The sequence below is a fragment of the Microbulbifer mixtoriginis (SeqCode) genome, from assembly GCF_052466695.1.
In genome coordinates, this window is sequence record NZ_CP174285.1 from 1,442,230 (window position 1) to 1,672,915 (window position 230,686).

191 protein-coding genes, 2 pseudogenes and 1 riboswitch (1 of these 194 cut by a window edge) are annotated in these 230,686 nt (G+C 45.8%); of the genes and pseudogenes, 71 read left to right on the forward strand and 122 right to left on the reverse strand.

The genetic code is table 11. The features are described from left to right. Positions 1-33: 33 nt before the first annotated feature. Positions 34-1,716: a DUF885 domain-containing protein gene (locus ACJJI0_RS06265; protein ID WP_444885153.1), complete on the reverse strand. Its 1,683-nt coding sequence runs from the start codon at positions 1,714-1,716 to the stop codon at positions 34-36. Positions 1,717-2,727: 1,011 nt separating this feature from the next. Here ACJJI0_RS06265 and ACJJI0_RS06270 point away from each other — a divergent pair. Continuing rightward, the gene (locus ACJJI0_RS06270) at positions 2,728-3,360 is read left to right on the forward strand and encodes a YrbL family protein (protein WP_444885154.1); all 633 of its coding nucleotides are present in this window, start codon (positions 2,728-2,730) and stop codon (positions 3,358-3,360) included. Positions 3,361-3,527: 167 nt separating this feature from the next. Here ACJJI0_RS06270 and ACJJI0_RS06275 read toward each other — a convergent pair whose 3' ends face one another. The 14 genes from ACJJI0_RS06275 to ACJJI0_RS06340 form a co-directional block, all read right to left on the reverse strand. Then, positions 3,528-3,980 carry a hypothetical protein gene (locus ACJJI0_RS06275; RefSeq protein ID WP_444885155.1) on the reverse strand — a complete coding sequence of 151 codons (453 nt, stop codon included), beginning with the start codon at positions 3,978-3,980 and terminating at the stop codon, positions 3,528-3,530. Between the two features lie 93 nt (positions 3,981-4,073). After that, positions 4,074-4,520: a GNAT family N-acetyltransferase gene (locus ACJJI0_RS06280; RefSeq protein ID WP_444885156.1), complete on the reverse strand. Its 447-nt coding sequence runs from the start codon at positions 4,518-4,520 to the stop codon at positions 4,074-4,076. A 50-nt stretch (positions 4,521-4,570) separates the two neighbouring features. Next, positions 4,571-5,032, reverse strand: coding sequence for an N-acetyltransferase (locus ACJJI0_RS06285; RefSeq protein ID WP_444885157.1), 462 nt, complete (start codon positions 5,030-5,032; stop codon positions 4,571-4,573). A 168-nt stretch (positions 5,033-5,200) separates the two neighbouring features. Beyond that, positions 5,201-5,668, reverse strand: a complete 468-nt coding sequence (ybaK, locus tag ACJJI0_RS06290; RefSeq protein ID WP_444885158.1) for a Cys-tRNA(Pro) deacylase — start codon at positions 5,666-5,668, stop codon at positions 5,201-5,203. Positions 5,669-6,077: 409 nt separating this feature from the next. Further along, the gene (locus ACJJI0_RS06295; protein WP_444885159.1) at positions 6,078-6,731 is read right to left on the reverse strand and encodes a hypothetical protein; all 654 of its coding nucleotides are present in this window, start codon (positions 6,729-6,731) and stop codon (positions 6,078-6,080) included. A gap of 304 nt (positions 6,732-7,035) precedes the next feature. Further along, positions 7,036-7,452, reverse strand: a complete 417-nt coding sequence (locus ACJJI0_RS06300; protein WP_444885160.1) for a hypothetical protein — start codon at positions 7,450-7,452, stop codon at positions 7,036-7,038. A 91-nt stretch (positions 7,453-7,543) separates the two neighbouring features. Then, complete coding sequence (locus ACJJI0_RS06305) at positions 7,544-7,966, reverse strand: hypothetical protein (RefSeq protein ID WP_444885161.1); 423 nt, start codon at positions 7,964-7,966, stop codon at positions 7,544-7,546. A 302-nt stretch (positions 7,967-8,268) separates the two neighbouring features. Beyond that, a complete protein-coding gene (locus ACJJI0_RS06310; protein WP_444885162.1) occupies positions 8,269-8,703 on the reverse strand; it encodes a hypothetical protein in 435 nt (144 codons plus the stop codon). Between the two features lie 339 nt (positions 8,704-9,042). Continuing rightward, entirely contained in the window at positions 9,043-9,564 is a 522-nt protein-coding gene (locus tag ACJJI0_RS06315) for a DUF3592 domain-containing protein (protein WP_444885163.1), read from the reverse strand. A 146-nt stretch (positions 9,565-9,710) separates the two neighbouring features. Next, positions 9,711-9,947, reverse strand: coding sequence for a hypothetical protein (locus ACJJI0_RS06320; RefSeq protein ID WP_444885164.1), 237 nt, complete (start codon positions 9,945-9,947; stop codon positions 9,711-9,713). A gap of 59 nt (positions 9,948-10,006) precedes the next feature. Next, positions 10,007-10,216, reverse strand: coding sequence for a hypothetical protein (locus ACJJI0_RS06325; RefSeq protein WP_444885165.1), 210 nt, complete (start codon positions 10,214-10,216; stop codon positions 10,007-10,009). Positions 10,217-10,727: 511 nt separating this feature from the next. Next, positions 10,728-11,192 (reverse strand): DUF2489 domain-containing protein, encoded by a 465-nt coding sequence (locus ACJJI0_RS06330; protein ID WP_252085672.1) that lies wholly within the window; start codon positions 11,190-11,192, stop codon positions 10,728-10,730. Next, positions 11,192-12,121 carry an AEC family transporter gene (locus ACJJI0_RS06335; protein ID WP_444885166.1) on the reverse strand — a complete coding sequence of 310 codons (930 nt, stop codon included), beginning with the start codon at positions 12,119-12,121 and terminating at the stop codon, positions 11,192-11,194. The genes ACJJI0_RS06330 and ACJJI0_RS06335 overlap by 1 nt, the downstream gene beginning before the upstream one ends. A 6-nt stretch (positions 12,122-12,127) precedes the next feature. Continuing rightward, positions 12,128-13,543, reverse strand: a complete 1,416-nt coding sequence (locus tag ACJJI0_RS06340; RefSeq protein WP_444885167.1) for a DNA recombination protein RmuC — start codon at positions 13,541-13,543, stop codon at positions 12,128-12,130. Between the two features lie 31 nt (positions 13,544-13,574). Here ACJJI0_RS06340 and murI point away from each other — a divergent pair, with 31 nt between their 5' ends. The 3 genes from murI (at position 13,575) to ACJJI0_RS06355 (ending at position 20,868) form a co-directional block, all read left to right on the forward strand. Then, positions 13,575-14,615: a glutamate racemase gene (gene murI, locus ACJJI0_RS06345; RefSeq protein WP_444885168.1), complete on the forward strand. Its 1,041-nt coding sequence runs from the start codon at positions 13,575-13,577 to the stop codon at positions 14,613-14,615. A gap of 98 nt (positions 14,616-14,713) precedes the next feature. After that, a complete protein-coding gene (locus tag ACJJI0_RS06350; RefSeq protein WP_444885169.1) occupies positions 14,714-17,413 on the forward strand; it encodes a PD-(D/E)XK nuclease family protein in 2,700 nt (899 codons plus the stop codon). Next, entirely contained in the window at positions 17,410-20,868 is a 3,459-nt protein-coding gene (locus tag ACJJI0_RS06355) for a UvrD-helicase domain-containing protein (protein WP_444885170.1), read from the forward strand. The genes ACJJI0_RS06350 and ACJJI0_RS06355 overlap by 4 nt, the downstream gene beginning before the upstream one ends. A gap of 177 nt (positions 20,869-21,045) precedes the next feature. Here the strand turns inward: ACJJI0_RS06355 and ACJJI0_RS06360 are convergent, their stop codons facing one another. Continuing rightward, positions 21,046-21,432, reverse strand: coding sequence for a hypothetical protein (locus tag ACJJI0_RS06360; protein WP_444885171.1), 387 nt, complete (start codon positions 21,430-21,432; stop codon positions 21,046-21,048). 1,442 nt (positions 21,433-22,874) lie between these two features. Between ACJJI0_RS06360 and csrA the strand changes: the two genes are divergently transcribed. Continuing rightward, the gene (gene csrA, locus ACJJI0_RS06365) at positions 22,875-23,045 is read left to right on the forward strand and encodes a carbon storage regulator CsrA (protein ID WP_444885172.1); all 171 of its coding nucleotides are present in this window, start codon (positions 22,875-22,877) and stop codon (positions 23,043-23,045) included. 198 nt (positions 23,046-23,243) lie between these two features. On the opposite strand, the gene ACJJI0_RS06370 is transcribed toward csrA, so the two are convergent. The 13 genes and pseudogenes from ACJJI0_RS06370 to ACJJI0_RS06430 form a co-directional block, all read right to left on the reverse strand. Continuing rightward, positions 23,244-23,543 (reverse strand): HNH endonuclease, encoded by a 300-nt coding sequence (locus ACJJI0_RS06370; RefSeq protein ID WP_444885914.1) that lies wholly within the window; start codon positions 23,541-23,543, stop codon positions 23,244-23,246. A gap of 505 nt (positions 23,544-24,048) precedes the next feature. After that, entirely contained in the window at positions 24,049-24,213 is a 165-nt protein-coding gene (locus tag ACJJI0_RS06375) for a hypothetical protein (protein WP_444885173.1), read from the reverse strand. A 104-nt stretch (positions 24,214-24,317) separates the two neighbouring features. Further along, on the reverse strand, positions 24,318-24,671 hold the full coding sequence (locus tag ACJJI0_RS06380; RefSeq protein ID WP_444885174.1) for a hypothetical protein: 354 nt from the start codon (positions 24,669-24,671) through the stop codon (positions 24,318-24,320). Between the two features lie 806 nt (positions 24,672-25,477). After that, the gene (locus ACJJI0_RS06385) at positions 25,478-25,888 is read right to left on the reverse strand and encodes a hypothetical protein (RefSeq protein WP_444885175.1); all 411 of its coding nucleotides are present in this window, start codon (positions 25,886-25,888) and stop codon (positions 25,478-25,480) included. Between the two features lie 694 nt (positions 25,889-26,582). Further along, positions 26,583-26,906 carry a hypothetical protein gene (locus ACJJI0_RS06390; protein WP_444885176.1) on the reverse strand — a complete coding sequence of 108 codons (324 nt, stop codon included), beginning with the start codon at positions 26,904-26,906 and terminating at the stop codon, positions 26,583-26,585. Between the two features lie 565 nt (positions 26,907-27,471). Beyond that, positions 27,472-27,987 (reverse strand): YcxB family protein, encoded by a 516-nt coding sequence (locus ACJJI0_RS06395; protein WP_444885177.1) that lies wholly within the window; start codon positions 27,985-27,987, stop codon positions 27,472-27,474. A 464-nt stretch (positions 27,988-28,451) separates the two neighbouring features. After that, positions 28,452-28,661 (reverse strand): hypothetical protein, encoded by a 210-nt coding sequence (locus ACJJI0_RS06400; RefSeq protein WP_282953297.1) that lies wholly within the window; start codon positions 28,659-28,661, stop codon positions 28,452-28,454. After that, positions 28,661-29,176: a hypothetical protein gene (locus tag ACJJI0_RS06405; RefSeq protein WP_444885178.1), complete on the reverse strand. Its 516-nt coding sequence runs from the start codon at positions 29,174-29,176 to the stop codon at positions 28,661-28,663. Before ACJJI0_RS06405 ends, ACJJI0_RS06400 begins: the two co-directional genes overlap by 1 nt. A 726-nt stretch (positions 29,177-29,902) precedes the next feature. After that, on the reverse strand, positions 29,903-30,352 hold the full coding sequence (locus tag ACJJI0_RS06410) for an acyl-CoA thioesterase (RefSeq protein ID WP_444885179.1): 450 nt from the start codon (positions 30,350-30,352) through the stop codon (positions 29,903-29,905). Next, positions 30,349-31,515 carry an iron-containing alcohol dehydrogenase gene (locus ACJJI0_RS06415; protein WP_444885180.1) on the reverse strand — a complete coding sequence of 389 codons (1,167 nt, stop codon included), beginning with the start codon at positions 31,513-31,515 and terminating at the stop codon, positions 30,349-30,351. Before ACJJI0_RS06415 ends, ACJJI0_RS06410 begins: the two co-directional genes overlap by 4 nt. Positions 31,516-33,077: 1,562 nt before the next feature. Further along, the gene (locus ACJJI0_RS06420) at positions 33,078-34,373 is read right to left on the reverse strand and encodes a serine hydrolase domain-containing protein (RefSeq protein ID WP_444885181.1); all 1,296 of its coding nucleotides are present in this window, start codon (positions 34,371-34,373) and stop codon (positions 33,078-33,080) included. 1,332 nt (positions 34,374-35,705) lie between these two features. After that, positions 35,706-36,305, reverse strand: a complete 600-nt coding sequence (locus tag ACJJI0_RS06425; RefSeq protein ID WP_444885182.1) for a dihydrofolate reductase family protein — start codon at positions 36,303-36,305, stop codon at positions 35,706-35,708. Between the two features lie 188 nt (positions 36,306-36,493). Continuing rightward, a pseudogene (locus ACJJI0_RS06430) lies at positions 36,494-36,903 on the reverse strand (GFA family protein). A gap of 537 nt (positions 36,904-37,440) precedes the next feature. Between ACJJI0_RS06430 and ACJJI0_RS06435 the strand changes: the two are divergent. Next, positions 37,441-38,322, forward strand: a complete 882-nt coding sequence (locus ACJJI0_RS06435) for an SDR family oxidoreductase (RefSeq protein WP_444885183.1) — start codon at positions 37,441-37,443, stop codon at positions 38,320-38,322. Here ACJJI0_RS06435 and ACJJI0_RS06440 read toward each other — a convergent pair. Next, positions 38,317-39,222 carry a LysR family transcriptional regulator gene (locus tag ACJJI0_RS06440; protein ID WP_444885184.1) on the reverse strand — a complete coding sequence of 302 codons (906 nt, stop codon included), beginning with the start codon at positions 39,220-39,222 and terminating at the stop codon, positions 38,317-38,319. The genes ACJJI0_RS06435 and ACJJI0_RS06440 overlap by 6 nt on opposite strands. Before the next feature lie 113 nt (positions 39,223-39,335). Between ACJJI0_RS06440 and ACJJI0_RS06445 the strand changes: the two genes are divergently transcribed. Next, positions 39,336-39,758, forward strand: a complete 423-nt coding sequence (locus ACJJI0_RS06445) for a PACE efflux transporter (RefSeq protein WP_444885185.1) — start codon at positions 39,336-39,338, stop codon at positions 39,756-39,758. A gap of 704 nt (positions 39,759-40,462) precedes the next feature. Here ACJJI0_RS06445 and ACJJI0_RS06450 read toward each other — a convergent pair. The 5 genes from ACJJI0_RS06450 to ACJJI0_RS06470 form a co-directional block, all read right to left on the reverse strand. Beyond that, the gene (locus tag ACJJI0_RS06450; protein ID WP_444885186.1) at positions 40,463-40,711 is read right to left on the reverse strand and encodes a hypothetical protein; all 249 of its coding nucleotides are present in this window, start codon (positions 40,709-40,711) and stop codon (positions 40,463-40,465) included. Between the two features lie 133 nt (positions 40,712-40,844). Then, positions 40,845-41,276, reverse strand: coding sequence for a DUF1877 family protein (locus tag ACJJI0_RS06455; protein ID WP_444885187.1), 432 nt, complete (start codon positions 41,274-41,276; stop codon positions 40,845-40,847). 524 nt (positions 41,277-41,800) lie between these two features. Further along, positions 41,801-42,253: a hypothetical protein gene (locus ACJJI0_RS06460; protein WP_444885188.1), complete on the reverse strand. Its 453-nt coding sequence runs from the start codon at positions 42,251-42,253 to the stop codon at positions 41,801-41,803. Next, a complete protein-coding gene (locus tag ACJJI0_RS06465; RefSeq protein ID WP_444885189.1) occupies positions 42,240-42,914 on the reverse strand; it encodes a response regulator in 675 nt (224 codons plus the stop codon). Before ACJJI0_RS06465 ends, ACJJI0_RS06460 begins: the two co-directional genes overlap by 14 nt. After that, the gene (locus ACJJI0_RS06470) at positions 42,914-44,185 is read right to left on the reverse strand and encodes a sensor histidine kinase (RefSeq protein ID WP_444885190.1); all 1,272 of its coding nucleotides are present in this window, start codon (positions 44,183-44,185) and stop codon (positions 42,914-42,916) included. The genes ACJJI0_RS06465 and ACJJI0_RS06470 overlap by 1 nt, the downstream gene beginning before the upstream one ends. A 190-nt stretch (positions 44,186-44,375) precedes the next feature. Here ACJJI0_RS06470 and ACJJI0_RS06475 point away from each other — a divergent pair, with 190 nt between their 5' ends. Both ACJJI0_RS06475 and ACJJI0_RS06480 read left to right on the forward strand, forming a co-directional pair. Continuing rightward, positions 44,376-45,203, forward strand: coding sequence for a DUF2306 domain-containing protein (locus ACJJI0_RS06475; RefSeq protein WP_444885191.1), 828 nt, complete (start codon positions 44,376-44,378; stop codon positions 45,201-45,203). 270 nt (positions 45,204-45,473) lie between these two features. Then, positions 45,474-45,722, forward strand: coding sequence for a DUF934 domain-containing protein (locus ACJJI0_RS06480; RefSeq protein WP_444885192.1), 249 nt, complete (start codon positions 45,474-45,476; stop codon positions 45,720-45,722). A gap of 31 nt (positions 45,723-45,753) precedes the next feature. On the opposite strand, the gene ACJJI0_RS06485 is transcribed toward ACJJI0_RS06480, so the two are convergent. Further along, positions 45,754-46,368, reverse strand: a complete 615-nt coding sequence (locus ACJJI0_RS06485) for a TetR/AcrR family transcriptional regulator (RefSeq protein ID WP_444885193.1) — start codon at positions 46,366-46,368, stop codon at positions 45,754-45,756. A 113-nt stretch (positions 46,369-46,481) separates the two neighbouring features. Here ACJJI0_RS06485 and ACJJI0_RS06490 point away from each other — a divergent pair, with 113 nt between their 5' ends. Both ACJJI0_RS06490 and ACJJI0_RS06495 read left to right on the forward strand, forming a co-directional pair. Continuing rightward, positions 46,482-47,216: an SDR family oxidoreductase gene (locus tag ACJJI0_RS06490; RefSeq protein ID WP_444885194.1), complete on the forward strand. Its 735-nt coding sequence runs from the start codon at positions 46,482-46,484 to the stop codon at positions 47,214-47,216. A gap of 932 nt (positions 47,217-48,148) precedes the next feature. Continuing rightward, a complete protein-coding gene (locus tag ACJJI0_RS06495; protein ID WP_444885195.1) occupies positions 48,149-48,643 on the forward strand; it encodes a DoxX family protein in 495 nt (164 codons plus the stop codon). Positions 48,644-49,171: 528 nt separating this feature from the next. Here the strand turns inward: ACJJI0_RS06495 and ACJJI0_RS06500 are convergent. Both ACJJI0_RS06500 and ACJJI0_RS06505 read right to left on the reverse strand, forming a co-directional pair. After that, positions 49,172-49,405, reverse strand: coding sequence for a hypothetical protein (locus ACJJI0_RS06500; RefSeq protein ID WP_444885196.1), 234 nt, complete (start codon positions 49,403-49,405; stop codon positions 49,172-49,174). Next, positions 49,399-49,581 carry a VOC family protein gene (locus ACJJI0_RS06505; protein WP_444885197.1) on the reverse strand — a complete coding sequence of 61 codons (183 nt, stop codon included), beginning with the start codon at positions 49,579-49,581 and terminating at the stop codon, positions 49,399-49,401. Before ACJJI0_RS06505 ends, ACJJI0_RS06500 begins: the two co-directional genes overlap by 7 nt. An 854-nt stretch (positions 49,582-50,435) precedes the next feature. Between ACJJI0_RS06505 and ACJJI0_RS06510 the strand changes: the two genes are divergently transcribed. Then, entirely contained in the window at positions 50,436-51,488 is a 1,053-nt protein-coding gene (locus ACJJI0_RS06510) for a DMT family transporter (protein ID WP_252085628.1), read from the forward strand. A 161-nt stretch (positions 51,489-51,649) separates the two neighbouring features. Here the strand turns inward: ACJJI0_RS06510 and ACJJI0_RS06515 are convergent, their stop codons facing one another. The 11 genes from ACJJI0_RS06515 to ACJJI0_RS06565 form a co-directional block, all read right to left on the reverse strand. After that, positions 51,650-52,093: a hypothetical protein gene (locus ACJJI0_RS06515; protein WP_444885198.1), complete on the reverse strand. Its 444-nt coding sequence runs from the start codon at positions 52,091-52,093 to the stop codon at positions 51,650-51,652. A 590-nt stretch (positions 52,094-52,683) separates the two neighbouring features. Next, positions 52,684-53,028, reverse strand: a complete 345-nt coding sequence (locus tag ACJJI0_RS06520; RefSeq protein ID WP_444885199.1) for a VOC family protein — start codon at positions 53,026-53,028, stop codon at positions 52,684-52,686. A gap of 413 nt (positions 53,029-53,441) precedes the next feature. Beyond that, positions 53,442-54,800, reverse strand: coding sequence for a serine hydrolase domain-containing protein (locus ACJJI0_RS06525; RefSeq protein ID WP_444885200.1), 1,359 nt, complete (start codon positions 54,798-54,800; stop codon positions 53,442-53,444). A 716-nt stretch (positions 54,801-55,516) separates the two neighbouring features. Further along, on the reverse strand, positions 55,517-56,677 hold the full coding sequence (locus ACJJI0_RS06530) for an acyltransferase family protein (RefSeq protein ID WP_444885201.1): 1,161 nt from the start codon (positions 56,675-56,677) through the stop codon (positions 55,517-55,519). A 248-nt stretch (positions 56,678-56,925) separates the two neighbouring features. Next, a complete protein-coding gene (locus ACJJI0_RS06535; protein WP_444885202.1) occupies positions 56,926-57,135 on the reverse strand; it encodes a VOC family protein in 210 nt (69 codons plus the stop codon). Between the two features lie 252 nt (positions 57,136-57,387). Next, positions 57,388-57,714, reverse strand: coding sequence for a hypothetical protein (locus tag ACJJI0_RS06540; protein WP_444885203.1), 327 nt, complete (start codon positions 57,712-57,714; stop codon positions 57,388-57,390). Positions 57,715-58,202: 488 nt separating this feature from the next. Beyond that, a complete protein-coding gene (locus tag ACJJI0_RS06545) occupies positions 58,203-58,697 on the reverse strand; it encodes an HD domain-containing protein (RefSeq protein WP_444885204.1) in 495 nt (164 codons plus the stop codon). A gap of 531 nt (positions 58,698-59,228) precedes the next feature. Then, positions 59,229-60,176, reverse strand: coding sequence for a ketopantoate reductase family protein (locus ACJJI0_RS06550; RefSeq protein ID WP_444885205.1), 948 nt, complete (start codon positions 60,174-60,176; stop codon positions 59,229-59,231). 512 nt (positions 60,177-60,688) lie between these two features. Continuing rightward, positions 60,689-61,273, reverse strand: coding sequence for a hypothetical protein (locus ACJJI0_RS06555; RefSeq protein WP_444885206.1), 585 nt, complete (start codon positions 61,271-61,273; stop codon positions 60,689-60,691). Positions 61,274-61,289: 16 nt separating this feature from the next. Beyond that, positions 61,290-62,426 (reverse strand): dipeptidase, encoded by a 1,137-nt coding sequence (locus tag ACJJI0_RS06560; RefSeq protein ID WP_444885207.1) that lies wholly within the window; start codon positions 62,424-62,426, stop codon positions 61,290-61,292. An 18-nt stretch (positions 62,427-62,444) separates the two neighbouring features. Continuing rightward, positions 62,445-64,112 carry an amidohydrolase family protein gene (locus ACJJI0_RS06565; protein WP_444885208.1) on the reverse strand — a complete coding sequence of 556 codons (1,668 nt, stop codon included), beginning with the start codon at positions 64,110-64,112 and terminating at the stop codon, positions 62,445-62,447. 184 nt (positions 64,113-64,296) lie between these two features. On the opposite strand from ACJJI0_RS06565, the gene ACJJI0_RS06570 reads away from it, so the two are divergent. From ACJJI0_RS06570 to pcp, 9 genes are all read left to right on the forward strand, one after another. After that, positions 64,297-65,202, forward strand: a complete 906-nt coding sequence (locus ACJJI0_RS06570) for a LysR family transcriptional regulator (RefSeq protein ID WP_444885209.1) — start codon at positions 64,297-64,299, stop codon at positions 65,200-65,202. Continuing rightward, complete coding sequence (locus ACJJI0_RS06575) at positions 65,174-66,460, forward strand: NRAMP family divalent metal transporter (protein WP_444885210.1); 1,287 nt, start codon at positions 65,174-65,176, stop codon at positions 66,458-66,460. Before ACJJI0_RS06570 ends, ACJJI0_RS06575 begins: the two co-directional genes overlap by 29 nt. Before the next feature lie 694 nt (positions 66,461-67,154). Further along, on the forward strand, positions 67,155-68,228 hold the full coding sequence (locus ACJJI0_RS06580; RefSeq protein WP_444885211.1) for a 3-deoxy-7-phosphoheptulonate synthase: 1,074 nt from the start codon (positions 67,155-67,157) through the stop codon (positions 68,226-68,228). A 271-nt stretch (positions 68,229-68,499) separates the two neighbouring features. Further along, complete coding sequence (locus ACJJI0_RS06585; RefSeq protein WP_444885212.1) at positions 68,500-68,955, forward strand: hypothetical protein; 456 nt, start codon at positions 68,500-68,502, stop codon at positions 68,953-68,955. Positions 68,956-69,137: 182 nt separating this feature from the next. Further along, on the forward strand, positions 69,138-69,746 hold the full coding sequence (locus ACJJI0_RS06590; protein ID WP_444885213.1) for an OsmC-related (seleno)protein: 609 nt from the start codon (positions 69,138-69,140) through the stop codon (positions 69,744-69,746). 259 nt (positions 69,747-70,005) lie between these two features. After that, positions 70,006-70,407 (forward strand): hypothetical protein, encoded by a 402-nt coding sequence (locus ACJJI0_RS06595; protein WP_444885214.1) that lies wholly within the window; start codon positions 70,006-70,008, stop codon positions 70,405-70,407. A 709-nt stretch (positions 70,408-71,116) separates the two neighbouring features. Beyond that, positions 71,117-71,578 (forward strand): hypothetical protein, encoded by a 462-nt coding sequence (locus tag ACJJI0_RS06600; protein WP_444885215.1) that lies wholly within the window; start codon positions 71,117-71,119, stop codon positions 71,576-71,578. 257 nt (positions 71,579-71,835) lie between these two features. Then, a complete protein-coding gene (locus tag ACJJI0_RS06605) occupies positions 71,836-72,255 on the forward strand; it encodes an ester cyclase (RefSeq protein WP_444885216.1) in 420 nt (139 codons plus the stop codon). Between the two features lie 94 nt (positions 72,256-72,349). Next, entirely contained in the window at positions 72,350-73,018 is a 669-nt protein-coding gene (pcp, locus tag ACJJI0_RS06610; RefSeq protein WP_252085608.1) for a pyroglutamyl-peptidase I, read from the forward strand. Positions 73,019-73,172: 154 nt separating this feature from the next. On the opposite strand, the gene ACJJI0_RS06615 is transcribed toward pcp, so the two are convergent. Then, entirely contained in the window at positions 73,173-73,634 is a 462-nt protein-coding gene (locus tag ACJJI0_RS06615) for a cupin domain-containing protein (RefSeq protein ID WP_444885217.1), read from the reverse strand. A 319-nt stretch (positions 73,635-73,953) separates the two neighbouring features. On the opposite strand from ACJJI0_RS06615, the gene ACJJI0_RS06620 reads away from it, so the two are divergent. The 3 genes from ACJJI0_RS06620 (at position 73,954) to ACJJI0_RS06630 (ending at position 79,365) form a co-directional block, all read left to right on the forward strand. Next, positions 73,954-75,507 carry an MFS transporter gene (locus tag ACJJI0_RS06620; protein ID WP_444885218.1) on the forward strand — a complete coding sequence of 518 codons (1,554 nt, stop codon included), beginning with the start codon at positions 73,954-73,956 and terminating at the stop codon, positions 75,505-75,507. Between the two features lie 105 nt (positions 75,508-75,612). Next, positions 75,613-78,189: an ATP-dependent helicase HrpB gene (gene hrpB, locus ACJJI0_RS06625; protein ID WP_444885219.1), complete on the forward strand. Its 2,577-nt coding sequence runs from the start codon at positions 75,613-75,615 to the stop codon at positions 78,187-78,189. A 177-nt stretch (positions 78,190-78,366) separates the two neighbouring features. Beyond that, positions 78,367-79,365 (forward strand): endo alpha-1,4 polygalactosaminidase, encoded by a 999-nt coding sequence (locus ACJJI0_RS06630; RefSeq protein ID WP_444885220.1) that lies wholly within the window; start codon positions 78,367-78,369, stop codon positions 79,363-79,365. Positions 79,366-79,433: 68 nt separating this feature from the next. Here ACJJI0_RS06630 and ACJJI0_RS06635 read toward each other — a convergent pair whose 3' ends face one another. The 8 genes from ACJJI0_RS06635 to curA all read right to left on the reverse strand — a co-directional run bounded on the left by ACJJI0_RS06635 (position 79,434) and on the right by curA (position 86,499). After that, positions 79,434-79,868, reverse strand: a complete 435-nt coding sequence (locus ACJJI0_RS06635) for a nuclear transport factor 2 family protein (RefSeq protein ID WP_444885221.1) — start codon at positions 79,866-79,868, stop codon at positions 79,434-79,436. Further along, positions 79,852-80,727, reverse strand: coding sequence for a patatin-like phospholipase family protein (locus ACJJI0_RS06640; protein ID WP_444885222.1), 876 nt, complete (start codon positions 80,725-80,727; stop codon positions 79,852-79,854). Before ACJJI0_RS06640 ends, ACJJI0_RS06635 begins: the two co-directional genes overlap by 17 nt. Before the next feature lie 234 nt (positions 80,728-80,961). Further along, positions 80,962-81,840 (reverse strand): patatin-like phospholipase family protein, encoded by an 879-nt coding sequence (locus ACJJI0_RS06645; protein WP_444885223.1) that lies wholly within the window; start codon positions 81,838-81,840, stop codon positions 80,962-80,964. 127 nt (positions 81,841-81,967) lie between these two features. Then, on the reverse strand, positions 81,968-82,846 hold the full coding sequence (locus tag ACJJI0_RS06650; protein WP_444885224.1) for a patatin-like phospholipase family protein: 879 nt from the start codon (positions 82,844-82,846) through the stop codon (positions 81,968-81,970). 35 nt (positions 82,847-82,881) lie between these two features. Continuing rightward, complete coding sequence (locus ACJJI0_RS06655) at positions 82,882-83,742, reverse strand: patatin-like phospholipase family protein (protein ID WP_444885225.1); 861 nt, start codon at positions 83,740-83,742, stop codon at positions 82,882-82,884. Positions 83,743-84,046: 304 nt separating this feature from the next. Beyond that, positions 84,047-84,637, reverse strand: a complete 591-nt coding sequence (gene nfuA, locus ACJJI0_RS06660) for a Fe-S biogenesis protein NfuA (RefSeq protein WP_252085598.1) — start codon at positions 84,635-84,637, stop codon at positions 84,047-84,049. Positions 84,638-84,754: 117 nt separating this feature from the next. Continuing rightward, positions 84,755-85,435 carry a type 1 glutamine amidotransferase domain-containing protein gene (locus ACJJI0_RS06665; protein ID WP_444885226.1) on the reverse strand — a complete coding sequence of 227 codons (681 nt, stop codon included), beginning with the start codon at positions 85,433-85,435 and terminating at the stop codon, positions 84,755-84,757. Between the two features lie 41 nt (positions 85,436-85,476). Beyond that, positions 85,477-86,499 (reverse strand): NADPH-dependent curcumin/dihydrocurcumin reductase, encoded by a 1,023-nt coding sequence (curA, locus tag ACJJI0_RS06670; protein WP_444885915.1) that lies wholly within the window; start codon positions 86,497-86,499, stop codon positions 85,477-85,479. A 257-nt stretch (positions 86,500-86,756) separates the two neighbouring features. On the opposite strand from curA, the gene metH reads away from it, so the two are divergent. Next, positions 86,757-90,452, forward strand: a complete 3,696-nt coding sequence (gene metH, locus ACJJI0_RS06675; protein WP_444885227.1) for a methionine synthase — start codon at positions 86,757-86,759, stop codon at positions 90,450-90,452. A 10-nt stretch (positions 90,453-90,462) separates the two neighbouring features. Beyond that, positions 90,463-90,684 (forward strand): DUF2970 domain-containing protein, encoded by a 222-nt coding sequence (locus tag ACJJI0_RS06680; RefSeq protein WP_252085595.1) that lies wholly within the window; start codon positions 90,463-90,465, stop codon positions 90,682-90,684. Between the two features lie 768 nt (positions 90,685-91,452). On the opposite strand, the gene ACJJI0_RS06685 is transcribed toward ACJJI0_RS06680, so the two are convergent. From ACJJI0_RS06685 to ACJJI0_RS06710, 6 genes are all read right to left on the reverse strand, one after another. Further along, positions 91,453-91,953 (reverse strand): hypothetical protein, encoded by a 501-nt coding sequence (locus ACJJI0_RS06685; RefSeq protein ID WP_444885228.1) that lies wholly within the window; start codon positions 91,951-91,953, stop codon positions 91,453-91,455. Between the two features lie 224 nt (positions 91,954-92,177). Further along, a complete protein-coding gene (locus ACJJI0_RS06690) occupies positions 92,178-92,387 on the reverse strand; it encodes a hypothetical protein (RefSeq protein ID WP_444885229.1) in 210 nt (69 codons plus the stop codon). Positions 92,388-92,936: 549 nt separating this feature from the next. Then, a complete protein-coding gene (locus ACJJI0_RS06695) occupies positions 92,937-93,296 on the reverse strand; it encodes a TonB family protein (protein ID WP_444885230.1) in 360 nt (119 codons plus the stop codon). Positions 93,297-93,475: 179 nt separating this feature from the next. Then, a complete protein-coding gene (locus ACJJI0_RS06700; RefSeq protein ID WP_444885231.1) occupies positions 93,476-93,601 on the reverse strand; it encodes a hypothetical protein in 126 nt (41 codons plus the stop codon). Between the two features lie 223 nt (positions 93,602-93,824). After that, a complete protein-coding gene (locus ACJJI0_RS06705) occupies positions 93,825-94,280 on the reverse strand; it encodes a hypothetical protein (protein ID WP_444885232.1) in 456 nt (151 codons plus the stop codon). Continuing rightward, a complete protein-coding gene (locus ACJJI0_RS06710; protein ID WP_444885233.1) occupies positions 94,264-102,420 on the reverse strand; it encodes an RHS repeat-associated core domain-containing protein in 8,157 nt (2,718 codons plus the stop codon). The genes ACJJI0_RS06705 and ACJJI0_RS06710 overlap by 17 nt, the downstream gene beginning before the upstream one ends. Before the next feature lie 2,407 nt (positions 102,421-104,827). On the opposite strand from ACJJI0_RS06710, the gene ACJJI0_RS06715 reads away from it, so the two are divergent. Further along, entirely contained in the window at positions 104,828-106,489 is a 1,662-nt protein-coding gene (locus ACJJI0_RS06715) for a nitrite/sulfite reductase (protein WP_444885234.1), read from the forward strand. Beyond that, entirely contained in the window at positions 106,473-107,021 is a 549-nt protein-coding gene (locus ACJJI0_RS06720; protein WP_444885235.1) for a DUF934 domain-containing protein, read from the forward strand. Before ACJJI0_RS06715 ends, ACJJI0_RS06720 begins: the two co-directional genes overlap by 17 nt. 190 nt (positions 107,022-107,211) lie before the next feature. On the opposite strand, the gene ACJJI0_RS06725 is transcribed toward ACJJI0_RS06720, so the two are convergent. Together ACJJI0_RS06725 and ACJJI0_RS06730 are read right to left on the reverse strand one after the other, a co-directional pair. After that, the gene (locus ACJJI0_RS06725; protein WP_444885236.1) at positions 107,212-107,718 is read right to left on the reverse strand and encodes an IQM protein middle domain-containing protein; all 507 of its coding nucleotides are present in this window, start codon (positions 107,716-107,718) and stop codon (positions 107,212-107,214) included. 647 nt (positions 107,719-108,365) lie between these two features. Further along, the gene (locus tag ACJJI0_RS06730) at positions 108,366-109,166 is read right to left on the reverse strand and encodes a nucleotidyltransferase domain-containing protein (protein WP_444885237.1); all 801 of its coding nucleotides are present in this window, start codon (positions 109,164-109,166) and stop codon (positions 108,366-108,368) included. 618 nt (positions 109,167-109,784) lie between these two features. Continuing rightward, positions 109,785-109,901, forward strand: a riboswitch (TPP riboswitch). A 57-nt stretch (positions 109,902-109,958) separates the two neighbouring features. Between ACJJI0_RS06730 and ACJJI0_RS06735 the strand changes: the two genes are divergently transcribed. The 7 genes from ACJJI0_RS06735 (at position 109,959) to ACJJI0_RS06765 (ending at position 116,466) form a co-directional block, all read left to right on the forward strand. Then, complete coding sequence (locus ACJJI0_RS06735) at positions 109,959-112,139, forward strand: TonB-dependent receptor (RefSeq protein WP_444885238.1); 2,181 nt, start codon at positions 109,959-109,961, stop codon at positions 112,137-112,139. A gap of 141 nt (positions 112,140-112,280) precedes the next feature. After that, positions 112,281-112,556, forward strand: coding sequence for a hypothetical protein (locus ACJJI0_RS06740; RefSeq protein WP_444885239.1), 276 nt, complete (start codon positions 112,281-112,283; stop codon positions 112,554-112,556). After that, complete coding sequence (gene pnuC, locus ACJJI0_RS06745; protein WP_444885240.1) at positions 112,549-113,220, forward strand: nicotinamide riboside transporter PnuC; 672 nt, start codon at positions 112,549-112,551, stop codon at positions 113,218-113,220. The genes ACJJI0_RS06740 and pnuC overlap by 8 nt, the downstream gene beginning before the upstream one ends. 99 nt (positions 113,221-113,319) lie before the next feature. Further along, the gene (locus ACJJI0_RS06750) at positions 113,320-114,114 is read left to right on the forward strand and encodes a phosphotransferase (RefSeq protein WP_444885241.1); all 795 of its coding nucleotides are present in this window, start codon (positions 113,320-113,322) and stop codon (positions 114,112-114,114) included. A 233-nt stretch (positions 114,115-114,347) separates the two neighbouring features. Further along, positions 114,348-114,809: a nuclear transport factor 2 family protein gene (locus tag ACJJI0_RS06755; RefSeq protein ID WP_444885242.1), complete on the forward strand. Its 462-nt coding sequence runs from the start codon at positions 114,348-114,350 to the stop codon at positions 114,807-114,809. Between the two features lie 157 nt (positions 114,810-114,966). Continuing rightward, on the forward strand, positions 114,967-115,410 hold the full coding sequence (locus ACJJI0_RS06760) for a YtoQ family protein (RefSeq protein WP_444885243.1): 444 nt from the start codon (positions 114,967-114,969) through the stop codon (positions 115,408-115,410). A 393-nt stretch (positions 115,411-115,803) separates the two neighbouring features. Beyond that, complete coding sequence (locus tag ACJJI0_RS06765; RefSeq protein ID WP_444885244.1) at positions 115,804-116,466, forward strand: class I SAM-dependent methyltransferase; 663 nt, start codon at positions 115,804-115,806, stop codon at positions 116,464-116,466. A 101-nt stretch (positions 116,467-116,567) separates the two neighbouring features. Here the strand turns inward: ACJJI0_RS06765 and ACJJI0_RS06770 are convergent, their stop codons facing one another. Next, entirely contained in the window at positions 116,568-117,860 is a 1,293-nt protein-coding gene (locus ACJJI0_RS06770) for a phosphoinositide-specific phospholipase C-related protein (protein WP_444885245.1), read from the reverse strand. Positions 117,861-118,797: 937 nt separating this feature from the next. Between ACJJI0_RS06770 and ACJJI0_RS06775 the strand changes: the two genes are divergently transcribed. Then, positions 118,798-119,928 (forward strand): hypothetical protein, encoded by a 1,131-nt coding sequence (locus ACJJI0_RS06775; protein ID WP_444885246.1) that lies wholly within the window; start codon positions 118,798-118,800, stop codon positions 119,926-119,928. Positions 119,929-119,930: 2 nt separating this feature from the next. After that, on the forward strand, positions 119,931-120,758 hold the full coding sequence (locus tag ACJJI0_RS06780) for a hypothetical protein (protein ID WP_444885247.1): 828 nt from the start codon (positions 119,931-119,933) through the stop codon (positions 120,756-120,758). 238 nt (positions 120,759-120,996) lie between these two features. On the opposite strand, the gene ACJJI0_RS06785 is transcribed toward ACJJI0_RS06780, so the two are convergent. Beyond that, on the reverse strand, positions 120,997-122,004 hold the full coding sequence (locus tag ACJJI0_RS06785) for a zinc-dependent alcohol dehydrogenase family protein (protein ID WP_444885248.1): 1,008 nt from the start codon (positions 122,002-122,004) through the stop codon (positions 120,997-120,999). 675 nt (positions 122,005-122,679) lie between these two features. Between ACJJI0_RS06785 and ACJJI0_RS06790 the strand changes: the two genes are divergently transcribed. Next, positions 122,680-123,054, forward strand: coding sequence for a SirB2 family protein (locus tag ACJJI0_RS06790; protein WP_444885249.1), 375 nt, complete (start codon positions 122,680-122,682; stop codon positions 123,052-123,054). A 60-nt stretch (positions 123,055-123,114) separates the two neighbouring features. On the opposite strand, the gene ACJJI0_RS06795 is transcribed toward ACJJI0_RS06790, so the two are convergent. Both ACJJI0_RS06795 and ACJJI0_RS06800 read right to left on the reverse strand, forming a co-directional pair. Next, positions 123,115-124,587: an alanine/glycine:cation symporter family protein gene (locus ACJJI0_RS06795; RefSeq protein WP_444885250.1), complete on the reverse strand. Its 1,473-nt coding sequence runs from the start codon at positions 124,585-124,587 to the stop codon at positions 123,115-123,117. A gap of 317 nt (positions 124,588-124,904) precedes the next feature. Continuing rightward, positions 124,905-125,759, reverse strand: a complete 855-nt coding sequence (locus tag ACJJI0_RS06800; protein ID WP_444885251.1) for a beta-keto acid cleavage family enzyme — start codon at positions 125,757-125,759, stop codon at positions 124,905-124,907. 291 nt (positions 125,760-126,050) lie between these two features. Here ACJJI0_RS06800 and ACJJI0_RS06805 point away from each other — a divergent pair, with 291 nt between their 5' ends. Next, positions 126,051-127,997, forward strand: a complete 1,947-nt coding sequence (locus ACJJI0_RS06805; protein WP_444885252.1) for a S9 family peptidase — start codon at positions 126,051-126,053, stop codon at positions 127,995-127,997. A gap of 38 nt (positions 127,998-128,035) precedes the next feature. Then, a complete protein-coding gene (gene greB / locus ACJJI0_RS06810; protein WP_252085569.1) occupies positions 128,036-128,536 on the forward strand; it encodes a transcription elongation factor GreB in 501 nt (166 codons plus the stop codon). 123 nt (positions 128,537-128,659) lie between these two features. Here greB and ACJJI0_RS06815 read toward each other — a convergent pair whose 3' ends face one another. Next, positions 128,660-129,883, reverse strand: coding sequence for an enterotoxin (HBL) (locus ACJJI0_RS06815; RefSeq protein ID WP_444885253.1), 1,224 nt, complete (start codon positions 129,881-129,883; stop codon positions 128,660-128,662). Positions 129,884-130,431: 548 nt separating this feature from the next. On the opposite strand from ACJJI0_RS06815, the gene ACJJI0_RS06820 reads away from it, so the two are divergent. The 3 genes from ACJJI0_RS06820 to ACJJI0_RS06830 are packed head-to-tail and all read left to right on the forward strand — an operon-like array spanning position 130,432 to position 133,786. Continuing rightward, positions 130,432-132,006, forward strand: a complete 1,575-nt coding sequence (locus ACJJI0_RS06820; protein ID WP_444885254.1) for a hypothetical protein — start codon at positions 130,432-130,434, stop codon at positions 132,004-132,006. A gap of 31 nt (positions 132,007-132,037) precedes the next feature. Next, complete coding sequence (locus ACJJI0_RS06825) at positions 132,038-132,379, forward strand: hypothetical protein (protein ID WP_444885255.1); 342 nt, start codon at positions 132,038-132,040, stop codon at positions 132,377-132,379. A gap of 18 nt (positions 132,380-132,397) precedes the next feature. After that, on the forward strand, positions 132,398-133,786 hold the full coding sequence (locus ACJJI0_RS06830) for a hypothetical protein (protein ID WP_444885256.1): 1,389 nt from the start codon (positions 132,398-132,400) through the stop codon (positions 133,784-133,786). 27 nt (positions 133,787-133,813) lie between these two features. On the opposite strand, the gene ACJJI0_RS06835 is transcribed toward ACJJI0_RS06830, so the two are convergent. Further along, positions 133,814-134,206, reverse strand: coding sequence for a hypothetical protein (locus ACJJI0_RS06835; RefSeq protein ID WP_444885257.1), 393 nt, complete (start codon positions 134,204-134,206; stop codon positions 133,814-133,816). 535 nt (positions 134,207-134,741) lie between these two features. Between ACJJI0_RS06835 and ACJJI0_RS06840 the strand changes: the two genes are divergently transcribed. The 3 genes from ACJJI0_RS06840 to ACJJI0_RS06850 all read left to right on the forward strand — a co-directional run bounded on the left by ACJJI0_RS06840 (position 134,742) and on the right by ACJJI0_RS06850 (position 137,879). Next, entirely contained in the window at positions 134,742-136,466 is a 1,725-nt protein-coding gene (locus ACJJI0_RS06840; protein ID WP_252085563.1) for a hypothetical protein, read from the forward strand. Positions 136,467-136,693: 227 nt separating this feature from the next. Next, positions 136,694-137,131, forward strand: coding sequence for a MarR family winged helix-turn-helix transcriptional regulator (locus ACJJI0_RS06845; protein WP_444885258.1), 438 nt, complete (start codon positions 136,694-136,696; stop codon positions 137,129-137,131). A gap of 13 nt (positions 137,132-137,144) precedes the next feature. Next, positions 137,145-137,879, forward strand: a complete 735-nt coding sequence (locus ACJJI0_RS06850; RefSeq protein WP_444885259.1) for a siderophore-interacting protein — start codon at positions 137,145-137,147, stop codon at positions 137,877-137,879. 200 nt (positions 137,880-138,079) lie between these two features. On the opposite strand, the gene ACJJI0_RS06855 is transcribed toward ACJJI0_RS06850, so the two are convergent. Next, the gene (locus tag ACJJI0_RS06855) at positions 138,080-138,625 is read right to left on the reverse strand and encodes a hypothetical protein (RefSeq protein ID WP_444885260.1); all 546 of its coding nucleotides are present in this window, start codon (positions 138,623-138,625) and stop codon (positions 138,080-138,082) included. An 805-nt stretch (positions 138,626-139,430) separates the two neighbouring features. On the opposite strand from ACJJI0_RS06855, the gene ACJJI0_RS06860 reads away from it, so the two are divergent. From ACJJI0_RS06860 to ACJJI0_RS06870, 3 genes are all read left to right on the forward strand, one after another. Then, complete coding sequence (locus ACJJI0_RS06860; RefSeq protein WP_444885261.1) at positions 139,431-140,051, forward strand: NHL repeat-containing protein; 621 nt, start codon at positions 139,431-139,433, stop codon at positions 140,049-140,051. 873 nt (positions 140,052-140,924) lie between these two features. After that, positions 140,925-141,140 carry a hypothetical protein gene (locus tag ACJJI0_RS06865; protein WP_444885262.1) on the forward strand — a complete coding sequence of 72 codons (216 nt, stop codon included), beginning with the start codon at positions 140,925-140,927 and terminating at the stop codon, positions 141,138-141,140. A 165-nt stretch (positions 141,141-141,305) separates the two neighbouring features. Beyond that, positions 141,306-142,610, forward strand: coding sequence for a patatin-like phospholipase family protein (locus tag ACJJI0_RS06870; protein ID WP_444885263.1), 1,305 nt, complete (start codon positions 141,306-141,308; stop codon positions 142,608-142,610). A 50-nt stretch (positions 142,611-142,660) separates the two neighbouring features. On the opposite strand, the gene ACJJI0_RS06875 is transcribed toward ACJJI0_RS06870, so the two are convergent. From ACJJI0_RS06875 to ACJJI0_RS06905, 7 genes are all read right to left on the reverse strand, one after another. Further along, a complete protein-coding gene (locus tag ACJJI0_RS06875) occupies positions 142,661-144,340 on the reverse strand; it encodes an NAD-dependent malic enzyme (protein ID WP_252085557.1) in 1,680 nt (559 codons plus the stop codon). A 684-nt stretch (positions 144,341-145,024) separates the two neighbouring features. Next, the gene (locus tag ACJJI0_RS06880; protein ID WP_444885264.1) at positions 145,025-145,474 is read right to left on the reverse strand and encodes a GyrI-like domain-containing protein; all 450 of its coding nucleotides are present in this window, start codon (positions 145,472-145,474) and stop codon (positions 145,025-145,027) included. A 175-nt stretch (positions 145,475-145,649) separates the two neighbouring features. Beyond that, positions 145,650-146,033, reverse strand: a complete 384-nt coding sequence (locus ACJJI0_RS06885; protein WP_444885265.1) for a SpoIIAA family protein — start codon at positions 146,031-146,033, stop codon at positions 145,650-145,652. 123 nt (positions 146,034-146,156) lie between these two features. Further along, on the reverse strand, positions 146,157-146,402 hold the full coding sequence (locus tag ACJJI0_RS06890; protein ID WP_444885266.1) for a tautomerase family protein: 246 nt from the start codon (positions 146,400-146,402) through the stop codon (positions 146,157-146,159). Between the two features lie 329 nt (positions 146,403-146,731). Then, entirely contained in the window at positions 146,732-147,892 is a 1,161-nt protein-coding gene (locus ACJJI0_RS06895; protein ID WP_444885267.1) for a serine hydrolase domain-containing protein, read from the reverse strand. Between the two features lie 471 nt (positions 147,893-148,363). After that, positions 148,364-150,034: an arylsulfatase gene (locus tag ACJJI0_RS06900; RefSeq protein ID WP_444885268.1), complete on the reverse strand. Its 1,671-nt coding sequence runs from the start codon at positions 150,032-150,034 to the stop codon at positions 148,364-148,366. Positions 150,035-150,250: 216 nt separating this feature from the next. Beyond that, the gene (locus ACJJI0_RS06905) at positions 150,251-151,300 is read right to left on the reverse strand and encodes an HAD family hydrolase (RefSeq protein WP_444885269.1); all 1,050 of its coding nucleotides are present in this window, start codon (positions 151,298-151,300) and stop codon (positions 150,251-150,253) included. Positions 151,301-151,507: 207 nt separating this feature from the next. Here ACJJI0_RS06905 and ACJJI0_RS06910 point away from each other — a divergent pair, with 207 nt between their 5' ends. Next, complete coding sequence (locus ACJJI0_RS06910) at positions 151,508-153,718, forward strand: tetratricopeptide repeat protein (protein ID WP_444885270.1); 2,211 nt, start codon at positions 151,508-151,510, stop codon at positions 153,716-153,718. Positions 153,719-153,768: 50 nt separating this feature from the next. Here the strand turns inward: ACJJI0_RS06910 and ACJJI0_RS06915 are convergent, their stop codons facing one another. The 17 genes from ACJJI0_RS06915 to ACJJI0_RS06995 all read right to left on the reverse strand — a co-directional run bounded on the left by ACJJI0_RS06915 (position 153,769) and on the right by ACJJI0_RS06995 (position 171,645). After that, positions 153,769-155,118, reverse strand: a complete 1,350-nt coding sequence (locus tag ACJJI0_RS06915; RefSeq protein WP_444885271.1) for a hypothetical protein — start codon at positions 155,116-155,118, stop codon at positions 153,769-153,771. An 18-nt stretch (positions 155,119-155,136) separates the two neighbouring features. After that, entirely contained in the window at positions 155,137-155,880 is a 744-nt protein-coding gene (locus ACJJI0_RS06920; RefSeq protein ID WP_444885272.1) for an outer membrane lipoprotein-sorting protein, read from the reverse strand. A 37-nt stretch (positions 155,881-155,917) separates the two neighbouring features. After that, on the reverse strand, positions 155,918-157,147 hold the full coding sequence (locus ACJJI0_RS06925) for an ABC transporter permease (protein ID WP_444885273.1): 1,230 nt from the start codon (positions 157,145-157,147) through the stop codon (positions 155,918-155,920). Between the two features lie 2 nt (positions 157,148-157,149). Beyond that, positions 157,150-157,854, reverse strand: a complete 705-nt coding sequence (locus ACJJI0_RS06930) for a hypothetical protein (protein WP_444885274.1) — start codon at positions 157,852-157,854, stop codon at positions 157,150-157,152. After that, on the reverse strand, positions 157,851-158,585 hold the full coding sequence (locus ACJJI0_RS06935) for an ABC transporter ATP-binding protein (RefSeq protein WP_444885275.1): 735 nt from the start codon (positions 158,583-158,585) through the stop codon (positions 157,851-157,853). The genes ACJJI0_RS06930 and ACJJI0_RS06935 overlap by 4 nt, the downstream gene beginning before the upstream one ends. Further along, a complete protein-coding gene (locus ACJJI0_RS06940) occupies positions 158,585-159,319 on the reverse strand; it encodes a tetratricopeptide repeat protein (protein WP_444885276.1) in 735 nt (244 codons plus the stop codon). The genes ACJJI0_RS06935 and ACJJI0_RS06940 overlap by 1 nt, the downstream gene beginning before the upstream one ends. Before the next feature lie 21 nt (positions 159,320-159,340). After that, a complete protein-coding gene (locus ACJJI0_RS06945) occupies positions 159,341-159,595 on the reverse strand; it encodes an acyl carrier protein (RefSeq protein ID WP_252085543.1) in 255 nt (84 codons plus the stop codon). Between the two features lie 2 nt (positions 159,596-159,597). Then, positions 159,598-160,734, reverse strand: a complete 1,137-nt coding sequence (locus ACJJI0_RS06950) for a hypothetical protein (protein WP_444885277.1) — start codon at positions 160,732-160,734, stop codon at positions 159,598-159,600. After that, positions 160,731-161,645 carry an alpha/beta hydrolase gene (locus ACJJI0_RS06955; protein WP_252085541.1) on the reverse strand — a complete coding sequence of 305 codons (915 nt, stop codon included), beginning with the start codon at positions 161,643-161,645 and terminating at the stop codon, positions 160,731-160,733. The genes ACJJI0_RS06950 and ACJJI0_RS06955 overlap by 4 nt, the downstream gene beginning before the upstream one ends. Further along, entirely contained in the window at positions 161,642-163,609 is a 1,968-nt protein-coding gene (locus ACJJI0_RS06960; RefSeq protein ID WP_444885278.1) for an NAD(P)/FAD-dependent oxidoreductase, read from the reverse strand. The genes ACJJI0_RS06955 and ACJJI0_RS06960 overlap by 4 nt, the downstream gene beginning before the upstream one ends. Continuing rightward, positions 163,609-165,462 carry an acyl-CoA dehydrogenase family protein gene (locus tag ACJJI0_RS06965; protein WP_444885279.1) on the reverse strand — a complete coding sequence of 618 codons (1,854 nt, stop codon included), beginning with the start codon at positions 165,460-165,462 and terminating at the stop codon, positions 163,609-163,611. Before ACJJI0_RS06965 ends, ACJJI0_RS06960 begins: the two co-directional genes overlap by 1 nt. Further along, positions 165,455-166,474 carry a hypothetical protein gene (locus ACJJI0_RS06970; protein WP_252085538.1) on the reverse strand — a complete coding sequence of 340 codons (1,020 nt, stop codon included), beginning with the start codon at positions 166,472-166,474 and terminating at the stop codon, positions 165,455-165,457. Before ACJJI0_RS06970 ends, ACJJI0_RS06965 begins: the two co-directional genes overlap by 8 nt. Before the next feature lies 1 nt (position 166,475). Then, a complete protein-coding gene (locus ACJJI0_RS06975; protein WP_252085537.1) occupies positions 166,476-167,003 on the reverse strand; it encodes a hypothetical protein in 528 nt (175 codons plus the stop codon). Then, positions 167,000-167,836, reverse strand: coding sequence for a hypothetical protein (locus ACJJI0_RS06980; protein ID WP_444885280.1), 837 nt, complete (start codon positions 167,834-167,836; stop codon positions 167,000-167,002). Before ACJJI0_RS06980 ends, ACJJI0_RS06975 begins: the two co-directional genes overlap by 4 nt. Then, complete coding sequence (locus tag ACJJI0_RS06985) at positions 167,833-168,873, reverse strand: hypothetical protein (RefSeq protein WP_252085535.1); 1,041 nt, start codon at positions 168,871-168,873, stop codon at positions 167,833-167,835. The genes ACJJI0_RS06980 and ACJJI0_RS06985 overlap by 4 nt, the downstream gene beginning before the upstream one ends. A gap of 3 nt (positions 168,874-168,876) precedes the next feature. Continuing rightward, the gene (locus ACJJI0_RS06990) at positions 168,877-170,025 is read right to left on the reverse strand and encodes a type III PLP-dependent enzyme domain-containing protein (protein WP_444885281.1); all 1,149 of its coding nucleotides are present in this window, start codon (positions 170,023-170,025) and stop codon (positions 168,877-168,879) included. Positions 170,026-170,175: 150 nt separating this feature from the next. Continuing rightward, positions 170,176-171,645 carry a class I adenylate-forming enzyme family protein gene (locus tag ACJJI0_RS06995; protein ID WP_444885282.1) on the reverse strand — a complete coding sequence of 490 codons (1,470 nt, stop codon included), beginning with the start codon at positions 171,643-171,645 and terminating at the stop codon, positions 170,176-170,178. Positions 171,646-172,622: 977 nt separating this feature from the next. On the opposite strand from ACJJI0_RS06995, the gene ACJJI0_RS07000 reads away from it, so the two are divergent. Then, positions 172,623-174,194 carry a DUF1254 domain-containing protein gene (locus ACJJI0_RS07000; RefSeq protein ID WP_444885283.1) on the forward strand — a complete coding sequence of 524 codons (1,572 nt, stop codon included), beginning with the start codon at positions 172,623-172,625 and terminating at the stop codon, positions 174,192-174,194. Here ACJJI0_RS07000 and ACJJI0_RS07005 read toward each other — a convergent pair. Then, positions 174,188-175,204: an AraC family transcriptional regulator gene (locus tag ACJJI0_RS07005; protein ID WP_444885284.1), complete on the reverse strand. Its 1,017-nt coding sequence runs from the start codon at positions 175,202-175,204 to the stop codon at positions 174,188-174,190. The genes ACJJI0_RS07000 and ACJJI0_RS07005 overlap by 7 nt on opposite strands. A gap of 110 nt (positions 175,205-175,314) precedes the next feature. Here ACJJI0_RS07005 and ACJJI0_RS07010 point away from each other — a divergent pair, with 110 nt between their 5' ends. Then, positions 175,315-176,844: a flavin-containing monooxygenase gene (locus ACJJI0_RS07010; protein ID WP_444885285.1), complete on the forward strand. Its 1,530-nt coding sequence runs from the start codon at positions 175,315-175,317 to the stop codon at positions 176,842-176,844. Positions 176,845-177,166: 322 nt separating this feature from the next. Here ACJJI0_RS07010 and ACJJI0_RS07015 read toward each other — a convergent pair whose 3' ends face one another. The 3 genes from ACJJI0_RS07015 to ACJJI0_RS07025 all read right to left on the reverse strand — a co-directional run bounded on the left by ACJJI0_RS07015 (position 177,167) and on the right by ACJJI0_RS07025 (position 181,428). After that, complete coding sequence (locus tag ACJJI0_RS07015) at positions 177,167-179,179, reverse strand: alkyl/aryl-sulfatase (protein ID WP_444885286.1); 2,013 nt, start codon at positions 179,177-179,179, stop codon at positions 177,167-177,169. Between the two features lie 281 nt (positions 179,180-179,460). After that, positions 179,461-180,615 (reverse strand): acyl-CoA dehydrogenase family protein, encoded by a 1,155-nt coding sequence (locus tag ACJJI0_RS07020; RefSeq protein WP_444885287.1) that lies wholly within the window; start codon positions 180,613-180,615, stop codon positions 179,461-179,463. A gap of 303 nt (positions 180,616-180,918) precedes the next feature. Beyond that, the gene (locus tag ACJJI0_RS07025) at positions 180,919-181,428 is read right to left on the reverse strand and encodes an Lrp/AsnC ligand binding domain-containing protein (RefSeq protein ID WP_252085528.1); all 510 of its coding nucleotides are present in this window, start codon (positions 181,426-181,428) and stop codon (positions 180,919-180,921) included. 141 nt (positions 181,429-181,569) lie between these two features. Here ACJJI0_RS07025 and putA point away from each other — a divergent pair, with 141 nt between their 5' ends. The 7 genes and pseudogenes from putA to ACJJI0_RS07060 all read left to right on the forward strand — a co-directional run bounded on the left by putA (position 181,570) and on the right by ACJJI0_RS07060 (position 190,084). Next, positions 181,570-184,716 carry a bifunctional proline dehydrogenase/L-glutamate gamma-semialdehyde dehydrogenase PutA gene (gene putA, locus ACJJI0_RS07030; protein WP_444885288.1) on the forward strand — a complete coding sequence of 1,049 codons (3,147 nt, stop codon included), beginning with the start codon at positions 181,570-181,572 and terminating at the stop codon, positions 184,714-184,716. Between the two features lie 457 nt (positions 184,717-185,173). After that, positions 185,174-187,432, forward strand: coding sequence for an nSTAND3 domain-containing NTPase (locus tag ACJJI0_RS07035; RefSeq protein ID WP_444885289.1), 2,259 nt, complete (start codon positions 185,174-185,176; stop codon positions 187,430-187,432). A gap of 152 nt (positions 187,433-187,584) precedes the next feature. Further along, entirely contained in the window at positions 187,585-187,788 is a 204-nt protein-coding gene (locus ACJJI0_RS07040; RefSeq protein ID WP_444885290.1) for a transposase, read from the forward strand. 143 nt (positions 187,789-187,931) lie between these two features. Continuing rightward, positions 187,932-188,528: pseudogene (locus ACJJI0_RS07045) on the forward strand (IS3 family transposase); the annotation flags it as partial. Positions 188,529-188,531: 3 nt separating this feature from the next. Then, entirely contained in the window at positions 188,532-188,909 is a 378-nt protein-coding gene (locus tag ACJJI0_RS07050; protein WP_444885291.1) for a hypothetical protein, read from the forward strand. Positions 188,910-189,023: 114 nt separating this feature from the next. Continuing rightward, positions 189,024-189,581: a riboflavin biosynthesis intermediates N-glycosidase gene (gene ybiA / locus ACJJI0_RS07055; protein WP_444885292.1), complete on the forward strand. Its 558-nt coding sequence runs from the start codon at positions 189,024-189,026 to the stop codon at positions 189,579-189,581. Between the two features lie 131 nt (positions 189,582-189,712). Continuing rightward, positions 189,713-190,084 (forward strand): VOC family protein, encoded by a 372-nt coding sequence (locus tag ACJJI0_RS07060; RefSeq protein WP_444885293.1) that lies wholly within the window; start codon positions 189,713-189,715, stop codon positions 190,082-190,084. 1,183 nt (positions 190,085-191,267) lie between these two features. Here ACJJI0_RS07060 and ACJJI0_RS07065 read toward each other — a convergent pair. Continuing rightward, positions 191,268-192,311: an AraC family transcriptional regulator gene (locus ACJJI0_RS07065; protein ID WP_444885294.1), complete on the reverse strand. Its 1,044-nt coding sequence runs from the start codon at positions 192,309-192,311 to the stop codon at positions 191,268-191,270. 175 nt (positions 192,312-192,486) lie between these two features. Here ACJJI0_RS07065 and ACJJI0_RS07070 point away from each other — a divergent pair, with 175 nt between their 5' ends. From ACJJI0_RS07070 to ACJJI0_RS07090, 5 genes are all read left to right on the forward strand, one after another. Then, entirely contained in the window at positions 192,487-194,403 is a 1,917-nt protein-coding gene (locus ACJJI0_RS07070; RefSeq protein WP_444885295.1) for a DUF3604 domain-containing protein, read from the forward strand. Positions 194,404-194,507: 104 nt separating this feature from the next. Further along, positions 194,508-195,422, forward strand: coding sequence for a peptidylprolyl isomerase (locus tag ACJJI0_RS07075; protein WP_444885296.1), 915 nt, complete (start codon positions 194,508-194,510; stop codon positions 195,420-195,422). After that, positions 195,412-196,473 carry a HupE/UreJ family protein gene (locus ACJJI0_RS07080; protein ID WP_444885297.1) on the forward strand — a complete coding sequence of 354 codons (1,062 nt, stop codon included), beginning with the start codon at positions 195,412-195,414 and terminating at the stop codon, positions 196,471-196,473. The genes ACJJI0_RS07075 and ACJJI0_RS07080 overlap by 11 nt, the downstream gene beginning before the upstream one ends. 635 nt (positions 196,474-197,108) lie before the next feature. Beyond that, positions 197,109-197,966 carry a hypothetical protein gene (locus ACJJI0_RS07085; RefSeq protein ID WP_444885298.1) on the forward strand — a complete coding sequence of 286 codons (858 nt, stop codon included), beginning with the start codon at positions 197,109-197,111 and terminating at the stop codon, positions 197,964-197,966. A 197-nt stretch (positions 197,967-198,163) separates the two neighbouring features. Beyond that, the gene (locus tag ACJJI0_RS07090) at positions 198,164-198,643 is read left to right on the forward strand and encodes an AAA family ATPase (RefSeq protein WP_444885916.1); all 480 of its coding nucleotides are present in this window, start codon (positions 198,164-198,166) and stop codon (positions 198,641-198,643) included. Positions 198,644-198,665: 22 nt separating this feature from the next. On the opposite strand, the gene ACJJI0_RS07095 is transcribed toward ACJJI0_RS07090, so the two are convergent. Together ACJJI0_RS07095 and ACJJI0_RS07100 are read right to left on the reverse strand one after the other, a co-directional pair. Further along, positions 198,666-199,298, reverse strand: a complete 633-nt coding sequence (locus ACJJI0_RS07095) for an MIP/aquaporin family protein (RefSeq protein ID WP_444885299.1) — start codon at positions 199,296-199,298, stop codon at positions 198,666-198,668. 278 nt (positions 199,299-199,576) lie between these two features. Continuing rightward, positions 199,577-200,980, reverse strand: a complete 1,404-nt coding sequence (locus ACJJI0_RS07100) for an MFS transporter (RefSeq protein WP_444885300.1) — start codon at positions 200,978-200,980, stop codon at positions 199,577-199,579. 148 nt (positions 200,981-201,128) lie between these two features. Between ACJJI0_RS07100 and ACJJI0_RS07105 the strand changes: the two genes are divergently transcribed. Continuing rightward, on the forward strand, positions 201,129-201,908 hold the full coding sequence (locus tag ACJJI0_RS07105) for an amidohydrolase family protein (RefSeq protein ID WP_444885301.1): 780 nt from the start codon (positions 201,129-201,131) through the stop codon (positions 201,906-201,908). A gap of 54 nt (positions 201,909-201,962) precedes the next feature. Here the strand turns inward: ACJJI0_RS07105 and ACJJI0_RS07110 are convergent, their stop codons facing one another. Then, a complete protein-coding gene (locus tag ACJJI0_RS07110; RefSeq protein ID WP_444885302.1) occupies positions 201,963-202,928 on the reverse strand; it encodes a UDP-glucuronic acid decarboxylase family protein in 966 nt (321 codons plus the stop codon). A gap of 374 nt (positions 202,929-203,302) precedes the next feature. Between ACJJI0_RS07110 and ACJJI0_RS07115 the strand changes: the two genes are divergently transcribed. Beyond that, positions 203,303-204,022 (forward strand): glycerophosphodiester phosphodiesterase, encoded by a 720-nt coding sequence (locus ACJJI0_RS07115; RefSeq protein WP_444885303.1) that lies wholly within the window; start codon positions 203,303-203,305, stop codon positions 204,020-204,022. Between the two features lie 96 nt (positions 204,023-204,118). On the opposite strand, the gene ACJJI0_RS07120 is transcribed toward ACJJI0_RS07115, so the two are convergent. From ACJJI0_RS07120 to ACJJI0_RS07145, 6 genes are all read right to left on the reverse strand, one after another. Beyond that, entirely contained in the window at positions 204,119-205,300 is a 1,182-nt protein-coding gene (locus ACJJI0_RS07120) for an FAD-dependent oxidoreductase (RefSeq protein ID WP_444885304.1), read from the reverse strand. A 9-nt stretch (positions 205,301-205,309) separates the two neighbouring features. Beyond that, on the reverse strand, positions 205,310-206,284 hold the full coding sequence (locus ACJJI0_RS07125) for an NAD(P)-dependent oxidoreductase (protein ID WP_444885305.1): 975 nt from the start codon (positions 206,282-206,284) through the stop codon (positions 205,310-205,312). A gap of 15 nt (positions 206,285-206,299) precedes the next feature. Then, complete coding sequence (locus ACJJI0_RS07130) at positions 206,300-207,322, reverse strand: class I SAM-dependent methyltransferase (RefSeq protein ID WP_444885306.1); 1,023 nt, start codon at positions 207,320-207,322, stop codon at positions 206,300-206,302. Between the two features lie 381 nt (positions 207,323-207,703). After that, positions 207,704-209,095, reverse strand: coding sequence for an MFS transporter (locus ACJJI0_RS07135; RefSeq protein WP_444885307.1), 1,392 nt, complete (start codon positions 209,093-209,095; stop codon positions 207,704-207,706). 167 nt (positions 209,096-209,262) lie between these two features. Next, positions 209,263-210,324, reverse strand: coding sequence for a LacI family DNA-binding transcriptional regulator (locus ACJJI0_RS07140; RefSeq protein WP_252085508.1), 1,062 nt, complete (start codon positions 210,322-210,324; stop codon positions 209,263-209,265). A 76-nt stretch (positions 210,325-210,400) separates the two neighbouring features. Next, positions 210,401-211,654, reverse strand: a complete 1,254-nt coding sequence (locus ACJJI0_RS07145; protein WP_444885308.1) for an MFS transporter — start codon at positions 211,652-211,654, stop codon at positions 210,401-210,403. Positions 211,655-212,082: 428 nt separating this feature from the next. On the opposite strand from ACJJI0_RS07145, the gene ACJJI0_RS07150 reads away from it, so the two are divergent. Both ACJJI0_RS07150 and pgmB read left to right on the forward strand, forming a co-directional pair. Next, positions 212,083-214,434, forward strand: a complete 2,352-nt coding sequence (locus tag ACJJI0_RS07150; RefSeq protein WP_444885309.1) for a glycoside hydrolase family 65 protein — start codon at positions 212,083-212,085, stop codon at positions 214,432-214,434. Beyond that, entirely contained in the window at positions 214,431-215,102 is a 672-nt protein-coding gene (gene pgmB / locus ACJJI0_RS07155; protein WP_444885310.1) for a beta-phosphoglucomutase, read from the forward strand. Before ACJJI0_RS07150 ends, pgmB begins: the two co-directional genes overlap by 4 nt. A 337-nt stretch (positions 215,103-215,439) precedes the next feature. Here the strand turns inward: pgmB and ACJJI0_RS07160 are convergent, their stop codons facing one another. The 6 genes from ACJJI0_RS07160 to ACJJI0_RS07185 all read right to left on the reverse strand — a co-directional run bounded on the left by ACJJI0_RS07160 (position 215,440) and on the right by ACJJI0_RS07185 (position 223,178). After that, on the reverse strand, positions 215,440-215,892 hold the full coding sequence (locus ACJJI0_RS07160) for a cupin domain-containing protein (RefSeq protein ID WP_444885311.1): 453 nt from the start codon (positions 215,890-215,892) through the stop codon (positions 215,440-215,442). A 68-nt stretch (positions 215,893-215,960) separates the two neighbouring features. Beyond that, positions 215,961-216,959, reverse strand: coding sequence for a hypothetical protein (locus ACJJI0_RS07165; protein WP_444885312.1), 999 nt, complete (start codon positions 216,957-216,959; stop codon positions 215,961-215,963). A gap of 143 nt (positions 216,960-217,102) precedes the next feature. Further along, positions 217,103-217,510 carry a PaaI family thioesterase gene (locus tag ACJJI0_RS07170; RefSeq protein WP_444885313.1) on the reverse strand — a complete coding sequence of 136 codons (408 nt, stop codon included), beginning with the start codon at positions 217,508-217,510 and terminating at the stop codon, positions 217,103-217,105. A gap of 246 nt (positions 217,511-217,756) precedes the next feature. Continuing rightward, complete coding sequence (ppnN, locus tag ACJJI0_RS07175; protein WP_444885314.1) at positions 217,757-219,130, reverse strand: nucleotide 5'-monophosphate nucleosidase PpnN; 1,374 nt, start codon at positions 219,128-219,130, stop codon at positions 217,757-217,759. 455 nt (positions 219,131-219,585) lie between these two features. Then, positions 219,586-220,458: an alpha/beta hydrolase gene (locus ACJJI0_RS07180; protein ID WP_444885315.1), complete on the reverse strand. Its 873-nt coding sequence runs from the start codon at positions 220,456-220,458 to the stop codon at positions 219,586-219,588. A gap of 437 nt (positions 220,459-220,895) precedes the next feature. Beyond that, a complete protein-coding gene (locus ACJJI0_RS07185) occupies positions 220,896-223,178 on the reverse strand; it encodes a TonB-dependent receptor (protein ID WP_444885316.1) in 2,283 nt (760 codons plus the stop codon). Positions 223,179-223,565: 387 nt separating this feature from the next. Between ACJJI0_RS07185 and ACJJI0_RS07190 the strand changes: the two genes are divergently transcribed. From ACJJI0_RS07190 to ACJJI0_RS07200, 3 genes are all read left to right on the forward strand, one after another. After that, positions 223,566-223,922, forward strand: coding sequence for a hypothetical protein (locus tag ACJJI0_RS07190; protein WP_444885317.1), 357 nt, complete (start codon positions 223,566-223,568; stop codon positions 223,920-223,922). Between the two features lie 333 nt (positions 223,923-224,255). Then, entirely contained in the window at positions 224,256-224,888 is a 633-nt protein-coding gene (locus ACJJI0_RS07195) for a LysE family translocator (RefSeq protein ID WP_444885318.1), read from the forward strand. 62 nt (positions 224,889-224,950) lie between these two features. Then, positions 224,951-225,307 (forward strand): DUF4870 domain-containing protein, encoded by a 357-nt coding sequence (locus tag ACJJI0_RS07200; protein ID WP_252085496.1) that lies wholly within the window; start codon positions 224,951-224,953, stop codon positions 225,305-225,307. 189 nt (positions 225,308-225,496) lie between these two features. Here ACJJI0_RS07200 and ACJJI0_RS07205 read toward each other — a convergent pair whose 3' ends face one another. The 5 genes from ACJJI0_RS07205 to cobN all read right to left on the reverse strand — a co-directional run. Next, positions 225,497-226,246: a M12 family metallo-peptidase gene (locus tag ACJJI0_RS07205; protein ID WP_252085495.1), complete on the reverse strand. Its 750-nt coding sequence runs from the start codon at positions 226,244-226,246 to the stop codon at positions 225,497-225,499. Between the two features lie 224 nt (positions 226,247-226,470). Continuing rightward, positions 226,471-227,148 carry a protease inhibitor BamI-like protein gene (locus tag ACJJI0_RS07210; RefSeq protein WP_444885319.1) on the reverse strand — a complete coding sequence of 226 codons (678 nt, stop codon included), beginning with the start codon at positions 227,146-227,148 and terminating at the stop codon, positions 226,471-226,473. 494 nt (positions 227,149-227,642) lie between these two features. Further along, positions 227,643-228,464, reverse strand: coding sequence for a reprolysin-like metallopeptidase (locus tag ACJJI0_RS07215; RefSeq protein WP_252085493.1), 822 nt, complete (start codon positions 228,462-228,464; stop codon positions 227,643-227,645). Between the two features lie 246 nt (positions 228,465-228,710). Then, positions 228,711-229,325, reverse strand: coding sequence for a protease inhibitor BamI-like protein (locus tag ACJJI0_RS07220; RefSeq protein WP_444885320.1), 615 nt, complete (start codon positions 229,323-229,325; stop codon positions 228,711-228,713). A 389-nt stretch (positions 229,326-229,714) separates the two neighbouring features. Further along, on the reverse strand, positions 229,715-230,686 hold the end of the coding sequence (gene cobN / locus ACJJI0_RS07225) for a cobaltochelatase subunit CobN (RefSeq protein WP_444885321.1). The gene runs 2,979 nt beyond the window's last position; 972 of the gene's 3,951 nt are visible here — the last part of the coding sequence; the start codon falls outside the window, past its right edge — the gene reads right to left on this strand; the stop codon is at positions 229,715-229,717.

Below are 230,686 nucleotides of genomic sequence, written 5' to 3' on the forward strand. Positions count from 1 at the left end.
TGGGTGTGGGACTGAGTTAGTAAAGATCCTAAATTAACCTTTCTTCTTTTTTTCGATAAAGTCCCTTACCTGCTCACTCAGTACGGCCATAGGGACATTGCCATTTCTCAGAATAATCTCATGGAAGTCCTTAATATCGAAGTCTTCACCCAGTTCATTCTGCATCAGTTCTCGCAAGGCGAAAATCTCGAGGGCACCAGAATCATAAGAGGTAAGCTGGGCGGGCATTACTGCCATTCGGTCCATTAGAGTCCTCGGGCCTTTCGCAAATGAAGCGCCAGAATCCTGCAAAAACTCCGCAACTTTTTCATCACTCCAACCGAGTACATGCATTGCGGTATCCGCTACCATACCTCGCGCAGGCCATGCTCGCCTTAAGATCTTGGTTGATCCGTACTGATACATCCCCGCTTCTTCCGCTAAATGTTCAGAGTACCTGCCCCAACCTTCGGCAAAAGCAGAGTTAGACAAAGCATCTTCTATTTTGTGGAACTTTTCTTGCTCTTGTACGAGAGCAATTTGCATATGATGGCCCGGGTATCCTTCATGGATAGTTACCTTCTCTGCAGAAGCGTATGACTCATCCTTGTAAGTTGTCGGATCATATCCAAATCTCGCCTTTCGCTCCTTAGTGCCAGGAATATAGTGTGCACTGCGACCAGAACCCTGCTCATGTTCAGGGATGGCCTTCACTTCCATTTCGATCAAAGGCATTTCATGGAAAAAGTCTACGGTTAAATCTCTAGACTTATCTACCAAGCGCTCAAAAAACTGATGCATTTCATCAGCGCTGTTAAATTTCTGAGTTTTATCCTCACTGGCCCTTGCCACTGCCTCAGAATAGGAATCTACTTGATAGAAATCCTTGCCTAAGCGAACCACTTCGCTCTTGTTTGCGTTGACAGCACTTAAACCCAACTCAAAAACTTCTTCTGGTGTTCTCTGCAATGTCGTATAAGAGCGATACTGAGCCATATAGCATTCACGGCCATTAGGAATCGCATGGATACCAAGCTCGGCTCTGGCTTCAGGTAAATAGGTGGATTCTAGAAAATTCTTATAATTCACCATTGAGGGGATAACGTGATCTGAAAGTACCTGTTTAAATGCTGCCTCAAATTCCGGGTCCTTAGCTTTCTTCGCTAAAGCCAGGAAAGGATGCTCATCAATGGGTACTTGGGTCAAACCATCAACTTGCTGAATGACTCGCTTAACCACACTCTGAGGTGCGGAGTAGCCTTGCTCCAACCCATGGCGAAGATTGGCTATTTCTTGTTCATAGTAACGAGCCGCATCAAGCCAACGCTCAATCGCGTCTGCCCTGTCTTGGGCAGTTTCAACTGGCTGAACCTCCGTCAAAAAGCCAAGTATAATATGGGGACCGAACATATGATCAACAGACCAGAGTTCAGTCTTACAGACCCTTAAACCAACATTCGACTCCAATCGCTCTTTCAGCTTGAAGTAGAACACTTTCTCTTGATCACTTTTTAGCCCATTCAGATCTATTTCAGCCAATTTACTGAGAATTTTGTCCTCAGAGGCCGCTAGAGAGGCAGAGTTCGCGGGGGAGTTACTTAAGAAAAGGTTGTGCCTGTCCAGCTCCATATCTGAGAAGTAAGCATATGGTTGGAAATTTTCTAAATATACTTCGGCATACTGATCCGCTAAGCTATGGAGTAACACCGAATCGTCAACGGCTTTCTTATCAGTCACACCAATCTTATTATCGGCAACAGAGCACCCCATAAGAACCGATGAAACTACCAATGCACTTAAACCCGCTCTCTTTACATTAATCATTCTTATAAGACCGCAACATAAAATTAACTAAAAAGGCTTCTAAAAAGAAAACTTCAATTTTCTGTTTTATAGTAAGCACTGAAATAAAATGAGTTTCAACACCCCAAATGCGAAGTATCGGCGAAGCGAGGGTATTGATAGATAAACCCCAAAGATAAAGTGTATGACTCTTTTAGCTGATAGAGTCAACAATGGTGAGAAATAGTCATTAGGCTTCGGTTAGACTGTTTCACATGTTTGCAAATTTAAGATAGAAAATCATCGTAGTGGATAATTAAGAGAATAAGTTAATCTTTACAAAAATCGAGCATTATCTGATTTCATTAAACCTAAAGAAAATACTGCTATTCTTCACCGGCAATAAGTAAGCCCACATAGCCATTAACGACAACTTTCCACAAATAGCACCATCAGCACACATATAACCTCTATTCAATTTATAAAAACATATTCCTTCAAACGTGTTGCTTAGCACACTCTATTACTTTCTCAACTCAGATTTTTCGATTATTTTTCGTGCACGCAGCATCAGTGGCCTCCATGGCCAGCCCTTACGGTGCTTGCAGAGCCATTCATACTCAGCATTGCGACTGTTTGAAAAGTCTAGACACTCCAGCAAAGCCACGTCTTTATTTAAAGTCAGAGGCATCACGAAATTATTCAGAGACTCTCTTAGTCTTCAGAAACATACATCTACTTACTCCCTAACTACCAATTGCTAAACCACCGTACCTATACAAATAAAGTCCACTAGAGTTTACAGCCAGTATCAGCACAGCAGCTAAACCCATTTTCTCTCAACTAACATTTCGCAAGAGAAAAAGAAAATATTAACTATAATTAAGTAGTCATTCCCTTTGATCAGCTACCAAGCCTCAAAGTGGAATACAAAATAAAAAAGACTAGTTTTCTTGAGCAAGCACTATGGATATGCAGTTAAGGTTAGACCAAGCCATCGCAAAGGGAAATGAGAAGCTAGTATTTCCTCACCCGGAATCAGATGATCTCCTTATTAAAGTAATCAGTGATCAGTTTAGAAGAACAATGGATTACAAGTTTTCCATTTCCACTCGGTTGCGCCGACTTACTTACTATTGGCCATACATAAAGGAGGTTTCCGAGCACATCTATTTGCGCGAAGGTAAGGTGAAAGATACGCACTTTGTACAAGAATTTAAAGGATTTGTGGATACTAACTTAGGGCTGGGGATTACTGTAAGAGCCGTTAAAAAACATACTGGAGAGTTAGCTGATACTCTTCATAAATTGATCACTAGTCAGGAGTTCAACCAGAAGCATATCGACGGCCTTATTGACCTACTAAAATGGTTAGAGCAGACCTTTATTGTCGTTCGTGACTTACGTACAGTTAATATTGTATGGGATGAGATCAATAGCCATTTTGTGGTTATCGACGGCATTGGTAGCCGCAGACTCCCTTCTCTACGAACGATATCCCGCTTATATAACCAGAGGGCTAACCGCAGGTGCACAGCCAAATTACGTAGACTCGTTAACAAAGAACTTAAAAAATCAGGGTATGAGTTGCTCTTTTAGAGATACACCCAACTTCATATGCCCTCTACTTTGAGATGGCAAAGTTATGTTGGCTACATCAGATATTAATGTAAAGCTTTTAGAAACTACTTCTATTTTGAACAAAAGGATCATGCAAATTAAGCGATGCTTTAGGTTCTTACTGTTGTATTTTTTAGTGACAATTCTTAACAGCTTGGTAAGGCCTCGCTGGATAAACGCTCCCATGACTGATGCAAGCCTAGCAAGTAGGTTACACCTAAAGTAAAACACAATGCTGAACTAACAAGCCAAAAGGTTAATGAGTTATCTGGAAAAGCCGGCATTAAAAAGTAAAAACCGAGCGCCCTCACAAGCAACACTAGAGATATAAGTGTCAGCCCCGTGCGTAAAAATGGGAGTCTGAGTATATGGCCAGCCCCGGAAAAAGCATACGCAGACCAAACTAGCAAAACACTCACAATAATCCCTGTAACTATTGTAGGATAAGAATCTCCAGCTTCAGCCATTTGAGCCATTGCCTCTCCGGCACCTAAAAATCGATACCATTCCGCACCAAACAGAATACAACCAACATGCAACCCTGTAACGATCAGAGTAAGCATTCCCGCCAATTCCAAATAATTAAGTCTACCAGCCATATTTAATTCCTTAGAAAGAGCTAGCCCAGCGCCTGGTAAAGCTAGGGCAACCTCTGGGAGCCCTGTAGGGTCAGAGTATTAAGCATCGAGATGCTAACATTTCTTATTTGAACAAACCATTTCGATAGCCTGCACCGGCGTACCATTGTATTCAGCAGTGAACTCTTTAGTTGTTTCAAATCCAACCTTTTGATAACACTTGATTGCAGGCCAATTAGATTTTGCAACGAACAACTTAGCTTGGCCACTGATCTTTGTTAGCAGAAACTCAAGTATCGACTTCCCTACCCCTTCCCCTCTGGCACTCGGACATACAAACAGAGCTCGAATTTCTTGCTGGAACATTGCGCCATAGCCAAGAATTGTTTCATCTTCGTAGACGTAAATATCTGACTCCCTTAGCGCTGACAGCCTCTTCGCATCTTTTTTCAACGGTAGAAACTCAAATTCCACAGCTTCAAATCTAAGCTCATCTAACTTAGAGAGAGTATAGATCTCCAAGATTCTTGGAAAGTCTGTAGCAATGAACGTTCGAATCATCCTGAATACTAAATTTTCTAGTGTCTATCAACATTGTTTTTTGAACAATGTTATTTCAACTTAATTTTATACGTTGTAAATTTACTGCCATATATTTCAGACTCATGAATATCCTCAGCGATTTTCTCCAAGAACTTATAAATAGGACGAGTGTGATGGAAGTTGACTAATACCTCATCATGATTAAGCTCCCGCGCCCACCTCATTAGATCTTGAAACACTATTCTACCTACCCCCCAAAACTGGCCATCAATGACAATCGCGATCTCATACTTTCCACATTCTTGTTGAATCCCACACCAACCAGCTAATTCATCATCAACAATAATGGCTCTAACTCTACAACCTGCCTCTTTATCTACCTCTATTTTTGAATGCATCCATTCTGTTACTGTTTTAAGCGTAAACATCTTATGCTCAATCAAATGCTTTCTTGTCTTATGGCCATTTAATATAGGCAGAAATTTGTGCGGATTAACCTCGCTAAATTTTAGATATTCGATAGCTTTCATAGTATTTTCAGCTTTATTGTTCGCAATGGTGTATCAACCCCCATTACCAGCACACCCCTTCTGTAGTTTGAAACGTATGGAATTGCTAAGTTTAGCCCTTGAAAGTTTGTATTTTGATCATAATCACTCCCCTACTAGTTTAATCACTCAATACAATTAGATATCGAATTACTGACATATTTCAGAAAAAACTCCGCTGACAAGACTTGCCAAGTCATCAGGAGCCAGCTCTATTTCAAGCCCCCTGCGGCCCGCACTAATATAAATCGTAGCGTTATTTCTAGCCGAAGAATCAATGATGGTTTTAAGTCGCCTTTTTTGACCCAATGGGCTAACACCTCCTAACACATAACCAGTTGATCTTTCTACATCTGATTTTGGAGCCATTGTGGCTTTCTTAGCGCCAGCAGATTTTGCTAAGAGCTTCATACTGAGCATTGATGAAACAGGAATTATCCCAACGGCCAGCTCTTTGTTTTCCAGGCTAACAACTAGTGTTTTGAAGACCCTAGACTCGGGCACCCCTAATTTTTCAGCAGCCTCCAATCCGTATGATTCACTCGATGAATCATGCGTGTATTCATGTACTTTATGAGAGATTTTAGCCTTCTTGGCCATAGAAATTGCTGGTGTCATTTTACACTTGAGCCTCTAATATCCGTAACTGGGCGACTGGCAAGTAGCATTACTATCTCATTGAAAACCAAAGGTCTGCTACAACCTATTAGTGTTTATGCCTTGCCATACCTTATCAATTAGCCACCATAACAGATTGCAGCTCTCAAACGAATGCAGCAATCGAAATCTGATAATGTAAATATGAAGAAATCTATAGAACCCTGACCGATGAGTTTAGAGTAGAATTTTTACGGCTGAGAAGGTTTTCATAGATACCAAAGGAACCCCCCGCTAAGTTTCTTTCCTAATCTTTTAGATTCAGCCCTTACATTACCTAAAATTTCATACAGCCCAATGCTGAAAATTCGCATCAGGTATTCCTAGTGCAGCACATAAGCGAAATAAAACTGCGATTACTAATTTTATATTAAGAGGACTGATTGATGCGTGGTATCGCCCAACGTACAACCCCTGCAATCCATAGAAACCCTATAAGGCCCCCTAAATAGACATTCATAGTTCCCCCCGGGGCTATAAAGCCTTTGTGACCGAACACAGTAATCGTCTCAATTGCCTGCTCTACAAAGAAAATGATACTGAGCCATGTAAGCCAACGCGGGATCTCAACATATTTATCAAACCCTACAACAAGGAAAGCTACCGCCATCGCAGTTGTTGACCCATTCACCAAAGGTCCCCAATAAGAAGATATGTCAAAGAGTGTGCGAGCAACTACAGGCTCTAATCCTTCAGGATGCAGTGCCAATCCTGCCCATAGCCAAGCCTGTACCTGGGCTGTGATAGCAAACCCTAGTACACCTGCCAGAAAGATATACCTACTCGGCTTTGGTAACAGAGCTGAAACCTGCCCACCAAAGATAGCGAGGCCAAGAGAAAAGAAAGCGGCTGTCCAAGCATAAAATCGAGCATTCGATCCATTATTTAAAAACCAATGGACTATTTGCTCACCACTAGAATCGATAGTTGGATACGAGCTGCCTAATGCGACAAAACCAGCCACATAAAATGCGCCAGTAATCAATATATTTATCAGTAAAATCTTTGACGGTTTTATGCTCATATAGGGCAGACCTTTATGAAACGTGAAACATCACCATTTATAGACCTCTGCATCAGAAATGGTAACCACTCAGCCTAATAGAGATGTAATGACAGTCGCTTTAGCTGTCTATATTGTACTCCTGCGGCCTCTTAGCCAGATATAGGTTGCACCACTTCGCCTATTAGTAGAATTCATATGGGGCTCAGCTTACAAGAGGCGGCTTAGTCTGGTTTTTTACTCTCCATACCAGCCTTTCTAATCAAATTAGGTAAGCGCGTCTGTAGACAGCATAACTACCCCAAGTAGCACCAATTGAAGCGACTCAGAAGATAATATAAAAGCTTGATAACGCTTGATACCTTACCAAAAAGCTAACGGCAGTAAGCATACATAAAGCTGCCACACCAGCCACTTTCATTTTTCCGGTAATTATCGCATAACCTCTATAAACAGAAGAGTGATATAGCCCGCAAACCACAGAAAAGACGGCACATAAAATCAGCACCTCAATATCGGCATCAGGATATGAAAAAGCAATGAACAGAAGAAGACCCCCTAATACCGATGTTATCTTATCTCCTCTATAGCCAGCTTCCTCCCAAAAAATATTGTAGATATGATTGGGATCTCTATCCGACTCCGTTAAATTCTTTACCCACACTGGAATCAACAATAAGATCGCGAGCAAACAGAGAGCAAAGATACCAAATGTAATCACCCCAAGCAAAATATCATTCATAATCTAATTTGTACTTAAAACCTCAGACGCCCATAGCTGGAAACTAACAACCTAGAGTGTATGCTATCGGGTGACGATATTTATTAACTTATCAGCAGGATTCAACATGAAGCCTCCACTCAGGTGAATAGCGCGAGTAACTATAGTCTTCTGAGTATTCACTGATATAACTGTACCCGGGACCTCGCCCAGATAGTTTGACCAGAAACTGCTGAAAGTTAGCAAGGATATCACCACTTCCGTATACTCTTAAAATGTTCCGGCTATTCCAATCATCCATTGAGAAGTAGTCGTTAGCCTTGTTCTGAAGAGCCGTAAAAAGCTCCTCTTTTGTTTCATCACAAATAATCTCGATTGATATTTCTGACTCAGACATCATGAGCATTGGCTTATTTGAACCAATAGCTATTCCAACAATATCAGCGAGCCGTAAGTAATCCTCTGAATTCGCATATAGGACAAGATCATCAATCAACCCATTTGACTGAAACATTTGTCTTGCTTCTATCTTCACTACTTTTCACCCAAATAAATTATAAACGTTAACCAGAACTTGACTGCCCGGCCCCAGTAGGTCTGCGCACCAGATAATATCAACAACAAATATTGATATTCCGATTTTGGATAACTTACCCAGAACTTCTAACTCAGTGAAGATTAATCAAGATAGCCGCTTATATAAGGGAAACTGAACCCAATATAGTTTACCAGCGCCTTCCATCACAAAAATGGCAGCCAGGTAAAATGTATTTTTCATTTCCACTTTGGTCTTTATTATTCGAACTTAATGATAAATCATTTCACTTGCGAATTACATCATGCGCCTTCGAAAATTCGAAGGACCTTCTCACCCAGCCAAACCATAAAACCAAAGATTAGGCAGCTAATACCACCACCAAGCACTGCGGAAACCAATGCACTAATACCGTGTACTTGCTCACCATTTGCGATGATTGCTCCAAAACCAAAAAATCCTAGAATGCCAAGAAGCAACCATAACAGCCCAATACTGCAACAGCATGCTAAAAAGCAACGTTTGAAAGTAAATGTGTTTTGACCTTCATCCATCGCTCTTTGCAAAGGCGTTACCCCAGACAATTTCACTATCCGATCATTCAGCTCTTGAACCTTCACCTTTTTCCTGGATAGTTCAGATTGAATCTCAATATATTTTTCCGGATACTTTTCCTGATCCATTCCATCGATGGCTTCTTGTAATTCTTGAATGGTGTAATTTTCAACTTCTTTCATTGTTAATTCTGCAGCAATCATAATACACTAATAAAGGGCGGCCAGAATGTTTTGAGCAACTTAAACTCTATTGCTGAAGACACCCGCTGGACAACAAATATTGCACAATAAGCTTCCTAGAACACTCTTTACAATATCTTCAGATTCCCATTCAATGGGATGCACACTCCACTGATTTAAAAATTTCAAGAAAACCTCCTATCTCAGATAAAATAGAGCACTCATATCAATTTACGCATAACACCAATCCCAGGCACCGCTAAAATTCAACAGCCGTTGAGGTCTAAACGCAGCATCCAAAAAAGATTTCCGCCAAGGAAGTCATGATGCAATGTCTTTTTAGATATTTTGTGCTTTATACATAGCCAGATCATACTGCAATAACAAATACTCATATAACTCTGAAAAATAATTATTTTTCAATAAAACAATTAAAGCAATACCCAGAATTGGCATTAACGGCACCAAAATGGCACTTAGCCGGCTGAATGGCGCCACCTCTAAGCATGCAAACTCATTTACCTTTGGATTCACCCTAACCTCAACAACATCCCCTGGTCGGTATTTCTTGGTAAGGTAGGTTTCATACTCTAAACTTGGAAACAGATCATAACCCCGCAAGACTGGCATTTCAGATCTGTACACCTTCCCTTTAAATTTATAATTGAATGCAATTATTGCTTCAGTTACATTCTTTCCATTGAGATCCAATTGATTCAATAATCTGGAGTGCGTTATTTCTCCAACTACCACAGGCCAATTACTGAATGTTTTACGTAGCTTCAGATAAATGAATGTCTGGAAAAACCCAAACAAAATCATGAGCACCGGAATAAGTAGCTGTACAAATTTAAAAACCATCAATTTATACCCCTAGAGTCGTTGGCAACAGCAGCCAGCCCTGGATACTTCATGCGTGCAAATAGGAGTGGACCTACCACAAAACATATATAAGGTTTCCAGCAAAAATATCGGAGCCTCTACTTAACTGTCGGCAATAGTTAACGTTACTCAACACGATCCCTACCGATCAACTCGCGGAGTCTATCAAGAATAATTTTTTTCTGCCTTTCTTTATCCAAATCCTTTTCTGGAGGAATATATTTACCAAGAACCTCCTTTGCCTCTAGTGAGTACTTTGTATCAACTGCAGTGCTAGGGTATTTTTCTCGATAATCTTTTGCTCGTGATAGAAAAGTGTGCAAATGATATTTATCATCCTCAGAAATTTTCATCTTCAGCATTTTACTAGCACCTATCACGGCGAAATCAATACGCAAATCATAGCTATTTAAAAGGGATTCTACGCCCCCGCATGATAAACCTCCAAATTATTTAGCGCATCAAAACCAGGGGTTAGCGTTATTTCAAGCATTTCACTATAAGCATTTTCTGCCACTTGCACGCAAACTTTTGACGCAATCTCCAGCTTTTCTTCACAACTCTCTTTTGCGGAAAGTAAGACTGGGCTACCCCCAAATAAAACCAATATAAATACACACAACCTGCTCATATCAATGCTCTATTGGTAAATTTAAAAAATCACTCTCCTTTGCATTCCTGGACCGGAAGATACATAGAAACTAAAAAGGAAACCCCTTCAGTAAATGAAAGCTATCGACGATAAAGTCACCTGGCAGACAGATAACACCGGCTCTTTACATATTCGCTTTCTTTACTTTAGATAAAACTGCTAATTTCATTAAAAATCAATGAGTTAGCCCACTCCCAAGTGCGGCAAACAGACGAAGCTGGTTTTGGCTTTAGATACCTTGAGCGGATTAGGCTAAAAAGCAGGCTATATGTCAACTTATAAAAACAAGGAAACATATCTAAGCTGGCGTTTACACTTAATAGCAGGTGAGTTAATTGGGATATATTTTCACAAATATGAGATTTAATAAAAAATTAGCCCGAGAGGAAATTCAGAATAGCTTGAAGAGGAAGGCTTCGCCTAATCTCAACGAGCAGATTTCTGCTCGCTGAGTACTTTTAAATAATGAATCACTTGTCAGTTTTTGAGTTCAAAAAGTACGACCCAAAATACGCTTAGCTGCATCTAGGGCGAAATCTTTATAGTCCGCTTCCACCTGCGCCATCTCCAACTCATACTGGAATTGCTCTTTGCGAGGGAGTGCTTTCCATTCTTTTAGAATTGGAATATGGCTGGTTTTTTCTGCAATGGTGTAGAAAGCAACAAACTCTTCTCGCACACTATCTTCCACCTGAAGCGCATCCAGAAGTACGCGGATGCGAATGGAAGCTTCAGTAAGCCCTACTCCATCATCCAGTAGTGAACGCGCAATAATCTGAATGCTATCGTTCACTCTTTGGCGCTGCTCTTGTGCGGCCTGCTCCAATTCAGCTAGTTGTTCGGCCTGTTTTTTTTGCGCTGCGGAGAGCTTGCGCAGATAGTAGCCGGCAATAACGGCGAGGGTGAAGATAATTAAAGCCGCAATAACCAGCAACCAGATGGGAAATTCCGTCATTAGATATACACCTTAAGCAAAGCCAGCCCAATGCTGGCAGATACAACAGAAAGCAAAGTGCTGAGACCAACAATATTGGCCGCCAGCTGGCTGTTACCACCCATGGAGTGGGCCATAACAAATGCCGATATCGCACAGGGTGAGCCGGTAATCAGCAGCAGGTAGCCGAGATACTGTGGGCTCAGCCCCATACCCCAACCAATAGCTACTGTGAGCGCCGGCACAGCCACTAGTTTCAGAAATGAAGACATTAAGGCCGTTGGGGAACTGCGCAACAGCTGGCCAAACTTCATGCTGGCGCCTATACAAATTAGCCCCATAGGCAGACTGGCAGAGGCCAGAATTTGAATCGTATCGAGCACCACTTCTGGCAACTGAATATTCGCTACTCTAAAAAGAATGGCCAGAATTACAGCGATGATGAGCGGATTCTTACCCAGCTCAGCCAGTAACATACCCAGGCCAAACTTTTTGTCCTTATCGTAAAAAACGAACAGGATCACCGCGAATACATTGAATTGGATGGTGAGTGCTGCCACCAGCACGGCCGAGTGAGAAACCCCAACAGTGCCAAAGGCTTTTTCCACCCAAGCGAGACCGACAATAGCTACGTTGCCGCGGAAGGCGCCCTGGATAAACGCGCTTCTATCTTTCACTGCTATTGGTCTAGCCAGTAACCAGGAGAACGGCAATATGGCGAAAGTCCCCAAAACTGCTGCGGTGATCAAGGGGATTTCTTTGGATGGCTGCACGGTGGAACTATAAATACTGTTAAAAAGCAGCGTCGGCAGCATTACATTGAAAACCAATGCAGTAGCATCATTAATAAATGGCTGATGCAGCATACCCTGCCGTGTGAGCAGATAACCACCGACGATCATTAAAAAGATCGGGCCGGTAACCAGCAGAGCAAAAGCCAGATTTTCCATCGTTATTTATTCGTCCAGTGCCAGTTCAGCCTGGGGAAGTGCCTTGAGCGCTGACTCTTCGGCTTTATCGCGCAAGTCTGCAGAAATTTGTTTGCGGGTCTTGGCACCCAGCTTACGCAGACTATCAATACGTTTCACCGCATTACCGCGGCCTGTCGCCAGTCGCTTGTAAGTCTGTTGATAAGCGTCATCGGCCTGGCGCAGGCGGTCACCCAAAGCATCCAGTGACTCCAGCACCATAGCAAACTGGTCGTGCAGCTTGCCGGCTTCGTCGGCGATTTTTTCCGCGTTCTTGTTTTGTTTCTCGTAGCGCCAGATATTCTCGACGGTGCGCAGGGTCGCCATCAGACTAGTGGGGCTCACCAGGACAATTTGCTTCTCATAAGCGAAACGGAACAAGTCCGGGTCCGCCTGCATCGCCAACATATACGCAGCCTCAATAGGCACGAAAATAAAAACGAAATCCAGGGTGCGCACACCCTCCAGCTGCTCGTAGGCTTTCTTGTTAAGGCCGGTGATATGGGCGCGCAGGGAATTCACATGCTGTTTCAGGGCTTGGGTGCGCTCCTCATCGGTTTCCGCCGAGCTATAGCGCTCGTAGTCCACCAGAGAGACCTTGGAATCGATAATCAAATCTTTGTTTTCCGGCAGGCGCACAATCACATCCGGCTGGCGCCTTCGGCCATCACTCGTCAGCGTTACTTGCGTTTCGTATTCGCGCCCCTTCTGCAAGCCGGATTCCTCCAGCAAGCGCTCCAACACCACTTCACCCCAGTTACCCTGGATCTTGCGATCTCCCTTCAGGGCCGAAGTCAGGTTCAGGGCCTCATCACTGATGCGCTGGGTTTGCTCGCGCAGGGCTTTGATCTGCCCCAGCAGGCTGTTGCGCTCGGCATTTTCGCGATCGTAGACATGCTCTACTCGTTTGCGGAAATCCCCCAGCTGGCGCTCCAGCGGATCGAGACTTTTGCGCAGGCTGTCTTCACTGCGGCGCACGAAGCTCTGCTGCTTCTCCTCAAAAATCCGGTTGGCCAGATTCTCGAACTGTTCCCCCATAGCAACGCGCATCTGCTCCATCAGCTTGCGCTGCTCCGCCAGGGCCTGCTCTCCTTTTTCTACCAGTACCTGGCTGCGGGTGAGCTGTTGTAACTTAGCCGCCAGCTCACCGCGCAAAGTATCCACCTCTTCACCCAACTGGGTTTCCCGCTCACGGCTGGTATCCAAGTGTGCCTGTATGACTTGCTGCGCCGCTAAGGTTTCTCTCTGAGCTGCTACCGCCTCCTGCTGCGCTGCTTGCACTTGCAGGATTCTTCTGCGCCCAGCAGAACGGCCCATCCAGAAGGCGAGTCCCAGCAAAATCAACAAGGCGACAACCGCCAATAGCGCGTGATCGGCGTTTAATTGCAGCGGGAACGCTGGCATATAGAGGTACTCCCAGACCCGGAATAGAAGTGTGAAGCAGGCTTCTGCTCAGACCAAGCGCCCGCAATCGACATACCCACTACTAGCCGTGGGTGAGGCGGCCATTCTAACAGCTTGGCCAGGGAAAGTACTCTTAACCCCAATGAAGCCTACCGAGGATGCGTGGCGCAGCAGTAACTTACAAAGGGTTTTAGGGTATTCTTTGAGGATTGGTTTCGATGTTGGTACTCCAGAACGCATGCACACACACAGCGCCCACCCAGATAGCCCAGCCCCCAGCGCCCTGATCTTTGATTCCGGCGTGGGCGCCATCAGCATTGCGCGAGAGATCCGCCGCCTGATGCCGGGCCTAACCTTACACCTGGGCGTGGATAACGGCTTTTACCCCTACGGCAACAAAAGCGAAGAGGAGCTGCGCCCCCGCATCGTCCAGCAGGCCCAGGCCATGATGGAGCACTGCGGTGCCGATATTTTAGTGGTGGGCTGCAACACCGCCAGCACCCTGGCCCTACCCCAGCTGCGCGAATCCCTACAGAAACCCGTAGTGGGCGTAGTGCCCGCAGTGAAACCCGCCGCTGCCGCCAGCCGTTCTCGCACTATTGCCCTGATTGCCACCGAAGGCACCGTAAACCGCCGCTATACCCGCGAGCTGATTGAGCAATTTGCCAACGGCAACCGGGTAATTAATGTGCCCGCACCGGAGTTGGTGCATCTGGCGGAAAGCAAATTGCGCGGCGAAGCTATCACCGCAGAGGATTTGGAGCCGGTCTTGCACCGCGTATTCCACACCGCCGGCGGTGACCAAGTGGATATTGCCGTATTGGCCTGCACCCACTTTCCCCTGCTGCGGGAAGAACTGGACCAGTTCGCCCCCCGCTCAATCCAATGGCTGGATTCCGGCGAAGCCATCGCCCGGCGCGTACGCTGGTGGCTGGAAGAACTTGAGCTGATGCTGCCGGATGCCCCAAATACTGGCCGCCTGATCACCAGCACGGTGGACTTAACCGGCAATATAGAACGGGCCTTCCGCGAGTTCGCCCCAGTTGCCGAACCCCTCGAATCCAACCCCTAGGATCATCAAAATAGTGACAACTGCTCGTCAAGGTTGACAGCTCCGTCACAAACCGCGACCGTTCCCCGAATAACAAGCCCTAACCGGTACCCGAATTCATGCTGAAGCCGGCATTTCCCGCTCTCGAAATATTTGCGCAGCTGCCTCCCGGAGGACTGCTGCTCACCCCCAACAACCGCTTGCGCAACCGCTGCCAACAAGTGTTTGCCGCGCAGCAGTCGCCCGGTGCCTGCTGGATGCCGCCGCCGGTGGAGTCCCTGCGCAGCTGGCTGGACAAGCTCTGGTTCCAGCTGCAACAGCGCAACTGGCAGCCCGCCTTGCAGCAGGTAATGAATCGCGAGCAACGGCAATTACTCTGGCAGCGCGCCCTGGACGAATCCCTGGATCGGCAACTGCTCAACAGCCAGCAGTTGTGCCGGGATGCCGATAGCGCCCTGGCGCAGCTGCTCCAATGGCAGCTGATCTCCGATCTCTCGCAAATAGATGAAGCGCTAACTCCCCTACTGGAACAGTTCGCACTCTCTATGCGCAGCGACGAACTGCCGCTGTGCGCCATGATCAAGGCCTTTGCCACTGAGCTTCAGGCCCACAGCGCCATCACGCCAGACCAGCGCGATCAATTGATCCTGCGCGCATTCCAGGAAGGCATTCTTGAACCCGTCGCACAAATTGATACCGCCGGCTTTGCCCAGATTTCGCCCCTCGCCAATGCCCTGATTCACGCAGGTGCAACAGCCGTTAATGAAAGGCCGGGACTCACCCAGCAGAGTGAATTATCCGTAGCCGCCTGCGCCGATTTGGATGAAGAACTCTATCAGGCAGCCCTTTGGGCCGGGCAGAAACTCGCCGAAAACCCCGGCCACAGCGTCGGTATAGTGGTAAACAATCTGGGCCAGTGCCGCGCCCAGGTGGAAGCGGTATTTTCCCGCGTACTCGAACCCCAATACCTGGACCCGCAGCAACCGCGCTACACACTGCCGTTTAACTTCTCCGCCGGTACGCCACTGGCACAAACACCAGTCGGCAGCGCCGCCCTGCAATTGCTATCACTGCTGCAAGACGAATGGGATTACCCCCAATTGCAAAATATCCTGTTCAGCCCTTTCTGGGGTGACAACAGTGAAACCTGGCTGCGCAGTGCTCTATTCCGCCGCTTACAAAAACTGGAGCTGCGCCGCATCGACGGCGCAACCCTGCGCTATTGGGCCGAGCGCACAGCAGAAGTCCTCCACTTGGAATCACCGCAACTGCCCCGCCAGCTGGAACAAATGGCCGAACGCGCCCGGCGCTGGCAGCGAGCCCCTGCAGAAGTTTGGGCAGCGCGTTTTTCCGAAACACTTAGCGCATTAAATTGGCCCGGCAGCCGCAACCCGGACAGCCAGGAATACCAGCAGCTGATGCAATGGGAATCCAACCTGGAAGAGTTCGCCGCACTCAGCGCCTGCGGTGGCAACCTTACCCTCACCCAGGCCCTGCAATTGCTGCGTCAGATTGCCAGCCGCACCCCCTTCCAGGCGGAAACCCGCGATGGCCCCCTACAAATTCTCGGGGTGCTGGAAGCTGGCGGCCTCGCCTTCGATCACCTGCGCTTGGTCGGCTTCGGCCAACAACAGTGGCCGCCGACACCGGCACCCAATCCGCTGCTGCCGATTCAATGGCAAAAACACTGGAAAATGCCCCGTGCCAGCGCCGAGCGGGAATTGGAACTGGCCCGCGAACTCACCGCCGACCTGCAGAATGCCAGCGGCGATATCGTCGTGAGTTACACCTGCGAAGAAGATGGCGTGCAGCAAGGCCTGAGCAGCTTGTTTGAAAGCCCGCAACAAGCCCAGCACTTTGTCGAAGGCGCCCTGCACAATCACTACAGCCAACTGGCGCAAGCCTGTCAGCTGGAAAAAATCGAAGACAAAAAGCTACCGCCTCTCACCCCCGCCGAATGCGAACGGGTGCGCGGTGGAGCTTCGGTGCTCAAGGCCCAAGCCCTGTCCCCTTTAAATGCGCAGTTGCGCTTCCGCCTTGGCGCCAGCAGTTTTACCCAACCGGATATCGGCCTCGGCCCCGCCGAGCGCGGTAATGTGGTGCACCAGGTACTGGCGGAATTCTGGCAACAGTGCGGCACCCTCACACAACTGCAAGCCATGGACGACGAGCAACGCCAAGCGCAAATCGAACGCGCAGTGGAGCGCTCCCTCGGCAGTGTGCGCAAAAAATACAATCACCTGCCGATCGGATTTTGGGCCATGGAAAAGCAGCGCCTGGAGCGCCTGCTGCAACAATGGCTGTCCGTCGAACTGGACAGGCCCAATTTCTCCGTAGAAAAAGTCGAATGGGAACAAGCCGTGGAAATCGGAGGACTGCACTTTAACTTGCGCCTGGACCGGCTGGATCAACTCGCCAGCGGCGAGCAACTGGTAATCGATTACAAAACCGGTATTCCCAGTATTCGCGACTGGCTTACCCAGCGCATCCGCGAACCCCAGCTGCCGCTCTACGCCCTATTCCAGCCAGACGCCCACGCTATCGCCTTCGGCCAGGTGCGTAACGGCGACTGCAAATGGAATGGCTGCGGAGATTTGGAGCACCCCATCACCGGCATTAAAGCCGTGGGCGATACCGAAAAAGAATCCCCCTACGGCACCTGGAGCAATCTGGTGGAGCACTGGCGCTACAGCCTGGAATCCCTCGCCACGGAATATCGCAGTGGTGTAGCCACCTTCGCCTTTGATCGCCCCACCGATAACAACAGTGAACTCTGGCCCCTAAACCGCTGGCCGGAAAGGGAGCAAGTAAGCGAATGAACGAAGTTGTGACCACTCCCGCCCTGCGCCGCCCCATCGATGCCGAAGCCCGCAGCCAAGCCCTGGATATCAGCCGTAGCTTTGCCGTTTCTGCCCCGGCGGGCTCCGGTAAAACCGGCTTGCTCACCCAGCGCGTATTAAAGTTGCTCGCCGCCTGCCAGCAACCGGAAGAAGTACTGGCCATTACCTTCACCCGCAAAGCCGCCGGTGAAATGCGCGAGCGCCTGATCGACGCCCTGCACAGCGCCCGTGACCAAGCCCGGCCAGATAACCCCCACGACGCCATCACCTGGGATTTAGCCCGCGCCCTGCTGGAGCGGGATCGCGAACTGGAATGGGAACTGCTGCAAACACCCCAGCGCCTGCGTATTCAAACCATCGACGGCCTCTGCCGCAGCCTCGCCAGCCAACTGCCCATCGAAAGCGGCCTGGGCGCACCGGGTGAACCCCTGGAGCGCACCCAAATCGCCTTTGAGCTAGCTGTGGTGAACCTGCTCAAACACCTCGATGGCGAAACCCCAGACACAGACCTACAGCAACTACTGCTCCACCTGGACAACGACCTGGGCCAACTCAATAAACTGCTGCGTATTTTGTTGGACAAGCGCGAGCAATGGCTCGGCCCACTTTTAAGCGTTAACTTCGATGGCGCCCAGGACTATTTCCATTTTGTTATCGACGAACTGGTGGCAGAAAAGCTGCAAGGCCTCACCACAGCCCTCGGCAGTGTCGCCGGGGAACTGCTGGAGCTGGCCAGTTATGCCGGCGGCAATTTACAAAAGGAAAACCCCAGCCACGGCCTGTGCCTCTTCGCCGAACTGGACGATTTCCCCAGCACAGACAGCAGCGGCCTGCCCGCCTGGCTCGCCCTCGGCAGCCTGCTCCTCACCACCACCGGTGATCTGCGCAAAGGCGGCGGCATCAATAAAAAACTCGGCTTTGGCCTGCCGGATAAAAAAGATCCCGAACGCCCCATCGCCGAAGAATACAAACAGCGCATGAAAGACCTGCTGGCAGAACTGGCCGGCAACGAACCGCTGCTCTCCGCCCTACGGGAAGTGGGTAAGCTCCCCAGCGGACTACAACAGAGCCAATGGCAACTGCTGCAAGGGCTCGCCCAGGTACTGCCCAAGTTGGTCGCCGAATTAAAGTTGGTCTTCCAACAGCTGGGTGCCACCGACTATACCGAAGTGGCCCAAGCCGCACTGATCGCCCTGGGCGATAGCGACAACCCCACAGACCTGGCCCTAAAACTGGACCTGCAAACCCAGCATATTCTGGTGGACGAATTCCAGGATACCTCCCACACCCAGCTACAACTGCTGGAAAAACTCACTGCCGGCTGGCAGCAGGGAGACGGCCGCACCCTATTTATTGTCGGCGACGGCATGCAATCCTGTTACGGCTTCCGCAATGCCAACGTGGGTATTTTCCTGGATGCACGCAAACGCGGTATCGGTGAAGTCCCCCTGGAAGCCCTCGACCTACAAGTAAATTTCCGCTCCGAAAGTGCGGTAGTGAACTGGGTCAACGAGACTTTCCAGAGAGCTTTTCCGCAAGCGGACAATATCGGTCGCGGCGCCGTGCGCTATCTGCAATCCGAAGCGTTTAAAGGCAGCAAATGGGCTGAGCCCTCGGTCAATTTTTATGGCTGCATTGATGACGAAGACCGCAACCGCGAAGCCACCCAAGCGGTTGAACTGGTACAGCAATTACAAGCGCAAGATCCGGAGAGCCGCATCGCTATTCTGGTGCGCAAGAAAAAACATCTACAAAAGATTTTGCCGGCCCTAAGTACTGCCAATATCGCCTTCCAGGCCCCAGAGCTGGCGCCGCTCGCCAGTAAAATGGTGGTGTTGGATTTACTCAGTCTCACCCGCGCCCTACTCGACCCCAGCGACCGAATCAGCTGGCTGGCCGTACTCCGCGCCCCCTGGTGTGGACTCCAACTGCCAGACCTTTACACCCTGGCCAACTGGGGCAATGGGGATATCACCGTAACCGATACCAGCGCACGCCCACTATTAATGGCCTTGCAGGAAGTGGAAGATATCGCCCTGCTCAGCGACGAAGGGCGCACGCGCCTGGCCCAAGTGGCCCCCAAACTGCTGCACGCCTGGCAACAGCGCGGCCGCAAACCCCTGCGCACCTGGATTGAAGGTCTCTGGCTGGAACTGGGCGGCCCCGCCACGGTAGCGCAAAAATCCGACCTGAATAATGTGCAGGATTTTCTGCAATTATTAGAAGCCTTCGATACCGGCGGAGCCATTACCGACTGGCAACAGTTTACCCTGGCCCTGGAACAGCTCTACGCCCGCCCCGCCCAGGATGCCAAAGTCCAGGTGATGACCATTCACAAATCCAAAGGGCTGGAGTTCGAACACGTACTGATCCCAGGCCTGGACCAAGGCGGTAAACCCGGCAGTGATCAACTGCTGCGCTGGAGCGAATGGCTTAGTCGCGAAGGCGAAAGCCGCTTCCTGCTCGCCCCCAAAAATGCACGCGGCGGCCGCGACCCGGTATTTGAATACCTGAAACACGACAACAGCGAGCGCGAGCGCCTGGAAGGCACCCGCCTGTTGTATGTAGGTTGCACCCGCGCCATCCGCTCACTGCATCTTTTAGCCTGCATCAACCGGGATGAAAAAAAGGGCCACCTTAAACCCCCGGGCAGCGCCGCCCTACTCGCCGGCATCTGGCCCAGCGTTTTGCACCATCAGGAAAGCGATTGGTGTCACTGGCTCGAAGCGGAAGAACCCCAGCTAAACCAGGAAGAAACCAGCAGAGATCACGACTACCTGCTGCGCCTGCCCAATCAATGGCAACCCCAAACCATGCCCCAGCAGGAATGGTTGTCCCAGTACCGCATGCCAGACTACCAACCCAAAACTGAGGAAGAGGATAATATTCCCGAGCTGGGCCAGGTAGCCCTGCGCTGGCTCAAACACGCCGGCACCGTAGCCCACGAAACCCTCGCCACCATTGCCGAGACCAATATCAACGACTGGACACCCAGCAAACTGGAAGCCCAACGCCCCCTATGGCAACTGCGCCTGAAACAATTGGGGCTATCGGCCACCAGCCTGGACCGCGCCGCCGAGAAAGTGGAGGTCGCCGTACGCAACAGCCTCAACTGCCCCACCGGCCGCTGGCTCTTAGATGGATCACTAAGGGAATCCGCCTGCGAACTGGAACTCCACAGCGGTGGCCGACAATTAAGACGTTCCATTGTCGACCGCACTTTTATCGATAACGAAGGCACCCGCTGGATTGTCGACTACAAAACCGCAGAGCCCAGTGGTGAAGAAAGCCAGGAAGAGTTTATTGCGGCTCAGCTGGAGCAGTACCGGAATCAGTTGGAGAATTACCGCAAGCTTTTTTATGCGCGGGGGGAGCGGAATATACGGTGTGCTTTGTATTTTCCGTTGATGCAGAGGTTAGTTGAGTTGGATTAGGGTACGCTAGTCATGGTGCAGGGCTGGTACCTGCACCTTCAATAAAGTGACAAGAGATAAGCTATCCCCAAAACTACGCCTATTAGATTTGACTCGAATCGTGGCCCAGAGAAACCTGAGTTACCTGGCTAGCCTAATAGCCCTGGCAGATAAGCCATATAGTATCTGCAAACTTTATCAATCTTCCTCACTCCTGCTGGAAAAATATCGATAAATCTTTAAAGCAAGAAATGGGATGAAAAATACTGCTACAAAAATATGCCTTTCTCCCATAGTTATGCCAAAACTATCAATATAGATTGGCAAATGCTTTTCAAGAGAATAGAAAATAACGGCAACCAAAACCAAAGAAGCCGTGAAAATTAATGACTCAATATTATATTTCTGTTGAGTTAGCTTAAACTTACTAGCCAAGAAATTGCTTACAAATAGACCTGCAATTAGAACAGGAAATTTTATATATAGGGCCTCTTCATTTACAAGCAACATACAAAACATGAACGGCAATATTGATAAGCCGACAGCTTTGATAAAAATAACTTCTTTTCCTATATATTTTCCCATCAATCAAACTTCATCGAAACTCTAACAAAATTCATATAGTTTAAGGCCACCAAAACCCCTAGCGAATTTAATCGATCCCTCTTTATGGCCAAAACAGACTTGATCGAAAAATCCTTAAACCAAATGGCATTTTCTTTTGGCAACACAGATTTTTCTCTCCGCTTTTATTTCCCCTGTCAACTAAATATCTATCTCGACGCAGATAAGTACGTCTTTCAAACTTATGTAGTTTTATACAATCTAATTTCAATTTGTATACACAGAATTCCCTACCGGCTTCACTATACAATTAACACTGTCATCCTGACTTTGAGCCCACACAGACCAAAGAACTGCTATAGCAGAATTTTGTGCTACATTAGCTTGTTGCTGTTGAGTTCTAATTGTTTGTAATTGGAGTGCAAACTGCAAGTCTTTATCTAAATTAGCATGCGATGATTGTCGATTTATGGATATATTATATGCTCCTATTGCATTACCACATAGCTTAATAGGGTCAAAAATCGAGATTACCCCCACTAACCCATTGAGCCCGAAATCCCTTAACAAGATAACGCCCTCGGATGTCTACATGTCTTTCCAAAGTATCAGGATTGTAAATAACAGAAATAGGGGGCATCCCATAGGGCGTCTCCGTGTCTATTTCCGTTATATAAGCACCTTGAGAATGAGAAAAAATGACCATAGTAGCCTGAGTCGAACAGCCACAAAGAATAGATAACAGCGAAATTATATAAATTATTTTTATCGCACCAAGCCTCCGTGTTTTTCAGAAATTTCTATCTAAGCTCTTGATCACAGTTCAAGTCTCACTACAAATTCTCTCTTGAATAGCACCCTTAATTTACTTAAAAACTCTCAAGGTTCCTTAAATTAGGCCTTATCAATTTCAATGCAGCTCTTCTCGTAACACATCTAATCATAAAACGAAGATTTCGAAAGTAAAATATAGGCGCATCATTAATCTTATTGGAACTTATTGGGTTTTCTACTAAATCAAAGCCACGTAAAATCGATAAACATCTGTCAGCATTGTGGACTGTAGTTAAATAACTTTCTCAAAGTCCACAAATAAGAGATGCCCCAAGAGTTTTCTAAGCGATTTACTCCCTCAACAGGAGAACGGTAGCGTGAAGTAAGAATAGAGAAAAGGCGCTGACCCAAGGTGCTGCAACACCAAGGGCCAGCTAACCAAATTGATAACGACAGTATCAAGATGGCTATATGCATACTACGCTAGAAACCCACTCGTCTTCAATAAAGTGGAGCACAATCATCAGCTTGGAGCAATTCCCCAAGCTCTGGGAGCCTAGCGCCCGCCTTTTCCTATTCTGTGCCCACCGCCCCCGCGCCCCGCCCCACTCTTCCACCAAGTATCACTTAACCAAACTTCCCCACCAAGGAATGCCCACCCACAGCTTGAGTATCGCTAGGAAACAAACATGCTGATCCTAAAGCGCCGAACAGGCGAAAACCTAAGAATTGGAACGAATGTCTCGATCACCGTGTTGGAAGTGAAGGGAAATCAAGTAAAGATAGGCATCCGCGCCCCCAAATCCCTTCCCATCCATCGTGAAGAGATCTATATGCGCATAAAAATGAACAAAAACTAGGCAATGGAAGGCGTTGAGGAAAGCTTCTCCATGGAAGGAGATCAACCTGAACTCCACTTTCTTTAGAGCAAAAACAACGACGTATTAATCCATGATTATCGTACTGACGCTGACTAAACGGCAAGCTCAGATCGCTAAGGGGCAATCCAACAGAGACTCAGGAGGTGCTAAAAAGAGTTTGACCAAATTTCTTCATTTCTATTCACGCCGAAGCCTGCCAACGCTTTCATACATCTTTGCAACTAACACTTTCTTATTTTCTCCATAATGGAACTCTCTATGACAGTTCGGGCATAGTGCCACCGCATTAGTTATAGTGACTGAGCCATTGTCAGCTAATCGACGCAGATGATGGACCTCAAGAAACGGCTCCCCTTCAGCAGTAATGAAAGGAGCATCAGATCCGCAACATTCACATTGACCAGAAGCCTCTTTTAAAACCCATGCCTTTACCTTTGAGCCTCTAAAATAACTCGAGGTTGTGCGCAGTCCACTTATCTAACCCTCCCTCCACCACACTAAAATCGAAACTTTCCAAACCAAGCTTACGAAAGCACAATATAGGGGCGCCTGTTAACTTTCTTGTCAGTTTCTAAAATTTGGCTTTTATGTCGATTCCAACAACGCTCAATATTATTAGTCATGCCTATATTTCCTTTCTTATAAATATCTTTATGATTATGCAATCTTATCCAGTAAACAGAATATTCTTCACTAATTATACATATACCCCTAAAAGCATGCTATATAAACAAAAATGACATTAACTTCTACCTAAAATTTTGAGTAATTACTTAGGGAGCGCCCAGCCAACAATCACGAAACCTAGATATAGTGTTGTTAAATACAAAACCATCATTAATATAAATGACCTTGTATAGACAATTTCTCTCCAGCCTATTTTACACTCGTTCTCTGGATCTACTTCAGGCAATGAAAATTCTGGATGATAAATTTTCACAATTGGATGCACCACATGAATAAAAATATATACACTGATAAATCATGACAATCCAATAAAAAAAATTACAAATCCTAACTTAGGAAAAAAAGTCGCTGCTTTAACAGAAGGAATGCAAAACCTAGCAATTCTCGCCAATAACATGTAATAGCCAATACTCTGAAGAAAATCCTTAGAAAGATCTTTATCTAAAAGTAATTTTTTCATGTGGGCCTCTTATCATGCTTGATATCATGAGTATAAGACTGATAGTATGAAGACGTATGCCAACCAGCCCTCTAAAAAAAGCAGGTATAAGCTTCACTCTTTTATTAGGAACCTTCCCGTTTTCTCTGAACCTTTACTTCAGGAAGGTTGTTAAGATATTGAATTTTTTTATATCTAGCTGTCACAATAGGGTAGAGGATGTTTTCAAGCATACTTTTCAGCTTTTCTGCATTTTCTTTTGTAAGCTTTTTGATCGTCCCAGTATTACTAGCAAGGCAAACAATCCGCCCTTTATTATTTTCTAATGCATCAAAATATCCTTCAATATAACCTTCTAATGAATCCTTTTTTTCGTATAAGACCCTATCAGCCTCTGAATTATGATCATCCCAATCCAGCCTATAATATTTTCCATCTTTAAGGATCTCTATAATGGGAAGCTGCAATCTATTTGACATACTTGTCTCCAGTTCTTCTTATCACGTTCTAGAGTAACGTAAATAGATCTTTCATCCTATAGCTATGACTACGACAAAAATATAAACTACCGAGGCTATTAACTGAAAATTTACACCAAAGGGAATATTAGTTACTCAATGGAAGGCTGAGTTTCTTGATTAGAATACAACGAAAAAATATAAGTCAGTGCATGAATCGTTTTACTGAAAATTATTCAGTTAACAAGTACAAACGTAAGTGGTATCCATTGTAGATACAAATACGGTGTAAGTTCAACAAGTTATAGGGCTAGTGTCCATACCTCCCAATCTAACCCTCCACGGTCGCTCCCGACCTGGAAAGCATTACTTACCAAACTCCCCCATCAAGGAATACCCACCCACTGCTTGAATATCAGCAAGAAGCATACAGATTGACCATGAATCACCAAACCAGTGAAAGCCCAGAATTGGGACCATTGTTTCAACCACAGTACTGAAAGTGAATGGTAATTAAGTAAAGATTGACGTCCACACCCCAGATTCTTTCCATATATCGTGAAGAGATTTATATACACACTAAATCGGGATGATAAATAGTCAATGAAAGCCGCTACGAAGGGACTATCAAAGAACAGAGGCTCACCTTGAGCCTCAACATATAATTTTCATGCTCCCATCTATCTAAAAGTGCTATCTAACAAAATTCTTCACACCTTTTTGAAGTCAAGTATTCAACAATGGCCGGGGAATAAGAAGTAACTTTATAGGGAGCTAAAGCCCTAAAAATTAAATTAAATTAAAATAATTGATCACGTATTCAACAGTCACAATCCACTTTGGGACATCGCAATCAATCTACCATTTTCATATGTTGTCGTTATGTAAAGAAATGCCTCACTCCCCCAACCGTGCATTTCGGAGAATTGACCATTGTAATATACATCGCTTTTTTTACCTAAAATACGCTCCACTTCTTTGTAAGTCATCCCTTTTCTTAACATCTTAAATTGAGAGAGAGAAATATCCGGCTTAGACGATCTAATAGAATCAATTAAATTTGCTTTCTGATCATAAGTTATACTTACAGATCCACCTTCTGACTTAACTACAGGACTATTATCTCCTTGCGATATATACTTGTCGTAAACGCCAGGTGAAAAATACGTAATAATGGAAGATAAACTTCCGGCTAAAGTTATATAAAATAATACTTGTTTTTTTGTATAGCTGCTCATAACTGTCCTTACACTTAGTATCCATGGCCATGCCAATAAATTCTATATGCATCTTATGTAAAAATGAAACCTAACCAATAGCTTCATCCTTGGCACCCATAAAATAAAATCGCGAGCTGGACAGCAGAAACCAGACGGGGCATTAGTATTAAAACTAAAAAAATTATGTAAATTCAATAAGTTATATAGAAATACCAACTTGGGAAGAATAGAGCCCACCATGCCCTATTCTGTACCACCACGGCCACTCCGGTTCGTAAAGAACCAATTACTAAACTCCCCAACCGAGGAATGCCCATTCTCGGCTTGCGTATTAGCTGGAATTAAATAGGTTGACCATAAAGCACCGAACCTCGAAAGCCTTCAAACTAGAACAAACGTCCTAGCTACTGTACTGGAAGTGAAAAGCAGGCATCCACGCCCCCAAATCACTTTCAGCCCATCGTAAAGAGATCCACGTGCGTATCGAAAAATAGGCAATGGAAGGTATCGAGAGCAGATTCTTCAAGGAAGGAGCCTACAATACCCCTATCTTTTTCGAGACCATCCTCTATCAGATAGGGATGTATCAAGTTTTGAAAATAGTACTAACGTAGACATCAGTCGGAGCTTGCTTTGTGGATTTTTCGTATGAAGATAGGAGCGTAGCGATCGTGTAAAATGTATACAAAGCTATGCCTGATTATACATTTTACTAATGCTCTTCAATAGGATATTGGCTGGCACCGTGGTTACCTATATTTGGAGCGCTATTTTTAAATTGAAACAATTCTTCTCTAGAGCCCTTTTCCGCATACAAACTAACCATAAACCTGTTTGCATACTCACATGAGCGAAGATCGACCTCCGTACCGGCTGCTATGCTAATACCTTGAGCCGTGACATCCTGACTCAAAACATAAACGGAGGGGGTAGAACAGAGCAGGTCATAACTTGGAGAATTTGCCCACCACCCCAGGAAAAAGCCTGTGGTCACCAGTGCCGTTGACATTAACAAACTTTTAAGAACTTTTCTCACGATCTATCTCGTTTAAATATATAATTCTCACAGAGAAGCGAAGAGTCCAGAGCATCATACTTCCCCCTGTTAAATATTGTCAGTCGCGAGACAATATCAAGAACAAACAACTCTGGACACCCAGTAAATAGAGTACCTGGCAGAGCAACAATAGCCAGGTTAGAAAATTGGCACAGCAACTATATAAAAAGATGTAACTTCAACGAGCTATAGTTAAACACCGACTCAGGATGATTAGCAACCACACTTCCGTGTTCTGCCCCACGGCGATCGTTCCCCACCAGCAAAGCACCCTTACCAAACTCCTCCAACAGGGATACCCACTCACGCCTTAAGAATCACCAGGAAGCAAGCATATCTCAGAATTAAATGGATCAAGCATCTCTCTCCCCCCTGAAAATTCAGAAACAAATATTCCTAACACTTTTATAGGGGCACAGATATCCTAAACTATTATTCGGCTCATAATCTATACTTTTTCACATGATAAGTTGTTAGACTGGAAATAGTATTTTTCTTAAAAAGGCCAGATGCCGCATTCTGGCCCAAATGTATCTTGGGTGTATTATGTATGCATTTTCAATGTATCTAAAAGATCATCTTTAAAATCAATTTGCTCTAATGATTCAGCTGTAAAAATCAAAGCTAATGCTTGATCCACAAAAACATAAACTGCCCCATTAACTTCCTCTACCTGCTCAACCAATGCCCAACTATAGAAACTATGGCCATGTTGACAAGTTTCTTTAATACCCTCTGGAGTAATCTCATACTCTTTAGAGCCTAATATTATTCCATCTTTGTTTGGTGTAAAGCACTCGCCTATTCTTACAGCCAACAACCTACTAAGAGCAACATAAAAAAGAAACGCAAGTGATATTACCATAACTAATATGAACGGACTCAGCTCAATTTTCCCAGCCTTAAACTGAACACAAGACATAAAAATTAAACCGATAGCCAACCAAACAACTAAGATCTTAAGAATCGATATCCATGTATGAGATTTCAAACGACTACATACCACATAGTCACAAAAATTATTATGGTCAGCTTTAGAGGTTACTACTTTAAGTTTCAAACGAATCTCCACAATCTACATCATATATAAAGGTCAATCTATCTTAAGCCCAAGCGTGAATTTTTTGGACACACAGCGAAAGCTAATCACATCACTATACTTCTACTCCCTGAGGCGCTTTTCTGTCTTAATAAATCTTCTGAACGTATATACCATTACGGCAATATAAAGGGCAATTACTATCGCCATAGCAGAAATATCATAGACATTTATCACCCAGCTTTCTGGGTGTTGATCTCCTTGCACCAATAGCGTAGTAGTTAGAAATCACACTAACAGCAGCAGTATAAATACAGCGGTTATCAATAGAAGTTTGCATGCCAGGAGTATAAATCTCTTCATGAAACAAAAACCTAGGTTAGGCAGTTGAAGGCAGATGCAACCTGTACCTATATTTGTCTAAATAATTAGCTCAATACGACCTCCCTACATAAGGGAGGTCTTAACTACTTTAACCTTTACCTTCAGACTGAGGTTAAAGTGGGGCCCTTATTCTCCCATTCATCAATCATTCTTTCGGTCAGTGCCCTCAAACGCCCCATGTATAGAATATCTTCTTGAAGCTCTTCAGCTTCTTCATCATCACATTCATTAATATCAACATCACATAATTTTTCTTCGTAGCAAGCAAGGGCTTCTCGTATATAGTTCAAATCTTTGTAGTTATAAGACATCACTTAACTCTCATATATTTTTTTAAGGCGGCAAGCTTTTCAAAATACTCGGAAACAGGCATGTCGATTTCCGCTTCAATCGAGTAGTGGGTATTGCCTTCTGCATCGGGAAACATATCTTTTGCAATAATCAACCCTGGTTCCAATCTCGCATCTTTGGTAATTATCCACCAAGCATCCTTTCCCTCTCTAAATGGAACTTTACTACTGATACCATCGAAAAGTGATACCCCACCCGATTTAGCTAAAATATATGGCTCTGAAGAGCCTGGCATCCGATAGGTTACGATATCGTTTCGTTTAGGCCTTTCTTCACCCGTTCTGTTATTTTTCACCATCATTGGCCGATGGTCCTCACGATACCTAATCTTATCAATCTGCGGATTATCAAGCTTTCCTTTCCTAAGCACCACATCCACATCAAATCTCTTCATATAGACTTGATTGGCACGTTTGTGTAGTTTTGCGTGCCCTATGGCATCATCCTGTGTAAAGCTCAAAACATTTAGACCCATTGACTCACTCCATAAGTATCAATCCCATGTTGGTAAGCGATATTACGTCAATGCTTAACGACGAGCCATAGCCAGCCGCAAACCCAATCCCCTTTACCATTAGAGTCATAGCGAATCCAATTAGATAACTCAGTAGCTTGAAACGAACCCCCAATTACCGAGTGCCTAGCCCCCCGCCTTTTACTGATCACGTCCACAGCCCCAAACCGACGAAAATCTACAAGCTGGGACATACGTCTCAGCAATAGTGCTGGAAGTGAAAGGAAATCAAGTAAAGATAGGCATCCGCGCCCCCCAAATCCCTTCCCGCCTATCGTGAAAAGATCTATACGCGTATGAAAGTAAAACAAAAAGTAGGCACTGAAAGGCTGTGGGAGCAGATTCACGATGGAGAGGCCCCATCCAAACCTCCTCCCCATTATCCTCATAGTGGTATCTCTGAGGGCACACTATCTCAAAGATAGCCAATGTCGCAGCTCTATAGTTACCTTCATATGTATCAGAAAGCAGCCCCCTCTATAAGTGAAAAACCAACACTAGCTGGGACGATCAACTGAGTTCAATAAATAGTTAGCGTTACTGCAATCTGTATACTCTAATTTTATCAGTTACCTTTTCCCATTCATCTTCATAACCGGCTGAATGAAAATAGGCCATCAGTGTAAAGAGTAATCCTGGACACCAACCAATTAAAAAGTATAACCCCCAACCCTATCGACTAAAAAGTTAACCAGCACCAAATGATGCACCTTGTAATGCCTTGAGCAATTGACCAGAAATTTTTGTCGGCTGTTCGGTATGCCGATTAACAAAGACATGCGTCATAGAACCATGCGCACATGCATTTTCTTGATTTTCTTGATTTTCTTTAAAAATCGCAACACCATATTCCACCGAAGAATTGCCTATTCTATTAACCCTAAAAGCACCAAGGATTTTTTCAGGGTAAGAAATACTGGCCAAATAATTACAATCAGATTTGACTATGTAGCCAATATTCTCACTGGTTTTAATATCTAATTCAGCCTTATTAATCAAAAAGCTGTTCACGATGGTGTCAAAATATGAATAGTAAACTACATTATTTACATGCCCATACACATCATTATCCATCCATCTGGTAGTTAACTCTTCAAAATAAATATAATCTGTACGTAACACAGCCTGCTTACTCACAAAGCCTCCTCATAAGCAGCCTGATAAATCAGGAGTGCATCATCATGAGACAGCGGTTTCGGATTATTGATTAGTAAGCGAGTTTGTAGCATTGCATCGGTGGCGAGCATCTCTAAATGATGCTCGCCAATATCTAATTGCTTTAAGGTCCGGGGTAATTTTAATCGTTCAATTAGCCGCTCAATAAAGACAATGAGATCAGAACACACTTTTTGATCTGACTGGGACGTATTTATGTGTTCACAAATATATGGCGCCAATTCACTATAGAGCTTGGCTGTATCACTCTGATTAAAGCGCATTACATGTGGTAATACTAACGAGTTGCCCAATCCATGAGGTACATGAAAATGCCCCCCTAATGGGTAAGCTAGAGCATGTACAGCGGCAACTGGTGCATTGGCAAAAGCTTGACCTGCAAGGCAGGCACCCAATAACATATTTTGTCTTGCATCTATGTCCTCGCCATGATGTGTGGCCTGTTCTATATTTCTTGATAGCAATAGCAACGCCTGCTTAGCTAGCATATCTGAATAGGCATTTTTTTTATGCTTAGACGTATATGCCTCTATGGCATGCACCATAGCATCAATGCCAGTTGCAGCAGTCACATGAGCTGGCAACCCTAGAGTTAATTGTGCATCTAATAAGGCAACATCTGGTAATAATTGTTTAGAGACGATGCCATCTTTGGTGGTTTCTCCTGTTGTTAAAACCGCGATGGGTGTTACTTCTGAACCTGTGCCAGCAGTGGTAGGTATTAAAACCAAAGGTACGCGACCTCCTTGAACTCGTTCAAGCCCATATAGCTGTTCTAAAGGTTGGTGAGAATCCATCATTACAGCAACCACTTTAGCGGTATCCATTGAACTGCCACCACCAAATCCTATTACACCATCAACATTATGCTGCTTTGCTAAGGCTACTGCCGACAATACGATCTGCTCTTTAGGATCAGCACTAACTCCATCAAAGATAATGGTCGCAAATTTACTATGTAATTGCTCCTTCAGTTTCTCAACCAAACCACAATTTACAATACCTTGATCAGTGACCACTAACAACTTAGTGATATTTAGTTGGTCACATATCTCACTAATTTTATTTAACCCGCCAGGGCCGTTTATAATCGATTTTGTAGTATTAAATTCAAAACTTAACATAGGGTTGTCACCGCCTTAATTATTATATGTCGCAGTTTCGTTTGGCAATAGTTCCATTTCAAATCCTAGGGAACTTCTGATTAGCTCAGAGTGAATTTAGTGCTAATCAGTTGTCAGTCAAGACTACGATAAATTAATCACCAAGTCACCAGTGTAAATACACCGATTAAAGGGCTACTCAATAGTATTGCGAGATAAAGATGCAGGTTGATACTGATAGTATTATTGGGCTTAGTGAATAGCCGGTTTGGCTGAATAGGCCCCACGCAAAGCCTTATAACGCAAACTCCCGACTGCAAGTCTACAGGGATGTATTCAAAATGTGCCACAAGAGGCCTATTTTCTTTACTTTTGCTCCAGCAGCACCCTTTATAGTAACGGTATTTCGTTTATTCTAGAAATATTACCCCAAGCAGAGATATGAGATTTATAAGATTCTCTGACTTATCTAGATTATTTGGCAGCTAAACCTCTCCCCAGCCCCTCACCCAATGCGAGCGCGCGCTCAACGTATCTGGTAATGACGCACGAGGTTGGGCACGGGCCAGCGATAGCTCCAAGGTTTCAATGCATGTGGACTAGGCCGTTTACCGAGGTTAATACCTAACTTTCTTCTCCTTCGCTCTACTCCACCATTGGGGAACTCAGGCCAAAGACGCTTTTCAAACGCTATATTGATGGAAAAAGAGATCTTTATTGAAAAAAACAGAGATCATATTCTGACCCAAATGTATCTTGGGCATGTTACATATGCTTGTTTATTGCATCTAAAAATTTAACTTTATTAGCTCCAATGATTCAGCTGTAATAATTTAAGCTAATGCTTGATCCACAAAAATTTAAACTGCCCCATTAACTTCCTCAACTCGCTCAACCACTGCCCAGCTATAGAAACTATAACCATTTTGACAGGTTTCCTTAATACCCTCTGAAGCAATCTCATACTCTCTAGAGCCTAAAATTATTCCATCTTTGTTTGATATGATGACACAGCCCTTTGAGCCTTCCATGACTTGGCATTCAGCGATGCCATCAAAGTACTCTAAATACAACCCTTACCTACGATCTTGTAAGATCCCTTACTAGCGGAGAGGTTTTAGTTGTAGAACTGTACAATGTCACTCAAGAGTTTCTCTAGTACAGGAGTATTAGAGTTGTCCAGAAACTGTAACAGAGCTTGTATGTAATTGCTCGCTGGCTATAGCTTCGGTCAGCTGGATTGGTCTTACACTATTGATAAGGCTTATTCGGGTGGTAGTTTCCAAAGGTCGAAAAAGCTCAGTAAAAGTTATTTTCACGTAGGCGCGGGCTTTCGCTATTATCTTACGGACTCCCTGTATAGGAGTGCTGAATATAGACTGCACAATATTGGCAAGATGGGCGATTACGATGTAAACGTGTTTAAACATGTTAAGTTTGACTTAAAAATCATAATATCTGGCAGGCAGGTGTTTCCTACACTTTTAAGCGCCATGCACTTTGCAATGACATAAGTCAACGTCGTATTTCTAAGGGAGGATTTTATTCCCCCTTAGAAATATTTAGAGCCCCGAAACAGGTTGTTACCGTCCTTGAGTCGCCTCAAAGAGGTCTTTAATTAATTTTTCAATACTCTCTGTCTTATCTCCACGATCAGTGTTAGCCAATAAGATTACTCCGACGTTATCCTTTGGATTGAACACTAGGTAGGAAAAATATCCAAGCTCAGCTCCGTTGTGACCAATTAGAATATGGTCTTTACCCCCATAATTCCAAAGCCAGTCAGAATACCAGAAGACCCCAAAACCATTCTGGTAAGGCGTCAGCATTTGATTAACTGATTCTGCCTCTAGGATCTTGATGCCAGATTTTCGTGAAGCTAACACTCCTTCGTTCATTACTGCGGCTAAAAATCTCGCCATATCAAATGCACTACTCCGTAGGCCACCATCTGGCCAGGTTGCGAGTTCATAAAATGGAATTGAAGATAGGGTGTTATCAACTGTGGTATGAGGGCTTGCCAGGTTGCTCTGGTTTAACTTGGAGAAATTCCAGCTGGTATTGCGCATACCAAGAGGGGTAAAAATCTCTTGCTCTGCATAATCAGCCAGAGTTAAGCCTGTGCTAAGTTCCACTGAGTAGCCTGCTAATGCTGCGGCGATATTTGAGTATTTGTAGTCCTGCCCGGGTGGTAAGCCCGTGAAGTTACTACTGGAATCGTAAAACTCCCCCTCACTGTCCAAATAGGCACCGAGAAATCCATCCAGTGTAATTGGGCTGCTATCTGGACAGAACCCAGGCTCTATTAAGTTGAACAACTTTGTATGAGTGCCGTCACCATGATCGATATAGTAGCTGCACCGGTAAGCCACGCTATCTTTAATTCCCGAACTGTGAGTTACGAGGTCTCGGATGGTGATAGGTAAGGAGTCTGGATTGTCAATGTTAAAGTCATCTTCACCCAGTAAGTTTTGAATTTCCTGATCTAAATAGAGATATCCGTCCTCCTGCGCTATGGCCATAGCAGTACCCATAACTACCTTACTGATGGATGCCAGCCAAAATGAAGTATTTCTGGTAACCCTTTCATTATTTTCAAGGCTTTTTACACCGTAGCCTTTAGACCATATAACAGGCTTTTCTGGATTGGTAACTATAGCTACCGCCATGCCTGGAATACTGTGGTCCAGCATATACTTTTTAATCATACGATCAATAGTATGCTTCTTACCTGGCTTAAATACCTCTTTGTATACTCCCGGACTATCAAGATAAATCGCTGAATCATTAGTATCTACAGCATTTCCATTGTTGGAGATTAATAGCGTGAATAAGAGGAGAGGTTGAGCAAATACTGATTTTCTATGACGATATTCCATGCCAAAGCTTCCTTTCTTGAATGTTACTTGACTGAGTAAAAGTCTGCCGTACAGTTCTATATCGATAGTATTATTTTCACTATTTTCTGAACCTCTGATGAATACAATTACTAATTTTTAGCCAATTAAAATCGACAACTTGACTATTAAAACAGGCGCTAAGAGTTGAATTCCAGAAGCTTCTTTTGTCAACTTTACCGACTGCGGTAACCGGTAACACATAAAGCTACTCTGGCAGCTTAAGGTTGGCCAGGCCCCTCTCGGTTAAGAAGTTGCGCAATCCTTGTAGGCTTGGCGCCTTGTCTACACATACGATGGCCGCTCCAACTTGTTCTCCCAGCTCTTTGTCTGGCAAGGGAATAACAGCTGCTTGTTCATTGTGTACATTTGATACTTAGATAATTTGGGACAGTGGCTTTGAACACCATTAGCTACCTCAGAGGCTAAATACTTTCTTTTATTACCCCAATTATTTGATAATTTACGTCTTAAATCCCTTTTGAAGATCCGTATGGCTTTGCGCTTACCAGGCAACAATTTTAGAGCCACACTATCAAATACCTTTTCAATTAATTCAGAAACTATATCTATATATCACGCTTTTCTATCACTCCAAAGCTTATCAGCCTGGTCATACACTAAAATAAAGAGGACCAAGAAGCCACTTTCCATCCCTACACACTCTTTTATTTCTCCCCAAAGAACAAATTCCCAGGCCTCTCTTCTAAAGGCTTCACTCTTACAGCATGGGTACTGGTACACATACACACCGCAAATCTCTCCCTGTCCATTAAGAAGAGATCTACGTGAGCGTAAAAAAGAACAAGAGCTAGACACTGGAAGGTGTTGAGAACAAACTCTTCAAGGAAGGAAACTCCAGTCGAGTCTTATCAATAGAAGATTAAACTGTATTAGATAGTAAGATACCGATATCGCACAAACACCTAAGTCAGTAACTGCATTATTTACCGGCTGATGTATTGACCGGTTATGTCTTTTAACCTAAAGGGATGAAATCGATTGAGGTTTCAGACAACTCATTGTGCAAATCTTGATCGATTTTACCAGTCTGATTTCTGCCATTTACAATCTATTCAGATGAGATATGCTATGAAGTATTCTACCTAAAATCTTCATCGTCGATTAAACCATCATTTTGCATTTGGTTTGTAAATAGCTCAATATGCTCTTTAATCTCGTCGAGTGCCATTTGCATCACTGGTCACTCTGTGGATTCACTTTTGCGTTAACTGCGAAAATTACTCAACCCGAAAAGAAATATATTGCCTTGCATCAGAGACCATACGAGTGAGTGTCTATCTAAGTAAAATTTCATACTGCACTGCGATCTAGTGGTTGATAGAAGTGCATAAAGGCTCCTGAAGAACACGTCGCAAATTTTGTGAGCTTGTATTTCGCCGAAATTTCACCGCTTTCAAATAAGCGTTTTCCTTCACCAACAACTACTGGAAAGGTCCAAAGTCTAAGCTCATCTACCAAGTTATACTTAAGAAGTAACTGCACTAATTGCCAACTACCGTGTACCTGTAACAGGGGGCCATCCATTTCTTTAATTTTGGCGACCTCTACAGCTGCATTAGAGCCCTTTAGTTTGAAGGAATTATTCCATGCTAGGTCATCAGTACCTGATGTCACCACATATTTTTTTGCCCGATTTAGCTTGTCTGCTACTGGGTTATCAGGTTCAGCACTGACAAAATTTGAGGCAAATAAATTATATGTATTACGGCCTAATAGCAGGTCATACTGTTCCGACATTGCCTCCTTTATAACTTGTTCCATAACATCATTCCAACAATCCTTTGCCCAACCTCCATGACGAAAGCCGCCTGAAAAATCTTCCTCAGGTATACTGGGTGCTTGCATTACACCGTCAAGAGTTTGAAATATCAATATGGCTAAATTTCTCATTGGCTGATTCTCTCGAGGGGTAAATCATTTATGGCATCTTATGCAGGCTTACTCGTAGAAATACAAATCTTCAAACGTTGTATAAAAAAACGCCACTTAATAACAATCTCAAACAGGCAGGAACGTAATAAGCACCCACTAGACATAGCTCGAACTGTCCTGTAGGCCTCTGGCCCGAGTGGCTACAATTACATTTTTGGCACTTTTTCAATCTTTTGTAAATCTGGGTCCAGATTATCCCAAGGTTCGTCGCTACTTTCATATACGATTATCGTAGGGTTGAATTGCTCCAAATCATGAAGACTTCCGGCATGGACAAATTCTAACCACGGCATACCGCTGTTTTCTGCATAATTATGCGAACCACAGCGAGGACAAAACCCCCTCCTTACTGTATTTCTACTATCCGCCTGCTTCTCATGAATCGCAATATCACCGTTGATGATTAAATTCCGTGAGGAACAGCAATATCGGCAATGTGTCCTGCGGCACTAACTTTCTGACAATCTGTACAATGGCCGTGTCCAGCCATTACAGTCTCTTCGGAGCAATTATAACTAATAAAACGGTACAAACACTCTCCTGATGTTTTGGGCATGAATTTCTACCATTACCTACGAAATTGAAATCACTAATCTACCATTTCATTTTTTATGTATAAGTGTGTGTACGAGCCCTGACGATCAATTTATGCGTTCCGATTGCCCTATCGTGAACGGACTGGATGTATTTGGCGATAAATGGACGCTAGTTATTCTAAGAGACTTGCTATGTGGTAAAGAAACCTATAGCGAATGGAATACTTGCTATACATGAATAATAAATGGATGAGCAAAATAAACTGAATACCAATACCCGATGACACCCGCCACCCAAATTAGGTGATCATTTAATCAGAAGGCGAAATCGTAAATTTCAAATTTGATGCAGACGATATTTTAGTATTTAGACTAAAGAGTAGTCAGTCATGGCCGACTTTAAGTTAATTACCCCCTAAAACCTGTCGGTCGCTTAGATACGTTGATGCAGTGAAAACTGCTGTAGTATCTGTTTGATAGATGGTACATAACTGTAAGATTTTTTAGACCTTAGGCAATGTATGGGCTACTTCATTCATTACTTTAAAGGTTGAATCATGCAGAAAAATATTACGATTATTGGCGCCACAGGTCATTTAGGTCGTCAGGTAGCACGAAAACTGGATCAAAAAGGTGTAAAGGTAACTGCGATCGTGAGGGACGTAATTAGCGCCCGCACTATCCTCCCGGAGGGTATCCAGCTTCTCGAAGCAGATGTCTCGGACAAAGAGAGCTTGGTCTCGGCACTGGTTGGTACCAAAACGCTTTATATTACCCTGAATACTACGTCACTTGACCCTAGCTTACCCTTTCACACTGAACGTGAAGGAGTGATTAATATCGTTGAGGCTGCAAAGGTCACTGGTGTGCAGCACATTATGCAGATTGCAGGTATTGATTATCTACATCCGGAATTAGCAGATAAGGGCCTAGAGTATGAGACCAATATAATCCGTAAACCAGGCATAGAGGCCATTAAAAATTCTGGCATTGATTACACTTTCTTCTTCTGTTCGTTCTTCCTAGATACTTTTCCTACATTCATTGAGAACGATCAATTTGCTATCATCGGTAATCATGTTCACCCTATCTATTACACCAATACAACAGATCTGGCAGAGATGATCGGTAATGCTATCGGGAATGAGATGGCTTACAACCAGAGTTTTTCGGTTCAGGGTACTGAGGGGATGTCTTTGCCTGAAGCAGCCAAGAAGTTTGTCGAGGGCTATTCTCCGGGAACAGAAATTGTCCTCCTCCCTATCGCCGCCATTGCAGAAATGGGACTGCCCGAAGAACAGGCAGTATTCATGGAGCATATGCTGACTTACGTAGAACAGCTAAAGGAGCAACCAGTGAGTCAAAAAACCTGGCAGGTGTTAGGTAAACCAGATACAACTATCACAGATTTTGCCCGAGATCTGTCAAACGCTTCATAGCGACTGATCCTTGTTCAGTATTGCGTCCTCTGTGCTCAGCCGCTTCATCAAGTCAGTGGCTGCGGGACCCAGTGGACGCTTACTGGACCAGATAATATCTACACCGTGTGACAGCTCTTTCTCCTGCTCAAATACTAGGGGAAGCTGTATAAGTTTTTTCGCCGCTATCCCCTTTACAACCACGTGTAGTGGCAATACTGCCCAGCCCAAATTTGCCTCAACAAGGTCAAGTGCATCATCAACCCGTGACACACTCCACACGTCGGGAGACACCAGCCAGCGAGTTTGGCTGGATATCTCAAACTCCTGCAATAAGATTTGTCGGTATTGTTTCAGGTCTTCCCAGGTAACTTCAGTGAGTCTCGCAATCGGGTGATCAACGCAGGCGATACCTGTAAGCTTCAGATGGCCCAGGGCTCTGAAATCGCATCCAGCGGGCACTTCATCCAGTTGTGTGATAATCCCGAGTTGGGCTATATCCCCTTCAACCCAGGTCTGTACATCCTGAACACTTCCCGCTCTGAGCGTAATTTGAACATGCGGATATTTGGTCTCAAACTCTTGAAAGAGTCCACCCAGGTTTTTAATACGAACATGCTGGGCAATAGCCAACGTCAACCGGGCCTCGACATCCAGAGACAACCCCTGTGCGATCGCCATCAAACGCTCGCGTTGCTCGATAAGATTCCGTGCGCGTTCCAGCAGTGACTCACCAGCGTCCGTCAATCGCGGGTATCGTTGACTTCGATCAAATAGATTGACTCCCAAGTCAACTTCCAGGTTCGATACCAGTGAGCTGATTACCGACTGTGCCTTTCCACATTTACGTGCAGCCGCTGAGAACGAGCCAGCCTGCTCAGTAGCTACAAATGCTTCCAGTTGTTCAATAGAAACTGCCATTCACTCAATCTATCTGTTTAACGTATGGTATCTAACTTTTTCCATCTAAATTAACTATATATCATTCAAGCATATTTTCTCAAGCAGAGTGAGTATGGTTGATGACTTATTCATTGAAGAATCGTTTAGTGCAGGCAGTTTCCTACGAGTTTTTCCTGCTGCTCACGGGTGGCTTACTAGTGGTACCAATGTTTGATTTGGAGGTACACCAGTCGTTGGCAATTGCAGCTGGACTATCACTATTTGCGTTGGTCTGGAATATGATTTTCAATCACGCCTTTGACTGGTACTTATTGAATATACGTAAAAACCCAGAAAAGACATTTATCGTTAGAGCCATACATGCGTTATTGTTTGAGGGGGGTATGTTGGTACTGACGTTGCCAGTAATCGCCTGGAGCTTTAATCTGACTATCCTAGAAGCATTTATGCTTGAGATAGTCATGGTCATTTACATCGTGATATATACCTATGTATTCAACTATTGGTTCGATAAGCTGCATAGCTCGTTTCAAGTTACTGAACACAAACGCTGAAGATCTGCTCAGCAGTCTGTTTTAGGTCAAATGTTGACACCAATTAAAATACACTACGTCAAAAGCAAATGCCTACTTATCTGTCATTTTTCCTTTTCTTATTATATTTTATACCAGTTAATAAAAAAATAATGATAATCCTGGCTCCCCATTTCTGCCAGACACAGAGTAATTGAGCCAGAGCAACATCCACCCAATAGGGAGAGTTGTCACCATGAACCGAATTAAGAGAACAAATGTATTGACTTGATACTTGGCATAACTTACGTTTGATTTACAAAACATGGCAAACGTACAAAGGATTGCAAATAACTTGGCTTATATAAAAATACCGAAAATTTGAAATTATTACCTCTATCACAACTCACCTAAAAATAAAACCCAAGCACGTATCCGCCGAAGGCCGAGTAAACGCGCCTTTTAACATTATACTCAGAAATTGAACCCTAAGCTCTTCCCATTTTTAGGTTTGGATTTTGGGGGAGTAGGTATTTTTATTCCAAGGTACATGCACTCAGCGCCACATGAGGAGCACAAAACCATTGAATTATCTGTTAGATCTCACTTGAGTTCTTGCAAATATTCATAACAAACAAATTTATGAGTACTCATAATTCTCTACTATTGATACATAACGTTCATATTTGCGGTGGTTAAACACTCCGACTTCGATAGCGACGAACAATATAGGCTTGTTAATTGATTTAACACCCACCATCACCACTCCCTCCATCCCCACCATTAAAGCCACCAGAATCACCACCTCCGGAGTCACCAGCAAAGCCAGAGCGCTGAGTCACTCCAAACCTCACAATAAACCATTGCAAACTGGATATTAGAAAAGCTGCAAATACAAACGGGGCAAAAGTAGAATTAAGCGGGTTCTTGGAAGCAAGATCAATCAAATACCATGATCCAACTAAGCCGATTAGATTAATGAGGAATGATTTCATCTACTCTCCATAGGTCATTTGACGTGGTTATATAGACCTTTTGTTATGAAATGTAGTTTGAGGTACTATGGCGTGACCACCTAAAAATGAAGCTTAGTAACAAAAGACACTAAGATAAATTTGTTGTGTTCTGCTAGCATATTACCACCAATATTCCGTTACCCACGTTTTTTGCGGACCGAACAAAATCGGTAAACTGAACTAGGTAGTTACTAATATCTATTTTGGGGTAATCAGCTTTATATACACCTAAGTGCCGCAAAGTGTGTGAATCATAACGCTGCATAATGGCTGACGACTCACATTCGTCTAAATACGTTGCAAGCTCACTAATAGCTTCAGGTGAGTGAGCTTCACAATGTTCACACACATCTTCACATTGCCTGCCGGCATTTAGAAATGATGCATTTTCATCTTGGGTTATCAGATAACTGATGCAGCCCCAAGACCTACCAAGTGATAGAGGCGTAACAGACTCATCTATTCCATCAACATAGCTCTTACCTTGACCGGTCTCTCGATATTGTTCCTTCGTGATCTGATAAAGAGTCGCTCTTAAACCCATACTCGTAATTTACCTAAGGCACATAACTGTTAACTCAAAAGTAACATCTATATATCATGCTACTCCCTAACTCCAAAGCTCATCACCCAGATCACACAAAAAGATACAGTTGATCAAGAAGCCTTCTTTAACGGGTATACATATTTAGGGAAAGATTTTGATAGAAGCCTGAACAAGGATCTGCTGGTCTAAACATTAATCATCAAGCAGGTAAATTTTGTTTCAGCAAAGTTTATTCGGGAAGCTATCGATCGAGCTTCGGAGAAAAAGCAATGCACTTACCGGGAAGATTCTTTTCGAGTCACTTCGTGATAATACTAGCGGACAGGTGTTTTACTTTGAAAGTTTTGGTGGTGATCAAAATCATTTTGACGGGTGAAGTTGTTTTCCAAAAACGACCCTGTCAGGGCTTCAAAAGTACAAAGAGAAATCGATTTGTCTGACTTCAGAAAGAAGCTAGCAAGTTAATAACAAGCTTGAGGTTTAAGGTGCCGGGTAGCTAGTGCAATCCCCGAGCGTATACATTACTGCATGCCCTTCTCAACCGGCGCTTCTGCTACCGCAGACCAGACCAGCCCCGCCCTTGTTACTACGAGCAGCAATACAAAAGACATCTCCAATGCGAGGAAAACGCCAATAGGGTGATTGGGTACGCCGCGTAACAACAGGTAGAGCAAGTAGCTCATAGTAAGTAGATTACCCGCAAGCGTAACGTTAAGGACGTAACCACGTTCTTGCCAGAGTGGTTTGCAGAGCAGGAAGTTCAACACCGCGGTTCCAGCGAGTATCACGCCGGGCAACATCAACAGCAAGCGACGGGATAAACCCATTCCGTCGCTGGTTACCAGTGGCCAAACGGCAGTAAAGTGACCTTGAGCTCCGAGGGTGAGGAACAGACCCAAAATTACTGCGCCGATGGCGGCAAGCCGATACAGTGCATTGCGTTGCAAAACACGTGTTGATCTAGAAACCGACATCGCGCTCCCCTACTGTGGCCAAACCACATTCGTAAGCGAACACTACCGCCTGAGCACGATCGCGTAGCCCCAGTTTGGAGAGCAAGCTTGAAACGTGGGTTTTCACGGTGGCGGGGCCGATAAACAGGACTTCGGCAATTTCGGCATTGCTCTTGCCGGCGGCGATGGCCTCAAGTACTTCGCGCTCCCGAGTAGTGAGGCGCTCCAGGCGTTCTGACAGGTTGCGCCCTGCCCCCAATTTCTGTGCGAATTGGCTGATCAGGCGTTGAGTGATGCCCGGTGCAAGCATGGCACCGCCCTCTGCTACGGTGCGTACTGCCTGCACCAGTGCCTCCGGGGGAATATCCTTGAGCACAAAGCCACTGGCCCCTGCCCTCAACGCACGAAACACGTATTCATCGGGATCGAACGTAGTCAAAATAATGACACGGCAAGTTGCATCACTAGCTTCCAGGATGCGCGCCGTGGCTTCCAGCCCGTCCATCTCCGGCATGCGGATATCCATCAGGATGATATCCGGCTGATGCGCTCGTGCGGCTTCAACTGCCTCAATGCCGGTACCCGCCTCGGCGACCACCTCAATATCGGGCTCATTGTTCAGGATCAGCGCAAAACCACACCGTACCAAAGCCTGGTCATCCACCACCATCACTCGCAACATTATGTTTTCACCATTCCTGTGGGTAGTTGTGCATATACCTCAAAACCACCACCATCGACCGCGCCCGCATACAGATGGCCGCCGAGCAATTCCGCGCGCTCGCGCATGCCTGCAATGCCGTGCCCACCGCCAGGCTGCTCGTCAATAGTTGTTTCCACCATGGGCCGGTCGCCAGTGGTGTTGCCATCATCGGCTACACGAATCACTAGAGTCTCATGGTCTACGCGCAGGCTCACTTGAACCCGCGCAGCGGCTCCAACGTGCTTGATGACATTAGTGAGAGATTCCTGAACGATACGATAGGCGGTGAGACCGACGCTGGTCGGTACATTCTCCAGCACGCCGTGGGTTTCGTAGTCGACCTCGCTTAACACCTGCCGGACCTTTTCAATCAGAGCTGGTAAATCATTGAGACCCGGTTGCGGCGTGAGCGCGGTGTCGCTATTGGCCGGGCGCAGTACGCCAAGTAAATGGCGCATTTCTGTCATGGCCTGACGGCCAGCAGCCTCCACCGAAGCCATGGCCTCACTGGCGGCTTGCGGGTTATTGCGGCTGATGGCCCTGGCGGCACCGGCTTGCACGGTCATAAGGCTCACCTGATGTGCCACCACATCATGCATCTCGCGGGCGATTCGGGAGCGCTCGGCCGCTACCGCACGCTCGGATTCGGCATTGCGTTCGCGCTCCAAATACTTGGCCCTCTCTTCCAACAAGCGCAGATATTCGCCGCGAAAACGCAGCCGGCGACCGATATACCACAACGCCCATACCAGCATCACCGTTACCGTGCCTGCCGCAGTTGGCTGAACCGGAATCCCCTGATCAAACGCCACAAAAACCAGCGTTGCGATGACTCCGATAAAGCTGGCTCGGGTATTGGCCTCGTAGCGGCCAAGGCTATACAGCGAAACCGCCATGGCAACGATGCCATCCGCCGGTAAACCCAGTTCCAGCAATATTGTTGCGCCGAGAATAACGGCCTGTACCTGCCAGGGGTGTGTGCGACGCCACAACAGAGCGAAGGAGCCAATGAACGCACACTGGAAAGCAATAACATCCCCCAGATTTTGCATGGCCAGCACTTCCCGCGCCTCGTCGCGCGACCACATCAGTAGCGTCAGCAAAAACATGAGCAAGGCGATGAGCAGATCAGTCAGGTGCGGCCAGCGTTCGAATGGCCCGCGGAAGGGCTGCCACACCGGAAGCTTGGGTAGTTCCGAGCTGGTGTTGAGCGGATTCGGCGCAGGTGTATTTAGGGACGAGGATTTCATTTCCGCATGCTAAACCAGGCGCAACCAGCTGTCATGGGGCTTTCGAGGGAGGCGGGAGCAGTCGCATCTCCACCTTTTGGGGGAGGTCAGATTCCTGCCTGTGGCCGATGTGCGTGTGCCTGAAAAAACCGAACATGCTCGGCAGGCACATTCAGCCCAAGCACGCACCATAAACGCCTGGAGAAACCCCATGAACGACGCTGTACTCAGCCAAACACTGCCGCGATCATTCGACACCCGGCGGGCCGTTTACCTGTCGGTAAAAACCTGGTTCTGCATCGCGGCCATCGGCCATGCGATCTTCTTTGCCTATATCCTGGCCGTCTTCTACCCACCCATTGCTGAATCGGGGGTGCATGGCTTGAAAGGACTGCACCTTCCGGCAGGCTTCCGCGAGGGAGATACATGGGGCAACCTGGCTTCGGTGAGCCACGTGCTATTGGCCGCAATTGTAATCGGCGGTGGGCCCCTGCAGCTGATCCCTTCGGTGCGACGGCATGCCCCCAACTTCCATCGCTGGTTGGGACGCAGCTATCTGCTGACTGCCGTCATCGCCAGTGTTGCGGGGCTCTACATGACCTGGACGCGGCACACTATTGGTAATCTGGTATCACAGATCAGTATCACCATGGACGGCATACTAATTTTGGTGTTTGCCTTTCTGGCGGTGCGTACCGCGATGGCCAGACGCTTTGCTGAGCACCGTCGCTGGGCCTTACGCCTATTTATGGCTGCCAGTGCGGTGTGGTTCTTTCGTGTAGCCTTGATGGGCTGGGCAATGCTCACCGGCGGCTGGGGGGTCGACTGGGAATCTTTTACCGGGCCATTCCTGTATGCACTGGGTTTCGGCCAATACCTGCTCCCACTGGCCATGCTGGAATGGTATTTTCACTGTCAAAAGCGTGGAACCGCACAAGGTACCCAGATTGCTTTTGTCAGTGCCCTGGTACCTCTGACTGTGTTTATGGCCATTGGAATTTTTGCCGCTACGATGGGCATGTGGTTGCCACGGATCTAAGGTTAATCGGGCTGATGATCGTGGACTTTTTGCGCGGATTTGGCTGTAAAGGTTCACGATTCCTGAATTCAAGTGCCGCAACAAATTTGGGCACTCACTAGACAAATTTACAAGCCTTCTGGACTGTTGACTGAAGAAGAGAGTAAACAAAACACTAAAAGCCAGCTAATTAAATCGATGTTGACACTTTAAGGTGAAGTACATATATCAGATTGGGGCGACTCCCAAAGCTCTGAGCCTAACTTCTAGCTTTTCCTATTCGGGAACGGGATGTATAACCTAGATTTTTGTGCTGGCGAGCGGTTTGGCTTTAGAGGCGAATTGCGAGCCGTAGGTGATTTTATGGGGGATCAGCTTACCTATCTTCAGCGCTGCGGCTTTAGCGCCTATGCTATTGAGGGTAAGCTGCTACTTGCCAGCTTAAAAGACTCCTTAAGTGATTTCAGTAGCAGCTACCAAACAGGAACAGATCAATCCCTGCCAATGTTTCGTAGACGCTGCTTAGGCAATATTTTATGAGATATGCCCCTGCCATCCTGAGTGGGGCTTATCACCCCTCCTCATCCTCATTGATTCCCAGGCCCCGCAACGCAAATTCCAGAACCCCCTCCAACTCAGTCTTGCTCCTGCCCGACCGGGACAGAGATGCAGTGCCGTGAAGCAGAGTCACCAGGTATAAAGCCACCTTTTCCGCCTGCCGATCTAACCCAAAGCGTTGGGACTCAGCATCACTCTGAAAGAAACGTACTAGCAAACGCATATTCTCCTCATCAGCCGCTTTTAAGGCTTGTATTGCAGCCTCGGGAAGCCCTTCTCCAGCGGTCTCCGAAAGGCCCTGGGCTAAATAGCAGCCTTTTGGCGTCTCATCTGCCAACTGCCCTCTGACGGATGCAAGTAGGAAACCAGAGATCCGCTGAGTCAGTTTCAGATTATCGTCATTTAAATAAGCCAAGCGATCTTTGGCATGTTTTTCTAAATATTGATGTAAAGCCCGCACAAATAGTGCTTCTTTATTTCCAAAAGCAGAATAAAGACTGGGCTTATTGATCCCCATAGCCCCGGTTAAATCCGCTAAAGATGTTCCCACATATCCCTTCTTCCAGAACACTCGCATCGCAGCATCCAGAGCACTCGGCTTATCAAACTCAAGTTTACGCCCCGCCATTGTGAAGTCTCTTCAAAAACCATTTGACAATATTGTACCGATCAGTACACTTCAATTCAAATCGTACCGATCGGTACAATTTAAAGCTAGTAACCACTCAGAGGAGAATCAGGATGGGCATTTCCGTTCAAGGCAAAGTTGCACTGGTCACCGGAGCAAATCGCGGCATTGGCAAATCCATTGTGGAAACCTTTATTGAGCAGGGAGCAAAAAAAGTCTATCTGGCGGTGCGAAACCCCGAGACCACCGCAGAACTCACTAGGAAGTACGGAGCTAAGGTAGTCCCCATGCAACTGGATATTACGGATAGCAAAGGAATAAAAGCACAAGCAAAAGAAATCCAGGACTTGGATATCCTTGTCAACAATGCCGGGGTACTAGCTCCTACGGAACCCCTCGGGGAGCAAGTTGAAGAGTCTCTGGAGCACGAGTTGAATGTAAACCTCTTCGGGCTAATAAGGATTGCCAAAGCTTTTGCACCTCAACTGGAAAAGAACCGCGGCGCACTGGTCCAATTGAATTCTGTCGTATCCCTGCGTGCCTTCGCTCAGGTGAGCACCTATTCCGCCTCCAAGGCCGCAAGCTACGCAATAACTCAAGCCCTTCGAGAAACACTTGGAGAGCGTGGAGTACAAGTACTAAGCGTGCATCCAGGCCCAATAGAAACCGATATGGGCAGACAGGCAGGATTGGAAGAGGGAGAAGCTCCCGATACTGTAGCCAAAGGTATTGTTGAATCCCTTGCAAGCGGGAACTTTCACCTATTCCCTGACCCTATGGCTAAAATGTTTGAGGCAGCCTATCAAGGATTCTCAGATGCGATTGTAACTGCAGATCTAAGTGAATAATTGTTAAGCAAAATTAGCTAAACATTGATGGCTGAATAGCCCGCGACGTTCTAATGACTAGCGCCTGTTATTATTAAAACATCGCGGGCTTCGGCATGCTAATTTCTAAACGATTCTATCAGAGTGGATGACAACTCTAACTACAGTACCAATATTGATCGGACAGCCGCAGCTACTTCCTTTCACTGTTTTCACTTTCCAATCGCACTGATTATCCGAAACCAAGACGTACATAAAATTTTTCTAAATAAGCAGATTACGTCATACCTTCCAAATTTATCTCTGTTTAGATCCAGAATTTAAATTCACCATGCTTATAAAAGGACTGAAAGACGTTGTGATCCACCTCCAGCGTTAAACCATAAGTGGGACCGGTGAGGATCAGAAATAGCTCTAAAGCTTCTATTGGGCGAGGAATACTGCGGGCTTCCTAATCACAAACACGTCATATGGCGCAGCAAAGGTCAATCGTCGATTTGATTTGCCCTGTCGTTTGAATAGGCTAAGATGGTGGAGGCATAGCGAATTGTACCACGCCTGTCGTGTTTTTTAATATCTCTCTAGCTTTCGTGCCCGACAGTGAGTACACAGTCAAGATAAATTGCTTGCATTTAGGATATGCGCAATCACGCTGAATCGATGTATAAGGAGTAAGGCAATTTGCGTCTGCGTCAGCTATTTTAGCTGCGCTTAGCACCTTAATAAAATAATTTATTGTTGGCACAATATTAATGACTGAGCTGGTTACTTTTTCTCAAAAAGCCCCAATAAAAAAATATCGTTTAAATGTATGCACCTATAGGTGCGAATAAGAAAGGTGAGAATAAAAATATTCCAATATTTGGTACCGACTGTAAGGAAGACTTTAAAAACATACGAAGCATTTGAAATTAAAACTGACAGATAGAATACAGCCATATAAGAAGGCGCTTATGTTTACACAAGATTCTCCACTGACGAAGAAATTACTTGTTGGTGCTCATAGCTGGGAATGGATACCTATCTTGGTAGCACGTGTGTCATTGGGGATATTCTTCTCAGTATCTGGGTATAACAAGCTATTTATTCCTGAGAGGCATGCAGACTTGATAAATTTAATGAAAGAAATAGGAGTGCCCTTTCATGAACTTATGGCTATATTTTTAGCTTCTGTAGAATTTTTTGGTGGCTTACTATTAATAGCAGGGCTTTTTTCTACAATTGTTGCAATTATACTAATTATCGTAATGATTGTTGCTATCACCACTGTTGAAATTGAGCATGTCATCCCCAAAGGCCTAGGGCCATTGGATTGGCTAAGCTGGTTTATTTACCTACCACAAGTTTTATATATTATTTTATTTGTATGGTTAATAACTACAGGTCCTGGTCGATTTAGCTTAGATTACCTAATCGCTGATAAGCTAGGCATTAATAACCACAATTAAAGAAGTTGGACTGCTGTCATAGTTAGTACAGTTATTTCTTCAATCTTAATCCGATTTTGGCAACCCTATTGAAAACATATACACCTAGACACCTAGACACCTAGACACCTAGACACCTAGACACCTAGACACCTAGACACCTAGACACCTAGACACCTAGACACCTAGACACCTACAAAACAGAAGTACAATTCATCTAGACTAACAGTTAAAAAGAATACTTAGAAAAGTTGAAAATCAGCCAGCCAAATTTACATCCTTTAATATGAAATTCGAGCACCCTGAATAAATTGAAGAGACCCCAAGCTTTAAAAGCCTATTGCCCACCTTCCCCATTAAAAGCCCATCACCTACTCCGCCGCCAGGCACCAGGCATCGCTCACAATGCTTCCCGGTCGGGAAACACCCCGAATTGATTTTCAGTATAGATAAATAGGTTGAACTTGATTAGACTGCAAGATGCATCAAGCTTGGATTGTCGAACTAACTTGCTAAGTAATATACAGCTATAGCTACTATCTGTCTTTTTTATTTATCATTACCAGCTATAGTGCCTGAAAAATTATTGTAGTACTTAAACTCAAGTAAATTGCCCGCCGGATCTTTAACTACAAATTTACCAGCTTCATTTTCAGAGTCCTCGCCTCTCACTAGTGGTTCCAGTACAAATGGAATCGAACTGTCTTTGAGTAAAGCTAATACTTCACTCCACTGTTTTTTTTCAAGTAATGGGCCAAAGTGATCTATAGGCTTGGCTACCATTCCATCCTTTTCTTGATGTATAGTAATCTGATGCCATAGAATATTACATCAATCCATTCCCCTGTATCTCGGCCTACAGTACAGCCAAGTAGATTTACGTAGAACTCCCTTGCCTTTTCTAGGTCTGGAACAACGAACGATAGATGAAACGGCTTGATATCTAGCACTCCTTTCACAAAGATACAGTCGAAGCAACCATTGGCTACCCACCAGAAAAGTATAAACTACCAAGACTATTGACTGAAGAAGAAAGTTAAACGAAGCATAAAGAACAGCTAACCAAGTTAGTTCGAGATAAAAGAGTAAAATATATTCATTACTCTGGAAAAAATCCCTAATCACTGGGACCTAACACCCACCTTTAACAAGTCGAGACTCTCTACCCTTATGTTCACCAAACTGAAACTACAGGCACCACTTATTACCAAGCTTCCCCAGCTCAGAATACTTACCTTGATCTTGAGTGTCAGCAGAAAACGAGCCGATTAACCATTAGCGCTCAACCGTCCAAAACTAAGAATTATTTACAGTGTCTCAGTCACAGTGCAGGAAGTGAAAAACGATCAAGTAGTTATGAACTTCCAAGCCCTAGGCCTCACCCTATCCACCGAGAAGAGATCTACCACCTTAGGCAGTCGAACATCCAGTTTCATCCATTGGCGTCACAAAACTTTCGGCTCGTAGAAAATATCCATCTCTGGACTGTTTGACGATGCAGCATAAGAGATGAAATTACGCCTATAAAATCCATCCGCTTAATCAGATTTCACGATCATATTTTCCGAACTAAATTCGAATATTTTACTGAGCGCAGGTAGAAAGTGTGTAACATTGCCTCAAACATTGACCAGAAAAATCACTCTGACGTGGATATATAGATTAATTTTAACTGCTTTTAGGCAGCCGATTATGAGATTTAGTCTAAACTAATCCAGATTAGAATGGCCCACCTTCACTATCAGATAAGTCGTAGTTGGCAAAGGGCGAGGTAAATCCGCTTAAGCCTGCCATAGCACTCAGGGGATTCAAAATGGAAAATCAGCATACCGTAAAAAGTACCCGATTTTGGCTATGGATTTCGATTCTTATCTTTGCTGCTTCCAACTCTGTTGTTGCGAAAATCGGGGAGCTCGGTGCCCATCATCTCATTAATGGAAACAATCCCATCTCTTTTTGCAATCTCTTGTTCGCAGGAAATCTCTTGGCGGGTATCACCCTTTTGATAATCTATAGGAAAGATTGGCGCCTCAGCATCTTAAAACAGTACCCTTTCAAGGACTGGTTTTACATGTTTGTGCTCATCTTGATGTCTGGTGTTCTTGCCCCAGCTTTCTTTTTTATTGCTCTAATGATCACAGAGGTGACTAATGTCGTTTTAATCGCAACTTTAGATGCTCCCTTAGGACTCTTATTTGCTTTTTTAATGTTCCGGGAGAAACCAACAGGGTTCTCAATAGTGGGTGCCCTTGTGGTAACGGTTGGTGTTATTGCAATTTTTGTGCTACATCAACCTCCGATGGAAGATCCAATGAGCATGAAAATGCTGAATCTTGGAAATCCAGCAATGAACCAATTCCTAGAAACCCTCCCCAAAGCTGGAGAAATTTTAACCGCTGTAGCAACACTCTTAGGCGTCATTGCCGTTCAGGTCAGTCGGAAACTGCTTGATCGCGTCCCTATTGGCGTCTTTTCAGTTTTCCGCATGCTTGCGGGTGTGATCCTCTTCTCGGTCATTGTCCTCTCTGTATTTGGAGCCAACCACTTTAACGACCTCCTTTCCCCATTCCTCTGGGTGTGGATGCTTGTATATGGAGCGGTCATTATTGTTTTTGGGCAGATCACCTGGTTTAAAGGGCTCCAAGGAGGGGCCAGCTCTGCCGACATCTCTATCGCTACCGCCATCACCCCCGTAGCAGGCACTTTCTTCGCCTTCGTTATCCTTCAAGAGATTCCAAACTTTGCTCAAATTATTGGAGGAATTATTATCATGGCCGGAATAGGAATCTCACTACTCGGTCAATATCGTGAACAAAAAGCCGTCGAAATGAAGTATGAAAAGCCATGCTCATTTAAGGGGGTATAAATCAGTATTTTACTAATCACATTTTACATTTAATTTAGAGTTACAGGTTTAAGTTAAATCTATCATTAAAATAACACCTTAAGCTAGATCATTAGCTTACTTCTTCAAAATCAGGGTTCAGAAGCATAGGGAATTTAATTGACAGATGTGCTAATTAAAGGTTATTCAAGTATTTGACTTTCAATTCTTTTTAAATCTGCATGAAAAGCCGCCTCCATCTCTTCAAAAAAATCGTCAGAGGCTTCTTTATCCTTATTTTTAATTTTTTCCATCATTTTTTCCCGCCAAGCTTCAACACTTGCTTGAGTTCTATATACCCTTTCAAAATATGGCTTAAGAGCATTTATTTTAACTCCAGCAACCAGCATATCTCTTTCAGACCTGGCGTTATGAAACTCCAGGACAGCTTTCCTTATACCTTTATATGCTTTTTTACGCTCTTCTAGCTCTTTCATAAGGAGCTCTTGCCTTACCAATAATTTTGCCTTTTTTATATCATTATCATATGAAGCATTTAAAAGTAAATATTGAGATACACCCGTTAAGAAAGCCCCAGCGAAAGCGGAGACTAAAATAACCTTCCACTCCATTTTAATTTTCGACATAGATTTAGCCTTAAAATATAATGTTTTAATGAAAAATACTCAGAACAATGAAAAGCCCAACGTAAAACGTAAAACCCATAAACTGGCGCAAATTTAAGCCTAAAATCTAAATCCATCATAACATATAAACGAGAATCATTTGAAACCAAGGTCTTTTAGTCACCCCAAATTTGCCAGATTAAACTGTAGTTAAAGGCTTCCTTATTAAAGTTTACATGTATCCAAAATGCGTATTTAACTGTATTACTTGTCTAAGCAGGGATATATGGCGATTTTGTAAAAATTATTCTACTCAGACCAGGCTTCATAATTAGATTAAGTACCGAACCGTCGACCCAATGCTTTGATCACATGCTTAAATCTGGAGCCAGCTGAGCCAGAGATACTTAAATCATTCTCTAGCGGAATACTTACATATAGATTATTGTGTTAAGATAAGATTTAAACTAATTGTTAGAGGGAGAATCCACGTCCCCTAAATTCCTTCTCAACTACCACAAAGATGATTTATATGGTAATCAAAAATTGATCGATTGTAGGGCTTGTAGAGAATGAACCTAGCTTCAATCATCGCAATAAAATTACCCTTGTCAAACTTGCCAAAAGCCATGATCAACAGCGCCATTGATATAAATAGCGAATACCCCTTTACCAGGTATCTCTAATGGTGGAACCGCAATCTTTGCCCCTTGAGCTTTAACAAGGCTTATGGCTTTTTCTATGTCCTCAACAAGCCAATATGGGCGGACTACGGGTTCTTCCGACTCTCGTAAAGGTCGACGCACACCGACGATACTGCCATCTTTTAAGCTACATGTTCGAGCTCCACCGAGAAGTTCATCGGCATCATCAAATCGGACATTATGAGCAGTTTCGCATGCTGCACATACTTTATCTACGTCTAGAGTAACAATTTCTAAATAGTGTATTTTCATAATTCTCAATTGGTAAATTTAATTAAAAATTCTTCAGATATGGTTACTGAATATGATGATATTACTCTTTGATTTTTTTACAGGGTGATTCCGACATTTCTTTTAATTTATCCAAGTCATTTCAGTTGATTGCCCAAGCGACTTCTGTCGAGCCTTCTACTTTAATTCTACTGTGCGAAACAAAACTACAGGAATCTTCATGAGTTTCTGGCATTAACCCTCCTGTTATTAGAATAGGCATTAAGAATATACCTATCGTAGCAGTGAGAGTGTTATCCATAAGTAGTTTTCCCATATTTGATTGCAAATGAATACGATAAAGAAAGATCAAGTCAACTTTCATATTATCCTTATACGTGTTGACGACTATTTACCCCCTCTCCATCCTCCTTTTAGGAGGGGGTAAAATATTTCTACAGCTTGACTGCCTGCTGAGGCTTTACGGCGAGATCATTATAGAAACTCATGACCTGCTTACCATTTTTATCCTGCTCAATAACCATATAGGTCAAAGTGTTCTCGAAATAGAAACTATTCTCAGACATTGGAATGATTTCGTATTTTGGACCACCACTTCGTTGAGAATAAAAAATTCCACCTTCCAAAGATAATGTCCTAACGGAATTTTCATCAATCTTATAGCTACCCAGAAGCCCTTTAACTTTACTTTCATCTAATTCGACTGATTTAAACTTCGGTACAGGTATATCAAGAACTTCAGCTGCTAATAACTTACTAATTAAACTTGGGTTGCGGTTACTTAGATTACTTAAGACGGCAATGTACAAATCTTCAGATGGAATATAAAATGCATCAGTAGCAAAACCTGGTATACCACCACTGTGTGCTACCATGTCATATTCATTAAGTTTTCCGATGCCCAACCCATAGCCATAATTTGACATAGAATCATCATTCAACTTGAACGGTTCTATCATTTTCTGATAACTTTCTTTGGAGAGTACCTCGCCGTCTCGTAAAGCTTTGAACCATATATCCAGATCTGTCACAGTAGATAAAAGTGCTCCAGCAGCATGAGGCCACATCATATCGATATACATAGCATTAACTACGCCATCAGGTGATGTATCATAACCATTAGCCCTATTTGGGATAACTTTGGAACCACCATAGTAGCTAGATTTCATGCCGACTTTCTTAAAAATATTTTCATCGATAAAATCAGCATATGATTGCCCACTAGCAACCTCAATAATTTTCCCCAAAAGAACATAACCCGTATTCGAATAACGCATCTGCTCGCCTGGTTTAAATTTCATCGGGTGCTCGGCAAATCGAATTAGCATATCGTCAATAGTTGTCGGCAACTGTATTTCTTTAGAAAAAATCTCCTCATCTTCAGTGTAATTAGCAATACCAGAAGTGTGAGTTAAAAGATGCTCAATGGTTACATCACTCCCTTCAGTTGGAAAATCAGGTGCATATTTATGAATATTATCCGTTAATGAAAGCTTACCTTGCTCCTGCAACATCATTATTGCCGCTGCAGTAAACTGTTTAGTGATAGAACCCAAGCGAAATACACTATTAGCTGTCAAAGGTATATTGTGCTCTAGATTTGCGAGGCCATGAGCCCCCCGGAAAATCACCTTTCCTTTTTTACTGACAATAACGGCGACACCAGGCTCACCTATTTTAACGTTTTCCACCAAAATTTCTTTGTAACGCCTCTGCCTATCCTCTATCACATCAGCAAAAGACACATTTAAATTCAACATCAGCAGAAATATGCCAAGTATTAATCTTTTCATTTTACCCCTATCCTTTTGTAAAAAATTTGTACAAAGAAGCTTCTCAAAAATCGAATATAACATTGATTTTAATTTTTATTAAAAAATTATTCCAATTTTTACTTTAAGTAACTGCTATCTTTACAGTTTACTTAATCAAAACTATCAACTTAAGAAGAGAAATTTTCCGAATCAATATATGATAGGGTGAGACGTTGAGTAGTCCAGGTTTATTCTGAAGTAAAATTGATACTATGGTCTTACTTGCCATCTTCTAGGTTAGATTTTTGTACCAGATATATTGAGCTGTTCTGCTGTAGTGGGGATTACCATTCATGGCCAGGTAAGCTCCGTAGTCCAATTAAACTTGCAAGAGTTTCTTTGCTACTCTTTTCCATTTAAGTAATCTACCGTCTAAGGGACCACCACGCTCCTCCAGTAAGCCCCCTCATCGCAGAGCCCACTTAAAGCTTTGTCATCAGTGGGAAGTTAAGATTTTAATACTAACTCTCAGAACCAGTGACATCCAAAAAATTAAAACATACGTCTCACCTGCAATATCAGGTGCTAAAGGTTGCTGACTAGAGACAGGAGCCCTCAAACAAAGTAGCCCTATAAATTATTATGTGACCACTCGCCTAATAAAGTTAGAAAAGCTCATCACGGTACTCCATCTACTCTTTATAACAACCATGCCTTATCAGTTAGAAACTGCAATTCTCATACTTACACTACGATTACCTGACAGTCCCGTGAATTGTTTTATTACAAGCAATATTATCAATTACGTTACTCCTTCTAGACTTAAGCCCAAAGAGTCTACGTGTTACATTGAATGGATATACAACTAACAAGCATATAGCTGTAGTTATCAAAAAAGAACCAACAGCTAGCACCATAGCTTTATACGTCAAAGACATTGACAAGCTAATTACAAAGTAACCAAGCACAACGATGACTGTTTGGTGAAAAATGTAAAATGGATATATCAATTCATTACTGAATTTTAGCCATTTAGGGGTGCTTGCTAGGTGGTGTTGAGCATAACCTAACAGGGTCAATAACGCTGACCAGGCGACTAAACAACCTACAAACCACCAAATTGACCAACGAGCTTGCAACGACAAATACTCGCTTAAGTCCGGAGAATAGTAACAAGCATAAAAAATTAATGAGCTGACCAGTAACCACACAAAGTTTACCTTCCGATACTTCTTTAATGATGCCCAAATCTTCCGGGATTGTATGAAAAACATACCGACAAAAAAGAAATAAAGATAAAACAAAGTAGAAGACAGATTGCCTATGCCATGACCATTATCAGGAAAATATAATTTCAGCCCCACTCTGATTACAATCAATACCAAAACTAATCCAAATAGACCACTTGATGTATCTGACAACCACTCTACAAATCCTTTAAATGAACTTGACCATTGTGACCTTAGAAAAAAATAAAACGGTACTGCAAGCAATGAAAAGAAGACCAAGTATTCAATAAACCATAGATGGTTTGAATCAAACTTAAGTGTAAGCTGAGGGAAGGCCTGCAAAAATGAACCATATTGATCAATATCCTCAATATAATTCTGAGGCGGCACAACAAGTAACACCCCTACAAGCAAAGGAATAAACAATCTAAAAAATTTATCTCGTAAAAACTGAGATGGATAGACTTTACGGAGCAGCAATACACTTCCTACACCAGCAATAAAAAATAGTGTTGGCAGCCTGAATTGCTCAAAATATACCATAACATCATCGAGCAGCTTGCTAGACTCCGCATTCATGATATGCCATTCATCCCCATTAAATGGCATTAATGCATGGTGTAGGAATACCGCCAAAATCAATATGACTCTCAACCAATCCAGCTCGGAAACCCTGAAGTTATTCATACAGCTCTTTCCATGACATTCTAAATTTCAATAGCATAGAACTTGCCTACATTCCCTTTTGGTGGCAATACAAAACAATTTAAGTAGACTTAAGCTTTAACAAAAGCTGCCATCAGGCCACTGTGCATTACTCTTCTTTTTAAGACGCTTCCTATCAAACTCTATCAATTGATAGTTATAACTCTATAAACTATTACACCAAAAGCAGACAACCTAAAGTTAAAAATCACCCACCTCATTGAAATATCCTATTCAAAAAAACATATTTTGTTCCCATCTAAATCTCTTACATATGCGGCAAATTTCAAGCCCCGCTGAGCTGGTTTACCCGCACAAATGCCACCCAATTCAAACGATTTATCATATAGTCTTATCACCTTTTTCTTTGATTCAGTATTAAATCCAATCATTGTTCCATCTCCATTCGTAGCTTCTTCCCCATCAAAGGGCTCTGCCACCGAAAATGTAAACTCTTTGTACCGCCAAAAAATCATCCTTTCATTAGAGAATAGTTATTCAAATCCCGTATCTTCAAAAATTGAATTGTAAAACCTTATTGATGCCTCCAGATCATTACTACCGAGAACCACATAGTTCATCTTCATATCATGACTCCATAAATGTGGCCAACAATATTAAGCTCTCAACATAAGAATACATAGACTCTTCACCACAGAGAGGCTGGTTACGAAATATCTACCCACCATGACTTAACCGTCCTTCTCATAATATACCCACAGACAGAAAAAGCCGACCACTGTACCGACAGGGAAATTGAGTAAGCAGAATATTGAATAAGGGATAGCTATTTTGTATGCCCCTCTATCCTCTTGGATCAACTTTATACCTGCTGCCAGACCAATAGAATTGATAGATATCAATAACACTAAAAGAACTATGAATGCCCACGATAACAACTCAGGAAATTCACTAAAAAAGAAAAAATAGAAAACAACAAAACCAAAAATATATATTATAAGTGACAGAAAAGCATATATTGATAACGCCCAACCAGCCAACTTTCCTTTGCTGCACATTACAATCTTCCCTTGGTGCCCAGCACCTTATTTATAATCTTTCTTTAATACAAGTATCATTTCACCCTCAAACCTGATGCAAGTTATATTTCAACTCACTATCGAATCTAAAGATTACGGCGCCAATTAAAAATGAGTTCAAATCCCAACCAAAAATAAACCCAAAAACTTCTATGTCTTGAGTAAGGTTCACAGTAATTCGGCTATCAAGGCTTAAGACTACTCAAAACAATCAAGTCGACAATACCCCCTTGATCTGTTAGCTTCGGTTTCCACATCCTACAAAAGCAGATCAAGCAGTAGATAATCACTGGCTTCTGCCAACACGTGCATCATTTTTCCCAGTAACCATATCAGGATTTAAGGAAAGAGATATATCAATTGGCTGTTAATTTATAATCTTGGAGCTTCTTAATAAAGTGACGTCAATTTTGAATGCTTTTTATTAGAAAAAACGTACCATTTTACTCAGAGGAATCTCGAATAATCTATCCACTAGTGACACTCCGCTGTAACCGCTTAAGGCCTTCACTAGCAATACTCTCAAAGCATAAATCTAATTCGGAGAAGATATCCCAACGTTCCACATCTAAGATATGTGATATTCGGTCTATTATTTGGAGCTCAAGCTCCTCTACGCGCTTACCTTTCCACAACTTGTCTGAGAGTGCTATCGCTAGCTCTTCTATCGTACATTCCATATCACTCCAACGGGCATGAGAAAGACAGCATCGAGCGATTGCTGGTGTAAAACCTTTTGATAGTAATATCCTTTCACCTTCAGGTTCATGCTGTGATCCTGGGCCATACATTTCATTGGTATGTATAATTTTCCCAATATCATGTATCACTACACCAACACGGACAAAGTCCGGATCGAAATTCACTTTCATTTCGATAAACTTTTTAATCAGGAGATCGGCCGCCTCACCAACTAATGTAACGTGATTAATGAGATGCTGGGGCGCATCCAGATTGTCCAATAGTTGAAATGCTTCTTCTCTAGTTCTCAGAACCTAGCCCTCTAGTTGTTACGAGCGTGCCTTTACTCAGTGGGGATGCCTCCCCTTCATTTACCTGCTGCCTGCTGCCTGCTGCCTGCTGCCTGCTGCCTGCTGCCTGCTGCCTGCTGCCTATGGTCCGTTCTGAAGCCACCTTCTAGGTGAGGAACACAGTCACAGGCCCCTCCAGCTAATATTATTACTATAACAATCGTTTTCGATAATGACATCACACTGATCCGGTAGCTCCAGGGGATTCCGGATACGCGAGACCATTGAGGCATGGTTGTAATGGGGAGGGCGAGATAGGTCACTACATGACCACATTAGCGGAATCTGGTTAAACGGGAGTTATCAACTACTCCAAACCATTAACCCAAGAACTCCATGATTGTGTTTTTATGAAGTAACCCCGAATCCGACTCAGCAACGGCTTATTTTTGTACACTGATCAAGGAAATGGGAGCAAAACGTTTGAATCAAGCGCTATATACGGGGTGTTTACTCAACTTGTTATACCCCATTGCGCATAGGCTCGCCATTGGCCCAGGGCTTCAATGCCCCGTAGACAAAACTGTTAACCGGTGTTGCTACCTTCAGCTGCTTCCCTCTTTGCACAACAGCACCATTTAGAGACTCAAGCTCTAGGCGCCTTCCAGATGCTATGTCGAAGTACATCGAACCAAGAGTCTTATTGAGTACTCCAGGAGGCAACTCCTTCTCCATATGCCTAATTGTACGCTCAACCGTATCCTCCGAAAGATCTATTCCACTTCGCCGTGCTAAGGAATAAACCTCACAAATAATGTCAACAAATAACTCGCGAGAGGCATGGCAGGCTAGAAGCGTACCCACAGGCAATCGTGTGAGTGCTGTCATTCCATTCACCGCACAGATGAACAGGAACTTCTCCCAAATAGCCCGAGTGATATCATCACTGACCTCAGCGACAACCCCAGCTTGTAGAAATGTATCTTTAAGCACTTGGGTGCGCTTTGAGCCAGTTGCATTTGGATCACCAAAGACAAGTGGGCCGGGATATCTGTGCCGCACAACTCCAGGCTCTTCGATCGCCACATTAGTCCATGAGATACCGCCCAGAATAGCTTTTCGCCCAAAGGCTTCGTTCAGGGAATCCAAGGAGTCGACACCATTCTGCAGGGTAAGCACCTTTGTGTCTTCACCTACAGCACGGGCGATAAGCTTTATGGCTGCTTTGGTATCGTAGGTCTTAACGCAGAATAGGATTAGATCCACTCCCCCCACCGAAGTCGTAGTCTCCGCAGCATCAACCTGGATAGTAAAGGGCTCTTCTTCAAGTGGCAGCACCGTTAAACCACGCTCTTTAAGTGCCTTAAGCTGCCTCCCTCGAGCAATAAAAAGCACTTTGTGTCCTGCCCTCGCCAGGTGGCCGCCAAAGTAGCTTCCGAGGGCTCCTGCGCCCATAACAATAATATTCATCTCGTTCTTTTCCCCGCGCTTCAAATGGTCTTTTAACCATATCGACTTGCTAAGAATAGCAATCAAAAGGGCTTTGAAATCAACGCCTAACTATTACTTTAGCTTTTGCATTAAGACCTGGAGAAAAAAATCTACTCGATTATTGCTGTTAGGACAAACGAACCATGTTATGAGCCCAACCAGGTGTGTTTCTCGTAAAGAGATAGATAGCCATCCCCCAGCCTTTGAATACTGGTAGTAGTGTAGATTCTTTAAAGATAAGGGATACTTTACATAAAAAAGAATTTTCTGATAGCCGGATACTAATAAATTGCCTACTAGGTTGCTACCCCAGACAGCCAAGTCATTGCGTATGACGAACGGAGCTGGCCCAAAGCAGAGAAACACTTAGGGCCTATTCACCTAAAAGACCAAAAAAATTTCTGAAAATCAGATGAGTATAAGCTGTGCGCTTTCTATGATCCCCCAAAATAAAATACTTTATAGGGATTGATAACATTTGATTTTTATCACTAGCAGCTTTTGGGTTTTATCGACTGAAGTTCTCTCCATACAGGGTGAGAGGAATTCTGTGGAGAAACAATAAAGTACCACCGAAGCTCACTCGTTTTTTTACAGTTAACTTGATCCCCTTTAAAGTAGAGGGTCTGTTCTTTTTTAGTTACAAATGGCTCAATCCACTTTATCTGGCCAGTATACTTGCGATCAACCCACTCCATTGTAATAGCAGGCTCATACTCTTTGCCTTCAGTGACAGCTTTGTACAACCCCCTATAGTAGGCGGCTATAAAATCTTGAATTTCTAACTTTCCAAAAACTTGATTCTTCTCTGGCTTGTGGGTCCAAGAAAAAGCATAGCTAAAAAAATCTTCTTTTTCTTGTTTATACATGCCAGGCAGAAACACAAGCTCTTCAATACCATTCAAGGTGATATCTGAGGCAAATTCGATAGGAAAAGAAATTACTTCCGTCTTTGAATCTTTTGGAAATTCTGAGTAAGTGCTAAGCTCTTCAGCAAAAAGCAAAGGTGAAAAGAGAAGCGTAACACAAACAACCAGTCGAGATAGAACATCATCAAACTTTATATATTTAACCATTGAATCTCACCTTCCTTTAATTCCATACGGTAGCAAAAACACGCAACCAGTTTTTACCAATTATTTTTTCTACCACTCGATCAGGAATTCCTTTTTGGCTTAACTTATAGGCAATAAGCTCCATCCGTCTCTCGGAGTTTAATTCCGGAATAAACGGTGGACGATTTGGTGTTTCGCCGGGCGCCGAAATTCCAGCCGCAATACGACGCTCAACTTCCTTACGAATACTTTCTCGATACTCAGGACCATCATTGACCGGCACTACGCCTTGGTCACTACCTATGGCAACATGATCTTCACCGCATACTTTATAGGCATGCAGTATATGTTCTATTACCACATCGGCCTTTATTTCATGCTCGCCACCTTCCAAAAATGGCATTAAGTAGACTCCAACCAAGCCACCGGTGTCTGCAGCAGCTTTTAATTCGGTATCGTCATTATTCCTAGGGTGGTCGTAAATTGCGTTGCAGCCAGTATGAGAGATCACAACCGGTCTTTTTGATTGACGGATAGCACTGGAAACTGTCTTCTTTCCTGAATGCGAGAGGTCGATCAGGACTTTCTCCGCCTCCATTATTTCTATGGCTTTCTTGCCAAGGGAAGTTATCCCTGAATCCTCCTTAACGAGACCACCGCTGCCAAGGATAGAAGGACCATTATAGGATACCTGCATTATCTTAACGCCCATTTTGGCGAATTCTGAAATACCTGAAAGTGACTCATCAAACATTTCAGTTGATTGGAATCCCATTATGATACCGAGCTTACTCTCCTGCTTCGCTTTCAGGATATCTGATGCGGATTGAATTAAGCTCAAGTGGTTTGAGTTCTGCTCGATGATGGACTTGGCTTTTTCAACCTTCTTTAAAGTCTCCGAATAGTCATCACCTGGATAGGGAACTGTCATATTCAAGGCACTAATCCCCGAGCTCTTGAATATTCCCAGAGCTTCTTCAGAGACTGGCTCCCTGAGCGAGAATGCTCCGCTGAGACCATCAATTACTATCGATGAACCGTATGAATTCCACGTTGATTTTCCTGCATTACCCCCAGAAAAAGCATTTAATATACCCGAGTTAATAGCCAAATATGAACCAACGCCACCTGATACTAGAGATTTAATTAGTGCTCTTCTATTTATATCGCTCATAAGATCCCCACTCCAGAATTAATCAGTGCTTCGTGAAGCAATACATTCCACTTCAGCTTTGGCATCAAGTGCCAGGCCGTTCGCTGCAAAAGCACTCCTCGCTGGTTTTTTCCCACTGAAGTACTGGATGTAGACGTTGTTCGCCGCTGGCCAATCATCAATATCAGCGAGCATCAAAGTACACTTAACTACATCGTCAAAGCCCAGGTTTTTGCTCTCAAGAACTTGGCCAATATTCTTCATTGTTTGATGCATCTGAGCTTCCAGACTTTCACCTGCCAAGGTTAAAGTTGAAGGATGATTACCTATTTGCCCGGATAACCAAATGGTTCCATTCATTTCACGTGAAGAAGAGAAAGGCAACTGTGGGTCGTCACCAATAAAAATAAAACGACCGTTCTTTACTACATGAGCTATCGCCTGGCTATTTTCAATATTTGTTTCGGGACTTTCTGAAAGCACAACCATGTTTGCTTTCTTTCCCTCTTCAATACTACCGACAGAACCTTCTATCCCTATCACTTTCGCAGCATTTAAAGTTGCAGCCTGAATTGCCTCGAGTGGTGTCATGCCGATTTCATCTACAAGCAGCTTTAGCTCATGATGAATCATCGGTGTAGTGTCATTTTCAAGGTCACTAAATGCATCCGTGCCAGCGGCAATGGTAATGCCGCTTTGATAGGCAAATTGTGTCATTTGTGTACTGAGCTGATCAAGCTGCCTGTATTTTTCGTTTAAGTCATTTCTTCTTTCAAATACTGTAAGCGTCGCATCTAATATTGTCCCTTTCTCTTTCATCGCGCCAAAAAGATCTAAATAGCTATCTTTTTGCAGCATTTTTTCCCAAGTTGAATCATCGAATTCAGCAGTTTTCCTGCGCCACGCCTTGAAGTTATCAACTAACTGAGCGGACATATCAGAGGCATGTGAAATAGTCTCAACACCAGCATTGACAATATCCAAAGGTTTGGAGGGGCCAATATAAGCATGCGACCAGACTTTTAAACCATGTCTTTTGGCTGCATTTGCAAGCAATGGCACTGTCTCGGCCTCAACATCTGCATATATCTTGATGCCTGTTGCACCAGCGCCTATGGCCTGGAGCATTACTGAGTCCATATCTGAATTATGATCTACCGCTCTCATCCATGTTGTGTGGCCTGGTGTACGCCCTTTAGCTGAGGCAATGGTTCTCGGATCCGAGAAGAAGGATTCCCCACCAATAATGACTGAAAAGTAGATGTCTGGCGAAGCGATGGCGTCGACCTCTGCTTGACGTCTTAAGTAGGCCAAGGCTCGCGCATCACCGCCCATATCTCTCACAGAAGTGACACCACCACGAAGCAGGTATCGAAGTCGCTCAGTAGTGATTGACAATTTATCCCAGCTATCCGGATCTGTTGCATGGTGGACATGCGCATCTATCAGGCCGGGGATCACAAACTTCCCTTTTAAATCGACAACACTGGCCCCCCTCACTTTGGAGAGCTTATTCGTTGAAGAAATTCTCTTGATCTTATCGCCTTCAATAAGAATCGACTGTCTTTCATCAATTTTGAGTGATTTAACGTCCACTATATTGGCGTTAATGAGCAAGACTTGCTCTAGCTTACTTTCCTCTGCGAAAACAACGCCGTTGGTAGCAATGTATAGAGCCACTAGAATAAAAATTTGTTTTATTTTCATGTACTTATCTAAAAGAAGACTGTGGGGAATTTTAACCTAATAGCAAAATTTTGCGTCATTTGGGATGCACTTTAAATATCATTTAAGTTTATAGTGTATAAACTATTGGTTTATTATACTTATCGGTATACTCCAGTTTACGCCCACCGTAAGAAGAGAAGAAGACTAGCCATCAGGGGAGTCAATGAACAAGTTACACGCCCTTGAGGCATACTGTTTGGTATGCGAAAAACAAAACTTTGCAGCTGCTGCTCGCGAACTCGGCATTTCCGCAGCAATGGTTGGTAAGTACATTAAGCAGTTAGAAGAGGAACTGGGCTGCCTGTTGGTGATGCGCAATACACGCAAAGTATCAATAACCGAAGCGGGCGATGATTACTATAAGCAAATTTCACCAATACTAAAAAAACTCCACTCCGTCGACCAGACGATGTCAGAATATAATCAAGAGCCCAGAGGCAGGCTATCGATATCGACCAGCATAGAGCTAGGCAGTCAATATTTTTCAGGATTGATTGCCAATTACCGCAGGCTATACCCTCAGGTATTCCTGGATTTTCACCTCAGCAATGACCCACTCGATTTACTCGACAATAAAATCGATCTCGTTTTTAGAATCGCACCAGAATTACCCGACTCTAGCTATATCGTCCAATCTATCGCGAAAACTAAGCTAGCACTCTGGGCAAGTGATTCTTACATTGAGAAGAATGGGCTCCCTGAAAACATGGATTCATTAAAGAAGCATCAATTACTTTTCTTTAACCACAGCATACGAGGGGATCACTGGCTATTTCAAGACAAAGAAGAAATAAAAAAAATCAAACTCCCCTGGGCCTGGCAATCTAACAATGGGAGGCTATTGAATGAGGCAGCAGCTGAAGGACAAGGAGTAATCCAAGCGCCTTTTTACTCTGTCAAATCTTATGTCGACTCTGGCCAACTCACTGAGATTTTACCTAAATTCACAATAAAGCCACTGACTATTTTTGCGCTCTACCCTCATCGCTGCGAGCTTTCCTTGAAGGTTAAAACCTTTATCGATGTGGCTAAGAGCTATTTTGAGCAACATCATTCCGAGCAGTTCTGATTTAATGGATGTATTTAAACGCACTTTCTCAAACCTAGGCCCTGGAATTATTTGGGCCGCAAGCAGTATTGGCGTGTCTCATATCGTGCAGTCTACTCGCGCAGGAGCAGATTACGCTTTCGCTTTGATTGGTTTTATTTTCCTAGCTCATTTAGTCAAATACCCTTTTTTCAAAATCGGTCCAGAGTATGCAGCTGTCACCGGCGAGAGTTTATTGGAAGGCTATAAAAAACACAGTCGAGTGGGTTTTTATAGTTATATGGCTCTCACATTTCTAACAATGTTCTTTGTTCAAGCTGCAGTTACGATTGTCACAGCTGCTTTAGCGCTCAATTTATTTGGCGATATCCTAAATGTTTCAGAGTGGTCTGCCATCATTCTGGTCATTACCTGTGCAATATTGATTGCTGGCCAATTTAAATGGCTGAATGAAAGCTTAAAGTGGATGGTCCTCATACTGGCTATTGCCAGCTTGATCACACTCATTGCTGCAATAAGTCAATATGGACTTCTTCCCTCTAAATCCCATTTAACAGCCGATATAGCACCAGCTGTGAGCATCGCATTTGTTGTCGCCTTAGTCGGCTGGATGCCAACTTCGATTGAAGTTTCTGTTTGGCACTCTATTTGGTCGGAACGAAGGATAAAGGAAAAACCAGATAGAGGGTTTGCCAGGAAATCTCTCATATTTGACTTTAAGGTTGGCTATTTCACCAGTTTGTTATTAGCGATTGTATTTGTATGGTTAGGTGCACTAGTAATGTTTGGGAAAGATATTGAATTATCCCAATCTGCAGGCATATTTGCTGGTCAGCTAATCAATATTTATACCGAATCCCTTGGTGACTGGAGCCATTTAACAATCAGTATTATCTGTTTTGTCGCGCTTTTCTCAACCACCTTTGCAGTCTCCGATGGCTTTCCTCAAGTTTGGCGAAGTGCCTTGAGATCATCGAATAGTATCAAGATTCCAGAAAATAGAGTCTACGTATCCACCCTTGTTATACTAAGCCTTATAAGCTGGTTTATTATCTCCCTATTTGCTGATCAGTTAAAAAACCTTATCGACTTTGTAACTACTTTATCTTTCGTTTGTGCTCCAATCTTTGCTTTACTCAACATTCTTGTTATGAACGGGAAATGGGTACCAAGAGAGTATCACTTAAAAGGGTGGTACTTAGTTTACACTTATGCCTGCCTGTGCTTAATGATAGGTTTTAGCTTTTACTTTATTTATTGGCGCTTCTTGAGTAACTAACGATTTCTTTGCAACATCAACAGACTTGAAAAGTCTAGAAATGTAAAGCTCAGGGATGAGCGCAATATATAAGGTCATCTAAGCCTTAGAGATCAACCCCTCTTCATCTTCAGCTTTCCTAGTACTTTGTTGACACAAGGTGCAGTCCGAGGAAATCAGCTTACTTCATGAATACTGCCCCTCATATTCAGGGGTACTTCTGAACTCTCCCGCACAGGTTATATCAGTAGTTTCAGCTACAGACTCAATTTTTTACCCTGAGTTAAGCCATCTAAGCAGTTGGCATTAGATCTATCAAGGTGGTTACTTGGATTGCTATTCCTATCTCTGTAAAACTGAACTTCTCACATAATGAGTGGCTCATCATAAGCTAGCTCCTTTCAGCATGAACAACTCTGAAAGGAAGGCCCATTGATCACCTCTTAATCACTGGGTACTCATAAGTAGGCTTGTACTCAACTGATGAAGCTCCAAATCATCACTTCTTCCACGCCAAAACTCTCCTAAGCGACTTCCTCTAAACGCTCCTGAAGTGCCAAACTGTCATAGGAAAAATACAAATGCACATCCCAAAATCAGGCCAAATATTTGGTTGCAAATGAAACCCTCGCCCTATTCTTTGCGGCACAGTAGGATAAGTCATCCGCCTGCAGGTGCAGAGCGGCACTAAGGAACAGAGTAATCAGAAGACGCTATGACTACACAGCAGTTCGACGACCTGAATGTCGTCTCCCAGGAAGTCCTGATCAGCCCGGAGATGCTGAAAGCAGAACTCCCCATTAGCGATGCAGCCGAAGCGACCGTCGCCAAAGGGCGCAGCGCCGTGCGTGATATCCTCGATCGTAAAGACCACCGCTTGATGGTGGTTATCGGACCTTGCTCCGTCCACGATGTGGACGCTGCAATGGATTATGCCAAGCGCCTGAAAGCGGTGGCAGATAAGGTTTCCGATACCCTGCTGATAGTAATGCGAGTCTATTTCGAAAAGCCCCGCACCACAGTTGGTTGGAAGGGCCTGATCAACGATCCCCACTTGAATGATTCCTTCAAGATTGAGGAAGGCCTTCATATCGGCCGCAAGCTACTTTTAGATGTCGCCGAACTGGGGCTGCCCACCGCGACAGAAGCACTGGATCCAATCTCTCCCCAATACCTGCAAGATCTGATTTCCTGGTCAGCCATTGGCGCACGCACTACCGAATCCCAAACTCATCGGGAAATGGCCAGCGGCCTCTCCTCTGCTGTGGGCTTTAAGAATGGTACCGATGGCGGATTAGAAGTAGCGATTAATGCCTTGCAATCTGTCGCTAATCCCCACAGATTCCTCGGTATCAACAAGCGCGGTCAGGTTGCCATTATTCATACCTCCGGCAACCCTTATGGCCATGTTGTGCTTCGCGGCGGTAACGACAAACCAAATTACGATTCGGTCAGCGTTGCCATGTGTGAACAGGAACTACGCAGCGCCGGTATTACCCCCAATATCATGGTCGACTGCAGCCACGCCAACTCCAATAAAAATCATGAATTACAGCCCCTGGTGGTAGATAACGTGACTCACCAGATTCTTGATGGTAATCAATCAATTATTGGCATTATGGTGGAGAGTAATCTGAAAGCCGGTAATCAGAAGATTCCCGCCAATCTGAATGACCTGGAATACGGCGTCTCTGTTACCGACAAGTGTATCGATTGGGAAACTACCGAGTCCCTATTACTGGGTATGGCCGAACAATTGCGAGAGCCACTGAAGAGTAGAACTTTCTAAGTATGTAACTTTATAGGGGGCTGCGTCCCCCTTTTCCCTAACTGGCAGCTATTTATTTCTAATACTGGCTGCCAGCCCCTCCCAAGCGCCCTCATGGCGAGCTTAGATATCTCCTAACCACCAAAAGCCTCAGAAAGGCTGACAATGGGACGCCGTAGGAGTACCCTCCCCACAGTAAACAGGGCATAGGAAGCGGTTTTCCAGATAGGCAGGGAATCAAACCTGTACAAATATTGATCAAGAATAAATCTTTTAGAATAGAAGCAGCTAAATGGAACTGCAGTCTAATAAAATACTTACCTATATACTGGGTGGTTTTGTTCTGATATGGCTCTTTGTGAGCCTTAGCTTTGCCCTAGATACTGGCTCTGTATTCTCCTGGATTGCCACCACCCTACTTTGCCTTCTCGCCGTAATCACTTTTTCGTTCAAGAAAGATCACTATATTGATTTTGAAACTAGGCAGTACGTGTCTCAAAATCGAATTCTCTGGCACAACTGGACAGAAGAAAAGCCCCTCACGATTTTCAAAGGTATTAAAATAGTTTCCTACTCTAACCACTCTAAAGAGAGCAGAAGTGGCCATACCAGCTATCAGGTAGTGCTTATTTTCAAATACGCGACTTTTAATGAGGGCATTACGGCAAGGTCCTACCAGCAATTAAAAGAAGCTCAACGCTATGCTTATGAGTTAGAACAACGGACAGGCCTAGCACTGCTTGCCTAAGATCAATAGACAAATACCATAACTCCTAAAGGCTCTGCGAAAAGCCTCACATTTACACACCCTGATTTTCCCCCTGCAATTGGGGAGCCCTCAGCAGAAACTCTAAACTACCGACATTTCTATGTTCTTTTGAGTATCTGGCACTTTCAAAGCCAACCCACAACCATTAAGAGGTACCCACTATGGAGTCCGTAGAATGGGATATGTCCTCGACAACCATTGTTCGTAAGCTTAATGATGACGCTGAGCAAAATACATTTCCCCCACCTCACCTGGACAAAGTGAAACAGGGGGAGCTTTTAAGATTTCATGCCCATATCAATGTGGAACAAATGCCCCAAGGACATCACCTAAAGAAGGCAACTATTTTCTCGAATGTACCTAATGGAGGAACTTGGGAGCTGATATGTGATGAAGGAACTGCGGTTGGAGGCCGGGGTAGCGCTCCATCACCCATCATGTACTTTTCTGCAGGGTTGGCACTCTGCATGATGTCTCATGTAGAGATGCTGGCACAACTCTCTAATATTCAACTTAAGCAGGTAAGGCTTGAACAAAAGACCGAATTTTCAACCACTCTTAACTTTGGTGGAATTCAACCCGAAAAGGTATTTGGCCAGGGTGACCGGGTGGAGATTCACTTGATTATAGAAAGTGATGAGACGGAGGAAAAACTCGTGGAGTTTGCCCACTGCTGCCGGCAAGCCTGTATGTCGCTACAAACGGTAGCCAAAGCCACACCTGTCACAACCTCTCTTTATCTAAACGACAAACCTATACCTTTTACATAAACCCAGCTGGCTTAGTAATACTCAGGGTGAAGCGCTAGCAGACAGATTATGAAACCAAAAGCTTCCGAATTTAGACCTTTACCCCCTTTATACAACCGCCTATAGATTAATTTGCTCATTTTTTTGGAAAAGTGAAAATGTCTTTATTAATCACATTAAAATTATCTTTCTCACAGTAGATAGGATCCCTAAAACGCACATTGGGGCTTACATTTAACTAAAGTAAAATTCTGCTAGGTTGCGCGAGGGAGATCGCAGAATGCATTTTTTATTTTTGGTACTATTGTTATTCTCCATTGCCAATTTCAGCACTGCTCAAGAGCGACTCGCACAACTTCCATCTGACGCCCAGCCACTACAAATTCTCGGAAAAACTTACTACCAAAGTGGCAATAACTTCTATGCATTTAGTGAAAAGGGACGTTACTACTATCCGGTAGATCCTCCTACCGCTATTCGCCAATATGAACGCCCAAGAAACCTATCTTTTCGTTCTACTCGTCCGGAACCAGGGCCGCCGCTGACTCGAGGACAAATTGCAGGCTGTATGAATATGGCAGCAGACAAGGCTAATGCCAATCCTGCTAAGGGCGGCAAAGTCTATATACGCGAATACAATATGTGTTTAGAGAACACCCGTAGGCTATTACCAAACCCATAGCAAATAAGGAGCTTAATTCAGAAAACTTTTTAAACCTTTCCATCTTTTGCGTGCGACCAATAGCTAGACTGGGTGACTTTTCATCTGCGCTCAACAATACGCTTTGATACACTACGTTAAAAGATTAAGAACGATCAAAACCAGCCAAATACAAAGCAACAATCCCACCAAGTCAACCGATGTAGCAATAAAACCTAGTAAATACCCTATCCAGGCCACTAGCCAACCCTGCTCTGCATGGCAAACATCACTCCCTGGAAGACATCCGCAGCTCCAGCAAAGTAGGCCCCACTAGTGTCCTTATATAGATTAAACACAACAGGTATCATTAATACTCACAGAATTCCCCCCCACAACCACGCAACTGAAAATAAAAAAATACATTCATCTCATGGCAAAGCCCTTTTCAGTGCTAGACGACCAAAAGATAATCAACTTCATCTCCCCCCCAACTGAAAAACAGTTTTACCTGCCCTGTTGTTATCTTTGCCATGGAGTAGAATTTAAATTCCCTAAAAACATCATCAATTAGAGCAATTTTTGCACCCCAAGAAAATATCAGAAAACTTTACTATTGGTTTATTTTCCTTTATTTCGTTGTAGTCTTTAAAACTAGTGGTGAAGCAACCGAAACTTCCAATAGAGCGCATTGGGACACAACACACATTTGAGTAGACTTGTTGCCAAGTTGGGAGAAGGAGAAAACGTTATGCGCTATTTATTTTCAATGATCTTACTGTTCTCTCTTGCAGGGTACGGTGTAGCCCAAGAGCGTCTCGCTCAGCTACCTGCCGGCTCTTCACCAGTACAAATACTCGGCAAGACTTACTATCAAAGCGGAAATACCTTTTATGCCTTTAATGAACAAGGCCGTTATTTTTACCCAGTAAATCCGCCCACTGCTATCCGTCAATATGAGCAGCCCAGAAATATGTATTGGCGTGGTTCTCAGCCCCGTTACTACTGGCGCGGTTCTCAGCCTCGTTATTACTGGCGCGGTTCTCGACCTAACTACTATTGGCGTGCGCCTACGCCTCGCTACTACGGTCTGACTCAAGACCAAGTAAGAGGCTGCATGAATTTCGCGGCAGACAAGGCGAACCGTAACCATGCGAATGGTGGTAAGATCTACATCCGCGAATACAATCAGTGCATCAGTAACTACCGCTAACAGTATGAGTAACTGATGACCTATCAATAGAGTTTGCGAAGCAAACTAAAGGGGCCGCAAGGCCCCTTTCTTGTTGGTTGAACCTTTCTGAAAACTTTGTCGAAGAATATCAAAACGATACACAATCGGAAGACTGATCGAATAGCCGTGTAAAAGGACAATTTCTAGCAGCCTCAATAGGGCATTTTTCCTTCTCTACACTATGCTTGCCCTGCCTGACAACACAAATGTCGCCATCCACAATCCTGGAGAGCACTATGTCCGCCAACCATAAAGCAACTTCCAAAAAGTTACTTGAGCTTTGGGGGGACAATACCCCACATGAAGCCTCAGATTATTTATCTGCCAATTACAAAAATCACCAAATGCCAGATGCCTCTGGAGGTACCTCAACAGAAACGCTAGAAGAGTGGCAAGACTTAGTGAAGGAGTTTCACAATAGCTTCTCCGACGTAAAAATGGAGATTTTACTGCAAGTTGCAGAGGGTGATTATGTATGTACCCGTTGGCGCGTAACGGCCACTCACACAGGTAAATTCATGCAGTATGAGGCCACCAATAAAACCAGCAACTGGACAGGCACCCATACCGATCGCTACGAAGGTGGAAAGATGGTAGAAAGTTGGGTGGATTGGGATAAATACTCTTTCCTTGAGGAGCTGGGGCTGATCCAGTAAACCCCAGGAGCTAAAACCCCGGATCTGGCAAATGTGAATTCGGGGATTTAGTTAGATACGGATCTCATCGAATTACTATCAACAATAAACTGCCATGACAAAAGTTCTTGTTACTGGATTTGAACCCTTTGGCCATACACCAATCAACCCGGCCGAATCCGTGATGCGTGTACTGGATGGCACCCGTATTGGCAGCGCTGAAGTCTGCGGTCTACTTGTGCCAAACAATTTTTTCGAATGTATCGAGATCGTCACAAGGGCTATTAACGAACTTCGCCCACAAATAGTGATGATGCTCGGTGAATATGCCGGCCGTGCTGTTATCACTGTAGAGAGAATCGCACAAAACTATAATGACTCAACACGCTACCGCCTTAAAGATAACCGCGGGGTGGAGATGCAGGATGAGCCCACCATACCCAATGGCCCGGTGGCCTATCGCAGTAATCTACCGCTTCGCGCCATGGTGAAAGCCATGCGCAATGCCGGCGCTCCCGCAGATATTTCCGACACTGCCGCCACCTTCTGCTGTAACCACCTGATGTACGGGGTACTTCACTATATTATTACCAATCAGCTGGATATTCGCGCAGGCTGGATACACCTTCCTCAATTACCTCAAGTAGCCGCGCTGGCAGAAAACATCGGCACTCCCAGCATGTCGAGAGAGACAGCGGCTCTCGGAGTGCATGCCGGAATTGAAGCTGCACTGGGGCACACTGAGGATATTGATGAACCTATTCTCTCCAAGCCCCAAATTTAGCCCGGTTTCAGCGTTGTATATTTACACCGCCTGATGCCCAGAGAGATGTCTTTCTAATGAATAGCAAGCCTGCTCCGATAGGCTCACAATCAATAATTCTTCACTTAACTCATGGGTGGCGTATCCTTCCCCACTATCTTTTAATAGCCCGTCGCTAACCGATAGCAGTATCGCCCTGGGCACTGATTAATACGAACGCAATTCTGCAGGGTTTATCTCCCCGATTGACCCAGTTATGAACGGTAGCTCGCTGAATTAAAGCATCACCTTCGGATAAGTGGATTACCGTATCCTCCCCCATCTCCATGTCGATCTCTCCGGAGAGTACAATTGCATAATCCAGGCTATCTGTGCGGTGTATACGAGGAGTTACCCCAGGACCAAACTCCACCACCTTGAAGATTGAGCCACCAGGTATCACAGTGCCAACCTCACGTGCGCCCTTATCACTATTCTCTGAGTCAATCTCTACGGGCAGCTCAACTGTCGTCCAGAATTGTTGCTGTTCCATATGCGAGCGCCAGCTAGATATATGTTCACCGCTGTCATCTAGAACCACAATAGGTCTACCAGAATTATCATGCCCTGTTACTACACGCCTTAAATTTAGCCCCATACCTTTCTCCACTCAGATTTCAGATCAACTTAATCAACAATAGATGCCCCCTAAAATTTTATAGGTTCAAGTAGACAACCAAATAATGAACATCACTGTCATATATTGTTACAGTCCAATCCAATAAGTAGTAGCTCCCCTATAACAAAGCTATAACTTTTAATATCAAGCATTCAATTACCATACATAATGAGATTCTAGAGAAACTAAAGACACTCCAAAATTCTGATAGCAGATACATATTCATTTATTGAGATATTTTACTTACAAGCTAAAAAGATCCCCTCACTTTCCCTAAAATCATGATTAATTGGACGGCATGAGTAACCAAACGGAACTTCCTTATCAACATCGATGGTGGGTACTAAGCGGCCTTGGACTTGGCCTAATGATCATCAATATTGATGTCACCGTGATCAACCTTGCGATCCCTACTATAGGAGAAAATTTTTCCGCAAAAATATATCAGCTGCAGTGGGTTAACAATATTTATCTTATTGCCATGGGCGGACTAATCATTACTACGGGTAAGTTTGGTGATCGATTTGGTCATAAAAACACCCTCATGCTGGGCATAACCATTTTTCTTCTAGGATCAGTAATTGCCAGTGCAGCCCCCAACCTTGAGACCATAATCGCCGGCAGGCTTATACAAGGATCTGGCATGGCAGCCTCTTTCGGCATGATTTTTGTTCTAGCGGAAAGCCACTTTCAAAAGTCTGAACAAGGCCTAGCCGTTGGCCTACTGGTGATCTTTACCGCTACAGCTCAGTCAATAGGCCCGATTCTAGGCGGCTTTATTGTCACCCACCTGGGTTGGAGATGGGCCTTTTTAATCAATATTCCTGTATGCTTGCTATGTCTCACCATCTTGCAAATTTTCGCAAAAAGAGACATTCAAAACAAAAAAATTTATATTCATTACAAATCAGGATTTCTTATTCTAGCGGCCTACCTCCTAATATTACTTTCACTTAACCTTGAACCTCACAAAGGAATAGCCAGCTTTCAGTTTATTCTACCTCTTGCATCCTCTTTAGTTATCTTAATTTTTGTTTTCCTTTGGCAGAGAACCCTACCCCAACCATTGATAAACCTGAACCTACTCCAAAGCAAACTTTTCCAAGGATTACTTATAACTCGCGCATGCTTTCAAATGATATTTGGCTCTTTCCTATTTATTTTACCTTTATACCTAGAGAATATACTTGGCTATGAAGCTGCCAAGGTTGGCCTCATCATTCTCACAATGACAATATTCTTATGCTTTTCCTCAATTGCAGCTGGAATATTCAATAATAAATTCAACCCCATCCCCTCCATCGTCTTTGCCCAATTTACCTGTCTAACAGCTGCTCTATCACTAATACTGATGCCAGATAAACTGTCCTGGCATTACCTCATATTCGGCATGGTTTTTATGGGTATTACTGCCGGAATAATGTACTCCTCAACCAATCTTGCAGCAGTTCAAAGTGCCCCAAAAAATGAAAAGGGAGCAGCTTATGGGCTGTTCATCTCTAACACCTACCTCTGGTATGCTGCAGGAATATCATTCACAGGAATAATAGTAAGCACTGTCAGTGTCCGAACTTTCACAATGCTCTCAAAAGAAACTCTCTCCAATGAGCACCAAGTTAATATGCTGGATGTTCTCCCCTTTATAACTGGAGCTCAACCTCTTAAAAAAATAACAAGAATTTTCCCAGATTCTTCGCTACATTCTCAAGTTTTGGAGTGGGGGCAAGCATCATTTCACTCTGGATTTCATGCGTTAATGATCGCTTTTCTCTGCTTATCTCTCACTGGGTTACTGACTAGTTTACTTTTCAGAAATACCACTCAGTTTCTTAGCAAAGATGGGGCATTATAAGTAGTCATCAGTTACAAATAGTACTCAGTGCCAAATAATTACTACTTTGTAGGAGTACAATAGCCCCATACACTCACACCCCTTAATCCTCTATAATTCTCTGCTATGCCAGAGTTACCAATTTATTCCGCCCTACCAGAGTTATTCAAAGCACTGGAAACACACAACAATGTGGTACTGCAAGCTCCTCCTGGCGCAGGCAAGACTACCGTTGTTCCCTTGGCCCTGCTCGAAACCGATTGGTTGGGGCAACGCAATATCATTATGTTGGAGCCTCGTCGCCTGGCTGCGCGCACGGCTGCGGCACGTATGGCTGCCCAGCTCGGAGAGAAGCTAGGCGAGACTGTGGGTTACCAGGTACGCGGGGAACGGCGGCGAAGTGCGAAAACCCGTATCCTGGTTGTTACCGAAGGTATTCTTACCCGGCTGCTGCAGTCTGATCCGGAACTGTCAGAAACCTCGCTGGTTATTTTTGATGAGTTTCACGAGCGCAGTCTGCAAGCCGACCTATCCCTGGCACTGTGCCTGCAATCCCAGGAATATCTGCGCGAAGACCTGAAACTATTGGTAATGTCTGCAACCCTGGAAACCGAGGCGGTAGCCAGGGTGCTCGGCGGTGCGCCAGTGGTCAGTAGTGAGGGACGCAGCTTCCCCGTACATATCGATTACCTTGGTCAGCGGGAGGAGCCGGAAGATCACCGCTCTATGCCCGCGCTCATGAGTCGCAAGATTTTCGAAGCACTTCGCAAAGAGTCAGGCAGTGTACTCGCATTTCTTCCGGGAGTTTCAGAGATTCGCAAGGTAGAGGAGTTACTGCGCGAACAACTCGCCTCTGCGGATGATCTCAAACCAGATAGCATTATTCTCGCTCCACTCTATGGCGACTTGACCCGCGAGCAGCAGGATCAGGCCATCGCTCCGGCCGCTCCTGATCAACGCAAAGTGGTACTAGCAACCAATGTGGCAGAAACCAGCCTGACGATTGAGGGAATCCGCATAGTTGTGGATTCCGGCTTAATGCGAGAGTCTCGCTTCGATCCTAACAGCGGTATGAATCGGCTGGAGACCTGTCGAATCTCACAAGCCTCTGCCACCCAGCGCAGCGGCCGCGCCGGGCGCCTCAGCGCTGGATTTTGCCTGCGACTGTGGAGCGAGGGCCGCCAACGCAGCCTCAGCAGTAAAAACACCCCCGAAATAATACGCAGCGATTTGGCCCCCCTGGCGCTGGAATTAGCTCAGTGGGGAGTCAGTGATCCCACCGACCTGAGCTGGCTGGACCTTCCCCCCACAGGTCCTCTAGCCCAAGCCCAGGCACTATTAAAGCAACTGGGCGCACTAGACCAAGACTTGCGCATCACTCCACACGGCAGCGCCATGCTCACCCTGGGTTGCCATCCACGCCTCGCCCATATGATGCTTCGCAGCCTCGACTGGCATCTATCACAACAGGCCTGCCTACTCGCGGCGCTACTGTCAGAGAGGGATATCTTCCGGGGAGAAGCACGCTGGGATAGAGACATCAGCAAACGTATCGAAGCACTACAGGCCCATTCTAAGGGGCAAAATATCGACCGCGGTGCGGTGCAACGTATTTGCCAGCAGGCCAACACTTGGCAAGGGCAATTAAAGGATTTCAAGCCGCAAGAACCTCGTAACAGCGATAGCATTGACCAGGCCGATAGAATCGGGGTGCTATTGGGGCTCGCCTATCCGGATAGAATTGCCAAAAGCCGCCAAGATAGTGCACGCCGCTACCTGCTTTGCAGCGGCCGAGGCGCACATTTCTCGCACGAAGACGCCCTGACTCTCAGCGACTTCCTTGTGGTTGCCGAACTGGATGGACTGGGGCGCGATGCGAGAATACAGCTGGCCGCTCCAATTTCAAAAAACGCCTTACAGCGCTGTTTTGCCGACCAAATCGAGCAAAATACCACTATTCGCTGGGATGATACCGCCGGGCGTGCCGAAGCCCTGGAGCAGGTCACACTGGGCAAACTGGTGCTGCAGCAGCAAGTCGCCAGAGATGTTCCATCAGAGTTATTGAGCCGGGCACTACTCGATGCCATTCGCCAAAAAGGGCTTTCTCTACTGCCTTGGAGTAAAGAAGCCCTACAATTTCGTGCGCGGGTGGCGTTTTTGCGAAAGGAGGAAAGTGGCAAGTCACCACTGGAAGGCACTCCGCTGCCCGACTGGAGTGATGATACGCTGTTGCAGGCCCTTGAGCGCTGGCTATTACCGCATCTACATGGCTTCCATAAATTTGAGCAGCTCAAGCAGCTGGACCTGCTCAATATTCTGCGCGCACAACTCGACTGGGCCCATATTCAGCAGGTTGATGAGCTGGCTCCCAGCCACTACACCGTACCCAGCGGCTCACGCATTGCTATCGATTACGAAGCATCCCCACCAATCCTGGCTGTGCGCTTACAGGAACTCTTCGGCCTGGCACAAACCCCCGCAGTTTTGCGTGGGGGATACCCGCTAATGATTCACCTGCTCTCCCCTGCTCGTCGCCCGGTACAGATCACTCGCGATCTGGCTAATTTTTGGGCAAACACCTACGAAGAGGTCAAAAAGGAGTTGCGTATCAAATATCAGAAGCACTACTGGCCAGATGACCCCCGTACCGCGGTCGCCACCAACAAGACTAAAAAGAGAATGGATAACCCCAGGGGCTCCTAAGAGCCCCAAATCAAGTTTTTCAGCCATGTTAAGTCCACATTCAGCAATCCCCCACTAGATTGCAGCAATTTAAGTTGGCGTTTGCCAATGGGGAACAATATCTGTACTTTTCTGCCAATAGATTACTAACAGACAAAACATCTAAGCTTAACTATTACATCTAGTTGGAGAACGACCTTGCATAGGAAGCTAGCGCTATTTTTCAGCCCACTACTCTTTCTTGGCTGTAGTGATGATTTACCCGACATCATTATTCCCGTAAATATCGATTACGATGAAGAAATGCGCCTGTTTGTGGAGGATATCAGCAAGTATGCAAAGGGCCTTGAGCGAGACTTTATTATCGTTCCGCAAAACGGTATTGAGCTGATCACCACCAATACCAGGACCAATGGCCCGGTAGATGACGCCTATGTGAACTCTACCGATGGTATCGCCCAGGAGGCGGTCTTCTTTGGGCAGAACGGTAATGTAGACCAACCCACCAGCGAAACTGAAAGCAAGCGCCTGCAGGACTATCTCAACCTGGCCAAGGAGAAAGGCCGTGAAATCCTGGTGACCGATTACGCCTATAGCGAACGCAATATTGACGAGTCTTACGAGGAGAACGAGAAAGCCGGCTACATCTCCTTCGCAGCCGACAATACGCTTCTGAACAATATTCCTCCCTACCCGGAAAAACCTTTCAATGTGAACAATGACGACATTGATAAGCTGGAAGATGTCAAAAATTTCCTCAATATCACAAATACTTCGAACTACTCCTCGCCTGAAGTTTTTGTTGACGAGTTATCCAAAACTGACTACGACCTGCTGATTATCGACTTCTTCTTTGATGGCGAGCCCTATACCGAAGAGCAGATCAAGCAGTTAAAAAAGAAGAACAATGGCGGGGACCGCCTGTTGATGGCCTATGTCAATATTGGCATGGCCCAGAGCAACCGCTACTACTGGCAAAACTCTTGGTCCGCCAATCCGCCGGCCTGGCTACTGGACGAAGTCCCCAATGAATCGGGCAACTATTACGTGGAGTACTGGAAAGCCGGCTGGCAGGACATTATCTATGGCAACAACAGCTCCTATATCTTCAGGATCGTAGATGCAGGCTTCGATGGTGCTTATATGGATGGCATCGACGTTTTTGAATATTTCGATTCCCTCGAAACCGAGGAATAAGAGCAAACCTCGCTTTCATAGCGCCTAAAACCCCACCCATCACCAACTGGATGGGTGGAGATTGGGAATCAGGCCGGCTGGGAATCCTTGTACTGAGTCACATACTGGGACAGGCGGCCGGACATCTCTTCCGCCAGCTTCTGCAGGGCATTGAGGGGACGTATCATCACCTCAAACTCCACGATCTTGCCATTCTCATCAAAGCGAATGATATCCAGCCCTTTAAGGCTCTTGTCACCGATGCTGGCCTTAAACTCCAAAGCCAAATCGCGGCCTGACTCGGTGGTGAAGCTGCGATCATATTCAAAGCTTTCAAATACCTGCATCACTGTATTGAGGATCAGGCAGACCGCCGCAGAACTGTGGTAAGGCTTAAAGAACGCCGGTGAGCGGAATACCGCATCCTCCGCAACGATAGTGGGCAGGCGACTGAGGTCCCGCTCCGCAACCATCTCGTGCCACAGGGCGATTGACTCCGCTATTGGGTTATTGGTATTGCTCATCGAGCATCTCCTGTTCAAGCATATGTTTTTGTAAAAACTCCCGACCATCGGTACGGCCGAGCTCGTAAGTCTTTTGTGCCAACTCAGGGTTGGTGTAGTCCCAAACGCTGAGATAAGGCGGCCGCGAGGGCTGCACATAGGTCCAAAGCTGCTCTCCGCGGCGCCTGGTAAAGCGGTTTGGGTAACGGGGGTAGCAGCGGCTGAGCAGAATCAACACCCGTCCCGCCTCACTATCCAGCCCAGCCACGGGGATATTGTCCACGACTCCACCATCGAGCACGGGATCTCCTGCACGACGCAAACGCGGTGTAAAAGGCGGCGTACAGGATGAGCAAAGAATGAGCTCCACCAACTCTTCCACGCTCTGGCAATCCTGTGCGCGGTAAAAGTTCTGCTTGAAACCCAGGCCCAGAGCTATTTTTGGATGAAGACTGCGCAATAAGTGCTTATCGGTGTAATAGGCCAAAGCCCCCACCCCAAACGCCAACCCAGCAGGCAAAAGGCGCGGCGGGTGTACAACACCAATCTGCAAATCTGCGGCCGCACTCAGGGGCGCAAGGCCATCGCGAAATAACTCCAGCATGGCATTGCGGTAAATTCCGTACTGGGGAAACACCCGCTCTTTCTTTAGCACGTTGCCCCAATAAGCGTTCTTGCGGTTGGCGGCAAAAGCCGACCAGAAGTGCTCCCTACCCGCCTCAATACGCCCCATCAGGATCAGGCTTGCCATTAGCCCCCCAGCAGAAACTGCGGTTACCCGCCTTGGAGAAAGCCCGATTTCTGCGGCAACAGACTCCCAAAAGCCAATCTGCCAGGTACAGCGACCGCCGCCACCTGCAAATACAACCTGATCAAACATGCATCCTTTCCTGTTCAATGGGCAAACTGCCCTTGTAAAGCCTAAAGCCGCTCTCCACTTAGGGCACCGCCGCACAAAGCTTATATGCAACTAATTGCATAAGCTAATGGATTCAGCAGGCTAGTGCAACCAGAGGCCTCAGCACTGCCATCCCAGGCATTTCCACCAAGAAAGCAGCCCCCTTTACTCCCACGCGGAGCCACCCAACTTTTAAAATTAATCAGCAAAATTAACTTAAAGCGCGATTAGGTCATCACTAAGGGGTGAGCCCTCTCTAAGCCTTCTCAATACGGCCTTACCATCAGCTCGACCTATCTCCAAAGTCTTGTTAACCGCTTCCGGGTTAGTGAAATCCCACACTTTAATCGGCAACGTTTTGGAGGGCTGCACATAGGTCCATAGCTGTTCACCTTGACGCTGGGTGAAACAGTCAGGGAAATCACGGAAGCGATTGGTTAGCAGAATTAACACCCTGCCTTCTTTGCTATCCAATCCGCCAACCGGCACATTGTCCACGATTCCGCCATCCAGAATTTCCCTGCCATTCAGATGGAGCCTTGGAGTAAATGGGGGGGTGCAAGAGGAACTCAGAATTAGATGTTCCAGTTCCTCCATATTCTTACAATCTTGAGCGCGGTAAAAATTCTGGCGGAACCCAAGTTTGGTGGCTGCCGTGGAGTGCAGATTGCGGGTAAATCCCTTGTCGGCATAATAAATCACTGCGCCAAAAGTTAGCGCCAAAGGACCGTACATCCAGGCGGGCGGGTGGCTAACCGCCAGACGCAGCTCAGCCACACTCTGCAGGGCCTGAGGGCCGTGTTCGAACAGCTGTCGAATCCCATCGCGGCAGATAGCGTATTGGGGAAAAACCGCCTCCTGCCTAAATAAATTACCCCAATAGATATTTTTGCGATTGGTACTAAAAACTGAGCGAACATACTCCACCGCCTCCGGGCCCCTGTCGATCAGCAGTAAGCCCGCCACAAGACCACCCGCCGACACAGCACTCACCACTCTGGGAGATAGATTGATTTCACCAGATACAGATTCCCAAAAACCAATCTGCCAGATACAACGGCCGCCACCGCCAGCAAAAACTACCTGATCAAACATTGAAAAGCTCCCTATTACCACTGTACCGCTCTTCCTGAGCCGGCACTTACCGAACTTCCCCCGCTGAATAAATCTAATCTGTAGCAATCATCTCTTGGCAACTGTTTATGCCGGTTAAAATACCGGGTTACTTTTTCTGCGAGCCCGTATAAAAACCCCGCTCAGCCAACATGTTCTGCATAAATATACGTCCATCGCGGCGCCCTATTTCATAAGCATTGATCAAGCCTTCAGGATTAGTGAAGTCCCAAACACTAATAGGGGGCGACTGTGATGGCTGCACATAAGTCCACAATTGCCTGCCTTGAGACTGGGTAAACCAATCGGGAAAGCCCCGATAGCGACGGGTCAGTAAAATAAGGACTCGCCCTTCACCAGGATCAATACCCTCAACCGGTACATTGTCCACTACCCCGCCATCCAAAACTTTTTTCCCCGCCAAGCTCAGCCTTGGCGTAAATGGTGGTGTGCACGATGAACTCAGGATCAGCTGCGTAAATTCTCCGATATCAGTACATTCCTGAGCGCAGAAAAAATCCTGTTTGTAACCCAACCGCCGTGCCGCTTTTGGATGCATTTTGCGGTGCAAATATTTGTTGGAATAATAAATTGCCCCTCCAACAGCCAATGCCACTGATGCTGGCAGCCAATTGGGTGGCCGGGAAACAGCAACCCTGAGTTCCGCGGCGGATTTCAAGTCTTTAAAGCGGTCGCTAAATAGCTCTTGGATACCTTCCCTATAGATTTCATAATGGGGAAACACTGGCGCCTTGCCCAAAAGGTTTCTCCAATACACATTGCGAGGATTCGCATTGAATACCGATGAGAAATAATCCACCGAAGCAGTTGCTCTGCCAATCAATATCAAACCTGCAATCATGGCCCCAGCAGAAACCCCTGTGAGCACTCTCGGTTTGAGCTTTATCTGGTCGGCAATCACTTCCCAAAACCCAATTTGCCAGGTACAGCGGCCACCCCCACCGGCAAATACCACCTGATCAAACACCCTTTAATTGCTCCACCTAGCAATAACCCAATTCTTCACTTGGCGCTCCCCTCTGGAGAGTATGCCGCCAGGAATGCCTCCCCATCAGCATAACCCGCATCAAAGGCCTGCCACACACTCTGTGGATTGGAAAAATCCCAGACGCTCACCGGCAAAGGCCGGCTCGGCTGCACATAGGTCCAGAGTTGCTCACCCTTTTGGCAACTGAAATGATTTGGGTACTGAGGGTAATTGCGGGTTAACAGAATCAGTACCTGGCCTGGCCCCGGCTTAAGCCCACCTACCGGCACGCTATCTACGATACCGCCATCCAGAACCTCTCTACCCCCGTCCTGTTGTCTGGGCGTAAAAGGTGGCGTGCAAGAGGAGGAGAGGATCAGTTTTTGCAGATCTCCCACATTGTTACAGTCTCGTACCGAGTAAAAGGACTGTCGATAACCAAGGCGCTTGGCGGTGTTTGGGTGCAGAGAACGAGTGAGAAAGGTATCGGAGTAATCAATACCAACTCCGATAATTAGTGCTAAAGAGCCATTTAACCAGCCCGGCGAATGGCTAACTGCTATTCGCATTTCTGCAGCCTCTCGCAGGCGTTCAAAACCGCCCTCAAACAGTCGGCTCATACCATTACGGTAGATGTGGTGATGGGGAAATAGCGGGTCTTTACGAAAGAGATTGCCCCAGTGAACATTACTGGGATTTTCCTCGAAGGCCTCGGCAAAATACTCTACTGCATCCAAGGACTTGCCCATCAATATCAGGCTGGAAACCAGGGCGCCGGCTGAGACGGCACTCACCACCTTGGGTCTAAGTTGAATCCTGTCTGCAACAGACTGCCAAAACCCAATCTGCCAGGTACAGCGCACTCCTCCACCGGCGAATACCACCTGATCGAACATAGAACTCTATCCCGGCCTGCCCGCTATAGCCACTGAAGTCAGAGCGCCCACAAGGCGCCATACACCCCTTTTGAGCGTGGATGCCACCCCAGCTACAAATCCAAGAGGTCTTTAAAATATATACGGGGCAGGCAAAGTCCGGGGCGGCCCAGGCGCCTTCAGAAGTTAATAAGGAGTGCAGCGACAGGTAAGAAGGGAGGCAAAATCATAAGAAAGGAACTAACCAGTTCAGATAAGCAAGAAAAAAGGCGAAGTATTACTTCGCCTTTTAATGCTCTCCGGGAAGAGCATACGGACCCAACTATTAGTAATAAGCCTGAGACTTATCAGTGTGATCGGTAATATCTTTAACACCGGCCAGTTCGGGGATTTTCTCTTTTAGAGTTTTCTCAACACCTTCTTTCAAGGTCATATCCACCATGCCACAACCCTGGCAGCCGCCGCCAAACTTCAACACGGCAAATTTATCCTCTGTGACCTCCACCAGGCTCACCTGGCCCCCGTGAGCCGCCAGCCCGGGGTTTACCTCATTGAAGAGTACATAGTTAATACGGTCTTCTATTGGGCTGTCATCGGTGATCTTCGGCATTCGCGAGTTGGGCGCGCGAATGGTGAGCTGGCCACCCATTTTATCGGAGGAGTAGTCAACCCTGGCATCGTCCAGGTAAGGCACACTGCGGCCTTCAAAGTAGGCCTTGAGGCCGTTCATCTCCATCACCACATCTTCGGCCTCCTCCTCGCCGGGGCGACAGTAGGCAATGCAAGTTTCGGCACTGGGAGTACCTGGATTGGAGACAAACATACGAATCGCGATTCCCTCGCAGTCCTGCTTGGCCAGCAGTTCCTTCAGGTACTCCTGCGCGGATTCAGTGATGGTGACATTCAGTTCTGACATAAGCCTTCTCAAATAACCGAGCTTCTTTGTCGGGTATTTTACTCTCAGAAACGCCCAAGTGAAACCGGTGTGTTTTTCGGGAGGGTAACGGCCGCGAGTAGCCCCCCCGAAAATGGCTCAAACGGGGATCATTCCCATCAGGGTTTGTGCCACATCCTCCGAAGAAGCAGGGTTCTGACCAGTGACCAGCTTGCCATCCACGACCACATAGGGTGCCCAATCATCTTCGCTGGAGTAGTTACCTCCACGATCTTTAAGCATATCCTCCACCAGAAAGGGCACAACATCCACCAATCCCACCGCCTCCTCCTCGGAGTTACTAAAGCCGGTGACACTCTTGCCGGAAACCAGGGGATGGTCGCCTTTGCGCCGGGTATGGCGAAAAATGGCCGGTGCATGACACACAGCACCCACCGGCTTATCAGCCCCATAGAACGCCTCAATCAGGGAGATGGAATCCTTATCCTCTGCCAGATCCCAAAGGGGGCCGTGACCACCGGGGTAAAAAACAGCATCGAAATCCGCCTCCTGCACATTGGCAAGCTTGCCCGTATTGGCAAGCGCTTGCTGGGCTGCCGGATCCTGGCGGAAACGCAGGGTGGCATCGGTCTGGAAATCTGGTTCATCACTTTTGGGGTCTAGCGGTGGTTGCCCGCCCTTGGGGGAAACCAGTGTGACTTGCGCCCCGGCATCTTTGAAGACGTAGTAAGGCGCGGCAAATTCCTCCAGCCAAAAACCAGTCTTCTTACCGGTATTACCCAGCTTATCGTGTGAAGTCAAAACTATTAAAATTTTCATCGGCGACCTCCCTGGTGCCTGTTATTGATTCAGTTCTGCAATTAATCGTCGGTACCCAAGCGCACCACGACTTTGCCAAAATTCTCCCCCCGCAATAACCCCATCAGGGCGCGGGGCGCTTTTTCCAACCCCTCAACCAGATCCTCACGGTATTTGATGCGACCCTCGCCAACCCAGTGACTCAAACCAATAATAAAATCGCCGAAGCGCTCATATTGATCAAAAATAATAAATCCTTGGATTTTAAGGCGCTTGGTAAGGATTTCACGCATCAACAAGCTCAGGCGATCCGGACCCTCAGGCAATGACGTAGCGTTGTAGTGAGCAACCAGCCCACACACGGGAACCCGGGCAAAGTCATTGAGAAGCGGTAAAACCGCATCAAATACATCTCCGCCCACATTTTCGAAATACACATCCACACCGTCTGGACAGGCCTCCTCCAACTGCTCGGGAAACTCCTCTGCTCGGTGGTTGAGACAGATATCAAAGCCCAACTCCTCTACCGCGTAGCGGCATTTTTCTGCTCCACCGGCAATACCAACTACCCGGCATCCCTGAATTTTACCAATCTGCCCTACAGTGGAGCCCACAGGGCCAGTAGCTGCAGCGACAACCAGAGTATCCCCTGCTTTTGGCTGGCCAATTTCCAGCAGCCCGTAATAGGCGGTAATACCCGGCATACCCAAAACACCGAGTGCATAGGAGGGATGGCTGGGATTTTTACCAAGATTCACCAACCCTTCACCATCTGAGATTGCATAATCCTGCCATCCGCAATAACCCAGTACCCAGTCTCCCTCTTCGAAATCATCCAGGTGTGACACAAGCACCCGACTTACTGTGCCACCCACCATAACGCCCCCCAGGGGTACCGGCTCTGCGTACGATTTGGCATCACTCATGCGGCCGCGCATATAGGGGTCCAGGGAAAGAAAAACCGTTCGTAACAACACCTCACCCCGAGCGGGTTCGGGCACCCCTAACTCCTCAATACTAAAATTGTCTTCGCTCGGTGCCCCTTCGGGCCGGGAAGCCAATACAACCCGGCGGTTCTTATCCATTGATTGCACGATGTATCTCCTTCACTGAGCCAGACTTTCGCTTGGCACAACCTTTTGTACCATTGGCGAGCCAGGCCCTCTCCTGAGTTTTTATGTCTACTGAAGGCCAAACTATAGATAGAAATTGCACGCCGTTAGTAAAAATTTACCGGTTATTGTGTCGTGGTATTTTTTGCCCATCAATTTAGCCCCTGTTGACAAGTATCCGTGTGCTAAGATTGATGCCTTTCCCGCCATAGACAATTAAGGATTGGTCAATGTCTGCGCTTTCCCGTAATCAACGCCTGGAGCAACTCAAAGCCGCGCTCGCTCAGCGCATCCTGATTCTCGACGGCGCTATGGGAACCATGATTCAGCGGGAAAAATTACAGGAAGAAGATTACCGCGGCGCCCGCTTTGCTGACTTCCATAAGGATCTGAAAGGTAATAACGACCTTTTAAGCATTACTCGTCCCTACCTGATCGAACAGATCCACCGGCAATACCTGGAAGCTGGCGCCGACATTATCGAGACCAATACTTTTAATGCGACTGAGCTGTCCCAGTCTGATTACGACATGGAACATCTTGTAGTAGAGCTGAATCGAACCTCAGCAGAAGTGGCCCGCCGCGCGGCGGATGCCCTCTCCACCCCAGAGCGCCCCCGCTGGGTGGCCGGAGTGATTGGCCCTACCTCACGTACCGCCAGTATTTCCCCGGATGTCAACGACCCGGGTGCGCGCAATGTGACTTTCAATGAGCTGGTACACAATTATGTGGAAGCCGGCCGCGCCCTGATCGAGGGCGGCAGTGACCTGATCCTGATTGAAACCATCTTCGACACGCTCAATGCCAAGGCGGCCATTTACGCCATGCAGAAGCTGTTTGAGGAGCTGGGCTTCGAATTGCCAATTATGATCTCCGGCACCATTACTGACGCCTCCGGCCGCACCCTCTCCGGCCAGACTACCGAGGCGTTTTACTACTCCATCGCACACGCCAAGCCCATCTCCGTTGGCCTTAACTGTGCCCTAGGGGCCACCGAACTGCGCCCCTATGTAGAGGCTTTATCTGGCGCCTGTGCCACTTATGTTTCCGCGCACCCCAATGCCGGCCTGCCCAATGAGTTTGGCGAATACGACGAAACCCCGGAGCAAACCGCGGCGATCGTGGCAGAATTTGCCCGCAGTGGTTTTATCAATATTCTCGGCGGTTGCTGCGGCACCACGCCAGAACACATCCGCGCCATTGCAGAGGCGGTATCCGATATCCCTCCACGCCAGTTGCCCGAGATCAAACCGGCTTTACGCCTTTCCGGTTTGGAGCCTTTTGTGGCCGACGAAAGCGCCCTCTTCGTCAATGTGGGCGAGCGCTGTAATGTGACCGGCTCCGCCCGTTTCAAGCGACTGATTCTGGAAGAGGATTACGATACCGCCCTGCAGGTCGCCGCCGCACAGGTGGAAGATGGCGCGCAGGTGATTGATTTCAATATGGATGAGGCGATGCTCGATGCACACGCCGCCATGCGCCGTTTTCTCAACCTGGCCGCCACCGAGCCCGACATCGCTAAGGTGCCCTTTATGGTGGACTCCTCCAAATGGGAGGTGATTGAGGCCGGGTTGCAGTGCATCCAAGGTAAACCCATCGTGAACTCCATCAGCCTCAAGGAAGGCAAAGAGGAGTTTATTGAGAAGGCGCAACTGTGCCTGCGCTATGGTGCCGCCGTAGTGGTGATGGCCTTTGATGAGCAGGGTCAGGCGGATACCTTTGAGCGCAAAATCGAAATCTGTAAGCGCAGTTATGAGGTATTGGTAGAAGAAGTTGGTTTCGATCCCACCGATATTATTTTCGATCCTAATATTTTCGCTGTCGCCACTGGTATTGAGGAGCACAACAACTACGCGGTGGACTTTATTGAGGCCTGCCGTTGGATTCGTGAGAATCTGCCGGGTGCTCAGATCAGTGGGGGCGTCTCCAACGTTTCTTTCTCCTTCCGCGGCAACAACCCAGTGCGCGAAGCGATCCACTCTGTATTCCTATTCCACGCCATCAAAGCCGGCCTGAATATGGGTATCGTCAACGCCGGTCAGCTGGCAGTTTATGACGAGCTGCCTGAAGAACTGCGGGAAAAGGTGGAAGACGTCATCCTCAATCGCAATGACGAAGCCACCGAAGCCCTGTTGGATATCGCTCCCAAATATATGGGTGAAGGCGGCGGCACTGCGCGCAAGGAAGACCTCAGCTGGCGTGAGCTGCCGGTCAAAGAACGTCTGGCGCACTCCTTAGTAAAAGGCATCAACAACTATATCGAGGCAGACACCGAAGAGGCCCGCGCCAATAGCAGCCGCCCCCTGGATGTGATCGAAGGTCCGCTGATGGACGGTATGAATATCGTTGGCGACCTGTTTGGCGAGGGCAAGATGTTCCTGCCCCAGGTGGTGAAATCGGCACGGGTGATGAAGCAGGCCGTCGCCTATTTACAACCGTTTATCGAAGCGGAAAAAACCGTGGACAGCCGGCCCAACGGCCGTATCCTTATGGCCACGGTAAAAGGCGATGTGCACGATATCGGCAAGAATATCGTCGGGGTGGTGCTGGCCTGTAACAATTACGAGGTAATCGACCTCGGCGTGATGGTAGCCGCAGAAACTATTCTGCAAACCGCCCGGGAAAAGAATTGTGACATTATCGGCCTGTCCGGTTTAATCACCCCCTCCCTTGATGAGATGGTGCATGTCGCCGCAGAAATGGAACGCCAGAAGTTCGATATTCCTCTGCTGATTGGCGGTGCCACCACTTCCAAGGCCCACACCGCAGTAAAGATTGATCCCCAATTCAATCGCAATCAGGTGGTGTATGTGGCCGATGCCTCGCGCGCTGTGGGGGTGGCCAGCAGCTTGATTTCCGATGAACTGCGCCCCGCCTTTGTTGAAAAGGTCCGCGCGGAATATGAAAAGGTGCGCACCCGCACCGCGAATAGAAAGCGCAACGACACCCGGCTGACCTATGCGGAAGCCCGCGATAACGCCCCTGAATTCGACTGGCAAAATTACCAACCCGTAAAACCCAAAAAATTGGGAATTACCGTTATCGAAGATTTTCCCCTGGAAAACCTCCTCGATACGCTTGATTGGACACCCTTCTTTTTATCCTGGGATCTGGCGGGCAAGTATCCGGCTATCCTCAAGGATGAAGTGGTCGGCGAGGCTGCCAGCGATCTCTACCACAATGCTCAGCGCCTGCTGAAAGAGATGATTGCCAAAAAGCAGCTGCGCGCCCGCGCCGTGTTCGGTTTGTGGCCCGCCAATAGCGTCGGCGACGATATCATTGTGTACAAAGATGAAGCGCGCAATGATGAACTGGCGCGTTTACATCATATTCGCCAACAGGTACAAAAGATGGGCGGCGATGGTCTGTGCCGTTCACTGGCAGACTTTGTCGCGCCTCTGGATTCCGGCTATATCGATTATGTCGGCGGCTTCGCAGTTACCACTGGCATCGGCGCCGACGAACTGGCACAGAGCTACGAAGCCAAGCACGATGACTATAACGCAATTATGGTGAAGGCCCTGGCGGACCGACTGGCAGAATCCTTTGCTGAAACCCTGCACCGCCAAGTACGCAAGGAATACTGGGGCTATGCGGCAGATGAAGAGTTGAGCAATGAGCAGCTAATCAAAGAAGCCTATCAGGGTATCCGCCCGGCGCCCGGCTATCCCGCCTGCCCGGACCACTCAGAAAAGGCGACTTTGTTCAGTTTATTGAACGCCGAAGAAAATGCCGGGGTCAGCCTGACCGAGCATTTCGCCATGATGCCAGCGGCCGCAGTCAGCGGCTGGTACTTCGCCCACCCGCAGGCCAAATACTTTAATGTCGGTAAAATCGGTCGGGACCAGCTGCAAAGCCTGGCCAAGCGCAAAGGAATTAGTGAACAGGAACTGGAGCGCTGGCTGCGCCCAAATCTCGAAGAGTGAGGATCCCCCCATGCAGGAAAATAATAAGAAACGAGCAAGGAAGCCCGGACTAGGCCAGATTGTACTAAGCACTTTGGCAGGGGCCATAGGAGTTCAGAGCAACAAGAACCGAGAGAAGGACTTTCAAAGCGGCAGCATGATGCACTTTGTTGTCGCCGGAATTGTCTTCACCATTTTGTTTGTCTTAACCCTAATACTGATCGTAAAGACCGTGCTGGGCAATATGGGCTGACGCTCTCTTCCAGCTAGAATTCTCTCAGCAAAAGCGGGCAGCTCGCCCGCTTGATCACTCAAATTTCTGCATAAATAGATTTCAGCCCTAGCAGATAGCCCCATTGCTGTGGGTTATAAAGAGGAATTTACGGAGAAGCACCCGGTACGGCCTGGCTCCGGGTCGGGACAACAAATGGGTCAGCGGGTAGCAACCCAGAAAATACAGGTGGCAACAAAGATAGCGACCAGAGCTACAGCGGCGATAGCATCTGCGAAATTGTCTTCTTCCGGGGTAACAGCTACTTCTTCCTTCATCGAATTTCTCCGATTACAAATTATTGTTATTCAAAGTAGGTGAGCCGCAGGCAGCGGCATAACAAGTAGAGCAAATTGAGTCTGCAGTTGCAAGGTAGCCCGGGGTTGGATCCTAGATCCGTCCATTTATAGGGACAGGGCCGATCTTATCCAGCATTTAATGACCGATATTACTACGATTGCAATTTGGGTGATTACAGGCTCCCACGCAGAGGGCGCTAACTATATTCGCCAACGCGCCGGCAATTTCCATACTCAATCGAAAATTATCTAAATCGGCAATGCTGCGCATAACCAAAAGATAAACATTGCTGACAAATAGAACCCTGAAAAATACTATGCAATTCTTTTAGTAAAAACTATGTTTTAGTCTCCAAGAGAAGCAAATGTTCCCTTGAAGACCAAATTATCTAACCTGGAAGGTTAATCATAAAGCTTCATTACCTAAATCAGTAATTCACCTAAACTCTAACTAAAGCTTCACTTTGATATCTTTCGGCGGATGACAATGAAATACTACATAGGTGGTATCCGGAGTGTAGTAACATGTAACATCATAGTGATAACCATCGTCTTGCTCATCTTTTTGCACAGAGGGGAACATCTTCTTATTTTCTTGAAGTGTCTTTCCTTTTAACCACTGATCAACAAAGTAATCTTTTGCTATCACTGCAGCAGTCTCTGCACGTGCCTTGTAAAAGGTACTCAGCACCGTATCCGCACTGGGGTTATCCTTATAATAAATCTGGCTTCCATCAGTATTTCTTTGTTGTATATCGTTTTTACTGCAATATCCATGCACTATTTTATCATGCTTAGACTGATAACCGAGCTCAAGATATACCGATACATTCATCGTCAAAATAGAACGGCTACCATTTTCATGGGGCTTTGGATTTTGATAGTGCAAATCAAAATCACCAACAGGGTGAACGGCAGCTCCCATCTCCTCTATATCTTTTGGTAATGACATAACATTTCCTTTTATGAAGTTAATTTAAGTTTTCGCTTCAATCCAAATTACACAGCTTTGTTTCTTATGTGTAATCTTTTCTCAAACAAACATGAGCAATCTCAATATGGGAGATAAGGAAGTTGTTATACAGAGTGAAGCTGTTCATCTTCATAAACACGGAAATTAAATCTTTTCAATTTCCTAATCAGTGTATTCTGGTACCCGTTTGGGCCATCAAATCTTTAAACTAGTTTGTTACCAGCAGTATCTTTGTCTACCAGTCCATTACTATCGCTGATGAGATTCAAAGAGCCTTGGAGATCTTTGCATTCATCCTGTTTACTGGCGGCTTCATCGGATGCATTCAGCTCGATACACTTGATAGCAATCCCTGTGATATTACGGCGAAAGAAACTCTTGATAGTTGCACAGGAGGTACTACGCTCAATCACTTTCTCTACACTGCCGATCTACAAGGTGGTCACAGTGCCTTTGCCATTGTCGTCCACGCGCTTGTAACGGCTGCGGTCCGGGCCGTAGGTGAAGCGCGTATCGTAGCTGCCCTAAGTGACTAGGCTGGGTTTATCAACGACGGTGTACCGCTTACGGCTGTCCAAGTCACTACTTATGTTTCAGTTGTTGTCGCACTGATAGCTGGTATTGCCGGTATCATAGTAGTGCATCTCTTGGGTAACAGTTTGAATACAAGTCTGATAGAGGCATGCTTGGCACAGGCAATTGAAGCCATTCTATTCAATGCTCTTTAGCAAGTCCTAGCTATAGCTGTGATCGCCACAAAGATCGGTTCTTGGCAAAATTATGAAACTCAAAACTTATTACTGAGTTCGAAAAGAGGGATATATCTTAAAAGCAGAGCCCCAACAAGTACTTTGCCGAGGCTATTAAGTAGTGGTTCCGTTAGATAGAAAGTATTATTTAAGCGTAGGGAATTCAATCTCCTCTTTATCACTAGGGACAAAATAAAGATCTAGCTTTCCTCTCTATCCTTTATATCTAGGATGCTCTTCACCTAACTCAAAAATTATTAGAAAGTAATAATCCTTAAGAATAGAGGCCTTACCTTTCTGCTTATAAGGTTCAAACTGGGAGCGCCTTAGATATCTTATTGCAGCTGAATTAAATGCAGCGCTCGGGCTGAAATCTACCACATTAAGATTATTCGCAATTCCTTGCTTACTTATATCTCCTCGAACAAGCACCCAACCTTCTTGGCCTTTATCAAACTCAGTTTTAGGGTAAAGCATTTTCGGTGAAATAGTTCTTCGAATCTTCCACTCAACTCCCCTATTCAGCATTTGTATATTTGGCTTTTCGCTGACAGGCATCACATTTAGTGACATGCAAGAAGCTAGAAAGAGGTAGCACAAGAAAATTGATTTAGTTTTCGATAGTGACACAATCTTAGTTCTCCACTGGTATTACCGGCTTTGGTTACCGCATGGGGGCGTGGCCCACTGTACTCACAGCTACCAACGCCCGTTTTATAGGTGATATTACCGGCATCATCGTAGCGAACCTCTTAAATGGCAGCTTGACTGTCGGCCTGATAGAGGCGAGCGTAGCGCAGGCGGTTGAGGCCATCGTACTCAAAGCTTTCCTTTAGATCCTTGCGGTAACTACCATCACTACTGAGGTCAGTTTTCAAAAGTATTATGATATTCCTCAAGTACAAGACCTGGCGCTGAATTCGGTCAGGGTGATATGCACTAATAACAAAACCCAGGCAAATTACTCTGGCGGGGTTATTGAATAACTGCTCAACCAAATTGAATGATTCATCTTGACGTCAAAAATTCACACTAACCCTAATTATTTCTAATTATTTGAAAGATCTCTAGTGGAGACCTAAATCTATAAAAACATCTTTATCAATCTACTGGACGACAACCGGAATAATCTATCCGTGTATAGTATTCACTATATTTATCAAAAATTTCATCCGGCTTAGAAAAGTCAATTTCAGCAGCATTGACACCCTCCAAGCTTTCAACTTCCAGAAGAAAGCTTTCTTTATTTTTAAACTCCCTAAAGTTCCCCTCTTCCATATTCAAAATAAAATAATTCACTGAATCATTGAGCTTTATTTTATACCCACCATCACACGCAAGCTTTTCAACGCCCAATGTAATACCAACAGCAACTCTACCATCAGACACAATATCTACAATTGTAGGCCCTACAATAATTTCATTGCCGCTAACGATATAAGTATCGTCTACTCTACTTGCAATATATTGATAACCACTTCCCAGCTCATTTCTTGAACACCCCAACATAAAAATGGTCAGAGTTATCATCAAATAAAATCTAATAGAAATATTCATCTTCATATCTATACTCAATTTCAAAAGGAGTTCCTTGGCCATGTTGATCTATCGCAATCTCATTTAACAGGTTTCTTATATACATTTTTATCTGCCCATTAGGATTTGGCTTAACATCAAAATCATACATACCATCATAAATCCTTCCATTTTGCGGGTTTGTTGTAACATGCCCATGAACTTTTAAATCATCTAACGGCCAAGGAACAACAAATTCACCACCTATATCAACCGTTGATAACTCTCTACCATCAACAATCAATGTTTTACCTCCTGCATTTCTCCACCACCAGCGAGCTTCCTTATAAGATAACTCATGCCCAACTCCCGCATGACCATTTGCGAGCATCTTTTGCATACGTTTTTCAAAGCGTCGAGCAATTCTTCCCGCATGGCCAATTTTCTTTTTTGTAGGGCTATGAACCTCATCATTTAAAGCCCTAGAAAAAGCAGCAGTTATAGCCCCATTGGCAAACTTACCACCTGATACCACAGAGGCTGTGCCACCAACGATCGCGGCTGCGATCACCCTCGCCACACTAAAACCAGTATTGCCTGCATCTATTGAGTCGATTCCTCCTGCAAAGGCCTGGGTAACTCCCGCTGCAGCAAAGCCATGCTTAAACTTTCCTCCCTGGGCTTCAGACAACAGACCACCGGCTACCGAGTGGGCGAAGACTTTTGCAGCATAACCATACCCATTTAAACCGGTACCCATAATACCTTTACCAACTACGCCTTTAGTTGCCCAGCCCGCTCCCTGGAAGGCATTACCAATTCCCATAAATGCCACTGCGCTGAAGGCACCAAAAAAGGCCCCTTTAACCGAACCACTTTGGACTGCTCCACCAGCAGCACCGCCGGCAGCGGCCCAACCCACGGCTGCAGCACTGTTTCCAGCTTGCAGCGCGGCAAAAGCCTGCCCCCCGGTATAAATGGCAATTACTACCGCAACTACCGGTTTTACTACCGAATCTCTCCACTTATTCCAAGAACTATACCCAGATGGATCCGTATAAGTCAGCGGATTATTGTGCACATAGGCGTAGCGGTTGTAGCCCTGAACCGAGGTGATTCCATCAATCATTGGATCTGCGGAGACAAAGCGGGCCAGGGTTGGGTCGTAGACCCGTCCATTCATATGGATTAGGCCCACCTCATCCAGCATTTCATGACCGGTATAACCGCGGTTGCTACTCAGGTGATTAAAGGCTCCCACACTGAGGGCGCTAACTGTATTCGCAGGCGCACCGGCAATCTGCTCCCAGCTTAGGGCATTGCGGCGTTTACCCCAGGCATCAAAGCTGTAAACCAGCTTGTTGCCTGCAGTATCTTTGGCAACCTGACCGGTGCTATCGGTAATCACATCCAGGGAACCCTGGAGGTCTTTGTGTAAATACTGGGTGTTGGTGCTGGTGATTTCATCCGATGCATTCAGCTCGACACGCTCGATAGCAATGCCTGCGATATTGCGGCGATAGAAGCTCTTGATAGTGGCACCGGAGGTGCTGCGCTCGATCACTTTCTCAACGCTGCCGATTTGCAGGGTGGTCACAGTGCCTTTGCCATTGTCGTCTACGCGCTTGTAACGGCTGCGGTCCGGGCCGTAGGTGAAGCGTGTATCGTGGCTGCCTTTAGTCGCTAGGCTGGGTTTATCAAAGACGGTGTAGTCCAGCGTACGGCTGCCCGAGTCGCTACTCATGTTGCCGTTGTTATCGTAGTGATAGCTGGTATTACCGGCTTTGGTTACCGCATGGGGGCGTGGGCCATTGTACTCATAGCTACCAATGCCGGTTTTATAGGTGATATTACCGGCATCATCATAGCGAACCTCCTGGGTGGCAGCTTGACTGCCTGCTTGATAGAGGCGCGCATAGCGCAGGCGGTTGAGGCCGTCGTACTCAAAACGTTCCTGCAGGTCCTTGCGATAGCTACCATCGCCACTGAGGTCGGTTTTAGAGAGCAGGTTGCCGATGGCATTCCAGTCGTAATGCAGATTCTGCACTTGACCAACACCGGGATTGATATCCGTGAGGATACTGGTGAGGCGGTGATGTTGTGGATCGTAGGCATAGGTGGTGGTGAGGCCATTGCCGAGCAATACTTCTTCCACCTGGCCGCGCAGGTTCATGCGCTTAACCCGGTAATAATAACCACTATCTGCGGGGGCAGTTACATCACGCACACCCACTTTAAAACCAAATGGGTTGTATACCGTTTCCACACCGCGCAAATAGTCTTTATTATCCTTACCTACTTGCTGGTTACTGGCATCGAAGCTGCGGCTGACGCGGCTGTATTGGTCGTAGGTAACTTTTTCATAAAAGTCCCCTTCGCCATCCAGTACGCCGAGCACAGTGGTGGTCTCGCCCAGACGACCGTAGATATCGTAGTGCAGCAACTTGAGGTAGCTGACATCCTCCATATTGGCATTGCAGCCTGCAGCAATAGCGACAGGTGCCTGGGCTACAGCGACCAGCTTTCCATCGAAACGGTATTTGGAATCACAACCGGGGTCCTGGTCATAGTACCAGCGGCTGAAGTTCTGCAGGGTGCCCGTTTGGCTGTTACTGTCGAAGCTGGTGTAGTCGGCGCGAGTTACCATGCGGCCGAGGGCATCATAGCTCATGGCGGTGCCCTGCCCCTTGGCGTCCTTCTGCCAGGCCAGCTCACCAAATCCTGTGTAACCGTAAGTCCAGGTGCCCTTATCCGGATCTACCATACGGGTCTTGCGGCCGAGATTATCGTACTCAACAAAAGTTGCCGATGTTTCACCGCCGCCGCTGTTTAGGGTGCGCACCTGTTTGAGATTGCCATCGGCATAGTAGCTGTATTGCAGTTTACCGCCGATATTATCGGTAACCTGAACCAACTCACCGAGGACATTCTTCTGGGTTACCTTGGCATGCTGAGCACAGTTCTTAATAGTTTCCGTCAGACCATTAAAGGTAATCGTACTATCGCACTGGCCACTGGGAGCATCCACGTTGGTGGTGCGCCCAAAAATATCGTAGGAGTATGTAGTCCATCGTGGAGAGCCGCCGCTGCTATAAGGTTCGGAGACCCTTTTAACGCGAGACTGCTCATCGTACTGGGTATCGACAAACACTGAATTACCCAGAAAATCCTGAGTTTGTTTACGAATCTCTCGGCCCAGGCGATCGTGGTACGTTACGCTCTTGGCCTGCTCTATCCCGCTAGTGGTCACTTTAAAGTGAGACGGCACTCCGGCTATTGTAGGGCAGCCGCCGCTATCAGCACAGAGTGTGCTCAAGGTAGTAGCATGGCTGCCGGTCTCGTGGTGTTCAAAATAGCGATTGCCGAATGGGGAATAGGCGTAATGCGTTTCCACACCGCTGATATCCAGCACGCGCTGTGGCTGGCCGAAGGGGTCCATCTCCAGAGCTTGTTCGGCGGTCTGTTTAAGTCCGTTCACCCGATTTAATGCGTAGCGGCCATAGCCGTCAAAACCCGTGCGACCGGTACGGCTTTCGCCCTGTGCATTGGTTACCGTGGATGTAATACGATTGCCGAAGCGGTCGTGTTCATAATGGGTATGTAACTCTTGTGCGCCACCTTTAGCTACCCACTCATCGGTTAATAGGCCAGTCAGGTTATCGTAATCGAAATGCGCGGTTCGCTGGATTTGCGGTGCCGCCAGGGCTCCATACCTCTGGGTAGTAACACTACTCTCACGCAAGCGCGCCAAGTGCCAGCGATCACTGTTCACCACATTGTCGTAGGTATTACTTGTGGTTTTGCTCTGCACTAAGTTGTTAGAAGCATCATAGTGCTTCACCGTTACCGAGCTGACATTGCCATATTTAATATCATTGGCTGCGGTGTAGTTGGTGGTTGTTACCACCTTACCCAGATAACTCCCGCTCAGGCTGTAGGATTTATCCTCTGCCTGACTGATATAGAGCATTACCGTTTTGCCCGATACCGGTGCTATGGATTCCAAGGTGTTAATAGAGCAGCTGATCAGGGTGAGCCCACTACCCTCACAGGTAGCCGGGGTTTTGATATTACTGGCATTGGACTCAATCACCTTGGCCGTCTGTGAGGGCATACCGATGAAGGGATAATCCTGACGGTAGTGGGTAGTGGTCTTCACCTCATTTTGCGGGTCATAAGTAGTGACCGACTCAAAACCGAGGAAACCTCGCCCACCACTCTGCATACGCGCGCCGGCGTAGTGGTAATGGGCCTCGACCGTATTGTTACTGTCATTAGCCGCCGGTGCATCGGAGATTACTTTTTTCACCACGTACATCGGTGAGTACAAATCAAATACCGGCGAGCCGCGTCCGAAGTTTAGCTTAAAGGAGCCCTTCTTACGGGTGTAAACATTCGCACTGTCATCATTCAGGCGCGCGTAACGGATTTCTGTTTTTACCCCGAAGCCATTCTCAACAGACTCAAGCACATCCACCGGTTTATCAGTATGCTTGGGCTTAAACACACGTACATACTTGTCTGTAAGGCCCGAACCACTAAAGAAGCCTGAGCGGGTGCGCATATCATCACAGTGGTTTTCCTGCTCATCGCGGTTCGCGCAGTTCTCAACAATTTCAGGGCGACCATCACCGGTCACATCCATCACCAAGTGACTGTGATCATTCGCATCGGCGCCTAACAACAGGCCAGTATCGATAGGACTACCAAAGCCATTGGATTGATTGGGCAGTACATAGAGATACTGGTATTCGTTGTTTTCTTTGTCGTTGGCATTGGGGTAGAGAATGTCCACCAGGCCATCCATATCCCAGTCATACAACTGGATATCTTCATCTACTTGCTTAGGCAGGAAACCTGCGGAGACAAATTTTTCTCCGTTAAAATAGTGCGCACCCCAGGCTATATTTGCATTTAAGCGGAAAAGTAAATCAGGCAGACCGTCACCATTGAGGTCCCCCACCCTATGTTGCACAGAGTCACCCTCGTTCCCATCGGGTAGTCTGCTCGAGAAAACACTCCTATGCCGCCCTCCACTATCCGACATAAGCACAACAAAGTGATAGTCTGTTCTTGACCTAATGCCGTTATAGCAATCTATAGGAAGTTCTGTGCATACCCAGTTCGTTGACATAATCGCGGTCAGGTCTGCAATACCATCGCCATTAAAATCAGCAACGATATCTTCACCGCGGAGTTTTATAGCGGTGCTTTTATTGTATAGACCATCAATTCCCCCGGGCGGGGTAACGGTAGGAAGGAACAAAGATCGCGTAGAATCTTTGCTCACAAATGATAATGCTCCACTACTATTACTGCGCTGCAACTCCCGGATCATTATTTGAGGGGACTGGCTGCTAGAGTGGGTGGAAAAGCCCCGTGTAAAGCGCACAAAGTCGGGTAGGCCGTCGGCATTAAAGTCGTGCATTTGGCCCAACTGATCCTTTTGATAGCTAATTGCTGTGGGGATATCGGTGCTACTAAACCCGCTGCCATTGGATAAATTCACGGCCCAGTGAGTGCCGGTGTCGTCTATCGGCGCATGTAGTAGGTCGTCTTTGCCATCATTGTTGTAATCTAGCAGGTGCCATTCCCTACGCTCATTGGCGCGAATGCGCATCTGTCCAGATTGCAGCGACAACTCACCCCCGACAGTGCCCAAGGCAACGCGAATATACCGTTTTCCATGACTGCCGTCGTAACGGATAAACACCAGGTCTGTGAGACCGTCGCCATTGATATCCCCATATTTACCGCCCTCATAACCTGAGTGGAAGATATTGGGGTTGGCTGCAGCGCTCACCATGCCTGCCCCAGCGGACTGGGCATAGGTAAATATCGTGGGTCTGCGACAGTTACCCTGGACACACTCCTCAACCTCTTCCAGGAGCAAACGTCCTGTAGCGCTTTTCTGGTAACTGAAGTTGTAGCGGCGTAATTCCACCGAGTCCGCACTGGAAGTAATGGCGGTGAGTCGGCGGGTTGCTGCGGTCTTCTGCCCGAAGAGGTAGCCATAGCGTTTATCGCTACGATTTGTATCGTAGTGGAACTGAATCCGATTCAGCGCTGTATAGTGACCATTCGCGGAGTAATCGACCGCTTCAATCAGGTGTTCACCGAGTGCGGTGTCTTTCAGGTAGCTGTATTCGATACGGTTACCAACACTGTCCTCTTGGGTATTTAAATACCAGGTCTTCTCCTGCTGCGCATCTGCGTTCATACCGTAATAAGAGACAGAGCCATCCTTACGGTACACTTCAAAGCCTTGGCCACTGCCAGTGGCACTCGAGACCAACCGTACACGCACGAAGCTATCCACACTTGTACGGTACTCACTGCCGAGGCTGCCATACTGACCAGACACGAGCTTCAAACGCTGGCCATCCAAACAGAACCGATCGAAGGCACTGCCATTAGCACCGTCTTCTTCAAACGTTCTGCGACAGGCAGTGATAACGGACAGCCCACTGATACCCCAGCCAACTCCTAGAGGGCCGTTATTACCGGAACTGCTGTATGTCACACTGAGCGCCGGTGTACTGCCACCGGATGAAGGACCCACCTGGAGCGGAATGGTATAAGTCGCCGCGCCAGATTCAGTCACGCGGAACTCCCCCGGCAATATGCCGACACGATCGGAAGCCAACACACGAGGGTCGGTAGTAGACAGTGTTGTGGCCTTATAGGGAGGCACCTCCACCGTTACCGGTGGCGGAGTTTGGTCAACCTGAACAATATCTGTGGCAACCGTATTTGAGCAGCTACTGAAACTCGATACCTGGTTGCAGGCACGGACCTGATAGGCAAAAAAGCCGTTATCCAGCGACAGCGTTTTGCTCAAATGCTTGAGATCTGTGTGCTTAATTGGGGCGGCTTTACCCCAACTTACCGGCCCCTCTGCAGAAGATGCGGTACCGGCAATAATTTCATAGCGCACGACCGTACCGCTGGCACTCCCCCAAGTGAGATCAACCTCACCGGAACGCGAGAAACTTGCCGATAGGTTAGGAGATTTGGGCGCACCTGGGGTTTTGGCGACGATGACAGATTGGGCACTGCCGGCCGCGGAACAGGTACGCAAATTACAAGCTATCAAGTAGTAGCTGTAGCTGCCGTCATCGCGCTTGAGCGTGGTACCGGTGAGAGGCGCGGGCTTGGCAGAGCTGGTTTTGAGCTCTTTAAGGAACTTACCGTTCTCGTAAAGTTTGTACTTGTAAACCTGCTGGCTGGAACGATCACTCCAGTTCAGTTTAAGTGAACCGGTAACACTATTGCCTATGGCATCCAGCGCCGGGGCTGTGGGTACCGGTTGGTTCCGGACAGTAACAGCGACAGGGGAGCTCCAGCTGGCACTGCAGCCGGAAGAATTGCAGTTTTTACTACGAAGCTCCCAGCTGCCATCGGCGAGGCTGGTGACAAAAAAGGTACTGCTAGTTGCTGTGCTGTAACTATTATCCGCAGGCCAGCTGCTACCGGCTTTACGTTTCTGCCAATGCACTTTCTCAATGGGGCCAGAGCTATTGGAAGTCAGACTTACGGTGCCATCATAAGATTGTGAACTCCCTATAGAGAGCGTGGTCTGGTTGGGTGCAATCACTACAGTAGCTGACACCGAGGCAGACCCTGCCTCATCAGGCTCAGAGCAGTTAGGAAATGCCCCCTGCAAGCAAACATCGCAATTGTATTGATAGTGGTAAGTACCACTGACATTTAACGTTTCACGAAAAACCTCACCTGGACCATAGTTTGTATTGCTAACAACTGCAAAACCTCGCCTTAAAGTACACCGCTGCGCTTTTGGCCAGTCAGTGTTAAATAGCAAAGTAACTACACCAGTCTTAGAAACAGACTGAACAACTAGCTCAGAAAATCGTACAGTAATGTCTTTTTTACTCGTCCAAGCACTACAGGAATCGACATTCTTATAAGTACTGCAAGCCTTTACCCGGTAAGAGTAACTACTGTTTTTACTATAAGTGAATGTCTTACTGGTCGATGAAAGACTCCAACTTCCAGAAGTACTGCCTGTCTGCTCCAATAAGTACTTTGTTGCCCCTGAAACGGCACCCCAACTAACCCTATAGTTTCCATTAGAGCTAGCACCTGGCACTACAAAATTCGACGGTACTGCTGGTGCACGGGAAACAATGACATCACCAGAACTTTTAAACGAGCCTGTCAAGCTGCCCTCAACGGCTGCTACTCGATACCTGTAGGTGCCTGTTCCACGCCCACTAAAGGTTTTACTAGTGAGCGTACCAGTGTAAATTCCGCTCCACGAGCCGCCATTTTTCTGTTCCTGTAAAACATATTTAGCGGCACCGGAAACTGCTTGCCAGGAGATTTTTACACTTCCGTTAGTGCTAGATGAAGGAGTGCTAATAGACGCAGGTGTTCTTACAACTGTGATCGCGCTGGAATAAGTATAATAACTACAACCGCTAAAACACGCTTGAACCCGATACTCATATTTTCCTGTTGTGCGCCCAGTCAGCGCCTTCGAATTTGAGCTCCCATGGTAGGGACTGCTCCAAGAACCCCCATCCTTGCGCTCCCACAAGATATATCGACTTGGTTTTGTTGTTGGTGACTTCCAGCTAACAGTGAAACTTCCTGAGGTATTAGTAGCCGGTAAGGAAACAACGCCAGGCTTCACAATATTGACATTAACATTATGAGAGCCGCGAAAAATCATATCACCGGGTTCAAAACATTCACCATTGCGCCCAGGCTGTAAGCAGGCTCTACCCCCGTAGAGTTTAATCGTGTACTTACCACTTGAAAGGGTGAATGTTTTTGTACCTCCGCGGGGACTTGTTGAATAAGTGCCATCATAAGCCCCATCCCTGTATACTCTAAATTCGGCTTCTGATGCTCGTGAAATATCTGTGTACGAGATAACAACCTTTCCTGTAGAACTGGATGAAGGCCCAGAGATCCCAGCATAAGCCAGCGAGGTCGTCAACAAAGAAAACAAGTAGAAGAAAAATACAGCAAAAAATAACTTCCAATCCTTGGACACATCAACCCCACAAAAAGACTAAAAATGAAACACACGAAATTGTGGCTAGCTTAACTTAAATCACTACAAAAAAAAGAGATAAAAGTTATAAAAAATGTATGAATTTATCCAATTGTCAGGCTGGTATTAAGGTTGTTAGATTTGCCCGGTGACGGCATTACTACAAGTTGTCAGGGTATTCATACACCCACAAGTTGCATTTACATTTTTACTGGAGCTTGGCCACCCCCTACGATATCTTGAAAACCGTATAATCCCGAATGTAATACACCTTAAAACCTCCCGAAGATAGCCCATCAAGCATTTGACCTTTCTTCTCCATATCTTCTAGGGCTGCAGCCGAAAAATGCACTCAATAGAGAGTACCGATCACCCCCACCCGCTTCAGCCTTGCATACAACTCACCTGGATTAGCGGACCAACATTTATAAGCAATTTTTTATAGTCCAACCTGTTAAAAATTTTTTGGGACTTCATGAAATGAAAGAATCGAAAAAATGTGAAGAAAGCTCAACAAGAAAAACTGTCGAAAGCCAAATATTTCAAACTTTTCAAGCTAGATTTACAAAACGACTATCCGTAACAGCCCTACCCCTCCTAAAAAATTAATGGATACAATAATCAAAACGAAGGTACCGATAACGCAAACGAGATTTCAAGAATGAAGCATTGGAGATAATAAAGGGAGCGACGAAATCGGGAAACCAGGCCGATGGAGTTCTACTGGGCTATTCACAGCCCTCCCTTTCCGGCCAGATACCGGGAGGAGCCTCAATGCCGGCTAGGTTGAAGTCCACACCCCTTACCCCTGAAGCCTTCACTAAATATTGATTACTATGCTTTGAAAATATCAACAGAATTTGGGGCATTAATTGGGCCACAGGTATAGTGAGCGATCATAATCGGTAGGCCATCTTGTAAGAATCTCTTGCACTACACTCATGCAGCACCTCATTTTGGCGCACATCGCTAAAAGCATCGTGTGTACCGAAAGCTCTGATAAGAGACAAAGGTGTGCCCACAATCTACTTCATATCAATTCCCTTATTGCTATTGAGGATGCGTTACTTTCGCAGAGAATACACGAGGGGACTCCTAGGAATGCAATCCTGCGAGAGCCGCTATAGCCACCCGGCCAATAAAATCAGACTTACAGCAATCCAGAACCGACATACCTGAGCATCTCCCCCAGAGATTCTTAAACCAGCAACCTCCATAACCAGCTCATGACCATTATCGAAGTCCGTAAGGTGGACAACGCAGAAACCCCCTCCATTGGTGCTCCTTGGCTTCACACGAGTTACCCTGACTAACCCTCAGAAAAGCGTTGTCGCTATACTCCACAGGTACAACCGCAATCAAATATGATCAACGGGAACAGAAAACGCTTAATTGCCGGTTCTCCTAAGCCAGCGGTACTGTCTTATAACTGTTGGTTACAGACATAGCGGAAAATATTGTTATTTATTGCATAAGCGTACTGGTATGTTAGGCGCCAGCGGAGAACCATCCGGGGCTTGCCCCTCTCTCCACCATCCGCGCACAAAGGCAATGGAATCAAGCTGTTATGTATCGATACGACGACCGGGATCGCGCCATCATCAATGATCGCGTTGCCCAGTTCCGCGGCCAGACGGAACGTTACCTCGCCGGCGAGTTGAGTGAGGAACAATTCCTGCCACTGCGCCTGCAAAATGGCCTCTATATTCAGCGACTGGCCCCCATGTTGCGCATCGCCGTGCCCTACGGCCTGCTCAATAGCAGCCAGCTGCGCCGTCTCGCCCGCGTCAGCCGAGACTACGATAAAGGGTACGCTCACTTCACCACGCGCCAGAACCTGCAGTACAACTGGCCCCAGCTGGAAGATGTCCCAGCTATTCTGGCCGAATTGGCTGAAGTGGAGATGCACGCTGTACAGACCAGCGGTAACTGTATCCGCAACACGACTTCTGACCCCTATGCGGGCATCGCTCTCGACGAGATTGCCGACCCCCGCCCCTACTGCGAGCTAATCCGCCAATGGTCCACCTTCCACCCGGAATTCGCCTTCCTGCCGCGCAAGTTCAAAATCGCGGTTAGCGGTTCCGAGCAGGACCGCGCTGCGATTCGTGTACACGATATCGGTGTGCAGATTGTGAAGCGCGGCGAAGAGATTGGCTTCCAGGTGCTTGTCGGCGGCGGTCAGGGCCGCACGCCGGTTATCGCCGAAACCATCCGCGATTTCCTGCCGGAGGAAGATCTGCTCTCCTATCTGGAGGCGATTGTACGGGTATACAACCAGCTGGGCCGTCGTGATAACAAATACAAGGCGCGCATCAAGATTCTGGTGAAAGCCCTAGGCCCCGAAGAATTTGGCCGCCGCGTGGAAGAAGAGTGGCAGCACATTAAAGACGGGGTAGAGAAATTGACCCCAGAAGCTCTGCAGTGGGCCAAGTCCTTCTTTACCGAGCCTGACTACAAGAGCTTTGATGGTACAGCCAGCGAGGCAGCCCTGCAGCAGCAGGCTGATAGCGACAAGGCTTTTGCGCGCTGGCTGGAGCGCAATACTTACCCTCACCGAGTACCGGGTTACCGTGCTATCAAGCTCTCCACCAAGCCAACGGGTGTGCCCCCTGGTGATGTCACCGACCGCCAGCTTGAGGCCATCGCCGATCTGGCCGATGCTTACAGTTTCGGCGAAGCCCGTGCCACCCACGACCAAAACGTGGTATTGGCCGATGTGGAACAGGGCCAACTGTACGAACTGTGGCAACAGGCGCGCAAACACGGCTTCGCCACACCCAATATTGGCACTCTCACCGATATGATTTGCTGTCCCGGCGGCGACTACTGCTCCCTGGCCAACGCCAAGTCGATCCCAGTCGCCGAAGCCATTCAGCGCCAATTCGACGATATGGATTACCTCTACGACCTGGGCGATCTGAATCTGAACATTTCCGGCTGTATGAATGCCTGTGGTCACCACCATGTGGGCCATATCGGCATCCTCGGTGTGGACAAGAAAGGCGAGGAGTTCTACCAGATACAACTAGGCGGCAGTGCTTCCAACGAAGCCAGTCTGGCCAAGGTACTGGGCCCCAGCTTCTCTCGTGCAGAAGTTACCGGGGTGATCGGCAAGATCCTCGATCTCTACATCGAACAGCGCCAGACAGAAGAGCCCTTTATCGACACCTATAACCGCATCGGCCTGCAGCCCTTCAAGGAGAGAGTCTATGCCAAAGCCAGTTAAGCTGGGCCCACAGCCGGGCAACCCCTCCGAGCTAATTCTCAATGGTGAGGTCAGCGCCAATGATTGGCAGCTACTACCGCAACTGGAGGAAGAGGGAACCATTGATCCAAATACCCTGCCCTCCGGCAAGCTGATCCTACCGCTGCGCCAGTGGTTAGCCCATCGGGAGGCCCTGGCAGAACGCAGTGCAGAAGTAGGGGTCTGGATAGACAGCGACGAAGGTGCTGAGCTTATCGGCAACGAGGCGAATAATTTTCCGTTGATCGCAGTTAACTTCCCGGCATTTGCCGATGGCCGTGGCTTTACCGCCGGCCGTATGCTGCGCGAGCGCTTTGGCTTTAAAGGGGAGCTGCGTGCGGTGGGTGGCTTTATGCGCGACCAGCTCACTTACCTGCAGCGCTGTGGCTTTAACGCCTACGCCTTTGAAGGCAACCAATCCCTCACCAGCCTGAAAGAATCCCTACAGGATTTTGGGGACAGCTATCAGTCCGGTGTAGATCAACCTCTGCCAATGTTCCGCAGACGCTTCTAAGGTCGATACTCGACTGAGTGTGCCCCTGTCCACATTGGCAAGGGCACACTGCTTCTACCCCGGCATTGTCCTCTTCTATTTCCCCAATTAAATACCTTGCCTGAACCCCCTCACAAATCTCATATACAGAAAACCGAGGTCGACCCAAGCCCTTTCCAGCTTCCCTCCTATTAAGCACCAACCAAACCAACTAGATCGCCGCGTCGAGAAGTGCCAACCCATTACCATAAACAACATCGGGCCCAGCCCCCGATACACGAAATGGTATCTGATTCAAATCCCCACCGAGCGTACTAATAGCAAGCGCCACCCGCTTCAATTCCCGGGCACCTGGCCTGTAGTGGCCACTGTGGTTATTGACCTCAAGTATTTGATAACCAGCACCCAGCACAATGGTCCCCGCCCCCAACACCGACCCACCAGCCAGAAATGAGGAATGATGGAAATGACCTAAATTTTTTCTTCCGACATAGAAATTACGCTGTGAATCCACAACATAAATTATGTTGCCCGCAGTGTTTTGCAGGATACCCAGCTCAAACCTTCTTTGCGGAGGAATAACCAGCATGTTTCCTGTAAATGTGGCCAGATGTTTCTGCCTATCCCGGTCGGAGAGATAGCGGACATTGCCATTACGGCCATGGGTCGCCTGGTGGTTGGGATGATGAACTTCCGGCCAATAAGGAGTGGCTACCATTTTTGCCCCCCTTGAGCGACCTAAAAGCCCCAGCGTTTTCAATGTAGAACGCAAATGTCTCCAGCGACTTCTTGCTCTCTGTCTTTTCTCTGCCTCAGTCATAAGATGCTTCCTTCCATCCGGTGAATAAAGTTGAAACAGGGGATCTCCCTAAAGTTCACTGAAAGAATATGGAAAGCAGCATGAACAACTAATGAACACTATGAGTTTTAAAATGTCTCAATGTGGAAATTACCCTTCACCTGTAAGACCATGTAATGGCAGCCAGAAATTTTTAAACCATTATTTAAAAGAGAGTCATGATAAAAGCTGGCCTCCCATGAAATAGAAAGAAGAAAACTTGATGCTTGAGTTGCATTTACAATACAAGCAATATCTACTGAGAAAACTACAGGATGCTTAACCAAACCATTTACATCCATCCGGAATGGTGAAATTGTTCAACTGTCCCCTGAAAAAGTAGCGCCAGGACCACCGGTAAGCGCCCTAATTCCAAGCGGTAGAGCTATGCCAACCAAAACAAAAGTCTTTGTTGATTTTTTGGAAAATGAACTAACTTAAGCTCGAAAAAAATAGAACTGAAAAGCCGAGAATAAAATACCCACTATCCAAGCTGAATCAGCCAGGCCCCAAACTTTAAAGAAATATCACTTAAGATTTACACCAAGCACCCAATGAAAAACCTTATCAAAACTTTGCAAATCTAATTTAGGTCGTTCTTCAATTGAGTTAGCCACTCCGCGATCCAGCTTGGCATTAATCCAATCATCAAGTTGAGCATCCAGAATCACAAAACTGCCTTCATCCAACCCTTTTTTCTGCTCAATCAAATTGAGTATCAGCTTGAATAGCCATTCCTCTTGATCATCCTCTAGTAATTCTTCGCACATTTGCATAAAGTTGACTGGAGGGATTGACAGAAATCTTTTTATATAAAGTACATTCAGAATTGAGCGTATTACATATAACAGCTTTTTAACCTTAATTTCCTTAACCCCTGCGTCCTTTTCTTGCACAAATTTTGTATAACAGTTAAACCCCATGCTGATATAGTGATGCGCTAAGGCCCGCGGCTGCCAACACTTGAGTGCCAGGCTCCGAAGTTCATCCAAAACCTCTTGCCGTTTGAAATACACTTTTGGTGAAAACAGCCACTCGATTAATGTCGGATTGCTGCCCCTTAACAGTCCCAGGGTTTTATTGATATCCCAGCCAACAAGGTCAAGCTCATCCCCCAAGGTCTTATCGAAAGGCACTTCTACGACATCTCTTGGAGTCCCAAGTGTCAAATAGTGGTTAAGATCTCGCTTGTAAATAAAACGTACATCCCAATCACTATCCGGCGACTCAAAGCCCCACGCCCGACTACCAGACTCACAGGCATATAAAATTTCTATACCTTTCTCAGCTTCAAGTGCTTTTAACTTTTCTTGTACTACCAATTCCATCAATTTCTCTCTACCAATCTACCATGGGCAATGGACAAAAGTTACTATTCAAGAGAGTGACACTGCCTTTGAAATGCCACTATTAGCCCCTTCAACGTAGGAAGTCACCACACGATGAATACTTGCATATACCCTACTCTACTTACCGCCCCTTTTCTGCACCTTGTAGCCACCAACCAAATACCCCAGCAACTATCCGATAAGCACTGGGATAGAGATCAAACCAATCAGTAATCAGCGGTCCTGCTTAAAATGCACATCAAAGTGAACTAATGCGGTATAAGCAACTGCACCCATCATTACAACAATGACAAACATTACAAGCCAAGTGACAAAATTTGCTGACAAATTCAAACCGCAGCTTTTACAGACACATTTTATCGAGTTGAGACCACTACACCAGCCAATCAGAGAGATAGGCTTCTCATTACAATCGGGACAATTTTTCACTGTTACTCCAACACCTAAATCTAGCCATAGCCTGGCAACCGAAAACTAAAATTATATTGGATATCCTTCAATACCAATACTTCTGCCCCCCATAGCCAGGCGGCCTAATCTCAATCAAAAACGCCTTCCTGCCCATAAAAGGCGAAACATCTGCTATCATCGCGCCCGCAAAAACCTAAGGGGTGGCCAAGGCCTGAGATGCAAAGGGATCAAGAAGATCACCTTAAGCAAACCCTTGAACCTGATCCGGTTAATACCGGCGTAGGAATAGGTAGGCGTGCCAAAGCCCTCCCCTCGTCGCTCTCCGGGTCTCTTTCATTAGTGTTGATTCGAGAGAGAACCATGAAAAAACTGTTCACAATCCGCCCGATTGCTCAATCTATCGGCCTTGTGGCTGGCCTGTCCGCTGGGCTAGCAATGGCCGCTAAGCCCATGGAGGGCGGGCTTGAGGAAGTGGTAGTGACAGCTCAATTACGTGATACCAACCTGCTAGATCTACCCGGCAGTGTCAGTGTAATCGGCACCAGCAGTATTGAGGCGCGCGGAGCTGGCAACCTGGACCAACTCCTGAACATGGCACCTAATGTCAATTTTTCTACGGGCGCCTCACGGGGGCGCTTTATCCAGGTTCGCGGTATCGGTGAACGCAGCCAATTTATCGACCCAGTAAACCCTTCAGTCGGCTTGGTTATTGATGGTATCGACTTCACAGGCCTTGGCCTGGCCGCCAACACCCTGGACATAGAACAAGTCGAGATTCTACGAGGCCCGCAAGGCACCTTGTATGGCGCCAATGCCCTAGCAGGCCTGGTCAATATGCGCAGTGCCGCGCCCACTTCAGAAACAACGGGCAAAGTCTCCGCCGAGTTGAGCGAATACGGTGGTCGTAGCCTAACCGCCATTGGCAGCGGCAGCCTGACTGAGCAGCTTGGCTACCGTATAGCCGCCAGCGAGCGAAAGTCCGACGGCTATATGGAAAATCAGTACCTGGGCCGTGATGACACCAACAATATTGATGAATCCGTACTGCGCGGTAAGCTGGCCTATTCTCCCAGTGACGATTTAAAACTCGGCCTCACCCTTTTCTACCTTGACGCCGATAACGGCTACGATGCCTTCTCTCTATACAATACCCGCAAGACCCTCTCCGACAAGCCCGGTCGGGACCAGCAGGAAAGCTGGGCTGGCGCTTTAACTGGGCAGTGGTCTGGTAACGAGAATTTCACTCTTGAAGCCACCCTAAGCCATGCCAATTCCGATACCGAATACGGATACGATGAGGACTGGAGCTATATCGGATTTCACCCTTGGGAATACAGCCAAACTGACAATTACCAGCGGGACAAAGACAACACCAGCCTGGATTTACGCCTGCTCTCCACTGAAAGCTCCAAACTCTTTGCGAGGCGCACTAGCTGGGTACTGGGGGTTTATCATCGTCATGAGCAAGAAGACCTCCTGCAGACTTCAGGAAAAACTGAAGGCACAATCACGGAATACAGTTTTTTTAGCAGTGAGTTTGATACCAAAAACAGCGCTGTTTACGGACAGCTGAGCACCACACTAACCGACACTCTCAACCTGATTACCGGGCTTCGCCTGGAAAAACGCAGCGCGGATTATTCTGATTCCTATTCCACTAAGGCAGATAGCAATGAGGATTTATGGGGTGGAAATATAACCCTGGAATATCATTATTCTGAAGACACGCTACTGTACGCCACCGTTTCACGCGGCTATAAGGCAGGGGGTGTGAACGGTGCGATCATCGCAGAGTTCGCGGGTAATGAAGACACTTACAGGGAAATGTTCGAGTTCGATACAGAGCATTTGCTTAACTACGAACTCGGCGCTAAAGGCAACTGGCTGGATAACCGCCTACAGGCGCAGCTAGCGGCTTTCTACCAAGACCGCAGCGATGTTCAAGCCAAACAATCACTCTTTAATCCAGAAAGTAAAAAGTTTAGGGAATACCTGGGCAATGCAGCAGGTGGTGAAACTTTCGGCTTTGAGGCGGAAATAAATTTCCAGGCCACGGATACTGTGCGCCTCTTCGCTTCTGCAGGCTGGCTAAACGCCGAGTTTGTTAACTTTATAAGCAGCACCCACGTGGATACAGAAAAGGATGAAGAAACCGGCACGGTACTATCTCCGGTAAATCTGGATGGACGTGATGTAGCTCATGCGCCAAGCTATCAGTTCTTCACTGGCACCGAGATTGATCTTAGTGCTCACTGGGTACTGCGTCTGGAATTGGAGGGCAAGGATGAGTTTTATTTCTCCAATAGCCACAATGAAAAATCCACTGCATACGAGTTGCTCAACGCCCGCCTCACTTATCGGGCTGATAACTGGGAAGTCTCTCTTTGGGGGAGAAATCTGGCTAATGAAGACTATTACACCAGAGGTTTCTATTTCAGTAATGATTATGGCAACAATCCAGCCAATTTCTACGCTCCTGAACCTTACTATCAACAGGGTGAGCCCCGCATTGCCGGTGTAACCGGTACTTATACTTTCTAATAGGACACCTTGTAATTTAGCAAATAGCCAATGGTTAACGCCCGTGAATTATCAGATACATAGCTATCTGATAATTCACGGACTTAATCGGGTTGGATAGATAGGAGCCAAGGATAGTTACCCCCTGGATCTCGGTGAATAATGAGAAAAGCTATGCAGCTCTCCGCAGAAATCAGCATGTACCCCCTCAAAGATGAGTACATACCCAGTATTCGAGCCTTTATTGAACGCCTGAATAGCCATTCAGGCCTGAGAGTAATCACTAACACTATGAGCACTCAGGTATTTGGCGAATATGATTTGCTAATGGATGTTCTCAAAATAGAAATGCGCAAATCCTATGAGCAGTTTGGACGCGCTATTTTTGTTTGTAAATTTATTGATGGCGACCTAGCCCCGGCAAAACCCCATGCTTAACTCAGAGTTCCTAGAAATTCTGCGCACCTCAATTGCAGCCATGTCTCTTTGGGAAGTGGCAGCTGTTGTTCTCGCCCTTGCTTACCTGTTATTGGCGATGCGCGAGAAAATCAGCTGCTGGTATGCTGCCTTTATCAGCACGGCAATCTATTTAGTTTTATTTTGGGATGTCAGCCTGCTAATGGAATCAGCACTGCAAGTGTTCTACCTGGGCATGGCGATTTTTGGCTGGTGGCAATGGCGTCATCACGAGGATAAAAACAAAGATTTAAGAATTCATCGCTGGTCACTGCAAACCCACTTGATAGTGATTAGTGGTGTTTTCCTGCTAACCCTGGTATTCGGTTATCTGCTAGATAACTTTACCAGTGCCGCCCTACCCTATCTCGATTCTTTCACCACTTTGGGAGCTGTGGTGACCACCTACATGGTGACCCGCAAAGTTTTGGAGAACTGGATCTACTGGATTGTAGTGGATGGGGCCTCCATCTACCTTTACCTGGATAGAGGGCTCTACCTGACTGCGTTCCTCTTTTTGCTCTACGTGGTATTGGTTGTTATTGGTTTTTTCCAGTGGAGATCCATCTACAATAAGCAAAATCAGGCCGAGCAGCCCGGGCTAACCTCTTTAACGGGAAAACAAGCCTCCGCCGCTTTACAGTAGCAATTCGCCCTCTCTATACCTATGCGCCAAAGCCTAAGCGACATCATTCCCTGCGACTGGCATCAGTGGAGCCAGTCCAGGCCTAGGTTTATACGGACCTTGGCAGGTGGGCAGACCAATCGAACCTATTTAGTTTCATCAGGGGAAGAGCTCCTGGTTATTCGCCATAACTCCCCACTTAGCCAAGCGCTGGATCTCGACCGAGTAACAGAGGCCCAAGTCCTCAACCAGGCCACTCGCGCCGGGCTCTGTGCTCCCCTTGTCTATTGTGACCCTCAATATCACTATTTGGTAACAAGGTTTATCCAAGGCCAGCCCTGGCACAAAGAGGGCCCCAGCGCTTTGGAGCGACTTGCCAAACGGCTTAATAGTATTCACTCTCTCCCGCCGGTTAAGAACCAACTGGATATTGAGCAGAAAATAGACCGCTATTGGTCATCGATTAATACTCAAGCAAATTTCTACCCACGTCTTAAACAATTACACCGTGAACTATCCAGCAGTATTAGCGCTTTAAAGGCTGTAAGTGATACTCCCGGTCTCTGTCATAATGACCTAACCAAAGAAAACCTGATCGAAAGTACCAGCGGGGAGCTAATCGCAATCGACTGGGAATATGCTTCCATGGGAGATCGATTTTATGACCTTGCTGCTTTGATTGAAGAGCACCAACTGTCCCCTGCTGAGCAACAACAGCTACTGGTCAATTATCTCCATCGCCCACCAAATGGAGATGACAGGCAGCGCCTGTACCATTGGCGGCTAATCTATAAATATCTATGTGTACTTTGGCATGCACTGCAATGGAGTGCAAAAAAAATCCCCGGTGACTCAAGCACCATCGAATCTCAATGCCAGGCGATATTGGAGTTAGCTGTATCCCGGCCGGCTTAGTAGCCCCTTAGTAAACCCACCTCATCAACCCGACGAAAGCCCTGCCGAGCCCCCAAATGAACATAACAGGAATTAAAGGGGATCCTATATGGGTGAAGCCTTCCTAAACAATACAGCTCAAGATACCAACCACATAAGATCAGTATTGACCGGCCATTGCTTTGCAAAGATATAATCACTGCAGACCTGCACAGGTTTACATCAAAATGCACGAGTATAGGGAGATACACATTATGACCAGAACTTTCTTCGGCTTGCTACTCCTCTTCGTCACCGCCAGCTGCTATGCCGACAAGAGGCCTGAAGCTTTTAACACCATCGACAAACTTTTTGCCGCCATGTCAAATTTTGATCATCAGGCAATGAGAAGTACGGTTACTGATTCATTCATCCTTTTAGAGCATGGGGAGATCTGGACCATAGAGGATCTTGTTAATGTTGTTAAGCCCGCTGGTTACACCCGAACGAATTACTTCAGCATCATCAACTACGAGCAGCAAGGCGAATTACTGACTGTCAATTATTGGAACAAAGCCAACTTTACCCAGAAAAACAAAAGCGAGGATGTTATCTGGCTGGAGAGTGCCGTCCTAGCCAAGGTAGATGGGAACTGGTTACTCCGCCAAATGCATTCTACCCGACTACCAGCTGGTAAAACGCCCGATGAAGTAACCTTTATCAAGCAAAAACTCTAACTTTAAAGTTAAGCTCAATGTGCTGGTCTTAGGGCCAGCCCTACATTCACTGTAGAGGCTGCAGCCAATACCGTGTCTTTTCCTATCCACTGCAGCATCATGTAAAATAAGCCGAACTATACGATACATAGTGCTTATTATCCCAAGAGGCGGCCCCATGAAGCTAAAAGTGTACCTTTCCGGTGAAATTCATTCTAACTGGAGAACCCAAATTATAGAGGGTTGCAAGAATCTAGGGTTAGATATCACCTTTTCATCCGCAGTGACTGATCACGATGCCAGTGATGCGGCGGGTGATGGCCTTGGTGAAGAGTCCAACTCTTTTTGGCGTGATCATAAATCGGCCAAGGTTAATGCCGTCCGAATCAAACACTCTATTGAGAACTGCGACCTGGCGATCATTCGCTTTGGAGAAAAATATAAGCAGTGGAACGCCGCATTCGATGCCGGTTACTGCGCAGCTCTGGGAAAGCCTTACATCACCCTACACGATGAATCCCTGGTTCACGCCTTGAAAGAAGTCGATGGTTCAGCCCAAGCCTGGGCCCAGAGCCCTGCACAAGTTATCGATATTCTGAAATACCTCACTACCCAGGCTTAACGCCATATGTCACCAGCGCCGGCCAATAACCGGCGTGGTTTGTCGTATAATCGCTCACCTTCATTTTCCCCACTCTTTTTAATCTGTAGCTACTTATGCCTGGAGTAACTGATCGGTTTTCCCTTGATATGACCTATTTATCCATTAGCATTTCATACCAACATCTTCATGTTTTGCTATATCCCACTGTGTTCAACCAATCCATCAATAGATGGCGCAGACATAAACCGAGGCAAGGATACTGACCTTAAAGGCCACAAATGTACGATTCATATAATTAAACTCAGGAGATCAATCAAAAGGTTCTGGCGGGTTTCCCACGATAAACGCTTACATCCTCAATCAGGAGCAACCTTATCAGCTATCGGCCACCCCAGTAGCTTGGAGAGTATCATGAGAATAAGTAAAGAAGTCTGGAAGGGCCAAGCCGCATATTCCAAAACACTGTTATGGCTATATGATTTTTGGGTGTTATTTTTATCAAATCGCTTTATTTGGCGCTGCCCTACACCAATAATTCTTCAGAAATTTGATGAAAATGTAAGCGTCAACCACTTGGACGTGGGTGTCGGCACTGGCTATTTTATGGATAAATGTCATTTCCCCTCAGCTCATATCAGATTGGCACTTATGGATTTAAACCAGAACTGCTTGGATATCTCAGCAAAGCGTGTTGCAAGATACAAACCTATTCTATTTCACACAAACGTACTGAGTGAAATGCCTAATGATATAGAGCCATTTGATTCCATTTCTGTTAATTATTTATTCCACTGCTTACCGGGGAGACTATCAGAAAAGCTTATTGCCATAGATTATCTTAATAAACTACTCTCAGGTCATGGCACTATCTTTGGCTCTACAATTTTACATGAAGGTGTTTACAAAAGTGCAATCGCCAAACGATTAATGACCTTCTACAACAAGAAAGGAATATTCTCTAACACCCTAGACAGCCAGAAAGATCTGGAGAATTTCCTGCAAAGTAGATTCTCAGAATATTCAATAGAAATTCGGGGCTGTGTTGCACTTTTCTCGGCAAAGAACAAGCGATAAACCCAGCTCCCAACAATTGCGAGAAAACTTGGTAAATATTACTTCATCATTAAGGCCACCTCTCTCCTTGACTTCCTCCTATGTGAAGCAGCAGTATTATTCTATTGTTTGTTCACACCCTTTTGCCAAAGGCCTTCCTGATTTAGATCGTGATACGCTAGCCAAACTGTGGAAGCCCCAGCTCCGATCTTGGCGCTCATAAGGCGTGCATTGTCATAGCCATTGAATGGAACATCAAAAACTGATCCCGGATACTCATATTTACAAGCCACTTCTCCTTGAGACCAGTCCGCATCCGCAGCAGTAATCTTCCAGTCACCTTCATCACGGCAAGCAAAGCGATAGCTTTTGGAGCACACCACATCATTAAAACGACCGTTCGCCTTTGAAATAGCGCAATGCTCATTGCCATTCCAGTTGTTCGGCTCCGTACTTTCCCAAGACCAGAGTAGGTCTTCGGGCTCAAGATGCCCCGCACTACTATCACCATTGAACCAGAACATTTCAAATATATTGAGCCCACAGGAAAGATAGCTTTTTACATTAGACTCAGTGATTTCTTTGTCTTGCGGCCCTTTACCACCACTACCAATGCCATAAAGAGTGCTTGGATCGTGTAACCGCGTCATTTGCTTGCTTGCCGAGGTTGTCATTAACTCACAAGTATTGGGGTCTGCAGGTTTACTAAATTTGTCTTTGTGGAACCCCTGATATTGCAGACCGAGATGTACCACAGACCTAAAGCTCCCTGATTGTGGACAGATTAAATCCGTATTTACAACGACTATATTTTTTCCAGAATCCAACACATTCTGCTTACTCAAGGAATCCACCGGCAGGCCGGCACAACGATTAGATCCCCCTCCAGAGAAACTCGCCTCATAAAGATAGCTTCCTAACTCAGCTCTCAACTGACTGGCTATCTGGCCATAATGATTAGAATTTATTTCAAGTTTCAACAATATGACTGACTCAACATTCCCCTCTTCCAACCAACGAACAATACTTTCCAGCCCACGGCGAAACTTTTTTTCACCACCAAAGCAGACACCATGACATAACCGCAGCTGATTCTCCCCAAAAAATGTTCCGTAATCGCCGACATCTAAAGTAAGCTCACGCACACCAGAGTTTAACTGATCATAGATTGAAATATCCTGATTGGGATCCGCCCAGTAGGCACTATCCCACTCCCGCGCATTATAAGAGTTGTGAGTACCCACCCATTGCGAATGGTTGAAAGGCACATCTTTATCTAACTGTTCTTGCAGGGACAGTTGTATAACACCCTGAGCTGTTGTCGACTTGACGCCCGGAACTAGAAAAAGGCCCACCATAAGAATTACTAGCCGCCCATAAAGGGATAATTTGATCATTTGTTTTTTTATTGCCATGATGTACCTGTGTCACTATAGTGACTTTATTGTTATTTTGCCTTGCGAAAGGCATACATTCCAAGTCGGAACCTCTAGATATTAATCAAACAAATAATCAAATCATAGAATGAAACCAAACCTGATTGACTGGCTAGGCATATAAGGAACAAAAGCTTCTATTTTTACCTAACAGGAAAGCCCCCCCAAAATAAAATTAATTAGACTTTAAAGGCGCCATGTTCATGCTAATAGTGCCAACCCTTATAAAGCATACAGCTGACCCGCATATAAACCCATACTTATATCCGCACCTGGAAAGCAGGCCAAGCCCCTCTCTCAACACAGCTAAAATAATTTATATTTTATTGAAATCACCAACCAAAAAGCGAAATAAAACCATACAAAAGAGGGCTGTATTTCTTACCTAAATAATGAACTCAAACAATTGGATTTGAGAGCCAACCATAAAATTCAGACCAACAACTTCACTGAAGAGCATCGCCTCAGTTACTCCCTCCCAACCGCTATAAAGCGAGAAAAGAATAGGGCTTACAGAAAATCTTCTCTGAAAGAAAAACACTAGAAAATCATTTATGGATCGCAATAATACGTATCGCAAAACACAAAAAAATCGCTAAGACAGCAGAAAATCAAGTGATCCAACAACAGCCACAACCAAAAAGGACACACCCACCCTCCTCTCAGGCGACTATGTCAAGGTTATTCTCAGCACAAAAAATTACAGCCAATTACACCTAAGCAAGGCTCTCAACTCATCACCCACAACCCCAAAATATTACACACGTACCACATTTTCTCTATGTGAAATAAATCACATAAAAACCCTTATGGGCAGTAGTCAAGACTGGCAGATTTCAAGTCACTCCATGATATGATCGCGCAATGGATTTAGCGCCTTAGCGCTATGGTGAATGATTATCAGGGATGAGAGTATATGACTAACCCTCACAATATTGACTACACAGGCTTTATCTTTTTCCACGAAAACACTAAAGGACAAAATGGAAAGCCTGTCTTTATTGATCCGAAACTGCTTCCTCGGTTTATTGATTTGATCGACATCAACTCGGAGACGGGCAGAAAAACAGCAAACCAAATGAATCAGCTCAGCAGTACCGCTGCTGGAATCACCTCCGAAAGTAATCAAACTAATGGCTTTCAACACCGCGAAAATATAGGGGCTGTACAGGTTAGCTATACCGTGTATCAAGAGGGCAAGAGTCATAATAGAGGTCCTGGTGTTTATATCACAGAGCTTAAGCGAGCCAATGGAATTTCCGGAGGGGAGTCTCTGCCAGCAGGATTTTATCTCTCGAAATTAGGAAGGGGAGGATGGGGAGTTGAATCCATTGAAGATGACACTATTCCCACCGTAATTGGAGCAATTGGCGCTTTCTTTGATGGTACTAAATATGATGCGTTATCTACCGCAAAAGAATATGGTGCCTACCTAAAGACCACAGGAAATTCAAACCAAAAGCAACTAAACGACTGTTTTTCACTCTACTATGCTCCAAGCTATCTCGTCGATGAGCTTGGAGTCTGGAAAACGGCGACTCAGAAACTCTCTGGGCCAGACGCCGGACCTCGAGAGCTTGCCCGCCTGTTATATAAATCGCTACCTTGGGATGAGAGAGATCAAACTTTAAAGCATCATTGGTATGTTTTCGGAGAGGGTGCCAAGATGCTTCACCGTACTTTGAAGGAGTTTAGCCAGATAGCCGGAGGAAAAAAGCTACAACAGTATTGTTTTTATTTTGTTAACCCACGAGAAAATATTGGGCTTTTGATGCGGGAAGTTGAAGCCGTAGGTGCACAGACGAAAAAGACCAGTTACAGGCATAGCCTGGATGATATAGCCAGTAAGGTGCACCAAGTAAAGGATGGAGATAACGCGGTGATTGGCCTCCAGAAAATGGATGCGCCCTGGTCTGAGTTCGACAAAATGATACAGGGGGGCAGCAATTATTATCAAAATAAATATATGAATAGCATTGACAATAATCGCACTTTCTCAGACGCAGCTATAAGATTTGTAAGAAACTTCAAAGATGGATGGGGTTAAGTATGGCTAAGGTAGACTCACTGGATCTAGGCCACCCTATTATTGAGCAACTCAATGATATTTACTGGTTGCCCTTCGATGCGCTACCCGTACACCATTACGACTTAGGCGGCTGGCACCTGTCTTTTACAGGAAAGTTAGTAAAGCATATTTATGGAGGCAATCATTATGCCCCATACACTACGCCAATCAACCAAGAAGATAGCTATCCAAGATTTTATGGTGGACGGCCACTTTGGGGCAATAAGAGTCCCTATATTTGGTTTGAACTTCACTCAATCAATGTCGGCTGCAGTGTAGATGTGGGATCGGATGATGCCTGGATTGTTGGCACTGCTTGCTTCGAAATTCGAGTGATCCAGATAAGGGAACCATCCAAATCTGGAGTCTTCGATCTCTCTGACCACAACCAGTTAAAGCAATTTATATTTAATAAGCACAAAGATAATCTAGGCCATTTCCTTGACTCTGGATTTAATTACGCTTTTAGCGCCTGGAGCATAGAAGAAATTAAAGAATACAAATTCAAGGGCAGAAACTGGTACGAAATTATTGACGGTAACCGAAGTCTAAATTGGTGCTTCAACCTGTATACCCACATATCAGACAAGCATCTTCTACATATTGCATACACCCCCAGCCAATTCTGGCCTCCATTTCATATTCCCAGCAAAAAAGCCCTGCACATTAGCAAATCTCCATTGTGGGACTTTATGGATAACCTGGAGCTTTCCAAAATGGAAGAAGGCAGCCAGGTCGTTACTGGTACCATAGAGCGAGAGACTACAAGCTCCTGGGGAGAAGATACAGAAGATCTGAGCGGCTGGTAAAGTATTTTAATTAGCGGGCTTACCTAGAGCAGATTACATATTTACACATTATTAATTGCGAAAACTATAAATTACAGATTCTCATTTTCTCCGTAGAAAAATTAACCAGCTGATTAGGGTGTAAAATAAAGATAGCCTGAAGTTAATAAGCTACCCCCGCAACTCCTACTATAGGGTGCCCTCAAAGGGCACCTATAAGTCAGTGTGACGTTTTTCTTACCAGAAGATGTCTTGTAAGTTAAACGTGTAGCGACTCACCAATTAGAAGAACCTTACCGTTACGCTCACCTGCCGCAGCAACTTTAACGGCTTCCTTCACATCGCTAAGGGGATAAGTTGCATGAATTGGTGCAGAAAGCTTACCCTGGGCAACGAGGCTCGTAATGGTTCCAAACACTTCCTGCTGCCGCTCAGGTGAAGCATTAGCAAACCACTTAGCCAGCCAGAACCCACGTACAGTAATATCCTTAAAGATAATCACCCCTGGAGCGAGCAGACATGGTTCACCGCTCAGGGCACCATAGTTGACTAGTGTGGCACCCTCACTAAGGGCTTCACCCAGCCTAGCAGTAGCCATTCCCCCAACGGCATCTATACCCAAGCGAATCTCAGCACCTGCGGTTGCAGCTTTAACCCTCTTGGCTAGGCTCTCCCCTTCCTGATCACCATCTACCAGCACCACATCGGCACCGGCTTCCAGCATTGGCTCAATCAGCGAGGATCTGCGAACTACATTGACTACCTTCAGACCACGAATTTTTGCCAAACTTGTCAGATAAGTTCCTACCGCAGAGTTTGCTGCGTTTTGAATCACCCAGTCTCCCTCTTTCAGATCGACGAACTCACTGAGCAGGAGGTAGGCCGTTGGGGGATTAATGGTAATCATGGATAGTTGTATGGGATCTACCTCATTTGGCAGAGGAATAAGTCCCTTAGCATTTGCCACCATGTGCGTGGCCCAGGTGCCACTGCCAACGGGCAACAGAACAGTTTGGCCAATATCAAGGCCTGACACATTCGGACCCTGCTTAACTAACTTGGCAACACCTTCGTTCCCGCCAATGGCAGGCAGAGGCGGTAACATGCCATATTCACCGGTCAGCGTGAGTACATCTGAGGGGTTGATAGGTGTAGCCAGCATTTCCAGTAATACCTGCCCCTCTTCCAGTTCCGGCTCATTAAACGGAACCGCCTCAATCACATCCTGCGGCACAGGGCCGCGCTCACGATACTCTGCCTTTAGCATATCGACATATCCTTTAAGAAAAATAGCTTTCACTAAGCCGTAAACAATTTCTCTCACTGCCTCTCGAGTAACACTCGTATTTACCGGCCATTTCGAATTGTTCAGTCTACTCACCATGAGAGAGAGTTCAAGAATATCCACCAAACGGATGTAGGCTAACTGTAATCGTGCGATAGAAACAGGACTGAATCGTAAAGTCAAAGTATCTATTGAAAGCAAGTTGCTTTACAAAAGCTCACTGGTCACTCAAACAAATATCTTTGACACCCAGCATCTACTCGGTTGATTTTTTTCAAACTTAATAAAAGCCTGTTACCTCTTTACTCCTTATCTCCTCAGACTCTCACACTATCCTGCATCAGCAACGCAACAAACACTCCAAGATTAAAAAGAAATAGAGGTAAGCCTTAGAGAACATCACCGGAGTGCAAATCACCAGCAACTTATCCAAATGTCAACATGGAGCCGCTTGCCCCTTCACCGCTAACTGATAAATATTGAATATGGATAGGGTTCAATTACTTACGCAGAAAAGTACCCTTCTATCTTTTTGATGTACAGAATCGCGATGAGCCGCTATTATCAGCAGCGGCTCTAGTTGCACTCTTAGCAAACTTGGTGACTTTTACACCATGACTAAGAAATTTAATTTGAAACAACCCTTTAGCTTTATAGATGTTTACCTACACACTGATTAAGCATACCCATATCACAGCCGCAGTACTTAGCCTCTCTCTTTTTCTGTTGCGAATGGGGTTGGAGTTCTCAGGAAAGCCTCACTGGAGAAAAACCTTCCTTCGCTGGATGCCCCATGCCAATGATACCCTGCTGTTATCTGCGGCTGTAGCGCTGGTTGTTATCGGCAGCTGGAATCCGGCTGTCTTTCATTGGCTTGCGGTAAAGGTTGCACTGGTATTCGGTTATGTGATTGCCGGATTCTTCGCACTGCGCCAATCCATGCCTCAACGTACACGCATCATCGCGGCTCTTTTGGCCATGGTGCAGATTGGCTTTATTTTTTATCTGGCAATTCAAAAGCCTACTCTCTAATACATTTTTTTATTCAATTTGCCCACAAAGCCAGTGCTCACAACTCAGTGGGCAGCGAGCTCAATTCCGATCCCATACTGTGTGATCTATCCCTTTAATATCGTATTTTCTCGCATCAAACACCGGCTCCTTAATTCCTTGATTAAGCTGTGCTTCATAGTCTCCCAGCACTTTGAAAGCGACACCGGAGAGCAAGGTAATAGCCAATATATTGGTAGAGGCCATAAATCCCATCGCCACATCTGCCATGCGCCAGAGTAAGGTAAAATTCTCAGTACTTCCACTGTAAGAAACCCAGGCACCAAACAGGATAAAAATTAAAAAAATTATCCGATAACAAAATATAGAAGTGGGAGTATGGTAAAGATAAAAAATATTGGTTTCACCGTAATAGTAATTACCAATAATTGAAGTAAAGGCAAAAAACAGCAGTGCAAACGCCACGAAACCACTTCCCCAGGAACCCACCACGCTAGACAGAGAGTCCTGAGCTAATTTAACCCCCTCCACATTGCCCACCATATACACATCGGCAACTAAAATAATTGCCGCGGTACAGGTACAGATAACAATGGTATCCAGAAAAACGGAAGCCATTTGCACATAGCCCTGCACTAGTGGATGCTTAACATCCGCTGCTGCACCCACATTCGGTGAAGAGCCAAGCCCCGCCTCATTGGCAAATAGCCCACGCTTTATTCCATTGGAAACTACCGCCCCCAGGGCTCCTGCGCCAGCCTGTTCCAGTCCAAAAGCATTCCTTAATATCATACCCAGAATCTTGGGCAACTCCCCCAGGTTCATCAGCAAAACCATAAACGCCACTGTTAAATAGGCGATAGCCATAAAAGGCACCACCACTCCGGCAAAACGCGCGATAGAGCGGATACCACCAAACACAATAATGCCCGCAATCACGGCTACCACAATCCCGACCAGCATGGGGTTGATTTCCCAGGCGTCGTTTAGGGCCGTGGCCATAGCGTTCGATTGAATGGAGTTGAAGACAAAGCCGTAGCACATCAGTAAGAAGATGGAAAAACTTACTGAAAGCCACTTCCAGTTAGGGCCTAGGCCTTTTTTGATGTAGTAAGCCGGTCCTCCACGGAAGGTCCCAGGTTGCTCACCTTTCTCTTTATAAACTTGCGCGAGGGTATTTTCGACCATGCTGGTGGCCATACCGAGCCAAGCCACCATCCACATCCAAAAAACCGACCCAGGACCCCCAGCAGTAATTGCCACGGCAACACCCGCCAAACTACCGGTGCCAATCCGTGCTGCGGCACTGGTGGCAAACGCCTGAAACGCGGAAATTGAGCCCGGATGATCCTTATGAATACCGCGCACCATTACCATCGCCATATGACCAAAGTGGCGGAATTGAATAAAGCGACTGCGAATGGAAAAGTAAAGGCCAATAGGCAACAAAGCGATAATCAGGACACCGAGCCACCACTGCCCTTCAATCCCCCCCCACAAAAGCCGGTTGGCCCAATCAATCGCCTTGATTATTCGGTCCAACAACTCTTGCATCCACCGCTCCCTAGCACAGCCTATATTTATGCATAGATCAACCGCTGGAAACGGCTATCCCCACTAAAGACTAGCAGCCGCTACAGTGCTAACGGGTAGGTAACCAAGCGGACCTTTTGCAGGAAAAGTAAGAATCACTTGGTTCTACGGCGCTTAAAAAATCCAGACCAGCTGGAAAGGGAGGCGAAAAGGATTCTCGGCTCTTGGCACCCAAGCAAGATAGAGCAGGCATAAAATGGGGAAAAATCGACAGAAGGTGGGCTCTGAGAGGTAGACCAGTGACACGGAGGGCCCACTGGTCTATGCACTGAAAAGAATTAGCAGAAGATTTCCCGCGCCCGCTCTGGAGACACCACCTTACGACCACTCTCTTCTGCGATCACAGCCAAAGCCTCAATCAACTGGCCATTACCAGAGGTGCGCTCGCCACCGGGCAAATAGAACGTGTCCTCCACTCCAGAGCGTAAATGGCCGCCCAGCTCTGCGGTCTTGCGGTGCACCGGCCAGATTTCCTCACGCCCAATCACAGTACTCTGCCACAAGCTATCTGTACGCATATATTTAGGCAGCAACTCCAACAGCTCGGGATCCGCTGGCATACCAGAAGCCACCCCCATCACCAGGTTATAGTTGGGCTTATCTACCATACCCACATCGGCATACATACCAACGGAGCGGACAATACCTACATCAAAGCACTCAAACTCAGGCCTGGTACCCGTTTCACGACATACCGCCAGCAGTTCTTCCACCTTGTCTACCGGATTATCGAACACCATCGGCGGCCAGGCCCAGGTGCCGTTGGAACGGGCTTTTAAGTAATTCAAGCTGCCCGCATTGCAGGCGGCGATTTCCGGCTTACCTGCGCGCACACACTCGAGAGGTCCGCGCTGGTCCCGACCGATAGTGCCGGTGGAAAAATTTAAAATAACTCCGGGGCACTTAGCCCGGATTGCATCGGCAATTTCCAACGCCACTTGCGGTTCCCAGCTGGGAAGATGCCCCTTGCCCGGCTCTTGAGCTCGAAAATGTACGTGCATTACCGAAGCCCCGGCATCAAAGGCTTCGCTGGCTGAGTTTGCCATTTGTTCCGGCGTTACCGGAACCGGGTGTTGTTGCGGATTGGTGAGCACCCCGGTTAGGGCGCAGGTGATTACCACTTCATCGGACATCGCAGGCTCTCCTGAATTATCTTTATTTGGGCCGCTTTAGGTTCGGCACACTAGGCTTTGCCGAATTCCGCTGATTGCCATGCTCTCAGTACCTGCGCCTCATCCGTGCGCGAAATACCCTGAGCCGCATCCATACTTTGGGGTTAATGAAGGAGGAATCAAACCCCACCACCAAGCGCTTGCTTGGTCATCAAAGACTAACACAGGCTTTAACCCGTAAAAAGGCACCTTGTATCGCTAAAACAGGCCCGGCAGAATGCAAAAAAATCTAATTTAGGAAACCGGTATCCGATGAGTGATCACTCCATAACAAACTCCACCCCTTATGGCAGCTGGAAATCTGCAATCAACGCAGAATTATTGGTTGAAGGCAGTGTTCGCCTGGCGGAAGCCAGCTTGGTGGATGGGCGTTACTACTGGTTAGAGTCGCGTCCTTCAGAAAAGGGGCGTAATGTTCTGGTGCAGTATTGCCCGCAAAATGGCCGGCGCGATCTCACCCCCACCCCGCTGAGTATTCGCTCCAAGGCGCACGAATATGGCGGTGGTAGCTACCTTGTCCACGGCGACACCCTGTACTTTGTACTTGCGGAAGATCAGCGTATTTACCGGATGGAGATCGGCAGCGACCTGCCTGAGGCTATTACTCCAGAAAGTGAATCCCGCTATGCGGACCTGCACCTCGACACAGAAAGAAATCGTCTGATATGTATTGAAGAAGACGACAGCGGCCATGCTCAGGGACAGGAAGCACGTGCACGAATTATCGCCATCGACCTACAGTCTCCGCTGACTACCCCTCCAAGGGTTTTGGTTGAAGGCGCAGACTTCTACTCAAACCCCACCTTGAACTCCAGCAGAGACCAGTTGAGCTTCTTGCGCTGGCATCACCCCAACCTGCCTTGGGATGGCACCGAACTGTGCCTGGCCACTCTAAGTGAGCAAGGAGAGGCCATTGAGATCACTCAAGTGGCCGGCGGAGATAACGAATCCATCTTCCAACCCCAGTGGTCGCCATTGGGGGAGCTTTACTATGTCTCCGACCGCAATAACTGGTGGAATTTATACAAGCTGGGACAAGATACTCCGCTTTGGAAAAAAGAGGCTGAATTCGCCACACCGCAGTGGGTGTTTGGAATGTCCACTTATGGCTTTATCAGTACTGAGGAAATTCTCTGTACTTACACCGAGAATGGTCTTTGGTATTTGGCCAGCGTAAATACCCTTACTGGTGAACACCAGCTGATCCAGCAGCCCTACTGTGATATAGAGAGCCTGCGCTGCGAAAATGGCAAAGCGATAATGATTGCCGCCGCAAGAGACAGCTTTCCTGCAATAATCTCTTTTGATCTGGCAAGTGAGGCCCTTGAGACAATCGCCAGCAGTAACAAACGCTCACTGGCTGCCGAACTCTTCTCCAGCGCCCAGGCCATTACTTTCAATGTCGATGAGCGAGAGGTACACGGATTTTACTATCCCCCGCACAACCCGGACTTCAAGGCACCAGAGGGCGAAAAACCTCCACTTATTGTTTTTAGCCATGGCGGCCCCACTGGTGCCACCTCTGCCGGCCTCAATTTGAAAGTACAGTACTGGACCAGCCGCGGCTTCGCCATTCTGGATGTGAATTATTCTGGTAGCACCGGTTATGGCCGCGAGTACCGTGACCGCCTTACCGATAAGTGGGGCATCTATGATGTGGAAGATGTCTGTGCAGGCGCCGAATACCTGGTCAATCAGGGTTTGGCCGATCCAGAGCGGCTGCTGATCAAGGGTGGCAGCGCAGGCGGTTATACCGTGTTAGCAGCACTGACTTTTCACAACACTTTCAAAGCCGGGGCCAGTCATTATGGAATCGGTGAATTGAGCAGTCTCGCTAAAGACACTCACAAGTTTGAATCCCGCTACCTGGACAAATTAGTCGGCCCCTGGCCATCCGCCGAAGCAATCTATCAGCAGCGCTCTCCTATTCATCATGTGGAGCAACTGAGCTGTCCGGTGATTTTCTTCCAAGGTTTGGAAGACAAGGTAGTACCACCAAACCAGGCGGAAACTATGGTGAGAGCCCTGAAAGAGCGCGGTATTCCGGTTTCCCATATCACCTTTGCCAATGAAGGGCACGGCTTCCGTAGTGGAGACAGCATCAAAATGGCCCTGGAGGGAGAGCTGGAATTTTACAGCCGTATTTTCAATTTTCCCCTGGCTGAAGCCGGCCCCGGAATTACCATTGAGAATCTGTAATCAATCATCCCAAACCTTTAGAGGAAGCCATTAATACCATGGGAAGATGGAGACCACCGCGCCCGCGCGGCTCCCGCTATATCACTGCGGAGGGCGCGCAACGTATGCGCGCCGAAGTTAAGCATCTATGGGAGGAGGAGCGCCCCAGAGTCACCCAGGCGGTAAGTGATGCCGCTAAGCTGGGCGATCGCTCGGAAAATGCCGACTATATCTACGGTAAAAAGCGCCTGCGTGAAATAGACAGCCGTGTGCGTTTTTTGACCAAACGCCTGGAGGAAATCACCGTAGTAGATCAAGTGCCTGAAGACCGTGAAAAAGTCTTCTTCGGTGCCTGGGTCACATTGGAAGATGAAGAAGGTGTAGTCATAAGCTACAGAATCGTTGGCCCAGATGAGTTTGACGTAAAAGCTGGCCTGATCTCTATGGATTCTCCCGTAGCTCGTTCATTGCTAGGGCGCAGACTCGACGATGAGATAGATATTCGTCAGGGGGAAAAATGGCAGACCTATTTTATTACTGAAATCCGTTACGAAGAGTAGAGGCCAACTCCTCATAACCCTAAGCATAACAGCAGGAAAAATAGATAGATTTTTTAATTGATAAATAAAAAAGGCTTATTTCCCTCGAAATAAGCCTTTGAGTCAATATTGTGTTATCTATTTCTAGAGGCTGTTGTAGTACTGAATTACTCCAACCGCATTGCCACTGGCAAAAGCAGACTGAACCTGATCTGAGCTCATGCCAATTGTTAGATCTGCATCATTCACATTAAGCTCAAGATACAAGCTGCCCGCCTGGGAATAGGCATCATCCCATTCAGTGATCGCATCATTGAGGTCATTGATCACGACCGAGAAGTTAGCGCCCTCCTCGTCAGAAATGGCTGTCTGAATGTCACTAATGGCCCCAGATACATCACTTTCAAGAGTTTGCCACTCTTGCAATACAGCCTGCAAATTATCTTCTACCTGCTGGGTCTCCTCAGCGAGCTGCCCAAAGCTTTGCGACAACATCTGGAGAGTTGACACATCTGCAGTTACCAGATTCATTTCTGCTTGCTTAGCCTTGATGCTCTTTTGGTCTGCAACAATTTTGGCAGCATCCAATGCAATAAAGGTGCTTGCCACTGCAGCCACTGGCCCCATAACGAACCAGGTTAACAGACCTTCAGGGAAGGCTACTATAGAAGCGACAGTACCCAAAGAAATAGCCGTAGCATCCGCAATACCAAGAGCAACAATGCTTGTTGTCAGTGATTTTATATCTGCCTGAAGATTTTTTATTTCTTTCTTTAAATCAGCAATTTGCTGTTCATCGGCCTGCGCATCCTGAACAGACTTATCGGCAATTGACTGCAATTGAGTCGCCATATCAGGCAATTTATCCTGAAACCCTTGAATTGCCTGAACTGCGCCGCTGATAAAGGTCGAAACAATACCCAGTTGAGAGGTGATTGAATCCAGGTCGTTCTTCAATATATTAAGAGCCGATGTATTACCTGGGTCACTATTGAGTGTATTCGCCTGGGTTAAAGCATCCTGCAACAACTGACTGATAATACCGTTGTAGCTTTGCACCTCACTGGGCACATCCAGAAGCCTGGCCAGTACATTATTCACCCAATCAAGCGCATCGGTATTGGCCTGAGTATAGGCCGCTACAAACTCACTCCAATCCGGTGGATTTTGATTTAAGGTAGGCAAGCTTGAGGACAAAACGCTAGTCACCAGAGTGTTTATTGCAACTACATTCTGCTTGTACGTATTCTGAGTTTCGCGAATAGATTGAGCACTATGCTGGAAAGCTTTTGCTAATGAAAGTTTCACCACCACTGGGCTGGAACTTTTCTCCGCCACCAAATCTACGTCATCACTTACCTGTGACATATTTATTTCTCTCTTAATGAATATTTAAGATGAAACCTGAGATCTCCAAGAAACACCTTGATTTAGGCGCAGCCCAATATAGCAAGCTTTAACTGTAACCAATATGCCACCCCTTATAATGAATCGGAAATAGAAATATATTTATATTCACATCTCAAATAAAGAGCGCCAAACCCAGCGCAATGAGCACCTCAATAACCAGTGAAAATTGAAATAAGGGATAGATTTCTCAACAGTATGCCTGACGGGAAGCTCATATGCTCAGACCTATAGAACTATAAATACCGCACCCATTTTTCAATCCAATAAAATCGTTGAATTAAAGGGTGTTTAAAATATCCCCTGAAAACCTAAAATTTTAAACTTAATTAGACCGACCTATCTTTATATAAGCCCCAACCCCAAGTAAGCATCAAAGCAAATAAGCCGCCGAAAGTATGTCCGCTCAATAATTTACTATGCTTAATAACATGCCAAATAGAAAAGGTTGCAATCCCGCCAATAGTAAATATTGAGCCACCCATCGCATCCAGGAGACACCGATGCCAATGGCCAATAAAAGCCCTTACCCACTCAAAGATACTTTAAAGCGTGCCCGGTTTGATTTACTCCCTGCCTTTAACAAACAGCCTACTGAATTATTGAAACTCTTTCGCGAGGCCCTGACTCTTCAACAATCGATATTATCTCACTCATGGAAAGAACTAGATCAACAGGCACGGCTCTGTATAGGGTTGGGCTATGGTGAGTATCGCAATCTTCAAGGCCACTTAGAAAGCACCAACTATCTGCACACTCTGCATCACCGTATGGGTTTAGAGTTTCTGTTTGTGCTGCGTGGCATTGCTATTGGTGAGAGTCGAAACCAATGGTCTGAAAACCTTGAGCAGCGAATTCGCAGCATGGACCCCGAAGATCGGTTAAATAAGATTCTCGTTAAAGCAGAAGAATTAGCCGGTAATAAGCTCTCAGAACAGACTCTCACGCGTTTACGCAAAAAAATTGCAGGCCTGGAAGAGAGAATTAACCTGCAGGAATCCATGGCCAGATTAGCTAATGGGGAGATAAAAAATATAGACTTGTTAAAGGCTTATTTTCCAGAAAATACATCTTCAATGGCCCTGAGATTAAACAGTGCCGCAGATGCTGTCATCATGTGCCTAAGTCGAGGGCTACTCGCGCTAACACATGCTCAATTCAATATTGCTCTAGATACTGAAGCAGCTAGTACCGACTTTTCCAAGCGCAATATACATTCCATTAAAACGATTATAAAAGTATTTTCCAACCTACTTAAAAGTGGTCACAAGCGTATTTACAGCGCCCTACTTCTTGGAGAATCAGTGGAGATCAAACAGGCGTGCTTGTTTCTGGCCGGAGATATTGAGAGCAAGCTCCCCCAGTTCACAAGCGCTCAAGCTGTAATACACAACACAATCACCGAATTATTGCGCCGTGGTAGTGGCGGCCTGGCGGAGAGGCTTGGCGATCTCGCGGTGGATGCGCACTTTCTCACCCGCATTGCCATCGCTAGCCAGGCTGCCTGTTATCGACTTGCGCTGGGTTGCGAGGGGCTTAATTCCGATAGAGACATCAAAAACCTTCAGAAAAATATCTACACCATGCCTTTTTCAGCAACACTACCCAACGGTAAAAATATAGAACTGTCGAAGCTAGAAGCCAGTCCAGAGGGAGAGTTTGTTGAAATCAGGGGCTTTGTCGAAGAGGTCACCTCCCCACCTCAGGAGGGCGGCATGCTATTAAGCCACCTGATGTTGAAAGATCCCTCCAGTAATGCCGAGGCAAATGCCGTGGTGCGCTTTGCTCACCTACCACATGCCGGTATTTGTCCAGGCGCTTTCTGCCGACTCAGTGGCACTTATAGACATCACTCAAGCCTGTTCGATGGTAAACCCGCCGTTGAGGTCGATTCCCTGGCCCTGGCCGAGATTGGTAAGTCCAGCTTCGAAGTGAGCTTTATAAGGCTCGCCAACCGTTGGTTCCAGCCCTGGCGTAGCAACGCCAATCTCTACTGGTCTCTTGGTGCCCACCAAGTTGATGAGCACTCTGAGGCCACTTTGGGGGCCGGAGAGCTACTATTTACGCCCCTAATTCGTCCTTAGGAGGGCTACTATGCCACCAGGTGATGGATGCATGACAGAACTGGACAGAGTCCACGACCAGATTGCGGAATTAGATGTACTTCTGGCGATGGCACAGCTGGCAAAAGCGGAGTGGCACGCCGCCAAAGAGGCTGTGCGCAGCGAATGCCTGGAGACAGCGATACCCAGCCTGCCCAACTTACATCAAAAGGATGAAATGGATTTTCCCATAGAGCCAATGGATCACGCAGTATCCGAGTGCATTGAAACTCACCCAGACGTGCTCGCTGCCTGGGACCTGTTCGAACAGATAGCCCTGGAGCTCGAAATTGAGCTGGAAGTAGCCCACGCACTACTCGATGAATACAAAGCCTGCTCCCACGCACTGATTTGAGGAGACTTTTACTGGCTAATGACCAGCATGCGATTTATCGCCAATTTACGCCGGCAGACACTGGATGCCTTTGCCAACCATATGATTACCGCCGAAGGCTACCTGCTATCTGCCCACCGGATTACCAATCCCAATCTGCAAATGGCGGCAGAAGTGCGCCGCAGAGGGTTGCCCCTGTTTGCCGATAACGGCACCAAACAACTGATTGATGCGGTCATCTCGCAGTTCTCTGAAGAAGCTCGACAAGTAACCCTGCGGGTAAAAGCTCTGCGCCGTCAACTGGGTCAACTGCCCCGCGGCAATGAAGTCCCAAAAGATTTGCGCATATTGGCAGATACACTGGCGGAAAGAGTGCTGGCCAACTGTAATGAGCGTTCAAATAGCATTGATACCAATCTCCTGCTGCAACGCCAGCTATTAATGCACCCCACCCACCTGATCGCTCAGGAGGACTTTGCCACTACCTGCCTGGTGGCTTTGGACCTGGAGCGGGAAATTACCGGCTGGCGACCAGAGCGTATCGCCGCGCGCAATCGTCAGAGCCTGAGACTATGGGAAAAAATCGCTGAACACCCACTAAGCCAAGGCTTGACTGTTTATGCAGTACTGAGCGCAATGGATTACAACACCGGCCGGGACGCCGGTCGGCTGGCCGCACAAAGCGGGGTGCATTCAGCCGCCCTAGGACTGGCCAGTATTTGCGGGGATTTAAATGCGACAGACTTCTTTGTGCTCAACCGAGCCTCTTTCAAACTGGATAGACCTGTACCCCGCCGTTATGTGCGCCTGGCACAGGTTCTTAAAGGCATCACAGATGGCTACAAGGATCACAACATACCCTTGCAAAGATTCCACTGCCTAGGACTCGGTGCTCCATCGCTACTGCCGATTGCCGCAGCTGCCCTGCCGGCAAATACCCAGATTACTGCCGATGCCACCAGCCCAATACATGCCGCAGCTAAAGACCGTGTGCTCTACGATCCGGAGAATTTTGGCGACCGGGCAACCACCAGAGAAATCGTTGAGCGAATAGTAAAAGGGGGCAACTGGCCCTTCCTGAGCCCATTCACCCAAACTTTCAAACAACGTTTTGGACACGACCCCGAAGCCGCCCGAGACTGGTGGAAAGCCCAAGGGCAACCACCTATTAGCAGGGAGGCCTTACAACAACCCAGCAATCTCAGCACGGCACTGCCCCTATTCTGCGAGGCAGACCCACAAATTCGGTCTATCGCTCGGGATACCTGGATAGCACACAATCACTGGGTTCTGGGGGAATTAACTGAGAGTAGAAGCGGCCCGCAAAGACACGAACTTGCTTACCGTATTATTGATCACTGGCTTGAGGGGCCTTCAACAACGACCAGCCGGGGCTTGAAAGCCGCCAAAAGAATCCTGTTAATGTAAACCGATCAAAAAAGGAACCAAGCGGAATTACTCAGCCCACTTTATGGTGAGCGCGGTAACAATCCCCCAGATCCAATTAAAAAATACTACAAAAATTGGGGTAAGCGCCCCCAGCTCAAACCCTGCCATACCTTTACCGGCCATCACAGGAAAAACAACAAAAAGCTGGAACGCCGTGGGGAGTAGGCTCAAGATGCTTCCTTTCAACAACAGCTTTGATGGTAGGAAAGGAAGAATAAAAAACAGACCCCAAATGCCACCCCATACCACTCTGGGATATAGCCATTCAACAGATAATGTAGGGGTGATAGATACACCGAGAGATGGGGTTATTCCAAAATCCCCAAACAACCAGACCACAACGCTATTTGCCACAGCACCCAAACAGCCGGCCGCAAAGAAAATTAGTAGTTTTTTCATTTTTTGCCCCAGAACCTGTAGAAGCCTAAACCTTAAACGCTGACTTTAAAGTAGCAAACTTAAATCCGCGCCAAGATTTCACGCCTGAATAAATTAGAGACCTCCAAGCCAATCTCCTTATCAACAGACCAACACCACCACTACAAATTTTTACGGCAGCAAAAAGCAGCAACCGTTCAACGCCTTTTATTCGAGCCCTTCTGCACAGCCCTCAAAAGACTACAAAACCCACCAATCTGTAATAGACCATCTACTCCCTAAGCAAATAGCAAACTTATTTTTAATACCATACCGTACCAATTAACAAACACTAAAATTCACTTTTAAGACATAAAAAATAAACAATCAGACCCAAAAGAAACCTGAACAAAAATATATTTTAAAAGTGAGAACCAAGGGACCCAACTGATCGAATCGGCAACCTTCAGCGAGAGAAAATACCTATCGTTTAATCCAATAAATTCCTGTAATACATAAGTGGTACATTTATGGTGTTTAACACCAGAAATCAAAATCAATATAGGAACAAGTACTGATGAAAGTACCAGTAGTAGGAATGCTGTACCCGATTTTTTTAGGATTGGCGATACATTCAGCCAGTGTCAATGCGCAATCTTTTGATGAGAGCGCCTATCAAGATAGGCAGCTGCAATATATTGAAGAGGGCGTTTCTTCCACTAATGATACCGCTGTCGTCTTACAGGCATACACCGGCGATGAGCTCAATTGGGAGGCGCTGAATAAGAATTTGGATGTCCTGCGTAATGGCGGCAAGAAGAATTCAGACTTCACCCTTACCAGACTCATCCGTATCCTGTTTTTCCGCCCAGAAATCAAAGATGAACTCTTTGCTGCTTTGGACGGGTATCAATTCTGGTTTAAGGAAGGCGGCACTGGGGATCACGTCTTCGCCTCTGAAAACCATATGATCATGTACACTTCTGCCCAGTATCTTCTACAGGAAAAGTACGGTGCATTTGAGGACGACAGAACTTACAAGCGCTTAAAGCGATACCTGGAAGTAAAAAACCAGTATGGTTTCTATGAGTTTTACTCCCCGGTCTATTACCCCTACACCCTATCTGCGCTACTTAACCTCGTCGATTTTTCTGAAGATGCAGAAATTCGCGAGCTGGCTACGGGCGCTGCGCAACGCTTGCTGCAGGACATATTGCTGGTCACCAACGACCAGGGCATCCTTTTCTCAGCCGCAGGCCGCAGTAATGATGGCTACCGCAGGAACGGTTCCGGCGGCAACATCAACCGCATCATCTACCTGCTAACGGGTCTCGGTAAGGAATCAGTGAGAACACCGAGCCCCGCAGGTGTAATGCTGGCCACCTCAGGCTTGGAAATTACCGATGAGATCTTCAAGTATTTCGGTAAAGACCTGAATATGAATTACTCGGTAGGCCACTCTCTCGGCGATGCCAAAAACGATATTTATGCTGACTTCCCCCGCGAAGAGCGTGTGCCCTTCTATTGGAGTCAAGGGGCTTATTTCCACCCGGATGTAGCTGCCGATACCGCTTGGTTCGTCAGTAAATATCAGCTTGAAGGCTATGAAGGACTGAAAGCCTTCGACCAGTTCCTGGGGCTTTCAGAAGCTGCCGCCCCTGCTGCCGCCAAGGCCGGAGCGGTATTCAGCCGCAGCTCCGTGCTTTCTGGCGCTAACTTTTCCATGTATAAGGATGGCGGTGTGATGATGCACTCCATTCAGAATTACTGGGGTGGTCGCCAGGGCTATCAGCAAACTCCCTGGATCGCCACTACCGGCACCCAATCGGTCTGGGCGAAGGTTGGCGATGGCAACAGCACCATGCAAAACGATCACCATCCCAAGATTAAGCAGGTGAATAATGTTGCCGTAATCCAATACAACCCCTATCCGGCAATTGAACTGTTCCATTCCGGCGGCTCCAACGTGGCATTGCAATGGCCAGAAGGCTTTGAGGAGGAGAAGCGCAGCGGTAACTGGAAATTCGGCAAGGAAGACGACGGCTATATCGCCGTGCGCTATCCCTGCGGTAACGGCGATTCCAATACCGTTAGCTGCGACTGGAACGAACAAACCTGGGTAGTGATTATGGGTAGCGAGGAGCGCTATGGCAGCTTTGAAGCCTTTAGTCAAAAGGTGCTCAATGAGGTCAGCTACGATGCCGACTGGGAGTGGCATGGCTCCTTCTGGAAGGGCACATTGAAATATGTGTATGACTCAGACGTAAAGTTTGATGGAACCGATATCAGCTTAACCTGGTAAGCGCGACTCCTTTCGCTCTTGGGGAGGGGCTCCCCCTCCCCTTTAATCGGCTTTTTAGCTTTCAATACTCTGCGCCCAAAGGCGAAAGTTTTTGCAAAGCTCACACCCTAATTTCTCCCCCGCCGAAAAGCTTCTTTCGCCCCAAAACAATACCCTTCGATTTAGTTGACACAATCAACCACCTAAAATAAAGTTGATAATATCAATCAAGTTAACGCGGCAACCCTGTGAGCTACTCAGTCAACGAAACCCTGCACCAGCTGATCCACGCTTACAAAAAGCAGCTGCGGATCAGCATTCAGGAGCAAAGAATAGACCTTCCGGTAAATCATATTCGCGTGCTCAAGGGAATTTGCAAGTATCCGCAGAGCACCGCACGGTCAATTGCACTGCGAATGAATCAAGATAAGGCCCAGATTACACGGGTACTTAATGAGTTGGTTCAATCCAAACTTATCAAAAAAACAGACAACCCTAATGACCGCCGCAGTCAGTTCCTTGCTCCCACAGCATCAGGAAAAAAGATTCTTGAAAAAGTGCAAAACCTGGAAACAAAGGTTATCGCTGTAATGACTCACAACCTGAGCGAAAAAGAACTCAAGGCGTTTGCCCATATCGCTAGCGTTATGATCGAGAGCCTGACCGAACATCCTACTTCAGATTAAGGAGCCTCAATACATGGCTGAAAAACGCACACGAGAGCTGGTCGTTTTGCGCTCCACCAAAGTCTCAGAGCACATGTTACGTATCACTCTGGGTGGCGAAGGGTTGGAATCCTTTCCCTGCGACCAGGAAAGCGCCTATATAAAACTGGTTTTCCCTCAGGATGAAGGTGAACGCCCACTGATGAGAAGCTATACCATCAGGCACCAACGGCAGACAGAAATCGATATCGACTTCGCTTTGCATGAACATGAAGGGCCTGCCTCAAATTGGGCGGCCAATGCACAACCCGGAGACTCTATTCTGATAGGAGGGCCTGGCCCCAAGAAGCTGGTTAACCCCGAGGCCGACTGGTTTTTACTCGCTGGCGATATGACCGCCCTACCCGCCATCAGCGTTAACCTGGCCCAACTACCCGAGGAGGCCAGCGGATATGCTGTGATAGAAGTTTCAAGCGAATCGGATATTCAGCCACTGAAACACCCAAAAAACCTGCAACTGTACTGGGTGGTAAATTCCTTCCCCACCGGCGAACTACTGCTTCCTAAGATTCAGGCACTGCCCTGGCTTCCAGGCCAAGCCGCCATTTGGGCCGCCTGCGAATTTAGTAGCATGCGGCAGTTACGGAAATTTTTTAAACAGGATAAAGAAATCCCCAAAACCCATATTTACATTTCCAGCTACTGGAAACTTGGGGACTCTGATGAAGGGCACAAGCTCGCGAAAAAACTGGATAACGAGCAGGCCTAAAGGGGAAAATTTGCAGATTTTAGAGGCCACAAAAGCAGCGGGGGAGTAACCCCCTCCCCTAGGGCCTTTCAGGCACTAACACTAAGTACGCTAAACCCATAATAGTTTGCCCGCATTTCACAGCGGCGTTATGTTTCCACACCTCAGTAGCAGAAGCCCTCCATTACTATAAGGCAAACCACTTTCGCGAAAATTACTCTTTATCCTGATCGATCCATCCGATACCAATAATTAGCAATATAACCCCGTTCATCTACCTGTAGCGCCTGGCGGGTAATTTCTGGAACGCCATTCTCACAGTGCCATGCATAGATAGTCACCCGTCCAGTCACAACGGCTGGTATAGATTCCGACGCAGGGTTGCTCTTACAGTAAGCGGCAATTGCCTCACTGGGCTCCTTCGAAGTGTCCGCCTTTTCTTCACAGGGAAGATTGGCGCCGACAAAACACGCATAGACTCCGCCATGCATACAACGCCAAAAAGTACCCCCCGCAACCCAATCCCTCGGAGCACCGGCAGAAATACCAGCCGCCTGGTAAATACCCGATAACACTACCTGCGGTTTTGCCGGGCCGATATAGGGTTCTTGCGGGCTATCGGCATTGACCACAACTCGGCAATAAGCCACGGGGTCATTAAAGGCCCCAAGATACCTTCCTTTATTTTGCTCCGTCTCTGCCAGGCCCAAACTCCCACAAAGCCCCAGAATCAGGCATGCCAAGATACATGAAATATGCCGAATCATATTTGGCCTCTTCTCGCTGCTAACAAGCCCCAGCCACTGCTCTGGCGCCATTAGCGCCTCAACAGTCCTTCCGCGAACAGGGCTCTCTATAGATTAGCCAGCCCAGGCATACCGAAGGCCCACCACAGCAGCGCAAAAAACAATCAATGAGAGACTGTCGCCAACACGAATTATCCGGCAGTGACTTCCACTACCTAAGCCGCTGCATCACGCTCAGGATAGAAGGGTATAAATGCCCTTGACGCCATCCGGCAGCTGAATCACCATCCCCGACATCTAGGGATCCCGAAATTATTTTATTTTTCTAACTTTTCTTCTATTGGAAGACCATTTCCAAGATGACACCAACCACCTGTAGGAATCCCCGCCCTTTTAGCGGGGGAGGATATTAAATTTCAGACCTTTGCTTTAAGATCGCTTGAAACAACTGATTAGGAGGTTTTTATCAAGCCGAGTGGCCAGTTCTACCCTTCAGTTCTGCCCTTTAGTGGACAGAAATATAACCAGCCACAAGGCCTCAATCTCACTTTTTGCAGCAATAGCCGCCATTGAATAGACCGTACCCGGCGAATAGAAAATAAATAAGCCGGCACATGGTAAGTCTTTACTGGAAAGTACTAAGCGTAAATAAAAAACTTATCCTTTCAAAAGGCTACGCATACTTTTTCCTGAAAACTGCCAACAAAAATGTTACCAAGGCTCCAGCTGGTTTATTAATTATTCAATGAATTCACTTTAAGTCTTCAGATTTTGGTACCCCGAAGCACTAGAAAGCCCCGATCCAAAAACCCAAAGGAGATTAATCATGGAAATGAACTTTAAAGACAGAGGATTCCTCTCAACGTGGCACTTAAATATGGTCACTTTTGATAGAGAAGATAACCTGTGGTGTGTGGGAACTTCGAATAACATCGGAAAGTGGAATTCAAGAACTTTTGGCCTCGTTGACAAAAAAGAGTACAACCAATCCTGGGATTCCAAAATGATTGCATTTGACAAGTCAAATGCAATGTGGAGCGTTGGAACTAAAGGTAATCTTGCCAAGTGGAATACCACCACTGGAGCATGGGAGGAACCGGACATTGAAAAGCCCTGGGACCTAAAAATGATTGCCTTCGATAACTCCGGAGAAATGTGGTGTGTTGGTGAAAAAGGTAACGTAGGCAAATGGAACCCCATTGACAACAAGTGGGATGATCAGGGTGATCTGGGCGGCTGGAAACTGGACTGGATTGCCTTTAGGCCCGGTGACCCAAGAGGTGATATCTACTGCGTGGGAACCGAAAGCAACCTGGGACTCTACGATCCTAAATTCCCAAATGACACTTTCCATATCGCATCCAACTTTGAATGTAAAAGCCTCTATTTCCACGAAATATTTGGATATTGTGTCGGCACTAAAGACAATATGGGTGTATCAATTTAGTAGTCAGTAATTTCAGCTAGTGGATAATATTAATTATTCACTAGCTATTTGGCAGCCCAACTCAAAAAGTGAACCTCTCGCGTTTTTAAGGTGTGGCGCATTAATAACATGTTTAACGCTCTAGCCGTGACATTAGTACTCGGAAACTACGCACAGTCACTCACACCAAAGTCTACCCAGCCCCAAAACCACCGGATAGTAGAAACAACAACTTGCCCACTACTTTAAACAAGCCTGCAACCTCACAGGCCTCTAACCTATATCACCTGTAACACAAGCTCGTTAGTAGCGGACTGGCAATAGCGCTTTCTCAGCTTCTCAACAGCCCGGAAAAAATTTTATCTCAATAAGAAACAGATTTCCCTTTGGAGATATCTATTATCGTGGAATTGATTACATAGCCGTACCGAAACTACGAAAAGAATACGCAGTGAAGATCCCCGCGCTGGCCATACTATGCAATCAGGATTAAGTTTCTGTCTCACTCCCAAGCCACGAAGCCCGCAATAGAAATCTGAGCCGGGTGTGCTCTCGTAAATACTGCACCAAGAGCTCGCGCCAGTGGACCTTTCATTTTGCTGGTGAAAATTGGCCGCTTTCACAAAAATCTATAGACCACTTAACTGACATAGTGTGCAGCCCAGCACGGAACAAAGCACTGCCTGCAGAGAGCTGGTCCTGGGTGACAATGATCCAATGATCTACTGTTGATCAGCTAACCGTCGCTCCAACAGCTGCTGAAGGTGATCCCGCTACCGTACTCGACTCAACAATAAAAACAGTAGGATCGCTGTACGTTACTGGCAGGTATTTGGCACTGTACGGCTAATAGAGCTTATTGCGCAGCTTGGCAGCGAAGGTGGGTGGCATACATTGGCATACCGCAGATTTTGGCAAGCCCTTGACTATGGTACTACAGGCAAGGGACAAGGCGCTGAGCTTCCAGCCGGATCTCAAATCGAATCACCGGATTACTTCACCTTCAGTGCAGACCTGATTGCGCCTATCGATGAAGGCCACCGTAGCAACGAAAACCGTATCCGTGCACGCCCACCTTTGTATCCTCATTTAGTAAAAGCACTACCTTAGAGATTTTACCGCTTACTGGATCTAGTGATGCCCAAGTGGGAAGACACGAAATCAAACTGGATGCTATGGCGAATTTGATTCTGGATGATACCCTGCCCCATTCTTTTAGCCGATACTAATTTCAACTTTCGTATGGAACCTACTGCCACCTCAGGGAAAAATCATATGAGTAACACAGCGTGGGTGACCAGCGCCATCTCCGAAGCCGATACCCTTTGGCAAAATTCGCGTACATCGATCGAAGGCAAGTCATTTAGTGATGTGCAGGACTCTAACGGCCTCCAGTATGTCGACCTGGTGATGGAAGGCGGTGGCATGCTAGGGATTGCCCTGGTGGGCTACACCTACATCCTTGAGAAGGCCGGTATTCGCTTTCGCAAGGTTGCAGGTACTTCTGCAGGTGCCATCAATGCACTATTTTTAGCCGCTGCCGGTACGCCGAGCTCACTTAAGAGTGCAAAGTTACTGGATATTATGGCTAAGGCGGACTTTGCCAGCTTTGAAGATGGTGAGCGCTTTGCGCGTAAAACGGTGCAGCGCTTGCTCAAAGGCAAAGGGCTTTTTAGTAGCCTGGCCCTACACCCATTCGACTCCCTGCGTACCTGCAAACAGCTATTGCGAGATAAGGGTCTCAATCCTGGCGACACTTTTAGCCAATGGTTACAAGAAGAGTTACGCCAGCTGGGCATTACCAATACCGCACAACTTAAGCAGCGTATCAACCAGTTTCCCACTCTCCATTATCGGGGAGTACCCGATCATCAGGTGGGCGCTGCAGAAGTGGCGCTGGTAGCAGCAGATATTACCACTGAGACACGAGCTGTTTTTCCGGCAAAAGCCCCTCTCTACTTTAGCAACCCGGATGCGATAAATCCCGCCGAATTCGTACGGGCTTCTATGTCTGTGCCGGGTTTTTTCAAACCCTATACAGTGAAGAATATTCCCCAGCTGGATGAATGCAGTTCAGTGGCCGAGAACTGGCGCAGTATCAAGGGAATTGGTGATCCCAGGCTGTTCTTTAAAAATGGTTTTCCTAAAGAAATTCAGTTTGTGGATGGTGGCCTGGTATCCAACTTCCCCTTTGATATCTTCCACAAGCCAGTCGGTACCCCCAAACTACCCACTTTTGGTATTAAGTTGGAAGTGGACCACTATCAACCCAAGTCTGACAAGGTGGGGCGCTTTGCCATGGGGCTAATCAATACCTGCCGTAACATGCTCGACAACCATGTGCGGGCCAGCCTAAATGCGGAATACCACACGCTGGTGAAAGAGATCGCTATAGAACCTATGACCAACGGTGAGCATCCCCACTGGTTGGATTTCGCCATGCCAGGAGAACACTGCGAACACCTGTTCCTGTCCGGCGTAAGAGCGGCGATCGAGTTCCTAAGCAACGGATTTCAATGGGAGGATTATCTTGTGCTGCGCCGGCCGGAAGTTTTCTACTCTGGGGAGCAGTTGGCTTAAGGAAAGAAAGCCGGGTAAAAAGTACCCGGCTTAAATTTTTTTAAGGGTGATTAGAAGGAACGGCGTCGATAACTGCGATAGTTTGCGTGCCAGAAGTTGCGCTTGAGAGACCTCTCTAACTGCTCGTGGCTCACTTTGGGGGCAACTCCATCGAGCTGTGCCTGAGCAGCTACAGCTCTGGCGATATCAATGCTCACCTCACGAATATCATCCAAGTGCGGCAGCAGCGCGCCCTCCCCCTGCTTCACCACTGGTGCCTGCTCCGCCAGGGCGTTGGAAGCTGCCATCAACATGCCATCGGTAACCCGTGTGGCGTTGGCTGCGATCACCCCAAGACCGATACCAGGAAAGATATACACATTGTTGCACTGAGCAACCGGGTGGTGGCGCCCATCAATTTCCACGGCAGCAAAAGGACTACCGGTAGCCACCAGCGCCTCTCCCTTAGTCCAGGTATATATTTCCGTAGGAGTCGCCTCCGCGCGGGAGGTGGGGTTTGAAAGCGGCATCACCAGTGGGCGCTCATGACCAGCTTGTAACGCCTCAATTACTTGTTGGTTAAACAACCCACCTTGCCCGGATACGCCAATAAGAATACTTGGTTTCACCTTACTGATCAGACTTTGCAGGTCTGACTCTGGCGCCCCATCGAAGATATCCGGTGACTGAGCCAGTGCAGCCTGGAAGTCGTGCAGCCCCTTCATATCCGAGGTGACCAATCCATAGCGATCAAACATAAAAATACGCGAGCGCGCATCCGTATCACTGAGCCCCGCCTGTACCATGGCGGACACCACCTGTTCAGCAATTCCGCAACCGGCAGAACCAGCACCCACAATCAAAACCCGCTGGGCTGTTAAGGGCTCCTGCCAGGTTTTACAAGCAGCCAAAATAGTGCCCAGGGTAACAGCGGCGGTACCCTGGATATCGTCATTGAAACAGCAGATTTGATCCCTATAGCGCTGCAGTAACGGCATGGCATTTGTTTGAGCAAAATCTTCAAACTGCACCAAAACCTTGGGCCAGCGACGCTTCACCGCCTCGATAAACTGCTCTAAAAACTCATCGTACTCCTTCTGAGAGATACGCTCATGGCGCCAACCCATATACATAGGATCGCTGAGCAGAGTGCGGTTATTGGTGCCAACATCCAAAGTGACCGGAAGTGTGTAAGCTGGGCTGATACCACCACAGGCGGTGTATAGAGATAATTTACCAATGGGAATCCCCATGCCGCCAATACCCTGGTCGCCAAGACCGAGGATACGCTCACCATCGGTAACGACGATAACCTTGACGTTTTCCTTAGTGGCACTGCGCAAGATATCATCTATGTATTCTCGGTCTGGGTAGGAAACAAACAGACCTCGATGGTTGCGATAAATATTAGAGAATTCCTCACAGGCCGCCCCAACGGTAGGCGTATAGATGATCGGCAGCATTTCATCAATATGATGCTCAATCAGGTAAAAGAACAACGTTTCATTATCGTCCTGTATACCACGCAAAAAGATATGCTTATCCAGGCCAGTCTTACACTGTTGGTACTGGTAATAGGCCCGTCGAGCCTGTTCCTCAATAGTCTCTACATTGGTCGGCAAGAGACCCGCCAGATTAAACTCGAGCCTCTCCTCTAGGGTAAATGCACTGCCTTTGTTTAGCAGTGGCATTTCCAGTAGAGAGGGGCCAGCATGCGGGATATATAAGGGACGCTTTTCGTTGTTGCTCATAAACCTGCTTTTTCAATGCGGTGATAGACGAGACATATTGCGCAAAAAAGCTTCCAACCTTACTGAATAATGCAAAGGGAGCCACTAATTTGCACAGACCCGCCAGTCCAAGGGGGCTTAAAGACTATCTAGTGTTATGGACTTTAACAAGGCCTACCCTCTGTACCTTGGGATCAAGATAAGTGCCTTTTAATCATGCTAGCTTGCTTTTTACCGATGCTCTCAGGGGAGAGACTAAACGACTCCAGGGGCAAAGAGAGTAAGAAATAAACAACTGCAAAGCCTGTGAGGAGAAGTGTGCTACCCATCTGTATTTCCCTCCAAGCCCCATAGTTTCATGGGAATTCTCAGGGGGAAGTTAGGAAAATGTGGTTAGAAAGCTTGAGGGAGGAAGAATCGGTACCTACAAAGACAAAGTATCGAAGAGGTGGGAAATAGGATGTCACCAACCAGCACCTAGCTCACAAGCAAACAGAAACAGCAATAGTAGTACTGTCTATTTTGGCGCTGGGACATGTCCATAGTGACCATGCTGTCTATCTGGGCGTCATGAAGTTTTGGTAAAGCAGGCGATCATTTTTCAACCATCAGAAAGCCTTTCGGCAAAAGCTCTTTGTAGAAGCGAAGCAAGATAGAGGGGCCCTAAACCTGTAGGCACAGTCTTCTTAGGAACCCCCAAGGCCACTATTTGATTGAAATGGCAACTCTTATCTCATTTGGGCTCAGGTAATGTTCAAAGTCTGTGGTGTAGGCTCTTTGGTGAGGACAATCCGGTGAAGAAAAGTAATTCCATATCTCACCCCATATGTCGATAACCGTCTGCGGCATTTCCCCCTGGGCGGAAAACACTAGATACTTACCCGATTGCACATGTATCGGCTTGAAATCTTCGGACATATCTGTTGAAAGCAGATCTGAGCAAGCATAGATATCAAACAACCCGCTATGGTCTGACTCATAGTTGGTATAAACCCCATAAATCTGGGGAGCCCCCGTAAACTTGGGAGCTGCCTCGGTACTAAACTTCTCCCACAGGGGAGCTATTTGCGCAGTAGAGGCATCCGCCTCATTCTCATTCTTTGTTCTTGCGCAGAGCCCCACCAGATCAAAGCCGGGAATTTGTTCAACGACCATAACTACCTCATTTTTATCAATTATTGATGTTACTTGTATTCCAATACACAGCTAAGTGCATGGATGAACAACTAAAGGGGTTCACCTTAAAGCTAAGGGTAGCTCCTTCCCTGTAGTAATTTCCTTGCTTTGAGCCCCAAACCGAAGAAAAATTCCACAACTACCTCTTGCTGAGTTAATCGAGTTTTTCTGGCCTGTAACGGTTGAGAAATTGAACCGCCTCGTCACGCTGTTCCAAAGAGAAGCACTGGATATCTATATTCCAAAATATCTTATCTTCAGCCTTCACAATCTTTTGTAGCCATTGCTTATCCGTCAGAATGACTGCCGCAGAGATATTAGAAATACCAACATTAACCATGTATTTCAATTTTTCTAGCACTGCCGAGAACTCAAGCCCCTTAAATGACTCAATTTCCTCATAGATAGTGATCCTCTTATACTTCTCACCAAGCAACTTTGCTTGAGCCAAAGTCTCAGAAACATCACTTTCTGTAATTGAATCAGATACCCTGAAAGCGAGGGCATTAGGAATACCGATATCTATCGCTTTGATCATCTCGTTAATCCCATTTCCAATAATCTACAGTCAGGAATTAATAATATGCTGTGGACAGCACCATCCTATTTATCACATTAAGCTTATTTTAAGCGCAGGATAAAAGTATCAGGAGGAAATACTCTACAACGCTCTACAGGAATCTGCTTTCTTTTTGATTTGCAAGGCAATCTCTTTCGTTAAGATTTGCCCACCTAACGACCAGTTTTCTGCCTCAACCAAGTCTAAAGAAACCCACACATGCTGCCTAAAACTCTCATCTCCGCCGCCTTCGACCTCCACCATAATATCACTGATTTTTTGCAGCAACTCCCTCTTCACACGCTCATCAACTAGCTCTTTAACTGTTGTAATTGTTACATGTGGCATAAAACCCTCCAATTGGTACTAAGTGAAATTTAGAAAATCAATCAAACTTAAAACAACTCTTCAGAAGACAAAAAGGCATTAGATAGAACCATCTCTCAATGGAATGCAATAACTGCAGAGCTAAAAGATGCATGGTAGCAATGACTAAAAATTCATTCTTAAACTCAAACTCTCCACAGGTCAGCACTCCATCTACTACAAACCCATCAAATACTGTATATAAATACAACACTGGGTAAACAGCAATTAATTTCAACTCAGGATCGGGGATACCTCGCAATCCAGAGACTACGAGGCCGGCTTAAGGTACACGCAGAGAGTTGAGTCTTCTATTTTACTTGCTCATTACTATGAAAGAGATCTAAGGTCTTTAGAGCAAGAGCAACCAGATCCGCACTGGATTCTAAGTCCACATTCTTTATAACAGTCACTGCCCGCTGGTGTTCAGGACAAAGTATAAGCACACTTGTACTTCCTATACTTAGCCCCGTGTGGTATAGCAAATTAGGGTGTACTTGGAGAATACGCCTTATATCCGCATACTCTTCCGAGTTATATCCAGCTAAGAAATCTTGCCCCCCAAGAAACCAACCAATACCAATATTGGTTTCTGTTCCATCTGAAAGTTTAGAGTTAGTAAATAGCTCAGAAATGGATTCCTCCTGCAGAAAACCAGGCTTCAGATGAGAAAGCGCAAATTTAACCACATCTTTTGGCGTAGATAATATTCCACCGCCAGCATACTTATAGCTACTATTCACCTCTGGAGAATTTATAAGCACACCTGTAAAAAAAGAATAAGCGCCCTGTCTACTTGGAATAATTGGTGCCGCATCATCAAAGGTAGTTCTCTTCAATCCTAGAGGTTCAAAAACTTCAGTGCTAACTATCTCCTTAAAGGTTTCCCCTTTTGCTGACTCCATTGCCGCACTCAGAAGAGTCCAATTATAAGTAGAATAACTCTGATCCGAACCGGGAACAAAAAGCAAAGGGTCATTTTTAAAAATATTCAAAGCTTCTAAAGTGTTGTTGTATTGTACATTCGAGAGAAATTCATGCGGAATAATGTAGTCACGAATTCCAGAGGTGTGATTGGTTAACTGGCGCAAGCTTATCGCTGGGTGGGTTTCAGGCCAGTCTGGCACCAAAAGTCTTACCTCTGAATCCAAATTTAAAACTCCCTGCTCTACCAGACGCATCAAAGCAGCCGCAGTAATCACCTTAGAAACGCTTCCAATACGGAGTTTTGTTTTTTTGGTCATAGGAACTTTAGACTCAAGATCTGAATACCCAAACCCTTTAGCCCACTGAATGCCGTTAGTATCGCCAACGGCCACGCTAATACCAGGAACAGTATCTGAGGAAACGGCCTGTTCAAACAAAAGTTTTGCTTGCTGTGGAGCACTATCAGCACCCTTTGATTGTAGGGGCAACCATAGAGCCGCTGAAGCGATCAATATTATAAATTTATACATATCACCAAATTCCATTTGTAAATTTCATATACAGAGACGCCCATAAGGCACCTGAGACACTATACAGGCATATAAAGGAAGTAAGCTAATTTAACTTTTGATCAGGCAGATAAGGTACGATAGAACCGAAAACAAGGGGAAAGATAACTTAAAATAACTTTTTAACTTTAAGAATTGAACACTATTCAAACTTTGGGGAAACGCCTTGTTTTAGATTAAGGGCAAAATCATTAGGTTACCTTTAAAACCACAGCAACTATACTTGCCCCCCCTAAACCTGAATGACAATTTGTATCAAACCAGAGCGTTGTTAATTACAACAGCTTGTTGCTACGCATCAAAGTGCATCCAGGAAAAATCATCTATGTGCTTTACTTGACTTAAAGCGATTACTATAGACCTGAGCTTCCGACCCTCCTTCTCTATTAAGAGAGTAATTCATCACCTTTTCATGCCCTGTGACCTAATTTAGCGCCCTATGAAAATTCAGTTACTACCCGAAGCTCCAGCCTCTAGCTGTTTTTGTACTTTTTCCAAATTGAAAGAGCCGGGAACTTGACTGGGGGGGTATTCCTTCATGGTGCTCAGGAACTTGGCAGCGAGCTGCTGCATAGGAACCAATACAAATGCACGATCAATAAACCAATCATTATAGGTATTGGAGCTATGTTGTGCTTTTTCGAAAGGATCCTGACGTAAATTAAACAGTAAAGGAATACGTAGTTCAGTAAAAGGTTCGCGCCAGACTTCAAAACCTTTACCACGATTCTCCAAGAAAATGGCTTTCCATGGCTCGTAACGCATAGCGACTATTTGACCATCATCATTAACATATATAAATTCCTTTCGTGGTGACAACTTGGCCTTACCAGAAAAGTAATCCAACATGTTATAACCGTCGACATAGTTGCGGTAGCGGCGACCGTTCAATTCTACCCCCTGCTTTAGTTGCTCTTTGATATTAGGGTTTCCGCCGGCGGCAGCCAGTGTTGGCAGCCAGTCTTCATGGGAAACGATGCCCGTCAGGGTAGTGCCAGCTGGGAATTTTCCAGGCCAGCGAACAAAAGCTGGTACCCGATAAGCCCCCTCCCAGTTGGAGTTCTTTTCACTGCGAAAGGGAGTTGTGGCCGCGTCAGGCCAGGTATTGAAGTGTGGTCCATTATCGGTGGAATAAAATACAATCGTATTGTCAGCAATTTTTAGACGATCGAGTAAACTCAGTAATTTTCCCACCAGGATGTCATGCTCTACCATGCCATCCATATACTCGTTGCTGTTCGGTCCAGCCAGATTTTTATGCTCCTCTCGCACATGAGTACGAAAATGCATCCGAGTAGCATTCCACCAGACAAAGAAAGGCTTTCCGGCCTGATGAGCACGCTCTATAAAGTCAATAGCTGCAGCTAGAGTTTCATCATCAATTGTCTCCATGCGTTTTTTAGTGAGCGGGCCTGTGTCCTCAATGGAGCCACCCGCATAAGACTTGATCACTCCGCGTGGGCCAAATTTTTTGCGGAATTCAGGATTTTTGGGGTAATCGCGATTCTCTGGCTCTTCTTCAGCATTGAGATGGTAGAGATTTCCGAAAAACTCATCAAACCCATGGTTAGTGGGCAGATGTTCATTCCGGTCACCCTGGTGATTCTTACCAAACTGACCAGTAACATAACCGAGGCTTTTCATAACTGTGGCAATTGTCGCATCACTCTTTTGCCAGCCTTCCTTGGCTCCTGGGAGCCCTACTTTGGTCATTCCAGTACGCACTGGCACATTACCTGCCAGGAAAGCGGCCCTTCCGGCCGTACAAGATTGCTGGCCGTAGTAATCGGTAAATGACAGCCCCTCAACAGCCAATCGATCAATGTTGGGCGTTGCATAACCCATCATGCCTCGGCTATTAAAACTGATATTCCAAATACCGATATCATCCCCCCAAATCACCAGGATATTGGGCTTTGTAAGCGGGGTGTCTTGAACTTGAAGCTCCGGTGGGGCTTGAGTTTGCCCCTGCTCCTCCAACTGAGGATGAGGCTGAGGCTGAGGCTGAGGCTGAGGCTGAGGCTGAGGCTGAGGCTGAGCAATAACGTGCCATTGCAAAAAACACAATACAATTGCACCCATGAACAATCGACGGAATACCAGAGTGGATGAAAACATATTGGATCTCATAAATCATTTAACATCTATAGAGAGTGCATATAGCGACAAATAAACCTCTATTGACAACAAAAACCTTTTAATAATTACTGGTGCCAATAGGTGTAAATTCACGCTTTTTAGGAAGGGCAATACAACAAGATTAGACAAACTTGTTTAAAGCGTTCATTAGAGAAGGTTTTGCGGCAATGAATTTAAAGGCATGAAAGATGGATGTTAACCACCATCTTCAACCGGTGTTTCAGATATTTCCTTTTCAGGTGTGGTGACTTTAGACTGAGGAAAAACCACTGCCCAATCTTTTGCCATATCTACAACCGTCCACCCATAGAGTTTGGCAGCTTTTAAAGCCTTATCCAGGTGCCCTACCTTAGAGCCACTATCATAAGACCACTCCCTCTTACTGTCGGTATGGTGAACTAACATGCCAAAACGAGGCCCTTTACCGGAAGTAGACCACTCCAACATCTGCAAATCACCGTCTGAATTTCCAGCAACAAAAATTGGGCGGAACCCTATAACCTGGCTTATGCCAATAGGCTTACCTACACCATCATTCACGAAGTCAAGTTTATCCATTGTAATGATTTGAGGATGACCATTATTATCTTCATACCGTAATTTAAAACGGCTACCAATAACCTGTTCCGGCGGGATACCGTAGAAGCTCACTGAGAGTGCCCTAATGAAATCAACTCCACCACCTGAAGATATATAGGTTTTAAAGCCATTTGCACGCAGGTACTCCAGCAATTCATGCATCGGCTGATAAACCATATTTCGATAAGGCTTTCCCGTAAGGGGGTTTTTGGCGGCAGTAAGCCAGGAATTTACAACCTTATTAAATTCCGTATCTGTCATACCTGTTTGAGTCGCACTGATTATTTTTAACCTATCCGCTTTGCTGAGGGTCAATAAGCTGTGAAAATCTTCTTTTAGAATGGAGGCAAAAGGTTGCTCCTTCTGCCACTTCGGGTGCTCAGGTGCCAATCGCATAATCTCGTCTATCGCAAAAAGTAACTGAACGTAAGCAGGCTTTTCCGCCCACAAAGTGCCATCGTTATCGAATACAGCGATACGTAGCTCTGGAGGAACAAAGTCGGAACTGCCTTCTTGCGTCACTTTTTTTACAAAACTTATGATGTCAGATTTTGTTGACGTATTATTCCATGATGGAAGATCTGCACTCACACCCGTGCTGGAAAAAAAAATATTTATCAGAAGCAGCAAGCAAAAAACTGTCAATTTTCTTTGAGAGAAAGCCATTAGGTTAAGAGACTCAAGTAAACATGGATTGCTTGAAGTGGCACACAATGAACTAATCTTGGCTTGTCAAAGCCAGATCAATCCAACAGAAAAGTCAATAAAACTAAATATATGATAAATATAGCTGGAAAAATTTACATAATTTTCATTGTTCTCGTTCTATTACCACTAGCTGGATGTGGCGGGCATAAGAATGAAAAATCCGAAATGGGTAAAACTGATGAAAACGAATCTATCTTAACCACTACCCATCAGATAAATCATTCGAAGAAAGAGCACGTAACATATACCGGTTCAGCATCCTGCCAAAACTGCCACCAAAAAGAAAGCACTGCCTGGAAAGACTCCCATCACGCGCAAGCCATGATGCCAGCCAGTGAAGACACTGTCCTCGGCAACTTCGATGGAACCACCTTTGACCACGGCGGAGTAACTACAACCTTTTACAAGCGCAAAGGAAATTTTTTTGTCGAGACCGAAGGAACTGAAGGTGTTCTAGAAAAATTCCCCATTTCATACACTTTTGGGGTAACTCCTCTCCAGCAATACTTGATTCAATTTCCCGGCGGGAGGCTACAGGCGCTCAGTATCGCTTGGGATAACCGCCCAGCAGTAGATGGTGGTCAACGCTGGTTCCATTTATACCCGAATGAAAAGATCGAACATACAGACTACCTACACTGGAGTGGTATTAATCAAAACTGGAACTTTATGTGTGCGGATTGCCACTCTACTAATCTACAAAAAAATTACGATCTTCAAACTGATACATTTCAAACCAGTTGGTCTGAGATAAATATCGCTTGTGAATCCTGTCATGGGCCCGCCTCCAAGCATCTTGAATGGGCTCAGAATCAACAACAGAGCCTTCAAAATTTTGGCTTTACTCATGAATTACAGAGGATAAATACAAACCAGTGGAAAATGAACCTTGAAACTGGAATAGCCTCAAGCAAATCAACCAAGGTCGCCAAAGAAGTACAAACTTGTGCACAATGCCATTCCAGGCGCGCGACATTCTCACCTGGCGCAACTGCTGGGAGTAAATTTTTGGATCACTATAACCTCGCCCTGCTACAACCACCTCTCTATCATGCGGATGGTCAAATTAACGAAGAGGTCTATGTCTATGGCTCTTTTTTACAAAGTAAAATGTATAGCGCAGGCGTCACCTGTAGCAATTGTCATGAGCCCCATAGTTTACAGTTACGTAGCAGTGGCGACGGGGTTTGTGCCCAGTGCCATCTATCTGAGAAGTTCGCTCAAACCGATCATCATCTTCACCCAATAAACAGCCCCGGATCGCGATGTATCAATTGTCATATGCCAGCAAAGAACTTTATGCAGGTAGATAGCCGCCGCGATCACAGTTTTCGCATCCCCCGTCCAGACCTTTCAGATCAATTAAAAACACCAAATGCCTGTATCAATTGCCATAAGAATCAAAGCAATCAGTGGGCTGCTGAAGTTCTGCGCAAGCGATTTGGTCCAGCAGAGACAAAACACTTTGGCGAGGCTTTATACGCAGGCCTCACAGGAGCATGGGATGCAGAGAAGAAACTAAGTAAATTGATCCATGACCGAGAACAGCCAGCAATCGCCAGAGCAACCGCTATAACCTTACTGACGGAAAACCTCACCCGCAATTCTGTTCAATTATTGCAATCCATAGCACAAAGCGATGAACCACTACTCAGTCTGGCACTGGCACAGTCATTAGATAGAATACCGGAGCAATTACGACCTGCCCTGGGAATACCTCTACTCTACGAGCGAGAACGCGTCACCCGCTCTTTGGCCGCCAATGCTCTAGCAACCTTACCCCTGGGAAATTACCCTGCTCAGGTTCGCCAGCAATTTTCTCTGGCACTTCAGGAATATATAACCTCAGAATTGTTTAACAGTGATCGACCAGAATCCTTATCCAACTTGGCGGGTCTACATCAACAGAGTGATAACTCTCAGCAAGCAGAAGTATTCTATCATCGAGCTATAAGTAAAGCGCCCTATTACACAGCTGCATACATTAATCTGGCAGACCTTTATCGAATAAAGGGAAAAGAGAAAAGTGCAGAAGAAGTGCTGCGAAACGCTCTGGATAAAGCAGAGAGAAAGGCAGCAATACAATACTCCTTAGGGCTATCATTAATACGACAGAAACGCCACTCAGAGGCTATCGGTTATCTCAAACAAGCCTCTGAGGCTAAACAGACTGATAGCCGCTATATATATGTTTATGCGATCGCACTACACTCCGCCGGCAACTCTACACAAGCCCTGGCAACGCTTGAGAAGGGGCTTGAGCAATTCCCTTCCTCAATAGATATCCTTCGGGCTTTAATCTCCATTAATCGGGAATCCGGCAACCTGGAGAGAGCAAAAAAATATGAAAACTTCCTTGCTGGAAGCGATCAGTAGTCCCAAAAGCCTTCTATTGTTTTAGTTGAAGCTAAACAATTAGTAGATTACTAAAAATCGTAATATAAACTTAAGCGGAGCAAGTGCTCATTCGGAATTAGGCCAAACTCACAGCTCTCACAGCCACTAAACACTTGGGCCTGAAGTCTAGTGCTGAAATGCTCTGTCCAATTTTGGATTAATTCCAAGTTATGATACTGGCTCTGATCATCAATGTTATATTGAATACTCTGACGATACTGAAACTTGCGTTCAATCCGGGTGTTACCCCACATAAAAAACAAATACTCCCGGCGCAACTGCCCCACCGATAACAGCTCATAGCTATCAATCAGGAAATTAAAGGCAGCTGGCGCCTGAACAGACAGTAAACCTTGCTTGGCAAGATCCACTTGTTCGATAACCTGGTCCCACTCTTCTGACTCATACCCATGTTCGTTGTATAGATATTCTGCCGTAATATCCCAGCCGCCTTTAAGGCTTATCTGAGCACCTAGCACTGCTTTTAGGTAACCGTGATCCTGTAGACCTCCATAGGAGATATCACTAGCCACTGGCAGCTCGCGCTGATGTTCCCAAGCCCCCTCAAATCGTAGAGTAATATTATCACGTGCCAATGCACTCAAACCCAGGGCCGTATTCAGTTCTCCACCGTCCAACTGGTGTACTACTAACCTGGTATCCAGATCTCCCTCCCTATTCAGAACCAATGCATATTGATACTCGTGGTCAGCAAACGGATGGTCCAGCTTCCGATCCAGATTATCTTCCACTTCAGCAATGTAGATACCCGCGTTCCAGTCACCGTAGCGAAGATCCAGATGCGCCATATCCCAACCCTGTTGTTGAGTCAGATCATCTGTATCCAGATTTGGTCGGTCATAGACAGGCTTGAGTAAGTTGGCAGGGGACCAATTGTAACCATTACTCCACTGAGGTTTGATCCTGCCAATATTAATACCCAGTCTCCGGTTAGATGTGTACGAAGATAAGTAGCCCTCCAATAAGTAGGCATTGAACTCTTCTGAAGAGGCGCCACCGTCATCCACCTTATAGTCTTGAATAAAGGCTAGGCGAGTAAAAGTAGAAAAGTGTGGCCCCGATAAAAACTGACTACTGAAATCCAGTGCTAGCAAAGATTCTCTTTCACCAAATTGTAGATTTCCAGGGTTAAAATACTGGTCTTCCCGCACGCTATTCTGCTGCTGATAGGCAATAGCGGAAATATCATAATTCCAATAATAACCACTTTCCCTATTACTGGATGAAAGATCTTGTGATTTAGAACTTTCAGAGAGCTCATTAGAGAAAGGGTCTTTATACTCTTGTGCACTAGCTAAAGCAGCTGAGGCAGAGACACTTAAGATTATGGCCAGTTTATGCTGGGTTAAATTTGGCATCGCCATGGTCTTTCTATATTAATTCAGCTTACCCAATGAAGCCTTCTGGAAAATAGCCTGATCCAATTCCTTGAGATGGTAATCATCGAATTTCATCCAGGTGTAGTTTTCCTGCAACAAGGCATCCACGAGAAGGAGCTTATGTAATTTCAATTCATCGCCAAAGGTTTTATATTCTTTGTAAAAAGCTGTTTTCAGTAGGCGATCTGACCGGGAATAGAATTCACTCTTAAAGGGTGGGTTTCCTTCTGTCTTTTCCATCCACACTTTCACTTTTGCATAAGCCACACCGGAAGCCGTTGAAGTTAACTCCAACAACCAGTAATCCTGCCCTTCGAGGGTTTCTTCTCCAATAATTTCTGCACGATAGTCTCTGGAGAAATTAGTCCCAACAACATCTCCATTACTGGTTTCCCCGATCAGCCGCTGAGACGGTGCAATACGAATAACTCGGCGAGTTCCGGGAATATAGAGCCACATATTGTTACCTTCCTTTAACATGGCCCTCCCCTTTTCACGGGCGGGAGATTCAAAGTGAATCAAAGATTTATCGTTAAACACTTTAACACTGAGCGTATTAGTTCGAGGTTCTTTATCTTTCTTATAGCTGATATTAGTAATATTAAAAATAAATCCTTGATCCTTATACCCCCTAACTTCATCTAATCGATTCACCAGGGATTCAGCCGTTACCTCAGCCACTGCTGGCACGACTAGGGAGAATAAAAACCCAACAAAAAAAATAAAACGGCTTCTTTTCATCTTTTTACCCTACACCTATAAACCTATTGCATTACCATCAAGTGAATCTCAACGCATTCACTACCGGTATTCTGGAAGCCTTTACTGCTGGATAAACACTAGAAATTAAGGAGACCAAAAAACCCAAGGCAAAGGTTTTGATAAGAATTTCATTAACCACAAATACCCTTATCGGGTAATCCTGAGTACTGCCCGGCGGCCGCGGCATCATCCATTCGGCATAAGTAATGCCCTTTGCCGCAAGAATTCCGATAAGCAATCCTAAGACGCTACCGATAATACCTAAAAACACAGACTCTAAAAGAATTAAGCCAACTACCTGCGTAGGTGTCCCGCCCATGGCTCGAATAGTCCCGATCTCTCGGGTGCGCTCCATCACAGCCATCAACATGGTATTGGATATGCTTAGAGCTACAATCACCAGGACAATTACGGTGATAAAACCAAACACTCCATTAAATAGGCCAACAACCTGATGATAATAAGCCGCCAAGTCCCACCAGCTTCTTAATTCCAGCCCTAGATTCTGTTGCTTAAATGCCTTACGCAAGGCGTCTACAGCCAGATCGGTTTGTTCAGTTTCTTCAAGCAATACAACCAGCCGGGTTAGATCCGAGGTATAAAGTAATTCCTGCGCAAGTGGCAAATTGACTCTGAGTAAGCGATCATCTAATTCCTTCACGCCAGTGGTCACCACACCGGCTATCTGAATGTCTACCGCATTTATTGCTCCATCCTGGGTGCTTGCAAGCAATGTTAGGTAGTCCCCTACCTGAGCGTCCAGGGAGTTGAACAACCCCTCTCCCAAATGCGCAGCAGCAACATCCTCAGGAAATAGATCTTCACCTTCTACAATATGGATTGCAGAGGAAAGTAGTACCTCTTTTTCAGCATCGATACCAATACCCGATATTGCAATTGACTGCTTCCCATCACTCAGAAGACCATTAAAATTCAGTCGCGGTGCAACAACCAAAGCCTGGCTCTTCTCTTCAATTAGCTGGGTAATCTGCTCTAAGCTGGCAGAGGGAATCAGGTACTTTTCTGGCTCGGCTTTACCATATTGGTTGTAGCCATCGGCATAAATCTGGATATGCCCTAGCTGCGAGCGAATCATGCTTTCACGCATGCCATCGTACATGGACTGAACAAAACCACCGAACACAATCAAGCTGGTACAGCCAAAAATAACCGCCGCAAGGGTGATTATACTGCGTCGACCGTTTCTAAGAATATTTAACAGCGCTACCTTCCAACCCAGAGTCATAACTAAAGTTTCTCCAGGGCCAGGCGAGATTTTTTCGCCCACTCGGTTTCTGAAGCTGTCAACCTTGTCCAGAGTTCTCTGGCTTTATCTGCCTGATCATTACGTTCATAGGCCTGTGCAAGGTAGTAGTCGACAAATGCCTGGAACTCATCACCGTACTTACCACCAATTTTTTGTTGAACTAACTCCAGGTCTTCTACTGCATAGCGGGCCCGTTTCAAGAAGGCCGGCATATTTGCGCAGCTGATGCCCCTCTGCAATCTTGCCCCAAGATTGAAAGGGGCCTGCTTTACTGCCCTATCCATCATGCGATTTCCCCGCCTTGAAAATAAGGATAGCTTTGCCAATTGATCGAGATAGAAACTAGATCGAAAGGAAATTGCCGATCCTAGAGCGGCACTCAACTCTGGATCATTGTTCAGCGTGCTCTTCAATTTGGTCATTTTTTGTTCCAGGGATTCCACTTGTTCAACTCGTGTATCCCCTGAGGAAGTCAGCAATGCCAATTCGGCCAAATACGCAATTTTCTTTTGTTCTGGTGTGGATTCTTCATTTAAATCTTCAACCAGGCGAACTCTCTCGAGGTTAGAAGAGGGGATCTCTGAAGGGGGTATGTACTCCTCGGCAATCACCTTTGGAAGGCTGACAAACAGAAAAAAGAAAACTGTAAGTACCTTCAGAAAATCCTGTGTGTTAAGTATTTTCATACCTCAACCCCCGAACTTGTAATACTGGATCTATCATACCCACTGGCCAGAACGTCACCACTAAGGCGATCACTCACTAACTCTCCATCCAAAATAGTAATCACTCTGGATGCCAGGCTAGTTACATAATCGTCATGTGTTGAAATAACAAAGGTTATGCCCTGCTCTCTATTCAACTTCTGTATCAGCGCCATGATCGTTTCTGAGGTTTTCGAGTCCAGATTTGCCGTAGGCTCATCTGCTAATACAATATCAGGCCGTGTGACAATCGCCCTGGCTATAGCTACCCGCTGCATCTGCCCCCCCGATAACTGGGTTGGTCTTTGCCCAACCTGTTTTTCAAGGCCTACATCTTTCAGTGCCTGCAGAGCCCTTGCTTTGGCATCCTTCACTCCCCTGAGAGTCAGTGGATACATCACATTTTCCAGGGCAGTAAGCACTGGTATCAAATTAAAGGACTGAAATACAATGCCAATGTGCCGGTTTCGGAATTTTGAACGCTTGTGCTCTCCCAATTTACCGATATTGACACCGCCAACCTGAACAGTGCCGGAATCGCACTGATCAAGAGCCGACAAAATATTAAGCAAAGTACTCTTACCACTACCGCTAGGCCCCTTCACAGCGAGAAATTCGCCTTTTCCCAAGGAAAGAGTGATATCTTTTAGGGCGTCTACCCAGATATCACCCATAGCATAGCGTTTGGATACATTGCGCAATTCAACCAACATTAGGCTTCGCCCAAAGTAATAACCATTTGACTCAACTGCTCACAGGCATCCAGCATGGTAGAAGGACATTCAGCCAAACTTTCTGCTTTCTGGTAATAATCCAGAGCTATATTAAGTTCATTACTATTATCCAACCCTTTAATCCTGTAGGCATTAGCGAGAGCCAGATACACAAGTTGTTTGACTTCCCCAGGTAAAGCATCATTATCTTTTTCTATCAGAGCTATGAACCAGTCTTCATCTTCAAACACTCTGTCAAAGTGACCGCTAACTTCACCAACAAAAGAAAAAGTGAGCAGCCGAACCAGTCGCACATTAAAGTCAGAGCTAGCTTGTAGCGCCGCTTCATCCACTTGATTCATCGCTTGACGCAGACGATAAAGTTTATACAACCCCATGGCCGGATCGAACATGGCACCAGCCAACTTACCTTCATTGGAAAAATAGGCTGCTTTAATCAGCATATTTTCAGGATCTTGTTGGTAGGCGGTAGCCAGTAAATTATCCGCTCTATCTATTTCATTGTGGTAGCTGTACAGCTGCCCAAGTTGCAACATTAATTCAGGGTCAGATTGATTCTGATCCAGCTCAGCTGTCAGAAACTCCAATTGTTCAAATTCAGTTTTGCTATAGTCTATCTTTTTGAAGTCAATGGGAGCAGCCCCTGAAAACCAGGCAATAATGTTACCAATCAGAAGACTACTTATTAATATTGTTAGCATTTTCTTAAACATGGGCTACCCCCTAAAAAAGATTTAAATCTCAGCTGAATTTTCGAGCAACTGTGTATCCATTTCCTTTAGGGTAGTGTGCTCATCAAAAACCAGATTTTCTGGGCTCATCACACCAGGATAAAGCTGTTCACAAATCAATATCACTTCAACAATATTGAGTGAATCCACACCCAACTCAGCAATAGGGGTATCCGCATCAACAGAATCAACATTCAGCATAAGAGCGATCTGCTCACAGAGTTCCTGTACTTTGCTCTCTACGACTGCTGTAGACATACCTAATCTCCAGTTACATTACCAACTTTCAAGGGATAGAATCGCAACAAATAATCTAGGGTCAAAGCATATATACATACATGCTGCTCACCTTCAGAGTATTTCTGTTGCCGCTTAATAATCTTGGCGCTAATCATAGGGGGTATAAAAAACCAGATACGTGAAAGCCATCGGTTTCCGTAAAAAAACACCCTCTGAAAAGACTCATAAACATTAACTATAGGGTTGTCATCCAAAGAGAAAATTTGATTCAGGCCACCCTTTTCTTTCAAATTACTCTCGTCGACAAGCCTGACCTCCTTACCTAACTCTGCAGCCAGAATATTCAGGTGAAAAAGAATAAAAGGATGATACAAATACTCTGCCAGGTAGACATCCCTATCCTGTTCCTTACCAGAAGCTTCCCAGCTCGATTCAAGCTGATCATTAATCTCTCTAACATAGTTTTTCAGATCAATACCTTCAACCTTTCTGGACTTGTGCGCCGCTTTAAAGATATCTGACCTTTGACGATTAAACCCAAATTTTCGCGGCAGGCTATTTTTACTAATTTCGCACAAAAGCTCTTCACAAGCTTCTACTTGCTCAAACACTTGAGCAAAGAACACATGATCGAAAGGTGTAAATAATTGTGAAGCCACCTTGGGGAGAAGATTGTATAAGGCCTCCCCTCTACTTTGAGGCTTTACCAAAGCAGCTTTCAAATTAGGTTCTGTAGCAAGAGTATCATCCAGCCAGATTAATGACTCAGCTGTGATTGTCACCTCATCACCCGGAAAAATCATTCTGACATTTTCCAGCAGGCTTTTTCTTTCAGTAGGAAAACCGAAATATTCAAGCTCAACCAAATAGTTCAGATCGACTTTATCTGCACCTACGGCCAAAAATGAAGACAATTTCGCACTGATGAACAGTTGCTCATTCAGGGTAAAGTAATACAGGGGCAAATTGAACAAATCTGCAACTTTAATGTGAAAGCAATTGCGATCACTTCTCTGGATAACACCCTTATGCTTAACCCCTGATGTACTCAATAATTTTTTATATTTATCGGGGTATAAGTCCAACACAGAGAACTCCGCACCCACTGCTAGTGTTACAGGCTTTACCCCAGAAATATCATAAACCATTTGTTTCACAAAGCAGCCTCCAATCGCCTCTCTACCACCTTATCGAGCCAGCTGGAGATCGGTTTAGCCGAAGCTGAGATAGCTGACATATGGGTAGCATTCGGAATCTCAGTTAAATAGGATTCTACTTTAGGTGAGATATACCAATTCATTACCGTATATAAGGTATGTGCATCGACTACTTCATCGTACTGGCCCACGGTGATATGACACGGGATATCAATACTGGCGAATAGATCGGTATATCTCTTAATAGTGTAAGCACTAAGTAAGTTGAAGCTACAATCAAGTACCCTACCCTGATTACCAGCAGCTGAACCTACTGGAGGGAAGCTTAAAACAGGCATCCGCCTGAATGCAGGAATAAGCATCGCCAGCCAATATTTCCAAAGATTTATTTTGGGCAAATTTTGCTGCTCTGGGCCCGCCATTGGTCTGCTGTGTCGCCGTTTACGAAAATAGCGGATAAAGTACTCAAGTCCTGAAGTGGCAATATCATACTTTCGAGTTTCTTCTGCCTGGGTTAGCGGTGGTGCTATAGCAAAAAAACCCACGATGTCCTTGGTACCATATATTCCGAGGTATCTCAGAGAGGCAAGGGAGCCGGCGCTATGCCCACCGAGTACAAAACGGCGAACTCCTCTCTCCTTGAGGTGCGCTATCAGATCCTGCAGATCATCCTGCAATTGGTTCGGATAATCCAGATCTCCAGGACGCCCCTCACTTTTCCCATGCCCTCGCCAATCCGGTAAGCAAATGGACATTCCCTGTTTGTGTAGCATTCGCCCAAACATTAAATACCACTGACTGCTAAAAGTGCTGCCGTGCATACATATGAGCGCGGTCTCTGTATCTTCTGCTGGCAGCCAGCGAAATGCCAGATTCTTACTATCACGCGCTTTGAAAAACTCTTGAATCACACCGCCTCCACTACAGGACTTTCTGAGGCTTGTTGATCCATTCCCATAGCTTTTCTCTGATCAATTACAGAATCCATAATACTGTCGGGTTGGCTACGTGCAAACGCCAAGAAAACCGGTACCATACCTGGCATCGCAATGTATTCCTGATTTTGAGACCAGAGCGATTTGGCTTTTTTAGCGAGCTTGTCAAGCTCATCTATAGTTAGCTCTCCCGAAGAATCCTTAATTTCCAGCGCTTCCGTATGGAAAGAGTCTTCCGTCACTCTAACTTGAACAGGGCGCTCCGCCTCATCTGAGAGTATTTCTGAGAATTTTTCAGAAATTTTCTCCAGCAACCACCCCTTATCGGCAGTGCTTAAATTGGGCCTCCCCAATAAATCCGGCAACAATATACTTTGCTGAACTACCATTTTGTTAGCTAGCCCAGGGAAATCCAATTTGGCCTCAATCACCTTGAGAAATATCTCAACCCACAGCTTTACCCTTAAATCAATGCGCCAACCATCCCGACCAGCAGTGCCCATCAGGTAGACAAAATACTTGTAATGATCCGCTCCAGACTCAAAAAATCCTTCATCATTCCTACGGTAATAACGATCTTCCGATTTAAGAACTTTCGCGGTATCTATCAACTGCCTCTGTAATATAAGCTCCAATGCCATATAACCTCGGCGCAGGTAACTTTTACGCTGCCAGTACTCCTGATCCAGGTAGCTGCCTGACATATAGTCCCAGGCGATTTCAAGAAAATAAGCAGCAGTGTTGTATGCCAACAGAGGTGAGCAGAGCTCAGCAGAATCAATAACCGGGTATACATTGGCCACATGAGCATAGAGGCCTTGATAAAACTCTTTTACGGTCTGGTTCGCAATGGCTAGCTCCTGATTCAGTATATTCTGGGCTTTGTCTCTATCAGGTTCAGCGAGATCCATCAGGATATATTTACAGATATGATCATTAAATAAAGCGATCATATCGCCACCACCACTGAACAGGGGATCAAGAAACATGGAGGCAAAACCAGAGGTGGCCCAACGATCGGGGAAAATAAATTCATCCGCACGATAGGCAAGCTGCCCCCAAGCTTCAAAATCCACCAGCTCAGCGCCATCTAACAATTCTGAAATTGCCTGATAATTCATCAGGAAATCCAGGAAGCTTTCACGCTTGGTGGGTGGTTTTTCAAACTTATCCTTTTCACCGACAATTCCGACACTGGTATAGCCACCACTCAGTGGAATAAACCACACCCAATAGCCATCTCCGGAAAAATGATTGGTAGATAAGAAGCGGCCAAAAGCCCGTTTTCTCCAAGATTCATCTCCCATGGAGTCAATATCCCGGATATTCTTGAAGCGTCCCCAGGAAGAGAAGTGCTCGGGTACATTCTCCTGGCGTGTTAACTTTTTATGTTTCTTTGCAAAGCGATTGCGCCCACTACAATCCACCAACCAGCGGGCTGCAATCTCAGTCTTGCAATCAGCCACAGACAGCTGAACGGAATGACGGTTATCGTCAGACTCAATACTGAGGCCCTTGGCTTTCACACCCATCAGAACTTGAATACCATCTTCCCGGTTCATTTCAACCAGGTCCGCCTCCAAGCGAGCTCTATCCAGCTGGAAAGCTGGATGAGGCGGAATACTAGTAGTTCCGTGCTCACTCATTTCGGTTAGAGACAAGCTGTGATCAGGTTTATCAAAGAAAAAGCGCAAACCGTTTTTCGGAAGGTGGTTCCTATAGAGATAATTAACCAAGCCCAACTGCTTCATAAAGTAATGGCCGGTCATCTCAACAGTAGCTTCCCCCACTTTTGCACGGAAACTATCACTGGCTTCTACAACCAAAATGGAAACATCCTGGTCACCGCGTCTAATTTGCCGAGCCAGAGTCAACCCGGCCCAGCCACCGCCAATGATGACAACGTCATATTCTTTTTGTATTTGATCGAAAGCATTCATCACAGCGATTCCACCCCAGTGAGAAGAGAGTCCCATACGGGAGAGTCAACCTGACAAAATGAATCATGATCCTGAATAATGTCCATCACCATCTTGGTTCTGGGTAATTCATTCCTGATAAAGAATTTAGCGCTAGTGACCTTGGACTCGTAGAAAGCTTTATCCCCCTCTCCTTTACTCAGGCGACTGGATGCACTACAGGCAGCTTCTAACAACAACCAGGCAAGAGTAATGTCCCCCATCATGTGCAGAATACGAGTACTGTAAGCCGGAATTTTGAACATCTCTTTGGTCCTGACCCACACATGTACGGTTTTCAGGACAGTCTCCAAGTGCTTAAAGGATTCTTGAAGGCGGCTAAATTCGATTTTGAAATTGGGGAAATCACCCTCTCTACTAATAAATGATTCAAACTCACTCTTATAAATTTGAAACAGCTTGCTGGAGTTGCCCAGCCCTAACTTATCTCGGATAAGATCCTGGCTCTGGATATAATTAGTTCCTTCCCAAATGGCGAGTACCTTGATATCCCGAGCATACTGCTCAATACCCAATTCTTTCAGGTAACCCTGGCCACCACAGGTCTGAATGGCCAGTTCACAAATGCGCCATGCCTGATCACTGATATAGGCTTTCACCACAGGAGTCAGCAGGTTTACCAGCCCCTGATGATAGGTAGCCTCAGTTTTCTTAGCCTCATCCCCCTCGAATGTCTTGAGTAAGCTTTCAGATAGGGTCAGCTTGGCAATCAAGGCCCTGCAGCCCTCAACCTTGGATTTCATTTCCAGTAACATGCGCTGCACATCTACATGCTCAACAATATTGACCCTGCTTGCCGTAGCGCTGAAGCTTTCATGAAAACGTTTACCCTGAATGCGTTTACTGGCATAGGCTAGAGCGTTGTAGTAAGCCGAGGAAGCCATTCCCAGGGCATAAACCCCTGTGCTAATTCTTGCCTGATTCATCAGGGTCAAGAACTGCAATAATCCAACATTTTCCCGATCACCTAGTAAATATGCACGGCATTGGCCATTCTTGCCGAAGGTAAGGTGAGTATTGGCACAACCTTTAAAACCCATTTTGTCAGCAAGGGAGATACATTCAACATGATTAAACTCTCCTAGGCTGCCATCTTCTTCAACCCAGTATTTGGGTACGATAAAGCAAGACAAGCCATAGGTTCCCGAGCCACTCTTCTCCCCTCTACCCATCACAAAGTACAAGGTATTATCTGTTAGGTCGTGCATACCAGCACTGATTAGGTACTTTTCGCCGGTGAGTAAATAGGTACCGTCTGCTTGCCGCGCGGCCTTGGTATCGACCAGGGAAACATCACTGCCAGCCTGTGGCTCAGTCAAACAAAGGCAAGAAGTCCACTCAGAAGTAGCCAATTTGTCCTTAAATAGTGCTTTTTGAATTTCTGAACCATATTTTTCTACCAGGGTAGAAGATGGCAAACAAAAACCACCATAGGTCATAAAGCTGGGGTTGGCCCCCATAAACATTTCTAACAGCATTTGCATTATAAAGGGCGGAAGATCGGTTACCTGACCGCCACTGCTAGAAGATAAGTCTCCCCATTCCTCTTTAAAACGACTCCACATCTCCGGAAAAGAGGAAGGCAGCTGTACCTTGCCATCAACCAAGTGGCAACTTTGTTCATCAGCCTCTTGATAACCTGGTCCCAATACCTCAGTAGCAAATTTTTTCGCACGCTGCAGAACATCATCTACGATTTCAGCAGAGCAATCACTATAGCGTGGGTGCTCAAATAGTGTTTTGGCCTGATGAAACTGGTCTTCAATAAGAAATTTAAATTCCCGCAAATCAGACTTATAGATATTTCTACCCATGTTTGGCTCCTTGATTTTCCAAGAGTGACCGCCAGCTGCCGGAACCCAGCACCCAGTGAAATATTTGATTATGTCTTCCCCGGTATTTTTTCTGGGGATAAATCATGGCGCCGCGAACATGAGGAAGGTGATCCTGGCCGTATGCATCTTCGAGACTTTGTGCTGCATTAAAACCCTGATAAGCCTCTTCAAGAGAAACGGTCTCTGTGTTCACCAGACGGGAAAGCAGCTGTCCATTTGCTTGTGGGGTTCTGTGTACCCGGAGGCAACCAGCCCTACCACCGCCACCAAGAGTGATTATCCAGAGACCTTCAATTTCGTCTCTCAAACAATATTTATCAATCTCCGCAAGAGGCTTAATACTAAGATAGTGAAGCCCATCAAGCTCAACACTAGGCAGCCAATGAGTTTTATCCTCATGAGAAAAGCCTTTCAGCAATCCTTTCGCCCAGCGAGATTGAATATCAAAGGACACTACACGGCAGGAATTGTCCAGATCAGTCGCCATTAATTTCTTGAGGTTTTGCACCAGCTCAGGCGCCCCATTGAGTGATGGCGCTTGCGATAAAATATCACAACTGGAAATTTGGCATAAACTCCGTTCGTGGTAATGCCTACATAACCAGGAAACTGCCACTCCTGTAATCACATCCAAACCGTCCTGCCCAGGCTTTATTCCTATACCCAGGGCATCCAGGCATTCCTGCTGCCGCTCTTTACCCAGCTCTAAATTTATAACTAGGGCGTCTTCTTCATGACGTTTGGAATAACTTAAAAGCGCAGCATGAAAACTGGTACATGCACTACCTACAAATTGAATGTTATGCCCAGCCTCTTCCAGCTGAACTAGAAACTCAACAACCGGCCGCTCCAGTAACACATTAGCCTCGCCGGCTGAAACGATATATACAAGCTCTGGGATATAATCCAATCCCGAAAGGTAATGGTTTAGGGAGTTCAACAGTTGCTCTGTTTCCCCTTTATGATCAACCCAGAGGCTTCTTATATACATTTTATGCGGTTCCTTCCCTGGCCATTTTTTCAATGGCACCAAAACCTAATTCCAATAATTTTTCAGAGTATAAAGAAACTAATTTTTCACAGTTCTCTGTAGCAGATATCCTGATGTGAATACTATTATTGCCTGCTTCCAGAGGGTGTCGTACCAAGTTATCCTCAATAACCAGATACGGTTTGCCCTCCCTTTGTAAGATATATTCCTCAGCCTGAATATCCTGCAACATTAAGACCCGCTCATGTAGAAATACTTTTGGCATTCTTCCACCAGCAGGCATCTGCATTCTCATCAAGATTGTTTCGATCAAAACCCCAGATTGATCCAAGCACTCCAATAGCTCAACCAAGAGTTGATAGTGCTCAGCAAAGCTTAAAAGTACTGGAGTTGTACCCACCGGTAACTGAGAAATTGCTAGAAAATCAGATTCACCTTTCAAGGGCAATGTCTGGGCTGCGCAGAGTTTAGGGGTTTGCGGATAGGGATTGCGCAGTAACCTACTGGAAAGCTCTATCACTTTACTCATACCGCCTCCGCCAAGTAAAAAGTGCTACCCTGGTCAACCCTAACTTCAGCCGTACAGTAATAGCCATTGAGAGCAATAGAACATACCAATAGCTTCTCTTCCTCTTGGAATCTACCCTCAACTCCGTGGCTAATAATGTTTAACCAGGGATCACTACCAAAACAGTGCCCCCACCTTTCATGAAGATCGGGAAGCTGCTGGAAACTACTGAGTAAACGGGTAAATATTTGTCGTATGTTTTCTGGGAAAAATGGCAAAGATAAAGTTAGATCCTTCCCAGCACTGGCCATCTTTCTGATAATTGTTGCAAACTCTGGTGTTGTGTTATAGGTAACCGCACAACCGGCTGTAATATCTTCCACTCTGAATGAGTCGACTTCCAAGAGCAATGTGCATAAACCAAAGCCGCTCTTGCCCCAATTTTCATTACTCTGCCAAAAGCTTAAATCCAGCACATTGGCATCCAGAATACTGACTAGTACATAACGTACAGCTGGATTTTGTCGCAAGTAATAGCGCAGGCTATAACCCCAGGATGCACACTCATAAGTGTTCACAAAACTGGTCACAGGAATACTTGGTCGATTTTTCAGAGAGTTTAAATCGTCCGTATTAACGGCCCCAGTCGTAAAAGGTAGCTCAATCATGGTTGAACAAAGAAAGTGTCGGTTAATCTCAGCCCTTACCTCCTCTGGAATAACCTCTGTTACACGAGCACTCTGTTCAGATATAATTTCACCGATTTGTGCGAAGGCTTCTTGCAAGCCTCCACTCTCTGCAAAAGTAATATTTTCTATGGGGGTAAATGCCGCTGACTTCAGGTATAAGCTCATAGCCGATGCCCTTTCGCCTTACTATAAATCTCGAAAAAGCAGCGGTAGGAACTTCCTTCCATCTTGGTAAACGCCAGCAAATCCCGCTGGCGAGTTTTGCTTTGTACCTTACCCGAAGATACCAAGTGCAAAAGTAATTCGTTACTGGCAAATTTTGTTGCCAGCACTCTATTCACACTATGCATTGAGAAGATGGTGGCCGAGGTTTGCTCATTACAGAGATAAATCAGATACTCGACAATCTCCTGATCCGCAACAGACAACTCAACCTCCCCTTGATCTCGTAACCAAAGCACAAAGTGCATCAGAGACTTCACAAAACGGGGACGCACAAGTGTCAGGAAGCGATTAACACTCCCTAGACCACCTTTGCTAAGCAGCATCTCTTTAGTAACTGGGACACGACCACGGCAGTTCCCCAGTTGCAGCTTGCCATCCAGGAAGGGCTCACCAACAGATGACTGCTTCAATTCGGCACAGAGTTCAGGAGGCAGCATCAATGTAACTGGGAATGGCCTTGCTGCCTGTTTGGCAACAACCATGGCAAACCCTAGCTTTTGTGCCTCTATACCATGAATTTTATTGATATTAAGCTGCAAAACACCATCATCATCCTGTATCTCAGTCTTCCAGCTCTGCAGGCTTGGGCCACCGGGGTCTGTCATCAAGAAGTGACCAAAAATCCCCTGCTCCACCCAGTTATTCACTTGAGCCAGCTGATCTTCAGTCGCCGTCAGACTCATCATGATGGAACCAAACAGTCCTATCATTTCATGGAAATGGTGGGCCAACCCCTCATCACGCACCTTGTCAATAATTTGATCAATAACAAAAGTTTGTTCAAATTGTTCTAGTGGCTGCTTGACCGATGGCTCTCGAAGAGGGGCAGGCTCTGTCAGAGGGTCTTCAATGATCATTGAAGCGTCGAACAGACGCACACAGGCCTCCTCAAGAAGCCCTTGCAGTGAAGCTGGCACTGGAGAAACGGAAGAAAGCTGATTGATTACAAAGCTGCCGGCAATAGATTGCAGTTCCATAAGTTACTCCATGAGGTAGGATTTAGCAGAAGGTAAACTCAGGAATGGAGCAACGGTATAGCTCGCGTTATAGGCTCCACAATTGCTGAAAACAGCCAAGTCGCCAGGCTGTACAGGCCCGCCTTTTATTTCACCGATCACATCTTCCTTGTTACAGGAAGTACCTACCAGCAAACAGCTCTCTGTACTGCTCTCAAATTCCAATATTTCATCGCCACGCAATATCAGTGGCTGACTGAAGCGTTTAAAAGTACTTTCCGTTTTCGCTAAAAGAAAGTTCTGCGCCATGCCGCCATCACAGATTCCGTACTGCTGCCCTTCTATCGATTTCACGTAGCGAATCTGAGTTACAAAATATCCCGCACTGGCAACCAGAGCACGCCCACTTTCGTGGGCGATTTTTATGTGAGAGGGAAATTCACCAAGTAATTCCCTATATTGTTCAAAATTAAAATCAATACTTTCCCAATCCAGATCAAAGCCACCGCCAAGGTTAACTAAATCAATGGCATAGCCGAGCTGCCTCTCAAATTTCTCAACTATTTGCAAAGCTGCTTGTGCAGTATTAAAAGCGAGCTTTGCGAAATTATAGGATCCTCGGAACACATGGAATCCAGCAACTTTCAACTCATGTTTTTTACAGAATGCCAAGGCTGTTTCAACATCACTCCAACCAAAGCCAAAGTGGTCTCTTCTCGTGGTTACCGGAGCCTTCTCAAATTGATCCAAGGTACTGGGGTTCAAACGAAGTATCAGCGGATTAATCGGACGCTTCCCCTGAAACTCCTTAACGATTTCTAACTGGGATAGATTATCGATCACCAGTGTGCACTTACTTGCAATTGCCGCTCTGAGGAAACTTTTATCTGCGGAAGGGTTATTGATATAGCGAGGGCTTTCACCTCGAGGGAGAAGATTCAACTCCCCCACAGAGGCAATTTCAACTCCATCTTCAAAAACATGACCACTACGTACGACAAGATCAAGGCAGCTATTCGCCTTTAGGGAATATATGAGAGATGTTCCCAGGCGGCCTTTCAGTTTTTGGTAGTTATCGGCAATATCTTTTAGGGAGTAGACATAGCACGGTGTTGAAAAGTGTTGCCTTTGCTGGCTCAGCTGGGCAACGAGCTTTTCCAATGAAGCTTTCATGATATCACCAGGATAAATTTAAATTCATTCTTATATAGGGCACAAATATTTCAGCCGTATTTACGACTTACCGGTCTGAAATATTATTTATTAATAAGCTAGTACGCTGCCCGCCGACCAAATAGTCTCAGTATTTCCAACTGAGAAAACTTATGCTTGAAGCTCTTGTTCAAGTTTTTTCTTATCAATTTTGCCGTTTGCTGTTAGGTCGATTGATTCAACAAATCGCACTTCCCTCGGAGTGTAATCAGCATCCAGATTCTCTTTCAACCACACTTTGAGCTGCTGTTGATTTTCGGGCGTGTTTTCCTGCAGTTCAACTACACAAACCGCAACCTCATTTTGAAACTTATCTAAAGAACCGAGCACTACACTGAGGTGTACCAACGGGCATGTATCAATTACGGCTTCCAAATCTTTGGGGAAAAGGCAAAAACCTGCTTGCTTGATCAGATCCTTGGAGCGCCCCCTGAAGTAATAGAAACCCTCCTGGTCCCGACTAAATAAATCGCCAGTAGCAAGCCAGTTATCATCCCGGTACAGACCATTAAAGATTTGTGCCCCCCCTTGAGCACAGGGATCGTAATATGCCTGCATAACTCCGGAGCCACGCACGAAAAGCTCACCAATTTCATTGACCTCGGCCTCTTTATAGGCGTTGGTACCGGCATCCATTAGAAAAATTCGAGCATCTAGGCCGGGAATAGGCTTACCCACAGACCCCATCTTCTGCTCCCAAAGCTCCGGTTCCAGATAAAGGGCCCTTTTACACTCAGTGAGACCATACATTGAGAAAACATCGAGCGCCGGACAATATTCTTTCCAAGTGCGAATGACATACTCAGGTAGGTGCCCACCAGTATTGGTTAAAGCGCGAAGTACAGAAAGATCAGGTTTTACCAGTGTCAAAAGTTTCGCCAAGGCAGCCCCCATCGCCGGAACAATGGGTAACACTGAAATTTTCTGATCAGATATTACTTTCAAAGCATGAAGAGGGTTGAAGGTTTTATCGTAAAGAATTGTTGAGCACCCCGTTTTGAGGGCAAACAACACCTGGTATAAACCGTAATCAAATGACAATGGTGAAAGGCAGAGTATGCGATCCGTCTCAGCCAAGCGAAGATACTGCGAGAGTGAATCCAGAGAAGTAAGCACATTCTGGTGGGTGAGCATTATGCCCTTTGGCTTACCGGTACTTCCCGAGGTATAGATAATGAGGGCCAGGTCAACACCTGTCACCCTGACAGGTGTGCTGAGTTCAAATAATCGCTGCTGCGGTCGATAAGTAGCCAGCGAAATAACTTTTTCATCTTCCACAATGGCCTTGGCATTGCAGTCGCTTGCTATTGCACTCACTGCGGATTGTGAGGCATCACCCTTGACGGGAACCACCACCAAACCGAGGTGCCAGGCCGCCAACATTGTTGCCACTGTAGGAATATCGTTTTGCGCTCTGATTACCAGCCTGTCTCCATGGACCAACGGAGTATCGGCCAACTGCAAAAGAGACAGAGCCATCTCACAGCATTGATTTGATAAGTTTTCCCCAGTCAGATTTTCAAGGCTTCCACTCCAGAAGCCACTAATAACCCTATCGAACAGGTCGGCAAGCGAGAACATCATTAGTCCAAATATTTTTTTTAAAAATTATTCTATAGCTCCCGACTTCCCCCCAAAAAAGAAACTGGAGCTACCTAGATGGCACGATCATTTTATAAAGTGAGCTCTCCATAATGACAAGCATTATCTTGAAATCCTGTGATGAAGTTTTCATTCCGGCTCATGCAGTTCAGGAAAGTCATAATTTCCTAAATTTTTTTTATGTTGACTTTTGATTATTATTGAACAGGACATTCAGCAGAAAAATAATTTTATTGGTGAGCAGCAAAGGAAAACTATTTTTTAGTGACACCTTGAATTCCGCAAATCAGTTATTAATGTGCAAATTATTTCCATTATTAATGGGGTTTATCTCTAAAGTATCTCGCCACTCCCAATAGCCACATGAACAACCTAAACCTTTAAAATTGACATTATATCTTTAAGTTGTTGACCTTTTGTTACATTAAACATCTAACAAAAAAATTATTTACTGTGCTTCTCGGCATTAAATACATCAGGTACCACGAGCTCAAAACCAACACAACCATTCCAGTGCGTTCTTTGAGGAGTTATTGGCGACACTTCCATCAGGCTAATGGCCAAACCCTCAACAAGAATTGGTGGAAAATTAAGCCAAAAAAGGCTTTTAGAAGTAGCGGCTAATATAATCAGACCAACGCTTGGTTTTGATCATGAAGAGTCTTGCGGGATTCACTTGGCTTTTAATTTCATGCGGCACAAATAGTTTCACTGGAAACAATATAGGCAAAGCAGAAGCCGATTTATTGGCTTCTAGCCGACGCAAAAACCTGAACCATCAGTCACTAAATGTTTCCCAGGATGTGCTTGCGTCGATAGTTTTTTGAACCGCATTCCGGTCAATGCATCTCGCTACAGAAGTTGTAAACGATAAAGATGATTTATGTGATTTGCAGCCCGAGTTTTTACTGCATCAGTCTTATGAGCTGTCATAGAAAATCAAAGAGGAATTGAGATTGAACAGTTGGCCATTGCCGCTCACCCACCAGCCGCAAAAATCCAACATAACCTCGCGGATGATTTTTCTCACTCCATTAATCCTCACTGCGCTATTGCATCCTAACCTAAGCGCTGATGTGAGTAGGGAGTCTGTAGAATCCATCAGTACACCAGATAAAGTAGAAAGCAGCATTGGGCTGCTCAAGTTTCGCGATGGCGCCCCTTATCCCGATACGGCAGAGAAACTCTACGACTACCTGGATCATATGCGTGCAGTAGATAGCTTCTTAAAAGGCATTCAAGGGGCCTCGGTGCACGGATTAATGAAAGGCGCTCGTGAGCTGGGAGCTAAAGCCGCCAATGAGGTTTTAATCTTTGATCGGCTGATGAATTCTGAATCTCTATTTCTAACCGGAAACACATCGACGATTTACACCCTCGCCTTTCTGGATCTCAAGCGCGATGGCCCCACTGTGCTGCATTCACCACCAGGGGTTTCGGGAGCATTTAATGATGCCTGGTTCCGCTATGTGGAGGACATTGGTCGCTCCGGGCCAGATAAAGGGCGCGGCGGTAAATATCTGGTTCTTCCGCCAGACTACAAAGGCAATCTGCCCTTTGGGTATTTTCCCGTCTACCCTCGCTCTTTTCGAGTATGGGTATTTATGCGCTCACCTGGGGAACAGCCATTGGAAGCCGCCGCCCAAAGTGTCAAAGACCACCTCAGGATTTACCCCCTCTCTAGAAAGGGAACCCCCCCGCCGATGGTGTTCATTAGCGCTTCGGGCAAGGCCTTCAATACCATTCATCCCAACAACTACAAATTTTATAAACACCTCAATGAAGTCATTCAGTACGAATGGATTGGCATGCTGAACCCGGAAACTCGCGGCCTGTTTGCCTCTATTGGTATCGAAAAAGGCAAAGCGTTTAGCCCCGATGAACGCATGACCAAGATCCTTACCGATGCCGTTGCCATCGGCAATGGCATCGCCCGCTCTATCGTCTGGTATCCCCGCACCGACAAATCCCTTGCCGATATCAAGATCTACCCCGGCACCGACAGCGCCTGGGTAATGGCATTTCCCGGCAAGAATATTTTCTTTAATGGCCCCGATGGCAAAACCATCAATAGCGATGCACGGGTCAGCTATTTCTACCCCTACACTGGGGTAAGTCCGGCAATGATTGCTCTTGAGCCCGGCAAGGGCTCTGATTACGCCATCGCCTTTGTCGATGAAAATAAGGAGCCCTTCGATGGCGCCAAGAAGTACAAACTGCACTTACCGCCGGAGGTGCCTGTCAACGCTTTCTGGGCCGTTAATATCTACGACAGCCAGACCCGCTCACAGCTCAAGACAAGCCAGAAATTCCCCTCGGTAAGCAGCCAGAGCAAAGGGATCAAACAAAATTCCGACGGCTCTTACGATATCTACTTTGGTCCCCAAGCCCCCAAGGGCTTCGAACACAACTGGCTGGAGACAGTGCCGGGCAAGGGGTTTTTTGTGATATTGCGACTCTATGGCCCCCTGGGGCCCTGGCTGGAGAAGACCTGGCGCCCAGGAGAGGTTGAGCCCACAGACTATTGATCGGCAGGGGCCAGCCGGCGACGGTAGTTACGCGGCGTATCCGAAAACCACCGCCGACAAGCGCGCTGAAAAGTGCTCTGCTCCGCATATCCCAGCAGCCCGGTAATCTGTCCCAGAGCCAGCCCGGTATTTGCCAAGTACTCCGCAGCCATCTCCCTGCGCACCAGGTCCAACAAGGCATCAAAGCGCAAACCCTCACCTGCCAGACGTCTCTGCAGAGTACGTGGGTGCAGGCTTAAGTGGGCCGCGACCACCCCCACCTGATACTGGCCGATAGGCAGCAATTGCCGCATCAAGTCCCTAACCTGTGTACTCAAAGAGGCATCGGCAGAAACAGACTGCTGCTCTAAATAATTGATGGCCAACCGTTTGGTAACCGGATCGGCACAAGCGAGCGGAGTATCCAGCTGCTGTGCCGGGTACTCCATGGCGCAGTAACCGGAAAGGAATTCCACCGGGCAGGAAAAGTATTCAAAGTAATCGGCGGGATCGGTCAGAGCGGCATGTGGCAACAGAACTCGCTGCGGTGCCACATTCGCGCCCATCAGCATTTGCAACATCACCAGCGCATTCCCCAAGGTTTGCTCATGGATCTGGTGAAAGCACGATAAAGCCGGATCAAGTTGATCGAATACCAGGCGCTCTAAAGTACCACCAGGGACCGATTCAATCCGCAAGTGAATAGCGGGGCTGTGTAATGACATAAACCTAGCCACCGCCAGAATCGCCTCTCTGGCCGAAGTGGAGTTGCAGGCTATCACCGCAATCCCCCCCAATCGATCGACACCCTGTCTTACTGCCAGACGAAGGGCAAAGTCAGCGCACTGTAACCGCTCGGCGGTTAGCTCCAGCAAGCGCGCTACATCCAAGTGTGACAGCAAGCGGCTATCCGATATGACAATATCCTCAGGAAGACTAAATTCCGTAAGAAATGTGCGGGCATCTCCTCCAAGCTCCGATGCCAGTTCGCTATACCCCGTAAGCACACTGGCTCGTATCAAACTACCCATTGCTCCTCCAGGCGCCAGCTGACGCCTCAAGATAATTTTTTGTCGCAATGTAGCAATAAAAAGGCTCCACATCTACGCAGTCTATTGCGTCTAAAGACACAAGAAGGATGATGATTTTGCAACCACTTCACTTTGATGTGCTAATTATTGGAGCCGGGCTTTCCGGTATCGGAGCCGCCTGCCACCTGCGCCGCGAATGCCCCTCCAAGAAAATTGCCATCCTAGAGCGTCGCTCTCAAATCGGAGGCACCTGGGATTTATTCCGCTACCCAGGTATTCGTTCGGATTCAGATATGTTCACCTTTGGCTTTGACTTCCGCCCATGGCCGGGACTGAAAGTACTGGCTGATGGACCCTCTATCCGCCAATACCTCATTGATACTGCAGACGAGTATACAGTTAGTAGAGATATTCACTTTAATGTCGACCTCCTCAGCGCCAACTGGGATAGCCAAAAAGAACTATGGATTCTGCAGGGAAGCAATACTCAGGGCGGCAAACCCTGTTACTACAGCTGCAAGTTTTTAATCTCATGTACCGGGTATTACGATCATTCCCAGGGATATCTCCCAAAAATTCCTGGTGCCGGACAGTTTCAGGGTGACTACATCCACCCCCAGCACTGGCCGGAAGAACTGGATTACCAAAACAAAAAAATTGTTGTGATTGGCAGTGGTGCCACCGCTATTACCCTGGTACCCGCCCTGGCTGATCAAGCCAAGCATGTCACCATGTTACAGCGATCCCCTAGTTATGTTATTTCCGTACCCGCGTTTGATAAACTCTCGGCACTGTTACTAAAGTTTCTACCAAAATCCTGGGTGTTTAATTTTGCGCGCTGGCGAAATATAAAAATACAACGCTGGCTCTTTAAGGCTTCTAAACGCTGGCCACATTTTATGCGCAAACTGTTCCTGCGGGGTGTTCGCAAAAACCTACCCAACGACTTTGATATGCGTCACTTCACACCGAGCTACAGTCCCTGGGATCAACGTATTTGCGCAGTGCCCGATGATGATTTCTTTGCAGCAATAAAATCAGGCAAAGCCTCAGTAGAAACTGGGGAGATAAAAGCCATTGACAAACAGGGTATCGAGTTGGAATCAGGGCAACAGATCGATGCGGATATCATTATCACAGCTACCGGATTAAATATCCAAGTGCTCGGAGGCATGCAGCTGAGTATTGATGGCAAGAAAGTACCCATCAGTGAGAAGCTCACTTACAAAGCTGTGCTCTTGGAAGGTGTCCCCAATATGTCTTGGGTGTTTGGATATACTAATGCCCCCTGGACCCTAAAAGCAGATATCTCTGCCCGCTACATCTGCCGTTTAATCAATTATATGGATGAACATCAGTATGAGATTTGTTTGGCGGAAGATAACGAGGCCTGTGCTGAAATCAACTCTGTGATGAGCAGCCTGAGTTCCGGTTATGTCAGAAGAGGAAATCATGCCCTTCCCCGCCAGGGCAATAAATATCCGTGGCGCCTACTGAACAATTACGAACAGGATTGCAAAATTTTACTACAGGGATCTATTGCGGATGGAATCCTTACCTTTCAGAAGGGAAAAAATGCTATAGAGCCAGAAACAACACGATTAACAAGCAATCAAACAGAGGAAATCGCTACTCATTGAACCTCACTTACAAATATTAAAAATCAACTTTTCATCATGGGCCACACATCTTTTTTAATACACCTTCGCTATAGAAATTAGATAATGTGGCCTTACAAGCCCACACATAAACAGTCAGAGTAAAAATCACCATGAATTAAATCTTTATATTTTATCTCCAAGAAACTCTAAAGTTCGCAATCTCTTCCAGAGCACCATTACCTTCAAGCATTTCTACCCAGGTGCTTCATCCATAAACACTCCGAATGAAGCCCGGAAGATTGAAAACACAAAGATCTACATAACACTAAACCATCTCCAACAAGAAGTATAAGAAATGGCATTACGGCTGTTCCGCTGGAGCATTTATATTCATAGGTTCTGGAGTAACCAGATTCCACCAAAAATCAAACTTATCCATAAGGGAAAGCAATACCTTTAATTGCCCCACATCCCCATCAATTTTCACCGCACCTTCATTCATTTTTTCCTCTATAGAGGATGCGCCCAGGATAATATCGTTGAGATCATTGCGATTAAGAGTAACGAAGCTTTGGGGCTTTTCTATTGGGGGGCCGTAGTTGAGCACAGCATTCTCAAGCACAAGAGAGTAAGCTTCCTGTATGTCCGGCAAACTAATATTAATAGCAATCTGCTTCCCGGTGGCCTTGGGACCATTTAATCGAATCCCCAGGTAATCAAAAATAAGTACGGTAGGCATACTGCGGATTGTATCGGCGCTTGCTGTTAATGGTACTGGCAATCGCTCTATACCATCGCGCAACTCCCTGGCGCCACTTAAAAAAAAGTTTCTCCAGGTTCCATTTTCTTGTTGGTAACCCATCTGCTCCAGCGCATTCGCCAGCAGATCACGTGCGGCGCGGTTATTAGGCTCAGCAGAAACGAGCTTATCCAACACCTCCGCCACCCAGCGGTATTCTCCAGCCTCATAGTCCTTTTTGGCTTGTTTTATGACATTAGCGGCCCCACCCATATATTGGACGTATTTTTTACCCGCAGCAGTGGGTGGCATCGGGTAGAGACGCGCTGGATTTCCATCGAAAAACCCAAGGTAATAGTTCCATACCGCGCGGGTATCGTGATTGACACTGCCGTAATATCCACGATTGGCCCAGTATTGGGAAAGCTCTGGGGGCAGTTGCATTAACTCAGCAGTCTGGACCATGTTATAGCCATGATTAGCCAATCGCAGGGTCTGGTCATTGAGGTACTTATACAGGTCGCGCTGCTTTTTCAAATGATTGACAACCTTCTCCTGCCCCCAGGTGGGCCAGTGATGCGGAGCAAAGAGCACCTCAGCCTGTCCTCCCCAACGCTGAAGTGTTTCATTGAGATAGCGAGACCAGGCTCGGGCATTGCGCACCTTGGCACCGCGCAGGGTGTAAAGGTTATGCAGAGTGTGAGTGGCATTCTCAGCAGCAGTAAGCGCCTTCAATTCGGGAATATAAAAATGCATCTCCGCTGGGGCTTCGGAGCCCGGTGCCATCAAAAACTCAAAAGTGAGGCCATCAATTTTTCTGGTTTCACCAGTTTTACTGATCGTATCGGTAGGCTCAATCAGAGTGACGGTACCTGTGGAGGTTTCCAGCCCCAACCCCGACCCCAAAGTACCCATCGGGCCTTTGGGTATAAGGTTGCCATACATAAAACTGGCACGGCGTGCCATATGATTACCGGCAAACACATTTTCACTGACCGCCTCAATTAAAAAATCTTTGGGCGCGATCACTTTCACCTTGCCAGAGTTTACTTCCTCCTCATTAACTACCCCACGTACACCGCCGTAATGATCGACATGGCTGTGAGTATAAATCACTGCCACTATCGGTTTATTTCCCCGGTGCTCACGATATAAATCCAAGCCGGCTTTTGCGGTTTCCGTAGAGATTAAGGGATCCATAACAATGACCCCAGTATCCCCTTCAATAAAAGTGATATTGGAAAGATCTGCACTGCGTACCTGATAAATACGCGGAATCACTTCATAGAGACCGCCCTGGGAAATTAACTGGAGCTGGCGCCAGAGGCTTGGATTAGCGGTGGCTGGGGCTTGCTGGTCATTCGCGAATTGGAAGGCCTGCAGATTCCATACTTGATTGCCTTTTTCATTGTTGATAATACCGTCATTCAAAAGCGGGGCAATAAATCCCCTTTTTACATCGGCAAAATCCTCTCGATTGGCAAAGGGCAGCTCTTTCAGCACTGCCTGATTTGCTTTTTTTGTAATCACGCTGGCAGGCTTTGGCTCGTACGCCAACAGTAAACTGGGAATGAATAACAAAAAAAATAAGATCAGAGCGCCATTTCTAGCAATAGCACCTCGGTTTTTTTTCATTTTTCTCACCCGATATTAAATTGCGCCAAACCCTGTAGTGGATCTGCCGATTAGTAAAAAATAATGGTTGAGAGCAAAGTGGAAGAAGAGGCTCTTCTGTAGAGAATAGGAAGGATTATAGGCTGGCAGAGGAAGGTCGTTAGTCACTAGCCCCGCTATGAAGGGCGGGGCCAGCCAGGGTGTCCTGGCTGGGACACTATAAGGTGCGGCTCCGGGGGCACTGGGCAAGTCGGAAATAGTCCACCTCCCCAGGGCCACAAGTCACTGGCTACATAAATCCATCAACGCACATCGAGTAGATGCCGGGCGATAATCAGGCGTTGTATTTCGCTGGTTCCCTCGTAAATAGTGGTAATGCGTACATCGCGGCTCATACGCTCCAGCGGATACTCGCGGGTATAACCCACCCCACCGTGAATTTGTAGGGCCAGGTAGCAGGCTTCATTGGCTTTTTCACTGGCAAACAGCTTGCCCATAGAGGCCGCAGGGCCGAATGCCTGACCGGCATCTTTTTGCCATGCGGCTTGTAACAACAGCAAACGAGCACCTTCCAACTCGGTATATTTATCAGCCAGTTGCCACTGCAAACCCTGGAATTGCGCCAACTTCTTGCCGAATTGCTCGCGCTCGTGCATATAACTGCGAGCGCAGTCCAATGCCTCAAGACCGATGCCCAGCGCTAGTGAGCCGATACCAATGCGCCCACCGGCCAACTCGCCGGCGGCAATGCGGAAACCGCGGTTCTCTGCACCCAACAGATTGGCGGCGGGGATTCTGCAATTGTCGAAGGAGACTTCATTGGTGACAGATGCCTTCTGCCCCATCTTCTCCTCGGCCTTACCGATAATCAGACCCGGTGTGCCAGCCTCCACCAGGAAGCAACTAATGCCTTTGCCTTTGGCCGCCTCGGGATCGGTTACTGCCCAAACTACAAAAATGCCAGCGAACTCAGCACTGCTGATAAACAGTTTGCTGCCACTGAGCACATATTCGTCACCGTCTTTCACGGCGCGGGTGCGCATGGCTGCGGCATCGGAACCTGACCCCGGCTCTGTCAGGCAAAAAGAACCCGCGGCATATTCACCGCTGCAAATCTTGGGTAAATACTTTTGTCGATGCTCTTCATTGCCGACGGCCTGGATGACCTCGGCCACCATATTGGTAACAGAAGTGGTCGTAGCCGTGGAACTGCAGCCGCGGGCGAGCTCGGTAATCGCCAGGCTGAAAGCTATGGTGCCGGCACCGGTGCCACCGTAGTTGGGATCGATATTGATCCCCATAAAACCCAGTTCAGCCAAGGCTTTCAGCTTGGCCAGCATCAACTCGCGGTTACCGGTTTTATCGAGCTCTGCGGCGATGGGCTTCAGTTCGCTCTCGGCAAACTGACGCGCCGCATCCTGAATCATCTGCTGCTCTTCGCTCAGTGAAAAATCCATACAGTACCTACTTTATCGTTATCGCGGTTGGATGGGCGGCACAGGGCACCGCTCACTCATAATGTTGAGGATAATAAAATCCTGGCAGACATTGGTTGTCAATTCGCCATTTTCCCCTGGGAAATCTGCAATCAATAGAAAGGTTTGCGGTGCTGGGAAGTGTTTAGGTGTGTAGCCCTGTTCGAGCTTATCCCGGAAAGATACCTAAGAGTGCTCTCTCCCCCACCGTCTCGGCAACCTTGTTTGTTTATTATCTGCCAAGTGGTGAGCGTTTCGGCCATCCTTGACCGTTCAAACGCAGGCCTAGCGCCTGGTAGTTTTACCTTTAGGCTCTGGATCAGGTACCGCCACGGCAGTATCTGTTTTTACTTCCTCCATCACCACATAGGTGTGGGTTTCCCGTACACCCGGTACCGAGGCCAGCTTCTCACCGAGAAAACGGCGGTAACCCAGCATATCCTTAATGCGAATCTTCACAAGATAATCAAAGCCGCCGGCCACCATATGACATTCCTGCACTTCCTCAAGGCCTGCCACATGCTGGTTAAAGGCCTCCAGGGCCTCGGTAGCGGTGTTATTCAACGTCACCTGGATGTATACCACCAAGCCGGCATGAACCTTGAGAGGGTCCAGCAACGCCACATAATCACGGATAAAGCCCTCTCGCTCGAGGCGCTTGACCCGCTCCAGGCAGGGGGTGGGACTGAGGTTCACACGGCGCGCCAACTCTACGTTTGGCAGGCGGCCATGCCGTTGAAGAATCCGCAGTATTTGGCGATCGATACGATCCAGATCTTCCAACTGTCGAGACATTACAAAATACCCTACTGGCAATCACGCATTTAGGCGTGATATTTAACCACAACCGTCGCCAAAATGGCGATTAATTCTAAGCACTTTCGCACATAATCCGGTCTTTTATTCTGACCCTAGATATAGAGCTTGGGAGACGATATGTCGACAAACTTCGCCGGAGATCTCCAGAATGCCCGAGAGCGGGCACACGAGTATTTGCACGCCGACGAAAACCAATGTGTTAGCGAGCTCCTGGCCGCCCCCCGCCCCAGTGACGCCCTGCGCAAGAAAATTCTGAACACCTCGCGCGAGCTGGTGCGCCACTCGCGCCAGCAGCGCAGCAAGCGCGGTACTCTCGATGCCTTCCTGCAGCAGTTCGGCCTTTCCAATAAAGAAGGCGTGGCACTGATGTGCTTAGCGGAATCCCTCCTCAGGGTTCCCGATGCTGATACTGCCGACAAACTGATTGCCGAGAAAGTGCATTCCGGCAACTGGTCCAGCCATCGTGGCCAGTCAGATTCTCTGTTTGTGAACGCATCTACCTGGGGGCTGATGCTCACCGGCAGCGTGGTCGAGCTGGACCCGGATATTACCGAGCGCCCCTCTCACTGGATGAAGCGCCTGATCAGCCGCATCGGCGAACCCATGGTGCGCACCTCTATGATGCAGGCCATGAAAATTATGGGCGGCCAATATGTATTGGGCCGCACCATCGAAGAAGCCCTGAAGCGCGGCCCCAAGGAAAACCTGCCCGGCACCCGCTTCTCCTTCGACATGCTCGGCGAAGGTGCGCGCACCATGGCCGACGCCCAGCGCTATTACGACGCCTATATGATGGCCATCGAAGCCATCGGCAAAGACAACAGTAAACGCGATGTCGTCGAAGCTAACGGCATCTCTATCAAACTCTCCGCCCTGCACCCCCGCTACAGCGTATTGCAGCGCGAGCGTGTAATGGGCGAACTGCTGCCGCAGGTTAAACGCCTGTGTGTGGCCGCCGCCAAATACGATATGGGCCTGAATATCGATGCGGAAGAGGCCGAGCGCCTAGATATTTCCCTGGATATTTTTGAAGCCCTGGCCCGCGACCCGGAACTGAAAGATTGGCAGGGCCTCGGCTTTGTTTTGCAGGCCTACCAGAAGCGTGCCCCCCATGTGGCCGACTGGCTGATTGCCCTGGGCCGCGACACCGGCCGCAAGCTGATGGTGCGCCTCGTTAAAGGTGCTTACTGGGATAGCGAAATCAAGCACGCCCAACAAATGGGCTTGAGCGATTACCCGGTGTACACGCGCAAATGCCACACCGACTTGTCCTACCAAGTGTGTGCAAAAAAACTGCTGGACGCGGAAGAAGCGATTTACCCGCAGTTCGCCACCCACAACGCCTATACCGTGGGCCTGATTTTGGAAATGGCCGGCGAGCGCACCAATTTCGAATTCCAACGCCTGCACGGCATGGGTCACCTGCTCTACGCACAGATCGAAGCCGTACACGGCAAGCGTGTACCCGTGCGGGTTTACGCCCCCGTGGGTGCCCACCGCGACCTGCTGCCCTACCTGGTGCGTCGCCTGTTGGAGAACGGCGCCAACAGCTCCTTTGTGAACCGCTTTATGGATGAAGACACACCCATTGAAGCACTGGTGCAGGATACCCTCGATTTAAGCGAAGCCTGCAACCCACTCCGCCACCCGCAAATTCCTGTACCGGAGAATATTTATATGGGCGCAGAGGCCCTGCCACGGAAAAATTCACACGGCATAGAACTGACCGACCCACTCGCAGTAGAACCCCTGTTGGAAGAAGTACAAAAACAACAGGGCAAGCACTTCCTCGGTGGCCCTATTGTTGATGGCGTAATGGGCAAGTCTGAAGAGCCGGTTTACAACCCAGCCAGCGGCGAAGTAATCGGCCATACCGCCAATACCGACAAACATTTAATTGAGCGGGCCTACGCCTCCGCCACCGAAGCGCAGATCGACTGGGACCGACAGGGTGGCAACAGCCGCGCTGAGATTCTCGATCGTATCGCCGACTTCTATGAGAAGAAAACCAACGAACTGGCAGCCATTATCTGCCTGGAAGCGGGCCGAACTCTCAACGACGGCATTAGTGAAGTGCGCGAAGCGGTAGACTTCTGCCGCTATTACGCCAATGCCGCGCGCCAACACTTTGCTGAGCCCACCGAGCTGCCCGGCCCTACCGGTGAAAAGAACCAACTGTTCCTTGGCGGCCGCGGCGTATTTGTGGCCATTAGCCCCTGGAACTTCCCCCTGGCCATCTTTACCGGCCAAGTGGTTGCCGCCCTCGCCGCCGGTAATGCCGTACTGGCCAAGCCCGCCGAGCAAACCCCCATCATCGCCGCGCACGCCGTGCGTATCATGCTCGACGCCGGCGTTCCCCCCAAGGTACTGCACCTGATAACCGGTACCGGCGCCGCCGTGGGTAAACTGCTGATCGAAGATCCGCGCCTGGGCGGCGTAGCCTTTACCGGCTCCACCGAAACTGCGCGTCTGATCAACCAACAGTTGGCCGCTAAAGAGGGCCCGATCGTGCCGCTGATCGCCGAAACCGGCGGCCAGAATGTCATGGTCGTAGACTCCACTGCCCTGCCCGAGCAGGTAGTGGACGACGTGATTCAATCTGCCTTCCTGAGTGCCGGCCAACGCTGCTCCGCCCTGCGTATTTTGTGTGTGCAGGACGTGATTGCAGATAACCTGCTCAATATGCTCAAAGGTGCCTGCGAAGAATTGACCCTTGGCGACCCCAGTAAACTGGAAACCGATATCGGCCCAGTGATCGACGAGAAAGCCCTGGGCTTGCTGGAAACCCACCGGGAACGTATGGCCAAAGAAGCAAAACCGCTATTTGCCTTCGACGAAAACAAAAAACCCGGCCAAGGCACCTTCTTCGGCCCGCAAGTGGTAGAAATTGAAGATTTCTCCCTGCTCAAGCGCGAAGTCTTCGGCCCCTTCCTGCACGTGGTGCGCTTTAAAGCCGAAGAACTGGAGGACGTGATCCGCCGCATCAACGCCACCGGCTACGGCCTCACCTTCGGCCTGCACTCCCGCATCGAAGGCCGCGCCGACGCGGTATTCAAGCGTGTGAACGTGGGCAACTGCTACGTAAACCGCGATATGGTCGGCGCAGTAGTAGGTGTAAACCCCTTCGGCGGCCAGGGCCTATCCGGCACCGGCTTCAAAGCCGGCGGCCCCCACTACCTGTTCCGCTTTGCCACCGAGAAAACCAAAACCATTAATACCGTTGCCACTGGTGGTAATACACAGCTGTTTAGCTTGGGGCAGTAAGCCTTCAGAGCTGAGAGAGCGGGCCAAGCCCGCTCTTTTTACTTCAAAATCACAATCACCTACCACCCCCTCCCCACCTCACAGCCCCACCCTATTTAGCCAAATCCACAAATGTCACTGTTAAATGGCAATAATGCTTAAAACAATGTAGCTACGGCGCTGTTCTCTAGATTTATCCAAGATGAAAAGCAGCTGCACATATCCACCGGAGCAACCAGCCAACTCATTGACCTCTAAAGTATTACCAGTAGGATCAAAAGCCACGAAATAACAAGATATATAAGGGGCTTCTTATATCTACATTCTGACGTTTGTACTAATTATGTCTAAAAGGCTGAATTTTCTGGTTTTTTTCGCCTGGCCAGTGGCTTATGGTGTTGGGATATATAAGTGGGGATATAATGCAGCTGCTTTTGAATACCTGTTAGATTTTTAAATACTACCCATAGGATGTTTCATGTTGGAATATGACTTCAGCAGCTTGAATGACAAGGAATTTGAAGCATTGGCAGTTGATCTGTTAAGTCAGCATTTTTCCAAACGTATTGAGAGATTCAAAGGCGGGCGAGATGGTGGAGTTGATGGGCGATTTTTCGCATCAAGTGGCAATGAAGTAATAATTCAGTGTAAGCATTGGTTAAATACTGGGCTTCAGGCATTGTTGAGAACAGTTGAAGCAAAAGAGCGTGCCAAGGTTGAAAAATTAAATCCAGAGAGATACATATTTGTCACGTCCCTAAAGCTTTCGAGAGCAAATAAGATACAGCTGAAGAATAAGTTTTCTCCTTACATTAGGCTCGACACCGATATTTTTGGTAATGAGGACCTGAACGACCTTTTGTCGAAGTATGCTGATGTAGAGAGGCGGCATTATAAGTTATGGATAACAAGTACCAATATACTCAGTACAATATTGAATGCGGGAATATTTGGTCGAAGTAAGCATAAATTAGAAGAAATTATCGCGGAATCAAATCGATACGTTGTTACATCTAACCATGAAGGGGCTTTGAAAAAGCTTGAAGACCTTCATTCTGTAATAATAACTGGCGAGCCCGGAATTGGTAAGACTACCTTAGCCGATCAGCTATGCAGCTTCTATGCCGCTAATGGGTTCGAATTTTGCTATATAGAGAACTCTCTAAATGAAGCAGAAAATATTTTCAATGAAGATGCTAAGCAGATTTTCTTTTTCGATGACTTTCTAGGTCGAAGCTATATTCTTGCTCTTGACATGCATCAAGATTCACACGTCGTAAATTTTATTAAGAGAGTCGAAAAGTGTGAAAATAAACGATTTGTTCTTACTTCAAGGTCTAACATTTTAAACCAAGGGAAACGTTTGAGTGACTTTTTCGAAGTAAGACATGTAGACAGAAATGAATACGAGATCAACATTTCTTCAATGGGGGAAATGGATAAGGCGAAAATCTTATATAACCATATATGGTTTGGAGATCTCGAAAATGAGTATATTGAAGAGATCTATAGGGATCGCCGATATTCTCGCATAATTAGGCATAGAAACTTTAATCCGCGACTTATTGCATTCATAACAGATTATCATCGCGTCTCTAAAATACCGCCAAGCAAATACTGGCGTTATATTGAGGAGACTCTTTCAAACCCTAAAGATATATGGAGGCATGTGTTTGAAAATTCAGTAAATGAATCTAGCAAGCACATGACTATTGCAATTGCTATTCAAGGAAAGGAGATTAGAGACACTGAATTGAGAGATGTTTATAGCCGTCTCGTTTCACACAAGTATATTCCATGTGGTTCAATAAGCTACGAAGCTGCAGTAAGACTAATGACAGGAGCATTGACAAACAGAATTGTTTTAGATGATGGTAGTGTGAAACATAGCTTGTTCAATCCATCTATCGCTGATTATGTGATGGCGAGCTATATGTCAGACTTCGAATATATAGATACACTACTAACCTGTTTGAATGCAGCAGAGGCAGTAGAAAATATCTATAGTTTTCACAAATCAGGGGGTGTTGATGCTGATTACTTTACTAAGTTAGTAAATAGTCAAATACACCGATTTTCTATAAGTACCGACGCAAAGATTGTGAGTAGCTACAAGCTAAAGGTCGTATCTTACCTTTCTAACGGCTTTGAAGTCGAACACAGAAATATCGAATACCTATCAGACTTAGGAAGAAATGCAGTTGATGACAATGTTGGTCTATACGGAATAGACTATTTCAACTTTATGCACTTCCTCATTTCGAAAAGAATGGTAAATATATCATCGGCGCAATTCACCAAGAGACTGGAATACTGGATTTTCGAGTATGAGAAAGGTGAAGAAGAAATGATAGTGATTTCTAAAATACTCAAGCTCGTAGATTCAAATCATGAAGAGTATATTCAGAAAATCAAAGCGGATTTCATTGACATGTGCTCATCGGAAATTACAGATGAAATCATATCAAATGGATTGTTCGAAGATATTTATAACTTCGAAGACTATTCAGAATTTATGTTGTTAGATTATGTGAGTGATAAGCTTTCCACATTAGAATTTGAATTTAAAGACATAGAAGTTCAGGCTGTTTGTGATAACTTCGATGTTCATCATGTAATCGACTATAACCGCGAAGCGAGTATTGAAAGTCAAAGGGATTATGCGGCGTATGCTGAGCAAAAAGATAGTGTTGATTCTTCAGCTAATCAAATTGATGACCTTTTTGATCGAGGCTAATGTAAAATCTAACAAGGCAATGAACTTCTCTCCAGCCACTTTGTGGCTTCCGCGGGACCTCCGGCCGGTTATTGCAGCGTTAAGCTTAAGACTTACCCACGTTTAGTAGACACCCTGTATAGTTAGGTTTAGGCCTAACACGGAGGTGTATCATGGGTAAGAAAAGAACTCAGGCGTATACGGAGGAGTTCCGTAGAGAAGCAGTTAAGAGAGCGGAAAAGCCTGGAGCAATAACGGCTTCTGTGGCACGAGAGCTAGACGTCAGCGCACAGCAGATCTACAACTGGCGTCGTCAATTTAATAGACTGTCTGATAAACAGTTTAATAGTTTAGACGGCGTCGACTATTCCAAATAGGAAAGTGCTGAAGTTCGTAAGCTCAAGAAGGAGCTGCATGAAGCTCGTCAGGAGGTTGAGTTTCTAAAAAAGGCAGCTGCGTACTTTGCGAACCATTAAGTGTAAAGTACGCACTGATACAATAGCATGTAGGGTCATTTCCGGTTAGCTTGATGTGTCGGTGTTTAGAAGTCTTAAGATCGGGTTATTATCGATGGCGGGGGCAGTTGCCACCTCCTCGCACGATTAGAAAGATACGATCAATCGAGAAAATTCGGGAGACATTTGCTAAATTTAAAGGTCGTTATGGAGCACCTAGAATCGCTTGCGAGCTTCGAGAGTTAGGTGAGCCATGCTCAAGGAACTATGTCGCTAAGCTTATGCAACAGGAACATATTAAAGCGAGAAACGGCAAAGGCTTTCGATATAGTCAGCCCGTAGAGGGGAATATCAATGTCGCTGCCAACCTACTTAAGCATTGCTTCGATGTGGATCGACCAAATTGCCGCTGGACCAGTGATATTACGTATATCTGGGTTCTGGAGCGGTGGTTGTACCTCGCGGTAGTTATGGATCTGTACTCTCGACGTATTGTAGGTTGGGCATTCGACTCCCAGATGACCGGTAAATTGACACGTCGAGCGTTGAAAATGGCTCTAGAGCGACGACAAATAAAGCCTGGACTAATAGTTCACTCTGACAGGGGTGTGCAATATGATGCTAGAGTGTCTACTTTTTGTGGGCAAGACCACTATAAGTAATTTATGAGATTGATACTTTATTCAGTTGAAGTTTTAATAGGCTATGGACCAGTAATAACATTCTGGCTCATAGGTATTGGTATGGGACTTCCGTATAGTATTGCTAGCATGGCTGAAGGAGAGCCAGTAGGGTTTCTGCTGTTTTCATCCCTTTTACTTGGGAGTGTTGGAATGTGGGGTATTATTCAATTACTTAAGAAGCTTATATGGAGAGATATAAATTATCCTATCCAGAAATACCGAATACATCTTTTAGTTGGTTGTATCTCTCTGGTTATAGCCAGTATTGGTTTCATAGGTGTGAATTATCTAATTCCAATCTACTTTGTAGTTCCAATATTAGTCACATGGCACCTTTACTACGTTTGCAAAAATAGTTAACAGTCAAAGCACCTGGACATGGTAAAGTTATCAGATTTTTTGTTCCAAAAATTACTAGCTTCACCATACGTGTGTTTGAAGTGTTATTCATCAAAACAACATATCGGATAAGACGTGAATATCGAGAATACAGAAGAGCTTATCAACTACCTTAACGATGGAAATGGGGTTAAATACGTTTTCTTTTGGGGACATAGGAAACCTAAAAACGGCGTATCAAAGTCTTGTTTCAGTCAGTGGTATGACTCCCCATTCAGCTCAGAAGGCAACGAGTTTCTTACGGCAGAGCATTTCATGATGTATGAAAAAGCAAGGTTGTTTGGAGACAACTCTGCAGCAGCAGAACTTCTTGAAGTCAAAGAACCAGGTGCAGCAAAGGCGATAGGTCGCAAAGTAGTTGGATTTAATCAAGATATATGGGACAAAGAACGCTTTGATATTGTTGTTCGTGTGAATTTCGCCAAGTTCAAGGATAATGATAAACTCAAGGAATTTCTTCTGAATACTGGCGATAAAATTCTTGTTGAGGCGAGTCCAGTAGATAAGATCTGGGGGATAGGTCTGGCAGAAGATGATGACAGATGCCAGAACCCTAATGAATGGAGAGGATTAAACCTCCTTGGTTTTGCGTTGATGGTTGTTCGTAATCAGCTTAGAGATAATGGTGCATAGCAAAGTAATGATGTTCACGCCGCTCCTTTGGGGCTGGGATTCAAACGTGGTGCAGCTCCGCCATTTTCGCACAGCCTTTATGCCTTTTTTCTTAGTGTTATTTGTCCAAAATTAATTTTTGAGGATATATTATGATAAAGCTTTCTGTGAGTATTGATGTTTCTAACCTTAAACAAGCTGAAAATTTTTATATTGAAGCTCTTGGCTGTAAAAAACTAAGAGACCAAGGTAGTATGTCAGTAATTTCTGTTGAAAATTGTGATATTTATCTGCAAGAGAAAGAAGCGGGATCAATTTCAGCCCCCACGGAGACAGCCAAGCGAAATTATTCTCGCCATTGGACCCCCGTCCATATTGACTTTCTAACAGAGAACATAGATGAAATAGTTGATCGAGTTCTTAAGCTAGGCGGGAAGCATGAAGGCGGTGAAAGTGGTGAATGGGGTTCCATTGCGTATTGTTCAGACCCTTTTGGTAATGGGTTCTGTGTAATTAATGAGTAAAACATATAACAGGCACTTTGAAAATCACTCGACTACGCTGCACAGAATGCTTGAAACTATCTCTTATTGAGTAGAGATCTATCATTTAGTTGAGGTAGGCGAAAATGCCGAAAATACTGAGCGAAAAAGTATTATTGAATACTCAACAGAGTTCAAAGTTAGAGCAGTAGCTTTCACTAATCAACTGAAAGTAGAAACGACTACTATCACCAATATCATTGGCCTGCATCCAGTAGGATGTATAGATGGCGATAGGAGAGCAGAGAAAGCAAGCTGATCGAGAAGCTCAATTGTAGAATAAATATAACGATAACAACGAAATCTTAATCTTATACTGATGATAAAGAAATAAAACGTCTAATAAAACAGATTAAAAAGTTACAGAAGGATAATAGTCTCCTAAAAAAGTGGAGAGCGCACCTGAAAGATCAAAAACTAAAAGATTTGTATTCGCTGCTTATAATCGGGGAGCCTTTAGTGTCAGGAACCTGTGTAGAAATTTGAATATTACACCTCAAGTTTTTATAAGCGGCTTAACAGTGATGAGAGTATTCGATATATAGAAAATAGACAAATTCTAAGATGTATAGAGGCTATCTATAGCCAGCGTAAAGTATCCACAAATAGCACGTTACTAAGACCGACCCTTGACAATTAGCCTCTAACGGCTGAGACAACACTATGGGGCATACTTCATCATAGTTACTGTATGCTACTGATTGTTAGCACAGTATTAAATCATATATAAGCCTAAAATTTTATGGCCATAAATTTAGCCACCCTACCCTAGTAAATAGTAGATGATATGATTCCATCTATTCTCCACAGAGCCTGTCAGTGCTACACCATCCTACATATTGGATCGCCCAGGACGTAAACACTAAAACTAAGAAGACCATCGAACTACCAAGGATACGGTAATAGGCGACAAGAAATACGAGCTTAATATTCTAGATAACCGACTAGCTGCCCATATGGTAATAGATCTTCACACTATATTCGCACAACAAAGGTCGTAGAGAATGGGTTGGCCTGAATAGCTCAATATGCAAAGGCCTATCTATAGGAGCCTCAAGAAGGTCAGGGTCACCGACACCAAACAAAGAAATATCTGGACTCAATTAGTCTCACATATAAAAAATTCAAATATAGCCGCTGTCTCTTTGGAAGATCATACTCGCACTCAGTCTATACCAATTTCAATCGAGACACTTTCACTACAATTATTCCGGAATTCGCGCGGTGATTGTCCAGTCCATTTTTTGAAGCTTCGAGAGAAACTACTAGTATCACAAAAACCTAGTTTATAGGCAATTAAAGTGATAGGAAGCTCAAGTTGTTTAAGGTATTGAACCGCTTGATATTTACGTATTTTATCCAGGATGATCTGATAACCGGAATTTTTTTCTTTGAGTTTTCTATGTAGGCTACGACAACTAATAGCAAGCTCCCTGGCCACTGCTTCTTGTGAAAAATCTCCTGAGGGCATCAGGTCAATAAGCACTCTATTAGTCATGCTGACTATGTCACTCTTCCGCAATCGCTCTAAATAACTTATCAAGGCCTGTTCATTAATGCTAACTAACTCATTGTTTCCTGAAGAGAGCTTCCGGTCAACAAACTCTTGCTTAAATCTAATCTCACAAGTATTAGCCGAAAAATTGATTGGACACCGATACATCCGTTGATGGTATTTAAGAACGGAAGGTCTCGGTCTCTGTAGATTAATAGATATTAAGTGTTGATGGACATCTGGGCATATCTTCCCAATGGACTTTATTAGCAATGCCATAAAGGCATCTATAGCATGAATACTTGGCTCATAAATAAAGTCATCGACTTTTTTCCAAGATACTATAACTTGCTTCTTTTCATCATGTATATTAATTCTCATTGCGGTGGTGACCACCTCTGAAAATCGTGCTGACCTCAATAAACTTTCTCTAATTGAGCTACTCGACAAGTGAGCATAACTTAGAGCGTGAAGATTTGTATGTTTGACATACTTAGTAACTTGCAATCCAATACAATCATCACCTGAGATAGCTTCAGCGAATTCCCATAGTTTTTTCATATTATCTAGAGGTATTCTTTGATTTGCATCCTCAATACATTTTGGGTCAATTTCTGCAAACCGTAGGATTTCTTGGGCAGAACAATATGGTTTCAAGGTCTCAATAATGGGTAATACCCAGGTTGCAATGGTCGTGTGTCCATACTCAGCCATTTACACATATGTCCTAATTAGTCAAGAGATTGGCCTTATCGGCAAAGAAACCTATAAGCCAATCGATTAGCATCCACTGACTCATTTCCTTGCCTGTCAAGATTATCCTAACAATCTTGGCATGTTAAGTGAGTCTATGCTTTAAAAAAGCTAAACAACTATAACGATTAAAAACATGAAAAGTCTTATAAAAAAAGTTGTGTATCTTACCGGGCTGGCAGTAGTCACTGTGCATCATGTTGCTATTGCCAATGAGCCGACTCAGCTTTTTTGGGGAGATATGCACCTTCATACCTCATACTCATTTGATGCCTTCTTAAGCCAAAATTATTCGGCAACCCCGGATACCGCTTACCGCTGGGCAAAGGGGCAACCGGTCATTCACCCTTATACCCATGCAAAAGTACGTATCGATACACCTCTGGATTTTCTAGTGGTATCGGATCACGCTGAAGGATTGGGTGTTATGAGAGCAGTGGTTAATGAAACAGATGAGCTCGATAGCGAGATGTCCTTTTATCAGTCGATGATGCGCTGGTTTGCCAAGCAGCATATTCGCTATAAGGTATCGATCAATGAGGGTATGGATATTTTCAATCAGCTGCTGCCAGCTAAAGCACTAGACTCGGAAACCTACCTTGATCCTGTCCAGGATCCAGCTAACCAGCCCCCGGAACCAGTGCTTGGAGATTTGAATAAAACCCGGACAAGCGCCTGGAACGATATAATCGACGCCGCAGAGCGTCACAATAACCCAGGTACCTTCACCAGCTTTATAGGCTGGGAATGGAGTTCAACACCAACCGGGGCTAATTTACACCGGGTCGTGGTGTCCCCAGATGGTGCAGAAAAGGCTAAGCAGTATCTTCCTTTTGGGTCTGACCAGAGCCAATATCCAGAGGATTTATGGTACTGGTTAGATGAGACTTCTCAACGAACTGGCAGTGAATTTATTGCCATTCCCCATAACTCCAATGTTTCCAAAGGCTACATGTTCGCAGAAACCACACTGCGCGGTGAGCCAATTGATGCACAGTATGCGCGCACACGTATGCGCTGGGAGCCCTTAGTCGAAATAACACAAATTAAGGGGGATTCAGAAACCCATTCAAAACTTTCGCCGCAAGATCCCTTCGCCGACTTCGAAAATTATCCATTTTACTTACAAGCTGATCCAGAGGCTTACCGTATTGCTAAAGGTGACTTCATTAGATCCGCCTTGCGTACTGGCCTTGAGATACAGGATAAGATTGGTGTAAACCCTTATAAGTTGGGTTTTATAGGGTCCACGGATTCACATACTGGTATGTCTACTGCAGAGGAGAACAATTTCTGGGGTAAGTTTGCCCATGATTCCATACCAACTAGCAAGCGCACCAATACTGTCATTGGCGGGACCAAGGCTACTGGCTGGAATATGTCTGCTTCTGGACTCGCTGCCGCTTGGGCAGAAGAAAATACAAGAGAGAGCCTTTTCGCTGCGTTTAAACGCCGTGAAGTCTATGCCACTACCGGACCTAGAATACAGGTACGTGTCTTTGCCGGCTGGAACTTCCCTAAGCACGCCATAGATGCTGAAAATATCGCCGAATTGGGATACATCCATGGCGTACCTATGGGAGGAGATTTGACCAAACCACAAGAAGCTAACAAACCAATTCAGCTGCTCATACGTGCGGTTAAAGATCCCAAAGGAGCAAATCTGGATAGAATCCAAGTTGTTAAATCCTGGTTAGATACGACAGGAAAAAGCCATGAAAAAATATTCAATGTTGCTTGGTCTGGGGAACGTACTCTTAACAACCAAGGAAAATTAGATTCTGTGGGTGATACAGTAAATCGAGAAACAGGACAATATACCAATAAGATTGGTTCTATTGAATTATCCACTTTATGGCAAGACCCAGATTTTGATGTAAATGCACGCGCTTTTTACTATGTTCGAGTATTGCAGATCCCTACTCCACGCCATTCACTCTACGATGCCGTAGCCTCAAAAGAAGTTAATGATGGAAGTATTCAGATACCACCTGAAGGGCCCGCGGTTCTCCAGGAGCGTGCTTACACCTCTCCTATCTGGTATACCCCCTAATATCTTTAATAAACCCGATAACTAAAGAAGCCTGATGATTAATTTCGTTAATCCATTCTGATGAAGAATAGAAACTCTCTATAAATATCAATGGAGGACATTAAATGCAGTGGAAGTTTGAAGAACTAAGAAAAGAACCCCTGCTACACTTTTTCATTATCGCATTAATACTATTCATCGTTGCAGAATTTCTAAACAAAGATAATAGATTCAATCAAGAATACACCCTACTTATAAACGAAGACAAGATCATTGAGCACCTCCAATTTCAGAAAAAAACATTCAACCAAACATTTGCTAGGCGTTATTGGCAAAGCCTAACTCAAACTGAAAAATTCAACTTTATTGATGATTACATTAGGGAAGAAATACTTTATAGAGAAGCGATCAATCTAGGTTTACAGGAACATGATCAAATTATACGAAGACGACTTATTCAAAAGCTGGACTACGTAACTGGAGGCTTTTCTAGTAAGATAAGTATTACTGATGAAGATTTGAAAAATTACTTTCAACTTAATCAAGAAAAATATCGCATCGAAGCATCAATTACTTTCACCCATGTTTTCTTTGATGCGAGGCATTACTCTAAAGAGAATTTAGAGGAGACCGCCAAGCAGACTTTGGATCAACTTTTAAAACAATCAATCCCTTTTGAAAAATCTTCCCTCTATGGAGATAGGTTTCTTTTCCATCGAAACTATGTAGAACGAACTTCTCAACTAGTAGCTAGCCATCTCGGAAATACTTTGGCGCAGAATGTTTTCCGCCTGCCCTTAAACACCTGGTCTGGCCCGCTTGAGTCCCCCTATGGTCTACACCTGATATTGGTTAGCGATCACAAAAAAAGTCGCCTACCCAGCCTTAGCGAGGCCTACCCCTTAGTTCTAGAGGATTATCGACGAGAAAAATTGGAAGTGAATAAAAAAATGAAATTTAAAGAATTGCTGGCTGAGTATAGAGTTGAGTGGGACAACTCCTTACCTTATGTGCCTATGGACACAACCTATGCTAAATAGAAGTCTCTACAAGACCATTACAACCATTATAATTTCTTTACTAGTTACAATCTTTAATAATCTAAGTTTTGCGCATGATGGAAGACCGCTTTACATTGAATTAAAAGAGATCTCGGAAAACAGATACATCCTTCGCTGGAAAACACCGCCAGTTATGCAACCAGGTACTGAGCCTGAAGTAAGTTTGACAGGAAATTTTTGCCAAAGGCACTCAACTACATTAGATTTTTCTGGACGTCATGTTAAGAGCTATCTATGTCAAGCCTCCCACCTGCATGATTTTAAAGGAGCAGAGAACACCCTTAAATTAAAAATCTCATACCCAATTGCTAACCCTGCCTTATCAAGCTTAATTCAATATAAAAAACTTAAGGGTGATACAATCAACATCTTTAATGGCCCAAAGATCTTAGTAATAGACTTACCTTACAAATTAACCATTTGGGAGTGCGTTAAACAGTATATCGAAGCTGGATTTCTACATATACTAGAGGGCTATGATCACTTGCTTTTTGTATTATGTTTAGTATTTATTGCCCAAGGCCTTAAGAGTATTTTAGTCGCTATTAGTGGATTTACATTAGGACACTCCCTCACATTGGGGCTCGCAAGTTTAAATCTATTCTCCATTAGAATTGATGTTGTGGAAGTTTTGATCCCATTAAGCATTATGTTTCTAGCCGCAGAAATTGTATACGCCATTGAGCGGGATAATAAAAATACTTTGACCTGGCGTTATCCTGCTATTGTAGCTGGTGGATTTGGGTTGTTACATGGATTCGGGTTTGCCAGTGCATTAACAGAATTAGGTCTTCCACAAAGTCAGAAAATCATCGCTTTGTTTAGCTTTAATATAGGTGTAGAGCTTGGGCAGATACTCTTTGTTTTAGTCTTGATTGCTTCAATTTTCCTGATCAAGTGGACCTTTTCAAGGTGGAGCGTTTCATTTTTTTATAAACATATCTTGGCACAGTCAGGGTACATTATTTATCCAGTTGGAGTAGTTAGTGCATATTGGTCAATCGACAGAGCTCTGGGTTTGATTTACTAAGTTAACTAAACCGTTAACTGTAGGTTAAACCGATATTAATCCAATAAAGCATTTCGTACCCTGAAAGATCCAAAAGGCTCAGACTTATCGTATTATTTGTACTATCGCTATGAAAAGAATGCTGCGCTTGCAGTGCTGCAACTCAATGAAACATCGTTCAAATCACACCCTACACGGGTATCAGACCGACATATGATAAGATTCATAAGGTGCCAAACTTTCCATATCTGGTACATTCCACTTCATCATTGCCTCATAAAGAGACTAACTAAAACGTCAGTACAGATATTGAAGTCCCGCTGCAGTGTGCACATTGGTGCCAATTAGGTGTAAGTGTTCATAGCTGGCTCTTTTCAGATTCTTTCATCTCAAGCCAGTAATCCAGCCCTTAAAGTCAGTGTGCCAAGAGGTAATTTGCTTGGGAAGTGAGTATGCTAGTATTCGCTCGGTTTGTAACGGGTAGCTATAGGTAAAGGCATTTGGTATACAGCCTCTTCAAAATATGGTTTATATCAAATTTTACTCACAACCTGTCTAGCTATTCCTATACCTTTTGGTTAAGTAATTTTCTTACGCTTGAAGAACTAATAATAATGAGAAAATACTGAACATTTAATTTCATCAAGGGATTGCATATGACTCCAGATATTTTCACCGACTTAAAAATCCAGCAAATGATTAAATTTTGCTCTACTGGCTATGATGTATGGGGTAAAATTATCAAGAGAGATATCAGCAACAACTACGTTGCTGGTCGCGATCGTTCTATAGAAGGTCAGATATATTGGAATCACCTTAACAGTGAAGTTAGTTGTATTTTGGCTATTCACTCCTTTCTCAGGGAATACTTAACTTCTAAAGTGCCAGCTAGTGAAATCTCACAGCTTGACTCGATGAAAAACAGCTTTTTGTTAACGGTTGTAGATTATCAAAGACTTTGTTCCACAGCACACCTTACAAACAATATTGACAAGAAAATTGAGAAAAATAATTCTCTCAAAAAAGACAGAAAAATTAACCTTGGCATTTCAACTTCTTCTTTAGCCTCATCCATCCATGATATCCCCTCAAAGATCAATGGAATTGTGGCCACTATACTTGCACTTAAAAGTCTAAAACAAAACCTTGGGGCGGTGGATACCAGTTGGAGCGAACACTATAGAGCTGTCCGTCGTGATTTTCTGGCTATTGCTTCAAATATCATTGGTCTTTTTGCACCTACAGCAGTAGGAAATACAATTATTGTCGCGTGGATGTATAGCGATATACGAGACCTTAAAAATTTTAATAAAACCGCTCTAGAATTATCAGAAAACAAGCAGAAACTCTTAGATGCTGCTGGCAAATTCAGTGGCGATACATCCATAGGCGACTTCTATACTTACGTGCTTGTAACAGCGCTGGCAGAGCATTACGGTTTTTCACCGAACAACGGAATTAAGTATAATCCACAGCATCCGCATCTGAATATGGCGAAAGTTATTATGGGGTAGAATATAACTACCGGCTATTTTACATCACAAGAAAATATCTATTCAACGCGCAGAAATAGTAATATTGGTCAACCTTAGTATCAAGACAAGCTAGGCACATACATCGTTCTTTGCTACTATTTCTGCTCTTAAAATCAATAGGAAGAGTTATTAACTAATTCTCTTCAACTATTTTATAGGATACATCATTGAGCAAGGTGTTAATATTTGGCAGTTCAGCCTCAGGAAAATCCACTCTAGCAAAGCATCTTTCCCAGAAGTTAGGACTTGCACATTTAGATTTAGACACTTTGGCATGGCTGCCAACCTCTCCCCCTCAAAGAATGCCTCTAGATAAATCTCAATTGAAGGTCATTGACTTTCTTGAGAAACATGAAAACTGGGTGGTAGAGGGGTGTTATACAGATTTATTAGAAATTCTGGCTGACCAAGTCACTGAAATCATATTTATGGATCTTAACATTGAGCAATGTATACACAATGCCAAGTCTAGGCCATGGGAACCGCATAAGTATGACTCTAAAGAAGCTCAAGATTCAAATCTAAATATGCTGGTTAATTGGATAAAGGATTATAAAACAAGGCTAGATACCTTTTCTTACGACTCACATTTGAAATTTTATGAATCCTTCCAAGGGAAGAAATCTATTTACAGTAAAAATCAAACTTATACTTAAAAAGGGTGATTCTACAATGCTACTAAGTATGTTTACTGGACCTAAATAGTAAATAACTAATCAATGCTCCTACAGTTCCACCAACAAAGGGCATGAATAAATAATCCCAGCTCCAGGCCTTTGTTGCCAAAGCCACAGCCGGGTTTAAAATTCCGTATGAAGCGTTATGGGATACAATCAACCCTAGCAGTAGTGAGCCACCCACAACAATCCCTGAGGTGGCCTTACTTATATCTTTATTATATGTCGTAGACATAACCCCAAAACTAAAGAAAGCAGTTCCCAATGCTTCACCAATACCACTAAAAACAGAGGCTTTATGAGAAACCAGCCAACCTTCCTGACCCAATGGCACATACATGGTTACCATCAGTAACGCCAAAACTCCTCCACAAACTTGAACAATTACATAACCCAGAAAGTCTCTAAAGCTAATCTTCTTGGAAATTAACATGGAAAAAGAAATTGCTGGGTTGATATGACAGCCAGAAATACCCCCAAGGAGATATACGCATAAGCCCAATGCAAGCCCCGCAGCAATAGGTGTCGCTATGGGAAAAGGGTTGCTTGGGGTTAGTGAGGTTAATACCGCTGCAGCGAGAATGAAAGTACCAATCAATTCTGCAGATAACTTTTGTATAAAAGTATAATTCATAGGCATTCTCTCAACATCAGCAAATTATTCTCAGCATTAATACAATCGATTTGACTGAAAAATTGTTTTTCTATTGGGCATTTAAAAAGTGCCTAGATGATTGTAGACTATTAAACATCATTGAATGGCTTAATTTAGATCTGGTTTTACATGCTTTTTATTTACCAAAGATGTTTCTATTGATTAAATAGTTTTCAATCATTGAAGAGTGATCACTGAGAATCTATGGCCTCCCTAATAACTTAAGTTAGAGCACCTTATAAATTCTCTGAAGAGCTTCACAAAATCCCCTCTTCTTCATAATCTACTTTCACATCTTTACCTGTTACAAATAAAACACACACTACAAAGCCTGCCAAGGCAAGGTAGGCATTGACTGTAAAAGCTCTATCAATACCTGTGGGAAGATCTGGAGCCATAGCAACGATGGTGGTATTCATTCCTAATCCTAATGCCCCACCGGCTATTTGATACATATAAAGTATTGCTCCAGCTAGACTTGATCGGGATGGATCGACTACCGTTATCGCCGCAGTCGTTATTGTGGAATAGAAGAGTCCAACCCCAGCACCCAGAATCATCAAGCCGGGAATAAGCACCGGATAGGTGGTATTGGCAGTCATGTGCGAAAGCATAAACATTCCGATACACATACAAATGGTACCGGCAGAAACAATCACTTTAGCTCCAAGCTTTTCATACAAACTGCCAGATATATAGGAAACTATGCCAAATACCGCCATCATTGGTAACAACCCTATTCCAGAAAATGCTGCTGAGTAACCCCTAACTTTGGTAAGAAACTGAGGGATATAGAGCAATGCTGCAAAAAAGACCACAGAGAGTAGTAATGTTGCCATGCCCGCCGCAAAGAACTTATTATTTGTGGCTACATCTTCAGGGATTAAGGCATTCTTGCCAGCATTGCGTTCTACGATGATAAAAAGCCCCAAAAATATCAAGAAAACTGCAAATAAAGAGACTATCCAGGGGCTTTTAAAGCCAAAGTCTACCGCCAAATCCAACGCAACGAGCAAACCAAACAAAGAGATAGACAGAGTCGTTACTCCTGCATAATCTATTTTTTCATCAACTTTATCCGGACTGTCATCGGCGATCACCTTCCAACAAACTAGGCAAGCCAGAATCGCAATGGGGATGTTAATAAAAAAGATCCAGCGCCAACTAGCTAAATCAGTTAGTATTCCTCCCAACATTGGCCCAATGGCATTGGATGCTCCGCAGACTGTCATAATTAGGCCACCCGCCAAGCCTGAACGATCCTCCGGCATTAATCCATAGATCATCCCCAGAATGGCCGGCCACATCATTGCGCCTCCAATACCCATTAGTGCCCGAGATATTAGGAGCATCCACATGTCTACAGCAAGTCCACCAAGAAGAGAAAAAAAGACAAAGATTGCAGTGCCGATAAAGAAGATACGTCGGCGCCCAAACATATCGGCCAAGCGCCCTCCAGAGATGATTAGAACGCCAAAAACCAGGGTATATCCATTTATAACCCACTGAGCCGTAGTGATATCAGAGTTAAACTCCTTCTCCATTGCAGGAATCGCTACAGAGAAAGCTGTGAAGTCATTTGCAATAAGAAATACCGCTAGACTGAGTGCTACCAAACCCCAAAATTGGGTTTTTGTCAGGGGAGTCCTAGTTTCTGTCATGGTATCCTTCCCGGCACTTATTTTTACAGCACGAACTAAAAAATTGTTCTAGAAAGTTTGGCCTATCTGACCCTTTTAGTATTAATTTTTTGTGAGCGCATTACTTTTAGAAAGTCACTCAACCCAAAGTCTTTAGATGTTATTTATTATGCCTACAGATAAAACTGCTATTTTCGACAGTCATTTTCACATTATTACCCCTGGTTTTCCTCTTTTTTCAAATCAAGGATTTACGCCTGATTTCTTTACCACCAGCGACTATTTAGACCGGGTAAAAAATTACGACCTTCTCGGTGGTGCAGTTATTTCTGGGTCTTTTCAGCGAAATGATCATACCTACCTAATGGATGCCCTAAAAAACCTAGGGAAGAATTTTGTAGGAGTGATCCAGCTTCCGCCAGATACCAGTGATGAAAAGATATTGGCGCTCAATGAACATGGCGTCCGTGCTGTAAGGTTCAATCTAAAGCGTGGGGGTTCAATCTCTGCAGCAACTATCAAGGATTTCGCACAAAGAGTCTATGACCTGGCCAATTGGCATGTAGAACTCTATGTAGATTCAGCCAATTTGGCCCCTCTAGAAAACACCTTACTAACCCTACCCAGCGTGTCTATTGATCACCTGGGATTGAGTCAATCTGGGCTCAAGTTGCTGCTATCTCTTGCCGAAAAAGGTGTACGAGTGAAAGCAACAGGATTTGGGCGCCTGGACTTCAATCCATCTAACGCCATTAAGGATCTTTATCAGGCTAACCCTAGCTGCCTTATGTTCGGTTCAGATTTACCGTCTACTAGAGCACCGCGTCCTTTTCGAGATGAGGATGTCACATTAATTAAAAATGCTCTGGATGAAACGGGAGCCAACCAAGTTCTTTGGCAAAATGCTAAAGCATTTTATTTTCACCAGAATGAACGGATAGGAAGTTAATGTGTATTTATCTATCAATCAATATTGCCAACTTCAATGTTTAAGGCTTTGAAATTAATTTTTCAATAACCCAGAGCTCCCTCTTATACAAAGCAGCTTCTCAAAGTAAATAATGGTTTGTTTAAGTCCATCGTTTAGCTTTACTTTGGGCTCCCAATTAAGTAAAAATTTTGCCTGATCAATAACTGGTTTACGCTGACGAGGATCATCTCTAGGTAATGGCAGATAGATCAATTTTGAAGATGACCCCGTTAATGAAAGTATACGCTGAGCCAGCTGACTGATAGTAATCTCAGATGGATTTCCCAGATTGATGGGTCCCGTTATGTTTGCTGGAGCCCCCATCAAGCGAATCAATCCTTCAACTAAGTCATCAACGTAGCAAAAGCTTCGTGTTTGTTGGCCCGTACCATATATGGTTATATCATCACCCTTAAGCGCCTGAACGATGAAGTTACTTATTACACGCCCATCATTTGGGTGCATTCTTGGTCCGTATGTATTGAAAATCCTACCTACTTTAATTTGTAATCCATATTGACGGAAGTAACTGAAAAACAGGGTTTCAACACACCGTTTCCCTTCAATATAACATGAACGCATACACACCGGATCTACCTTTCCCCAGTACTGCTCAGACTGCGGATGCACTTCAGGGTCTCCATAGACTTCGCTTGATGAAGCCTGGAGTATTTTGGCGTTAACTCGCTTTGAAAGGTCAAGCATGTTAATTGCGCCATTAATATTAATCTTTAGCGTCTGTACTGGATCAACCTGGTAATGAATTGGCGAAGCTGGGCAAGCCAGATTATAAATTTCATCAACATCAACATATAATGCGTTTGTTACATCATGCTGAATAAAATTGAAACATGAATTCGATAACAGATGTTTTATATTGTGCTTTACCCCCGTGTGTAAATTATCAGCGCAGTAGACATCATGCCCCTCTCCCAATAATTTTTCACATAGATGAGCCCCTAAGAAGCCGGCGCCACCTGCAACCAATATTCGTGACATTATAATTCCACATTTAAAACACCAAACCTATAAATCATAGAAGCGAATAACACACCCAATCCATAAAACCTATCAAATACACTATCTTTAAGATAGAGTTAAATATAGCCACTTATTATTTATGCCATAAAGATAATTGTATCACAATATTTCACGCCACTGTTAAATGGTAAGCCCCACAAGGATTCATAATTCAACCCATAACAGTGACCTATTAAGTCTCAGCCAAATTAGCTAAGGAAACACATTACTATTTGAGAGAACTACCCATTAACACTTACAAGCCACTATCGATTAGCATTAATAACAATACAATCTTCTAGAATACACCTTATAAATCATTTATTTATATCAACTACTTGGACTTTCTGAAAATGGCATTAGGCACTCTCTTCTGCTTTGCTCACCGAGGTTACCAAGACTCGTATAGTGAAAACACCTTACAGGCAATAGGCGAAGCACTGGATTTAAAGGTTGGAGGAGTGGAAATTGATATATGGAATATTGGCGGTCAACTTCTTGTTACTCATGACAGGCGCCTAGGTCGCTTACAACCTGGGAATTCAATTATTACAGACATGCAACCAGAAACTCTTAGAGCTATGCCTCTACCCTGTGGCAGTAAGATTCCAACGCTACAAGAAGTCTTAGACTTAATAGGTGACAAGGCTCAATTAAACATAGAACTCAAAGGCCCTAATTGTGCGACACTATTGGCACAAGAGATTCGTACATTTGTTACAGATAGGGGGGCTACTTTTGATCAATATATAGTATCTTCATTTGATCAATTACAATTATATGAATGCCTACGCCTACTACCAGAAGTTCGCCGCGGTGTAATAATAGTTGGGGTTCCCCTCGATCTAGCCGCATGTACAGCCCCTTTAAAAGCCTATTCACTACATACTGCTTTGGACTTCCTCCACAAAGATTTACTTAATGATGCCAAATATCGAGGGTTAAAAAACTATATTTTCACTGTAAATAATCCTGACGACTTAGCACTACTTGCCTCACAGGGTGTGGATGGAGTATTTACTGACAAACCACAAATGGTCTTGGATTTTAACGAAAAAATTACGGACGCATAACCAATCAATCAAAAAATCAATCGGCAATTAAAAATAAAAACATTTACACGAACACTTAGAATATATCTTAATTGATTCTCATACCCCCTTAACACTTCAAACTTGCAAAGCGGCTCTTTTTACAGACCAGGGTGACAAATCAAACAAAGGTGTCTCATCCAATACTAGGCGCTTTAAATTTTCCCCAATCACTGGGGCAAACTTAAAGGCTTGACCTGAACCATGGCTAAAGATAAAAATATTTTTGCTCAAGCGATCTAATACAAACCCTGCGTCTGTACTCATTGTATAAGGACATAAGTGCGCCTCTGAGCGGGACCTAACACCTTCTATATAAGAAAATACAAAATCGTCTAGAATTTGCAGTAACTCTGTAGGAATCGTCATATTCGCAGAGGGAGTGTAATCTGACCTTTTTAACTTATCTGGTGCCCAATCAATACCTATTTTGATCAAACCTGTGCCGTTCTTCTTATCCCCCATACAAGGAAACCCATAGTAAAGCCCTTGATCAGGATCATTCTTTGCTTTTTCCTGAAAACAGAACCACTGTGGATAGGTATTCATACGATCGCTTTCAATCGTATAGTACGCCCATAACATTGGCCAAATCTGAAGCTGTACCTGATACCCCAATAGTTCAAGGAAATATCTAGACCAAGGGCCTGCTGCTATAATACAACGCTTGGATGAAGCTTTAGTACCATCCTCAAGTAGGACATTTACATCAGTACCATCAGAGACCGAAACCACTTTGGTTCCTAATCTAATTTTATGGCCGCAACGAATCACTTCATTTTTCCAAAAATTTAAGGACTCGCCGGATAACACAGCGCCTGCTGCTGGCTCAAATAGCCCTTGCCAGCCGGGCTTGGTGCGCAGTGGCCAGCGCGCACTAATTTCCTTTGCAGTCAACTCATCAAAAGGTATTGATTGCTTCTGCATGACTTTTTTAGCCGCACAGATACTCCCTTCAATGGTTTCCTCCCCCCAGTCTTCACCATAAAATAACAGGCCATGGGATACTCTAAGTTTTTTACCATAATGTTTTTCCTGAGATTCCCAAAGTACATTAGAATATTTTGCAGCTTGGCAGTAATATGGATTGGAGTACATCGCTCTGAACATTCTCGTACTACCGGAGCTACTACCAAAAGTATTTCCAATCTGGAATTGGTCACAAATTAGAATAGAATCCACAGATTTACGTAGCGCATAAGCCGAACTCAGCCCTGCCATACCCGCACCAATGATTATCACATCATAGTAGCTTATCATCTTAACGCTCTAACCGTAGCCAACAAACTGTCTTCCTAAATAACTAAGATGGGGGTACCCGGATTCCAATTTTTTAAAGCAAGCTTCAGAAATTCTACTAAATATAAAATGATACACTTGCCGTGGACTCACAGATCGCCAAACCTCTGGATTGTAAAACTCAATAGAATCAGCCATCACTGCACCGGCACTAGAAAGCCCTTCATCAAATACTATCGTGCCTTTTTCTTCCAATATTTGTTGAGCGCCAGATGCAAAAGGTAAGTTAGCCACACAAACTAACACTCTAGCTTTTAGATTCCTGGCCAAAGCCACATCAATTATCCGGGAAGCTGAGGCGAGAACAATAATATCCCAGTCCTGTAAAATCCAATTTTCTATATTTTCAGAATTTACGGCACCTGAAATATTCCCCCGCTCCAAGATATGATCATAAACAGATACCAGCTCTCCCATTTTTACCAACCTTTTAATGATTCTGCTCCCAACAGCTCCTGCGCCATGCACTAGAACCCTTGCCCTTGGGATATTGAGTGCAGATTTTCCCGCTGCAATAGCACCTAAAGCACCTGATGCCGTAGCTTCTGCATAATGCATCTTCGAACCTAATGCCGCTAACACATATTGGGTTTTCGCAGCTAGACGCATCACTTGCGTGTTCCCAAAGTTAAGGTCTGCGCCGGTGAACATATCCCCTTTTCTTTTATTGAGCTCTGATGCTGCTATGGTAATAATTTCATCAAAGGATCCTTGCCATATGCTGTTGACATTTGCAACAATTTTCCCACCCCTAAATCCTGTATGATAAGTTTGGTGCTTAATCTGCATTCGCTCTGCTAATTGACAAGCTTCATCAGCAGCATATTCATCCTTCTGATACTCTAATACTCTCAAGCCACCATTCGCTGGCAGCGAACTTCTTTTAGCGCAAGCGAAGTGGAGTGTTCCGCATGACATTTCAATCGAAAGTAAATCTACGCTCATGATAGATCCACCGTATTAGCGGCGCTCCAAACGAATATAGTGATGAACATAATCCATACTATATTTATCAGGGCTATTAAAAATACGTTCTTGCAACTCATCATATAACTTTTTAATCGCAGTTGAACTTCCTCCATGCTCAACAATTGATGTATGAAATGTTCGCTCACTCCAACTCCGTATAGTTTTCATCAGTCCCTCGGAAAAGGCTGAAGCATTTCCATCCAAATCAAACTGACTGCGATATGGGCATGGTGTCATTTGTATTGACACTTCATGCACGATCCAGTTTTTCTTATGATGAGGCATATTTAAAACCTGCCAAATATCTTCATCTGTGCGATAATAATTTTGAAAGACTGCCCCTTCAAAGGCACTTTTCGATACTTCTCCAGCTTTATATAGCTGCAACCAAATATCATACAGCGTGTCGAACATGTCTTTATCTTTTGCGTTATTGCCCAGCAAATGGCCGCTATCATCCTGAGCCAAATCCACAAGGACAAACTGACCACCCACTTCAAACTCCCAGGCTCTCGCCTCAAGCAGTGAATCAAAATCATTCACGGACTGCGCTCTAAAGGGTTCGCGCCGCAAGCCACGCACCTTGTTTGCGTGTATGTGCTCTTTAAAAGTGCCAGGTATTTTAGATAGCCAGTGCATTGTGGTAGCCGCCAGAGCAATATTGATTGAAGCCTGGAGTGCCACATGACTATAAAAGCTACTGGGTTGTATAAAGACCACTAGATTTTCAAACTTAGCTCTTAATTCGTTTAGATTATCAGCGAGTGTTAACAGATTACTGGATGGTAAATCATTAGCGATATGGCATATCGTTTTATCACCGAGTTTTTTAAATACTCGCCCCCATAACTCCATAGAAGTACCACCATCTGCAGCGCCATAATCGATAGTGTTACAAAATTTTTTATTTGGTATAGAATCCAAGGCGCGCAGAAAAAAAGGCCAACTATTATCGATACAGATCTTAGCTCCCAAGGTTTCCTGGGAATAATTCTGTAACATCCCTATACTCATAGACTAATCCGCCCTCTGTGCTTCTTGCCACTTCCTGACTAAACAGGAAACATTTAGAGGAATTATAATGTTGACTGATTACCGCATGGTGGGCGAACTCTTGGTAGTTACAAAGTAAATAATACGGACTAAGATTTAAAATATCCTTAGAAACAAGCTCTAAAATTTAGCAATTTCCCTCCATATCAACCCTTCGTACACTCTCACCCTACACAACCAACTCTATAAAGACTACTTACCTAAGAGTGATTCCACCTAGAGACATATTGTCCCCAAAAAAGATTAATGCTGGTATAAATATCCAGACAATATTGATTGTTAGAAAAAAAGGAGTTTTTAGGTTTTCTGATAATAAATGGAGTTACTACCCTTTTAGAAATTTTATTTTGTACTCCCTACCCTACAAGGCTCCCCCTCAATAAACAAAACTGATACCACCAGACCGATGAGTGCTAAGTAGGCATTAATCGTGAAAGCTCGGTCTATACCGGTTGACAGATCTGGGGCTAAGGCAATTATGGTGGTATTCATTCCCAAGCCCAATGCACCGCCGGCAATCTGGAACATATAGATAATCCCACCAGCCAGACTCGATCGGTTGCGGGCAACAATGGTCACTGCAACTGTAGTCACCGTCGAAAAGAAAAAACCAACCCCGGCACCAAGCACCAATAGTCCTGGTATCAACTCTCGGAAGCTGGTATTTACTTGTATATGGGAGAGCATAAACATTGCTGCACTGATAAATACCGAGCCTATCGCTATGATCACCTTGGCTCCTATTTTTTCGTAAAGCCTACCGGATATATAGGAAACCAAGCCGTAAGCCATCATCATCGGCATCAGCCCAATACCGGCCAATGTAGGTGAATAACCTCGCACTTTGGTGAGAAACTGTGGAATATATACAAGCGCAGAAAAGAAGACTACAGAAAGCAATAAGGTCACTACACATGCCGCAAAGAAACGCCTGTTACTCATAACATCTTTGGGAATTAATGCATCACTACCGGCATTACGCTCAACAGCAGTAAAGCCCCCTAGAAAAAACACGCTAATGATAAATAAGAGGACAACTATCGGACTTTTAAAGCCCAGCTCTACGACAAGATCCAAGGCCATTAACAAGCTAAACAAAGAAATAGAGAGTGTCGTCACTCCCAAGTAGTCAATATGCTCTTCAATCTTCTCTGGTTTATCATCAGCGACCGTTTTCCAGCACCCTAAACACACTAATGCAGCGACTATAACATCGAGAAGAAATATCCATCGCCAACTCGCAAACTCGGTTAAAAAGCCTCCTAACATTGGGGCAAAGGAGTCAGAGATTCCACACACACACATGATTAGACCGCCGGCCAGGCCCGCGCGCTCTTTTGGTATGAGTTCATAGACCATCCCCAATATTGCCGGCCACATCAACGCCCCACCAATTCCCATCAAGGCTCTGGACACTAGCAGCATCCAAATATCCATGGATAAAGCGGCAAGCAGCGAAAAGAAGGCAAAAAAACCTGCACCTATAAAAAAAATGCGTCGTCGCCCATAAATATCAGCCAAGCGTCCACCCGTGATAATCAGAACACCAAATACGAGGATGTAGCCGTTGATAATCCACTGGGCTCTTGTAATGTCAGAATTAAACTCTTGCTCAATGGTGGGGATGGCGGCGGGGAATATGGTTAGATCATTTGCCACCAAAAATACAGCGAAGCTGAGGCCAATCAGCGCCAACAACCTCTCTTTACTTTTGGAAGTATTGGAATCTGCCATTGAGTTCTACCGAGCGCGCTCTTTCATCAGAGCAAAGACCATTGCTTTGACAGTTTGGCTTATTAGGTCGTAGAGCAACGGACTCGGTAGAAGATTGGCGTGCCTGGAGAAACCAGAAGAAGTCCAAGAACGCATCAGGCAACTCCAGGGGGAGCTGCCAAGATTGATTACTGACTATATTCCTGGATCGGTTGGAAATCAGGGTTAGCGCCACAGGAAGAGCGTACCACCAGTTCGGTTGGCAGCACTGCTGGCTCTGCTGTCTTATCACCGATCAACTGCATCATCTTCTCCACCATCAGCTCACCGCCGCGCTGGATATTCTGTCGCACAGTCGTTAGTGGGGGCGTATAGAAAGGCGCGATGGGGATATCATCAAATCCAACTACTGCAATATCGTCGGGAACCTTGTAACCCTGGCTCTGCAAAGCCTTGATGGCTCCCATTGCAATGCTGTCACTTGCGGCGAAAATCGCATCGAAGCTCAACCCCTCGGTTTTTAGCAAGTCTGCAATGGATTGATAACCGCTTTCACTGGAGAAAGAAACCTGAATTTGACGCTCGCTATTACCCAGCCCCTCTGCGGTAAGCGCGGCCCTATAACCCTCGTAGCGACCGTAAATCTCGGGGTGCGCAGTATCACCAAGAAAGAGGATGTTACGACGGCCCAGCTTGAGTAGGTGCTCGGTGGCCTGGCGCCCTCCCATCTGATTGTCACTACTTACAATGCAGTAATCGAGATCTGGTTTGGTAGTACCTCCCCATACTACCAACGGATCGCCCTGGCGTTGTAGTTCACGCAGGGGGCTGTCGTCCACCCCTTGGCCAATCACAATTACCCCATCGGCGCGGCGAGACCCCATTAAGTAGGCATGCCAATCGTCACTTGTAACGATACGATTTGAAAACAGTAGATCATATCGGTGCTCGGCCAAGCGATCGGCAATCGCGCCAATCATGTCCAACATAAAGGGGTCGGAAAAAGTCTGGCCTCCGGCGCTGCCGGTATTGATGACGACAGAAATGGTATGGCTGCGTTTTAAACGCAGATTGCGTGCACTCTCGTTGATTTTGTAATTCATACTACGCGCGATTTGCTGAATACGCTCCCGAGTCTTTTCATTGATCAGCGGGTTGTTATTTAGCGCGCGGGAAACAGTGGATTCAGAAACTCCCGCCAGCCGTGCAATATCGGACATGGAGACGGGAGAGGAGGAATCCTTAGGCATGCGTACTTCACCTTGTTCGCGGGAAATACGCCATCTTAGGCGTGCTACAAGAGTTTGTAAAATGAACTCTGATAGCTCAAACCGCCAGCCTGGCTGAGGCCCCAATTTCTCGCCCTTCCACTGCCCTACGGAAAAAGAACAAGCTGACTAGAATTACCGAGATCGGCACCAGTGATAAGTAAAAGGCCACCTGACCATCAAAGGCTTCAAAAACCGAACCCGTAATCAGGGAACCAGTAGTGCCCCCCAGCGCAGAAAAAATCACCAGAAGCCCGGTCATTGCCGAATGTTGATGGGTCGGTAGTGAGCTCAGCATCACCGAGTTGATTGCCGGATAAATGGGCGCCATAAACAGGCCAATCAGTGGCAGAATAAAGGCCGCAATCGGCGCATTGAACCAGTTAATATCCGGGTTGGCCTGCACATCACTCGATAGCGGCAGAGTCAGCACTACCAATAGTGCCATTGCCAGCAAGCAGACATTCAGCACCGGATACCAGTGTAAACGTCGCATAATAGCCCCAGCCCCCAAACGGCCCAAGGCGAGCCCTGCAGCAAAAATACTGGCAGCCTGGACGCTCATCGCCGCTGGTAACTTCAAAATTTCATTGTTAAACGTGGGCAGCCAGCTGCCGATACCCTGTTCGATCAACACATAGATAAAAACGGAAATTACATAAATATAAACCAGGGGCTTGGCCATCAATTTTATCATTGCCCAGAAATCCTGCCGTGGACTGGTGCCCTCAACCCGGGTACCCGACTCATCCATTTTTGTCAGCGACAATAAAATAAAGGCAAACAGACAAATCGCAGCCAGCACCCAATAGACACTCAGCCAAGCTGTGGAACCTGGATTGGCAGAGTCGATAAAGGCACTAAACAGCCAATACCCACCAAGAACCCCCACCATAAATACCCCCTCCAGGGTATTCACCATACTCGCATGTTCATTTGGACCACGGGTTAACAGGCCCACAGTTGAATAAACCGCGACCTTCACCAAGGCAAATGCGACTCCCACCGAAAGGAACAGTAGTTTTGCAGTCCAGAAACCTGGCAGTAGGGGCATGGCAATACAAGCCCCGGTAACAATAGCGAGCCCCATCAGCATGGCCCGCTTAAATCCGAAACGCGGCAGTTGCGAAGCCACCAGAAAAGATACGATGCCGATGGGGATATCCTTAAAGCCCTCCAATACACTGGCTGCAGATTTACTCACGCCGTAAGTATTAATCACCTGCAGTATCACAGTGCCGACACTGTTCAAGAGAATGGCGAACACAAAGTAGATGGCGAATAGGGAAAGCAGTATACGCTGATTGTTCATAAGGAAATCTTTATCGGTCTATGGCTCAGGCGTACAGCCGTACCAGCCTGTTATTGTACATTTTTTGATCTCTAAGTGTGGGTTGATGACTGTAAATTTTCACGCCCCCAGAACTCAGCAGTATGACTTACCATAAAAGAATTGCAATCGTTTGCAATATTTCAAGCTGCCAAATAGAGACCATTCAGCAATCGCCGGTCAGACTAGCGGGTTGCTAGATAACAACAATGCCAATAAATTCTTTATTATCAATAAGTTAATGAATATTTACACTCACAGTTATCACATAGTTACCGTACAGGGAGATTTTTTATCTTCGATTTGCAATCGATTGCATTTCAATGTGTACAAGCGATAGACTGCAGGCAGTTGCCCGAGCACTAATCACTTTGGCAAAGCACCTGACCATCAGTTTCTGTGTAAGTGGTATGAAGAAAGAACAACAACATAAGCTTGAAATTCACCCCTGGGGCCTGCTGGAAAGAGAGTTTCAAGCGGATGACTACCCTCTTAACGCCACCCTATTCTCCCTGGGCAATGGTTTTATTGGCCTGAGAGGCACCTTTGAGGAAGGCTTTGATCCCGAGCCCTTTTCTGATGGCTGTTACCTCAATGGGGTCTATGCCAGTGAACCTATTCGCTACGGCGAAGCTGCTTACGGCTACGCCCGCAATAATCAGCGCATGTTAACAGTACCGGACGGCAAGGGTATTCAAATCTGGGTTGATGGAGAGCGCTTCAACCTCGCTGAGGGTGAAATACTCGAGTATGAGCGCCATCTGGATATGGCCAACGCAACCCTTGCGCGCAGCCTCACCTGGCGCTCACCTCTTGGAAAAACCCTCAGGCTCAAAACCCAGCGCCAAATCTGCCTAACTGAAAAACACCTAGTGCTCATCCATGTTGAAATCACTCCACTGGATTTTGGTGGGGAGATACGCTTGTTAACGGGGCTGGATGGCAATCTCGACCAAGCCGAGCGCAGTGACGATCCACGCCTGGCTTCCCCCATTGACCAAGGGGATATCCAATGGCTGAATAACGTCGCCGATGGTGACTACTTGGCACTGGCACTCTCAGTTAGAAGCAGTGGCTATGAGATTCGCTGTGCCGCCACACACCGGCTGCAGGCCAGTGCGGGCCACACAATGACTAATCTGTGCCATGAAAACCGAGTAGCCACCGAATACCGATGTGTTGCCCAACGGGGTAAACCCATAGGACTGACCAAATACCTAGCCTACTTCGCAGAGCAAAGGGCTGAGCCGATTGAAGCTGGATCACTTCGCCAATACCTTGAACTCAACGCCAATAAAAGTTTTGCTGAATATGCCAAGGCCCAACGCATAGAGATTGATAAATTCTGGCAAGAATCCGATATCCAGGTACTTGGCAACGACAGCCTACAGCAAGGTATTCGATTTAATCTTTTCCACCTATTCCAATCCCTGGGCAGGGATGGACGTACGAATATCGCTGCTAAAGGGCTCTCGGGAGATGGTTACGACGGCCATTACTTCTGGGATACAGAAATCTATATATTACCGTTTTTTCTCTACACCCAGCCCAATATGGCCCGCCACCTGCTGGAGTATCGCCACTCGATCCTGGATGCGGCCCGTGCCCGTGCCCGAGAGCTGGCGATCAGCAAGGGCGCCCTCTTTCCCTGGCGCACCATTGGCGGGGAGGAGTGCTCTGCCTACTACCCTGCCGGCACCGCCCAGTTTCATATCAATGCGGATATCGCTTATGCGGTGCGCCACTACAGCCGAGTCACTGGCGATACAGAGTTTCTGCGGGCAAAAGGGGCGGAGCTGGTTATTGAGGGGGCCCGCCTATGGATGGAAATTGGCCACTTCAACCCTCGCCGAAACAACCAATTTTGTATTAATGAAGTCACTGGCCCGGATGAATATACTGCGTTGGTAGATAACAACTTCTATACCAACCTGATGGCCCGTGCGCATTTGGAGTATGCTGCAGAGGTATACCAATGGTTGCAATCCTTTGATCCAGAAGCGTGCCTGGCCTTGGCCCAGCGTATAGAGTTGGGCCCACAGGAGCCCATGCTTTGGGCAAAAGCCGCAAAGGCCATGTACCTTCCCTACGACCAATCCCAAGGTATCCACCCGCAGGATGATGGCTTCCTCGACAAGCCAGTGTGGGACTTTGAGCAAACACCGGCAAATCATTACCCCCTGCTACTGCACTACCATCCACTGGTAATTTATCGACATCAGGTTTGCAAGCAGGCAGATGTAGTCTTGGGACTATTGCTCGAAAGTTCCGAGTTTTCCATCGAACAAAAACGCCGCGACTTCGACTTTTACGAACCGCTCACTACACACGATTCCACCCTATCCGCCTGCATCCACAGCATTATTGCCAGCGAGGTGGGATACCATGAAAAAGCGCTCGACTACTTCCAGCAAGTAGCACGAATGGACCTGGACAATCACCACAATAATACCCAGCACGGTATCCATACCGCCTGTATGGGCGGCACCTGGATGTGCATGGTCCAGGGCTTTGCCGGTATGCGCCTGCATGGTACCGAATTGAGCTTCGCCCCGTTTGTACCCGAGGGTATGGAAGGTTATCGCTTCCGTCTGCAATTCCGTGGTCGCACCCTGGAAGTGGACATCAATTGCAGTAATGCCAGCTATACCCTGATAACTGGCGAGCCCATCAACCTTCATCACATTCATGAACCCGTATTTCTCGCAGTAGGCGAAACCCAAACATTTGAGATAGCACCGCCAGTGGAGGTAACACAGTGATCTATCGTGCTGCAATTTTTGATCTGGATGGTGTACTCGCAGATACCGCACGACTGCACCTGAAAGCCTGGCACCAACTGGCCCAAGAACTCAAGCGCCCATGGGCTGAAGATACCGGTGAAAGGCTTAAGGGACTGGAGCGTATGGCCTCATTAGAAGTGATTCTTGGGGAAGAGAGCGATCGGTTTAGTGAAAAGGAAAAGATCGATCTAGCCAGCAGAAAGAATAGTTATTATCAGAAACTGATTCGCAGCTTATCTCCAAAAGATCTACTGCCCGGTGCTGGGGAGCTTCTCGCCTGGTTAAACGAGAAACAAATCCCCATTGCCCTGGCCTCAGCCAGTAAGAATGCGCAGGCCGTTTTGCAAGCATTGGAGATATCACATTACTTCTCAACAATTGCCGATCCAGAACAGTCCGCACCTAAACCCTTCCCGGATATTTTCCTCGCAGCAGCGCAAGGCCTACAAGTTGAACCTGAACTCTGTGTTGCCTTTGAGGATGCTGCCGCTGGAGTCGCTGCGATCAAAGCCGCCAAGGGAATGACTGCTGTTGGGGTGGGGGGTGAAAATTTCCTGAGAGAAGCTGATTTTATTGTCGGCAGCCTGTCGGAGTTTGTCCCTAAAGACTTTTTTCTTTCTGCTATCCACGCAGCTTCAATCAGTTAAATGTAAGAGCTGTTGCAAAATCAATATTCAAGCTGAATAGAAAGATTGCTCTCCTTCTATTCAGTGTTACTTGCTTTCTAATATTGTAAAGGAGAAATCACCCTATATCGCATATTTGGAAAATACGTGTACTCGAAGAAATAAAAACCAGAATAAGTATCTGACCTTTCCTAAGAATTCACTGTGTGATTGAGCAAAATTACCAGCCCCATTTCCCCAGACTTACAAACCCCAAACCAACAATCAACCCCAAAATATAGTAAGGAATATATGGCCTACAATGCTACAGATACCCTTTTACCCCTTCATTTTCAGGAGAACAATCACCCATCTAAAACTAAATAAACTTCAACATGTCGGAATTTATGGAGATTAACTTTTTAGCCTCAATCGATTGTGGATCGATCAGACTAAAATCAGCAAATTCAAATCCTGGCCCTACGGAGCAGCCTACCAGAACTGTCTTTCCAATAGGTTCAGCTGCCTGCCAAGTTCCAGCTGGAACAACCTGACAAAACGTATTATTTTTGGATGAAATTTCCATCCTCTGAACATTCTTATCCAAGTCATTCCAAGTATAAAGATAGAGTCCTGCGCCTTGATATAGATTCCACACCTCATCCGATTGCACTTTATGAAATCGGCTTACCTCGCCTTTATCTAATGAAAAATAAATGTGAGTGAGCGCTGACCTTCTCTGCCCTTTGTTATTGGTCACCACTGTATTGGACCTGAACACTTCAAGAAATCTCCCCCCTTCAGGGTGTTCAGATAATTTGATAGGCTGCATGACTATTCCTTTAAGACCTATAATGAAATTAACAATAACCTTAAAATTGATCCCAACCAAAGAGGCACTTAATTCTCACGTTTTTCTTTTGACAGATTTTTGGCAATATTAGCTATCGCCTCTTCCATTGAAACCAAACCATTCAAGTAAGGTATCCAATACTTATCAAGAAGGGATTTATAATTCCAGCGCCCAACATATAAACCGTTCAGTGTTGCGTAATCTGTGAAATTTGGCTCTTCCTTTGAAATAACTCTTCTAACAACTTCACCAACTGTATAAAAATGAATTGGATGCCAAATATGTTTATGAGCCTTTAAGTCATATTTATCAAACTCACTGCTGATTATCCCTTGAAGTTTGCTTTTGCGATTTACACTGTTAGCATGTGTTAACTCATGAAAAAACATTTCTAATGCAAGCCAGCCTGAGTAATCTGAATAGGTACTATTGATAATAGTTTGAGAACTTCTTCCTGAAGTGGTAGCTCCCTGTCGCATACCAGGCTTATAGACAATATTCACTGTATGCGCATTTACTAGCAGTTTTTCACCAAAGAGGTCTTCAAGCAGGCTAGTAATTGGGTCACCATACACATCCAGCTTTTCCCGTAAGCTTAGATACCACCTAAAGTTACTTTCTCTATGCAGACCCCACATTTGCTCATTATAAAGAGTGGAAAGCTCCTGCAAATGAGCATATAAGTTATTATTAACTGATTCAGGATCGACAGGAGTGCCTGATAAAAGCATCGCTGTTAGATCTGCCACTTCCCCGCTAGACCGAATAATATTAATATTTTCTTCAGCCCCATGTGTAATATAATCATTGATCGCCCTCTCGAAGAGGTACAACTGATCAGCAACAATGCCTTCCTCCTTCTTTAGAGCCGCATATAGATTTTTATCTCTTGCCAATTCATACAAATATAGATGTAAATTCAATAACGGCTCATTTTTAAAGCTCACCAATCGCCAACTATCTAGCTGGCCAGATGGCTTTTCTTCTGCGAGAACGGGAAAAACGAAAGAGAGAAATATTAGAGCAAGTAGAAATGGACGAAGCATTTGAAAAGCACCAGCGGATTATTCTTATAAGGCAAGGGGGAGAGTGACTCTGATCGATCATCCTCCCAATATGGTAAGAATATAACTTCCAGAAGGAGCCCCTGCAAATAAGTACAGCTGTTCAAGCTGGGGACAATCATCGGTCACGGGTATAAAATCAATTGCGTACAGCGGAATAAAGCCAGCTTTTTACCCGTACTCTTACAAACTACGGAAGCATCCCATACCTGAGTGGTCCGCCCCTTATGAACAGGTGTTGCAGCACAAAGAACAACCCCATCACGAACTGTTCCCAGATGATTCGACTTCAGTTCAACAGTAGTAAAGCCAGAAGCCTTTTCTGGTAAGTTTGCCAAGCAACCAATGCCACAGGCCGTATCGGCCAAAGAAACGACGCTACCAGCATGCAAGTAGCCATTAGGTGCCAGATGAGACTCCAAAATTCTCATCTCTGCATGGATCTCGCCCTCAGCAACTTTCACAAGCTCAATCCCGAGAAGCCCTGGAAGTTTACCTTCGCAAATCTTGTTGTAATAGTTATGGTCTTTCATATAAATCCTTATTAACAACTAACCGGTCATAATAACAAGCCAATTAAAGCAGAGATTTTTCTTTAGTCCCACTAAACATCTTTTTATATCTAGGTTACACAGCAAACTCACAAAGGAGTGTAATTTTTACTGTACATAATAATTATTTTTCCAGAGGCCTTCTCAAATAGAGGGCAGCATTGTAAAGAGCCCTACCCCACCTAGCATTCCCTTGCACATTACTATTTATGATAGAAAATTCTGAAACTACTTGGAAATTACCTTATAGCAGGGAACATACTCTTTACCCGGCAGCTTCATTCTCTGCTGTTTCACAAAAGACTCCAGCATAATATCAATGCTGCGCATAATGCTCGAATCACCACGCAGCTCATAAGGTCCATACTCCTCAACCATCCGAATCCCTTCATTTTTCACATTACCAGATACGACGCCAGAGAATGCACGTCGCAGGTTGGCGGCTAATAGATAGGGTTCTTGGCTTTTATGTAAGGCGAGGTTCAGCATACTTTCATGAGTTGGTATAAACGGCTGCTGAAATTCGTTAGCGACTTTTAACTTCCAGTTAAAATAATAGGCGTCATCCGTTGCTTTGCGGAAGGACTTGACCTCTTGTATGCCTACCGACATTTGTCTAGCAACTTCCTGTGGGTTATCAATAATAATTTGGTATCTTGAACGAGCTTCCTTACCTAAAGTAGAGGCGATAAATTCATCAATACGAACAAAATATTCCGTTGCACTAGGTGGGCCGGTGAAGATAACAGGGAATGGTTGATCCTTATTTTCTTCGTGTAGGAGTATCCCCAGGAGATAGATGATCTCCTCAGCAGTACCCGCCCCCCCTGGGAAAACTACAATGCCATGGCCTGTGCGTACAAAAGCTTCTAAGCGTTTTTCAATATCTGGGAGAATAACCAGTTGATTGACGATTGCATTTGGTGCTTCTGCAGCGATAATACCGGGTTCGGTAACACCAAGATACTGTCCATGGCGATCGCGCTGCTTGGCATGTCCAATAGTGGCACCTTTCATTGGCCCCTTCATTGCTCCCGGCCCACAACCGGTACAAATATCAAGGTGGCGCAGAGCCAATTCATAACCGACCTGCTTAGTATAATCGTACTCTTCAGATAAGATTGAGTGCCCTCCCCAGCATACTACTAGCCTAGGTGTGCGGACTCTATCGAAGGTACCGGCATTTCTCATAATATGAAAAACCGCATCAGTAATGCCCTGAGAAGATGTTAAGTCATGTAACTTACTGCCGGTAATTTCACTATTTACATAAATAATATCTCTCAATACCGCAAACAAATGCTCTGCAATACCACTGATAATTTTTCCATCAACAAAAGCACTGGCCGGGGCGTTTCTAAGCTGTAGTTTTATACTGCGCTCTGTGGGGACAACAGAGATATCAAAATTAGCAAAGGTTTCCAGAAGCTCCTTACCATCATCCATAAAACCGCCACTATTTAGCACCGCTAGTGAGCAGTTTCTAAAGGTTTGGTATTGTGAACCACGGCTCTCGCTACTAAGCCGATTAATTTCATACTTGGATAGGATCTCAAACTGCCCTGTAGATGAAACCTGTGCATCGATAAGGTCAATAGACATGCAACCCTCTTATTGAACTGAAATTGGGATCTTTACAGAAATAGTGTTCTGGTGCTATAGAAGTGTAATCTAAGTTGATGACTAGGCTTCTTTTTTAATTAAACCGAGGCAATTGGATTTAATAGCCAAGAAAAGTTGACGTACAACTAAACCATTCACCTGAGACAGGAAGTGCCAACAGAGGAATACAGGCTTAACTCTTTAGGACTGAGTCGCGATTCACATTATTTTGACCCAGTTTACATCTTGACCACAGGTACTCTTTGGCAGGTCATTGCAAGTGGGCACTACTTATTAAGTCCGCACCATGAAAACCGTCCCACCTATTGGTTCAGGCTTAATTTGACAATTACCCTATTTAGGGGCAGCACATTACCAGATCAACCCTGAACACATTTATAAAAATAAAAACTCTCACCAAAGTTGAGGCCGGGATTCTTTAGTTTCATCAAACTTTAGTTTGATGTCCTACGTCCCTGGCCTTCTTCAGGGGAAGGCTTAACTTTAGATAAAAGTTGATTCAGCTCTTCAAGTACAATCCACGGATCGGTTTCATCGTACAGATGCGAGGAGTATTTCATAATTACATGCTTGGCGCTGTCACTAATCTTGGTGAGTTCAATTTGCGACTGATCCCAAGTCCTGTTGTAAGCATCTACATCTGCATAACTCATTTTAGTCTGACGAATTGCGGTATGTGGCAACCCTCTACTCATTACCGTGATTGGAATCTCTTTCTTTAACTTATAACGCTCTGGTTTTGATGCAGACTCTGCAAAATCTTCGAAGGAATGCTTTTCCTTTTCCCACGCCATAATCCACTGCATCGTTGCCCAGCCCTCCTTGGATAAAGAAGACTTCAGGTTTCCGTACCAGGATTCATGGGCTGCATCCACAAATAGAAGGGCAGACACCCTACTGGGGTTTTCACTTGCAAATGCCCTTGCTACTAAACCACCAAATGAGTGGGCCACAAGAACTACGGAATCCCATTTTTTAAACTCCACGAAGGCCTCAAGCTCAGCAGAAAGCGCATCCATCGATCTAACTTTTGGAACAGCATGCGCACTTTTTCCAGCTCCAGGCCGATCGTAGATACAAAGCATAAAATCCTCAGAAGAGAATTTATGAAAGGTATTTTTATAGGTACTATGCGCATCTAACCCCATACCTGAAACCATCAATACTACTTTTTTACCCTCACCCTCCTCTTTACAAAGATAGGATATTGTATTCCCCCCAATGGTAACAAACTCATATTTATGCTCATCTTGCGCCCAAACTGAGCAACAAAGAACACTGAGAAAAAATGCGGTATAAATTTTCATAATCTTCCTCGGAGTTTATAGCTTACATAATATCTACGGTGAGTATCGGCACCCAAACCATTGTCAAACCAGTAACTCCCATCCCTCATTCACCTAAATCAAATAACACTATTTACCCGACACAGACGTAGTTCTTAATGCTGCATATTTAACTGAACAATAAACCTGCCGAAAGAACAACTCGTACAACGTACCCATTTATCCAGCAACATCTACAGGCACTATCCCAGAAAACCTTTGCCAGGGAAATCACTATAATATTTACTTTATAAGAGTCTCATTAATTGCTAGGGACAATAATCAACCTTAATAATGCTGAAAATTCGACCAAACCTGGCATTTTATAGACAAGTGGCAAGAAGGCAGGCATAAAAAAGCCGCACAATAGAAATTGTGCGGCAAAGCTCAGAAAACCTGCGGGAGAGGTTTGAGTTAAACTAGAAGTCGTAAGCGATGCTTAACTTGATATTACGCGGCAGGATATAACGAACATTGGTTGCCTGAGGATCCCTTGGATCTCCCTCGGTAATGCCCTCCTCATCGGTGAGGTTATCCAGTGCAAGCTGAACGGTAATATCGTTTAAGTAAGCCACTGCTCCAAAATCAACCTTGGTATAACCCGGCAGCGTCACCGAGTTTTTACTGTCATTGAAACGATCACCTACTCGGCTTACTCCACCAAACACTGCCATATCAATATTGTTGATCGTGAAATCGTAGTTCTGGCTTAGGCGTACTTGGTACTCGGGCTGGCGCATCACTTGATTGCCTTTAAAGTCACCACTGGTGATTTCTGGCTTCTGCAAAGTTGCATTCAGGCCCAAAGTGAAGTCACCCCAGTGGGCCTTGCCATCCAGCTCAAGACCCAACGCCTCTGTTTCCAGGCGGGCGCATGTGGTGCTACCAATAATGCAATCAGGCATTCCCTGGGTTTCATTGTAGAAAAGGGTGGCAAACAGCGAGTAGTCTTGATCCTGCAGCTTGTAGCCCAGCTCATATTGGTCGATATCGATAATCAGATCGGAACCCGCGCGGAAGCTCTCGCCAAACTCGCGATAATTATCAAAGTCCGCAAATTTGAAGCCTGAATTTATACGGAAGAAAGCCCCCATATTCTCAGCGAAGGCCCAATCTACTGCAGCTGTATAGGCAGTACCCTCTTCATCCGCCTTATAGGTGTTAAAAATACCATCACGAACACCTTCATCTACTGAGTAGTTTGTTTCACGATTTGCAGAGCGCACACCCAAATCAAAAGTGAAATCGCCCAGGTAAAACTCACCTGCAATGTAGAATGCGTTTTCTCGGGCATCACCTACCGCTTCAAGATCATGGCTCCAACAAAGAACTGGGTCGAGTTCTTTATCATCACAAGAAATATCGCCAGCAACTTGCTCACCATCATGACCAAGCACATAGTACGCTTGGTTTCCAAGACTCCACCACTCATCAACTTCCCAACTAGAGGTGTAATAGCCTGCGGTTACCTTAAAGTCATCCCACTCTTTGGCTAAGCTAATATCGTTGGTCGTTGCCTCAATATCTTTTCGTACTACCCAAGCACCGAATTGCTGCAACAAAGTATCATTACTGACCTCAGCCCCAGACACGGTAGTAGCTGAAGTCACGCTGGTACCATCGTCGTATCGCAACTCACTGGGTAATACTGGACGACCATTGGGAACAAAGCCTAAAGTATCGGCATTACCGCTGGTCAAACCAAAACGCTCAGTAAGACTCCAACCATTGCCCAGGTCCAGCTCAAGGTAGGCACCAGCTACGCTGCCGTCCCAACCACGGCCTTCTCCCATATCAAAAGTTTCCCAGCGCGTTTCAGAGCCACCATTTCCGTCGGCCTGGGAAATGGGTACTGAAACCTTGCGATTGCTGGGACCCACTTGGGTGTAGTCAGTTGCCAGGAAGGAAGCATTTGGCAGATACCAGGTGCCAGTATCTTTAGTATCTCGTACGTAGAAACCGGCCTTGCCATTGTCCATCTCTTTAGTCAGATGCAAGGTGAACTGGTGACCTTCTTCCGCATCAAAACCGGCATCGCGAATACCGGGAGAAGAACTCACATACCCACCCATCATGTAGTACACATCTTCGCTGAGCTTCCCGGTCAGAAGGGCATCAGCCCTTTGAAGGTCATAGTCCGAAGTGGTGTATTTAAAGCGACCCTCGGTCTCTTCGGTCCCCTCTTTCAAAATGAAATTGGTCGTGAGACCCGGCTGGCCGTTAGAGTAAACAGGGTTAGGGCCACCGCGCAGGCCTTCTACGCGCTGGATAGTCTCATCCACTCGGAATAGAGAAGAGTTTTCCATGAAAGAAAGAGTCGGTGCCGGGTAAAGTGGCAAGCCACTCATAGCGACCGTAACAAACGGAGCGTCACTGCCGCCCGGAAATCCCCGTACATCAATGTTTGCGCCAGATACCCCGCCAGAGCTTTCAACCCAAAGACCTGGGATAGACTTCAGCAAATCTGCAGTACTAGACGGGGAAGCTTTACCGATTTCATCGTCACTCAGGGTTGTGATTGAAAAGCTCGCATCCAGCTTTTTTATACCGGCACCACCTGGGGTTCCCGTGGTGATCACTTCCTCAATCACCCTATCTTCAGACGCCAATGGTGAAGCGGCTTCCTGAGCTGTGACATAACCCCAGAAGCCCAGCTGCATGGCCCCAAGAGGTATAGCCAGCGCTAGAGGATTCTTCTTCATTAAAACTTCCCTCTCATCGTCATTCTTATTGGATTTTGAGATGTGTCTGGTACACCTCAATGCAAACGATTGCAATTTATGTACCCGTCCTGTGAGACGACACTTTGGAACAACTATAAAGCAGAATTGCAATCGATTGCAATGCGGGTAACGGGGTAATTTGTGGCCATTTCCTGTATTTGGTCATATTTGCTAAGGAAGTAAGATTCCGCCAGACATCCTCCCGCTGAAGTGAGCAGACGCTGCCACAGACCCTAAGACGTATTTATTGCTTTGAAAGGGGTCAATGCGTTTCTAAAGTAGAATTATGCGAATGCATGGAAGGAGTCCTTGTTGTAGCTGACAAGGATGTATTTAGAAGTTCAGTGCCACCATTGAGAGCTCAAAATGACCAGTTCTTCATGTCATCAGGCGGACAATCACTCCCATAAGCACGGCCCCCATTGCGGGCATGCCGCTATACGGCATGGAGACCATGTTTGTTATTTGCACAACGGCCATCTACACCATCCCCACCATGGCCACTATGATGAGCACGTGCTGGAAGTCAGCAGCAAAAATCCCGCTAGCTGCAATCCTATCACTACCAGCACACACGCCACTCATGTCCATGGGGAAAACTGCGGACACGAACGTATTCCCCATGGAGATCACTTCGATTACCTGGTAGATGGACACCTGCATCATGTACACGGTGATCACTGTGATGATCATGGCCCAGTGGAAATGATACAGGAGCAGTAGGAGCCTACTGAGAAGCAGAGGCGGGGTTGATTGTGCGAAGAGCCAAACAAACTTAAGGTTACACTATCAACCCTAGCCTGCATTCGAAAAAGGTAAATATTCCTTTACAACCAAGAGACCCACAAATAAATACTCTTAGTAAAGGCCCATTTTCTGACTTAAGCCCAAGACTCCGATTATCTCCCCAATAACCTTCCTCTCCAGATAACTACGCTGCATCATCTAAAGCAAAAGTACAATTTGCATTTCCTCATAACATGACATTACTTTTCAGGGGAAGTACTGATCCCAGGGTTATAATCCCCAACTACAAGTCCCCTAGGAGTTTTCTTTGTGCCCGAAATTCATATTTTAACCGCCTTCCTTGGGGCATCTGCCCTATTGGCCATCTCACCAGGTCCAGATTTAGTGTTGATATCGACCTACTCCGCCACAAGAGGTTTTTTAGCTGGATTTTTAATCGGTTTGGGGGTTTTCATTGCAGGACTTATTCAAACGCTACTCGTCGCATTTGGCCTCGGCCAAATAATGCAGGCCATGCCATTGGTCGCCATAGTAGTAAAGACTATCGGAGCCCTCTATCTTGCCTGGCTTGGATACAATCTGTTGCGTAGCTGGCGCGCCAACCTCTCGGTTCAGAACACTCAACCTGTAACAGAAAGGCTAACTCCTTGGCAGCTCCTCAGTAGAGGCCTGATTAATAACTTAATAAATCCGAAGGCGCTTTTATTTTTTAGCTTGTTCTTACCGCAGTTCACCACAAGTACAGAGCCCCTTATGCCCCAAATATTACTTCTTGGCATTCTGCTCAGTACCACAGCCCTCATAGTCAATACAATATTTTCTCTTTCATTTAGCCAGTTGGGACACGTATTTAAACAGCCCGCCGCATTTACTCGACATTCGGAGGGCATCCTGGGGGCTATTTTCCTCGGCCTTGCCGCTCGCTTAGCAACTGAACGCTAGCCGGGTGAAATTCAGCCATATTAAAGTTTACATGAAACGTAAAATTTCAAGAGAAGGCATTAATGGATAGTTATAAACCATGGGGACTAGATAGAAATACGTTTCTAATGCTCCTACACCTGAGTCAACTGGCCTGGATTATTATTCCTGGTGCAGGCTTTGTATTACCAGTCATTATGTGGGCAACCACAAAAGATCAGGTTCCAGAGATTGACAGGCATGGAAAGATGATCTTCAACTGGATGATCAGCCTGTTTATTTACTCTATTGTGAGCACTATTCTTATCGTTCTCGGCGTAGGTCTTTTGGGGTTGATCGTGCTCGCTTTAATCAATGTAGCTTTTATTCTTATTGGGGCCATCCGAGCCAATGAGGGCGTTTTTTGGCGCTACCCGCTCAGTATTCGCTTTTTTCAATAAGTTATAAGCTCGCCTGGCTCGGACATACATAGCTTAAGTTGTATCCGCGTAATTCTAGCGACTAACAGTCGTCAAAGAAAAAAGCCGGGGAAAACCCCGGCTTTTTTCTAGTCGAAGACTAGAGGTGCAAGCTTCTGCCACTAAATATAAAATGACGGCTTGCTTTGATCATATAGATACAGCGAGTTATTAGTAATAACCTGCAATATCATCTACGATCGGGCCAATTGCGCGGTACGCGTTTGAGATGTCAACACCATTTCTTCTTTCACCACAAGGTAAACCATCACAGGCTACCCAATCCGGATCTGAGAAAATATCAAACTGGGTTGTAGTACCGAATACATGCGGATAAGCCATAATCGTGGTAAACCTATTTTGTACACCATGGCCATAGCCATAGGAGTACACGCCAGGAGTACCTTGCTGAGCAGTAGAGTGACTCAGGCCCATATTGTGGCCAAGCTCATGGACGAAAGTGTTGTAGCCACAGTCTACGGCAGTGATGCTATAAGCTTGATCACGGGTAGAAGCATACATTGTGCCATTGCTACCTTGACCAACCCAGGCGATACCACAAGTGGTATAACGACCATCAGTTTCGGCCATGCCCAACAAAATGATCATGTCCGCTTTTTTTGAAGCACGCCAGTTCTGGTAGCTGCTACTCGCGGTGATAGTATCGATGTCACTTTCTGTAGGGCGGCGATCTGTGGAGGTTCTCGCTGTACCTACCAAGTTTAGCTGAATATCAACAAGGTTATTTTTAAAAGAATTATTGGCATAAGCAATATACTGATCAATTTTTGCAGAAATATCACCAGTATAAGCTGCCGCTTGATCTGTATATACGATGCCTACATCAACAGTTTCAGCCTGTGCAAAACCGGAAACTGCAGCAGCTGCAACGGCAGCAGCTAAACTTTTTTTGAGACTCATTGTAGTCTTCCTTTTTTATATAATTAATGCATGTACTTTTTTGGCAGCTGCAAAAATTGATCAACTGCCAACATGACATGCTTTTGCACCCTAACCCGCAAAGAAACTATCCTTTTTTTCCAACCTATCGAGAAAATAAACTCTTAATATTTACGGGTTACATATAGACACATCCCTTGTCGACCTAAAGATTTGAAACTATGCATCTCTCATCTTTAGATTCTTTACAGCTCATCTTCAACTAAAAGATCGCCGCCTTCTAACTTCTTACCTTGGGACGATGGCTTTCTACGTAGATCACCGTTTTCTACATGACCCTGAATTAAAGCCCCATTAGGCGCAATCCATGCAAAACCATCTTGTGCCTCCATAGTGTAAGAGCCCGATGGCAGGTTCAGCTGAGCATAAACCACATCCTTTCCTAGCGTTATTGTGGCCCCAAAGAGGCGTGCATGCCCCGGAAAGTTTAATTCCAAGCTTTTGTTTCCACTCGCGTGCTGTTGAATACTTCCAACTTGAGCATCGTAGTCACCTTCCACTCCAGGAAGATCCATATCAACATATTCGCCTATCTCTAAATTCCTTAACATATCCACATTAAGCTCAAGATAAGTTTCACCCTTGAGATCTTTTGGTAGGCGACCATTTTCATGAAGTACCTGCTTAGCTAACTCTGACTCTTCCCAAAGAATATTTTCAACTTCTTCCAGAGGCTCATCCACTGCAGATGCCTCACCTTCAACAACTTCATCCAAAGAGTCTTCTACAGGAAACCTATCAATAGCCAGTTTAGGCTCTGGAATTTTTGCGACCTGTCTTTCAGTATTAGACTGCCCTTTAGACCAAAAATAATATCCAGCCCCTAGCAAGATCACCAAAATAGGAAATATCAACTTCTTCACAGCTCAGCACCCCAACATTCATTTATTAAAACAACACTCCCGAAACCCCCAAAGCTTCAGAAGAAAATTTTTTTCTCGCAATATCAACCAGAAAAGGTTACTTCCAGACATTCTCGCTATCGCCCAGACTCAGACGAAGAATGGTATCAGGACCTCAAAATATTTTTTTGAAAACACTTCACAGATAAGAAAAATAAAAAATGATCGCAACTGCAGCCGACAACAAAATCATAAAAAACTGCAAACCTCATCGCAACCAACAAGTATAAGTCCTTAAAAATATTGAGAAGTTCATCCACTTGAAGAGCTTAAATGGTTATAAAGCTATAACCAAAAAAAAGGATGCGATAAATTACACCAAAAGATAAAAAAGACACCTGTAGAACAAGTCAACCAAAAAGTTAAAGAACAAAAAAAGGGAGGGCAAAGCCCTCCCCAAAACAATGGAGTTAACGGTCAATAACTTCTCAATAGATCAAGAGAGTAAAAGTAGATTAATAATAGCCAGCTACATCATCAATAATCGGCTCCAATGCTCTATGAGCATCAGCCCGATTTCTCTCGCCACACGGTAACCCGTTGCAGATTTTGCCTGGATCAGAAAATGTATCTAGTCTTTCAGCGCTTCCAAATGCAGATGGATACGCCATAATAGTGGAGAAACTGTTATTTACACCGTAACCAAGTCCCCAACGGTAAACATAACCACTGGTATCACCTTGTTGGCGAGAATGAGTCAGCCCCATGTTGTGGCCCAGCTCATGAATAAATGTAAGATCAGTACCCCCACAATCAACTGCGGTCAAACTATAGGCCAAGCGCTTGGCACTAGGATCCATTACACCGTTACTACCTATTCCACCCCAGGCTACTCCACAGCGGGTACCAAGAAAGCGTCCATCTTCCCAAACTTCTTCACCCTTGCCTAACAGAGCAACCATGTCGGCTTCAAAAAGTTGACGCTGCACGCCAACTGGGCCGGGAGCAACTTGCGTGATTTCAGCGTAGGTCGGCGTACTATCCTCGGCAAAGTACTCAGTTAAGCCAGAAAATTCATTGAGGTTGTCTCCATTAATGAGGAGGTCCTCCTTGGAATACTCTCTTGAGTCTACCAATTCCAGCTGAATATCCAGGCCATTATTTTCGTAGATACGGTTAGAAGTACTGATCAGATTATCAACCATTACGGAAATATCACCAGTATACTGAGCCGCAGGGTCGGTATACCAAACCGCAATTTTTATCGTCTCCGCACTTGCCGCCCCAGAGATGGTAAGAGCCGTTATTGCGGCAGCCAAACTGTTTCTTAGCTTCATAGCAGTTCCTTTTATTATTAAATTATTTACCCCAATCTTTGTGATCCAATCAATGAAACCGGTTACATCTTTGGTCAAACTGATCAAATCACAAAATGCACTCGCCTTAACTGGAAAATCGATTACTCCCTACTCTCTTTTCCACCTGTAAAAGCAATCGCTTCTGGCAGTAACAGGCACTTCAAGCAGCACTCCCTTTGCTGCTAGCCAGGTGAGATAACTCCTACCCCAACATTAGATAAATTCTTACTTTAATTTTACCTCTTCCTCCAAGTGACTCCTGGTTAAATCTTTTTTCGAAGCCACCCAAGCATAATTTCCCTGCGCCTCTAGGGAGTATGAGCCTGAAGGCAATGTTAAATTACCATATACCGAGTTTTTGCCAATTGTGAAATTTACAAAATACACGCTACCGTAACCAGGCAGGTTCATTTGTACACTTTTATTCCCACTGGCATGCTCCTGGACTTTATCCACCTGAGCATCGTAATTTCCCTTCACCCCAGGCATTTCTATATCAACATAGTCTCCAATAGATAAATTCTTCAGAGCCTCTACATCAATCTCAAGATATGTCTCTCCATTTAAATCAAGCGGCAAGCGTCCTGACTCATGTAAAACCTGCCTTGCGACATCCGATTCTGCCCACATCAAGGCACTATCAGGGTTCGCCTCTTGCTCTTGGGCGGAAGGCATCTCTACCACTTCTTCTGTAAATTTAGTTTCAGTTGGAACAATTTTATTGGAGGGAGGTGAGACTGGTTTTTCAGTAATCGGTTGTGGGCTATCTGTTTGACTCTTTGCCCAGAAAAAATACCCTCCCGCACAAAGGAGAGCAATCAGTGGAATTATTTTTCTCATTAGCTTCTCACTGCAAAATATTTATGCTAGTTCAGAAAAAATCTCAATGGTGCTGATTACTTAATGAGCTACAGCAAAACCGAGACTTAACCTTTCCTAACATGGACCACTATGCTGAGACGCTTAATGCTAATTTCCACGCAATTAATTTTTCAGAATTATTTCACAAAAATGTCATCCCTGAATGGGTAGCCTGTGAGTGTTCTCTGACTTTACCTGCTGGATACGAAAAAATATCGACAGGTTCCTGAAAAATGACAGCAACATTAGCTTAAAATTTTTTCTGCCAAAAAAGAAAAAGCCAGCAACGCTGGTAAGAATTGCTGGCCTTAACTGATCAAAAAGTGACTTTAGGATTGGCTTTTATCGCCACGGGTAACCCCCAATGCCTAGACATGGGTCACTCGCAGCCCTCCCCCCTCAAAAAAGCGCTCAAAAAATACGCTAATAAATCCAGTGATAACAATTGCCAACAGTAATAACCACAAGAAGTCCCGGGGCTTATCCTGAGCTGCGGGCTCTTTTACTTCTTCTAGTTTCTGCCCACTAACTTGCTGAGACGCGGGAGCGCTGGCAGCGACATTATCTACCGTCTGGCCACTCACAAGCGGGGCAAGACCAAATCCAAGGGCCTGCTGATTCACAAAGTCAGTAAATTTCTCATTGTCTGTTGCTACATCGTACTGATTGGCAAGTTCAGTGTAAGTCTCCACCATTTCCCTTAGCGTTTCTGCATCGGCAGGCCAGTAGCCTTTGCGTACAGCCTCCAGCATACGCTCCAGCATTTGTGCCAGGGCTTCCGCATTGTGCTCCTCAAAGAACTCTCGCATATCCATTTGGTATTTATCCTCCACGTAGACCTCAAACATCTCCTGCCATTGGTCGTCGCGGATGGTTTCCGGAGTCATCACCTCCCAGCCCCACATGTTGTTCACGCGATCCAGGATTGCCGTTGCGCCGGCATAGCCGGATTCCTGCATCGCCTCAATCCAACGGGGATGGAAATAACGGCTACGCATTTCCTGATTGACAAATTCTCCCAGGGTCTGGGTTTTAATGTTGTCCTTGCGACGCAAGTTGGAGACATACATTTCGGGTGTCTTACCGTCGAGATTGCGCACCGCAAGCCCCATACCACCAAAATACTGGAAAGGGTCGTCATTAGTCATCATTGCGTAGAGATTGGTGGAGCGCGAGAATATCACTCCATCGGTACCGGAAAGCACCTTGCTATAAAGTGCAACATTGCGCTGGTCCTCGCTCCAACGGGACTCATCCTTGCCATAGGCAAACCCCATGCGGCGCATATACAGATCGGCCAGCTTGTCGTCTGTCTCCCAGCTGTCGGAAGCCAGGCTGGC

Excerpts from the sequence above, each read along its gene's own strand:
- ACJJI0_RS06380 (WP_444885174.1), bottom strand. The coding sequence starts at position 24,671 with ATGTCAAATAGATTGCAGCTTCCCATTATAGAGATCCTTAAAGATGGA.
- ACJJI0_RS07005 (WP_444885284.1), bottom strand. The coding sequence starts at position 175,204 with ATGGGTAGTTTGATACGAGCCAGTGTGCTTACGGGGTATAGCGAACTG.
- ACJJI0_RS06600 (WP_444885215.1), top strand. The coding sequence starts at position 71,117 with ATGCGCTATTTATTTTCAATGATCTTACTGTTCTCTCTTGCAGGGTAC.
- ACJJI0_RS06475 (WP_444885191.1), top strand. The coding sequence starts at position 44,376 with ATGAACGACGCTGTACTCAGCCAAACACTGCCGCGATCATTCGACACC.
- ACJJI0_RS07125 (WP_444885305.1), bottom strand. The coding sequence starts at position 206,284 with ATGAGCGTAGATTTACTTTCGATTGAAATGTCATGCGGAACACTCCAC.
- ACJJI0_RS06620 (WP_444885218.1), top strand. The coding sequence starts at position 73,954 with ATGAGTAACCAAACGGAACTTCCTTATCAACATCGATGGTGGGTACTA.
- ACJJI0_RS06480 (WP_444885192.1), top strand. The coding sequence starts at position 45,474 with ATGTATAACCTAGATTTTTGTGCTGGCGAGCGGTTTGGCTTTAGAGGC.
- ACJJI0_RS06870 (WP_444885263.1), top strand. The coding sequence starts at position 141,306 with ATGAGTAACACAGCGTGGGTGACCAGCGCCATCTCCGAAGCCGATACC.
- ACJJI0_RS06760 (WP_444885243.1), top strand. The coding sequence starts at position 114,967 with ATGAAGCTAAAAGTGTACCTTTCCGGTGAAATTCATTCTAACTGGAGA.
- ACJJI0_RS06735 (WP_444885238.1), top strand. The coding sequence starts at position 109,959 with ATGAAAAAACTGTTCACAATCCGCCCGATTGCTCAATCTATCGGCCTT.
- ACJJI0_RS06540 (WP_444885203.1), bottom strand. The coding sequence starts at position 57,714 with ATGTGCAGCAAAGGAAAGTTGGCTGGTTGGGCGTTATCAATATATGCT.
- ACJJI0_RS07085 (WP_444885298.1), top strand. The coding sequence starts at position 197,109 with ATGACTCCAGATATTTTCACCGACTTAAAAATCCAGCAAATGATTAAA.
- ACJJI0_RS07215 (WP_252085493.1), bottom strand. The coding sequence starts at position 228,464 with ATGAAGCTAAGAAACAGTTTGGCTGCCGCAATAACGGCTCTTACCATC.
- ACJJI0_RS07135 (WP_444885307.1), bottom strand. The coding sequence starts at position 209,095 with ATGGCAGATTCCAATACTTCCAAAAGTAAAGAGAGGTTGTTGGCGCTG.
- ACJJI0_RS06780 (WP_444885247.1), top strand. The coding sequence starts at position 119,931 with ATGGCTAAGGTAGACTCACTGGATCTAGGCCACCCTATTATTGAGCAA.
- ACJJI0_RS06910 (WP_444885270.1), top strand. The coding sequence starts at position 151,508 with ATGGGTAAAACTGATGAAAACGAATCTATCTTAACCACTACCCATCAG.
- ACJJI0_RS06855 (WP_444885260.1), bottom strand. The coding sequence starts at position 138,625 with ATGATTCGGCATATTTCATGTATCTTGGCATGCCTGATTCTGGGGCTT.
- ACJJI0_RS06985 (WP_252085535.1), bottom strand. The coding sequence starts at position 168,873 with ATGGAACTGCAATCTATTGCCGGCAGCTTTGTAATCAATCAGCTTTCT.
- ACJJI0_RS07075 (WP_444885296.1), top strand. The coding sequence starts at position 194,508 with ATGCAGTGGAAGTTTGAAGAACTAAGAAAAGAACCCCTGCTACACTTT.
- ACJJI0_RS06800 (WP_444885251.1), bottom strand. The coding sequence starts at position 125,759 with ATGTCCGATGAAGTGGTAATCACCTGCGCCCTAACCGGGGTGCTCACC.
- metH (WP_444885227.1), top strand. The coding sequence starts at position 86,757 with ATGTCTGCGCTTTCCCGTAATCAACGCCTGGAGCAACTCAAAGCCGCG.
- ACJJI0_RS06935 (WP_444885275.1), bottom strand. The coding sequence starts at position 158,585 with ATGTTGGTTGAATTGCGCAATGTATCCAAACGCTATGCTATGGGTGAT.
- ACJJI0_RS06835 (WP_444885257.1), bottom strand. The coding sequence starts at position 134,206 with ATGAAAAAACTACTAATTTTCTTTGCGGCCGGCTGTTTGGGTGCTGTG.
- ACJJI0_RS06920 (WP_444885272.1), bottom strand. The coding sequence starts at position 155,880 with ATGAAAAGAAGCCGTTTTATTTTTTTTGTTGGGTTTTTATTCTCCCTA.
- ACJJI0_RS06555 (WP_444885206.1), bottom strand. The coding sequence starts at position 61,273 with ATGGTTAAATATATAAAGTTTGATGATGTTCTATCTCGACTGGTTGTT.
- ppnN (WP_444885314.1), bottom strand. The coding sequence starts at position 219,130 with ATGTCTATTGACCTTATCGATGCACAGGTTTCATCTACAGGGCAGTTT.
- ACJJI0_RS06895 (WP_444885267.1), bottom strand. The coding sequence starts at position 147,892 with ATGGAATTTGGTGATATGTATAAATTTATAATATTGATCGCTTCAGCG.
- ACJJI0_RS06635 (WP_444885221.1), bottom strand. The coding sequence starts at position 79,868 with ATGAGCAATACCAATAACCCAATAGCGGAGTCAATCGCCCTGTGGCAC.
- ACJJI0_RS06340 (WP_444885167.1), bottom strand. The coding sequence starts at position 13,543 with ATGCCAGCGTTCCCGCTGCAATTAAACGCCGATCACGCGCTATTGGCG.
- ACJJI0_RS06375 (WP_444885173.1), bottom strand. The coding sequence starts at position 24,213 with ATGAAAAAATTACTTTTAGATAAAGATCTTTCTAAGGATTTTCTTCAG.
- ACJJI0_RS06300 (WP_444885160.1), bottom strand. The coding sequence starts at position 7,452 with ATGAATGATATTTTGCTTGGGGTGATTACATTTGGTATCTTTGCTCTC.
- ACJJI0_RS06925 (WP_444885273.1), bottom strand. The coding sequence starts at position 157,147 with ATGACTCTGGGTTGGAAGGTAGCGCTGTTAAATATTCTTAGAAACGGT.
- ACJJI0_RS07040 (WP_444885290.1), top strand. The coding sequence starts at position 187,585 with ATGGGTAAGAAAAGAACTCAGGCGTATACGGAGGAGTTCCGTAGAGAA.
- ACJJI0_RS06960 (WP_444885278.1), bottom strand. The coding sequence starts at position 163,609 with ATGAATGCTTTCGATCAAATACAAAAAGAATATGACGTTGTCATCATT.
- ACJJI0_RS07185 (WP_444885316.1), bottom strand. The coding sequence starts at position 223,178 with ATGAAGAAGAATCCTCTAGCGCTGGCTATACCTCTTGGGGCCATGCAG.
- ACJJI0_RS06385 (WP_444885175.1), bottom strand. The coding sequence starts at position 25,888 with ATGAGCAGCTATACAAAAAAACAAGTATTATTTTATATAACTTTAGCC.
- ACJJI0_RS06820 (WP_444885254.1), top strand. The coding sequence starts at position 130,432 with ATGGCCAATAAAAGCCCTTACCCACTCAAAGATACTTTAAAGCGTGCC.
- csrA (WP_444885172.1), top strand. The coding sequence starts at position 22,875 with ATGCTGATCCTAAAGCGCCGAACAGGCGAAAACCTAAGAATTGGAACG.
- ACJJI0_RS07060 (WP_444885293.1), top strand. The coding sequence starts at position 189,713 with ATGATAAAGCTTTCTGTGAGTATTGATGTTTCTAACCTTAAACAAGCT.
- ACJJI0_RS06640 (WP_444885222.1), bottom strand. The coding sequence starts at position 80,727 with ATGTTTGATCAGGTTGTATTTGCAGGTGGCGGCGGTCGCTGTACCTGG.
- ACJJI0_RS07170 (WP_444885313.1), bottom strand. The coding sequence starts at position 217,510 with ATGAAAGACCATAACTATTACAACAAGATTTGCGAAGGTAAACTTCCA.
- ACJJI0_RS06400 (WP_282953297.1), bottom strand. The coding sequence starts at position 28,661 with ATGTCTTATAACTACAAAGATTTGAACTATATACGAGAAGCCCTTGCT.
- ACJJI0_RS06945 (WP_252085543.1), bottom strand. The coding sequence starts at position 159,595 with ATGTCTACAGCAGTCGTAGAGAGCAAAGTACAGGAACTCTGTGAGCAG.
- ACJJI0_RS06850 (WP_444885259.1), top strand. The coding sequence starts at position 137,145 with ATGGCTGAAAAACGCACACGAGAGCTGGTCGTTTTGCGCTCCACCAAA.
- ACJJI0_RS06775 (WP_444885246.1), top strand. The coding sequence starts at position 118,798 with ATGACTAACCCTCACAATATTGACTACACAGGCTTTATCTTTTTCCAC.
- ACJJI0_RS06355 (WP_444885170.1), top strand. The coding sequence starts at position 17,410 with ATGAACGAAGTTGTGACCACTCCCGCCCTGCGCCGCCCCATCGATGCC.
- ACJJI0_RS06680 (WP_252085595.1), top strand. The coding sequence starts at position 90,463 with ATGCAGGAAAATAATAAGAAACGAGCAAGGAAGCCCGGACTAGGCCAG.
- ACJJI0_RS07050 (WP_444885291.1), top strand. The coding sequence starts at position 188,532 with ATGAGATTGATACTTTATTCAGTTGAAGTTTTAATAGGCTATGGACCA.
- ACJJI0_RS07220 (WP_444885320.1), bottom strand. The coding sequence starts at position 229,325 with ATGAGAAAAATAATTCCACTGATTGCTCTCCTTTGTGCGGGAGGGTAT.
- ACJJI0_RS06795 (WP_444885250.1), bottom strand. The coding sequence starts at position 124,587 with ATGCAAGAGTTGTTGGACCGAATAATCAAGGCGATTGATTGGGCCAAC.
- ACJJI0_RS07140 (WP_252085508.1), bottom strand. The coding sequence starts at position 210,324 with ATGCCTAAGGATTCCTCCTCTCCCGTCTCCATGTCCGATATTGCACGG.
- ACJJI0_RS06550 (WP_444885205.1), bottom strand. The coding sequence starts at position 60,176 with ATGAATATTATTGTTATGGGCGCAGGAGCCCTCGGAAGCTACTTTGGC.
- ACJJI0_RS06830 (WP_444885256.1), top strand. The coding sequence starts at position 132,398 with ATGACCAGCATGCGATTTATCGCCAATTTACGCCGGCAGACACTGGAT.
- ACJJI0_RS06990 (WP_444885281.1), bottom strand. The coding sequence starts at position 170,025 with ATGAAAGCTTCATTGGAAAAGCTCGTTGCCCAGCTGAGCCAGCAAAGG.
- ACJJI0_RS06755 (WP_444885242.1), top strand. The coding sequence starts at position 114,348 with ATGACCAGAACTTTCTTCGGCTTGCTACTCCTCTTCGTCACCGCCAGC.
- ACJJI0_RS06285 (WP_444885157.1), bottom strand. The coding sequence starts at position 5,032 with ATGAAAGCTATCGAATATCTAAAATTTAGCGAGGTTAATCCGCACAAA.
- ACJJI0_RS07080 (WP_444885297.1), top strand. The coding sequence starts at position 195,412 with ATGCTAAATAGAAGTCTCTACAAGACCATTACAACCATTATAATTTCT.
- ACJJI0_RS07190 (WP_444885317.1), top strand. The coding sequence starts at position 223,566 with ATGACCAGTTCTTCATGTCATCAGGCGGACAATCACTCCCATAAGCAC.
- ACJJI0_RS06405 (WP_444885178.1), bottom strand. The coding sequence starts at position 29,176 with ATGGGTCTAAATGTTTTGAGCTTTACACAGGATGATGCCATAGGGCAC.
- ACJJI0_RS06310 (WP_444885162.1), bottom strand. The coding sequence starts at position 8,703 with ATGAAAGAAGTTGAAAATTACACCATTCAAGAATTACAAGAAGCCATC.
- ACJJI0_RS06995 (WP_444885282.1), bottom strand. The coding sequence starts at position 171,645 with ATGTTCTCGCTTGCCGACCTGTTCGATAGGGTTATTAGTGGCTTCTGG.
- ACJJI0_RS06450 (WP_444885186.1), bottom strand. The coding sequence starts at position 40,711 with ATGAAATCATTCCTCATTAATCTAATCGGCTTAGTTGGATCATGGTAT.
- ACJJI0_RS06595 (WP_444885214.1), top strand. The coding sequence starts at position 70,006 with ATGCATTTTTTATTTTTGGTACTATTGTTATTCTCCATTGCCAATTTC.
- ACJJI0_RS06930 (WP_444885274.1), bottom strand. The coding sequence starts at position 157,854 with ATGAAAATACTTAACACACAGGATTTTCTGAAGGTACTTACAGTTTTC.
- ACJJI0_RS06765 (WP_444885244.1), top strand. The coding sequence starts at position 115,804 with ATGAGAATAAGTAAAGAAGTCTGGAAGGGCCAAGCCGCATATTCCAAA.
- ACJJI0_RS06425 (WP_444885182.1), bottom strand. The coding sequence starts at position 36,305 with ATGAGAAATTTAGCCATATTGATATTTCAAACTCTTGACGGTGTAATG.
- pcp (WP_252085608.1), top strand. The coding sequence starts at position 72,350 with ATGACAAAAGTTCTTGTTACTGGATTTGAACCCTTTGGCCATACACCA.
- ACJJI0_RS07100 (WP_444885300.1), bottom strand. The coding sequence starts at position 200,980 with ATGACAGAAACTAGGACTCCCCTGACAAAAACCCAATTTTGGGGTTTG.
- ACJJI0_RS06335 (WP_444885166.1), bottom strand. The coding sequence starts at position 12,121 with ATGGAAAATCTGGCTTTTGCTCTGCTGGTTACCGGCCCGATCTTTTTA.
- ACJJI0_RS07105 (WP_444885301.1), top strand. The coding sequence starts at position 201,129 with ATGCCTACAGATAAAACTGCTATTTTCGACAGTCATTTTCACATTATT.
- ACJJI0_RS06275 (WP_444885155.1), bottom strand. The coding sequence starts at position 3,980 with ATGGCTGGTAGACTTAATTATTTGGAATTGGCGGGAATGCTTACTCTG.
- ACJJI0_RS06965 (WP_444885279.1), bottom strand. The coding sequence starts at position 165,462 with ATGGGTAGAAATATCTATAAGTCTGATTTGCGGGAATTTAAATTTCTT.
- ACJJI0_RS07160 (WP_444885311.1), bottom strand. The coding sequence starts at position 215,892 with ATGCAGCCTATCAAATTATCTGAACACCCTGAAGGGGGGAGATTTCTT.
- ACJJI0_RS07115 (WP_444885303.1), top strand. The coding sequence starts at position 203,303 with ATGGCATTAGGCACTCTCTTCTGCTTTGCTCACCGAGGTTACCAAGAC.
- curA (WP_444885915.1), bottom strand. The coding sequence starts at position 86,499 with ATGGATAAGAACCGCCGGGTTGTATTGGCTTCCCGGCCCGAAGGGGCA.
- ACJJI0_RS06330 (WP_252085672.1), bottom strand. The coding sequence starts at position 11,192 with ATGACGGAATTTCCCATCTGGTTGCTGGTTATTGCGGCTTTAATTATC.
- ACJJI0_RS06515 (WP_444885198.1), bottom strand. The coding sequence starts at position 52,093 with ATGTCGAAAATTAAAATGGAGTGGAAGGTTATTTTAGTCTCCGCTTTC.
- ACJJI0_RS06495 (WP_444885195.1), top strand. The coding sequence starts at position 48,149 with ATGTTTACACAAGATTCTCCACTGACGAAGAAATTACTTGTTGGTGCT.
- ACJJI0_RS06685 (WP_444885228.1), bottom strand. The coding sequence starts at position 91,953 with ATGTCATTACCAAAAGATATAGAGGAGATGGGAGCTGCCGTTCACCCT.
- ACJJI0_RS06360 (WP_444885171.1), bottom strand. The coding sequence starts at position 21,432 with ATGGGAAAATATATAGGAAAAGAAGTTATTTTTATCAAAGCTGTCGGC.
- ACJJI0_RS06270 (WP_444885154.1), top strand. The coding sequence starts at position 2,728 with ATGGATATGCAGTTAAGGTTAGACCAAGCCATCGCAAAGGGAAATGAG.
- ACJJI0_RS07095 (WP_444885299.1), bottom strand. The coding sequence starts at position 199,298 with ATGAATTATACTTTTATACAAAAGTTATCTGCAGAATTGATTGGTACT.
- ACJJI0_RS06815 (WP_444885253.1), bottom strand. The coding sequence starts at position 129,883 with ATGTCACAGGTAAGTGATGACGTAGATTTGGTGGCGGAGAAAAGTTCC.
- ACJJI0_RS07020 (WP_444885287.1), bottom strand. The coding sequence starts at position 180,615 with ATGGATTTTTCACTGAGCGAAGAGCAGCAGATGATTCAGGATGCGGCG.
- ACJJI0_RS06490 (WP_444885194.1), top strand. The coding sequence starts at position 46,482 with ATGGGCATTTCCGTTCAAGGCAAAGTTGCACTGGTCACCGGAGCAAAT.
- ACJJI0_RS07120 (WP_444885304.1), bottom strand. The coding sequence starts at position 205,300 with ATGATAAGCTACTATGATGTGATAATCATTGGTGCGGGTATGGCAGGG.
- greB (WP_252085569.1), top strand. The coding sequence starts at position 128,036 with ATGGGAAGATGGAGACCACCGCGCCCGCGCGGCTCCCGCTATATCACT.
- ACJJI0_RS06565 (WP_444885208.1), bottom strand. The coding sequence starts at position 64,112 with ATGAAAATAAAACAAATTTTTATTCTAGTGGCTCTATACATTGCTACC.
- ACJJI0_RS06280 (WP_444885156.1), bottom strand. The coding sequence starts at position 4,520 with ATGATTCGAACGTTCATTGCTACAGACTTTCCAAGAATCTTGGAGATC.
- ACJJI0_RS07035 (WP_444885289.1), top strand. The coding sequence starts at position 185,174 with ATGTTGGAATATGACTTCAGCAGCTTGAATGACAAGGAATTTGAAGCA.
- ACJJI0_RS07010 (WP_444885285.1), top strand. The coding sequence starts at position 175,315 with ATGATTTTGCAACCACTTCACTTTGATGTGCTAATTATTGGAGCCGGG.
- ACJJI0_RS06805 (WP_444885252.1), top strand. The coding sequence starts at position 126,051 with ATGAGTGATCACTCCATAACAAACTCCACCCCTTATGGCAGCTGGAAA.
- ACJJI0_RS06705 (WP_444885232.1), bottom strand. The coding sequence starts at position 94,280 with ATGAATATTTCTATTAGATTTTATTTGATGATAACTCTGACCATTTTT.
- ACJJI0_RS06915 (WP_444885271.1), bottom strand. The coding sequence starts at position 155,118 with ATGCCAAATTTAACCCAGCATAAACTGGCCATAATCTTAAGTGTCTCT.
- ACJJI0_RS07205 (WP_252085495.1), bottom strand. The coding sequence starts at position 226,246 with ATGAGTCTCAAAAAAAGTTTAGCTGCTGCCGTTGCAGCTGCTGCAGTT.
- ACJJI0_RS06580 (WP_444885211.1), top strand. The coding sequence starts at position 67,155 with ATGACTACACAGCAGTTCGACGACCTGAATGTCGTCTCCCAGGAAGTC.
- ACJJI0_RS06570 (WP_444885209.1), top strand. The coding sequence starts at position 64,297 with ATGAACAAGTTACACGCCCTTGAGGCATACTGTTTGGTATGCGAAAAA.
- ACJJI0_RS06485 (WP_444885193.1), bottom strand. The coding sequence starts at position 46,368 with ATGGCGGGGCGTAAACTTGAGTTTGATAAGCCGAGTGCTCTGGATGCT.
- ACJJI0_RS06350 (WP_444885169.1), top strand. The coding sequence starts at position 14,714 with ATGCTGAAGCCGGCATTTCCCGCTCTCGAAATATTTGCGCAGCTGCCT.
- ACJJI0_RS07200 (WP_252085496.1), top strand. The coding sequence starts at position 224,951 with ATGGATAGTTATAAACCATGGGGACTAGATAGAAATACGTTTCTAATG.
- ACJJI0_RS07070 (WP_444885295.1), top strand. The coding sequence starts at position 192,487 with ATGAAAAGTCTTATAAAAAAAGTTGTGTATCTTACCGGGCTGGCAGTA.
- ACJJI0_RS06500 (WP_444885196.1), bottom strand. The coding sequence starts at position 49,405 with ATGGTAGCCAAGCCTATAGATCACTTTGGCCCATTACTTGAAAAAAAA.
- ACJJI0_RS06975 (WP_252085537.1), bottom strand. The coding sequence starts at position 167,003 with ATGAGTAAAGTGATAGAGCTTTCCAGTAGGTTACTGCGCAATCCCTAT.
- ACJJI0_RS06655 (WP_444885225.1), bottom strand. The coding sequence starts at position 83,742 with ATGTTCGATCAGGTGGTATTCGCCGGTGGAGGAGTGCGCTGTACCTGG.
- ACJJI0_RS06455 (WP_444885187.1), bottom strand. The coding sequence starts at position 41,276 with ATGGGTTTAAGAGCGACTCTTTATCAGATCACGAAGGAACAATATCGA.
- ACJJI0_RS07180 (WP_444885315.1), bottom strand. The coding sequence starts at position 220,458 with ATGAAAATTTATACCGCATTTTTTCTCAGTGTTCTTTGTTGCTCAGTT.
- ACJJI0_RS06460 (WP_444885188.1), bottom strand. The coding sequence starts at position 42,253 with ATGTCGGTTTCTAGATCAACACGTGTTTTGCAACGCAATGCACTGTAT.
- ACJJI0_RS06645 (WP_444885223.1), bottom strand. The coding sequence starts at position 81,840 with ATGTTTGATCAGGTAGTTTTTGCTGGCGGTGGCGGCCGTTGTATCTGG.
- putA (WP_444885288.1), top strand. The coding sequence starts at position 181,570 with ATGTCGACAAACTTCGCCGGAGATCTCCAGAATGCCCGAGAGCGGGCA.
- ACJJI0_RS06325 (WP_444885165.1), bottom strand. The coding sequence starts at position 10,216 with ATGAGCAGGTTGTGTGTATTTATATTGGTTTTATTTGGGGGTAGCCCA.
- ACJJI0_RS06585 (WP_444885212.1), top strand. The coding sequence starts at position 68,500 with ATGGAACTGCAGTCTAATAAAATACTTACCTATATACTGGGTGGTTTT.
- ACJJI0_RS06665 (WP_444885226.1), bottom strand. The coding sequence starts at position 85,435 with ATGAAAATTTTAATAGTTTTGACTTCACACGATAAGCTGGGTAATACC.
- ACJJI0_RS06725 (WP_444885236.1), bottom strand. The coding sequence starts at position 107,718 with ATGGTAGCCACTCCTTATTGGCCGGAAGTTCATCATCCCAACCACCAG.
- pnuC (WP_444885240.1), top strand. The coding sequence starts at position 112,549 with ATGCTTAACTCAGAGTTCCTAGAAATTCTGCGCACCTCAATTGCAGCC.
- ACJJI0_RS06885 (WP_444885265.1), bottom strand. The coding sequence starts at position 146,033 with ATGATCAAAGCGATAGATATCGGTATTCCTAATGCCCTCGCTTTCAGG.
- ACJJI0_RS07110 (WP_444885302.1), bottom strand. The coding sequence starts at position 202,928 with ATGTCACGAATATTGGTTGCAGGTGGCGCCGGCTTCTTAGGGGCTCAT.
- ACJJI0_RS06590 (WP_444885213.1), top strand. The coding sequence starts at position 69,138 with ATGGAGTCCGTAGAATGGGATATGTCCTCGACAACCATTGTTCGTAAG.
- ACJJI0_RS06905 (WP_444885269.1), bottom strand. The coding sequence starts at position 151,300 with ATGGCTTTCTCTCAAAGAAAATTGACAGTTTTTTGCTTGCTGCTTCTG.
- ACJJI0_RS06295 (WP_444885159.1), bottom strand. The coding sequence starts at position 6,731 with ATGAGCATAAAACCGTCAAAGATTTTACTGATAAATATATTGATTACT.
- ACJJI0_RS06470 (WP_444885190.1), bottom strand. The coding sequence starts at position 44,185 with ATGAAATCCTCGTCCCTAAATACACCTGCGCCGAATCCGCTCAACACC.
- ACJJI0_RS06605 (WP_444885216.1), top strand. The coding sequence starts at position 71,836 with ATGTCCGCCAACCATAAAGCAACTTCCAAAAAGTTACTTGAGCTTTGG.
- ACJJI0_RS06315 (WP_444885163.1), bottom strand. The coding sequence starts at position 9,564 with ATGGTTTTTAAATTTGTACAGCTACTTATTCCGGTGCTCATGATTTTG.
- ACJJI0_RS06730 (WP_444885237.1), bottom strand. The coding sequence starts at position 109,166 with ATGGAATTGGTAGTACAAGAAAAGTTAAAAGCACTTGAAGCTGAGAAA.
- ACJJI0_RS06940 (WP_444885276.1), bottom strand. The coding sequence starts at position 159,319 with ATGTTTAAGAAAATGCTAACAATATTAATAAGTAGTCTTCTGATTGGT.
- ACJJI0_RS07025 (WP_252085528.1), bottom strand. The coding sequence starts at position 181,428 with ATGTCTCGACAGTTGGAAGATCTGGATCGTATCGATCGCCAAATACTG.
- ACJJI0_RS06900 (WP_444885268.1), bottom strand. The coding sequence starts at position 150,034 with ATGTTTTCATCCACTCTGGTATTCCGTCGATTGTTCATGGGTGCAATT.
- ACJJI0_RS07130 (WP_444885306.1), bottom strand. The coding sequence starts at position 207,322 with ATGAGTATAGGGATGTTACAGAATTATTCCCAGGAAACCTTGGGAGCT.
- ACJJI0_RS06980 (WP_444885280.1), bottom strand. The coding sequence starts at position 167,836 with ATGAGCTTATACCTGAAGTCAGCGGCATTTACCCCCATAGAAAATATT.
- ACJJI0_RS06880 (WP_444885264.1), bottom strand. The coding sequence starts at position 145,474 with ATGGTCGTTGAACAAATTCCCGGCTTTGATCTGGTGGGGCTCTGCGCA.
- ACJJI0_RS06890 (WP_444885266.1), bottom strand. The coding sequence starts at position 146,402 with ATGCCACATGTAACAATTACAACAGTTAAAGAGCTAGTTGATGAGCGT.
- ACJJI0_RS06860 (WP_444885261.1), top strand. The coding sequence starts at position 139,431 with ATGGAAATGAACTTTAAAGACAGAGGATTCCTCTCAACGTGGCACTTA.
- ACJJI0_RS06520 (WP_444885199.1), bottom strand. The coding sequence starts at position 53,028 with ATGAAAATACACTATTTAGAAATTGTTACTCTAGACGTAGATAAAGTA.
- ACJJI0_RS06695 (WP_444885230.1), bottom strand. The coding sequence starts at position 93,296 with ATGTCACTAAATGTGATGCCTGTCAGCGAAAAGCCAAATATACAAATG.
- ACJJI0_RS06440 (WP_444885184.1), bottom strand. The coding sequence starts at position 39,222 with ATGGCAGTTTCTATTGAACAACTGGAAGCATTTGTAGCTACTGAGCAG.
- ACJJI0_RS06420 (WP_444885181.1), bottom strand. The coding sequence starts at position 34,373 with ATGGAATATCGTCATAGAAAATCAGTATTTGCTCAACCTCTCCTCTTA.
- ACJJI0_RS07065 (WP_444885294.1), bottom strand. The coding sequence starts at position 192,311 with ATGGCTGAGTATGGACACACGACCATTGCAACCTGGGTATTACCCATT.
- ACJJI0_RS06875 (WP_252085557.1), bottom strand. The coding sequence starts at position 144,340 with ATGAGCAACAACGAAAAGCGTCCCTTATATATCCCGCATGCTGGCCCC.
- ACJJI0_RS07145 (WP_444885308.1), bottom strand. The coding sequence starts at position 211,654 with ATGAACAATCAGCGTATACTGCTTTCCCTATTCGCCATCTACTTTGTG.
- ACJJI0_RS06510 (WP_252085628.1), top strand. The coding sequence starts at position 50,436 with ATGGAAAATCAGCATACCGTAAAAAGTACCCGATTTTGGCTATGGATT.
- nfuA (WP_252085598.1), bottom strand. The coding sequence starts at position 84,637 with ATGTCAGAACTGAATGTCACCATCACTGAATCCGCGCAGGAGTACCTG.
- ACJJI0_RS06320 (WP_444885164.1), bottom strand. The coding sequence starts at position 9,947 with ATGCTGAAGATGAAAATTTCTGAGGATGATAAATATCATTTGCACACT.
- ACJJI0_RS06825 (WP_444885255.1), top strand. The coding sequence starts at position 132,038 with ATGACAGAACTGGACAGAGTCCACGACCAGATTGCGGAATTAGATGTA.
- ACJJI0_RS06435 (WP_444885183.1), top strand. The coding sequence starts at position 37,441 with ATGCAGAAAAATATTACGATTATTGGCGCCACAGGTCATTTAGGTCGT.
- hrpB (WP_444885219.1), top strand. The coding sequence starts at position 75,613 with ATGCCAGAGTTACCAATTTATTCCGCCCTACCAGAGTTATTCAAAGCA.
- ybaK (WP_444885158.1), bottom strand. The coding sequence starts at position 5,668 with ATGACACCAGCAATTTCTATGGCCAAGAAGGCTAAAATCTCTCATAAA.
- ACJJI0_RS06560 (WP_444885207.1), bottom strand. The coding sequence starts at position 62,426 with ATGAGCGATATAAATAGAAGAGCACTAATTAAATCTCTAGTATCAGGT.
- ACJJI0_RS06970 (WP_252085538.1), bottom strand. The coding sequence starts at position 166,474 with ATGTATATAAGAAGCCTCTGGGTTGATCATAAAGGGGAAACAGAGCAA.
- ACJJI0_RS06530 (WP_444885201.1), bottom strand. The coding sequence starts at position 56,677 with ATGAATAACTTCAGGGTTTCCGAGCTGGATTGGTTGAGAGTCATATTG.
- ACJJI0_RS06840 (WP_252085563.1), top strand. The coding sequence starts at position 134,742 with ATGAAAGTACCAGTAGTAGGAATGCTGTACCCGATTTTTTTAGGATTG.
- ACJJI0_RS06615 (WP_444885217.1), bottom strand. The coding sequence starts at position 73,634 with ATGGGGCTAAATTTAAGGCGTGTAGTAACAGGGCATGATAATTCTGGT.
- ACJJI0_RS06715 (WP_444885234.1), top strand. The coding sequence starts at position 104,828 with ATGTATCGATACGACGACCGGGATCGCGCCATCATCAATGATCGCGTT.
- ACJJI0_RS06785 (WP_444885248.1), bottom strand. The coding sequence starts at position 122,004 with ATGCTAAAGGCAGAGTATCGTGAGCGCGGCCCTGTGCCGCAGGATGTG.
- ACJJI0_RS06770 (WP_444885245.1), bottom strand. The coding sequence starts at position 117,860 with ATGGCAATAAAAAAACAAATGATCAAATTATCCCTTTATGGGCGGCTA.
- ACJJI0_RS07165 (WP_444885312.1), bottom strand. The coding sequence starts at position 216,959 with ATGCTTCGTCCATTTCTACTTGCTCTAATATTTCTCTCTTTCGTTTTT.
- ACJJI0_RS06465 (WP_444885189.1), bottom strand. The coding sequence starts at position 42,914 with ATGTTGCGAGTGATGGTGGTGGATGACCAGGCTTTGGTACGGTGTGGT.
- ACJJI0_RS07015 (WP_444885286.1), bottom strand. The coding sequence starts at position 179,179 with ATGAAAAAAAACCGAGGTGCTATTGCTAGAAATGGCGCTCTGATCTTA.
- ACJJI0_RS06525 (WP_444885200.1), bottom strand. The coding sequence starts at position 54,800 with ATGAAAAGATTAATACTTGGCATATTTCTGCTGATGTTGAATTTAAAT.
- ACJJI0_RS06415 (WP_444885180.1), bottom strand. The coding sequence starts at position 31,515 with ATGTTAAGTTTTGAATTTAATACTACAAAATCGATTATAAACGGCCCT.
- ACJJI0_RS06720 (WP_444885235.1), top strand. The coding sequence starts at position 106,473 with ATGCCAAAGCCAGTTAAGCTGGGCCCACAGCCGGGCAACCCCTCCGAG.
- ACJJI0_RS07150 (WP_444885309.1), top strand. The coding sequence starts at position 212,083 with ATGAAGAAAGAACAACAACATAAGCTTGAAATTCACCCCTGGGGCCTG.
- ACJJI0_RS06790 (WP_444885249.1), top strand. The coding sequence starts at position 122,680 with ATGTTTACCTACACACTGATTAAGCATACCCATATCACAGCCGCAGTA.
- ACJJI0_RS06740 (WP_444885239.1), top strand. The coding sequence starts at position 112,281 with ATGAGAAAAGCTATGCAGCTCTCCGCAGAAATCAGCATGTACCCCCTC.